Here is a 227155-nt window from a genome sequence, read left to right on the forward strand (position 1 = left end):
CCCGCGCTCGTCTCGTCTCCGCAACCCCGGCCAGCTCCGACGAGACGAGCGCTACCCCCAAACCAGCACGCTCAAAGGGGTCAAAATTGGACGCCGATCCGGGGTCAAATTTGAACGCCGATTGACACCGGAGGATTGATACGGCTGAAGATCTCTGTAGTCCCGAACAGCAAGTTCAATCTCGTGAGCCTCGCGCCTCATTGGGAAAAGAACCACCGGCGCCGGATAGTTTAGGACGGTATCCCAAACGGTCCGTTTGACCATATCAATGACGACCGTCGAGCACTCCGGATGAGCCGCAATCATGTGACGTATGGCGTCCGGCGTAGCATCGTGTTCGGCGATGGCCGCGGTCGCGAAGGGGACGCCGTTGGCAGAAGCTATGACCGGCTGGACGCCCGACATCGTGATCTGAAGGTGCAGCGGTCGTGCAAACGGCGCTCATGTCGCATTATGGACTGCAATTCATTCCGGAAGACCAAAGCAACGGGTTTGGAATCCGTTTCCCACTGGGTCATTTTTCAAACCCGCAGAATAGACGGCGCACACCGCGCAAACTGAAATCAAAAAGCGTGGCCAAAAAGCGAATAACTTAAGTCGAACAGTCGTGGAGTCTATTAGTCGGAAAAGAGGTATTGTTCCTTCGTCGCCGGGCCTTTGTTCTGGTCAGATGCGCAGCTTCATGCGACGCGAGCGTTTCGATTCAAATATTTTCACCGGTTTAAGAAAACGGTAGACGTGCGAATTCTGCGAATAACGTCTTCGCAAAATGTTCGGGTTGGTAGCCGTGATCCACCCCCTGACGGGGGCATGGAGTTCTTTCTCAGCAAGAGGCGGTCAACCGAGCGATATAGTCCGCAGCGATGAACGGCCCTGCTTGCTTGCAATGGCGGGAGCCGCTGCGCAGGGCCGTCCTCCTCAACGGAAGAGATTCTGTCGATTAATCAAACGGAAAAACCCGCCGCAGGCGGGTTTTGCTTTTTGTATCGAAGAGCGGCGGCATAACGATCAGGCAGAGGTCATCGATGTGCGGAACCGCGCCAAGGCCGCCGTTGGCATAATCAACTACACCCGGTTGTCGAACCGCACGTATCGCACTTCATGCAGGTCCCATTCCGCACCAGCGTGAAGTTCGAGCACTCGCCGCACATGTCGCCTTCATAGCCCTTGGCTTTCGCTTCGGCGCGGCGTTCGGCCTTGCTTGGCGCGGCGGCTGCGGCGCTGCCGGCTTTGCTCCAGGCTTGCGCCTCGAGCTTTTCGGTCGGCGAGAGCTGGTGCTCGGGCTCGGCGGTCTTGAGGGCCACCGCGGCATCTCCGCTGCCGTGGCGGGCGGTGGCGCCCGACGCGTTCAGCGAGGTCACGTTGCCCGAACCGCGGGCGTCGGTGTTGTCGGCCGGGGCTGGCGCGCGCATGACGACGAGATTGTCGGTGCGCGAGCGGGTCAGGCCCTTGGAGACGTATTTGTTCGCGCCATCCGGCGCCTTGCCTTCTTCCTCGCCCTTGCCCAGCGCATCGAAGCCCGCTTCGGATACGTCGACATGGCCGAGATCAAAGCGCGACATGTAGGACACCGCGAGTTCGCGGAACACATAGTCGAGGATCGAGGTCGCGAACTTGATGCTGTCATTGCCCTGCACCGGGCCCGCGGGCTCGAAGCGGGTGAAGGTGAAGGCGTCGACATACTCTTCCAGCGGCACGCCATACTGGAGACCCAGCGAGACGGCGATGGCAAAGTTGTTGATGAAGGAGCGCAGGGCCGCGCCTTCCTTGTGCATGTCGATGAAGATCTCGCCGAGCCGGCCGTCGTCATATTCGCCGGTGCGCAGATAGACCTTGTGCCCGCCAACGACCGCCTTCTGGGTGTAGCCCTTGCGGCGATCCGGCATCTTCTCGCGGTCGCGCATCACCACGATGCGCTCGACCAGACGCTCGACAACCTTTTCGGAGATCGCGGCGGTGCGGGCCGCCATCGGCTTCTCCATCAGGTTCTCCAGCGCATCCTCGTCCTCGTCCTCATCGCTGATGAGCTGCGAGTTGAGCGGCTGCGAGAGCTTGGAGCCATCGCGATACAGCGCGTTGGCCTTCAGCGCGAGCTTCCATGACAGCAGGTATGCGGACTTGCAGTCCTCCACCGTGGCGTCGTTCGGCATGTTGATGGTCTTGGAGATCGCACCCGAGATGAAGGGCTGCGACGCCGCCATCATGCGGATGTGGCTTTCCACCGAGAGATAACGCTTGCCGACCTTGCCGCAGGGATTGGCGCAATCGAACACGCTGTAGTGCTCGGCCTTCAGGTGCGGAGCACCTTCCACCGTCATCGCGCCGCAGATGTGCACGTTGGCGGCTTCGATCTCGCGCTTGGTGAAGCCGAGGGCTGCGAGCAGGTCGAAGCCCGGAGCGGCAATGGCTTCGGCCTCGATCTTGAGGGTGTCGCGCAGGAAGTCTTCACCGAAGGTCCACTTGTTGAAGGCGAACTTGATGTCGAAGGCGGTCGGCAATGCTGCCTCGACCTTCTTCAGCGCCTCGTCAGTGAAGCCCTTGGCTTTCAGGGTCGAAGCATTGATGCCCGGCGCGTTGGACAGCGAACCGTGGCCGACGGCATAGGCCTCGATCTCGGCGATCTCGCTCTCGCGATAGCCGAGCTTGCGCAGTGCTGCGGGGACGGCGCGGTTGATGATCTTCCAGTAGCCGCCGCCGGCGAGCTTCTTGAATTTCACCAGCGCGAAGTCAGGCTCGATGCCGGTGGTGTCGCAATCCATCACCAGGCCGATGGTGCCGGTCGGCGCCACGACGGTGGTCTGGGCGTTGCGATAGCCATGGAGTTCGCCGAGTTCGAGGGCGAGATCCCAGGCAATCTTGGCACGGGTGACGATGTCGGCCTGCGGGCAGGAGGCATGGTCCAGCGCCACGGGGGCGACGGCGAGGCCTTCATAGCCGCGGGTTTCGCCGTGGGCGGCACGGCGATGGTTGCGGATGACGCGCAGCATGTGGGCTGCGTTCTTCTTGTAGCCGGGGAACGGGCCAAGCTCCTTGGCCATCTCGGCCGAGGTCGCGTAGCTGACGCCGGTCATGACAGCGGTGAGGGCGCCGCACAGCGCGCGGCCTTCCTTGGAGTCGTAGGACAGACCCATGGTCATCAGCAGGCCGCCGATGTTCGCATAGCCGAGGCCCAGCGTGCGGAACTCGTAGGAGAGTTCGGCGATCGGCTTCGACGGGAACTGCGCCATCATGACAGAGATTTCGAGCACCATGGTCCACAGCCGGCAGAGATGCTCGTAGGCGTGGATGTCGAAGGTCGAGCTGGCGGTGTCATAGAAGGTCAGCAGGTTCGCCGAGGCGAGATTACATGCCGTGTCGTCCAGGAACATGTATTCCGAGCACGGATTGGACGCGCGGATATCGCCCGACGACTTGCAGGTGTGCCAGTCGTTCATGGTGGTGTTGAAGTGCAGGCCGGGATCGGCCGACGCCCAGGCGGCGTAGCCAATTTTTTCCCAGAGATCCCTGGCCTTGATGGTCTTCATGACCTTGCCGTCCTTGCGGGCGATCAGGTCCCAATTGCCGTCAGTCTCGACCGCGCGCAGGAAATCGTCCTTCAGCGAGACGGAGTTGTTGGAGTTCTGGCCGGCAACAGTGAGATAGGCCTCGGAGTCCCAGTCGGTGTCGTAGATATCGAAGGAGATATCCTTGTAGCCCTGCTTGGCGAACTGGATGACGCGCTTGATCATGTTGTCGGTGACCAGCGAGCGGCGGGCGAGCTTGATCTCGCGGCGCAGCGCCGGGTTCTTCTCGGGATCGAAGCAGTCGTCGCCCGAACCTTCGCAATTCACGCAGGCCTTCATGATGGCCTTGAGGTGCTTCTGGTTCATCTTCGACCCGGTGACGAGGGCAGCGACCTTCTGCTCTTCCTTCACCTTCCAGTCGATATAGGTCTCGATATCCGGATGGTCGGCATCGACCACCACCATCTTGGCCGCGCGACGCGTGGTGCCGCCCGACTTGATGGCGCCCGCAGCACGATCGCCGATCTTGAGGAATGACATCAGGCCCGACGAGCGTCCGCCGCCCGACAGCTTCTCGCCTTCGCCGCGCAGCTTCGAGAAGTTCGAGCCGGTGCCCGAGCCGTACTTGAACAAACGGGCTTCACGTACCCACAGGTCCATGATGCCGCCTTCATTGACCAGATCGTCCTCGACGCCCTGGATGAAGCAGGCATGCGGCTGCGGATGTTCGTAGGACGACTTCGACTTGGTCAGCTTGCCGGTCTTCCAGTCGACGTAATAGTGGCCCTGGCCGGGACCATCAACGCCGTAGGCCCAGTGAAGCCCGGTGTTGAACCACTGCGGCGAATTCGGCGCGACCATCTGCTTGGCCAACATAAAGCGCAGTTCGTCATGGAAAGCGTGTGCGTCGGCTTCCGACGTGAAGTAGCCGCCCTTCCAGCCCCAATAGGTCCAGCAGCCGGCGAGGCGATCGAACACCTGCTTGGACGAGAGCTCGGAGACGAAGCGCTCTTTCTCGGGCAAAGCGGCCAGCGCCTCGGTGTCCGGCACCGAGCGCCACAGCCATGACGGCACGGTCTCTTCCTCGACCTTCTTCAGTTTCGCGGCGACGCCGGCTTTGCGGAAATACTTCTGCGCCAGCACGTCGGAGGCGACCTGCGACCACGAGTCGGGCACTTCGACGCCTTCAAGCTTGAACACCACGGAGCCATCCGGATTCCGGATTTCGGACGTGGTCAGTCGGAAGTCGATCCCTGCGTAAGGGGACTGTCCGTCGGTGGTGTAGCGGCGTTGAATCTGCATCTCGGTCGTGCCCCGTCTTAGTCCGACACCCCATCTGGTGGCGCCGGCGATTTCAGTTTGCGGTCTCAAGTTGTCCCCAGGATTGCGCCATGGGTGCCTTAAGTTTGCCGCAGCTCGGCCGGGTGAACCCGGTCCTGTTTGTCTCTGTGGAGCATGTGCTGGCCGTCATATCGGCCACCCGGAACTGCCGGGTTCATGCTTCCCTGGATCGGGCTTCCCCGCATTTGCGGGTCGATCGATCCTAACGCCTCTACGCGTCGTTTGAGCCGGTTTCCGGCCCGTTTTTTAGTGCTCCAAACGCCGACTTTCCGGCCCGGATTCCAGGACGCAAATCCCCGATCCCGTAGCCTCGACTGGAGGACGGAGCGGTCAATCTGGAACCCGTTTGGGAGCGTCCGGCGGGACAAAAAACGACCCGCGCCGAACAGTTCGAAAACTAGGCCAAACCGAACTCGCCCGTCAAGGAGTAGTCGGGGTTCCTGAATCAAATACTAAATATGGTGGAAAGGGTGGATAACCAAGGGGACAAGCCTCACCTCGATTGGTGCCAAGTATCGGTGAGTCCTCATGGATTCGGAAGCCAAAAATATTTCTAAAACTGTCTGGAATCCGAGCTGCGCCCACTGTTCACAGCCCAACTTTATTTTGTCATCTGGGGATTGCGTTTGGCGGACTCAGGCCACGCTGATGACCGCAGGACAGGTTCCCGCCACCGGCAGTAGTCAGCCCCTTCAATTGCGCGCAGGTTTGCGCCGATTCCCCAGCCGGTTGCCGTCCATGACAATGCCAGATGCTCCCACGCCGCGTGCGCGAATCGCTCCGATCGGTCTCGCTCTGCTGGCGACCGCCTCCATCGCCTGGGGACTCAACTGGCCGGTGTCGAAAGCGCTGCTGTTGGAATGGCCACCGCTGTCGATACGGGGCGGTACCGGGATCGTCGGCGCGCTTCTCCTCGCCGGGATTGCGGTCTGGCGCGGGGAGAGCCTGCGCGTGCCACGCCATCAGTGGCTTCCGCTCTGCATCCTGGCGGCGCTGAACGTGTTCGGCTGGATGGCGTTCGTCGGCCTGTCGTTGTTGTGGCTGCCAGCCGGCGAAGCGGCGGTCGTCGCCTTCACGATGCCGGTCTGGGCTGCGGGACTGGCCTGGCTGATCCTCGGCGAGCGTCTGTCCGGCCAGCGGATCGTCGCGATGCTGATGGCCTTTGCAGGCATCGCCGCCTTGATGGGAGGCGACGGTCTCGCCGCAAGCGAAGAGAAATTGCCGGGTATTGCCCTGGCGCTGCTGGGTGGCTTCGGCTTTGCGCTCGGCGCCGTGTTGGCCAAGAAATTCGGTCTCTCGCTGCCGCTGATGACGTCGTCTGCCTGGCAGATCGGAATCGGCTGCGTGCCGGTGTTATTGCTGGGCCTGATCTTCGAAAGCCCGCATCTCTCGGCCTTGACGCCGCTGGGCCTCGGGATGATCGCCTATGTCATCCTGATTGCGCTCTGCGTGGCTTATGTCTGCTGGTTCGCGGCGCTGAAACACTTGCCGGCCTCGGTGGCGGCGATCGGTACGATGGCGGTGCCGGTGATCGGCGTCGTCAGTTCCGCGATTGCGCTGCGCGAGCCGCTGGGGATCACGCAGATCGCAGCCCTGGCGTTCACCCTCGCGGGCGTCGCGCTGGCGACAAGGGGGTAGGCGACGGATCGTCCGACGCCAATGACCGTCAGGGACTGCTCGCGGCCAGCGGCACTTTGACGGTGAAGTGCGAGCCGTGGGCGAGATCCGACTTCGCCTCGATCTCATGACCGAGTGTTTCGGCGGTGCGCCGTACGATCGACAGGCCGAGACCGAGGCCTTCGCTGGACGGGTTGATCTGGTGGAAGGCATCGAAGATCGACGTGAGTTGCTCGGTGGCGATGCCGGTGCCGGAATCCAGCACCTCGATCGTCAATGCATTGCCGTGCTTGCGGCAGCCAACCAGCACGCGGCCGTGATCAGTGTATTTGATGGCGTTGCCAACGAGATTGCCGAGGATGGCGCGGAGCATGCCGGGATCGCTGACCACATGGGCCTTGCTCGGCACCACGACCAGTTCGAGGCCCTTGGCTTCGGCGTGCAGGCTCCAATTGGCGAGGATCGACTCGAACACGTCCGAGATCGGAAAGGAGCGGAGGCTGGGCGTGCCGAAGCCTGCATCCAGCACCGATGTTTCGGCGAGGCGATCGAGTTCTTCCGCCATCCGCATGCCGGCATCGATGGCATAGCCGAGCCGCTCGCGGTCCTTTTCGTCGGTGAGCTTGCGGCGGATACGGTCGATGGCCATGATCATGACCTGTAGCGGCTGCTTGAGGTCGTGGCCGGCCACCGCCATCAGGCGGCTGATGTTGCGCTGCAGCCGATCCGACAGATGCAACGCGCGGCGGAACTCCATCTGCGACATGACCTGGCGGGCGAGGGCAGCGAGCACCTCGCGCTGCGCTGTCGATAACACGCGTGGCTTCACGTCGAGAACGCAGACGGTGCCGAGCGGCAGTCCGTCCGGTGTACGCAGCAATGCACCGGCGTAGAATCGCAGATGGGGAATGCCCGTCACCAGCGGATTGCAGTCGAATCGCGGGTCCTTGGTGGTGTCCTCGATCTCGAGAAAGTTCTGTTCAAGAATGGCGTGAGCACAGATTGAGTCTTCGAGTGGGGTTTCCCGCACGCCGAACCCGATCTCTGACTTGAACCATTGGCGCCCATCGTCGATCAGGTTAATGACCGACATCGGCGTCTGGCAGACATAGCTGGCGATCTTGGTGATGTCGTCGAATGATGGCTCGATGGCGGTATCGAGAATGCCGTATGAGCGCAGCGCTTTCAGTCGCTCGGCCTCGTTGGCGTGAAGCTTGGCGGCTCTGGGCTTGTTTGACGCGTCCACCACTGACCTGCTCACACCCGACGCTTTCGACCATCCAATCAGCCGAGAGGTCCCAGGACACTACGCCCGAGTTCCATGAATGTTTCCCGCGCGCCGCCTCCAATGTTCTTAGACCTTGAAACGCCGGGCGCAACCCTGAAACGACAAAGGACGATGCCCTAAGGCACCGTCCTGCAGAATGCTTAAACTGTCGCGTTTAGCGTTACGGGCAGGCGTGGCGCAGGCCGTCATAGCCGAGATAGGTGCCGGTGCGCACATTGTACGACTTGTAGGTGCGGATGCAGTAATCCACGTCGCCGCCGCCGGTGTCTGGAGCGACTTCGACCACATCAGGGGCGTCGTCATAATAGCTGCTACCGTAATACGGGCTACCGCCGTAATAGCCGTAGGAATTCCCGTAATAGCTGTTGGCTGCGATACCGCTGCCGATGATTGCGCCGGCGGCGAAGCCCGGACCGAAGCCACCGCCGCGCCAACCACCGCCATGGTGCCAGCCACCACCACCACCACCACCAAAGCGTGGGCCACCGCCGCCGTGCCAGCCGCCACCGCCGCCCGGGCGGGGTCCGCCACCGCCGCGGAAGGTGCCGATCGTGTGCGATTGACCGCCGGGGCCAACGCCCACGACCTTGGTATTCTGCGCAAAGCTTGGCGTTGCTGCGAAGGCGGGAATTGCGACTGCGATCGCTGCCGCGACGCTTAAAATCTTCAAATTCGTCATCGTCTGCTCCTGTATGGGATGCATTTTCAACCCCGTGAAGGGATTGCCGTTCCCTGCCGCCGCACTGTTATTGTGCAGGGTCAGAGTGTCAGTCCCGAACTGTATGCGGCATGAACGAATTACGCCGATTCCACGACAGCGGGTGCTTTCGAGGTAGGACTCGGGAGAAGCCGATACGAGGCCTGTCACGATCAGTTGCAGGCGGCGATCCGTCGCGGCGGCAACTGGACATTTGGCGGCCCGGATGGCATCAACGCCCCCGAGAAACCATCGATCGGCGCATAATATGAAACAGTTTCTGCTGAACTTCTTCACGTGGTGGAGCGGCACGACCTTCGGGACGAATCGCTGGACCCGTAAATTCGGCGAACTGGTCGGCACCGACGAGCAGGGCAACAAATATTACCGCACCAAGGGCGGCAAGATCGATCCGACCCTGGGCTTCGAGCGCCGCTGGGTGATCTATAACGGCTATGCCGAAGCCACCAAGATCCCGCCGGACTGGCATGGCTGGATCCACCACACAGTCGATGTGCCGCCGACCGAAGAGAACTATACGCCGCGCGAATGGCAGAAGCCGCATCAGCCAAACCTGACCGGCAGTCCGGCGGCCTATCGTCCGTCCGGTTCGACGCTGGCCAGCGGTCGCCGCCCGAAGGCGACGGGCGACTATCAGGCCTGGACGCCGGGCTCCTGACCACTCACCCGTTCTGCACGACCGGTTGCACGAGCCGTGCCGCGGCGCGCTGAACCGACGCTTCGCGTTGTTTCCAGCCGCCGGCTCTTGCAGTCAGACCGGCAAGCACGTCCGGTGGTGCCGTCTCTGGTGAGCCGGCATTGAAGGGCGGCGCCGGATTGTATTCGATCCCCAGTTGAATCATTTCAGCGGTTTTGCGATCCAGCATGATCGATGTCAGCGTCAGCGCGAAATCGATGCCCGCGGTGACGCCTCCGCCGGTGACGCGGTTGCGGTCGATGCAGACGCGTGAGGCGTCCGGGATCGCGCCGAAATGCGACAGGAACGGCCTGGCCGACCAGTGCGTTGCCGCGCGGTACCCCCGCAGCAGGCCGGCCGCGCCCAGCACCAGCGAGCCCGTGCAAACCGACGTCACGTAGCGCGCACGGGTCGCCTGCTTCCGCAGGAATGTCAGGGTCTCCTCATCATGGATCGCATCATCGGCGCCGGCGCCACCGGGCACGCAGATCACGTCGAGCTGCGGGCATTCGGCGAATGTGGTGGTCGGCAGAATGGCCAGCACGGTGTCGCTGGTGATCGGTTCGATCCGCTTCCAGACCAGATGCACCTGTGCGCCCGGAACGCGTGTAAGCACCTGGAGCGGCCCGGTAAAATCGAGCTGCGTGACGTTTGGAAACAGAACGAACCCGATCTGGATGGGCGTGGTCATGACAATCTCCTGACATAGCACTTGATGACTTGGCACTTGACCGGGTCAGCCTGTCATGATCGCCTCATGTCACAAATGGCATAAATCCCTCATTAAAGGACATTGAGCGCGGGTGATGGACGTGACGCGATGATCGGCATTCTGGTTTTTCCGAAATTCCAGCTTCTCGACGCCGCCGGACCGATTTCCGCATTCGAGATCGCGGGCCGCATTGCCGGCGCGCCGCCAGTGATCAAGGTGATCGCGGCCGACGCCGGTGAGATCGCGAGTTCGTCGGGTGTGGTGTTATTGGCACGAGGACTGCGCTCGGCGGCAGCGCTTCAGACCCTGATCGTTGTCGGCGGAGAGGGTGTGCGTGCAGCGGCAACATGTCCGCGCATCCTGGCCTTTGTCCGCAAGGCCGCGGGGCACGGCTGCCGCGTCGCCAGTGTGTGTTCCGGCACCTATGTTCTGGCCGAAGCGGGCATTCTCGACGGCCGTCAGGCGACGACGCATTGGCGGCATACGCGGCATTTCCTCGCGAACTATCCGCGCGTGAAGCTCGAACCCGACAGGATATTCGCACGTGACGGCAATATCTGGAGTTCGGCCGGCATCAGTGCGGGCATCGATCTGGCGCTGGCGATGATCGTTGAAGACCATGGTGACGAGGTTGCCCGGGCCACAGCACGGCAGCTCGTGCTCTATCATCGTCGCGGCGGTGGTCAGTCGCAGTTCTCGTCGCTGCTCGAATTGAAGGCGCCGACCGGCCGTTTCGCGCCGCTGTTGAGCTGGGCACGCGAGCATCTCGATCATGCGCTTACCGTTGAGCAACTGGCCGAGCAGGCCGGCATGAGCGCGCGACATTTTACGCGTGCGTTCATCGCCGAGACGGGGGCCACACCTTCGAAGGCCATCGAGCGGCTTCGCGTCGAAGTGGCCAGGCAGCGCGTACAGGATTCCAGCGAAGCCATTGAGCTGATCGCGCAGTCGGCAGGCTTTCGCGATCCGGAACGGATGCGCCGTGCCTTCATTCGCAGTTTCGGCCAGCCGCCGCAGGCGCTGCGCCGGGCGGCGCGGGCGGGTTGAGACGCTTGCGCGCTGCCTCCATAAATTGGGCAACGGCGGATACGATATAGCCGGCAACATATGCGTTCGAGGTGCTATGCTTCGAAAGGTCACGGGATGCGAGGGGGATCAGGGCGGCAGACGAGATCATCGCTTTCAAGGTGCCTGTTTACGGCGACAACTCAGGAAAATCTGACATGATCGACGATACGCGCAGCGAGCACGACCTGTTGGGCAACCGCGATATTCCAGCCGACGCTTACTACGGTGTTCATACGCTCAGGGCGGTCGAAAATTTTCCGATCACCGGGATTCCGATTTCCATCTATCCCGAACTCATCAGTGCGCTCGCCGCGATCAAGCAGGCGGCGGCACTGTCGAATATGGAGCTGGGGCTGCTCGACAAGGTACGCGGCGATGCGATCATCGCTGCTTGCGAAGAAATTCGCGCCGGTCGCCTGCATGACCAGTTCGTGGTGGACGTCATCCAGGGCGGCGCCGGGACCTCCACCAACATGAACGCAAATGAGGTGATCGCCAATCGCGCCCTCGAAATTCTCGGTCATGGCAAAGGCGACTACGGGCATCTGCACCCGAACGAACAGGTCAATATGAGCCAAAGCACCAACGACGTGTATCCCACGGCGTTGAAGATCGCGACCTATCACGGCGTGTTTCACCTGATCGACGCGATGGCCGTGTTGCGAAAGGGATTCGAGCGCAAGGCGGACGAGTTCAAGGATGTCCTGAAAATGGGCCGCACCCAGTTGCAGGATGCGGTACCCATGACGCTCGGTCAGGAGTTCAGCACGTATGGCGTCATGATCGGCGAAGACGAGGAGCGATTGCGCGAGGCGGCCTTGCTGATTTGCGAGATCAACATGGGTGCGACAGCCATCGGCACCGGGATCGCGTCCCATCCGGACTACGCGCGTCTGGTCTGCCTACATCTCGTCGCCATCACCGGCATGCCGCTGGTCACCGCCGTAAACCTGATCGAGGCCACGCAGGACTGCGGTTCGTTCGTTCAACTATCAGGCGTGCTCAAGCGGGTGGCCGTCAAGATTTCCAAGATCTGCAACGACCTCCGGCTGCTGTCGAGCGGCCCGCGCGCCGGTCTCAACGAGATCAATCTCCCGGCGGTACAGGCAGGTTCCTCGATCATGCCGGGCAAGGTGAACCCCGTTATTCCCGAAGTCGTGAACCAGGTCGCGTTCGAGGTGATCGGCAACGATCTCACGGTGACCTTTGCGGCCGAGGCTGGCCAGCTTCAGCTCAACGCGTTTGAGCCAATCATCGCGCACAGCCTGTTCAAGAGCGTCAGTCATATGCGGGAGGCTTGCCTGACGCTGGAGAAGCGTTGTGTCTCGGGTATTACTGCGAACCGCGAACGTCTCCGTGCCTATGTCGAGAATTCGATCGGTCTCGTCACTGCGCTCAATCCCTATATCGGCTACGCCAATGCGACCGCCGTCGCGGTCGAGGCCCATGCGACCGGCCGCAGCGTCTACGATCTGGTGCTCGAAAAAGGCTTGCTACCGGCAGCGACCCTTGCCGCCATTCTCCACCCCGACGTACTCACCAAGCCCCAGAGCATGTTGATCCGCGAATGAGGGCCGCATCGGTCCGGCGCGATCAGCGCGTGGGCATCTGCGCGACCGCCAGCATCGCTGCGACATAGCCGTACGGTCCGAGACCGCAGATCACAGCGGTGGCAGCCTGCGAGAGCACAGAATGGCGATGATACTTGTCGCGGGCGTGGATATTGGAGATGTGCAGCTCCACGATCGGTCCCTCGAAGGCCTTCATCGCGTCGAGCATGGCGATCGAGGTGAATGAATAGCCCGCGGGATTGATGATGATGGCGTCGGCATCCTGACGGGCCGACTGGATGAGGTCGACCAAAATGCCCTCGTGGTTCGACTGGTGGAACGCCAGCGCCAGTTTGAGTTTGACCGCCTGTTCCTCACAACTGGCCTTGATCTGGTCGAGCGTGGTGGTTCCGTAGATGTGCGGCTCCCGCACGCCGAGCAGGTTGAGGTTGGGACCGTTGAGGATCATCACGCGTTTCATTATCGAACTTCCTTCTAGCCGCCGAGCCACTTCGCCGGCACCATCACGAGCGACGGAAACAGCGTCAGCAGCGCCAGCACCACCAATTGTGCGATCATGAACGGCCAGACGCCGCGCATGATCTCGTCCATGCTCACCTTCGCCACGCCGCACACCACGTTGAGCACCACGCCGACCGGCGGCGTGATCAGTCCGATCGCGTTGTTGATGATGAACAGCACGCCAAAATAGACCGGATCGATACCGGCCTCGCGGACAATCGGCATCAACACGGGCGTCAGGATCAGTATGGTTGGTGTCATGTCGAGTGCGGTGCCGACGATGACGACAATGGTCATCAACACGATCATGAGAAGCGTCTGGTTGCCCATGAAGGGGCGGGCGAGCTCGACGATCTGGCTGGAGATTTCGGCCACCGTAATCAGCCATGACGACACCAGCGCCGCGGCGACAAGGAACATCACCACGGCGGTGATCTGGGCCGAGCTGATCAGGATCTTGACCAGTTGCGGGAAGGTCAGCTCCCGATAGACGAAGGTGGCGACGATGAAGGAATAGACCGCGACGACGACGGCCGCTTCGGTCGGCGTGAAGATGCCGAAGCGCAAGCCGAAAACGATGATCATCGGCAGCATCAAGGCCCAGAAGCCGTCGATCAGCGCGCGAAAGATCTGCGCTAGGCTCTGGCGCGGCGGACTCACCGAGTTCTCATTGCGTGCAACCCACCACCAGGCGAAGCACAGGCTGCCGCCGAGCATCAGGCCCGGCACCACGCCGGCGAGAAACAGTTTTGAGATGGAAACGCCGGCGGCAACGCCGAAGATCACGAATCCGATCGAAGGAGGGATCACCGGCGCGATGATGCCGCCGGCGGCGACGAGGCCGGCTGCGGAGGCGCGGTTATGTCCGGCCGCAACCATCATAGGGACCAACAGTGCGCCGAGCGCGGCGGCGTCGGCGACGGCCGAGCCGGATAGCGATGCCAGGATGCAGGAGGTGAGAATGGCGACATAGCCGAGCCCGCCTCGCAAATGGCCGACAATAGCGATGGCGAAATTCAGGATACGTCGGGCGAGGCCGCCGGTGTTCATGATCTCGCCGGCCAGAATGAAGAACGGCACCGCCATCAGCGGGAAGGAGTCGACGCCATTGATGACGTTCTGCGCGATGATCTGGGAGTCGAAGATATCCAGATAGGTCATCAGCGCGATGCCGCAGATGATCAAAGCGAATGCGATCGGCATGCCGATGGCCATCGCGCCGAGCAGCGAGAAAGTGAAGATGCTGAGGGTCATCGGCGGTCGTTCCCGTTGGCGTGAGACGACGTTGCCGGGACCTGTTCCTCGGACTCGCTGATGGCGATCAGGTCATCTGTCGACACCTGTCCGGTGAAAAGCCGATACAGGTCATGCAGCAGGATCGGGATCGAGGCGACGCCGAAGACGAGACCTGCGGCGTAGAACAGGCCGACGGAGAGACCGGAGGCGGGCGCTGTCGTGTCCCAGTTCAGCACCGTCTGTTTCCACGAGCCTTCGGTAAGCAATATAGAGGCGTAGAGCATCAGCGCGTGACTGAGCGCGTAGCAGATCTTGCGGCCCGTCGGCGATAGCAGCTTCACGAAACTGTCGACGCCGAGATGGGCATGTTCGCGGAGGCCGACGATGGCGCCGAGAAACACCATCCAGACGAATAGCCAGCGCGACAGCTCCTCGGAAATGGCGATGCCCGAGTTGAAGACGTAACGCAGCACGACATTGCCGAATACCAGGACCACCATGGCGGCAAGCAACACCGCCATGACGATCTTGATCGACCGGTAATAGGCTTCGACGATCCTGCTTGTCGCACTAGTTGATGAAGCGGACATGGATGCTTTCGCAGTGAGCGTGGGATCGTCGCGTAGTGACGGTTGGTGATGCGCGGCTCAGTCCTTGTGAACGCGCTCAAGTTCGCTGTTGAACAGCTTGACGATCTCCTGATCGTAGTCGGCAGAGAATTTTGCCGCGATCGGCTTGGTCTTGTCGCGCATCTTGTTCAGTTCGGCCGGCGCGATCTCGTTGACTTCCATGCCCTTGGCCTTCAGCTCGCCGACGGAAGCCGCGGCTGCATCGCGGCTGACCTTGCGCTGATAGTCGCGCGCCTCGTTGGCTGCATCCTGCAGGATCTTCTGCTCGTCCTTGGAGAGCTTGTCCCAGAACACCTTGCTGACCAGGATGATGTTGGTGGAGTAGGTGTGGTTGGTGACGCTGAGATATTTCTGCACCTCGTAGAACTTGTTCGACAGGATCACCGAGAACGGATTTTCCTGGCCGTCCACCGTGCGTGTTTCCAGCGCGGTGTAGAGCTCGGAGAAGCTCATCGGCACCGGATTGGCGTTGAACGCCTTGAAGGTCTCGAGATAGACCGGGTTCGGGATCACGCGGATCTTAATGCCGTCGAGGTCTTCGCCCTTGGTGATCGGGCGGCGGCTGTTGGTGACGTTGCGGAAGCCGAGATCCCAATAGCCGAGACCGATCAGACCCTTTTCCGGCAGCTTGGCCAGCAGGGCCGAGCCGAGCGGGCCGTCCAGCAGCGCGTCGGCCTGCTTCGGCGTCGAGACGATGAACGGGAAATCGATCAGCCCGTAATCCTTGACGATGCCGACCAGCGAGGTCGTCGCTGGCGACTGCATCTCCTGCGTGCCGGCGCGCAATGCCGACTGCTGCTGCATCTCGGAGCCAAGCTGGTTAGCGGGATATTCGCGCACCTTCATCTTGCCGCCGCTCTTGGCCGCAACGAGTTCGGTGAACTTCTGCACGCCCTTGCTGACGGGATGATCGGTGTTGTTGAGGTGACCCCAGCGGATCGTGCGCTCCTGTACCTGCGCGGATGCAGGGCCGCCGGCGATGGCGAGGGTGGCGGCGATGGCGGCAAGCCAGACGGCGGACTTCGGGTGTACGGACATGTTGAAGCTCCCTTGGATGGTATTTTTACTTCTTGGCGTCACCGTCATCTACGACAAAACAAAAATCAACCTATATTTTACATTATCTATGATGATTTGTGTCGGAGGCGCGGGGTGATGTATGGTGGCGCAACGCGACCATTCCTCGTCACCAGGACCTTTCATGCTGGATACCCCCATGGCGGATCGCGCCGGAGAGACCGTCGGCGACAGCGCCTATCGGCGTATCCGCAACGACGTGATTTTCGGCACTCTTGAGCCCGGCCAGAAGCTGAAGCTGGAGAAGATGAGCGTCGCGTATGGCACCAGCGTCTCGACGCTGCGCGAGACGCTGAACCGTTTGTGCTCGGAAGGTTTTGTTGTCGCCGAAGGCCAGCGCGGCTTCGAGGTCACGTCGATCTCGGCCACGGAATTCCAGCAGATCGCCGAATTGCGTGAACTGCTCGAGGGCCATGCCATCGAGCAATCCTTCAAGTCAGGCGATCTCGATTGGGAAGCGCTGGTTGTCTCCGCGCATCACAAACTGTCCGCCATGGAAAAGGCGATGCTGGCTGGCGACAAGTCGAAGACCGAGGCCTGGAAGCAGTGCGACTGGCAGTTTCACCGCGCGCTGATCGCAGCCTGCGGCTCGCAGGTGCTGCTCGATGCGTTGTCCGCGGCCTACGACAAATATCTGCGCTATCAGATGCTGGCGGTGGTGTTTCGCGGCGAGGTCGCCGCGGTCGAGCACCGCGAATTGATGAATGCTGCGCTGGCACGGGATTCCGCGAAGGCGCGAAAACTGCTGCACACCCACATCCATGACTGCGTGAAGCATGCGCTTGGCAATTCGGACTGGCTGAGACCGGCTCCGTCGCGGCAGCAAACCATCCAACAGCGTAAAAAACTGAAAACCTAGAACGGTTCGTCGTTTGGAGTCCGTTTCTTCTTTCTTCCCGGACGTTCCCAGACGACGCCCGGAAAGCCCTTGAGCGGAACCAGCGGTTCGCCGGTGTAGGTCCACTCCTGCAACTCCTCGATTCCGATATGATAAAGCGGCTGTCGGCCGGTGCGGCTGCCGAACAACGCGCGGGGAATGTTGACCATGTGCGGCGAGCGGGCACGTTCGTAGAATAGCGGCGTGCCGCATCGCGCGCAGAAGCTTCGCGCGGTTCCCGACGCCTTGTCTTCAAAGCGTGTGATCTCCGCTTCGCCTGCGGTGACGCGGAAACGCTTGCGCCAGCTGCCTACATAGGTGGCGTAGGCGGCGCCATGCGCCTGCCGTGTTGCGCGGGAATGATCGTGCCACGCCCAGCGCGCTGGAAAATCGATTTCGAACTGAACCGTGCCACACAGGCAACGGCACCTGATCGGACCGCCGGGTGCGATCTTCTCCGGCTTCTTCATCGCGATTGCTCCTGGGGGCGCCGCCAGCGCTAGTCCAACCCTTTCAGCCATTCCCCCATCTCATGCAGCGCCGTATTCGCCTTGGGCAGGATCTTGCCCATGGTGATGAAGCCGTGAAATTGCCCGGGATAGGTCTTGTAGGCCACGGCGACGCCGGCCTCTGACAGGCGCCGGGCATATTCATCGCCTTCGTCGCGCAGCGGATCAGCGCCGGCGGTCATGACATAGGCCGGCGGCAGGCCCGCGAGCTTGTCCATGCGGGCAGGCGAGGCGCGCCAGTTGTCGACATCGGCCGTGCCGGTGAGGTAGTGATCGGCGAACCAGCGGATGACGTTGTGCGTCAACAGGCAGCTTGTCTCCGGCTCGCTATGCGAGGGATGGCTCATGCGAAAATCTGTGGCAGGATAGATTAGCAACTGGCCGGCGAGTTTCGGGCCGCCATTGTCCCGCGCATCAATGGCAACGATGGCCGCGAGATTGCCGCCGGCGCTATCGCCGCCGACGCTGATCTGCTTTGCATCCACATTGAGCTGTACGGCGTTCTCGGAAATCCAGCGCGTCGCGGCAATGGCGTCGTCGATGGCGGCCGGAAACTTGTGCTCAGGCGCGAGGCGGTAATCGACCGAGATGACGATCATCTCGGCTTCATGGGCGAGGATGCGGCACACCACGTCATGCGAGTCGAGATCGCCGATCACCCAGCCGCCGCCGTGGAAGAACACCAGGCAGGGCGACATGCCGTCCTTTTTCCGGAGGGGCTTCGGTGTATAGAGGCGCACGGGAATGGCGCCGGCCGGGCCGGGTACCGTCATGGATGTCACCGACGCCAGTTCTGGCGGTTCGGGATTGGCGACCGGGCGCGCTTTCAAATACCACTCGCGCGCTTCCTGGGGCGAGATCGTCTCATAGGGTGGTCGGCCGGCATCGCGGAAGACGTTGAGGACGACGGCGGCATCGGGATCGAGAACAACGGGCATGTGATCTGCTCTTGGTTTTATTGGTGCTTAAGCGGAGGTGCGGCCGCCATCGACGGTGTAAGCGGAGCCGGTGACGTAGCTCGCATCGTCGGAGGCGAGGAAGGCCACGATCGGCGCGACTTCCCGGGCAAGGCCGAGCCGGCGCTGCGGTACGCGATCGACAACCTTGTCGACGGGGGCAGGCGCCCCTCGGCCGACGCGTGCGTCCACAATCGCACTCAGCATGCGGCTGTCGATCAGGCCGGGGCAAACGCAGTTCACGCGCACATTGGTGCCGGTGCATTCCTGCGCCGCGCTCTTGGTGAGGCCGATCACAGCGTGTTTGCTGGCGCTGTAGACGGCGACTTCGGCCGAGCCGATGACGCCGGCGATCGACGCCGTGTTGATGATCGACCCCTTGTTGGCCTTCAGCATCACTGGCAGCACGTGTTTCATGCCGAGAAAGACGCCGACGACATTGACGTCGAGCACTCGCCGGAAGTCAGTGAGCGACATCTTCACGATGGGCGTGATCGTGCCCTCGATGCCGGCGTTATTGTAGAAAATGTCGATGGTGCCGAAGCGCTTCACGGCGGCGGCGACATAGCCGATGACGTCTTCTTCGCTGGTGACGTCGGCTGTGAGCGCCAGTGCTTCGGCGGAGGCGGGGAGTTGTTCGACCGCGCGTTGCAACGCGCCGGCATCGCGATCCACCGCGACGATTTTGGCGCCGCGCGCCGCCAGCAATTGGATGGTCTCGGTGCCGATCACCCCGGCCGCGCCGGTAACGACGGCAATTCGGCCGTCCAGACGGATTCCGTCAGTCATCTTGAGCGTTCTCCCCATACTCCGGTTTGTTCCGGATTGATGGCCGGTCGCGTATCGCGCGCCGGCCTGATGTGGACTATTTCACGGGGAGAATGACCTGACCAGCCGGGCGGTATGGGGAGCAGGGTGCCCTTTCGCCGCCGCATTCCACGTGTTAACCGGAGGCGATTACGCGGCCATTCTCCTACAATGTCGCGAGCCTGATTCTCGATTGAGCCGCGCCGCATGTTGCGAACCCTGACCATTGCCGGATTTGCGGCCCTTCTGGCCGCCACCTCACTGTCGCCTGCACCTGTGCAGGCGCAGTTCGGTCCGCTGTTCGGTGATCCGCCGCCGCGCCCGCCGGGCGCCGTGCCGCGCGGCCAGCAACCGCCGCCGCCCATGGATGACGAGGAAGAGGTTCCGGAACTGCCGCAGGGCCGCCTGTTGCCGACGCGGCCGGGCATGGGCGCGCCGCCGCCCGGTGCCGTGCAGTCGCAACCGCTGGCACCGCCGCCCGGCAGCAATACCACCATCGTTCCGCAGAATCCGCCGGGGCAGGGACAGGCCCAGCAACCGGCCGCGCCAGGGCAGCAACAGCCCGGCGTCGCCAACGCGCCGCCTGCCGCCACTCCCGGTGGCCGTCAGCCGCCCAAGGTGGCGCCGCCGACGCCTGCGACGCTGCAGCCCGGCGATGAGGTGGTGACCGAGCCTCCGGCGCAGAAGATCGTCAACAAGAAGGCGAGCTTCTCGGGGCTCGACAAGATCACCGGCCGCATTATCAATTTCGACGCCGATATCGGCGAGACCGTGCAGTTCGGCGCGCTCCGCGTGAAGACCGATGCCTGCTACACGCGTCCGGCAACCGAGGCCGCCAATACCGATGCCTTCGTCGAGGTCGACGAAATCACGTTGCAGGGCGAAGTGAAGCGGATCTTCTCCGGCTGGATGTTTGCGGCCAGCCCGGGCCTGCACGGCGTCGAGCACCCGATCTACGATATCTGGCTGACCGACTGCAAAGGCCCGGAAGCGACGGTTGCAACCACGCAGCCCGATGCGCCGCGCCCGCCGCCGGCACAGAAGCGCGCCGCGCCGAAGCAGCAGCCGCGCGCCCAGCAGCAGCCCCTGCAGCCGCCACCGGGCTTTCCGGCGTTCCGGCAGTAACCGGCACCGCCGTCTCGCATAATATCTTTCAGGCTCTTCAAGCAGGAGAGGTGAGAGACAGCGCGTCGCCTACTTCTCTCCCAACACGTCTCCCATGAGCACCCATGACTTGCCGTCAAACCGTGCCATCTGCATCTGCCGGATCGGGGTGACGTTGCCGGGCTCGGTGTGCACGGTGATGCCGGGCAGCAGCATCGGCAAAGCCAGGTGGCTCACCGAACTGGCCTGCTTGATGATGTTATCGCGGCTGACGTCGTCCTTGCAGTTGGTCAGCACGGTCGCCATGACCTGCGCGGCGGTGTAGCCCTGCACGTTGAAGAGATCGCCTGTGGATGCGTTGGGTTGATATTTCTGCATCCAGGCGTGCCACTCCTTCATGCCGGGATCGCCGGCCCAGCGTGGATCATTGGGGTCCTTCAGGTAGAGGCCGGTAACCACGCCGATGGAGTTCTCCAGGCCGGCAGGTTCCAGCACGGCGCCGAATGAATTGGACACTGTCGGAAGGATGATCAGCGGCTTCCAGCCCATCGCTGCGGCCTTCTTGATGGCCTGGGCCGCGAATTTCGGGGTCGCTTCGGCAAAGAACACGTCGGCGCCGGAATCCTTCATCAACACCATCTGCGAGTCGATGGTCGGATCGGTAGTGAGATAAGTGGTCTGTGCGACCAGTTGTGCGACATGGTTCCCAAGCCCGTCCCTGAAGCCCTTCAGATAGTCTTTGCCGGCATCCTCATTGGGAATGATGATCGCGATCTTGGCGTCGGGTTTCGTTTTGAGAATATATTGCGCGTAGATGCGGCCTTCCTGCTCGTAGGTGGGATTGAAACCCACCGTCCAAGGAAAGTGTTCGGGATCGTTCCAGCGCGTGGCGCCCGACGAGACGAACAGCTGCGGGACTTTCTTGGTGTTGAGATATTTCTGGACTGCGATATTCGGCGCCGTGCCGACGGATGAAAACAGCGCGACCACCTCATCCTGCTCGACGAGACGACGGGTCTGTTCGACGGACTTGGCCGGCGCATAGCCGTCGTCCAATGTGAGAAAATCGATCTTGCGGCCGTTAATGCCGCCTTTGTCGTTGAGCATCTGGAAATAGGCGGCTTCGGCGCGCGCGATCGTGCCATAGGCGGAAGCGGGGCCGCTATAGGGCGCGGTGTTTCCGATCTTGATGCTGGTGTCGCTGGCGTAGGCAGATGTGAGTGATAGGGCTGCGAGCAAGGCAAGTGACGGAATCGTGCTGCGATGGCGCATGCGTGTTTCTCCCGTGAGGCGGCATTTTGCTTTTTATTAGCCGGGAGTTTGCGCGCTCATCCTGCGGAGCGACAGCACCTTGTCAGAATATCAGACCCGCGAAGGCTGCGTTGCTGCGTCGCGATTGGCGATGATGTCCAGCATCGTCGCGCCCTTCAGCGGAAAATCAGTCGGCAGCGTATCAAACTCCGCGATGCCGTCGAGCGATGCATCGAGCAACTTGCGATAGCGCGCACGCGGCACTTCCTGCGCGCCGAAGCTTAGCAGGTGATCGGTGACATATTGCGTGTCGAGCAATCTGAAACCGCCCGCGATCAGCCGTGCGACCAGATGCACCAGCGCCACCTTCGAGGCGTCCCGCGCGTAATGAAACATGCTCTCGCCAAAGAACGCGCGACCGAGCGAGACGCCATAGAGCCCGCCGACCAGCGCATCGTCTTGCCAGACCTCGACACTGTGGGCGTGGCCCATCTCATGCAATTCGCCGTAGAGATCGCGAATACGCGTGTTGATCCAGGTGTCTTCGCGGCCAGGTTTCGGCGCAGCACATTCGGCCATCACGCGCCTAAAGGCGGTGTTGACGGTGACCGTAAAGACATCGGAGCGCACGGTACGGGTAAGACGCGAGCTGACGCGGAAGCCGTCCAATGGAATGACGCCGCGCTGCTCGGGCTCGACCCAGAACAAGCCGGGATCGTCGGCGCTTTCCGACATCGGGAAGATGCCGCAGGCGTAGGCACGCAGCAGCAGTTCTGGCGTGACCTCGGAGGAGGCGGAGTCGCGTGAGCTCATGCGCGTAGCATAGCAGGCAGAGGGCGTTCGGGCGATGGCCTCGGCGCTCAACAGGTGCTGAGCGGATCGAGGTGGCATCGGAGGATCGGGACCACGAACCAAGCAATGCTTATGCCCGGCATTTGGCTTACTTATTGGATCGGTGCTGGCCGCGCGGGGCACACTGACGCCAGCGCGGGCTGATCAATCTGGAACCGCTCGATAACCGGCCTGGCGCGCCCGATTGTTGCTTGATTGTTCGGACGACCGGCATAGCTACAGGAGACAGGCAGGGAGCCTGTTCACCATGACGAATATCGTGACAATCGACGGCAAAGCATCGACCAGAACGACAACACCTCATCGCGTGGTCATTGTAGGCGCCGGCTTCGGCGGGCTGGAGGCCGTGTATCGGCTGACCGGTGCCGATGTCAGCATCACCATTGTCGATCGCCGCAATCATCATCTGTTTCAGCCGCTGCTGTATCAGGTCGCGACCGCGTCGCTGGCGACGTCGGAGATCGCCTGGCCGATCCGCTATCTGTTGCGTGGACGCAAGGATGTGACGACACTGCTCGGCACGGTCACCGGCATTGATGCAGCCAAGCGCCGAGTATTGCTCGATGACGGGCAGACACTGCCCTATGACACGCTTGTGCTCGCCACCGGCGCTGGTCATGCCTATTTCGGCCATGATGAATGGGAGCCGTTTGCGCCGGGCTTGAAGACGTTGGAGGATGCGACCACGCTGCGCCGCCGTATTCTCACGGCCTTCGAGCGCGCCGAGCGCGAGAGCGATCCGGTGAAGCGCGCGGCGCTGCTGACCTTCGTGATCATCGGCGCCGGACCCACTGGGGTCGAACTCGCGGGCACCATTGCCGAACTGGCGCGCGTAACGTTGCCGGAAGATTTTCGCAATATCGATACGCGTGAGACGCGTGTGGTTCTGATCGAGGCCGGCACGCGCGTGCTCGCCGGATTTCCGGAAGATCTGTCTGCCTATGCGCAGCGTTCGCTGGAAAAGCTCGGCGTCGAAGTTGCGCTCGGACATGCGGTGTCGGATTGCAACATCGACGGGGTGGTCTATGGCGACAAGGTGCTCGGGGCCAGGACGATCATCTGGGCCGCGGGCGTGCGCGCGTCGCCGGCTGCGGAGTGGCTGGGTGTTGCCGCCGATCGGGCGGGACGACTGCAGGTCAATCCGGATCTCACGGTGCCCGGTCATCCCGATATTTTCGCAGTCGGAGACACCGTGACCATCGCTGCGCCCGATGGAAAGCCGGTGCCCGGAATCGCGCCGGCGGCGAAGCAGGAAGGGCGCTATGTCGCGTCAGCGATCAAGCAGCGTCTGCGCGGCGAGACGCCCGTGCCGTTTCGCTACTCGCACGATGGTAGTCTCGCGCAGATCGGCAAGAAGCTTGCGGTGATCGACTTCGGTCGCGTGCGCTTACGCGGTGCGTTGGCGTGGTGGATCTGGGGCATCGCCCACATCTACTTCCTGATCGGGCTGCGCAATCGTCTTGCCGTTGCGATCAACTGGCTGTGGATCCACACGCTGGATCAGCGTGGTGCGCGGCTAATCACGCAGGGGCGCGCCGTGATCGACAGCAAATCCGTACCGTCGCATAGCGACAAGGAGAAGCGTGCCAGTTCGGTGCGTTGAAATCTCGGGACGGCTGCCAGGGCGGCTTGGCGAAAATAGACGCCATGGATGCCGCCAGGCGTGGGCGGCGGCTGATCCAGCCTGAGAGCGTCGCCTGACTGTACGCACCGGCAAGCTACGCGCACGCAATGTGCCGGAGATCGGCAGCGGCAGCTTCACTCATGACCTGTCGTCGGCTTGCTCCCTATGCGGTGAAGAAAACCATCCGATAGACGAGCATTTCCTGCCGCTCGATACTGCGTTCGGGGGGGGCCGGCGGCAACGCCGCGCGTGACCCGGCTGCATGCGAGTGCGACCTTTGTTGCGGATGCGAAGGGAGAGAGCAGCACGTTTTAATATGGTGATACATACAGCGCAGTTCGCGTGGCCGATTGCTCGCCTGGCAAAAACTGGTGTTACGTTGCAAGACGTGTGTCGCAGGCACGGCAGATCGGTTCGCGGGAGGGTAGGCTGTGTCGTTGAGCTGGAAGAAGATCGCACCTTTGGCCGTCTGGCTGGTGCTGTACGTCATCCCGATTCCGGCAGGACTTGTCGCCAATCAGTGGCATTATTTTGCCGTTTTCGCCGCGGTGATTACCGGCCTTATCCTGGAATCCATGCCTGTTGGCGCGGTCGGTCTGATCGGTCTGACCTTTGCGGGCGTGATGGGATATGTCGAACACGATCCCAACAAGTCGCTGCGCTGGATGCTGAGCGGATTCTCCGAAAGCACGGTGTGGCTGATCGTCGGCGCCTTCGTATTCTCGATCGGCTATCGCAAGAGCGGCCTCGGCAGGCGTCTCGCATTGCTGCTGGTTCGCAGCCTCGGGCGCAACACGGTGGGACTGGGTTACGCCGTTGCGCTGTCCGATCTGGTTCTCGCGCCGGCGACACCATCGAACACCGCGCGCAGCGGCGGCACGGTCTATCCGATCGTCAGCAATATCCCGAAGATCTATGGATCGGAGCCGGGTCCGACAGCCGGCAGGATCGGGACCTACGTGATGTGGACCGCTTTCGCAGCGACCGCGGTGACGAGCTCGATGTTCCTCACGGCGCTTGCGCCCAACGCGGCTGCACTGAGCATAGCCAAGAAGATCGTGAGCGTGGACGTCGGCTGGTCACAGTGGTTCATCGGATTTGCGCCGCTGGGCGTGCCGCTCATTCTGCTGGTGCCGTTGCTGAGCTATATGATTTGCCGACCGGAGGTGAAGAACAGCCCGGAGATCGTGGCGTGGAGCGCGAGCGAACTCGCGTCGATGGGGGCGTTGTCGCGCAGTGAATGGATCATGGCCGGACTGGTCCTGCTTGCGATGTTCCTGTGGATCACCGGATCCAATCCCGACATCTCGCTGCCTGGCGTCGGTTCGAACTTCATCAATGCGACCATGGTGGTGTTCGTTGTGATCTCGCTGATGCTCGTCACCGGCGTCATCACGTTCTCCGACATCATCGCCGAGAAAGCAGCGTGGGAGGTGTTTTTCTACTTCACATCGCTGCTGACCCTGTCATCCGGCCTCAACGACATCGGCTTCATCAAATGGGCAGCCGCCGGCCTGGCGGCTCCGCTCGCCACATTCAGCCCGACCATCGCGATGATCCTACTTGTCTCGATCTTCTTCTGGATCCACTACTTTTTCTCGAGCATTACGGCGCACGCGGCGGCGATGCTGCCTGTCGTGCTGGCGGTGGGGTCGAGCATTCCCGGAATCCCGATGTCGACTCTGACATTGCTCTGCATCTATTCGCTAGGCCTGATGGGCGTGATCTCGCCCTATGCCACCGGACCGGCGCCGATGTATTTTGGCAGCGGTTATATCGGCAAGGCCGACTTCTGGAAGTTCGGCCTGATCTTCGGGCTGATCTATTTCGCCGGCTTGCTGCTGGTCGTGATGCCTTGGCTGCTGACGATCAACTGAACCCTCGGTAAACGAAAGCGTCGCGTGGTGGGAGACGTCCGCGGTCGCTGCGCCCCGTTACCTGGTGCCGTAAGCGCGGTCGCCGGCATCGCCGAGACCCGGCTCGATATAGGCGTGTTCGTTGAGCCGATCATCGATCGCCGCCGTCCAGATCGGCACATCCGGATGGTAGCCGCGCAGGCGCTCGATGCCTTCCGGTGCTGCCAGCAGGCAGACGAAACGAATGTCCTTGGCGCCGCGCTCCTTGATACGGTCGATCGCGGCGACCGCGGTATTCGCCGTCGCGAGCATAGGATCGATGACGATCACCAGGCGCTCGTCGAGGTTGGTTGGTGCCTTGAAGAAATACTCTACGGCCACGAAGGTTTCGGGATCGCGATAGAGCCCGATATGCGCGATGCGCGCTGACGGGACGAGGCCGATCATGCCTTCGACGAAAGAGAGGCCGGCGCGCAGGATCGGCGCAAATACCAGTTTCTTGCCGGCGATTTCCTTGCCGGTCATTTTCATGATCGGCGTTTCGATCTCGACATCGGTGAGCGGCAGGTCGCGCGTCACCTCGTAGCACAGCAGCATGCCGATTTCGTTGAGCAGTTCGCGAAAGCCCTTGGTCGAGCGGTTCTTGTCGCGGATCAGCGTCAGCTTGTGCTGCACCAGCGGGTGATTAACGATCGTGACGCCGTCCATGAACCTCATCCGTTGCGAGAGTGTAAAATCGTCTTTGACCTAGAAAACCGTACCGTCGCTGATGACCTTCACCGGCGGCGAATGATCCTCGCGGCGCTCGCGCGCCAAAATGCGACCGGCGGCCCATGTGCCACCTTCGAGTACCTTGGCCAGCGGCAGCGACGTCGCGTCCAGCTTCAGTCTTTGTCGCAGGCCGTCGGCGACGCGGTCAAGTAGCGCTACGGTCAGTGCCCGCCATTCCACCACCAGCGGCGAGGACACGTCATGTTCGCGCGCGGCATTGACAGGATCTCGGAATTTCAGAACGCCGCCGTCGACGAAAAGGCCGCCATTGCGATATTCGGCCAATCCCGTGAGACCGTCGATGTCGGTGACGTCGATGCCTCCAATCTGCAGCGGTTCGATGAGCGAATAGGCCAGCCACTGCGACAGCTTGTGGAGGGGCACAAGGCCGCTCGTCGCATCCGAGGTCGTCATCGCCGGATGCTTCCAGCAATCGCCGAGAGCGATGCCGTCCAGCGTCAGCCGCGACGGCCAGATCGGACCAAGTTGCAGCAGTAGTTCCGAGAGGATCGCTGGCGCAGGCAGGCGGCCATTGTCAGCCTGCGACGCCAGGCGATCGAACAATCCGCCGGGCCGCGGCGTATCCTTCCTGCCGAACACGTCGGGCTTCGACGCCACGTGTTTGCCAAGCCGGCGCAGCAGATCGGCGCGGCCGTCGATGCCGACCATTGGATTGGTCTCGGAGACCTGCATGCCCCGCTTGAGATCGCTGACGTCGAGCTCTGCGAGCTTGCTGGCATCGGCGCGCAGTGGCTGCGCGGGATCGGCAGAGAACGTGCCGCCGACGAACATAGCAAGGCTCGCGAGACCGAGACCTTCGGAGCGGCCGATGGCCGCGCCGGTTTGCGGATCGGTGTAGCGCCAGGTCGGGCCGGCGCCGGCATCGAGGAACACGCTGGCGATGGCAAGATCGAATTCGGCGCGGCCGCGCGCAGCGCTATCAGACCATGCGGTGCGATCTGCGAGCTGAGCCCAGCGATTGTCGCCGGCGTTGACGAAGTGGCGCCAGCGCGAATGGAACGGCACGTCGAGCGACGGGTACGACGCCCGCGTCGTTTCCAGCACCAGATCGATCACGTCATCCATTCGCGAGAGATCGATGCGGAAGTTAGGTAGTTTATCGTCGAGGCCCAGTGCAAGCATGCGCTGCGCGCGTTCACGCACGGCGTGGGCTGACAGCAAAGAGAGCGCGGCGGAGGCTTCCGGGGTCTGCGAATTCACTTTTGATATCTCAATACTTCTCAAGCGTGCGACCGACGGAGTCGATCAGGTCCTGCGGCGTCACCGGCTCCGGCGTAAAGTAGCCGGCAGCTTTCTTGGCAGCGATTTCAACATGTGCGTCGGCCGGGATCATATCGTCGGGGATCGGCACGCGTTCCACGATTTCGACGCCTTGGCTGGTCAGCGCATCATGCTTCATGTCGCTCATGGAAATGAAGTGATCGATACGCTTGAGGCCAAGCCAGTGCACGACATCCGGCATCAGTTGCTGGAAGCGCGCATCCTGCACGCCCGCGACGCATTCGGTGCGTTCGAAATATTGCGCCGCTGCGTCGCCGCCTTCCTGGCGTTTGCGCGCATTGTAGACCAGAAATTTGGTGACCTCGCCGAGCGCGCGGCCTTCCTTGCGATTGTAGATGATGATGCCGAGACCGCCGGATTGTCCGGCGCGTGCGCATTCCTCGATGCCGTGGATGAGATAGGGACGGCAGGTGCAGATATCGGAGCCGAACACGTCGGAACCGTTGCACTCGTCATGAACACGGCAGGTGATGCTGGTCGTGTGATCCGGCAGTTTGCTGACGTCACCGAATAGATAGGCAGTGGTACCGCCGATCGGCGGCAGAAACACCTGCAGGTCCGGTCGCGTCACCAGCTCAGGAAACATGCCGGCCGTCTGCTCAAACAATTGGCGACGCAGATTGTTTTCGCTGGTATCAAAGCGCTTGGCGAGGCCGGGAAGATACCAGACCGGATCGATGGCGATCTTGACGACCGAGACGCTGCCATTGTCGTGAACGACATCGCCGTCATGCCTGAGACGGCCGGCGGCGATGGCGGCCTGCAATTCGGGCAGATCCAGTCGCGCTTTGGTGATCGCGATGCTCGGGCGGATATCGATGCCCTCTGCAATCTCGGGCGCAAAGTTCTCGGCGACGAGGTGCCCCCAGGGATCCAGCGAGACGATTTTTTCCGGATCCATCCACTGGCCGAATGGGCCGATGGTTGCTGCCGGATGAGTGTTTGTGAGATCGGGGCGCTTCAGCGGATCGAGCGCGCCGGACGACACCGCGAGCGCACGATAGACCGAGTAGGAGCCGCCATGGGTGCCGATGACGTTGCGGTCCTGTGGGCGGGAGACGGTGCCGATAATTGGCCCGCGTTCACGTGCGGAGGGTGCGCCCCACTGGATCGGGAAGTTATGCTTGGCGCCCGGCGCAGGATGCGACGTCAGGCGAATATGATCGATCCGGTTGGAACGGCTCATCGTAAAGGCCTCCTAAAATGGCAACGGCCCGCCTGAAAGGACGGGCCTTATTGCTAAGGAAGCAACTAACTATAACTATCTCTCAAACAAATGCAACAGGACGAAAGACGTGGTAGCCGGCACGGGATGTCCCAAAAGCTCCGCCGCACCCAATATGCGCCGGTTGCCGACAATTTCAGCGTGTCCGGGCCTTGTGTCACGCGATCGTCACGGCGAGCATACGCTTCGTCAACCATGTTGGAGTGCCTGATATGCGCGCCGTTCTGGATCATTGCAGCGATGGTCTGAAGCACAGCGTTGCAGCGGGCGACACGATCATCCGGGAAGGACAGACCAGCGGGCATTTGTTCGTGCTGATCGAAGGACAGCTCGATATCGTCAAGGGCGATACTGTTGTTGCGAGCCTGACCGAGCCCGGCGCCGTTATCGGCGAAATGTCAGTGCTTCTTGAACAGCCGCATACCGCGACCGTGCGCGCTGTCATGGAGACGCAAATCTATGAGTTCGAAAATGCGACGGATTTCCTGCGGGATCACCCGACCGTCGCGCTGATGATCGCGCGGCTGCTGGCGCAGCGGCTCCATGTAGCGACGAGTTATCTCGCCGATATCAAGCAGCAATATGCCGGCCACGGCACGCATCTGTCGATGGTCAGCGAACTGCTGGACAACATGGTCAACCTATCACCGACGAAGGTGTCGCCGGGCTCTGACCGACACTCGGATCGTCAAGGCGATCCAAGGATCTGAGCCATGGCGGCGCGGTCTTAATTGGTAACGCCGGACGCTGCAGCGGAGCGTTCAGGTCTATATGGTCAGCGCCTTCTGCAGATAACCAGAATGCCGTACCGTCATCGAGGTCGAGCACGATGTAAGTCGGCGGCCGGCCGAACTGGCGGCCTGCATTGAACACCCAGGTCTCACCAATCCGATCGTACCATGAGCCGTCTTTGACAAACGGAGACTCATGTACATGGCCGGAGATCACCATCGCCGGCTGATGCGTCTCGATCCATTGCACCAGTTCGACATCGCCGAAGTAGCGCTTGCCGCCCCAGCTGATCGGTGAGTTTGTCGGTGGCGCATGATGCACCCAGATCCAGCGCTTGGTGCGTTCGGTGGCGGCGGTCTGCAGTTGTTGCTCGATACGCTGGCGGACAAGTGGCCCATCCCACCACGGACATACCGTAAAGAGCGTGTCGCCAATGATCAGGCTGTCGCCGTCACAGGCGATACCGAGGGCCCGGGCATCGCCAATCCATCGCGCGATTTTCTCACCCTCGGTATTGCGCTCGTCAAGATCATGATTACCCGAACACAGGATCACTCTGGTGCGTTGGGTGAGCAAAGCGAGATACTTCTTCACCACCAGAATTTGCGCGCGGAAGTCCACGACCGAAGCTATGTCGAGCGCGTCGCCGGCGAAGATCACGAAGTCGAATTGCGGAGCAACGCTGAGCAGCCAGTCGAACTGGGGCAGCGAATAATGCAGATCGGCCACGACAAGGCAGCGCATGAAAAATCCGAAGTCGGAAAGGAAGGAAATATCAGCAGACTGAAAGGCGCAGTCTAGGCACGTGAGAACACCGCGCAAGGCAGCCAGGCGCGGCATATTTGTGCAGTCGAGGTGATCATTGTGCAGGCAGGCCTAGTCAGCAGCGCTCACAGGCGGCTTGGCCGCTGGCTTTGTCACGGCACAGAACCGCAGCACGATACGCGTCCCGGTGTGATCGGGGTCACGTTCGACGGAGGCGTCGAGTTTGTTGGCCATGGCGTTGACGATACGCTGGCCCATGCCGGTCGAGCGCGGATCGATCTTCACATTGAGACCGACGCCGTCATCGGCGATGGAGAGTTCGAGCTGATCGCCCTGCGCGGTGAGCACGACATGTATCGGGCCCGCGCCATCGGGATAGGCGTATTTGACGGCATTCATCACCAGCTCGTTGACGATGATGCCGATGGCCACGGCGCGATCCGGGTCGATCTCGACGGCTTCGGCTTTCAGCGTCAGGCGCGACATCCGGTTGCCTTCGGCGGACCTGCGAAGATCTTCCAGCAGCGCTTCGAGATACTGATTGAGCAGCACGCTGTTGAGGTCGTGTGACGTATAGAGCCGACGATGCACTTGAGCGACTGCAGCGACGCGGCCCATGGCGTTGGTAAGCGCCACTTTGACGTGATCTTCGCTGGACGAGTTGGCCTGCAGATGCAGCAGCGATGCGATGATCTGCAGCGAGTTGCCAACGCGGTGATTGACTTCGCGCAGCAGCACTTCGCGCTCGGCAGCGAGGGCCGCGTAGCGGTCGCGCGACGCGTGGACTTCGGCTTCGGCGTCGTCGCGGGCCTTTGATATCAGGGCCTGTTTGATGGCGGTCGTGCAGGCCACATGCAGCAGCGGCAGGAAGTCGCCCTGGGTATCCTTCACCAGATAGTCGGCGGCACCTGCCTTGAGGGCGGTGACGGCGATCTTGCTGTCCTGCGATGCCGTGACGAACACGACGGGCGGCGGCGAGGGCAGCTTCTGAATCTGCTCCAACGTTTCCAGCCCGTCGAGGCCCGGCATATATTGATCGAGTGCGACGACGTCGATGCCGCCCTGCTTGATCCGTTCAATGCCGGCTTCGCCGTTGTCGCAATGTTCGACGCCAAAACCCTGCCGCGTCAGGCCGCGCGACACCAGGCGCGCAAGACCTGCGTCGTCATCGATATATAGCAGCGTGGGAGTCGTGGCAGATGTCATGTGGACGCTTGCGGAACCTGAATGACGGAGAAAAACAGACCGAGTTGGCGGATCGCGTTGGCGAAGCTTTCGTAGTTTACAGGCTTGGTGATGTAGACGTTGCAGCCCAGCTCGTAGCAACGTTTGATTTCCTGCGCGTCATCGGTGGTGGTGAGGACCACGACGGGCGCGCATTTGAGAAATTCGTTCTCTTTCACCCGCTTCAGGATATCGATCCCGGTCATGTCGGGCAGGTTGAGGTCGAGCAAGATCAGCAGGGCTTCGCCCCTGTGATCGAGGCCGGTGCTATCTTTGCCGAACAGATAGTTGACGGCGTCTGTACCGTTGGTGAACGGGATGATCTCATTATTGACACCCGAGCGCCTGATATTGCGCTCGATCAGACGGGCGTGACCCTCGTCATCCTCGATCATAATGATGGTGACTGGCTTGCTCATGTTTGCTTATCCCGGTTATGCCCCGTCCATCTGGCCGGCAGCGTGACGGTGAAGTTGCTGCCATTGCCCAGTTCCGATGACACCGACATGGTGCCGCCCATCCGTCGCACCAAGGCGCGGACATGGGCCAGTCCGATGCCCTGGCCGGGCTGGTCCTGTGTACCCGCGCGGCGAAAAAGATCAAAGATGCGCTGATGATCCTTGGGATCGATGCCGCGGCCGTTGTCGATTACCTCGAAGATCACAAAACCCATTTTGCTGCGGCCCTTGACGAGAATGTCGCCGGGGACGCCGGGCTTCAGATATTTCAGCGCATTGTCGATCAGATTTCCGAAGATCTGTTCCATTGCGAGGCGATCACTCTCGATGCCTGGCAATGGTTCGATCCGGATCTGCGTTTCGCTCTCGGCGGCCTGATGGGCGACGGTGGCGGCAATGCTCTCGATCAGTTCGCGGGTTTCGATCTTCACCGGCTTGAACTCGCGCCGGCCCTCGCGGGTCAGATTGAGGATGGCACTGATCAAGCGGTCCATCTTGCCGATCGATGACTTGATGAAGTCGAGCGCCTCGGTGAAGTCGGCGGAGAGTTGCTTATCTTGTTCGGGAAGCGCCGGCTCCGGCAATTCGCCGCTGGTATCGGGCACGACGGGCTCGGCATTAGCCAGTGTCGCGATACGTTTGAAGATGTCGCCTCGCAACTCCTCGAGCTCGCTGGTGAAGCCCATGATATTGACCAGCGGCGACCGCAGGTCGTGGCTGACGATGTAGGAGAAGCGCTGCAGCTCTTCGTTGGCCTCGCGCAGGTCGGCGGTGCGCTCTTCCACGGCGGCTTCGAGGTCGATGTTGCTGTCGCGCAACCTGGCCTCGGCCTCATCGCGGGCATTTGACGATTGGCGCACGAGGAAGATGGACAGCGCCGCCAACAGTACCACCAGGCCAGAGCCGGCCACCGTGACTGACGAGGCCCATTGCTGGCTCTGGTCCGCCGTTCGGGTACGTTCGACGAACAGGCGACCTTCCTCGGCGCGCATCGCTTGGGTGATGTTAGCGATGTCCTGGACCGCCTGATTGGCATCGCCACGGCGCAGGATATCGACGCTCGACTGGACGTCGTTGTTCTTGGTGCGGTCGATACCCGTCGCGAATTCGGACAGACGCTGCGCGACGGCCACGCGCAGTTTCGCCGTGTTGATGACTTGGGCCGGGTTGTCGTTGGCGAGGACTACCAGTCTGTCGACGGCCGGCATGATCGCTCCCGACGATGCTTCGTATTCGGCCAGAAATTGGGGACTGGTGGAGAGTAGATAGGCCCGTGTGGCGCTTTCGGCGCGGCGGATTTCCAGCAGCAGGTTCGATATCTGGTTCTGGACTTCGACTGTGTGGATCACCCACTTGGAGTCGTCGCGTGCCTGGTTCACCAGGATGACGGAACCGGCGCTGATGGCCGCAAGTACGAGCAATCCGGCTAAGAGCAGCAGGATTTGCCAGAGCGCTCGCCTGCGGACGGCGTCAGCGGTCACGCATTGCTCGCATAGATTGCAGACTGAAATTCAACTCAACCCCCGCGCCACGTCGTTCCGGCAACAGGACAACGTGGCGAAGGGCGATTGGTTCCATCCGAAGCGAAAATCAGGTTTTGGCGGCCTTGCCGGCCAGATACTGCTCCAGCCAGTGAATGTGGTAATCACCCTCGATGATATCGCTTTCCCGCGCCAGCGCCCGGAATAGCGGCAAGGTGGTCTCGACACCGTCGACCACGATCTCATCCAGCGCCCGGCGCAGCCGCATCAGGCATTCCGGCCGGTTCTTGCCGTGAACGATCAGCTTGCCCACCAGCGAGTCGTAATAAGGCGGGATCCGGTAGCCCTGATAGACCGCGGAATCGATGCGGACGCCGAGGCCGCCGGGCGCGTGATATTGCGTGATCGTGCCGGGCGAAGGCCGGAAAGTCTCCGGGTTTTCAGCATTGATGCGGCACTCGATGGAGTGGCCAATGATGTTTACCTCGTCCTGGGTGCAGGGCAGATCGCCGCCAGCAGCGATGCGGATCTGTTCCAGAACCAAATCGATGTCGGTGATCATCTCGGTGACGGGATGTTCAACCTGGATACGGGTGTTCATTTCGATGAAATAGAACTCGCCGTCCTCGTACAGGAATTCGATGGTGCCGACGCCGAGATACTGCATGTCCTGCATGGCCTTGGCGCAGATGCCGCCGATCCTGGCGCGCGCTTCAGGTGACAGGATTGGCGAGGGGCCTTCTTCCCAGACCTTCTGGTGGCGGCGCTGCAGTGAGCAGTCGCGCTCGCCGAGATGCAGCGCGCCGCCACGGCCATCGCCGAGTACCTGAATTTCGATGTGGCGCGGCTTCTGAAGGTACTTTTCGAGATAGACCGATGCATCGCCGAACGCGGCCTTGGCCTCGTTCGAGGCAGTGGACAGCGCCATCAACAGATCGGCTTCGGTCTGCGCGACCTTCATGCCGCGGCCGCCGCCGCCGGCGGCTGCCTTGACGAGCACCGGGAAACCGATCTTGCGGGCGATCGCAATGGCATCATCTTCGGGGCCGACGCCGCCATCCGAGCCAGGTACCACGGGAATTCCGAGGCGCTTTGCCGTTTTCTTGGCTTCGATCTTGTCGCCCATCAGGCGGATATGCTCGGCCTTGGGGCCGATGAACTGCAGATTATGGTCGGCGAGGATTTCAGCGAAACGTGCGTTCTCCGACAGGAAGCCATACCCGGGATGCACCGCATCCGCGCCCGTGATCTCGCAGGCGGCGAGCAGCGACGGGATGTTGAGGTAGCTGTCTTTCGATGCCGGCGGGCCGATGCACACGCTCTCGTCTGCAAGGCGCACATGCATGGCGTCGGCGTCCGCGGTCGAATGCACGGCCACGGTCGCGATGCCGAGCTCCTTGCAGGCCCGCAGGATGCGCAATGCGATCTCGCCGCGGTTGGCGATCAGGATTTTCTCGAACATGGCGTTCCGGAGTCAGAGATAAGTTCTAGATTACTCGATGATGACGAGTGCTTCGCCGTATTCGACCGGCGAACCGTCTTCAACCAGGATCTGGGTCACGGTACCGGCACGCGGCGCCGGAATCTGGTTCATGGTCTTCATCGCCTCGATGATAACCAGCGTCTGGCCGGCAGCAACCTTGGTGCCTACTTCGATGAAGGCCGGCTTGCCGGGCTCTGGCGCACGATAGACGGTGCCGACCATCGGAGAGGGCACGGCGCCTGGATGCTTGGCCATATCGGCGGCCGGTGCGGCAGCAGCCGCCGCAGCAACAGGAGCGGGGCCTGCAGCGGGAGCAGGTGCATATGCGGGTACAGCGGCAGCGACGCTGATATTACGCGCGACGCGCACGCGCAGACCGGCGCGTTCGACCTCGATCTCGGTGAGGTTGGTTTCGTCCAGCAGCAGCGCCAGTTCGCGGATCATGCCGCTATCGTTGCTGGCTTTCGGCGTTGCGGTCTGTGTGTCGTCAGGCTTGCGGGCCATGGGCAATCCAATGTCTGAAGTGAAAGACGAATTCAAAGAGCGAGGCGGGCGCATCACGCGATGGCGTTGGCGCCGATTTTGGCGGCGAGGCCGCTGATGGCAAGGCGATAGCCTTCGATACCGAAACCGCACAGGCTGGCAAAGGCCGCCTTGGCAATGAAGGAATGATGGCGAAAACTCTCGCGGGTGTAGACGTTGCTGACATGCACTTCCACGGTGGGAATGCGCACGCCGACGATGGCGTCGTGCAAGGCGATCGAGGTGTGCGAGTAAGCGCCGCCATTGATCACGATGCCGGCCACGTGTTTTTCGCGGGCCTCATGGATATAGCCGATGAGCTCGCTCTCGCTATTGGACTGCCGGCAATCTGCGGTCAGACCATATTGCGCGGCGGCGGCTGCGCACAACTTCTCGACATCGGCCAGGGTTGCGTGGCCATAGGTCTCGGGCTCGCGGATTCCGAGCAGGTTCAGGTTAGGGCCGTTGAGCACGTAGATGGTGTTGGTCGTGGTGTTGGCCATCGGACATCCCGGGCGTGTCAGCAATGGGCGCGCGCGGGCGCCGTTCTGCCGGGGGTTATAGGTAACCAAACCGCTGAGGGGAAGCCTCTAGACCTCGGGTTCCCCCAGCCAAATACCTCACCCAATTCATAAAAAGCCCGGTGGAACCTATGGAAAACGCTTATTAACCAAGGTTAAAGCCGCTGGCGCCATTTCCGGCAATCTGCAGACTCAGGACGGGGGTGGAGGGTACTGGATAGCAAACGGGCGGACCCTTTCGAGCCCGCCCGGGCGTCACATCAGATGTGCGGCCTTAGGCGTCGAGCACCGCGACGATTTCGAGTGTCCGCGGGTTCACGACGATGATCTCGTTGCGAACCAGAAAGAACTCATAGCCGCGCCAATCCGGATAGACGGTGATGATCTCAGCCGGAAGCGGGTGGAAGCGGACTTCACGCGGCACGCGGGTGCCGACCGAGATCGAGAAGTTCACATTGGTCACGGGCTGGATGTTCTGCTGCTTGATCACACTCGTCACCTTGGTGCGCTGCTCGGTGGTGAGCTTGGCGCCCGCACCGGCCTGACCGGTGGTGGTGGTCGACTTGGTCTCCGTCGATGTCGACTTGGTGTCTGCACCCGACTTCGTATCGCCAGCCTTGGAATCGGCCTTCATGTCCTTGCTGGCTTTTCCGCTGTCACGGGTCGAGTCGGTTGCACGCTTGTCGTCACGCTGCATCTTGTCGTCGGACTGCGTAGACTTCACCGCCGGCTTCTGCTCGGACTTGTTGGTGGTGTCGGTCGCTTCGTCCTTGTTGACAGGTGCACTGCGTTCCATCGGCGCGGCGCGGTCGGCAGAGGCACCGCCTGCGGGCGCACTCGTTGCGCCGCTACGCGCAGCGCCGCCCGCCGGCGCCTCACGGGTCATTCCGGCACCTCCGGTGCCACCACCCGACGTTGCGGCTCCTGCGCCACCTGGATTTTGCGCGCTAGCGAAACCCGAACCTGCAATCAGTGCTGCGGCGGCGACGCTCATCAATAAACGGTTGTTCATCTTAGTTCTCCTCGCGATGCATTGCCCGCCGTACAACGGCACTAGTGGAGGGATGTTCCTGAGAAAGTGTAGTTCCATTGCTTTTGTTATAAGTGCACGTCATGCTGCGTCAGGACTTGATCTTTGTCTTGTAGACTTCAGCGCCGTTCTCATCGATGACGACGACCTTCCTCTCAGTGTCCCCTGCGATATCAACTCCAATTTGATGAGCAATATTCTTCGCCACATCCCTGGCTTGCGTGTCATCGCTACAATCCAGACCTACGGGATCCTCAAGCCGGAAACCATCGACAATCTCGAAATGATATTTTGGCATTGCTCTTTCTCCTCCTCCGTAAAAGGCAATCCACCACCGTTGGGGATGTTCCTAAGTCAGAAATGGAATGAAGAAGGTCTCAGCCGGAACCAAATCGCAGCACGTGCATTGCCTCATCGAATAAGGAAAATGCGATGTCAGCCTTTGTGGGGATGATCGTTGAGAAGATCGCGGAAGCGGCGCCGATCGAGAATTCGGTATCGGACTTTGTCGCCGGCGTGCTGGAGAATACGGCAAACAAGCTATGGCGTTTTGAACATCGCCCGGATGACGGCGAGACGACAGTCGAGGACATCGCGTAACTATTGCTGTAATATTGATCAGGTTTCAAAAAGGCCGACTGTTACGCAGTCGGCCTTTTTGCTGTGAGTTCGACATGGACAGCGCGGGTGCAACGACTACCATCAGGTCCTGTTAGTCGATAGCTGCGGAGCTGTGCTTCGATGAGGAACTGGATTGGCGGCATCCTGGCGCTCGTAGTCCTGTCGGTAGCACCTGCTCTTGGATGGGAGCATTGGGGCGCCGACCGTGGCGGCTCCCGCTTTGCGCCGCTTGAGCAGATCTCCTCCGATAATGTCGGTCGCCTGATCGAGGCCTGGCGTTTTCAGACTGACGATCTCCTGCGTCGGACACCTGCGCAGATGGCGCGCACCAAATTCGAAGCGACGCCGTTATTCGTCGACAACAGCCTGATCTTTTGCACGCCGTTCAACGAGGTGATCGCGCTCGACCCCGCCAGTGGCCAGCAGAAGTGGCGTTTCGATCCGCGCGTCGCGCCAGATGTGCGCCCCGCCAACCGCTGGGTTTGCCGCGGTGTGACCTATTGGCGTGATGATCGCGCAGCATTCGGCGCGGCCTGTCGCAGCCGCATCTTCATGGGTACCAACGATGCCCGTGTCATTGCGCTGGATGCAGCGACGGGATTGCCGTGTACCGACTTCGGCGCGCAGGGCGAAGTGAAGCTCGATCCTGGAATGCGACTCGATGGCCCCGGCGAGTTCCAGATCACGTCGCCGCCGGTGGTCGGCCGCGATGTTGTCGTTGTCGGTTCTTCATTTGCTGACAATCGGCGCGTGGCCGCACCGAAAGGCACCGTCCGTGCCTTCGATGCACGCAGCGGCGCACCGCGATGGTCGTGGGATCCGCTGATCCATGACGGCATCGAATCCGGGCACGCCAACGTCTGGGCGCCGATGTCGACAGATGATGAACGCGGATTGTTGTTCCTGCCGACGTCGTCACCCAGTCCGGATTTCTGGGGTGGCAAGCGGCTTGGCAATAATGCCCACGCCGATTCGGTCGTCGCGCTGAAGATCGAGACCGGCGAAATGGTCTGGTCGTTCCAGGCCGTGCATCACGATGTCTGGGATTATGACATGCCGGCGCAGCCGACGCTGGCCCGCATCGATCTTGCAAGCGGTCCCCGCGACGTCGTGATCCAGGCCACCAAGCAGGGGTTCCTGTTCGTGCTGGATCGCGCCACCGGAGAGCCGGTCTGGCCGGTGGAGGAGAGGGCCGTTCCGCAAGGCGGCGTCGAGGGCGAAGCGCTGTCGCCGACGCAGCCGTTTCCGACGCATCTTCCGACGTTGGTGCCGCAACGCGTAACGCCGGATGACGCGTTCGGCGTAACATTCTGGGATCGCGGCAAGTGCCGGGATGAACTTGCCAGTGGACGCAACGAAGGCCTCTATACACCGCCTGCGACAGGCGCCGGCACGCTGCTGTTTCCGATGACCGGCGGGGGCGTCAATTGGGGCGGTGTTGCCTTCGATCCCGTCAGGCAGGTGCTCTACGCCAATACGAGCCGCGCCGTGCATCGGGTTACCCTGATCCCACGCGTCGAGGCGCAGAACTACAAGCCGCCGGCCGGCACGGATTTTGGCGCGCAGCGCGGTGCGCCCTTTGCCATGACGCGGGCGCTTGTGACGTCGCCGCTTGGCATGCCCTGCAACAAGCCGCCCTGGGGCGCGATGGTCGCGGTGGATCTCAAGGCGGGCAAAGTGCTTTGGGAATCAAGTGTCGGCACGACCGAGGACATCGCGCCGCTGGGTCTCGCACTGGCCACCGGCACGCCGCTGGTCAACGGCTTGCTGGCCACGCGCGGCGGCGTGATCTTCACCGGCGCCATGGATGCCTACCTGCGTGCCTATGATGCGAAGACCGGCGCTGAACTCTGGCAGGGGCGGCTACCGGTGCCGGGCGTCGCCAATCCGATGACTTACGCCGTGGGTGGAGAGCAGTATGTGGTCATCGCCGCCGGTGGTCATTCGGAATCCGGCACGTCGATTGGCGACAGCGTTGTGGCATTTCGTCTGGCACGCAATGGTGAGTCTCCATCGCTACGCTCGCTCTACATCGATCGTCCCGGCGGCCGGCTCCGCGCCGGCGTGATTGCGCTTGGCGCGGTATTCGTCCTGTTACTCGCCGGAGCTCTTGTCTCGCGTGCCAAGCGCAAGGCGCTGAGGTGACTTACACCCAGCGCTTGTCGGCGGTGAAGTCCACCGTGAGCCAATAGCCGGGACTAAGACCACCCATGGCCAGGGCAATCTCGGCACGGATGGCATCGAGTTCGGCGAAGGTTTTGCTGATCTCGCCTGAGGGTGCGACTAGGCCGATCTCGATGAATTGCTGGCGGCCGGAGCGCATCACATGCGAGCTGAAGTCGCTGAAGCCATGCTTGTGCGCGATCGACTGCGCGAGCTCGCGAACCTCCTCATCGAGATCGCTCGGTGCGACTTGCAGGATGTCGCGGCCGGCGTTCCAGATCGTCGAGAGCGGAAACGGCAGCAGGCAGATCGCCACCACCAGCAGGATCAGCGGATCGACCAGTGGCGCATAGGTCGCGGCCGGCGTCGTCTTCAGCACAGCACCAAGCACGAAACTGATACAGACCGCGAGACTGAGTACGCCGCCCATCAGCCAAGCGCGCGCGTCGAGATCAAGGAGTTGCGAGCCATGTTCGCCAGCCGAGCGGCGGATATAGATACTCATGCCGAAGCTGATGGCGCCCGCCACTGCGGCGAAGATAGCGCCGGGGCCGAATTCGATGGCGCGCCCGCCGGTGATCAGTCCGTTAAGTCCGTCGATGAAGGCATAGGCGCAGGCGAAGCTAAGCACCGTGCCGTTGATCAGCGCGAGGATCGGTTCAAGATGCCAGTAGCCATACTGGAAGCGGTCGTCTTCGCCTCTGCTGATCAGTCGTGCGGTCAGCAATGCAACGCCGGTCATGGCTGCGTCGATCAGCGTGTAAAAGCCGTCGAAGGCGATGGCGCGCGAACTGATGGCGAGCCCGAAAGCGATGCTGGCAAATGAAATGAGAAGCGTCACGTAAATCGAAATCTTCAGGAGCCGCTGCTCCTGTTTGGTATCGGTCAACATTGGGAACTTAGGCGGGTGTCCGCTGCATCCTTTTACCGTTGGGGATTGGTTACCCTATCACAGATGGCATTCAGCCGCTTTGACCGCTACCCAAAGATAAATAAAAAACCGGCTGCAATGCAGCCGGTCTGTCATATTTCCGATATGTTCGTGTCGGCGTGGGCGACGGTATCAATCACCCTGCTGGTGTCTGTGTTTACGAACAGAGCGCCTTGCCGCAGCGCGCCTGGTTGATCTTCTCCTTCAGCGCGTCTGCGCCAACGGCACCGATGATCACCTGCTTGCCGATCACGTAGCTCGGCGTGCCGTTCATGCCCATCGACTCCGCGAGCTTGAAGTTCTCTTCGATGGTGGCGCGCACTTCCGGGCTGGTCATGTCCTTTTCCAGCTTGGCGACATCGAGACCTGCGTCCTTGGCTGCTGCCATGGCGCGGGCCTTGTCGGCCTGGCCGCGGCCGCTCAGCAGCTTCTGGTGGAAGTCGAGATACTTCTTGCCGGTCGGGTCCTGCATGCGCACGGCAACCGCCACCTGGGCGGCCTCGACCGAGCCGGGCCCGAGCACCGGGAATTCCTTCAGCACGACCTTGAGCTTCGGATCGTTCTTCATGATGCCGACCATGTCGTCCATGGCGCGCTTGCAGTAGCCGCAATTGTAATCAAAGAACTCGACGAAGGTGACGTCGCCGTCCTTGTTGCCGACGACGACTCCGCGCGGTGAGTTGAAAATGGTGTTGGCGTTCGCGGCGATCGCAGCCTGGTGCTTCTCGGCTTCAGCTTGCGCCTGACGCTTGGTCAGCTCGGCCGAGACTTCTTCGAGAATTTCCGGATGGGTGATCAGGTAGTCCTTGATGATCTTTTGGATCTCGCCGCGCTGGGCGTCATTGAATGTCTGCGCTGATACGACCGTGGGCGCGCCACACAGCGCGAGGGCCAAAGCCAGGGCCGGGCCGGCGGAGGCGAGAAAACGGAACGAAGGCATGGGCAAATTATCCTTTGGAAAAGGCCGAGTCAGAAAGCCACGTGTCATTCGGGAAGCTGCTTAGCATTTTGAGGGCAAAATACGCGTTATTTGTGAAGGTGGTCACGCGCAATTCATCATGGTGCCGCAGGTCTCAGAATCCGGAATGGTGGTGATCCGGCCCGATCATTGCGGTGAGGGCATGCGGTGCCGGCAATGGAGCGCTTCCAATCTCGTCATCGAAGATCGGTACCAGCGGCGGTGCAGGCTCATAGAGCACGACCCGGTTCTTGCCGCTGTGTTTGGCCTGATACAGGGCGTGATCGGCAGCCGCCATCAACCGTTCGGGGGAGGCGATGAGGTCGGAGGACCACTGTGCGACGCCGATGGAGGCGGATAAGGTCCCCACGGTGCGTCCGGCATTGCCAAATTGTCGCGGGCAGGCCGCCAGCACGCGCCGCGCGACCTCGCCGGCCTGCTGCAGGTTGGTGTCGGGCAGCACGATGCAGAACTCGTCGCCGCCGCATCGGGCCAGCGTATCGCCGGGGCGCAACTGATCTTGCGCCGCTTGGGCGAATTGCTTCAGGCAGTCGTCGCCGGCGCTGTGACCGAAACCATCATTGACCGCCTTGAAGCCATCGAGGTCGATCGCCAGCAGTGCGTATGGCCGTGCGGTCCGCCGAGCCATCGCACATTCCTCGTCCATCCGTTGCAACAGGCGGCGGCGATTGCCGGCGCCGGTCAGATCGTCGATCAGCGCCAGTTCGGCCGCGTCGCCGCGCAGGCGGTCGATCGCCATCATCAGCAGTCCGTAATTCCATGTCATGGCGAGGAATGCCGCTACCAGCATGAAGCCGGCCTGTACCGCATCGACCGTCACCATGGTCGTCTCGCTGCCGCCCAGATGAAGCAGTGCGGCGATCGCGCGGCAGCCAAAAGCGACAAGCAAGAGAATCGAGAGGTAGCCGGCCATTCGTGCGCCATGATTGCTGCGCCGATGATCTCGCGACAGCAGCAGCGTCAGCGTCAGCGCTACGGGAATGCCCTGACTTAGCGAATAGACGACAATGCGCATCGCATAGTCGTCGACGACCAGTCTGAAGAACAGGAAACCCGCGAGGCTCGCGGCAATGACCAGAACGGTGGCGATCCAGGATGTTGGTCTGTCGTAAAAGCGGCGGATGCCGACCGCCGAAAGGCAGTAGGCGAGAACTGTCATCTGAGCTGCGACGAGCAAGCCGATGGGATTGGGAAACAGCAGGCCAAGAGCAGGGCCGCAAGATGCGCACAGCGAGGCTGCGCTCCAGTAGCGTGCCGGAACGAAGTTCGAATAGCAGCGCGCCACATAGGCCCAGACCAGCCCCGACGACAGGAAGTTGGCGAGCGTGAACCAGAAGATAGTCGTCGTGCTCATGACCGCGAGTTCTGCATGCGCATGATGCCGCTATGTGCGGTTTCGTGATCCGAAAGCTGCATTGGTCTCCCCGCGGACGCGATGAGAGCATCCATTTTCCTTAAATGCAGCCAGTTCCGTTAACGGAACCTGACTACTGGCGGCGAGAAGCCGATAGTGGTTGCAAAATGATGAAGGTCATATCGGTGTGGACGGCAGGGCCTCCGTGAGGCCGCCGCATTGATCTGCAGGCGGGCAGCCTGGCCATGTCTAATGTCAGGTCATGATCCGGTTCGTGCCGGGCGACGATCCGTCCAGGTGAAGGGGATGGAAATGGCCCGAAGTTTAGGCTCTCATTCCGAGGCGCTTTTTTGGCACCGTCTCGAAGGATGGCCACAAGCTGCGTGCCTAGGGCTCAACGGAAGCAAACATGCGCGCTCCTCACCATAAGGGTGAGATCGCGGCTCGGCGGTCTCTGCACTCGGCCATCTTCCCATTCGAGGACGCGCGGGTGGCGTAGAGGCGTTCGGTCTGCAGTCCGCGGGCAATATTGTGAAATAAACGCGCAAACAAATGGCAAATCAGCCGTGTAAGAGTTTCCGGAGATGGAAACCCGTATGGCCAGATCTTCAAATTTCACTTTGATCGTTTCAGAGTTCGCGTGATGCCTCGCGCAACGCTTCCCATGATTTGCGCGGCGCTGCTGCTATCGGCCTGTGCGTCGCTGCCACGCGCGCCGCTGATCGCAAGCGCGCGGGCGACGATCCCGCAGATCCCGTTGGCCAGGATATCGCCAGACGATGGCTATCGCATCTTTGCGGGATCGCGGCGCGGTGCCACGCCGCTCACCATTCTTGCCCTGTCAGGCGGCGGCGCCGACGGCTCCTATGGTGCAGGATTCCTGAAAGGCTGGTCCGACTCCGGGCTGCGCCCCGAGTTCGATATCGTCACCGGCTCCAGCGTTGGCGCCCTGATTGCGCCATTCGCGTTTCTCGGCCCGGGCTATGACGGCCGTCTCGAAGCGATCTTCACCAGCGGCGCGACTGAGAATCTGATGCGCATCGCGGGGATCAATGCCGTTGTCGGATCGGGCGTCTTCAAGGCGGGGCCGATGAAAGACCTCATCTCGAAATATGCCGACGATCGGATCATCGATGCGGTCGGAGCACGATATCGCAAAGGCAAGATGCTCATCGTGGCCACCACGAACCTCGACACCCAAGGCACGACGCTCTGGAATATGGGGGAGATCGCAAGCAGCGATAGTCCAGGCCGCTATGAGCTATTCCGGAATGTTCTCGCTGCGTCAGCCGCTATCCCCGGGATTTTCCCGCCAGCTCTGATCGCTGTCGAGTCCGGCGGAAATATGTATTCCGAGATGCATGTCGATGGCGGCGTGACGTCGAATATCCTGGCTGTGCCGGAAAGCGTGTTGACGGCCCATGCGGGATTGTTGGCTACGAAGTCTCGGGTCTTCGTGATCGTCAACGGCAAGCTGTCGCCCGACGCCTCCTATACATCGGATCTGACGCTTCCGATCGTGGCGCGCTCGTTTCAGACCTCGGTGAAGGCCAATACGCGTAATGCGATGATCGCCACATACGATTTCTGCAAACGCAACAACTGGGATTTCAAAGCAACGGCCATCGACGCGGGCAAGCTCACCACGAGCGATCCAACCAATTTCGATACCGATTATATGAGGGAGCTCTACGCCTACGGCCGCGCCAAAGGTGTCTCGATGCGCGGTTTTCGGTCAAACCTCGAGGGCTTGAGGGGGCAGGGTAGTTAGATGTGTCGCATGGCCCTCACAGCAGCCTTGGAACGTTCCCGAATGAGGAGGTCCGTTCGTCGCCTCTGGTCCCGCGCCAGCGACCTCGCGTTTCTGAGCATGGAAATCGCCTATTATCCATTGCTGGTCTTCGGGATCGTGATGATCCTGTGGTCCGGCTGAGCGCGCGCGTCCGTTCAGGCTGCAGCCGACGACGCGATCGCGATGTCCATCTCGAACGTCAAAGTTTGCCTCAAGCCATGCGGCAGCCGGTTCTCGATCTCAAGCGTGCCACCCTGCCGCTCGACGATTTCCTTGGCGATGGCAAGGCCCAACCCGGCGCCGGGGATTGACTGGCGCCGTGCCGGATCGACCCGAAAGAACGGCTCGAATGCGCTGTCCAGGAATTGTTCAGGAATCCCGGGGCCGTTGTCGTCGATCAGGACGACAGCGCGACAATCTTGAACGCGCAGGCTCACTATGGCGCCGCCGCCATGGGTCGCAGCATTGATGATGAGATTGCGCAGGGCGCGCTTGAGCGCGAGTGGTGAGATCTTGACGCTGCTGTGATCGAGTTCGGCAACTGTCACCCGCATCTTGATCAGGGTGAGTTCGGCACAAACGTCCCCGACGAGTTCGTTGAGTCTGACGTGTTCGGTGCCTTTTCCGACGGTCTCTTCCCGAACGAGCTGGATTGCGCTGTCGGCAATGTGATCCATTTCATCGAGATCATGCAGCCACTCCTCACGCTCTCGTTCGTTGAGAAATTCGGCGCGCAGACGCATGCGCGTCATGGGTGTCCGCAAATCGTGCCCCGCCGCAGCCACAAGTCTAATCTTGCTGTCCATCGCTTTTTTCAGACTGGCGCCCATCATGTTCAGTGCCTGAGCGGTTGCCTTGATTTCAATAGAGCCCTCTTCTTTGAGCACGGGCAGCACGCCGTTCTTGCCAACGGACATCGCCATGCTCTGCAGCAATTTAAGCTGGTTCGTCGTCTGATGGGCGACCGTAAGAGCGACTCCGATGACGCCAACCGTGATCAGTACCATCCAGCCTGCGAGGCCCCACCATACTTCAGGAGGCGGCGCGTGCTCACGTATGGGCCAGCTCAGCCAGCCGGGGCCCATTTTGATAGACGCCCATCGTTGGCCGTCCGGCGATTGCTTGACGAAAATGTCGAAATTGGCTTGCGATTTCTGAAATGCTTCCTGCAGAACCTTCGTCGGCGCTTCCAGAAGCTTACCCTCGATGGGCGCCGGCTGAAGATGAAAGATTGCATCGTTTCCGCGAAAGGTGATGCTGTTGGAAAATGCAGCGACGCGAGACGTCAATCCGTCGCGGAAATCCTTTTCGACCAGCGCGAGAATCATCTGCGACATCACTGCGCTGGCCAGGATCACCACACAAAGGACCGAGCCTACCAGCATCAAGGAAAATCGAATGCGTATCGAGTTCATGAGTCCACGCCAATGGTTTCAACGCGTGCCGAGAAAATGTAACCGCCGTTGCGCACGGTTTTGATCAACTGGAAATCGTCATTGTCGCCAAGCTTCTTGCGTAACCGGCTCATCAACACGTCGATCGAGCGATCGAACACGTCGTCGGAGCTGCGGTTCGTCAGTTCGATCAGTTGATCACGCGAGAGCAGGCGACCCGGCCGTCTGACGAGCACGAGCAACAGCTCAAATTCAGCTGTCGTGAGATCGAACGGCTGCCCGTTTTCGTCCAGCAACTGCCGCGCGCCGGGATGGAGTTTAAATTTGCCGAAGTGATGTTCGAGCACCTGGGAGAGCTGGATATCCTGCGTCACCTTGCGGCGAAGCACCGCGCGGATGCGGGCGAGCAACTCGCGCGGATTGAATGGCTTGCCGAGATAGTCATCCGCGCCGATTTCCAGGCCGATGATCCGGTCGACATCCTCCTTTAGCGCAGTCAGCAGGATGACGGGTATCTCGGAGCCCTCCCGCCGAAGATCGCGGCAAATATCGAGCCCCGACCCATCGGGGAGCAGGACATCGAGAACGATCAGGCTGACCTGGTTGGTCTGCAGCGCTTCCTTCATCGTTCGCTGGTCGGAGGCGATGGATACGCGGTAGCCTTGTTCGGTCAGATAGCGTCCCAACAGTTTTCGTATTGCAAGATCGTCGTCGACGATGAGGATGTGAGGCGTGCTCTGCATTGGGCGGCACCTGGCTCCAGGCGATTGTTCGGTCAACTCGGCAACAGATGTCGTAGCATAGCTGTCTCGGGCGGAGGGAGGGTAATCACTGTCATGCATGTCCGGTCATTCCGTCACCGGCATCGCATCGTCGTTCCACTCGGGAGGTGCTCCCATCTTCCCGCCGATGAAGGCTGGCACGCCGGTGCGCCCGAAAGCATCGCAGGCCGCGTATTTGGGTTTTCCCCCGAAGGCTGAATTCACGCGCTGCATGCTGGGCATGGACAGCTTCTTGTCGAATGGATTTTCGCCGGTCATCAGAAGCTTGCTGAAATCCGCGCCGAACTCGCCCGCCAGATCGTAGGCGTCCCCGGACGCGGCAACGCGCGGCGTGCTGGTCAGCATGTCGGCATCGCGGGCCCAGACGAATGCCGCCTTCTGCTGGCCCTGCACGTCGCGGGCTTCCGCCTCGACCGAGAGCCCACCCATGCCGTACGGGATACGGGGCACGACAATAGGAAAGCCGGCGCTGATGAACATAGGTGCAGCGGAGGCAACCTTCGCGGCTCCAGCGACATTCGGATCGGTGACCGTCACACGCGTCACGGTGACATGCACCGTCAGGTCGGCGGGTTGCCCGGATGGGACCACATTGAAGCGGTCGCTCAGTCCGATACAGACGGAGCGGTCGACCGCATTCGCAATGACGCGACGCTGCTTGTCGGTGAGAGCGGCTCGTAATGCGGCATGAGAGAAGGAAGTCGGTATGATGCTGACGCTCCTGGCCGCCAGCACGCCGGCCTTGTCGACGCGCATCTTGGATTTGGTGGTGACGCCGTCGGCCGGCGCGAGGTCGTTATACGAGGCGAGAGACCCTGATGTCTCCAGCTGCGCCGTGGCGCATCCTGCGACAGATGCTGTCAAAGCGTGCAGGCATATCAGTTTCAACACGAGGTTGACGGCGTTCACGCGCATAGAGATGTCCCCAAATAGTCAGGGACACTGCGTACAGAGACAAATTGTCAGCACCATTTCCAAAGATTGCGGATCAGCCGCCATTTGTTGCAGAACATTGCAGCGGGGCCGCGCTAGTTCTTGCCCGGCATTTTCGCGACGATGATGTCATCGGCCTTCACCCAGCCGGGCGTGCCCACCGCAAAGCGTGCCTTGGCGCGCGACGCCAGGTCGCGGGCGGTCTTGTTGTCGCCGCGTAGAAATGCCGCTTGGGCGGAGGCGAGGTCGGCCTCGGCATAGTCGCCCTTGCGGCCATAGGCCATGGCGAGCTGCATATAGCCGACGGGCGCTTCGTTCTCGCGCGCGACTGCAGCACGCAGGATGCGGATCGCCTCGTCGGTATAGGCCTTGTTGTCGGATGCAACGAGCGCCTGGCCGAGCATCATCTCGATCAATGGCGCGTTGTTCGAGAGCTGTACCGCGCGGCGCAGCGGCGCGATCGCCTCATTGGGTTTGCCGCCTTCCAGAAGCGCCTGGCCACGCAACTCGTAGAAATATGGGTTGTTCGGTTGTGCCTTGATCAGCGCATCAATCTGCTCAACGGCCAAACGCAGATCGCCATGCCGATAGGTGGCGATGGCGCGGGCATATTGCGCGGGCAGGCTGGTGTCGGATGGCGGGTAGCGCCGCAATACCGTGTCGCGCTGCTCCATAAAGCCGGCGGTCTTGGCCCGCATCAGATCGTGGCGCAGTTGCAGCGCTGGATCATCCTTCTTGTCCCAATAGGGGCTCGACTTCGCGAGTTCTTCGAGGGCGGCAACGCGCTCCCGCGGCATCGGATGTGACATCATGTATGGGTCTGCGCCGCGCGCCGCGAATAGGCTGTCAGTGCCGAAGCGCTGGAAGGTCTCGTACATGCCCTTGGACGACTGACCGGTCTGGTTCAGGAATTTCACACCGGCGCGGTCGGCATTCTCTTCCTGCTGTCGCTGATAGGACAGCATCGTATTCATCATCATCGCTTGCGGCGCGGCGACCGCTGCCGCACCAATATTGCCGGCGGCGCCGTTGGAATTGCCGCCGCGCGCGCCGGCGGCCATGGCGCCGACGCCGAGCAGCATCGCCACGATCATCTGGGTCTGCGCCTGCGCCATGCGCTCGCGCAACTTCGACAGATGACCACCGGCGAGATGGCCGGTTTCGTGGGCGAGCACGCCGATCAGCTGGTTCGGCGTCTGTGACTGCATCAGCGCGCCGTGATTGACGAAGATGCGTCGGCCGTCGGCGACGAAGGCGTTGAAGCTGGCATTATTGATGATGACGATCTGGATGTTCTGCTTTTCTAGCCCTGCGGCGCGCAGGATCGGCCGGGTGTAATCGCGCAACAATTGTTCGATCTCGGCATCGCGCAGCAGGCGCGGAGCGTCGCCTTGCTGCGCATGGACCGCCATTGGCGTCAGCGTCAGCGCCGCCGCGGTCAGCAGCGTGGTCAGCTTCGAGAACAATCGAGATGCAGCCCTTTTTGGCTGCAGTTGCAGGTCTTTCATCATTGGCCGAGGTTCGGATTCGATATAAGCCCTAACAAGTCAAATATTGCGGCGGGAGCGCGGCGTTGCTCCCATGCCGTAACGTGCATAACGCCGCGCAGATAGCAGATTTCCATGCCAGATACGATCCTCAAAACCCGGGCACACAGCCTTCTTGCGGCGTCGGGACGCAGCGATGTTCCCGCATTCATGGTGATGGATGTGATGGCGGCCGCAGCCCGGATCGAGGCCGCTGGCGGGCACGTGATTCACATGGAAGTCGGGCAGCCGGCAGCGCCCGCGCCGAAGGTGGCCATCGAAGCTGCGCAGGCAGCACTGGCGCACGGGCGGATCGAATATACCGCCGCGCTCGGTACGCCGTCGCTGCGTGCGCGGATCTCCAGGCATTATCGCGACGTCTACGGTTGCGCGGTCGATCCGGAGCAGATCGTCGTGACCACTGGCTCCTCCGGCGCATTCATCCTGTCCTTTCTCGCCCTGTTCGAGCCCGGTGACCGCGTCGCCGTCACGGTGCCCGGCTATCCGCCCTATCGGCATATTCTCACCGCGCTCGGCTGCGAGCCGGTGCTGATCGAGACCCATGCCGACAAGCGCCATGCCCTGACTGCCGAGGACCTGCTCGCAGCGCATCGCGAAAAACCGCTGAAGGGCGTGCTGGTCGCGAGCCCGGCCAATCCCACTGGCACCATGATGTCGCGCGAAGCGCTGACCAGCCTGATCCACGCGGCCGATGACGCGGGCATCCGCTTCATCTCCGACGAGATCTATCACGGCCTTGATTATGCATTTCCCGCAGTGACTGCCGCGGAGCTGTCACCGAATGCGCTCGTCATCAATTCGTTCTCGAAATACTTCTGCATGACCGGCTGGCGCGTTGGCTGGATGGTTGTACCGAAGCCGCTGGTACGGTCGATGGAACGGCTGCAGCAGAACCTGTCGATCTCGGTGCCGACGCTGTCGCAGATCGCGGCCGAAGCTGCCTTCGACGGTCATGCGCAGATGGAAGACATCAAGCATGGCTATCAGGAGAACCGCCGCATCCTGACCGCAGGATTGCCGCAAGCCGGCCTCACGGACTTCCTGCCGGCCGACGGCGCCTTTTATCTCTATGCAGATGTGTCGAAATTCACCAATGACAGCTTCGATTTCGCTAAACAGATGCTGGAACAGGCGCATGTCGCGGCAACGCCCGGCAGCGACTTCGATCCGATCCACGGCAAGTCCTATGTTCGCTTCTCCTATGCGAGCTCGACCGAAGACATGCATGAGGCGGTCGCGCGGATCAGTAAATGGCTCGGGCAGGGCGGTCCGAAGTGAGCGAGCCGATCGTGTCGACTGCTTCATCCGTCCCGCCCCAGCGTCACGTCTCGATCGCCGACGTGTGGTGGCCGACCCGCCGCAAAGGCTTTGCCGTCGTTAGGCGCGCCGTGATGCTGGCGGCGTTTGGCGTCGCACTGTTGGCGGTCTCCGCGAAGATCAACCTGCCGCTGCCCTATGTGCCGATGACCCTGCAGACGCTGGTCGTTCTGATGATCGGCGCCGTCTATGGCTGGCGTCTCGGCACGCTGACGATCATCGCTTATCTCGCCGCCGGTGCATTGGGATTACCGGTATTCGCCGGGCCTGTTGGTGGTCTCAAGCCGCTCACAGGGGCCACGGCCGGCTTCCTGTCCGGCTTCGTCGTCGCTGCGTTCATCACGGGCTGGTTCAGCGAACGCGGATGGGATCGCTCGATGGTCCGCCTGTTCGTGGCTATGGCCATCGGCCACATCGCGATCATGGCGATGGGCTTTGCCTGGCTGGCTTACGGCATGAAGCTCGGCGCCGAGAAAGCCTGGCTGGTCGGCGTGATGCCGTTCCTGGCGGGTGCACTTGTGAAGAACGCCCTGGGCGCGATCCTTGTACCTCTCCTTCGCGGCATGGTTGATCGCCGGTATCGCTGAACGCCCGGCGCGATATTAGTTCGTTAGTCGCATAAGTAATTCCGTGTCGCGGGTTGCAAGAGGCCGCCCATGTGACTAATGACCGCGGCAGTAAAGAAGCTCAGGGAGTTGAAGCGGAATGTCTGCGGTAACGACAACGGCGGGTGCGGGAGCGGCCGCTCCGGCCAAAAAGCCCTGGTACAAGGTTCTCTATATTCAGGTGCTGATTGCCATCGTGATCGGTGTGCTGGTTGGGTGGCTGGAGCCCCAGTTCGCCACCAATGAATGGATCAAGGCGCTCGGTGACGGCTTCATCAAGCTGATCAAGATGGTGATCGCGCCGATCATCTTCTGCACCGTGGTCTCGGGCATCGCCCATATCCAGGACGCCAAGAAGGTTGGCCGTGTCGGTATCAAGGCGCTGCTCTATTTCGAGATCGTCTCGACCTTCGCGCTGATCCTCGGCCTCGTGATGGGCAACCTGTTTCAGGTCGGCCATGGTCTGGTGACCAAGACCGAGGGCAGCGCGGGCGCTGTCGCCAATTTCGTCAAGCAGGCGGAAGCGACCAAGTCGGTCGACTTCGTGCTCAACATCATTCCCGACAGTGTCGTTGGCGCCTTTGCCAAAGGTGATATCCTGCAGGTGCTGCTGTTCGCGATCCTGTTCGGTTTCGCGTTGATGGCGCTTGGCGAGCGTGGCCATAAGCTGCGCGACATCATCGATGATACCTCGCATGCGGTGTTCGGCGTGATTGCCATCGTCATGAAGGCGGCTCCAATCGGTGCATTCGGCGCAATGGCCTACACCATAGGCAAGTTCGGCCCGGCGGCGCTGACCAATCTGCTCAGCCTGATCGTGCTGTTTTATGCGACTGCGGCGCTGTTCATCGTGGTCGTGCTCGGCATCATTGCCCGCATCGTCGGCTTCAACATCTTCAAGTTCATCGCCTATATCAAGGATGAGCTTTTGATCGTGCTCGGCACTTCGTCGTCGGAAAGTGCCCTGCCGCAGTTGATGGAGAAGCTGCAGCGTCTGGGCTGTTCGAAGTCGGTGGTCGGCCTCGTGGTGCCGACCGGTTATTCGTTCAACCTCGACGGCACCAACATCTACATGACCCTGGCGACCTTGTTCATCGCTCAGGCGCTCGGAGTGGATCTGTCGTTCGGCCAGCAGATCACGATTCTGATCGTGGCGATGCTGACCTCGAAGGGCGCCTCGGGCGTCACCGGCGCCGGCTTCATCACGCTGGCAGCCACGCTGTCGGTGGTCGATCCGCGTCTGGTGCCCGGCATGGCGATTGTGTTCTCGATCGACAAATTCATGAGCGAGGTTCGCGCGCTGACCAACATCACCGGCAACGGCATCGCCGCGGTGTTCGTGTCATGGTGGGAAGGCGAGCTCGATCACGACACCATGCATGCCAATCTCAACAAGACGATCGATCCGTCGGACGTTGAAACGGCGGTCACGACGGGCTGATCGAGACAACAGACGCAAGAAGACGAAAGCCGCCTGGTTCGCCGGGCGGTTTTTTTGTCGACTACATCGTCATTCCGGGGATGCATGTAAGACGGCGAAGCCGGCTGGAATGCAGACCCGGAATCTCGAAGTGCTTTGAACATGTCGGGATTCTCCGCCATTCCAATTGGAATGGCGGAGGCTCGCCCGCAGCTGTCGCTGCATTCGTCCCGGAACGACAGCTGTAGGGCATGAAAAAAGCCGCCTGGCATCACCAGGCGGCTTTTCCGTTGTCAGTGTCTCAGCGACTAGTCGTTGCCGAGAACGCGCGACCACCAGCCGGCCTTGCGGGGCTGGGCCTCGGCTGCGGGAGCTGGTGCAGCAGGGGTCGGAGCCGGAGCGGACGTCGGTTCCGGTGCAACCGCAACGGGCGCAGCAGCAGGCTGTGGCTCCGAAGACGTCGTTCCGAAGTTGACCTTCTCGCGCACGGTCGAGCGACGGCGCGCTGCGGCCTTGTCATCGTCCTGCGGTGCCGCTTCCTGCACGGGTGCAGGTGCTGCGACGGGCGCAGGCGCTATCGGCGTCAGCTCAGGTGCTGCCGGCGCGAACATTGGCACGGCATCATGCCGGCTTTGTTCGATCTCTGGCTGCTGTGCGGCATAGGACGTCACGGTGTCCGGGGCTGCGTGCTGGTGCGGCTGCGCGTCGTGGCGCGTGTCCTGACCTTCGAGATCGGCCACGGCATCGCCGGCCTCCGGGGTCTGCGTCGGTCCGAGTTCATCGGAAATCGATCCGGCCAGACCTTCATCGTTACCACCGCGCCGGCGGCGTCCACCGCGACGACCACGACGACGCGGACGTCGCTCGCCATCGGCCGGCTGGTCGGCACGAGCTTCACGGGGCTGATCGTCGGCCTCGTCATCCTCACCTTCGCTGTCATCGCCAACGGCTTCGACGTTACCTTCGACCGCGCCTTCATCAGCGGCATTCTGGAACTCGCCGCCCTCGCGACCGGGAGCGCCGCCTTCGCGGGTTTCACCCGAGCGGCCGCGACGGCGCCGACGGCGCTTGCGCTTGCGGCCATCGCTGTCTGCATCGCCGGTGGCGCTTTCACCCGACGCCTCGTCTTCGGTGAGACCTTCGGTCTCCTCGGTCTCGATCTCGGCTTCTGTCTCGAACAGGTCTTCGTCGTCGAACGGTTCTTCTTCCAGCGGCGGCGGGAAGGCAGCGACCTGAGCCGCGAGAAGCGCCTTGGCGGCTTCCAGCGTGTGCACCTGTTCGCCGCGGTCGATCACGAAGGACTGCTGACCGCTCACATTCGGATCGGCGATGACGGCGAGGGTCACCTTAAAGCTGTTTTCGAGATCGCGCAGATGGCCGCGCTTGTGGTTAAGCACATAGAGCGCGACATCTGTGCGCGTGCGCACAATGAGGTTATGCGTGGCGCCCTTCATCAGGATTTCTTCGAGGCCGCGCAGCAACTGCAGCGCCACCGACGACACCGAACGAACGTGACCGCTGCCGCCGCAATGCGGGCAGATATCCGTCGAACTTTCGAGCACGCTGGCGCGGATACGCTGGCGCGACATTTCGAGCAGGCCGAAATGCGAGATGCGGCCGACCTGGATGCGCGCGCGATCCTGACGCAGGCAGTCGCTCATCTTGCGTTCGACAGCGCGGTTGTTGCGCTTCTCGTCCATGTCGATGAAGTCGATCACGATCAGGCCTGCGAGATCGCGCAGGCGCAGCTGCCGGGCGACTTCCTCGGCGGCTTCGAGATTGGTTTTTAGCGCGGTGTCTTCGATGTGGTGCTCGCGGGTCGAACGACCCGAGTTCACGTCGATCGAGACCAGCGCTTCGGTCTGGTTGATGACGATGTAGCCACCGGAGCGGAGCTGCACGGTCGGCGAGAACATCGCGTCCAGCTGGCTCTCGACGCCCATCCGCGAGAACAGCGGCTGGCCGTCGCGATACTGCCTCACCGCGCGCACATTGCTCGGCATCAGCATGTGCATGAAGTCGCGCGCTTCCTGATAACCGGCTTCGCCAGCGACCTGAATTTCGTCGATTTCCTTGTTGTAGAGGTCGCGCAGCGAGCGCTTGATCAGCGAGCCTTCCTCATAGACGAGGGTCGGGGCCTGCGACTTCAGCGTCATGTCGCGGACAGTTTCCCACATCCGGATCAGATATTCGAAGTCGCGCTTGATTTCCGGCTTGGTGCGTGAGGCACCTGCGGTGCGCAGGATGATCCCCATGCCTTCCGGCACGTCGAGGTCCGACACCACTTCCTTGAGACGCGAACGATCCTGCGCCGAGGTAATCTTGCGCGAGATGCCGCCGCCACGGGCGGTGTTCGGCATCAGCACGGCGTAACGGCCGGCCAGCGACAGGTAGGTGGTCAGTGCAGCGCCCTTGTTGCCGCGCTCTTCCTTGACGACCTGCACCAGCATAACCTGGCGACGCTTGATGACTTCCTGGATCTTGTACTGGCGACGCGGACGGAAGGCGCGCTCGGGCACTTCCTCGAGAACGTCGTCACCGCCAACGGATTCGACCTGATCCTCTTCGGCTTCTTCCTCGCCGTCGTCTTCGTCGTCGTCGTGTTCGTCGCTGTCAGCGGCAGCGGTGTGCTCATCCTCGGCACGCCCTTCGTGGTGAACGTCCTCGGCATGCGCCGCGTTCTCTTCGGCGTGAGCGGCCTGAATCTGTTCGTCATGCGCATGATCATCATGCGCTTCGGCAGCGATGGGCGCCTGCGTTTCCGCCACGGCTTCGACCGGAGCAGGCGGGAAGCCTGCCGAAATCGGCTGTTCGGCTACGGGCTCGGATGCAACGACCTCAGACGCGACGACCTCGGGAGCTGCGGCTTCAGCAGCGACGCTCTCGGACACGGTCGGAGCGGGGGCATGGTCGTGGTGGTCGTGATCGCCTTCGGCATGTTCGTGCGCGTGGGTGTGTTCGTGACCTTCATGGTCATGGTGATTGTGGTCATGATCCCCAGCGTGGTGCCCGTCGTCATGGGCATGGCTATGGGTTTCGAACGCCGGGTCGCGCGGCTGTTCGGCCAGCGATGGATCGATCGCGGTTGCATCGACGACATCGCTCTGCACCCGTTCGCCACGGTCGCGGCGGCGGGAGTTGCGATGACGCGAGCGCTTACGGTTGGAGCGATTGTCGGTCTCTTCTTCAGCTTCGCGATGGGCGCGTTCATCCGCCTCGATTAGCGCCTGACGATCGGCGACCGGGATCTGGTAATAGTCCGGATGGATTTCGCTGAAAGCGAGAAAGCCGTGGCGGTTGCCACCGTATTCGATGAAAGCTGCCTGCAGCGACGGTTCAACGCGCGTGACCTTGGCGAGGTAGATATTGCCGCGGAGCTGCTTGCGCTGCGCAGTCTCGAAATCAAACTCTTCGACGCGATTGCCGCGAACCACGACAACCCGGGTCTCTTCCGGGTGGGTCGCATCGATCAACATTTTGTTTGGCATTTGGGGGCTCATGGAGGCGGACGGCGCGCGTGGCGGCAAGCGCGTATCGCGCGGCCGGGTGACGCAACGGTCCACCTGATTCGGGGGTGAGGGGAAGGCCGAAACACAGCCCTGAACGCCGTGCCGGTCGCGAGGTCAGTGCGGGGCGACGCGCGAAGCTTTTGCTTCGCATCGGCATAGTTCCCACCTGGGTCTCGGTCGTCGGCATCACAGTCTGGCGCATCAAGCGTCGGCCCGTCTGAACATCTTGGCGGCAAAGGCGCCGCCTTTTGCTGACGTCCGGCGTGCCGCAGAACGCGGTCGCCGGCTGTCGCATACTCCGCCCGTAAGGCCGGAATAATCGGTCATGAAGTGTCTAAAGCCGCCCCGGGAGAGAGAAAGGACCTGGGACCGGACACCGCCTGGGCTAGGACCGCCTCTCTGGGCAACCGCGCGCTGCGCTGGTTGTAGAGGGGAGGTCGGAAAACGCTGGATCCACCGACAGGTAGCCGGGAGAACGAGCGCTGCACCGGGAGGCTGAACGCGACACAACCGGGAGTTAAACCGTCAGCTCTTCGTACATACGAGGAATGGGGGGCGCATGCAAGGGAAGCGTCACAAGGCTGCAACACTCAGGCTTATTCGATACTGCGGGCTTAAGCTCCAGTTAACCCTGCAATCCTATTGGGTTAATGAGGGGCTGCTTCGGAGGCAGTGGATTCGTTGACGAGCCGCGCAAACTACGTCGTCAGGCTGGCCACGGTACTCTTGAGTGCCGGTTTTGGGCTGTTTTGGTGCCCGAACTCCACCCAGGCCGCCGGCGAGGCGCCACGCGCGGAAGTGGAAGGCACTTTCCCTGTCGCCTCAGATGTGCGGATCGCTGGCGACGAGAAGCAAACCCGTTTTATCCTCGATCTCGACAAGAAGATCCCGCTGCGTGCTTTCGCGCTGGCCGACCCGTATCGGGTGGTCATCGACCTTCCTCAGGTCACCTTCCATCTCGATCCCGGTGCTGGAACGGTATCCCGTGGCCTAATCAAGGCGTTTCGCTACGGCCTGGTGATGCCGGGCGGTTCGCGCATGGTGTTCGATCTGACCGGACCCGCCAAAATCAAGAATTCCTATGCACTCGATCCTGCCAACGGGCAGCCGGCGCGGATGGTAATCGAACTCGAATCTGTCGATCGAACCGCTTTCGTGCAGGCGCTGGCGGTCGAGAACCGCCCGGACCTGCGACCGGCCATCGGAACAGCCGCCGCGGCATCTCCCGTGGCGACCAAGGTGGTTGCCAGTGCCGCGCCCGACGCCGCGCCGGACGCCCGTCCAGTTATCGTGATTGATCCCGGCCATGGCGGCATCGACAATGGCACCCAGGCCGGCGGCGAGAGCGAGAAGGGGATCGTGCTGGGTTTCGGTCTGGCCCTGCGTGACCGTCTGGAGAAGCTTGGCAAATACCGGATCGTGATGACCCGTGCCGACGACACGTTCATTCCCTTGGATGAACGGGTGAAGGTCGCCCGCAACCAGTCAGCCGCACTGTTCGTCTCGATTCATGCCGATGCTTTGCCGCGCGGCGAGGGTGATGCCCAGGGCGCAACCATCTATACGCTGTCAGACAAGGCCTCCGACGCTGAGGCGGAGCGGTTGGCAGACTCGGAAAACAGGGCGGATGCCATTGCCGGCGTCAACCTGACGGAAGAGCCGACCGATGTCGCCGACATCCTGATCGACTTGGCGCAGCGTGAAACCCGAACTTTTTCGAACCGCTTTGCACGGCTTGTGGTGGGCGAAATGAAGACGACGGCCCGGATGCACAAGCATCCCCTGAAGTCGGCCGGCTTCAGGGTTCTGAAAGCACCGGACGTACCGTCCGTACTGATCGAACTAGGATACGTGTCCAACAAGGACGACCTCCAGCAGCTGATGTCCGAGAACTGGCGCTCCAAGACGGTCGGCGCGGTCGCCAAGGCGATTGACGGGTTTTTCGCCAAGCGAATGGTCTCTGCCGGCCCTGGAAACTGACGACCGGAACTGAAAATGACAAATCTTTCAGTACCAAAGCCGTGGCTTTCAGTATCAAAGCCCTAGTTTGGCCACAGCCGGCGCTCTATAAAAATTTCCGTGCGGCCGTCAGAATCGGTCAAGACTGATGGCCATTTCAGGCCGTCGCCTGAGCTTGTTTTTGCTGCGCGACTTGTTGCTGACTTCGCGCCCATGGGGGCCGCCGTATGTTATATTGCGGCACAGCGATTGAAACGGATCGTCGATAATGCGTCTGCTGGTGCGGTTTATGGGGTTCTTGTTCGCCGCAGGAACCGTGGTGTTCCTGGTGGGCGTGGCAGCCGCAGCCGGGCTGATCTGGCATTATTCCAAGGACTTGCCGGACTATTCGCAGCTTCAGGATTATGAACCGCCGGTGATGACGCGCGTCCACGCGTCGGATGGTGCGTTGCTCGGCGAATACTCCAAGGAGCGCCGGCTCTATTTGCCGATCCAGGCTGTGCCGAAGCTCGTGATCAACGCGTTCCTTGCGGCCGAAGACAAGAATTTCTACGAGCACGGCGGCCTCGACTATTCGGGCATGGCGCGCGCGATGGTGCTTTACGCGCAGAATCTCGGCTCCAACCGCCGTCCGCAGGGCGCGTCCACGATCACCCAGCAGGTCGCGAAGAACTTCCTGCTGACCAACGAGGTCTCCTTCACCCGCAAGATCAAGGAAGCCTTGCTGGCGATGCGCATCGAGCGGACCTATTCGAAGGACAAGATCCTCGAACTGTATCTCAATGAAATCTATCTCGGCCTGGGTGCCTATGGCATCGCCGCCGCGTCGCTGGTCTATTTCGACAAATCGGTGAACGAACTCACCGTATCGGAAGCTGCCTATCTGGCCGCATTGCCGAAGGCGCCGTCGTCGCTGCATCCGGTCAAGAACCGCGACCGTGCCATCGAGCGTCGCAACTATGTGGTTGATCGTCTGCTGGAGAACGGCTGGATCAAGCAGGCAGATGCCGATAAGGCGCGCAAGGAAGCGTTGACTGTCACCAGCCGTGGCAATCCCGGCCATATCTATGCTGGCGAGTATTTCGCCGAGGAAGTCCGCCGCGACATCCTCGAACGTTACGGAGAGAAGAAGCTCTATGAAGGCGGCCTCTCGGTCCGCGCCACTCTCGATCCCAAGCTGCAGGTGATGGCGCGTAAGACCATGACCAACGGCCTGATCAATTTCGACGAGGTGCGTGGCTGGCGCGGAGCGACCAACAAGATCGATATTTCCGGTGACTGGGGCGTGAAGCTCGCCGAGGTCAAGGCGCTGTCCGACATCGCACCCTGGAAGCTCGCGGTCGTGCTGGACGTCAGCGATCAGTCGGCGCGGATCGGCTTCCAGCCGGGCCGTGAACTCGGCGGTGCCGTGCTGAAGGATCGCCAGACCGGCATCCTGACTCTCGATGGCGTGCGCTGGGCTAGGCCCGCCGCTGGACCGACCAAGGGCAAGACGCCGACCGCGGTGTCTCAGGTGTTGAATCCGGGCGACGTGATCTATGTCGATCCGCTGCTCAACAAGGATGGCTCTGTGGTCGAGGGACAGTTCCGGCTGCGGCAGTATCCGGAAGTGTCCGGTGCGATGGTCGCGATGGATCCTTCGACCGGACGTGTGCTCGCCATGGTCGGCGGCTTCTCGTTCGACCAGAGCCAATTCAATCGTGCCACGCAGGCGTATCGTCAGCCCGGCTCGTCCTTCAAGCCGCTGGTCTACTCGGCAGCGATGGACAATGGCTACACGCCGTCCACCGTCGTGGTCGACGCGCCGATCGAGATCGATCAGGGGCAGGGTGCCGGTGTCTGGCGTCCGGAAAACTATTCGAGCGGCAAGTATTCAGGGCCGGTAACGTTGCGCAATGCGCTGATGCGCTCGCTCAACACCGTGACCGTGCGTCTCGCGCAGGATGTCGGCATGCCGTTGATCGGCGAATATGCCAAGCGGTTTGGCGTTTATGACGAATTGCCGAACTATCTTTCCTATGCGCTCGGCGCCGGCGAAACGACGGTCATGCGCATGGTCACGGCTTACTCGATGTTCGCCAATGGCGGCCGCCGGGTGAAGTCGACTTTGATCGACCGCATCCAGGATCGTTACGGCCACACCATCTTCAAGCACGACCAGCGTGAATGCCGCGGCTGCGAGGCGCCGGAAGGCTGGAAGAACCAGGCCGAACCGCAGCTCGTCGATCGCCGCGAGCAGGTGATGGATCCGATGACGGCCTATCAGATCACCTCGATGATGGAAGGCGTCGTGCAGGGTGGTACCGCGACCATACTGCGCGAAGTCGGCAAGCCGATCGCGGGCAAGACCGGCACCACCAATGACGAGAAGGACGCCTGGTTCGTCGGCTTCTCGCCGGATGTCGTGGTCGGCATTTATGTAGGCTACGACAAGCCGCGTAACCTCGGAGCCAAGGCCACTGGTGGCGCGCTGGCTGCGCCCATCGCCAAGGACTTCATGAAGCTGGCGCTTGCCGACAAGCCTGCCGTGCCGTTCAAGGTGCCTGCTGGAATCAAGCTGATCCGCGTCGATGCCAAGTCTGGCATGCGCGCCGGACCGGGAGACGGCGGTCGCACCATCCTTGAGGCCTTCAAGCCGGGTACGGCGCCGCCGGACAACTATTCTGTGATCGGTGTTGCCGATGCGGATGGTCGTTCGCTCTCGGTATCGCCGGAAACCGACCGCAGTTTCATGCGACCGGGAACGGGCGGGCTGTATTGAGGCCTGCCTGACCCGGAGCGATCCTTGTGGATTGCGCTTTGCTGCGCACGCCGCTACATCCCGATCACCATTTGTATTGCGGCTGACGCCGCCAGATCAGAGTTTCCATGCGCGCTGAAATCGAACGCCTCGTAGAAGAGATCAAGCAGTCAGTCGGGCTGCTGAGGAGGCATCTTTGACGTCGATGCATCCACGGCACGACTCGCAGAGCTGAACGCTCTCGCCGAAGACCCCAATCTCTGGAACGATCCGCAGAAGGCCCAAAGGCTGATGCAGGAGCGGACGTCGCTTGAGGATTCGCTTCAGGGCATCGGAAAGGTCACGCGCGAACTCGATGACAATATCGAGATGATCGAACTCGGCGAGGCCGAGGGCGATCAGGGCGTCGTGACGGAAGCCGAGAATGCGCTCAAGGCGCTGAAGAAAGAAGTCGCGCGCCGGGAACTGGAAGCGCTGCTGTCCGGCGAAGCCGATCGCTTCGATACCTATCTGGAAGTCCATGCCGGTGCCGGCGGCACCGAGAGCCAGGACTGGGCATCGATGCTGCTGCGTATGTATACGCGCTGGGCGGAAAAGCACGGCTTCAAGATCGAGTATCTCGAAGAGACGCAGGGTGAAGAAGCCGGCATCAAATCGGCGACCATCCAGATCTCCGGCCACAATGCCTATGGATGGCTGAAGACCGAAGGCGGCGTGCATCGTCTGGTGCGCATCTCGCCTTACGACTCCAATGCCCGTCGTCACACCTCGTTCTCAAGCGTTGCGATCTTCCCGGTCGTGGACGACAGCATCAAGATCGACATCAACGAGTCCGACGTGCGCGTCGATACGATGCGTTCGGGCGGCGCCGGCGGTCAGCACGTCAACAAGACGGAATCGGCCGTCCGTCTCACGCATATTCCGAGCGGCGTGGCCGTGGTCTGTCAGGCCGGTCGTTCGCAGCACAAGAACAAGGCCCAGGCCTGGGACATGCTGCGCGCGCGACTCTACGAAATCGAGCTCAAGAAGCGCGAAGAGAAGGCCGCAGCCGATCAGGCAGCCAAGACCGATATCGGCTGGGGCCACCAGATCCGCTCTTACGTGCTGCAGCCCTATCAGATGGTGAAGGATTTGCGCACCGGTGTGCAGACCTCGGACACATCTGGCGTGCTCGATGGTGATCTCGATGAGTTCATGGCCGCGACATTGGCGCAACGCGCCTTCGGCACCTCGCCGGGCGCCATCGACGACGTGGATTGAGTCATGCCCCCAGTTTTGCCCCATGTTGCGTTCGTCGGCTTGGGGCGCATGGGGCGCGGCATGGCCGGCCGTTATCTCGACGCTGGCTTCACCACTGCCGTCTGGAATCGCAGCAAGGCTAAGGCAGAAGACCTGATCGCACGCGGTGCGCGCTGGGCAACCTCGCCGTCGGACGCCGCAGCTGGCGCCGACGCCATCGTTACAATGGTCGCCGACGACGAGGCTTCCCGGGATGTATGGCTTGGCCGCGATGGGGCCGGACAGACGGCGAAGCAGGGCGCATTGGCGATTGAATGTTCGACGGTGTCGCACCAGCATGCACTCGACCTTGCCAAGGCACTGCAAACGCGTGGGCTGATTTATATTGATTGCCCGGTCACCGGCCTGCCGGATGCGGCCGCGAGCGGCAAGCTCACGCTGCTGGTCGGCGCGGATGCCGCTGATCTGGAAAAGGCCCGGCCGTTCCTGGCGCCGATCGGATCGACAATCCGGCACTTCGGCCCCGTCGGATCGGGCACGGTCTACAAGCTGATTAATAACCTGATGGGCGCGATCCATATCGCCGGGCTCGCCGAAGGTCTGGCCATCGCAGAACATGCCGGGCTGGATATGAAGCTGGTTCTGGAGTCCATCGCGAGTGGCGTCGCGGCAAGCCCACAGGTCCTGCGACATGCGCCGCGCATGGTGACGCGCGATTATTCAGGTGCATCCTTCACCGCTGCGCTGCGCCATAAGGATGCGGCCTATGCGGTGAAATTGGCGGAGCAGCTTTTGCAGGCGAGGCCCCTCGTCGGCGCCGCGGCCGTTGAAGCCTATGAAAAGGCGAAGGCTTTTGCGCCCGACGATGACGAAGCCAAAATGATCGAACTCATCTCGCAACCGAGAGACGGCAGAGCAAGCTAAGCGCCTGCCAAAAGTCTGCGGCGTCTTGAAACAGTCGCGTCGCTGCGTGTCCGCTTCCGTTCTTCCTGCCACCCGATATCATCCCTAGGTCGGAACTCAGTGTCCGGCGCTGGCTTATCCCGATGCCGCATATCGCGGTGTCACGAATTCAATGGGTGTGGGGCATGAAGAAGATCATTCCAATTCTTGCTGTTGGCGTTGCATTGATGCTGGGCGGCTGCGGCCGCGATCCCGGACCGGCAGGTCCGAAGGGCGAGACCGGCGCCCAGGGGCCGGCCGGTCCGCAGGGCGCGCAAGGCGTTCAGGGCATTCCCGGCGCGCAGGGACAGGCGGGTGCACAGGGACCCCAAGGTCCGCAGGGCACGCCCGGCGCCAAGGGTGACAAGGGCGATGCGGCACCGGTCAGCTTCCGCGCGGTGCAGGCCGATGGCGCGATCAGCTGTGAGGCGACGGAGACGCTGGTGTCCGTTGTCTGCCCGAACGGCGGCGCACCGGACGGCACCAAGTGCACGACGACGCCAACCGTCGGGCTCTGTCTGAAGAAATAATCGAGCAGCCGACTCGTGTCGGCTGCTCGCAAACAGTCCCTCGCTCGCACGTGAGCGGGGGACTTCAAACGACTGGGGGCTGCTAGATCTTGCTGTCGCTGCGTCGCCCGTAACTCGGCGGAGCTGAAATCACGAGATAGTACTCGCACCGGCGCGAAGTCTTGTTCTCGAACCAGTGCTCGACATCGACCTCGAAATACAGCGAGTCTCCTTCATCCAGAACCGTCTCCGTATCCTTGGTTCTCACGGTGACGCGTCCATGCGTGGCCAACACGTGTTTGGATGTACCCTGGGGGTAGGCAGGCAGTTTGCCGGTCGATGTTTTCGGGGGCAGGTGGTGCAGAACGACTTCCACCGCCATGCCGGCCATGACCGGCGACAGCAGGAAGCGCTCGAAGCCCGTCTTTGAATCGCGAAAGATCTGGCGCTGATCCTTGCGCACAACCGCGAAAGCGCGGCGCGGCGCGTCGTCGTCGCCCATCAGTGTCGAGAACGATGTTTCCAGAGCCAGCGCGATACGCCGCGCGACCCCGATCGTCGGGCTCTTCTCGCCGCGCTCGACCTTCGACAGCATCGCCCGGCTGACACCGGACTGCTTGGAGAACTGCTCCAGGGTCAGGTTAGCCTGTTCACGCAAGATGCGAACCCGATCGCCGAATGCGCGACTGACGGGGTCTTCACGAACGACCTTCCGTGTCGCAGGCTTCGCCATATCGGGTGATGCTCCATTGCAGTTTGCGGCAATCCGCTGGTGATTCCATCTTAGGCGGGGTTGCCCGCCGTGTCACATCCTGCTGCGGCAGATGATCGCGCGTGTCTTCTAAAGAATAAACGGCCGGGATGACTATCTTGCGAAAATCTTCTATCGAAGATAAAGGTGTCTTTGGAAGACGCGGCGATCCATTCGCCGGATAAGCAGATCTATCAGGAGAAAAAATGCACCTAGTTACGTTCCTGCACGAAGGCCAGCCGACGGTCGGCATCGCAGATCAGGCGCTTTCGCAAGTCTCGCCGCTGCCGCGCGACGTCGCCCCCGATATGATCACGCTGATTGCTAACTTCGATCGCTTGAAGGGCACGCTTGCCGCTGCTGGTGGCGCGCCGCTCCCCATCGCAAGCGTAGAACTCCTTGCGCCCATTCCGCGCCCGGCGCGCAACGTGTTTTGCGTTGGCAAGAACTACCATGAGCACGCCAAGGAATTCGCGGGTAGCGGTTTCGACTCCTCTGCAAAGGAAGTCGTGCCCGAAGCGCCGGTGATTTTCACCAAGCCATCGAGCACCGTCATCGGTCCCGGCAAGTCGATTCCGAACTATCTCGATCCGACCGACAGCACCGACTACGAAGGTGAGCTGACGGTAGTCATCGGCCGCGGCGGCCGCGGGATCAAGAAGCAGGACGCGCTGGCGCATGTGTTCGGTTACACGATCATCAATGACGTGACGGCGCGCACGCTGCAGCACAAGCACCGCCAGTGGTTTATCGGCAAGGGCATCGATGGTTTTTGCCCGATGGGTCCGGCAATCCTGACTGCTGATGAAATGCCCGATCCGACGAAAATGCGGCTGACGACATCCGTTAACGGCGAACGCCGCCAGGATGCGTCCGTGACCGATCTCATCTTCGACATTCCGACGCTGATCGAGTGTATCTCGGCAGGGATTACCCTGGAGCCCGGCGATCTGATCGCGACCGGAACGCCGGCTGGCGTCGGGCTTGGCTTCACGCCGCCGCGCTTCCTCAAGAAGGGCGACGTCGTGACGATCGAGGTCAACGGCATCGGTAAGCTGGAAAACCCGGTCGGCTGATCGCTGTCGATCAGATCACAATCGAGGCGCATGGGGCTTATCTGCCCCATGCGAAAACTCTGCGAGCTTCAATAGCCCCCGCGCCTCTGGGCCGCGCTGTGTTCGTTGATGCACGCATCCGCTGCATCGCCAAATAGAATAAACGGGAGATAACCATGAAACGCCGTGATTTCCTTGCGGGCCTTGGCGGCCTGTCGACCCTCGCAGTGACTGGCCAAATTGCAAACGCGCAGGAAGCGTGGCCGAGCAAGAATATCAGCATGGTCGTGCCGTTTCCGGCAGGCGGGCAGGCGGACATCGCTGCGCGTCCGGTCGCGACTTACATGCAGAAGGTGTTGGGCAAAGCCGTGATCATCGACAACCGCAGCGGCGCCGGTGGCTCGCTGGGCAACGCGACCGTGGCACGCGCAGCGCCTGATGGACACACGCTGCTGATGACGTTGTCCTCGCTGGCGGTGCTGCCGGAGTCGGATCGCATCTATGGTCGCCCGGTCGCCTATGAAGTCGATCAACTGCAACCGGTGGCGCGCGTACTCGCAGATCCGACGCTGTTCGCCGTCCCGGCCAGCGCGCCTTGGAAAACAATTCAGGAATTCGTGGCGGATGCCAAGGCGCGTCCTGGTGCTATTTCCTACGGCTCGTCGGGCCCGTTCGGCACGCTCCATGTCTCAATGGAGATGTTTGCCCTCGCGGCGGGCATCCAGATGCTTCACGTTCCGTATCGCGGCGCGGCACCTGCGATCAGCGATCTCATCGGCGGACAGATCCAGGCGCTGGCTTCTGCGCCCGGAACGCTCAAGCAGCATGTCGACGCCGGTACGCTGCGTGTTCTTGCGAATTTTGGCGGCGAGCGTCTTGCAGCATTCCCGAACCTGCCGACGTTCAAGGAACTCGGTTATCCCGATGTCGAATTCTACATCTGGGCTGGTCTTTTCGCGCCGAAGGGCATGCCTGCGCCAGTCGTGACCAAGTTGCGCGACACCATGCGCGATGCGCTGAAAGATCCCGAAGTCACCAAGGTCTTCGAGGCTGCCGGCAACATGCCCGCTTATCAGGACTCGGAGGAGTTCGCCGCTTTCGTGGCCAAGGACAGCGAGCGTTTGGTCGCCGTGGCCAAGAAGATCGGCAAGGTTTAAGCGCGAGACCACTCGGCCAGCCATGCCGTAAACCGGCCGCTATCGCGGGTGCCGCCATGCCAGGCGGCGGTCACCTGACCGTCGCTCGCGACCATCAACACGACATCGAGACCTGCGGAGCGTTGCAACGTCTCGATGGCCTGCTGCGGCGTCTGCGCGATCGGGCCGGCGACGTTGAATGAGGTATTCACTGACAACTCGACGCCGATATGGCGACCGAGCGCCTTGAGATAGGCATGAGTGAGCGGATCGTCCTCGGCACGAACGATCTGGATACGTCCGGTGCCGTCGGCATGGATCACGGCCGGGATTTTGTCCCGTGCATGTGGCTTCGATTGCGCCGTCAGCACCATGTAATTGTAGGCATTGTAGTCCGCGTCGGACGCTCCCTCCAGCAAATCAAAATACTCACAGGCCGCCTCAAGCGTCGCCATCGGCGCCAATGGGCGGATGGCTTCGCGATATTTGACGCGCTCATTGAGGCGTTCCCGCGTGCCGGCGTCGCAGGGGTTGGCGAGGATTGAGCGATGGCCGAGCGCGCGCGGGCCAGTCTCCGCCGCGCCCTGATAGAGCGCGATGATGCCGCTCTGTGCCACCATGAAAGCCATCAGGTCGGCAATTGCACCACAGCCCTCAGGCGTCGAGATATCGCCGATCATCTGTGTCTTGATGTCTTCAGTCCGCAACGCCGCAGTAATGTCAGTCTGCGTCGGCGCATCGCCACAATAGAACGCATGCGTCATCGCCGCGCCGCGCGGCGCGCCGATGAGATGTGCAAACATCCAAGCCGCGCCGATGGTCACGCCGGGATCGCCGGGCGTCGGCGGAATCCACAGATGCAGTCGTTTTGTGCGGCCTTGTGCCTGCGCAAACCATGCCTCGTCGAAATGCTGCAGAAGCCGCATATTTCCGAGCGCGTTGAGGGCCACGCCGCCGGTAAGCACCAGCCGATGCGCGCCGGTCGTGCGCAGCAGATGATCGACCACGTGTTTCATCGCGTCTTCGAACACGAGCTGCGTCGCCGCCGCCTTGTCGAGACGGTCCTGCGTATCTGGTCGATGCTGGATGTCCTCGACGCGCAGCACCGCGTCAGGATTCCACAGCTGATCCGGCTTGAGCGGTTTACCGAGAATCTTGATCAATGCGGACTTGTAAGGCGCCTCGAACGGGTCGCAATACCAGTTGCCCATGGCGCGGTTGAGCTGGATCTCTCCGTTGGCACCAAAATGCAGCACCTCGCGCAAGCGTGCGTAGTACGGATTGCTGGCGCGATTCATGTCGCCCCAGGCGGCGGCGCCCATATAGCGGCCTTCGCTGGAGAGCCACGTCCAGCCGCCCTGGGTGGACGAAATCACGCTGTAGAAGGCGCCGAGGGAGTCGAAGACACTGTTGTTACAATATAGCTGCTGCATCTCGCCGCTCTCGGCGACATAGAGCGAGATCGAGCCCTGATCACCGGTGCCGTCGAGGACGGCGATGGCAACGGGCTCATTGCAGTCATCGAATGGCGACGCTGCAAATGAGAACCAGGCGTGGTTGTCATGATGCGGCATCATCAGCAGCGGGACACGCGCGGGCAGGCCGAATTGCTTGCGAAGCAGTTTCGGGGTCCGCGTCATCTGCTCGAGGCGCCGTGCGTCGAAGCTGACGGAGTTCTTGGTGCGGAGCAGCTTCAATCCGTCGGGAAGTTCTTCAACGATGCTTCGCGCCAACGTGCCCAGCAGATCGGGGTAATCCCAGGTCGTCAGCCATGCATCGATATCGGCGACGTCGCGTCCCATCGCACGCAGCGTGACGCGCATCGCATCGAGTGCTGCGCGCGGATATTGCGTGGTGTGCTTGTCGCCCGAGAATCGCTCTTCTTCGTTGTTGACGATGAGGCGCGGGCCATTGGCCTGCGTGACTTCGACCAGCGCCACGCCGGAATTGTGCGTGCCAGGCAATCCGAGACCGGCAAGCAAGACCGTCTCACCGCGCGCAAGCTTGGCGCGGATCTCTGCGATGCGACGGACCGTGAAATGGGAGTCGTTGGCGTGAAAACCTGCCAGCGTCATCGCCCAGGTCGCGACCCGTCGTGTGGCGCGGAAACAGAACCGACCGAGACGGGGGAAACGGGGACCGATGCGTCGGGGGGATTTCAACGGGTTGCCTCGGATTGACGAAGACCCGCTTCAATCACATCAGGGGCAGGGCAACAATGCCCTGCGTGCCGCACCTAGCCTGCATTCAAGCGCACACCGGCGCGGAGAAATTTCTGCGGATCGACAGCTTCGCCATCTATACGGGTTTCATAGTGCAGATGCGGGCCGGTGGAGCGACCGGTCGAGCCGACCAGACCGATCACCTGGCCGATTTTGATGGTGTCGCCGACCTTGACGTTGATTGCGGACATATGGCCGTAGCGGGTCGACAAGCCATTGCCATGGTCGATCTCGACCATGCGGCCGTATCCGCCCGCATAGGCCGCGGAGACGACGCGGCCGTTGGCCGTGGCGCGGATCGGGTCGCCCGTGGCGCCGCGGAAATCGAGGCCGGTATGCATCGCAGGACGACCGAGGAACGGATCGCTGCGCACGCCGAAGCCCGACGTAAATTCGACTTCGCCGACGACAGGCTTGCGATAGGGCACCAGCGCCATGGTCCGGTTCAACTTATCCATCTGTGCGCGGGTTACGTGGATGCGATAGAGCTGACGCTCGAACGGATCGGCGCTCGACGACAGTTTGACCGGCACGAACGGGCCGCCCATGGGCGCGCGTGGTGTGGCGGATTCCAGTTTCGCCATATTGAGCCCGAGGTCCGAGATCGCGCCACGCATGCGGCGAACCTTGGAGTCCATGGATTCTTCAGCCGCGGCGAGTGTCGCAATCTGGCGGCTCTCGACCTGATCGAGCGAGGCCTGCAGGCGGCCGATCACAGTGTCGACGCCGCCGAGTTTGGCGAATTGGCTCGGTTGCTGGGCGGTGAGAGCAGGGGTGCGGGATTCAAGCCGTGCTTCGCGGTCCGGCGGCGCCACAAAGGTTACCGTGTCGCTGATCGGAGACGGCTTGGGGATCGATGTCGTTGGCTCAATCGCGGCGCCACGGGCTGGCGGCTTGCTGATCGAGCCCGTAACCGACAGATCGGGCATAGCACCGAGCGCAGAGGCGCGAGACTCCAGTGTCGTCTGACGGCGCATAACCTGATCGAGCTTCTGATCGAACTGCTCCTGATCCAGCATCTGCCGGCTGGTGGTGCGGTCGATCTTCGAGCGGAGCTCGGCGATGCGATCTTCGTAGGCGTATTGCATATCGGCCTGCCGCGCGATGAGCTTGGTCAGCACGTCGTCGCGAAAGGCGAAATAGGTCGCTGTAGCTGCAGACCATGCGCCGAGAACGGTTACCGTGCCGACGACGATCCAGAATACCACAGGTCCGATGCGGACCTGCTTGCCACCGTGAGCGATCGTGTAATCGCTTTGATTGCTCTTGGAGGCTGGCGCCTTGACCGGCCCGACGCGCCGCGCCTGTGGCCGTCCATGGTCATGTGGGTGGTGCTGAGGGTACTCGGCATATTGGGTAGGACGGTTCGACATCAGCACTCCGGTGCCAGCCGGAGACTCGTCGGCTAGCTCAATGGAGGTGATTTGAGGCCTTCATGGTTAATTTTGAGCGAATGAGGTCGCTCAAATCCGACGCGCTTCTTCGAGTACCGCGTCTGCGTGTCCGTCCACTTTGACGCCGCGCCAGATCTTGGCGACGTTGCCTTTGGCATCGATTAGAACCGTCGTGCGAAGAACGCCTTCAAAGATTTTGCCGTACATCGATTTTTCGCCCCAGGCGCCATAGGATTTCAGCATTGCCTGCGTGGCGTCCGAGAGCAGCGGGACACCCAGAGCGAACTTGTCGCGGAACGACTCCTGAGCCTTTAACGGATCGGCCGAGACGCCCAGTACGGCAGTGCCGGCAGCCTGAAAGTCCGCCGACAAGCGGGTGAAGTCGATGGCTTCCTTGGTGCAGCCGGGCGTGCTGGCGCGCGGGTAGAAGAAAATCACGAGCTTCTGCCCGGCATAGTCTGACAACGAGACTTCGGTGCCGCCATCGCGCGGCAACTGGAACGCTGGCGCCTTGGCGCCCTCGGTCGCGAAGGCGGGTGAAGTCGGTGCTATTTTCTCCGGAGCCGGCTTTGGAGCTGCCGTGGGTTCGGCCGCAGGCTTCGCCGCCGCCTTGGGCAGAGTTTTTACGACAACCGTCTTGGCCGCGACGGTCTTTGCTGCCGGAGCCTTCTTGGCGGCAGCCGGTTTCGACGCTTTGGCCGAGACTTTCGCCGCTGGCTTGGCTGGCTTTGCCGCCGCGCTCTTCATCGCCACCTTGGCCGGCTTCTTCACGGCCTTTGTTGATGCGGTCTTGGAGGCCTTTTTGGCTACCTTCTTCGCTGCGGTCTTTGCGGGTTTCTGGCTGGCTTTCTTGGCCATGGATGTTCCTTTTCTTCGCGTTCAGCGGATTAATGGGGCGGTGCGGCCGGCGAGGCGCTTGGCCGCAGTTTCCGGCGTCAACCCAGCGTTCGCGCCCGATGCGTTTCCTGCCACTATACAGATGGCGTGTTTCGAGGGATTCTTGCGCGATATCGCGGACATACGCCTTCCTTTCGTCGCTTTCGGCGGCTCAGTGTGATGGCATTGCAAAGATGCACCGGCGATCGGGTGGCGGCACGTTGCGGTGCAAATACGCTGTCCTCGGAGTATGGTTACAAAGGATTCGACGCAACACACGTTCCGTGCGCCATAAGGGCGCCGCAACGACCGCACGACGAGTTATGATTTAAACCGAGGATTGGCAGCGATGCCGGCAGATGCGCTCGTCAGATGTCGATGCGCGAAGGGCCGGTGATGATCGTTCTCACACTCAGCGCCAGCACCGAGAGGCAATGGCCAGAAATAAGCCGCCACAAGCGTATCGATCGCGCGCCGATGACCAACCCTCGCAATGGGATGATGCCGATTGGGATCATGAGCATGACGAGGCCGGGCATCACCGCGCGCGTCGTTTGCTGTCAAAAAAAGAATCGGGCTGGCATCGTTTTGGCGACCGGCTCGTTGCGGTTCGCGACTGGCTGTCCGGCGGTCGATGGGTCAAGCGGATCGCGGCTGTTCTTGGCATTCTTCTGATCGTCTGTGGTGTGTGCTTCGGCGCTTTGTGGGTCCGGTTGGGCGCGGGCCCGATTAATTTCGACATGGCCACGCCGTGGCTGGTCGAGGCGATCCAGGACAACATCGGTCAGGGCAACACGGTCGAAGTCGGCGGCACCCAGATCGAACGCGCCGGACGAGTCCGGATGGCGGTTCGGATCCGCGATATCGTCGTGCGCGACCGTGATCATGCCGTGGTTGCCAGCGCCCCGAAGGCCGAAGTCCGGCTCTCCGCTGCTGCCATGATGATGGGGCGCCTGCGCGCTGAAAGCCTCAACCTCGTTGATGTCGAGCTGGCCGTGCGCATTACGCCGGATGGGCAAGTGACTGTGTCGACCGGCGACAATGCCCGCCCGATCGCGACGGGCGTCGCATCGCCACGTACGCCTGGGTCGTGGCTCGGTCCAGCAAAGCAGCCGGAACTGACCTTCCCACGGCAGCCGCAGCCGCCAGTCGTCCAGGTCCCGCAACCGCCTGCCGACAAGCGTGAGGCACCTACCGGCTTGCTCGCCGGTCTCGATTGGCTCGACAGCCTGACCCTGTCGGGCCTCGACGGGCAAAATCTCAACGAGATCGGTCTGAAAAACGGCAAGCTGGTGGTTGACGACCAACAGCGCGGCAACAAATGGGCCTTCAACAATATCAGCCTGACCTTGCGCCGACCGAGCGGCGGCGGCGTCATGATGACGGTGGGCGAAGGCGGCAAGGCGCCATGGACGCTCGGCGTCACGGTCGGCGCGCCATCCAACGGTGTTCGCGCGGTCAGCCTGCGTGCCGACAAGGTCCCGACCCGAAATATCCTGCTTACACTGCGCATGAAGGATCTCACTTACAGCGCCGACCTGCCGGTGACCGGTGAGTTGCGCGGTGAAATCGGGCGCGACGGCCTCCCGACCTATCTCCGCGGCAAGCTCACCGCCGGGGCGGGAAATATCATCGACAATGACACGCCGGACTATCCGATGCCGATTGATCAGGCAGAGGTGAGTGTCGAGTGGGACGCCGGCCGCCGCGTGTTGCTGGCGCCGTTCAAGTTCGTATCCGGCGAAAACCGCGTCACCTCGCTGGCGCATGTCGAGCCACCCAATGGCGCAACTGACTATTGGCAGGCCGGTATCAGCGGCGGCACTATCGTGCTCGGGGGCGGCCAGGGCGAAGCGCCGCTGATCTTCAACAGCATCGATATCGGTCTGCGTTTCGATTCCGACAATCGCCGGGTTTTGTTGACGCGCGCCAATATCAGCAATGGGGAGATCGGCGTCGCCGGCACCGGCAGCATCGATTATGCGAATGAGCCACGCATGACTCTCGGCTTTGCGGGAACACCGATGTCCGCCTCGGCGCTCAAGCGGATGTGGCCCATCCTCATCGTGCCGGAAGTGCGTGAATGGGTCATCGAGCGTATTGAGGGTGGGCAACTCCAGAGCATCGAGATTGGGGTCAATTCGCCCACCAAGAACCTGACACGACGCGGGCCGCCAATTCCTGATGAGGGACTTTCGGTCAAGATCCTCGCCAACGGCGTCGCGTTACGTCCGGTCGACGGCATGCCCGTGATCCGTGACGGCGATCTTCGCGCGCGCGTCACAGGGCGCACCGCTACCGTGACCATCGGTCAGGCAAACACCGAGACGGCGGGGGGGCGCAAGCTCAATCTCAGCGATATCGTGTTTGAAGTTCCGGATATGGCACCGAAGCCATCGCCGGCCCGCGTGCGCTTCAAGCTGGACGGACCGGTGGCGGCCGTGGCCGATGTCCTCAACTCCAACCGTCTGAGTGAAGTCACCGGCAACATGCTCGACCCGGCGGCCACCAAGGGCAACGTGACCGCGCAGGTCGCCATGGGCATGCCCATCCAGCACGAACTGACCAAGGCCGATACGACCTACAACATCACCGCGGATCTGACGGCATTTTCCGCCGACAAGCTGGTGATGAACCAGAAGCTCGAAGCCAACGCGCTGAAGGTCACTGCGAACAATCAGGGTTATCAGGTCAAGGGTGACGTTAAAATCGGCGGGCAGGCGGCATCGCTCGACTATCGCAAGCCAGCCGATGGCGATGCTGATGTGCGTCTCAACGCGACGCTCGACGATGCCAGCCGCGCGCGGCTCGGCATGGACCTCGGACCGGCGGTGGTTGGCAACCTCCCGATCAAGGTTGTCGGCAAGATCGGCTCCGGGGACCGTGACAGCAAGCTCGGGGTCGACGCCGATCTAACGCCATTGAAGCTCGACAACATTCTGCCGGGTTGGATGAAGCTCCCCGGCAAGAGTGCTCGCGCTGTCTTCAACGTCGTGAAGAAGGGCGACACAACCCGTCTGGAAGACATCGTCGTTGATGGCGGTGGGGCTTCGATCAAAGGCTCCGTCGAAGTCGATCAGAGCGGTGACCTCGTCGGTGTGAACTTCCCGATTTATTCGCCGTCCGAGGGCGACAAGACGTCGTTGAAGGCTGACCGTAGTCCGGATGGTGTATTGAAAGTCACGATGCGGGGCGACGTGTTCGACGGTCGCGGCTTCCTGAAATCGGCGATTTCCGGCAAGGATGGGGATCCCAAGAGCAAAACCAAATCGGTCGACTTCGATATTGATGTGAAGCTCGGCGCTGTTGCCGGTTACTACGGCGAGGCGGTTCGCAGCGTCGATGCCAAGATTTCGCGGCGCAACGGTACGATCCAGAAATTCTCCCTGAACGCAAAGCTCGGACGCGATACACCGCTGACGGGCGACATGCGCGGGCGTTCCCAGGGTGCCGGCCGTGACGTCATTTATATTGAGACCAACGATGCTGGCGCCTTCCTGCGCGCGACCGATACCTATTCCAAGATGACGGGCGGTCAGCTCGCACTGGCTATGGATCCGCCGTCGTCGGATACCCGCGCCAAGGAAGGCCTGATCAACATCCGCGACTTCAACGTCAAGGGCGAGGCGCAACTGGCCAGTGTTGCCGGAGGCGGGCAGAACGCGGCGCAGAGCAGTGTCGCGTTCTCCCGATTGCGTGCCGAGTTCACGCGACAGAACGGCCAGCTCACCATTCGGGACGGCGTCGTCAAGGGCCCGACCGTCGGCGCGACCATCGAAGGCAGTATCGACTACCCCCTCAACCAGGTTCGGATGAGCGGTACCTTTGTGCCAATGTATGGGCTGAACAACATGTTCGGCCAGATTCCGATCGTCGGACTGTTTCTCGGTGGCGGCAGCAATGAAGGCCTGATCGGCGTCACCTACGAAGTCGTGGGTACGCCCGGTGCGCCAGTGCTGCGCGTCAATCCGATCTCGGCCATGGCGCCGGGCGTTTTCCGCAAGATTTTCGAGTTCGGTACCGGCAAGCAGAATAATTCGGTCGAATTCCCGGGAACACCAAACAACAATAGCAACTAACGACGTTCTGCAGCTTGAGCGCAGTATTCACCGCGTTGCGCGGGGCTTAGCTGGACGCGAGCTCGGACGCGAAGCGCTGCATTAGATTTTGGATGATGGCCGCTGTTTCGGGACGTCGCGTCAGGCAGCGCGATGTCGGACCGGCAACCACCAAGGACAATCGGCGATGTTGCACCGGCAAGGGCACGGCGACGCCCGCGAGGTCAGCGATATATTCCGATGAACTCTGCTGATAGCCACGCTCGGCCGCCTCTCTGAGTTCGTTCTCGATTGCTTCTGCCGTTGTCGGCGTGGTGTCGGAGAAGGCTTCGAACTTGATCTTGCGATAGATCGCCTTGCGCTCCTCGGACGAATGCTGCTCGAGAATGGCGCGCCCCACCGAACTCGCATGGACCGGAACGCGGTCGCCGATCTGGGCGAAGTAGCGCACTGAATGCGCGGACTCGACGACATCCAGAAAGATCGCAAACGTTCCGGCGAGGGCGGCGATGGCCGTCGTCTCGCCGGTCTGGTCGGCAATCTCGGTGACCAGTACATGGGCCGCGTCCGGGAGCGGCTCCGCATCCGCAACAGTGCGGGCGAGGGTGAGCCAGCGAGGGCTGGGATAGTAGCCGTTGCGCGCACGGGGCTCATAGAGCCAGCCCTTTTCGGCGATGGTGCCGACGAGATTGAACGTGCTGGAGCGCGGCCAGCCGAGGTCGTCCGAAATTTCGGCCAGTGTCGCGGGGCGTTTGCGCCGGGCGAAATACTCCATCAGTTCCAGGACGTTGGCAGCTTGTCTGACCAGCATTGAAATTCTCGTTCTTCCATTAGGGCACGCCACGAATGGCGAACTGTCCGCGTTTCCGCATGGTCTGGTTGGCCTCTGTATCGCTGAAATGGCTTTGAAAGCCATCCACACCGACAGCGCAGGACTTGACTTCAAATTCACGTATAGGTCTTATGAATTCATAAACAAGAATTATTCGCGTGCGTGCTGGCGGCCTTGCCGGGGTGAATCGCGGAATTCGTCAGGGGAGGAATAGATGACCATTCGCAATACTCTTGCCGTGTCAGCCTTGGCGCTGTCGCTCGGGCTGTTGCCCGCGCCGGTGGCTTCAGCGCAGACGCCGGTGAAGCTCGGCGTTCTGGCTGATATGTCCGGCATCTTCTCCGACATTGGCGGCATGGGCTCGTTCGATGCCACCAAGATGGCTGTCGAGGACTTCAACAAGCTCCCGGGCGCGGACAAGTTCAAAGTCGAAGTGATTCAGGGCGATCCGCAGAACAAGCCGGACATCGCGCGCAACATTGCTCGCAAGTGGTACGAGACCGAAGGCGTCGATGTTCTCGTGGACATTCCGACCAGCGCCACGTCTCTGGCCGTCGCGCCGCTGACCGCCGAACTCAACAAGGTCGCGCTGTTCACGGCATCCGGCACATCGGACCTGACCGGCAAGGCTTGCACCCCGAACTCGGTGCACTGGACCTACGATACCTGGGCGCTGGCGCGCGGCACCGCCGATGCAATGACCAAGGCCGGCGGCAAGAGCTGGTTCTTCCTCACCGTCGACTTCGCGCTTGGCGCCTCGCTGGAGCGCGATGCCTCCGCCGTGATCAATGCCAATGGCGGTAAGGTGCTCGGTAGCATCAAGCATCCGACAGACTCCAACGATTTCGCGTCCTATCTGCTGCAGGCGCAGGCATCGAAGGCCGATATCATCGCGCTGGCGAATGCCGGCGGTGACACCATCAAGGCGATCAAGCAGGCGTCTGAATTCGGCATCGTGCAGGGCGGCCAGAAACTTGCCGGCATGCTGATGTTCATTTCGGACATTCACTCGCTCGGTCTCAACACAGCGCAGGGCCTGCAGCTCACTGAGGGCTTCTACTGGGATCTCAACGAGCAAACCCGCACCTTCGGCGAACGTTTTGCCAAACGTAACAACGGCCGCTATCCCAGCATGAACCAGGCCGGCGCCTATTCGGCGTCTCTCACCTATCTGAAGGCGGTCGCCAAGGTTGGCTCGCCGAAGGATGGTGCTGCGGTCGTCAAGGCTATCCGCGAGATGGGCACCTTCGACGATCCGCTGTTTGGCAAGACCACGCTGCGTGAGGACGGCCGTGTGCTGCACGACATGTATCTGCTGCAGGTCAAGAAGCCGGCTGAGTCGAAGAAGCCGTACGATTACTACAACGTGCTGGCGACGATACCGGCCGATACCGCATTCCGTCCGCTCAAAGACGGCGGCTGCCCGCTGATCAAGTAACGGCCGCAAACAACGAACGTCGGGAACGCGCAGATGTCGGTGACCCCGCGCTGCGCGTTCATCAATTCTGAACTGCAATTTCGAACCACGGGAAAACAGAATGCGTCTCGCCAACAAACTCGCTGCCGTCACCGCCGCTGCATCTGGCATGGGACGCGCCGGCGTCGAATTGTTCCTCAAGGAAGGCGCCAAGGTCGTCGCGATTGACGTCAATGCTGACGCGCTGGCGCAGCTCAAATCCGACATGAAGAAGCTGGGTTACGAGCTCACCACCATCCAGGCCGATCTGTCGAAGGCCGAACAGATGAAGAGCTCAATCAACGACGCGGCTGCCGCGCTCGGTGGCATAGATGTCCTGTGGGCCCACGCCGGAACGCCCGGTCCGGCCGGCGTCGAGAATCTCGATCTTGCGGCCTATGAATTCGCGATGTCGCTTAACATCACCTCCGCCACGCTGGCGGCGGGTGAAGTGATCAAGCATATGCGCAAGCGTGGCGGCGGCTCGGTGATCTTCACCTCGTCGGTGTCGGGCATTGTCGGCTCGATGATGAGCCCGATCTACTCGGCAGCGAAGTTCGCGGTCGTCGGCCTCACCAAGTCGCTGGCGCAGACCTTTGCGCCCGAAGGCGTCCGCGTGAACGTGATCTGCCCTGGCCTGGCCGATACGCCGATGAAGCTCGGCTTCACTGGCCGGTCGGGCGTCGCGGCAGAAGCGGCGGCCAATGAAGCCAAGCTACTGTCGGCAGTGCCGATGGGCCGTCTCTGCAAGGCGGAGGATGTGGCGCATGCCGCGTTATGGCTCGCGTCCGATGACGCGTCCTTTGTGACTGGCGTCGCGCTGCCGGTGGATGGCGGTTTTACCGCGCGCTGATCTGCGGTCACCGCTAAAATAGAGAAGGGCGCGGTTATCGCTGACCGCGCCCTTCTTGTTTGATGGGTGTCTCTTAGGCGGCGCGCACGCCGGCCAGGAAGGTCGTGACTTCGCCGGACAATTGCTCGGCCTGTCTGGACAGGCCGGAGGCAGCGTTGAGCACCATGCCCGCAGCGTCGCCGGTCTCGTGCGCGGCGGCCGTGACGCCATCGATATTGGTGGTGACGTCCTGCGTGGCCTGCGCCGTCTGGGTGACGTTGCGGGCGATTTCTGCCGTAGCCGCACCTTGCTCCTCGATGGCCGAACCAATCGTTGTCGCGATGGCACTGACCTCTTCGATGGTGGCTGTGATGCCCTGGATAGCGTCGACGGCTTCCTTGGTCGCGCTCTGGATCTGCGCGATACGGGTGCTGATTTCCTTGGTAGCGTCGGCGGTCTGACCGGCGAGGCTCTTCACTTCGGTGGCCACCACGGCAAAGCCACGGCCGGCGTCGCCGGCGCGGGCGGCTTCGATCGTGGCGTTCAGCGCCAGCAGATTGGTCTGGCCGGCAATGGTGGAGATCAGTTCGACCACGTGCTCGATCTGCTGTGCGCCATCCGCAAGGGCACGCACAATCGTGTCGGTGCGGCGGGCGCTATCGACGGCGTGGGTGGTGATCTTGGCCGACTGCGCCATCTGACGCGCGATCTCGGCGATCGACGACGACAGTTCTTCGGCGGCCGCGGCGACCGTCTGCACGCGGGTACTGGCCTGCGAGGCAGCGGTGCTGACGATGCCGGCCTGGTCGTTGGTGCGGGCGGCGGTGCCGCTCATCGACTGTGCGGTTGCTTCCAGCTCGGTCGAACCGGAGGCCATCAGGCCGACCAACTGGCCGACCGAGGAGTCGAAACGATCGGCGAGGGCGATCAGCGCGTCGCGCTTTTCGGCTTCGCTCATTTGCTTCAACTTGGCCTGCTCGGCTTCGAGGGAGCGAGCGGTCAGCGAGGTCTGACGCAACATTTCCAGCGTTTCGGCCATGCGGCCGATTTCGTCGCCGCGATCGGTCTCGCCGACATTTTGGTCGAGCGAGCCATTGGCGATCTCATGCATGCGGGCCTGCAGGCGGCGCAGCGCACCGAGAATGTCGCTGGCGATCAGCCAGGACAGCAGCGCCATGATTCCGAGCACGCCGGCGCCGAGCGAACCCAGCCGGACCAGCAAAGCGTTCACGTCGGCGTCGAGATCGTCGACATAAAGGCCGGAGCTGAGCGTGGCGTCCCACGGCGCGAAGTGGCGCGCATAGACCATTTTGGCGGTTGGCTCGGTCTGGCCCGGCCGTGGATAGAGATAATAGGTCATGCCGCCGGTCGCGCTCTGCTTGCCGGCGTCGATGATCGCCTTCGAGATCAGGATGCCATTGGAGTCTTTGGCGCCCGTATTCTTGTCTTCGAGTTTGGGATTGCCGGCATTGACGAGGATGACGCCGTCGGGGCGGTAGGCAACGAGATAACCCTGCTTATTGCCGAACGTCATGTTGCGTGCGCGCATACGAAACTGCATCTGGGCGTCGGCGAGACTGAGTTTCCCGGCCGCTACTTCCTCCTGCAGGCTTTCGGCCATGCCGAGCATCAGGTCGGTCGCCGTGTGAAGCTGTTCCATGCGGTCTTGCTGCATGCGCTTCTGGCTTAGCGAAGCGGCCACCGCGATGACGGCGCAAATGGACGCGGCGGACACCAACACCATGCTGGTGAGCTTGGTGCGGATGGTGAAACGGCTAAGCAGACTCATGGCGACCTCTGATCGGTGCAGAACTGGCAAAAAGATACCAGCGAGTCGCTTACCAATCGTGAAAGCTGACAAACTCAGATAATTTGTTCGCTATGCGAACTGTTGTGTCGAGAGGTTCGGGCGCTATTGGCGCAATGCTGGGACGACGAGAAACGGGATCATGCCGATCACAACGCTGATCAAGGCAAAGGTGAGCAGCGAGTTGTAGCTCTGGGTCCAGTCATGCAGCAGGCCGCCGCTCCAAGAGCCGAGCGCGGCGCCGAGGCCGCTACCGAAGGTGATGGCGCCATAGATCGTACCGACGCGCTTGCCGCGAAAAATCTTCATGGCGGTCGCTGATAGCAGAGGCCCGCGCGAACCGATCATGCTGCCGAAGCAGATGACGAAACCGGTGAGCAACGCGTAGTTCGGATACCACTGCAGCAGCCACAACATCACGATGCCCGCGAGCGAGAATGAGTAGCTGATCAGGATGGAGGGACGCCGACCGATAACGCCGTCGAGCCAACTGACTCCCAGCATACCGAACAGCAGCACCACGCCGCTGAAACCCCAGGCGGTCGCCGCCTGTAGTGGCGGGAAGCCGACATCGACGAGATAGGCGACGACCTGCGGCGAGATCGCAAACATGCCGATGGCGGTGAAGAAGAAAGTGCCGAACAGCGCCCAGAACGCGTGATGACGCATGGCGCTGAGCAGCGTCCAGCCCTCTTCGATGATTGTATCGTGCTTCTGCAGCTTATCGAGATGCGGTGATCCCGCGCTGATCGCGCGCCAGGGCAGGATCATGACCGGTACCAGCAAGACAAGTGCGACGATGCCGAAGGCGCGGTAAGCGCCGCGCCACGCCATATGATCAATCAGGAGCTGAGCCAGCGGCAACATGACCAGCACGCCCGCGCCGGTCGCGGAATAGAGGATCGACATCGCCGTCGGCAGTCGCTTGCCGAACCAGCGTCCCAGCAGCAGCGCATTTGGAACGTTGCCGATGCAGGCGACGGCAAAGCCGAAACAAAGGCCGAGGGCGAGCTGGAACTGCCAGAGGTGCTCGGCATAGGCGGTGGCCAGCAGTGAAAGCCCGAGGACTGTGAGGCCGACGGCGAAGACCGTGCGCGGCCCCGAACGATCAAACAGGCGGCCGATGAGAGGGGATGATAGGCCGACGCAGAGCGCCGTCAGTGCATAGATCGACACGACTTCGCTGCGGTCCCAGCCGAACGATTGCGATACCGGCAGCAGGAATACTGAAAAGCTTTCCTGCAGCCCACGGCCGAACAGGGAAAACGTGAAGCAGAGGCCGAGGACCGACAGGCCAGTGCGTTGGGACGACTTCAAATCCATCTGGCTCTTCTTCACGGCGTTTGCGACAGCTGCGCCATGGAGCGCGTTTCGGTCGCCGTGAACAAGTGCGCTGGATGAATGCGGCTATGCAGGCTTGAGCAGGATGTGGCGCTTCTTGCCGAGCGAGAGCTTGATGACACCTTCCGTCAGCAAAGCTGGCGTCAGCATCATCTTCTCGTCCGTCACCGCAACATCGTTGACGCGCAGACCGCCGCCCTTGATCTGGCGTCGTGCTTCGCCATTCGATGCGACGAAACCGGCATTGACGAAGGCCGCGAGGACGCCGACGCCCGCGTCAAGTTCGGCGCGCGGAATATTGATAGTCGGCAGGCTCTCGGCGAGCGCGCCTTCCTCGAAGGTCTTGCGCGCCGTCTCCGCAGCCGCGTTTGCTGCATCGCGGCCGTGTACGACGGCAGTGGCTTCGGTCGCGAGAATCTTCTTGGCTTCGTTGATCTCCGATCCGCCGAGCGCAGCGAGCTTGGCGATCTCGTCGAGCGGCAGGCGGGTGAAGACCTTGAGGAAGCGGCCGACATCGGCGTCTTCGGTATTGCGGAAGTACTGCCAGAAGTCATACGGGCTGAAGAGGTCGCCATTGAGCCAGACAGCCCCCGAGGCCGACTTGCCCATCTTCTCACCGGACGATTTGGTCAGCAGCGGCGTGGTCAGCGCGTAAAGCTGCGGCCCGCCCATGCGATGGCTGAGATCGACGCCATTGATGATGTTGCCCCACTGATCGGAGCCGCCCATCTGCAGCAGCGTGCCGTAGCGACGGTTGAGCTCGACGAAGTCGTAGCCCTGCATGATCATGTAGTTGAATTCGAGGAAGGACAGCGATTGGTCGCGGTCGAGGCGCAGCTTTACGCTGTCGAAGGACAGCATGCGGTTAACCGAGAAGTGGCGGCCGACATCGCGCAGGAATTCGACATAGTTCAGCTTCAGCAGCCAGTCCGCGTTATTGACCATCAGTGCGTCGGTCGGGCCGTCGCCATACGCCAGCATCTTGCCGAAGATCTTCTTGATGCCTTCGATGTTCTCCGCAATCTTCTCGACTGTCAGCAGCTGCCGCTGGTCGTCGCGGAACGACGGGTCGCCGACCATCGAGGTGCCGCCGCCCATCAGCGTGATCGGCCGATGCCCGGTCTGCTGAAACCAGTACAGCATGGTCACCGAGATCAGGTTGCCGATATGAAGGCTGGTCGCCGTCGCGTCATAGCCCACATAAGCCGTGACCGGTCCCTTGCAGCAGGCGGCGTCCAGCGCCTCGGCATCGGAGACCTGATGGATCAGGCCGCGGCTCTGCAGGACGTTGAGGAAATCGGACTTATAGGTGGTCATCGGTTTACGGCTCGGTTCGGATAATTTTACGCTGTCTCAATGGATTGGCGGCAAGGTGGAGAGCGTGCTAGCCGCCCCAAAGTGCCTGTGGCATTATAAGATTGGGCGCTTCGACACAAGTTTTGACCGGAAATGAGGGCTTTGCCGTGTGCCTGATATGCTGACCGCGATCGGACTAATGAGCGGAACCTCGCTGGACGGGGTCGATGTCGCCCTAATCGAGACCGATGGCGAACGGGTCGGGTCGTTCGGCCCGTCGGGCTACCGGGCTTATAGCGAGCCCGAGCGCGGTGTGTTGAGGCAGGCATTGACCGAAGCCGTAGGGTTGACGGGGCGCGATATCAGGCCGGGCATTCTGGCCGAGGCGGAGCATGTGGTGACATCGGCTCATGCCGAGGCCGTCGAGGCGTTTCTGGCTGATCACGGCATCGCACGGGACAGCATCGATATCGTCGGCTTTCATGGCCAGACCGTGCTGCATCGTCCGGGCGATCGGCTCACCGTGCAGATTGGCAACGGAGCAGGTCTTGCACGAATGATCAGCCTGCCGGTGATTTACGACCTCCGTGCGGCTGACGTGGCTGCCGGCGGACAGGGAGCGCCATTCGCGCCAGTCTATCACCGTGCATTGGCGCAGGGGCTGCATCGCGACGGGCCCATTGCCGTGATCAATATCGGCGGCGTGTCCAACGTCACCTACATCGACGGCGATAGTGTGCTGATCGCCTGCGACACCGGCCCGGGCAATGCGCTGCTCGACGATTTCGTGTTGCGCATGACAGGAAAGCCGTTCGATGCGGATGGCGCACTGGCGGCGCAGGGCCGTGTTGATGATGAGTGGGTCGCAAATGGGTTGCAGAATCCGTTCTTTGCGGCAGCGCCGCCGAAGTCGCTTGATCGCAATCACTTCGCTGCATTGCAACTGAGCGATACGACTCCAGCTGATGGTGCAGCGACGCTGACGGCGTTCACCGCTGCGACCATCGCCAGCATTGCGCCGCTGTTGCCGAAGCCGCCGCGCAGCTGGATCATCACCGGCGGCGGCGCACGCAATCCGACGATGCTGCGCATGCTGCGGGAGCGATTGCCGACCGCTAGCGTCGAGAGTGCGAATGATCTGGGCTGGTCGGCCGATGCGATGGAAGCGCAGGCCTTCGCGTTCCTGGCGGCGCGCTCGTTTGCGGGCTTGCCGTTGAGCTATCCGGCAACGACTGGTGTGCCGGAGCCGATGACGGGCGGTGTAAGAGCGGACTACCTCGCGAGCTAGTGCGAGGTTCGCCATAGCTACGGCGATTCGACTCACTCAACCAACGAATCGGGTTGATCGCGAACAATGGCGTCTATGCCGGTGGTAGTCGGCAAGCCGCCGCGGACACAGATGCGTGATGGCATCATTAAGTCTCGTGATAAATTCGGTACGAAAATGCCGTGGCTTGTCGATTATGTTGCCGAAAGCACACAGCCGGAAAATGATGCTGCGACAATCGACCGCGCGCATTGTTTCGCAACATGATCTTCCACAACTCTGCCTCATGAATGGCACGCCCGGGGCAATCGCGCGTGCCGATACGATCGGTACGGAGGCGACATGACCATGATGAAGCAAATGATCCTTGGCTCGGCAGCGGCGTTGCTGGCTGCGAGCACTGCCCAGGCGGCTGACCTTCCGGTGAAGGCCAAGGCTGTCGAATACGTGAAAATCTGCTCGATCTATGGTGCCGGCTTCTACTACATCCCTGGCACCGACACCTGCATCAAGATCGGCGGCGCGATCCGCCTCAACACAACCTTCAACGGCAATGCTCAGGACACGCCATACTGGCAGGGCGGCGCCGGCGGCAACAACCTCTGGACCAAGGACAACTTCCTTACCCGCGAGCGTATTACCGCCACCGTCGATACCCGTACCGGAACCGAATACGGCGTTGTTCGTACCTATTCGAGCATCCTGTTCGACTTCACGCAGAACCGTGAATCGATCGCCGGTGGCTTCACGGAAGTTGACTTCGCGTTCATCCAGTTCGCAGGCTTCACCTTCGGTAAGGCCGTGTCGAGCTTCGATCCGCAGTGGGCGCTCACCAAGCCGTGGATTTCGTCGGGCGGAATCGCCGGCTCCAACAACTCGACAGGCATTCCGCAGATCGCTTACACAGCGGAATTCGGTAACGGCGTCTCGGGCACGATTTCGCTCGAAAACGCGTCGGCCTATCGCAATGCTGGCCTCTACAATACCGCGAACTTCATCGTGGCGCCCGGTGCAGGGTCGTTCACGGGTGCCTTTTACGGCAGCAATTCGAACACATTCCTCGGCAATGCCACGGGTGGCAACCATATTCCTGATATTGTCGGCAATCTCCGGCTCGATCAGAAATGGGGCTCGCTGCACTTTGCTGCGGCGATGCATACCTCGACGCCGGGCTTCTACGGCGCCAACGAATCGACAGGCCACGCCGACGATGCCTACGGCTTCGCGGTCAGCGGCGCGGTTGAATTCAAGGACCTGCCCACCGGCTCAGGCGACAGCCTGAAGCTCGAAGCGTCCTACGGCAAGGGCGCCGCCAAGTACATTTTCACAGGCGGCACCATCGATACATCGGGCGGCGGTCGTTTTGCCAAGTTTGATGGCAATACGGTCGGTTTCGGCTATGTGCTTGACGGCGTGTTCTCTCCGGGTGGCTCGATCCAGTTGAGCGACGCCTGGGAAGTTAGCGCGTTCTACGAGCACTACTGGAACCCAGCCTGGCGCACCTCGGTGTGGGGCAACTACAGCCACATCTCTTATGGTGATGCTGGCAACGCCATGCTCGCGGCAGCGTTCAGCCCTGCGGGCGGTCGCTTGGGATCGAGCAGCGCGACATCGTCGGGTGCTACGGCCGGCAGCCTCTCGGGCACCACCAACAACTTCGACTTCGGCATCGCCCAGGTCGGTACTGTAACTTCCTGGACACCGGTCAAAAACCTGACCCTGTCGGCTGAATTCACTTACAGCCGCCTCGATCAGAGCCTCGACGGCACCTATACCGGCACCGTGTCCGGCAAGCCGGCGAACCAAGCCTATCAGATCAAGGACCAGAACATCTACAGCGGCGCGGTTCAGATCCTGCGTTCGTTCTGATCCGATCAGAACCTGCAACTTAAAAGCCCTCGGCCAGATCTGGCCGAGGGCTTTTTGTTTGGGAGATGAAGCAACCGGCGTGAGCCGATGGAGGCCCTCAGCGCACGTTGGCGAGGCGCATGTCGAGATAGCCGGTCACCGATTCCATCAGCGGTTCGAGCTTGTTGTCGAAGAAGTGGTTCGCGCCGGGAATGATGTGCTGATCGATCACGATGCCCTTCTGGGTCTTCAGCTTTTCGACCAGCGTGTTGACGTCCTTCGGCGGCACGACAGCGTCCTTCTCGCCATGCACGATCAGACCCGATGACGGGCAGGGTGCAAGGAACGAGAAGTCATAGAGATTGGCCGGCGGCGCGATCGAGATGAAGCCTTCGACCTCGGGGCGGCGCATCAGGAGCTGCATGCCGATCCAGGCGCCGAACGAGAAGCCGGCCACCCAGCAGGCGCGGGCTTCGGGATTGATGGTCTGTGCCCAGTCGAGCGCTGCCGCTGCGTCGGACAGCTCGCCGGTGCCATGATCGAACGAGCCCTGGCTGCGACCGACGCCGCGGAAATTGAAGCGCAGCACCGAGAAGCCGCGATGCACGAAGGCGTAATAGCACTGGTAGACGATCTGGTGATTCATCGTACCCGCGAATTGCGGATGCGGATGCAGCACCATGGCGATCGGCGCATTCTTCTGCTTGGCGGGGTGATAGCGGCCTTCGATACGGCCTGCGGGACCGGTGAAAATGACTTCGGGCATAGTGATCCTTAGGTCCCGTTCTTGGCGTGACAGCCGGTTTCGCGCAGAGCTCGGCGAGAATGGCTCGGAGAGGGACCCCTGCGAGAAAAGGGGCGATCGGGCATCGTCACATGAAAGCGGCCGGCGCCGGGTGAAGTTGAGGCCGCGTTCTACCATGAGCGCAGGGGCGAAAAGCAAGCATATTGAACGCTTCCGCAGCTCTGACGTACGCCGCGATGGGCGCTTTTGGCGGTCAATTGGGCTAAGAGTGACAGCGCGCAACGTCGGTTGACGTCCAATGTGGCTATCGAGGCTCCAAGCCCTTCAGGGTAAAGCGAAATTGGCTAAAGACCGGATCTATCTCGACTGGAATGCGACGACACCGCTTCGCCCCGAGGCGCGGGCGGCGATGGCGGCTGCGTGGGATCTCGTCGGCAACCCGTCGTCGGTCCACGCCGAGGGCCGTCAGGCCCGTCGTATGGTCGAGGATGCCCGTGTGGCGGTCGCAAGCGCCGTGGGCGCAGATTCGCGGAACGTGGTATTCACCTCAGGCGGAACCGAAGCCAATGTGTTGGCGCTGACGCCGGGGCTGGTGCGCAAGCCGGGCGTGCCCGTGCGGCGGCTGATCGTCTCTGCGGTGGAGCACGCCTCGGTGCTCGCGGGCGGTCGTTTCGCCACCGCAGACATTCAAGTCCTAGGCGTGGACCGTGATGGCGTCGTGAGGCCTGACGATTTGCGGACATTGTTGACCAATGGCGAGCCCGCGCTGGTTTCCGTGATGCTGGCCAATAATGAAACCGGTGCCCTTCAACCGATTCCTGAGCTTGCGGGCATTGTGCATGACGCGGGTGGCTTGCTGCATGTCGATGCGGTGCAGGCATTCGGAAAGATATCTATCGATATCAGTCAATTGCAGGTAGATCTTCTATCTATTTCTGCGCATAAGATCGGCGGCCCGAAGGGTGTTGGTGCGTTGGTCATGGCCAATGGCGTCGCGGGGCTCGACGCACTGCTCCGCGGCGGCGGGCAGGAACTGGGGCGTCGGGCGGGAACCGAGAACGTGCCAGGAATCGCCGGTTTTGGTGCCGCTGTGATGGCCGCCATGGCGTCGCTGGATGACATGAAGCGGGTCGAAAAGCTGCGTCTGCGGCTTGAGGCGGGCTTGCGGCAATCCAGCAACGGACTTGTGTTCGCCCAGGATGTGCCGCGTCTGCCCAATACGGTCCTGTTCGGTGCCCCCGGATTGCGCGCCGAGACTGCCGTGATTGGATTTGATCTCGAAGGTATCGCGGTATCGTCCGGTTCTGCCTGTTCTTCTGGTAAGGTGCAGCCGTCCCACGTGCTGGAAGCCATGGGTTTCGGGCCGGAGCTGACCCGGGGTGCCGTGCGTCTCAGTCTGGGCTGGTCGACCACCGAAGCGGATGTCGATCGGTGCCTGGAGGCTTGGCGAAAGCTCTCGGGTACACTACTTAAACATAGCGACGAAACACAGCTTGAACGGTTCTAAGAGGGGTGATTTCCCGGCGGGAACATCGTAAAGAACCCCGACAAGCTTTGAGTTTCACGTTTCTGGATTGATCCACCGCGGTCCTTGAAACCGCGAGCGGAGGATAAAATGGCTGCCGTACAAGAGACCGTCGATCGGGTTCGCCAGATCGACGTTGATCAATATCGTTATGGATTCGAGACCATCATCGAATCCGAGAAGGCCCCGAAGGGCCTCTCCGAAGACACCGTACGTTACATCTCCGCCAAGAAAAACGAGCCAGCCTGGATGCTGGAATGGCGTCTTGAGGCGTATCGCCGGTGGCTGACCATGGAAGAGCCGAAGTGGGCGCGGGTCGAGTATCCGAAGATCGACTTCCAGGATCTCTATTATTATTCCGCACCGAAGCCGAAGAAGACCATCGGCTCGATCGACGAGATCGATCCCGAAATTCTCGAAACCTACAAGAAGCTCGGCATTCCGCTCCGCGAGATCGAGGCGCTGGAAGGCGTCGTTCGTCCCGAGGGTGAGCGCAGGATCGCCGTCGACGCTGTGTTCGACTCGGTGTCGGTCGCGACCACGTTCCAGAAGGAGCTCAAGCAGGCCGGCGTCATCTTCATGCCGATCTCGGAAGCCATCCGCGAACATCCCGAACTGGTGAAGCAGTATCTCGGCACGGTCGTCCCCACCTCTGATAATTTCTATGCCACGCTGAACTCGGCCGTGTTCTCGGACGGGTCGTTCGTCTATGTGCCGCCGGGTGTTCGCTGCCCGATGGAGCTGTCGACCTATTTCCGCATCAACGAACGTAATACCGGCCAGTTCGAGCGCACGCTGATCATCGCCGACAAGGGTGCTTATGTCAGCTATCTCGAAGGCTGCACCGCGCCGCAGCGCGACGAGAACCAGCTCCATGCGGCCGTCGTCGAGCTGGTCACGCTGGACGACGCCGAGATCAAGTATTCGACGGTGCAGAACTGGTACCCCGGCAATTCCGAGGGCAAGGGCGGCATCTACAATTTCGTCACCAAGCGCGGCGACTGCCGCGGTGATAACTCCAAGATCTCCTGGACCCAGGTCGAGACCGGTTCGGCGATCACCTGGAAATATCCGAGCTGCATCCTGCGCGGCGACAATTCGCGCGGCGAGTTCTATTCGATCGCGATTTCGAACGGCTATCAGCAGGTCGATAGCGGCACCAAGATGATCCATCTCGGCAAGAACACCACGAGCCGGATCATCTCCAAGGGCATCGCTGCCGGCAAGTCGCAGAACACCTATCGTGGCCTTGTCACCGCGCATCGCAAGGCGACGAATGCCCGTAACTTCACGGCCTGTGACTCGCTCCTGATCGGCGATCAGTGCGGCGCGCATACAGTGCCGTATATCGAGGCGAAGAATGCCTCGACATTGTTCGAGCATGAAGCCACGACCTCGAAGATCTCCGAGGACGTGCTGTTCTATTGCATCCAGCGTGGCCTGAGCCAGGAAGAGGCCGTCGGTCTTGTGGTCAATGGTTTCGTGAAGGATGTGCTGCAGCAGCTGCCGATGGAATTCGCAGTGGAAGCGCAGAAGCTGATTTCGATCTCGCTTGAGGGATCGGTGGGCTAAGTCCCGCCATCGCGGATGCCCGCACGGCGGCGCTTCCGAGATGTCGGCAAAATTGAAAACCATCCTTAGAGGCTCGCCGCGAATGGCGAGCACTCTAGCCTGAATCCGATTGCGTTCAGGCGAGGGTGACGATGATGATCAAAGGATAGAGACTGATGACCGCATTGCTTGAAGTGAAGGACCTGCAGGTTCGTGTCGAGGATCGCGAGATTCTCCATGGGCTGACGATGACCGTAAACGGCGGCGAAGTGCATGCCATCATGGGACCGAACGGTTCAGGCAAGTCCACGCTCAGCCACGTCATTGCCGGCAAGCCCGGTTATGAAGTGACCGGTGGCGAAATCCTGTTCAAGGGCGAAGACCTCCTGGAGATGGAGCCCGACGAGCGCGCCGCCAAGGGCGTGTTCCTGGCGTTCCAGTATCCCGTGGAAATTCCCGGTGTGACCACGATGAACTTCCTGCGCACCGCGGTGAACGCACAGCGCAAGGCGCGCGGCGAGAGCGAATATCTGGTGCCGGATTTCCTCAGGAAGGTCCGCGAAGTCGCGGCCTCGCTGAACATCCCGATGGATATGCTGAAGCGCGGCGTCAATGTCGGCTTCTCCGGCGGCGAGAAGAAGCGCAACGAAGTGCTGCAGATGGCGCTGTTCCAGCCGAGCCTGTGCATCCTCGACGAAATGGACTCCGGTCTTGACATCGACGCGTTGCGCGTTGCTGCCGACGGCGTCAATGCGCTGCGCAGCCCGGATCGCGCCATGGTGGTGATCACCCACTACCAGCGCTTGCTGAACTACATCGTGCCAGATCATGTGCATGTGATGTCAAAGGGCCGCGTCGTGAAGAGCGGCGGCAAGGAACTGGCGCTGGAACTCGAAGAGTCCGGTTACGCGCAGTATGAAGACGCGGCGGCCTGAGTGAGACAATCATGAATGTAGCTCTCGCAAAGACGACAACGGGCGCAGTGCTGGACGGCACATTCGCCGCCGCGCGCGGCCGGTTGCCGGGCGTCGGTACAGTGGCCGAAACGCGCCAGCAGGCGTTCGACGATTTCGCGCGCACGGGTCTGCCGACCCGGCGCATCGAGGAATGGAAATACACCGACCTGCGCAACCTGCTGCGCGATGTCGCGCCGCTTGCGCCGACGCCGGATCAGGCTGCGCTGGCACAGGCTGCCAAGATGGTCGAAACGCTTGGCACAGGCGATACGCAGAAGCTCGTCATCGTGGACGGTGTCTTCGCTGCGGGCCTCTCCGATCTGACGTCGGGCGGCGGCGTGACCGTGCATGCACTCAGTGCGATGCTCGACGACGCGACCAGTGCGACGCGGGCTGATCTGCTGCGCTCGCGCGTCGCAGATCCGATGATCGCACTGAATGCCGCCTTCGCCACCGATGGCGTGCTGGTCGATATCGCCGACGATGCCGCTCCGGCCCGGCCGCTGCACATCGTACATGTCGCGACGCGCCCGAGCGTGGCGGCATTCACGCGGTCGCTGGTGCGCATCGGCAATCGTGCGCGTGTGACGCTGGTCGAGAGCTTTGTCGCGACAGAGACCGCGAAGGCCTATCAGGCCCATGACGCTGTCGTGCTCTGGATTGGCGACGATTCCGATCTGCAGCATGTGCGCGTGATGGAAGACGCCGGCGATGCCGCGAATATCGCGACGGCCATTGTTACGGTTGGTGCGCGCACCAAGTTCAACACCTTCAGCCTGACCACTGGCGGTGGTGTCAGTCGCTATCAGAGCTTCATCACGATGGCTGGCGTGGATTCGGAGCTGTCGACCAACAGCGTCCATCTGCTGCGCGACAAGCAGCATGGCGACTGTACCTTCGTGATCGAGCATGCAGCCCCGAATTGCCTCAGCCGCGAGCTATTCCGCGCTGTGCTCGACGATCGCGCGCATTCGGTGTTCCAGGGCCGCATCAACGTTCATCAGATCGCACAGAAGACTGACGGCAAGATGATGTCGCGGGCGCTGCTGCTGTCCGACGAGGCCGAGATCGACAACAAGCCAGAGCTCGAAATCTTCGCTGACGACGTGCAGTGCGGCCATGGCGCGACCATCGGCGCGCTGGATGACAGCCTGCTGTTCTATCTGCGGGCTCGCGGCCTGCCGGAGAAGGCAGCGCAGGCGTTGCTGATCCAGGCATTCGTTGGTGAAGCGATGGAGTCGATCGTGAATGACGATCTGCGCGACGTCGCGATATCGGCCGCGGAGCGCTGGCTGGAGTCGCGCGCATGACATTGCATCCCGCGGTCTCGAACGGGTCATACGACGTCGCTCGCGTCCGCGAGGATTTTCCGGCGCTCGAGATGAAAGTCTATGGCAAGCCGCTGGTCTATCTCGACAACGCGGCGTCGGCGCAGAAGCCGTATGCAGTGCTCGACCGCATGACCGAGGCCTACAAGTCCGAATATGCCAATGTGCATCGCGGACTGCATTACCTCGCCAATGCCGCGACCGAGGCCTATGAGGGCGCGCGCATCAAGGTGCAGCACTTCCTCAATGCCAAGCGCCCCGAGGAAATCATCTTCACCCGCAATGCCACCGACGCGCTCAATGCCGTCGCGGCATCGTGGGGCGGCGAGAACATCAAGCCGGGCGATGAGATCGTGCTCTCGATCATGGAGCACCATTCCAACATCGTACCGTGGCACTTCCTGCGGGAACGTCAGGGCGCCGTTATCAAATGGGCGCCTGTCGATGACGAAGGCAACTTCCTGATCGACGAGTTCGAGAAGTTGCTGACCGATCGTACCAAGATCGTCGCCATCACCCAGATGTCCAATGCGCTGGGCACGCTGGTGCCAGTCAAGGACGTGGTGCAGCTCGCGCATGCGCGCGGTATTCCCGTCGTGGTGGATGGCAGTCAGGCGGCCGTTCACATGCCGATCGACGTGCAGGACATCGACGCCGACTTCTACATCTTCACCGGCCACAAGCTGTACGGACCGACTGGCATCGGCGTGCTGTATGGCAAATATGACCGGCTGGTTGCGATGCGACCCTATGCCGGCGGCGGTGAGATGATCCGCGAAGTGGCGAAGGACTGGGTCACCTATGGCGATCCGCCGCACAAGTTCGAGGCGGGTACGCCGGCCATCGTCGAGGCCATCGGCCTCGGTGCGGCTATCGATTACGTCAATTCGATCGGCAAAGAGCGGATTGCCGCCCATGAACACGATCTCCTGACCTATGCGCAGGACCGGCTGCGCGAGATCAATTCGCTGCGCATCATCGGCACCGCCAAGGACAAGGGTCCGGTGATCTCGTTCGAACTAAAGGGCGCACACGCCCATGACGTGGCGACGGTGATCGACCGGCAGGGCGTCGCTGTCCGCGCTGGAACTCACTGCGTGATGCCGCTTCTGGAACGATTCAATGTGACGGCCACGTGCCGTGCATCGTTCGGAATGTATAATACCCGCGAGGAGGTCGACCACCTCGCACAGGCGCTGATCAAGGCACGGGAGTTATTTGCATGAGTGACATTGCAGAAGCCAAGACGCCGGACGCCAGCCCCGAGGCCGAGAAGTCCGCTCACATGCAGACCACCTCGGCGCTCGATCCTGCCGAAACCGAACGCCTGGGCACGGAGATCGTCGCCGCGCTGAAGACCGTGTTCGACCCGGAGATCCCGGCTGACATCTACGAGCTCGGCCTGATCTACAAGGTCGACATCAAGGACGATCGCTCCGTTCAGGTCGAGATGACGCTGACGACGCCAAACTGCCCGGCGGCAGAAGAATTGCCGACTATGGTGGAGAACGCCGTGGCCAGCGTGCCCGGCGTCGGTCTGGTCAAGGTCGAGATCGTCTGGGAGCCGACCTGGACGCCGGACCGGATGACCGATGAGGCACGTCTCGTCCTGAATATGTGGTGAAGGATGCCGTGCCGAAGCTGAACGGTGTTATCGAGACTGCGCTCTACGTCGATGACCTCGATCGCGGACGGGCGTTCTACCAGGGCGCGCTGGGACTAGAGCCGCTCACAAGTGATTCGCGATTTGTCGCCTACGACGTCGGCGGTCGCAATGTGTTGCTGCTGTTTGGCCGCGGCTCCACGCTGGAGACGGTTCATCTGCCGGGCGGCACCATCCCGCCGCATGACGGCAGCGGCCCGGTTCATGTGGCCTTCGCCATCGCCGCCGATGAATTACCGGCCTGGGAACAGCGGCTGGGTGCGTATGATATCGTGATCGAAGGCCGGACCGACTGGCCGGGCGGCGGGCATAGCATCTACTTCCGCGATCCCGACCAGCATCTGCTGGAGCTGGTGACGCCGGGTGTGTGGACGATCTACTGACAATCAGCGGAATTCGCGCATGAGGCCTTCTCAGCAAGGATTTCGTTGTTAATTTAGACGCATGATGGTCGCGACGCGCGGCGAGAGGTGGTGGATTGCCATGAATATCCCCGTACAGGTTGCCAAGCCGAAGCCTCGGCCTCGTCCGCAGGTCATGAAGCTGACCGATGCTGCCGCAACGCGGATCCAGCAACTGACGGAGCGTGCCGATTCCGAGATCGTCGGCCTGCGCGTCGGTATCAAAAACGGCGGCTGCGCCGGCCAGTCCTACACCGTCGAATATGCCCACGACATCAAGCCGACCGACGAAATCGTCGAGGACAAGGGCGTGAAGATCCTGGTCGATCCCAAGGCCGTGTTGTTCCTGCTCGGCACCGAGATGGACTACAAGACTGACCGCATGCAGGCGCAGTTCGTGTTCAACAACCCGAACCAGATTTCGGCCTGCGGCTGCGGCGAGTCGGTGCAACTGACGCCGGCGAAGATCGACGGCTGAATTCAGCCTCCGCATTCTCTGCATGTCGTCGCCCGGCTTGACCGGGCGATCCAGTGAACGACGGCGCTGATGTTGCGCTTCGTCGCTCTCTCTTAATCGTCGATGTCTACTGGATCACCCGCTTTCGCGGGTGATGACAATTGAGGATGGCTTTCGCTTCCCCGCAACCCATCCTACACTTCTGCCATGGACCGCCAATTTCTCTCCGAACTTTTCGCCGGCTTCGGTCCGGTGACCATCCGCCGGATGTTTTCCGGCTTTGGTATTTCCGCCGATGGCATCAACTTCGCGCTGGTGCTGCGCGGCGCGGTCTATCTGCGCGCCGATGAAAACTCGATCCCGCGTTTTGAGAGCGAAGGCTCAAAGTGTTTTCAGTATGAGATGCGCGGCAAGCTGCGGATGATTGGATCCTACTGGCAGCTGCCGGAACGGCTCTACGACGATCCCGATGAAGTCACCGAATGGGCGAGGGTCGCACATGCCGCTGCGATCCGTGCATCGCTGGCGAAGGCAAGCAAGAAGCGGACGGCGAAGAAAGCGACGACCGTGAAGGAGGCCGCGGCGAAAAAGAAGGCCGCGAAGAAAACTGCGGTCAAGAAGGTCTTCAGCAAGACAGCCAGTAAAGCCGCAAAGAAGCGCAAGTCTTCATCCTGAGGAGACGCGCAAAGACGCGCTCCTCATCATGGGGACGGAGTGTGGGGCGTCACGCGACCTGGAATTGCAGCTCCGCCGAATATTCCGGATCGACTTCGCAGATCACGCGGTTGCGGCCGTTGCGTTTCGCGGCATAGAGACAGGCATCGGCACGGCCGATGAGCGCTTCCATATCGTCGCCGATCTGCAGCATCGAGACGCCGACGGAAACCGTGACGCGCCCCAGGATCTCGCCAGTCGATTTTTTCTTCAGCTCCTTTGACATCACGGCGCGGCGGATGTGGTCGGCCACCGTGAGCGCCTGACGTAGCGGCGTACTCGGCAGCACTACCGCAAACTCCTCGCCGCCATAGCGCGCGGTGATATCCTGGCCCTTGATGGTCTGCTTCAGCGACTGGCCGACAAGACGCAATACCTGGTCGCCGGTGAGATGGCCGTAATTGTCGTTGAAGGACTTGAAGTGATCGATGTCGAGCATCAGAAGCGACAACGGTTCGCCGCGCCTTACCGCGGTATCGATCGCTGCCATCAGCGCACGGTCGAAATATTTGCGGTTGCCGAGCGCGGTGAGGGGGTCGGTCAGGCTCTCGGCGCGGATCGCCTCAAGGCTTTGTTGCAGCGTGTAGACCTCGCTCTTCGAGGATAGTAGCCGCTCTTCCAGCGCCTTGTTCGTGTCGTGCACTTCACGGGTAGATTTGACGAGCTTCTCGATCACGGCTTTCACCGCAGCGGGATCGTGCGCGCGCGACAAATCCTTGCTGGCACCATCGAGGCTGGCATTGAAGTTCGTTGTCATGCCTAGCGCATCGGTGATTAGCGCCATCACGTCGTCGATCTCGCCGATGACGCGGGCGCCGACCTGATCGATGCGATCGGTGGTGCGAATCTGCGAGAGGTAAGTGTCGTGGATCTGGTCGAGGTCCGCTTCGGTCAGGCGGCCATTGCGCGCCAGCGTCTCATTGATGACCTTGTTGAGCGCCGAATTATAGCCAGTCGCGTAGACGTACCAGATCTCATAGTTGCGCGGGATAGCCGTCTGGCGGAGCGATCGAATTTGACCCAGCGCGACTTCGGCAAATGCCAAAGTGCGTTCTTGTTCGTCCAGGATGCCGGTCACGTTCTGTGCCCCCGACGGCGGATCTACGCCGTCCTCTGAAATGCGAATTCGTTAAAAATATCGCGCTCAGATTAGGGGACGAGAGTGAACGACGAGTAAACGTTCCCGGGGCGATACTACCTATACGCGTGCTCGGACCGGCCGCAACAGAAAGGCCGGCAGGTGAGAATGATCAGCCGGTTCGTTGTCTTCGCGGCGCGGACGCGGAGCTTCGGCGCGGCCGATGGATGGCGGACGTTGCGCCTGCGGAGCTACTGCTGCAACCGGTGCTGCGAAAGCAGCTTCGGCGACCTGCGGCTGCGGGCTGCGCTCGCCGCCTTCGGAGCGACCACCTTCACGGTGCGGACCACGCTCACGGCGCGGCTTGCGATCGCGGCCACCTTCACGGGGCTGATCGTTGCGCCGACCGTCACGGCCGCCGCGCGGATGCTCGGCATTGGCCTCGCGGTTGCCGGTGCGATTGCGCGACTGGCGCGGCGCCTCAGCGGCTTCGCCTTCGACAGGCTCCGAGACGGCAACGCTGGATTCGATCTTGGGAATGGACTGGCCGATCAGCTTCTCGATCGCCAGCATCGACTTCTGGTCGGCGGGCGCTACCAGCGAGACCGCGGTGCCGAGGCGACCGGCACGGCCGGTGCGGCCGATGCGATGCACATAGTCGTCGGAGTGATGCGGGACGTCGAAATTGAAGACGTGACTGACGGCAGGAATATCGAGGCCACGGGCGGCGACGTCAGAAGCTACCAGAATCGGCAGTTCGCCCTTACGGAATTGGTCGAGCGCGGCAAGTCGGGCCGACTGTTCCATGTCGCCGTGCAGGGCGCCGACGGCGAAGCCATGCTTCTGCAGTGATTTGGCGAGCAACGCGACTTCACGTTTACGATTACAGAAGATGATTGCGTTTTTGAGATCGACGGCTTCGCGGATCAGGGAGCGGAGCACTTCGCGCTTTTCGTGCGGTTCGCGGCCGACGCTGACCTGCTGCTGGGTGATGGTGACGGCGGTCGAGGCCGGCTTGGATACTTCGATCTTCACCGGGTTGTGCAGGAAGGTATCGGTGATGCGGCGGATTTCCGGCGGCATGGTCGCCGTAAAAAAGAGGGTCTGACGGGTGAATGGCACCAGCTTGCAGATGCGTTCGATGTCGGGGATGAAGCCCATGTCCAGCATGCGGTCGGCTTCGTCGATGACCAGCAATTCGACGCCGGTGAGAAGCAGTCCGCCGCGCTCGGTATGGTCAAGCAGGCGCCCCGGCGTGGCGATCAAGACGTCAACGCCCCGGGTCAATTTGGTATCCTGGTCGCCGAACGAGACGCCGCCGATCAGCAACGCCACGTTGAGTTTCTGGCCGACGCCGTATTTGTCGAACTGCTCTTTGACCTGTGCGGCCAGTTCGCGGGTTGGTTCGAGAATGAGCGTGCGGGGCATGCGGGCGCGGGCGCGGCCCTTTTCCAGCATGGTCATCATCGGGAGAACGAAGGCAGCGGTCTTGCCGGTGCCGGTCTGGGCGATGCCGAGCACGTCTTTGCGCGCCAGCACATGAGGAATCGCCTGTTCCTGAATGGGAGTCGGGGTGGTGTAACCGGTGGCCGCAACGGCGGCGAGAACCTTGTCGGACAAGCCGAGATTGGAGAAGGACATTGAGCCTCTGTATGGGGGCATGATCTGATCCGGTATCCGGATGATCACCGTTCGGAATCACGCCTCAGGTCGAAACCGCCGCTTGGATTCTCGGGAAATACTGCAGCGCTTATCCCCGGAGCGGCACGCAAACATGCACGGAGACGCTGGGCGCTGACAGGCGGCTTACTCAAGATATCGCGTTTCGATACCGGGCCGCGTCGAGGCGGAACATAGGCCGGAATCGGCCAAAGTCAATCCGCCACACCCTGGAACACCCCAAAAAGCTTAATGTTTTAGCGGAAAAGGGCCCAAAAACCGGGATATTGGCGGGGGCTTGGCGCTCGCCGTGCGGTCGCTACCCGACGTAACGCGTGACGTCGATGCAGCGCTGACCGCTAGTCGACCGGCCTGCGTTCGCGGCCGGGTGGACCGGCAATGGCGATGAGTGCGCCGCTCAGCAATAGCGCCGTGGAGATCACCGTGAACATCGCAATAGCGCCGTGGCTACCAAGCAACGGCAGCAGCGCGATTGGTACCAGCGCAGATACAATGCGGCCCAGGCCCCAGGCGCCGGCAGTGGCCGAGGCGCGCAGATGTGTCGGCAGCAGTTCGACCGCATAGAGACTGAGTACGGCGCTGTAGACCGCGCTGGCGAGATTGAACACGATGCCCGTGATGATCAGCGGCGTCAGGACCGTACTGACTGCAAAAGTGAGTCCGGTTGCGATCATCGCCGTGGCGCACGCGATCAGCGCCTGCCGTCGCGGAATGCGATCGACAAAGGCGGACGCCGCCGCGATGCCAATCGAGGGGCCGAACATCGTCAGCCCGGCGAACAGCAGGGATTCGCTGACGTGAAATCCCTTCTGCACCATCACGGCGGCGCTGAGCAGTGGGAAACCGATCGTGGCCCATGGGCCAAGCACGTAAAGCGCGGCAAGCAGAGCCGTGCGGCGCAGGCTGGTCCGGTCGCGGGCGAGTGCCCGGAAACCGCTGGATCCCGCGGCTACGGTTTCAGGAGCGGAGGTCACAAGCGGTGATGGCTGACGCGCGGATGCCTCGAAGCGGCGGCACGCGGCATCAGCCTCGGCGTCGCGTCCGACTGATGCGAGCCAGCGCGGCGATTCCGGCACCAGGAAGAACAACAGCGCCGTCAATGCCGAGCAGGCGCTGCCAAACAATAACGACCAGCGCCAGCCTTCGATGTCCCATGGCGCGATTGGTGTCAGCCAGCGGATCATCAGGATGATCGCCGGTGCACCGAGAAAGGCGAGCGCGCCGCACAGCATCATCAAGAGGCCACGCCGTCGGGGCGGTAGTAGGTCCGACAGATAGGCCGACGTCAAAGGCGGATAGCCGCCGATGGCGAGGCCGGAGATGAAGCGGAAGGCCGTCATGGTTGCGACGTCGCGGCTGGCTGCGACAGCCAGCGAGCTCAGCGCCAGAACGGCGAGCGCGCTTTGCAGGGCAATCTGGCGGCCATAGCGATCCGCAATCCAGCCGAACACAGGCGCGCCGACAGCGCCGCCGGCAAAAACCGAGGCCAACAACAGCGAGAGTTCGCTTCGCGAGATGCTGTGGGGCGGTGCGAGGAAGGTGCCGGAAAAGGCATTGCTGAGCGCCACTTCGGCGATATCGGCAAATAATCCGAATGCACAGAGCGCGAAAATACCAAGGTGCAGCGGAGACACCGGCAGCCGGTCCAGGCGTGCAGCAATAGTCGGCACGGCTGCGCTCGCTGGCGCCCCGTGCGTCCGCACCAGGTCGTTCATCTGAAGCCCCGCATCTCACAGCGGCAACGCAATGTGCGTTATCCGCAGCCCGCGCGGACCATATGTCGATGGAACTCTATGAGTCGAGAGGGAGAATATGCGGCGAACCGCAGCCCCTCAGATCTGCGTTGGCGCCACCGCGCAGCCATACAGTACCATCTCACAGGTCTGGCGATAGCGCGCCGAGAAGTCATTCGCCGCGATCGGAGGGAGCGCCTGATTGACAGCCCGTCCACCATCGGCAAGCGCCTGCGCGATCTGCGCGGCCGTGAAACGGCCGGTCAGGACCAGCAGCTTGCTGTAATGAAAGTCGATGATCAGCTTTTCCAGCTCGAGCTGAAAGGCAATGGCAGACTCGATCATGAGGTCGCGGCAGCGTCGAAAGGCTTCCGCATTGAGTTCGACGGTATGCGGCGAGAAGGTCAGCATGCGGCGCGTTTCGCCATATCTCAGGTCGATGATCGCCGCAAAGATATCGAGTGCGCTGCCGCCGCTTTCCCGAAGCTTCTGGCCGGCCTCGAGCGCCTGCGCGATCGCCACTAGGTTGCGATGGGCGACCCCGGCACGAAATGCCTCTTCCTTGTTGCTGAAATAGTAATAGAGGGCGCGTTGCGTGAAGCCGCATTCTCTGGCGAGGCCAACCATCGACAGACCGGCATAGCCGTGATCGAGGAAAGCCTTGTTGACCCGAAGCAGCAACTCGTGCCCGGGCGTAATCATCTTCTTTGCCATTGGTCGTCAGGTATCCAGTCGTAGCAGGCTTCGGGCGGGTGATTAAAACTGCCTGAAATCTTACAGTCTAAAAAAATCCCATCCTCAAATCGCGAAGCTACGACGGAACGCAAAGCTCCTGAGACGCGCTTCCTGACATGGGTGTGCCTGAAGCAGGAGCAGCGGTTTGATCAGCTGGCTCCCCGGATTATGGTCCGACGCTTGTAAGTAATATGTCGCTTAGCATAGTTCAGGGCAAACATGTCGAGGATTTGCTCTGCATCTTTTATCCACAGGACTTCGTGAGAATGCGCCGTCACCTATCTCGTTGGTACCAGCCGACATGGTCGGCGCATTTCCGTACAAATTTACCGAACCGGGCCTATCCACTGGCGTTCTTGGACAGGATACCAGCGCTGGATCACTTGCCGTAAGTACCAAGTTGCATGCCGAGATTCTGCATGACGAAGGCGTTCATGCGCAGGTGCACCTCGTTACCGCTCTGTAGACGGGCATCGACCTCATAGGTCGCCGGGTCTACCTGGCGGATCCCGATGATCTGGGTGATATCCAGTACTTCCGGGGTTGTTTGTGCAGGCTTGACGGCGACCGGAGCGCGCTTCGGTTTGGCGGCGGCAGCCGCGGGCTTCGCCGCGGTGGCGGGGGTCGCATCCTGCGCGAGCGCCATGGTTGGAAGCAGCAGCGCGGCTGCGAGGATGAGTGATTTCACGGTGGTCTCCTGATTCTGATTTAGGCTCGGGCTAGCGGAGATTAAGGCGGAAAATGTGGCAGCGAGGCTGCGATCGGCGGGCAGATAATCTGCCCGAGCAGGCAGGACAAAGTGGGTGGTACCGACTAGCCTTCGGTTTGAACCGGCCACTGTTCTGCCTCGACCAAGGCAGACAATGGCGCGGTCGAGCCACCATGCAGATACATGCGCTGGCGGGGCGGGGATAGAACAATGCGACGGCTTTTGATCCTGCTGGCGGCGCTGGCAGCGACAGCACTTTCGGCGGCGCCAGCTTTTGCGGCAAAACGCGTGGCGCTGGTCATTGGCAACAACGATTACCGCAACGTGCCGAAGCTCCAGAAGGCTGTGAACGACGCTCGCAGCATGGGCGACGCCCTGAAGAATCTTGGCTTCAGTGTCATGGTGGCCGAGAATCAGACCCGGCAGGCCTTCAGTCAGTCGCTGCTCGCTTTCGATTCGACGATCGAAAAGGGCGACACGGCGTTCTTCTTTTTTGCAGGCCACGGCTTCGAGATCGCCGGCCAGAATTTCCTGCTTCCGACGGACGTCCCTGCGGCCACCGAGGGCCAGGAAGAACTGGTGCGCGACTCCGCGATCCTAGCCGACCGTATCGTGACGCGGTTGCAGATGCGCGGCGCGCGGACGTCGATTCTGGTGTTTGATGCTTGTCGCAACAATCCGTTCGAGCGGGCTGGTACCCGCGCGGTGGCGGGCAGCGGCGGCCTCGCACCGATGACCACGTTGCCGGAAGGTGTGTTCTCGATCTTCTCGGCGGGACCGCGGCAGACCGCGCTGGATCGTCTGTCGAATAACGATACCAATCCGAATTCGGTGTTCACACGCGCTTTCATCAAGGAGTTGCAGGAGCCGGCGCTGAACCTCGTCCAGGTCGCCCAGCGCACCCGACGTACGGTCAGCGAGATGGCGGATACCGTGAAGCACCGCCAGGTACCGGTGTATTTCGACCAGATGGTCGACGATGTTTTCCTCAACGGCCTCGCGGTCAAGCAGGCGGATGCGCGGCCGGCGGAGCCGCTGCAGCAGGTCGCAGCCCTGCCGCCCGTCAATGTACCGGCGTTGCCTCCGGCCAACGATGCAGTGAACGCCCCGATCGCCAGCTTCTCGCGCCATAATGGTGGCTGGACGGTGATGTTCTCGATTGCCGATCCGACGCTCGGCATTTCCTGGCGGATGGGCGAGGCGGGCAATTTCCGCGAGACCGGCTTTATGGATACGCTCGATCCGCGCACACGCAAGCGGATGCCGAACCCGTCAATGCAGCTCGACAGCGATGCGCCCGCCGCGACGATCTATCTGCGTTATGTCGATGCGAATGGTGAAATGCAGGGACCGTTTCCGATCCGCTTCGATCCGGAGGCAGCGCTCGTCCGCGATCAACGCAAGATCCTCGACATGACTGCGTCGAGCTGGCTGGATCTCGGCCGCAGCAATTCATCGCTGATGTATTACACGCATCTGCAGTCATATCGCTGTGCGATCCGCGAAGTCCGCATCGGTTTCGACAGCACCGTGCCGGACAAGGTGCTGAAGCTGGCGCCCTGCGATCAGCGCGATCCGATGGCGGTGCCGCATGACGCATCGACCTATATGAGGATCCCCGCGAGCACGAAGTCGGTTTCGGTCGAACTGACTTTTCGCGACGGCAGCGTGTCGGAAATCAGGAACTTCCGACGATGACTATGACTACCGATATCAATGACATCAGAGAACTTGAAGAACGTCGCCGGACGGCGATGTTGAGATCGGATGTGCCCGAACTCGAAGGCCTCTTTGCCGAACAGCTCGCCTACACGCATTCGAACGGCGAAGTCGACACGATGGCTGAATATATCGCCAAGCTCGACAATCATTACTACCGTTATCACACGCTGAGTTTTCTGGATCAGGATATCCGCATTGTTGGTCATGCAGCGCTTGTAACGGGCCGAATGACGGGTGAAGTGACGATTGACGGGCAGTTGAGAAAACTCAACAGCCGAACAACGGTCGTCTGGATCCGTCATGATGATCGCTGGCAGATGCTGACGTTCCAGAGCACGCCAATTCCGTCGTTCTAGAGACGCTGCGTTTTCGATTGGCGGAAGCCCGCAGCTTCCTTCAAGTTGCCTTTGGGGCTTGGTAGAAGCGAATGACGACAGGCGCGAACGGGATTATTCTGACCACCCGCTGCTGCATCGTCGGTGGCGGGCCTGCCGGGATGATGCTCGGATATCTTCTTGGCCGCGCCGGAATCGATACGATCGTTCTTGAGAAACACGGCGACTTCTTCCGCGATTTTCGCGGCGACACCGTGCATCCGTCGACGCTGCAGGTGATGGACGAGCTTGGCCTGATCGACGACTTCCTGAAGATCAAGCACGATCGTATCCAGAAGATGGATGGCTTTTTCGGAACGCATAAGCTGCGCATTGCGGATATCAGCCGCACCAGCGCGAAATATCCGTTTATCGCCTTCATGCCACAGTGGGATTTCCTCAATTTCCTGCGCGACAAAGCGCAGCGCTATCCGCATCTCAAGGTGATGATGAACGCGGAGGCGACCGATCTCATCTGGTCGGGCGAGCAGGTGGTCGGCGTCAAGGCCATCACGGAGCAGGGGCCGGTCGAGATCCACGCCGATCTGACCGTGGCCTGCGATGGCCGGCATTCGATCGTGCGGCCGGCGGCGAAGTTGGAGGTCGAAGACATCGGTGCTCCTATGGACATTCTGTGGTTTCGCGTTGCCAAGGGCCCAGAGACCGAAAGCGTGTTCGCGCGGCTTGAGCCCGGCAAGATGATGGTGACCATCGATCGCGGCGATTACTGGCAATGCGCTTATGTAATCGCCAAAGGGCACTATGAGGAGATCAAGGCGCGTGGCCTTGAGGCTTTCCGCGCCGAGACGTCACGGCTGGCGCCGATCCTGAGCGCGCATATTGGCGACCTGCAAGTTTGGGATGACGTCAAACTGCTGACCGTTGCGATCAATCGGTTGAAACGCTGGACCCGGCCGGGGCTGCTCTGCATCGGCGATGCCGCACACGCGATGTCACCGGTCGGCGGCGTCGGTGTGAACATCGCGGTGCAGGACGCCGTCGCGACCGCCAACCTGCTGGCGGCGAAGCTGGCGAAGGGACCGGTGACCGAGGAGGACCTCCGCGCGGTGCGTCGCCGCCGCGAATTCCCGATGCGCGTAACACAGGGCATGCAGGTCGTGATGCAGAACAACATTATCAGCCGCGCACTGGCCAAGGGCGGCGAGCCGCTGACGCCGCCGCTGATCATGCGCCTGGTCAGCGCGTTTCCGTCGCTGCAGGGACTGACCGCGCGCTTCCTGGCTATTGGTGTACGACCAGAACACGTGCAATCGCCGGAAGCATAGGAGAGGCTATCCCTGTACGGAGAAGCCGCCGTCCACGGGGATTGCCGTTCCGGTGACGAAGTCCGACGCGCGCGACGAAAGGAACACGGCAATGCCCGCAAAATCGCCCGATGCGCCCCAGCGGCCGGCGGGCGTTCGTGCCAGCACTTTATCGTGCAGACCGTCGACTTCGCGGCGCGCATTCTGTGTCAGTTCGGTATCGATCCAGCCGGGTAGAATGGCGTTGCACTGGATGTTGTGAGGCGCCCATGCGACCGCGCAGGAGCGGGTGAACTGGACGATGCCACCTTTGCTGGCGGCATAGGCCGGCGCGAAAGACGCGCCGAAGATCGACAGCATCGAGCCGATATTGATGATCTTGCCGCCGCCCGCGGCCTTCATCGCGGGATGCGCCGCTTGCGAACAGACGAAGGCGCTGGTGAGATTGGTCTTGATGACGCTGTCCCATTCATCGAGCGCGATCTCATGCGGCGGCTTTCGGATGTTGATCCCGGCATTGTTGATGAGGATGTCGATGCGGCCGAGCTCTTTCAGCACGTGCGCAATCATGCCATCGACAGCGGCCTTGTCGGTCACGTCGGCCGCAATGGCGATGGCCCTGGCGCCGCTTTCAGTTAGTTCCGCAACGGCATCCCTGGATTTGGTCTGATCGCGGCCAACCACAGCGATGGTCGCGCCTGCCTTCGCCAGCCCCCGCGCCATGCCGAGCCCGATGCCGCCATTACCACCGGTGACGATGGCCACTTTGCCGGAGAGATCGAACAGTCCTGCAGTCATGGTGTTATCCTCATTGAATCAGCCTTGAATCGAAAAGCCGCCATCGACGGTGAGGGCGGCTCCGTTCACGAAATCCGAAGCTCCGCTGGCCAGAAACACAGCCGCACCCGCAAGATCATCGGGGGTGCCCCAGCGCTGTGCCGGTACGCGCTCGATAATGCGGTCATGCAGTTCGGGCCGGATTTCCCGGGCGCGTTTGGTCAGATCGGTATCGATCCAGCCCGGCAGGATCGCGTTGGACTGGATGTTGTCCGCAGCCCATGCCGTTGCCAATGCGCGGGTGAATTGCAGGATGCCGCCTTTGCTTGATGCGTAGTTCGCCGCGCCGCCGGCGCCGAGCGTGGCCAACACTGAGGCGATATTGATAATCTTCCCGCGGCCCGCGGCTTTCATCGCCGGGTAGACAGCCTGCGCGCAGATGAAGGGCGCGGTCATGTTAACGTCGATGACCTTCTGCCAGTCGGCCAGAGCCATTTCTTCGATCGGTGCGGAAATGCTGATGCCGGCATTGTTGACGAGAATGTCGATGCGGCCAAACGCGTCTAATGTCGCGGCGACCATCTGTGCGACAGACTTGGCGTCGGTGACGTCAGCCGTCAGCGCGGGTACGGAATGTCCGGACTTATCGAGTTCGGCTTTTGCCTGAGCGGCATTATCGCTGTTGCGATCGGCGATCACGAGGGTGGCACCGGCATTCGCCAACCCGCGCGCCATGCCGAGGCCAATGCCGGTATTGCCGCCGGTGACGATAGCCACCCTGCCGGTGAGGTCGAAGAGATTGCTGGTCAAGATATCCGCCCTGCATTGCGTTATTTCCGACGCGTTCTGCGGCGCGTCTGGGGCCGATCATCGCAAGACTGGCGGGAAGATGGAAGAGGGTGTCAGCGCCGTGCGAGCGCCAGTCCTATCAGGCCGGCGCCAAGGGCGGCGAGGGCAGCGCCGTAATAGGCCCACTGTATCTGGCTGATCATGAAACTGGATTTCGGCCAGTTCACGAGCCCGGTCCCCTGGCCGATCCAGAGGCTGCCGACCAGGAATGCGAGAATGCCGAGAGTGAGGAATGGTGCGCGCATGAGATAGATACGATGAACGGAGCCAAAGGTTTCAATCGCCAGCTATGGCGGTGACGAACCAACTCGTTGGTTCATCACCGCAGTTTTATTCCGGTAGGGCGATCAGAAGCGCTCGCCAACCATTTCCTCACTCTTGGCCCATAGCGCCTTAGCGCGTTCGGCATCGAGCGCGTAAGCGCGCGCACCTTCGCTGACCGGGCTGATCAGCCCCTCGGTGATCTCCGAGACGTGGCAGTTCTCGCAATAGCGGCCGCCGATCTCGTCCGCGCTGGCGACCACGCCGGCCCACACCGAAGTCGCAGCGCCCTGCGGAATAGTCTTCCATCGAAACAGCGGTTTACCCTCGGCAGCGAGTTCGGCATTGATGCCGTCAATCATGGCATCGATCGTGGCGTCGCCCATGTGGCGGCCGAGTTCTGTCTTGATGCCGCCGGGATGCAGCGCGGTGGCGCGCACGCCACGCGCCCGATGCCGCCGGTCGAACTCGACGGCGAACAGGATGTTGGCGGTCTTCGAGCGGCCATAGCCGATGAACGGCTCGTAGGACCCCTTGGTGAAATTGGGATCCTCGAGATCGACGTCGGCAAAACGATGGCCGGACGAGGCGACGTTGACCAACCGCGCGGTAGGCGACAGCAGTGACGCGATACGGTTGACCAATACGAAGTGACCGAGATGGTTCGTGCCGAACTGAGTCTCGAAGCCGTCCACGGTGAGGCCGAATGGCGGCGCCATCACGCCGGCATTGGCGATCACCAGGTCGAACGGGCGGCCCGCCGCGACCAGCGTGTCGGCGCAAGCGCGGACACTGGCCAGCGAGCCGAGATCAAGTGCGATCAGTTCGAGTCCACCGCCGCCGGTGGCATCGGCGCGCACTTGCGCGGTCGCAGCTTCCGCCTTGGCGACATCGCGGGCGGCACCGACCACCTGCGCGCCCCGGGCGGCCAGGCTGCGCGCCGTCTCGACGCCGAGCCCAGCTGAGACGCCGGTGACCAGAATGCGCTTGCCGCGGAGATCGACGCCAGCAAGCACGTCGTCGGTGGTGGAAGTGGCATTGAAAGGTGAAGCCATAGGGAACTCCTTGTGTTGGGCGCGATGCGCCTCCGAGCCGATCGAGCCTTGTCGAACCGCGCTTTGAGAGTATAAGTGGAGGCCGTCTCCGTTTAAATACGGAGGCTTCCTCCGTTTATCAAGGGGAGACCATAAAATGGCACAGGAGGCCAAACCGAAGGCCGTTCGCGGACCCCGGATCGACGCACAGCGGAACCGTCAGCGGCTGTTGGAAACGGCAAAGGCGACGTTCGCCGAAAAGGGCGAAGCGGCCGGTCTCGAGGAAATCGCGCGGCTCGCGGGCGTCGGAATCGGGACGTTATATCGCCACTTCCCGACCCGTGACGCGCTGGTCGAGGCGGTCTACCGCAACGAGACCCAGCGACTTGCCGAAGCCGCTGCGGAACTTGCGGCCACGCACCCCCCGGTGGAGGCCTTGCGCGCCTGGATGCGAATCTTCGTCGATCACATCGCGACCAAGCAATTGATGGCGGGCGTGCTGGGCTCGATCGTCGGCGGTACGTCGGACCTCTATGCGGATGCTGGTGCGCAAATCAAAACTGCGATGGCCATGCTGGTCGACCGCGCCGTTGCCGATGGCGACATCCGTCTTGATCTCGATCCGCTCGACATGTTGCGGGCGCTGGCCGGCGTGGCCAATGTCAGTGCCGGCCCGAACTGGGAAGCCAGTGCGAAGCGGCTCGTCGATATCCTGATCGCTGGCGTGCGCACGCCGGGCCGCGAGGGACGGTGACTACGCAGGGAATAAAAGATCGCTCTCGGCACGCGCCCGATGATTTCTGAAGCGTGAGCGCGTCCGAGAAACGAGCTTTTAAACGTCCAGCAATTCCTCGTTGGCGAATTCCGCCTTGTCCGAAATGAAGGCGAAGCGGGCTTCGGCCTTGGTGCCCATCAGGCGCTCAACGGAGTCGGCGGTGCCGTCGCGGTCTTCCGGCAGCAGCTGCACGCGCAGCAAGGTGCGCCGCGCCGGGTCCATGGTGGTTTCTTTCAGCTGCGCCGGCATCATTTCGCCGAGGCCTTTGAAGCGGCCGACGTCGACCTTGGCATTGGCGTTGAATTCGCTCTTCAGCAACGCATCCTTGTGTGCGTCATCGCGCGCATAGACCGTCTTGCTGCCATGGGTGAGGCGGTAGAGCGGTGGGACTGCCAGATAGAGATGCCCTTCATCGATCATCTTTGGCATCTGCCGGTAGAAGAAGGTGATCAGCAGTGAAGCGATGTGGGCGCCGTCGACATCGGCGTCGGTCATGATGATGATGCGCGAATATCGCAGGTCTTCTTCGCGGTAATGCGCGCCGGTGCCGCAGCCGATTGCCTGCATCAGGTCGCTGATCTGCGCATTCGCTGTCAGCTTTTCCTTGGTCGCCGAGGCGACGTTGAGGATCTTGCCGCGCAGCGGCAGGATGGCCTGGGTCTTGCGATCGCGTGCCTGTTTGGCGCTGCCGCCGGCCGAGTCACCCTCGACGATGAACAGCTCGGAGCCTTCGGTTGCCGTGTTGGTGCAGTCGGCCAGTTTGCCGGGCAGGCGCAGCTTCTTCACCGCAGTCTTGCGCGAGGTTTCCTTTTCGGCGCGGCGGCGCAGACGCTCGTCGGCGCGTTCCAGCACGAATTCGAGTAGCTTGTTGGCCTGCACGGGATTGCCCGACAGCCAATGGTCGAACGGGTCCTTGATGGCTTGTTCGACGATCTTCTGGGCTTCGGCCGTTGCGAGACGATCCTTGGTCTGGCCCTGGAATTCCGGCTCACGCACGAACACCGAGAGCATCACGGCGGCGCCGACCATCACGTCTTCCGAAGTGATGGTGCCGGAGCGCTTGCCCTGGCCGACGCGTTCGGCGTGGTCCTTCAGGCCGCGCAGCATGGCGCTGCGCATGCCGGCTTCATGGGTGCCGCCGTCGGGCGTCGGCACGGTGTTAGTATAGGACGACATGAAGCCGTCGGCGTCAGCGGTCCAGGCTACAGCCCATTCGCAGGCGCCATGGGCACCGTTGCGGCCTGACTTGCCGGAGAAGATTTCCGGATGCACCAGCGTATCGGCATGGATCGCCGCAGCGAGATAGTCCTTGAGGCCGCCGGGGAAGTGAAATTCGTCCTCGGCCGGAGTGTCCTCGAGGCCCTTGAGCAGTTCCGGATCGCACTTCCAGCGGATCTTCACGCCACCGAACAGATAGGCCTTGGAGCGCGCCATCTTGAACAGGCGCTGCGGCTTGAAGGCTGCCTTGGCGCCGAAGATATCGGTATCCGGCTTGAAGCGCACGCGGGTGCCGCGTCGGTTATGAACCTTGCCGAGATCCTCAAGCTTGCCCTGCGGAATGCCGCGGGCGAACGTCATCTTGTAGAGCTGCTGGTTGCGCGCAACCTCGACCTCGAGCAGCGAGGAGAGGGCGTTGACCACGGAGACACCGACGCCGTGCAGGCCGCCGGAGGTTTCATAGACCTTGGAGTCGAATTTGCCGCCGGCATGCAGCGTGCACATGATGACTTCGAGGGCGGACTTCTTCGGATGCTTCGGATGCGGATCGACCGGGATGCCGCGGCCGTTATCGGACACCGAGAGGAAGCCGTCGGCGGTCAGTTCCACCTCGATGAAGGTCGCATGGCCAGCCAGCGCCTCGTCCATCGAGTTGTCGATCACTTCGGCGAAAAGGTGATGCAGCGCCTTTTCGTCGGTACCGCCGATATACATGCCCGGGCGACGCCGCACCGGCTCAAGGCCTTCGAGGACCTCGATATCGGCCGCCGTGTAGCCGTCCTCGGCAGTGGCGGAGCGGGTGGACGCCTTCGGTGCGGCAGCCGATTTTGGCGCGTTGGCGCCGCCGAAAAGATCAGCTTTCGCGTTTGATTTCTGTGCCTTGGCCATATGTCTTAAAGTCTTGTCTCGGGTGGCGCCGCGCATGGCGCGGCGAATCGTTGCTGTGACTATGCCACGTTCAGGTTGGCAATGTGGCTGCGACCTCGGGGCTATCAGGCGGTGCCTGAGCGCTCGGTGCGTAGCACAATCACGGCGAACAGGGCCATGGCCGCCAGCATGATCAGTGAGCCGACGATCGGAATGGCCATATAGGCATGGTTGGCGAGCAAAGTGATGCCGATGCCGACCGGGAACATGATGCCGCCGACGATGTGCAAGGAGCCCTGGATTTTGGCCAGTAGCGAGCGTCCGGCAGCGGGCATCAGGCGGTAGTACAACCCGAACAGGAACAGCAGCACGCCGCCGACGAGGTTGAGATGCGCATGCGCGGGGCTCAGCAGGAAGTCCTGGCGAATGCCCATCACGATGCCGGCAACCATGCCGATCAGCAATACCAGCACACTCACGCACATCATCGGCGATCCGATCACCTTCGATCCTTTGAGTTCTTATTTTGACAGCAGGGCGGGAAGTGAGCCGAACGGCGGTACAGAATGGCCATTGGGTAAGCCGGTCTGACCTTGGACACAGAAGCCGGGAAAAGGTACAAATTTACCGGTGGACGTCCGCACCGCGGCTATCGGCCCTCAGATGATGTTGTGACTTGATGTGATCGGTGCCGCCGGATTACCTGTCGCGGGCGTTTGAAGGTTAAAGCGGTTCACGGCCGATCAGGCCGGCGCCAGAGCCGTAAAGGAACAATCTCTATATGGAAGGCTGGATGCACGGGCTGATCGAATTCGTGCGCCAGAATCAGGTCTGGGCGGCGCCGATCGTTCTGCTGCTGGCCTTCGGTGAATCGCTCGCTTTCATCTCGTTGCTGCTGCCGGCCTGGGGCGCGCTGGTGGCCATCGGGGCCCTGGTCGGCGCAAGCGGCATCAGCTTCTGGCCTGTGCTGATCGCCGGAGCCGTGGGAGCGGCGCTCGGCGACTGGCTCTCTTACTGGTTCGGTTTCAAATACAAGGATCATGTGGCCCAGATCTGGCCACTGTCCAAATTTCCCGAGCTGCTTCCGCGCGGCGAAGCGTTCGTGAAGAAGTGGGGAGTACCCAGCATCTATATAGGCCGCTTCTTCGGTCCATTGCGGGCGTCGGTGCCGCTGGCTGCCGGCATTTTCGAAATGCCGTATTGGCGCTTTCAGGTTGCCAATTTCACCTCGGCCTTTATCTGGTCGGGCGCGCTTCTCATGTTCGGCGACGGCCTGTCGATGACCGTGGAATGGCTCTGGAAACTGAAGTAGTCCGGCGGGGGAATAACCGCCGTGTCCGGGTGTTGAACGGGCTGACATGTCGCGGCGTCCGTATGCCGCGGCAACTCGCAGAAGTCATCATAGGCTGGTAGATACGTCCGCCCGAACCTGCCCGTCTTGCGCATGCCACTAGCTTCAATCGGAGAACTGCATCATGGACCTGTCACGCCGTCACGCCCTTGCTGGAGCCGCTGCGCTTGCCGCAGCTCCATTGCTCACCACAGGCTCTGCCAAAGCCGCAGCGCCGCCGGCTGACAAGCAAGCGCCGAGCTTCTATCGCTACAAGGTTGGCGATGCGCAGGTGAATGCGATTTCCGACGGCGCCAGCACCTTTCCACTGGCTGATACTTTCGTGCTCAACGCCAAGAAGGATGAGGTCAACGCGGCGCTCGACAAGGCCTTCCTGCCGAAGGACAAGATGACCATCCACTTTGCACCGCTGGTCATCAACACGGGGGGCAAGCTGGTCGTCATCGACACCGGCAATGGTCCCGGCGCGTTCGCGGCGACGAAGGGCAATGTCGGCCAGTTCGCCAGCAACATGGCTGCTGCCGGCATCGACGCCAAGAATGTCGACATGGTGGTGATCTCGCATTTCCACGGTGACCACGTGAACGGCCTTCTCGCAGCCGACGGCTCGCCGGCGTTTCCGAATGCCGAAGTGCTCGTGCCCGCCGCTGAGTGGAAGTACTGGAACGACGATGGCGAGATGGCCAAGGCCGCCAATGACCGCATGAAGGGTCTGTTCGCCAGCAACCGCAAGCTCTTCAACGATGGGCTGAAGAAGAAGGTCACGCCCTATGAGTGGGGCAAGGACGTCGCGCCGGGCCTGCTCGCTGTGGAGTCGATTGGCCACACACCGGGTCATACCTCGTTCGTGCTCTCGTCCGGCAGCGACAAGCTGTTCATTCAGTCCGACGTCACCAACCATCCGTCGCTGTTCGTCGCCAATCCCGGCTGGCACCTGATGTTCGATCAGGATCCGGCACAGGCGGAAACAACGCGCCGCAAGGTCTATGACATGCTGGTGGCCGACAAGATGCGGGTGCAGGGCTTCCACTATCCGTTCCCGGCGAATGGTTTCGTTGAGAAGGATGGCAGTGGTTATCGGCTGGTGCCGGCGCCGTGGAGCCCCGTGATCTAAACGAAACCCTGACCATTCCCGGCCTGCGCTGCAGCGCAGGCCGGCTACTCCCGCGAAAACCCATCGCCTCCGTCATCGCGTCGTGCCAGTCTCCGTGCCGGAGTCGCGCCAACAGCGACCACATTAAGCGATGGGAGAAGACCTCATGCATCTGTCACGACGGCATGTACTGACCGGCGCCGCGGCGCTCGCAGCGACGCCACTGCTTTCTTCTGCTCCGGCAAAGGCGACAGCGCCACTGGCCGACAAGCAGGCACCGAGTTTCTATCGCTACAAGGTCGGCGACATTCAGGTGAATGCGATATCCGATGGCGCGGCGACGTTTCCGCTGGCCGACACCTATATCCCCAACGCCAAACGTGATGACATCAACGCCGCACTGGCCAAGGCATTCCTGCCGACAAACCAGATCACGAACTTCTATGCGCCGCTGGTGATCAACACCGGCGGCAAGCTTGTGGTGATCGACACCGGCAACGGTCCCGGCGCCTTTGCGGCGACGAAGGGCAATGTCGGTCAGTTCGCTACCAATATGATGGCGGCGGGGATCGATCCCAGGATGATCGACATGGTCGTGATCTCGCACTTCCACGGCGATCATGTGAATGGCCTGCTGACGGCGGACGGCGTGCTGGCATTTCCCAATGCCGAAGTGTTGGTGCCGGCAACTGAGTGGAAGTTCTGGATGGATGATGGCGAAATGAGCCGCGCCACCGGTGATCGCATGACGGGCCTGTTCAAGAACAACCGGCGGGTGTTCGAGGCCGGTTTGAAGAAGAAGGTCACGCCCTACGAGTGGGGTAAGGACGTCGCACCGGGGCTGCTGGCCATCGCCTCGATCGGACATACACCGGGCCATACGTCCTATGTGCTGTCGTCCGGATCGGACAAGCTCTTCATCCAGTCGGACGTCACCAACCATCCGGCGCTGTTCGCCACCCATCCGGACTGGCAGATCATGTTCGATCAGGACCCGGCGCAGGCCGCGGCCACCCGTCACAAGGTCTATGACATGCTGGTGGCCGACAGGATGCGGGTGCAGGGCTTTCACTATCCGTTCCCGGCCAACGGTTTCGTCGAGAAGGATGGCAACGGCTACCGCGTGGTGCCGGCGCCGTGGAGCCCGGTTCTCTGAGGTCTGTGCTCTGACGATCTTGACGGATCGCGGGCGCGGCCCTATGACCGCGCCCATGATCAACCTTGCGACCAGCATCATCGCCCGCCGCCGCCGCATTCTCGCGGCAGGTGGAGATATGCGCGCTTAAGCGTTTCGATCTCTCACTGCCGCCGGATCCGGTCCGCGGCAGTCATTCCCCCGAAGCGCGATCTGATCCGACGGCCCCTCACCAGAGCAGGAGCCCGTCATGTATACGCCGCCCAAATTCCAGCCCGATCGCACCAAAGCTTTGGCGTTCGCCGAGTCGCGTGGATTCGGCACGGTCTGTTCGTGGAACGGCCGCAAGCCGATCGCCTCGGCACTGCCGTTCTGTCTCGATTATGGCAATGACGGCACGCCGCGTGTGGCCTTTCACGTGGCGCGGCATAACCCGCTGGTCAAACTGGCTGACGGTGCGTCGCCATGGGTCATGGCCGTGAATGGCGCGGATGCCTATGTCTCGGCCGATTGGTATGCCTCGCCGGACCAGGTGCCCACCTGGCTCTATCAGGCCGTGCATCTGACGGGGACAGTGCGGCTGTTGTCCGATGGCGAACTCGGCCCCCACCTTGACGCGCTGAGCACAAGGTTCGAAAGCTGGCTCGCGCCCAAGCCGGTCTGGACGTCGGCGAAGATGACGGCCGGACGGCTGGAGGCGATGAAGAAGGCGATTGTCGGTCTGGTGATGTCGGTGGAAGAGGTTGAAGGCAGCTTCAAACTGAATCAGCACAAGTCCGACGTGGATCACGTGGCTGTCGCGAGCGCGTTGGGGCAGCAGCCCGATGCCGGCGCGCAGTTGCTGGCCACAGAAATGCAAGCACTGCGTCCGCATTTGTTCGCGGATGATGTGTCACAATTGAATGTTATGGCGAGTCTCGAAGGAACGATGTGATGAGCACTATCCAGGCAAAGGCTGGCGCGGCTGGCGGGATCTCGGCAACGCCCTCCGTATTCGTCGATGGCGCCGCAGGAACGACCGGGCTCGGCATTCGCGAGCGTCTCGCGCATCAGAGCGTCGTGGCCGTCAAACACATCGACCCCGAGAAGCGCAAGGATCCAGCCGCAAAACTGGCGCTGATGGAGGAAGTGGATCTCGTCATCCTGTGCCTGCCGGACGATGCGGCGAAGGAGACTGTCGCGCTGATCGACAGCATGGGGACCAAAGGCCCCAAGGTGCTCGATGCCTCGACGGCCTATCGGGTTGCGCCCGACTGGGCCTACGGCTTTGCCGAACTGGCGCCGGATCAGGCTGACAAGATCCGCGCTGCCCGGAAAGTCTCGAACCCGGGCTGTTATCCGACAGGTGCGATCGCGCTGCTGCGGCCGGTGATCGATGCCGGGCTGATGCCGGCGGATTATCCTGTCTCCATCAATGCGGTGAGCGGCTATTCCGGCGGCGGCAAATCGATGATCGAAAGTTTTGAGGACGGCACCGCGCCGGCCTTCGAACTCTATGGCCTCGGCTTTGAGCACAAGCACGTGCCGGAGACGCAACTCTATTCGCATCTCACGCGGCGGCCGATCTTCGTGCCGTCGGTCGGCAATTTCCGACAGGGCATGCTGGTCTCGATCCCGCTGCATCTCGATGCTCTGCCCGGCAAGCCTGATGCCGCCGACTTCCACGCCGCGTTGGTCAAATGGTACGCCGCGAGCAGCATTGTGTCTGTGGTGCCGATGGATGCCGCGGCGATCACGCGCGGACGGATTGAGCCTGAAGCGCTCAACGAGACTAACATGCTCGAACTCTATGTGTTTTCCAGCGACAGGCATCGCCAAGTGGTTCTCGTCGCCAGGCTCGATAATCTCGGCAAGGGTGCGTCCGGCGCAGCGGTGCAGAACATGCGGCTGATGCTCGGCCTGGATTGAGAGTAAGGGTGGGCGTCGACCTCGCCCCGCTTTTTGCGACGGCCCTCGAAGGAACGATGTGATGAGCACGAAGAAGAAAATCGGCATTCTCGGCGCGTCTGGTTACACCGGCGCCGAACTGGTGCGGCTGCTGCTGCGCCATCCCAAGGTCGATCTCGTGCTGCTGACGGCCGACCGGCGCGCCGGGCAGGCGATGGGCGATGTGTTCCCGCAATTCGCCCCCTACGAGCTGCCGACGCTGGTCAGCATCGACTCCGTCGATTGGACGACCATCGGCCTCGATCTGGTGTTCTGCGCGCTGCCGCATGCGACCACGCAGAAGGTGCTGCAGGATCTGCTGGCCAAGGCACCTGAGACCAAGGTGGTGGATCTGTCAGCCGACTTCCGGCTCGAGGACGCAGCCGCCTATGCGAAGTGGTACGGCCACGAGCATCACGCGCTCGAACTGCAGAAGGAAGCCGTCTACGGCCTCGTCGAGATCTATCGGCGCGATATCAAGAAGGCGCGCCTGATCGCCAATCCCGGCTGCTACACATCATGCGCGATCCTGCCGCTGGTGCCGTTGTTGAAAGCGCGCGCGATCGAAACCGATGAGATCGTGATCGATGCCAAATCGGGCATGACGGGCGCGGGGCGTTCGGCAAAGGAAGAGATGCTGTTCTCCGAAGTGTCCGAAGGCTTCAACGCCTATGGTGTCGGCCATCACCGGCACATGGCGGAGCTCGATCAGGAATTTTCAAAGGCTGCGGGCAAGGACGTAGTCGTGAGTTTCACGCCGCATCTGCTGCCGCAGAATCGCGGCATCCTCTCGACCATTTATGTGCGGGGGCGGCGGGGCAAGACGGCACAGGACATGCACGACGTACTGGTCAAGCAGTATGAGAAAGAGCCGTTCGTGTACATCCTGCCATTCGGCAAGACGCCGCATTCGCGGCATGTGCGCGGCTCCAACATGACCTTCATCGGCGTTGCTGCGGATCGTATCCCGGGCCGTGCGATCATCGTCTCGACGCTGGACAACCTGACCAAGGGCGCGTCGGGGCAGGCGGTGCAGAACATGAATCTGGTACTCGGCTTTGCCGAGACGCTGGGCATCGATCAGCCGGCGATGTTCCCGTAAAGCAAGTCTTCGTGAGGCGTGATGTCTTCAGCAAGACCGGCGTGGATGGCCGGGACATCTAGCGAAGCAGCGCTTCGCGCTTTAGCTTGGCCATGACGATAGATTACGCGGTGAGTGATCTGACTTGTTGATCTCGCTGTGGCTGAAATAGACTCAACGTGTAACTCGCATATCGCTCGCTCATGCTGGCTGCGATCACGCGTGAGTGGCATTGACCAGAAACACATCCATAGATAGATTTTTCGGATATTATACTGTCCCGGTCAAATGCGACCGGTCGTCGTTTATTTGAAAAATCATTTTGGGGGTGCGGGTATGCGTTATTCTTGGCGTTGGAACGTGTTGCTCGTGATTGTTGCTCTGTTCGGTGCGCCTGCCGAAAGCTTCGCTCAGATCGGCATCGGAGATGTCATCGGCAATCGGACATTGCGATTGAGCAGCGGCGTCGATCTCGGACTGACAAAGTTCGGCCCGGATCTTGTCACCGGTTCGGTGACGGCATTCGCGGCGGTCCGCGACATCCAGGCGGTGATGAACACCGTGCTGCCGGTGATCAACAAGCAGATTGTTTGCAAAAACCGCGATCTATTAGAGGGCGGCGGCAGGCTGCAGAGTATTTCGATCAATGGATCGACGGCGTTGCCGAACGGGCTGGTGCTCTCTACGACGGGAGACTTCGCAGATTGCCTCACCGGCTGGGTTGGCGGTCAGGCGCAGATCTCGATTCCCATCCTGATTTCGAACACGGCTCTCTCGGTGAAACTCAGCGTCGGCACCGTCATTGTCGGGGATGGTCGCAACGCGTGGCAGCGCAAAATCGCCGCTGTAATTGCGTCGAAGATCGCACCGGTGACCGCTCAGCTCAATGGCTACATCGGGATGCAACTTTCCGGGCAAGCCCTGCGGCGCCAGGCCGACGCATACAAGCTGAAGATCAATTCCGTTCAATTGGCGGCAGACACCGGAGACCTCATTCTCACAGTCAAGCTCTCAGGCCAGGCCAAGGTGCAGGAGCTGGATGCGCTATTTGTTGGGACGCCGGGGATCTGACCAACCAGTCTTGCTGTAGCCCGGCTGAAGGTATGGGTGTTAGCCAACAACAGAACGGCCCGGACTTTCATCCGGGCCGTTCATATTTCAGTGCGTCGTGCAGCTTACGCGGCGGCCGACTTGGCGGTCGCGACTTCCGAAATGGTCTTCAGGATCTGCGAAGCGATGGCGTAGGGGTCGCCCTGCGAATTCGGACGACGGTCTTCCAGATAGCCCTTGTAGTCGTTCTTGACGAAGGAGTGCGGGACGCGGATCGATGCGCCGCGGTCCGCGATGCCGTAGCTGAACTTGTTCCACGGAGCCGTTTCGTGCTTGCCGGTCAGACGCTTGTCGTTGTCCGGGCCGTAAACAGCGATGTGATCCATCAGGTTCTTGTCGAACTGGGCCATCAGGGCTTCGAAGTAGTCCTTGCCGCCGACCGTACGCATATATTCGGTCGAGAAGTTGGCGTGCATGCCCGAGCCGTTCCAGTCGGTATCGCCGAGCGGCTTGCAGTGGAATTCGATGTCGATGCCGTACTTCTCCGTCAAACGGAGCAGCAGGTAACGCGCGATCCACATTTCGTCAGCGGCCTTCTTGGAGCCCTTGCCGAAGATCTGGAATTCCCACTGGCCCTTCGCCACTTCGGCGTTGATGCCTTCGTGGTTGATGCCAGCTTCGAGGCAGAGGTCGAGATGTTCTTCGACGATCTCGCGGGCGATCGAGCCGACGTTCTTGAAACCGACGCCGGTGTAATATGGACCCTGCGGAGCCGGGTAACCGGCTTCGGGGAAGCCGAGCGGACGGCCGTTCTCGTAGAAGAAGTATTCCTGCTCGAAACCGAACCAGGCGCCGGCATCGTCGAGGACGGTCGCGCGCCGGTTGGTCGCGTGCGGGGTGACGCCATCGGGCATCATGACTTCGCACATCACCAGGGCGCCGTTCTCACGGGCCGCATCGGGATAGATCGCAACCGGCTTCAGCACGCAATCGGAGCTGTGGCCTTCAGCCTGCATGGTCGACGAACCGTCGAAGCCCCACAGCGGGAGCTGTTCGAGGGTCGGGAAATCTTCGAATTCCTTGATCTGCGTCTTGCCACGCAGGTTCGGAACCGGCGTGTAACCGTCGAGCCAAATGTACTCGAGCTTATACTTTGTCATGCGGGTCTCTCATAAGTTGGCGATGCGTAGGGCGTGAGCCCTGAGCTTGCCGGTGGGCGGATGCAGGATCCACCCCCAGCGGCACAGCTTGTAAAGCACGTAATATGCCAATTTGCCGCGGCGCAACCGTCTGCGTCGTAAAAAGGTCATCGGGCGGGGGATACCGACCTGGCATCGCGTAAATCGGGACCGTCGCCATCTCGAATCGGCGGTATTTTCGCGATTTTCAGCAGCAGAGCGAACGGCGGCTTTGAACGCTCATGCTCAATTCCGATGCACGAGATATTTTCGAGGAACTTTTCTGCCCTTCAAGCGCTCATTTGACGGTTGAGCCGCCAACCTGTCGCGGCCAAAGCATGCGCGCCAAAGGCGCATTGGCACGTCGTGCGCATAATGTCGGCATTCGCCTGCTTTTTAAGGAGCAATCGGCACAAAAGAAGTGCGCCGATGTTACAATCTAGACCTGACGTGAAAAACGCAGAGCGAGAAGCTGATCAGGAAGGAAAAGTGAGCGTTATGACGACGAATATCTCACATCAACACACTGCCAAGATCTACCGGTTTCCGGTGGGCGGACGTGCATCGGTCGGCCCGCGCCGGCTGGACATACGGCCGAGCCAGTTCCGCGTGCAACAGACCGCTCCGGCCGTTGCCGTCGACGGCTGGTATCACGAGGCCGCCATCCAGGACGCCAAGCGGACCACAGAACACTGATGGCGAGCATCAGGCAGAGGCGTCGCGCAGTGCACGGGAGATTTGAAGTGATTGAGGGTCGAAACAATGATGTTTCGGCCCTCTTGTTATGGGGCGCTGACCAGCGTTCGTAGAGACTTTTGTCAGACGCCGAAGATCGACCAGCCCAGTCGTTTCGTGAGTGCTTCGAGGGCGATGCGGCCGAGATGCGAATTCCCGTGCTGGTCAAGACCCGGCGCCCAGACCGCGATCGACGCTTTGCCGGGCGCCACTGCAATAATGCCGCCGCCGACGCCGCTTTTGCCGGGCAGGCCGACGCGATAGGCGAATTCGCCGGAACCGTCATAGTGGCCGCACATGAGCATCAGCGCATTGATACGGCGCGCGCGCTCTGAGGACACCACCGAGAGGCCGGTCGAGGGATTGCGGCCGGAATAAGCAAGATAGCGCGTCGCCATCGCGAGCTGTCGGCACGACATCGCGATCGCGCAGTGGTGGAAATAGACGCCGAGCGTGAAGTCGACGGGGTTTTCGACCACGCCAAACGACTTCATGTAATTGGCCAGCGCGGTGTTGCGAAAGCCGGTGCGTTTCTCGGACGCGGCAACCGTCTCATCGATCACGATGGAGCTGTCGCCAGACAGAAACTGCATGAAACGCAGGATTTCGCCGATGGCCTCGCGGGGCTGATGGCCGGACAGGATGACATCGGTGACGGCGATGGCGCCGGCATTGATGAAGGGGTTGCGCGGCACGCCGCGCTCCCGTTCGAGCTGGACGATGGAGTTGAATGGGTTACCCGACGGCTCCCGGCCGACATGTTTCCACAGCCGGTCGCCGACCATTCCGAGCGCCAGCGTCAGTGTGAACACTTTCGAGATGCTCTGGATCGAGAACGGCACATCGGCATCGCCGCCGGCCGCCACCTGACCATCGGCATCGATCACCACAAGACCGAACTGGTTGGGATCGATGCCGGCCAGTTCAGGAATATAGCTCGCGACCTCGCCGCGGTCGGTGCGCTGCGCCATCTCGTCAGCAATTTCCTTGACGACGAGATCGAGACTCGGGGCAGCGTGGTTCATTGCATCAATCTAGCGAGAAGGGGCGTTAGTACGGAATCCGCAGGATCGCGATGGCGAGCACGGCCTGAGCGAAGAAACCGACAAGGAAGGCCAGCGTGCGGAAGACGGGCAGACCCAGTGTGTAGACAATCAGATGCACGACGCGCGACCAGAAATAGACGGCACAGGCCAGAACAGTGGTCGGGGTCGAAACATCTGCAGCGTTCAGGATCAACACCAGCGGGGCGAAGACGATGAGGTTCTCGACCGCGTTGTCATGGGCGAACAGCAGCCGGTTGGCCCAATCGGCCAGAGGCTTGTCATTACGCGACGGATTGGCCATCGCGCCGGTAACGCCGCGGACCATGATGCGGTTCAGCACATAGGGCACCCAGAGCAGGCCGGTGAGAATCACGGTCAGCGTCAGCCAGAACAATTCGCGCGTCATCCGGGTATCCTTTCGGTCGAAATTTCCGCGGAAAACGCGGAGATGGTCCTGCAAAACACGCACGCCGCAAGTGGGATGCGACGCACGTTGGCCGAAACCATAGACGTTTGCTGTGACAACGCCAACTGAGCCCGGAGCACGCGAGCCGTTATGCCCGCACCCGCACGTAACTACCCGGCGCATCTTCCAGCGCGGGGTACGCGTCAGTGCCGACAGGGCGGGCAGGGACTTCCTCGCCATCGATGCCGGTCAGCCATTCACGCCAGTTCGGCCACCACGAGCCCGCATGTTCCTGCGCGGTCTTCATCCAGTCAGCGAGATCGGTGGCCTTGGTATTCTCGTTGGTCCAGTACTGGTACTTGCCGGAGGCGGGTGGATTGACCACGCCGGCGATGTGGCCGGAGCCGGACAGCACGTATTTCACCGGGCCGCCGAAGAATTGCGAGCCGTACAGCACCGATTGCGCCGGCGCGATGTGGTCCTCGCGGGTGGCGAGATTGTAGACGGGCACCTTGACCTTGGAGAGATCGAGCCTTGTGTTGTCGAGGATCATGTTGCCGGTCGAGAGCTTGTTCTCGAGATAGCAGTTGCGCAGATAGAACGAGTGGTTCGCCGCCGGCATCCGCGTCGCATCGGAATTCCAGTGCAGCAGATCGAAAGCCGAGGGCGGCTTGCCCTTGAGATAGTTGTTGACCACGTAGGACCAGATCAGGTCGTTGGAGCGCAGCATGTTGAAGGCCATGGCCATCCTGCTGCCTTCCAGCACACCCGCCGCCTGCATATCCTTTTCCAGCGCCGAGATCTGATCCTCGTCGACAAACACCATGAGGTCGCCGGCATGGGTGAAGTCGACCTGCGCGGCCAGGAAAGTTGCTGATGCCACGCGGACGCGGCGCTTCTCGGCCAGCCAGGCCAATGTCGAGGCGAGCAGGGTGCCGCCGACGCAATAGCCGATGGTGTGGACCGTCATTTCGCCCGTGACCTTCTCGATCACGTCCATCGCGGTCAGCGGACCTTCCTTCATGTAGTCGTCGAACGTCTTGGCACCGAGGCGCTTGTCGGGGTTGACCCAGGAGATCACGAACACCGAGACGCCCTGATCGACGGCCCACTTGATGAAGGATTTTTCCGGCTTCAGGTCGAGAATGTAGAACTTGTTGATCCAGGGCGGCACGATCAGAAGCGGCGTGCGCAGCACGTTCTCGGTTGCCGGCTGATACTGGATCAGCTGCATCACCTCGTTCTGGAAAATCACCTTGCCCGGCGTCGTCGCCATGTTGACGCCGACTTCGAGATTCTTCGGGTCGGACTGGCGGATGCGGATCGAGCCGTGGCCGGCCTCGATGTCCTCGGCAAGCATCGTCATGCCGCGCATCAGGTTACTGCCGTTCGACGCGACGGTTTCGCGCAGCACTTCCGGATTGGTCAGCACGAAGTTCGACGGCGCCATCGCATTGGTGATCTGCTGGACGTAGAACTCTGCCTTCTTGCGGGTATGCGCATCCAGACCTTCGGCATTCTTGACGAGGTCCTGGGCCCATTGCGTGGTCAAGAGATAGGCCTGCATCACGAAATCGAAAAACTGGTTCGATTTCCATTCAGGATCGCTGAAGCGCTTGTCGCGCGGCAGTGCCTCGATGGCGGGCGAGGCGGCTTCCCCGACCATCCGGCGCATCGCCGATCCCCAGAGGTCGAGATAGGCCTTGCCGAGCTTCATCTGCAATTCGGCGGCGCGCTTGTCGTCGGACAGCCAGTAATTGGCAACGACGCTGAACGTCTTGATCAGTTCCGTCAGCTCGTTCGGCGGCTTGTCGACAGTCTCGCCGGTTTGGCGCGGCTGCAGATAGGCGGCCAAAGCCTTGCCGCCATTCTCCATGGCCTTGGCCATGTTGAGCGCAAAAGCTTCGGGATTGAACGGTTTGGCGCCCTTGTCGCCCGTCTTGTCGTCAGCAGCTTTAACGTCGGCGGCAACTTCAGTCATGGCGCAACAACAGCTTCATTCCAGTCGGGCAACGGAACGTCACCACGCAAATCGATGATGGCACAGTTCGCGGATTGCCGCAGGATTCGATGTGCTGCACCGCGTCATATCTTTGGCTTTGGGTCTTGCTTCCGTCATATTGAAGATCCAAGCCTGTAGCTTGTTCTCCCGGCATTAATCCTTTGTGACCAGATTGGTTGGATGGTGCGTTGCGATAGGGACGAAATCGATTCTAATGCGATGTGGGTTGTGGCGTGACGCGTAGAGGCTCATTCAGGGCGATCGGTGGTCGCAGCGGGCGAGCGGCGACAGCTGCCGCCCTGCTGGCGCTGGCGCTTGGCTTGCCCCTTGGCGGCTGCGCCTCGACCATCGCCGACTTGCCCATGGTGGGTACGCCTGCGGGCGCTCCGGCGCGGCCAGCCGAGGTGGGGACCTATCTGCCGGTTCATGACCTGCCCACGTCCCGCGAAGGCACCGCCATGGCGCCTGCGGACCAGGCCAAGATGCAGGCGGAATTGACTGCCGCCCGCGACCGCCAGGCCGTCGTACTGCCTGCCAAACCGGCAGCCAAATAGTCAAAACTGCCCGTCGTGACTGGTGTCACCGGGCTTCCGTGATAAAAAGAAACGATTCAACCGCATGCTGAAGCGGTTCTGGAGCCCGATCCCATGGAAGAATTCTACCGCATCCGCCGATTGCCGCCCTATGTGTTCGAACAGGTCAACCGGGCCAAGGCCGCCGCGCGGAACGCTGGCGCCGATATCATCGACCTCGGCATGGGCAATCCGGATCTGGCGACCCCGCCGCATGTGATCGAGAAGCTCAAGGAAACCCTGGGCAAGCCGCGCACCGACCGCTATTCGGCCTCGAAAGGCATCACCGGACTGCGCAAGGCCCAGGCCGGCTATTATGAGCGCCGCTTTGGCGTGAAGCTCAATCCCGACACCCAGGTGGTGGCGACGCTGGGCTCCAAGGAAGGCTTCGCCAACGTCGCCCAGGCCATCACCGCGCCCGGCGACGTCGTGCTGTGCCCGAATCCGAGCTATCCCATTCACGCTTTCGGCTTCCTGATGGCCGGCGGCGTGATCCGCTCGGTGCCGTCCGAACCGACGCCGGATTTCTTCGCCGCCGTCGAGCGCGCCATCATCCATTCGATCCCGAAGCCGATCGCGCTGATCGTCTGCTATCCGTCTAATCCGACGGCGCAGGTGGCGAGCCTCGATTTCTACAAGGACCTCGTCGCCTTCGCGAAGAAGCACGAGATCTACATCCTCTCGGATCTCGCTTATGCCGAGGTCTATTTCGACGACAAGAACCCGCCGCCATCGGTGCTGCAGGTGCCGGGCGCGATCGATGTCACCGTCGAGTTCACCTCGATGTCGAAAACCTTCTCGATGGCCGGCTGGCGCATGGGCTTTGCGGTCGGCAACGAGCGCATCATTGCCGCGCTGACGCGGGTGAAATCCTATCTCGACTACGGCGCCTTCACGCCAGTTCAGGTCGCGGCCACTGCTGCATTGAACGGACCTGATGATTGCATCCGCGAGATGCGCGACACCTATCGCAAGCGTCGTGATGCGATGGTGGAGTCGTTCGGTCGCGCCGGCTGGGACATTCCGCCGCCGTCGGCATCGATGTTCGCCTGGGCGCCGCTGCCGGAGAAATTTCGCGAAGTCGGCAGCATGCAGTTTGCAACGCTCCTCGTTGAAAAATCCGGCGTGGTTGTGTCTCCCGGCGTCGCCTTCGGCGAGCATGGCGAGGGTTACGTCCGTATCGCGATGGTGGAGAACGAACAGCGCATTCGCCAGGCTGCCCGCGGCATCCGCCGCTTCCTTGAAAGCGGTCTCGAAACGTTGCACAACGTGGTTCCTATCGCCAACCGGCGATAGGCGTGATCTCCGAAAACCGGCAACCGGTTTTCGGATCGGTCATCGCTCAACAAGAATTCCGACAGGTCTGAAGCTTAATGGTCGCACCCCTCAAAGTGGGTATCGCGGGACTCGGCACCGTTGGTGCCGAAGTCGTCCGTCTCATCGAACAGCAGAACTCGATTTTGGCCGCGCGTTGTGGTCGTGGCGTCAAGGTGGTCGCTGTCACCGCGCGTTCCAAAACCAAGAAGCGCGGCGTTGATCTGCGTGGCATCGACTGGATGAAGGATCCGCTGGCAGTTGCGCGGCATCCGGACGTCGAGTGCTTCGTCGAATTGATGGGCGGTGTCGGCGATCCCGCGCTGTCGTCGATCGAGGCGGCGCTGAGTGCTGGCAAGTCGGTCGTTACCGCGAACAAGGCACTAATCGCCAAGCATGGCTTGAAGCTCGCGGCATCGGCCGAGAAGCACGGCGGCGCGCTGAATTACGAGGCTGCCGTCGCCGGCGCCATTCCGGTCATCAAGACCATCCGCGAAGGCCTCGCCGGCACCGATATCAACCGCGTTTACGGCATCCTCAACGGCACCTGCAACTACATCCTGTCACGGATGGAGCTGGAGGGTTTGTCCTTCGAGGAATGTCTCAAAGACGCGCAGCGGCTTGGCTACGCCGAGGCTGAGCCGTCCTTCGACGTCGATGGCCACGACACCGCGCAGAAGTTGGCCATTCTCGCCAGCCTCGCATTCGGGACCAAGGTTGCGCAGAGCGCTGTGTCGGTCGAAGGCATCTCGTCGATTGCCGCCGAAGATCTGCGCGCGGCGGCCGAGCTTGGCTATCGGGTGAAATTGCTGGGCGTTGCCATGCGCACCGCGACGGGCATCGAACAGCGCGTGCATCCGACCATGGTGCCGTTGTCGTCCTCGATCGCGCAGGTCATGGGCGTCACCAATGCGGTGACCATCGACGGCGCCGGCATTGCGCCGATCACGCTGGTCGGTCCGGGCGCTGGCGGCGCCGCAACGGCATCCGCCGTTCTGGCTGATATAGCCGATGTCGCACGCAATGTGCGCGCGCTGCCGTTCGGGCGGCCGGTCGACAAGCTCAAGACCACCACCAAGGCGCCGATGGAGCGCCACGAAGGTGGTTATTACATCCGCCTGATGGCGCGCGATCTCGCCGGCACGGCCGCACGCATCGCGACGCGTCTGGCGGAGCAGAAGATCTCGCTGGAGTCGATCGTGCAGCGGCATCCGAATGGCGGTATCGAGCCGGTCGGCGGTGCCAAGAAATCGTCGCCGGTGCCTGTTATCCTGATCACCTACGCCACCACCGAGGATGCGATGCGCCGTGCCTTGCAGGCCGTGCAGAGCGACAAGGTGATATCAGGCAAGCCGCAAGTTATCCGGATCGAGAAGAACTAAATCCACGCGTTGAGAGTTGTACAGGATCACCCGATCCCCAGGGATTAGTTGATCCCCAGGGATCAGCCGATCCGCCGTAGAAGGAGCCAACCGATGTCGACCCATATTACCGTCCCGCCGCAGCAACTGCTCGAGCGCATTCTGACGCTGGAGATCGTTCGCGTGACCGAGCGCGCGGCAGTGTCGGCTGCGCGGCTGCGTGGTCATGGGCAGGAAAAGGCTGCGGATCAGGCTGCCGTGGACGCGATGCGCCGCGAGCTCAACAAGATGCCGATCGACGGCACCATCGTGATCGGCGAGGGCGAGCGCGACGAAGCGCCGATGCTTTATATCGGTGAAAAGGTCGGCATCAATGCCGGCCCCAAGGTCGATATTGCCGTCGATCCGCTCGAAGGCACGACACTGTGCGCCAAGGACATGCCGGGCTCGATCGCCACCATGGCGATGGCCGACGGTGGCACGCTGCTGCACGCGCCCGACGTCTATATGGACAAGATCGCGATTGGTCCGGGCTACGCCAAGAACGTGATCGACATCGACGCATCGCCGGAAGAGAACATCAAGCGCCTCGCCAAAGCCAAGGGCGTGCCGGTGTCGGCGATCACCGCCCTCGTGCTTGAGCGGCCGCGGCACGAAGCATTGATCGCAGCGATCCGATCGACGGGGGCAGCGCTGCGTCTCATTCCGGACGGCGACGTCGCCGGCGTCATCCACACCACCGATCCCGCCAAATCTGGCATCGACATCTATCTTGGCATTGGCGGTGCACCGGAAGGCGTGCTGGCGGCTGCAGCACTGCGCTGCATTGGCGGCCAGATGCAGACCCGATTGATCCTCGATACCGACGAGAAGCGCGAGCGTGCGCTGAAGATGGGTGTCACCGATCCGAAGATGATCTATGGCATCGAGGACATGGCGAAGGGCGACTGCCTGTTTGCTGCTACCGGTGTCACCGACGGTGCATTGTTGTCGGGTGTCAAGTTCCGCGGCGACGTCATCGAGACCGAGACCATTGTGATGCGTTCGGTGACAGGCACCGTGCGCATCATCAAGGGCGAGCATCGCCAGCTCGAAAAATTCCACCTGGATTGAGTTCGGTCATATGGCGAAGGCGAATGTTGACATCCGTCCGGTCGGCCCTGACGAGCGGGCTGCCTGGGAGCCGCTATGGCAGGGCTATCTGACGTTCTACAAGGCGACACTGCAACAGGCCGCAACCGATACGGCGTGGAAGCGTTTCCATGACGCCAATGAGCAGATGTTTCTGCTCGGCGCCTATGTGGACGGCAAGCTCACCGGCATCGTCCAGTTCCTGTATCACCGCTCATCCTGGACGCCGGGCAACTACTGCTATCTGCAAGACCTGTTCGTCGACAGCAGCGCCCGCGGCCTTGGTGTCGGTCGTGCGCTGATCGAAGCCGTCTACGCAAAGGCCAAGGCTGATGGCTGCAGCCGCGTACACTGGCTGACCCAGAACGAGAATGCGCAAGCGCGCATTCTGTACGATCAGGTTGCGGACAATTCCGGATTTATGCAGTACCGGAAGATACTCTGATTGAAGACGATCCGGGCGCGCCAAGACGCACCCGGATCAATCAAACCAAAAATCAAAAACAAACGGGGATGAAACCATGAGCGAGACGCGCGATGTCAAGGCGTTGGTGTTCGACGTGTTCGGCACCGTGGTGGACTGGCGTTCCAGCCTGATTGCTGACTGTACGGCATGGGGCAAGGCGCGTGACATCACAGCTGACTGGACCGCGCTGGTCGATGCCTGGCGGCAGGCCTATATGCCATCGATGGATGTTGTGCGCCATCATCCCGAGTGCGGCTTCGTCAAGCTCGACACGCTCCATCGGCAATCTCTCGATGTGTTGGTCGCGAAGTTCGGTATCAATGGGCTGTCCGACGACGATCTGCATCACCTGACGCTAGGCTGGCACCGGCTGCATCCGTGGGCGGATTCGGTCAGTGGCCTCACCAGGCTAAAGACCAAATACGTCATCAGCCCGTTGTCGAACGGCAATGTCGCGCTGCTCACCAACATGGCGAAATTCGCTGGCTTGCCGTGGGACCTGATCATGAGCGCGGAACTGTTCGAGCACTACAAGCCCGATCCGCAGGCCTATCTCGGCGCAGCCGCGCTGCTCAATATGAAGCCTGCGGAAGTCATGATGGTCGCCGCCCATAATAGCGATCTCGACGCCGCGCATAAACTGGGCCTCAAGACCGCCTTCGTGCCGCGCGTCACCGAATATGGCCCGCACCAGAACCGCGACTTCAAGGCCGAGGGCCCGTGGGACGTGGTGGCTGACGACTTCAACGATCTGGCGAAGCGGATGGGCTGCTGACGGGCCGGGATTTGCCGAAAGCGGCTGCGCGGCCTATTGCTGATCCCATGACGCCACCGACCATCATTCCCGTCGAATCCCAGCATGCTTTCCTCGGCGTTACCGAATCCGCCACCGGGCGGATCTGGCGCGACCGGGTCGATCAGCGCGGGGCGGCGCGGGCGCTGGCCATGGTGCAGCGTTTCCAATTGCCGGAAATGCTGGCGCGGGTCATCGCCGGCCGCAATATCGAGCTCGACGCGGTCGAGGATTTTCTCGATCCCACTATCCGCAAGCTGATGCCGGATCCGTTCACCATCACGCAGATGGAAGCGGCGGCGAAGCGCATCGCGGATGCAGCGCAACGCCGGGAGAAAGTGGCGATCTTCGGCGACTATGATGTCGACGGCGCGACGTCGTCGGCCCTGCTGGCCTGGCACCTCCGCCATTGTGGGCTCGACCCGCAGATCCACATTCCCGATCGCATCTTCGAGGGCTACGGCCCCAATGTGGATGCGATCAGGATGCTGGCCGGCAAGGGCGCGACGCTGCTCGTGACTGTCGATTGCGGCACTACAAGCTTCGAGCCATTGGCCGAAGCGAAGAAGCTCGGCATGTCCGTGGTCGTCATCGATCACCATCAGACCGGCGAGGAATTGCCTGACGTCGATGCCGTGGTGAATCCGAACCGGCCCGACGATATTTCCGGTCTTGGTCATCTCGCTGCCGTGGGCCTCGTGTTGATCACGCTGGTCGCCGTCAATCGCGAATTGCGCAAGCGCGGCTTCTGGACCGCAGAGATGCCGGAGCCGGATCTCTTGGGCATGCTGCATCACGTGGCGCTGGGCACGGTTGCCGACGTCGCGCCGCTGATAGGATTGAACCGCGCCTTTGTCGCCAAGGGCCTCATCGCATTGCGCCGCCGCGATCACGTCGGGCATACCGCGCTGATGGATGTGGCGCGTTTGAACGGTCCGCCGGAAGCGTGGCATCTCGGCTTCATGCTGGGGCCGCGTATCAATGCCGGCGGCCGCATCGGGCGCGCAGATTTGGGCGTGCGGCTGTTGCTCGAAGGCGACATTTCCGAAGCTGCAAAAATCGCTGCCGAACTTGATCGGCTGAACATCGAACGCCGCGTGATCGAGCAGGCCGCGGAAGCGCAAGCCGAGGCCGAGGCTCTGGCGTCACTCGGGCTCGAAGACAAAGGCTCCGTAGTCGTGACCGCGTCTGAAGGCTGGCATCCCGGCGTCGTCGGTCTGGTCGCCTCGCGGCTTAAGGAGAAATTCGCGCGTCCGGCTTTTGCCATCGCGCTGGAGCCTGGCGGAATTGGCACGGGGTCTGGCCGCTCGATCTCCGGCGTCGATCTCGGCAAAGCCGTGCGGCAAGCTGTTGCCGACGGGCTTCTGATGAAAGGTGGCGGCCACGCGATGGCCGCGGGCATCACGCTGCGCAAGGAGCGGCTCGGAGAATTCCGCGCCTATATCGAAAGCGCGCTGGCCGCCGACGTCGGCAAGTCGCGCAACGAGAAGGAACTGTTCATCGATGGCGCCATCACGGCACGCGGCGTCACGACGGATCTCGTGAACACGCTCAATCGCGCCGGCCCGTTCGGACAGGCCAATCCCGAGCCGGTAATTGCGCTGCCGGCGCATCAGCTCGCTTATGTCGATGAAGTCGGGCAGGCGCATCTGCGGCTACGCTTCAAGGCATCGGACGGCGCCATGGTCAACGGCATCGCGTTTCGCTCGGTCGGACAGAAGCTTGGCAATGCATTGCAGGAGCTGCGCGGTCAGCCCGTCCATGTAGCGGGCTCACTGACCGTCGATCGCTGGCAGGGTGCCGAGCGCGTGCAGATGCGCGTTATCGATGTGGCGGCGCCGGATCCTGGGCCGAAGATGATCAGATGATATCAATCTCAGTCTGTCGTCACCCGGCTTGACCGGCGCACTCATCCATTTGCGTCCTGCCGGCGGAGCAGTCTGGTCGAGTATCGATACCGGTCAGCCGGATGAATGCTGAGCGAGACTTCCGCCAGCTCGCTCGACGCGAACAGATATTGTCGCCGGATCGACAGCGCATGCGCGCCAGCCGGTGCCTTCAGTGGTTCCGCCATCGTGTTCGACACGCCAACCGCAGAGATGTCCTGACGGATTTCGACGAACCGTCGTCCCGAGATTTTCTCGACGAGCGTACCGAAGATCTCGTGATGGCCGCCCATCTTCGCGCGTACTTCGTCGGCGAAGGCGCCGTCGATATACACGTCCGTCCAGCAGATCGGCGTCTGTGTGGCGTCGCCCGGGATTGTGCGCAGACTTGAGATGCACAGCCAGCGGCGGCCGGGCCGGCATCCGAGCTGGCTGGCAAGCTCGCTGTCCGCGACGATGTCGGCGACACGCTGCACGTGTCGTTCGGTCTCGGTGCCGAACTGCTGCACCGCCTCGATCGTATTGAGTGCCTGCGTAAAGCCATCACCGCCCTTGGCGGGAGAGGCCGCCTCGACACGCGTCCCGGCATTGCGCTTCCGGCTGACCAAGCCGGACGCCTGCAGCTCCTGCATCGCCGCGCGCACGGTTGATCGGCTCACGGCGAACTGGTCCGCCAGCTCAAACTCTGTCGGCAGCACAGACCCGACCGGATGCCGTCCGTCTGCGATGGCCTCGGTCAATGCTCGGGCCACGAACGCGTAACGCTTTTCCACCGTCGTCCCTCGACCCCTAAGTCCCTGATCGCAAGATGGAAGCCTGATTGGCGGCCATCTCGTCAAGGAAGGAGATTGACACACAGTTTATGTTCGTACAATTTAATATGTACGAACATAATAAGAGGAAGCGTTATGGGCAGCACGGTTTTCGATTCGGTCCTGTTTCGGGACATGTTCGGTACTGCGGAAATGCGCGCGGTTTTCGCCGATGAAGCCCTGGTCGGCCGCTACATCGAGGCCGAAGTCGCGCTGGCCCGCGCCCAGGCGCGTCTCGGCGTCGTGCCGAAGGAAGCCGCGCAGGCCATCGAGGCTGCCGCCAAATCGATCCGGATCGATTTCGACAAGCTCCGCGCTGAGACCGAAGTCGTCGGCTACCCGATCCTGCCGCTGGTCCATCAGCTATCCGAGGCCGCCGGAGAGGCGGGCCGTTACGTCCACTGGGGTGCGACCACCCAGGACATCATGGACACAGCCAATGTCCTGCAGATCCGCGCGGCGCTTGAAATCGTTGCACGCGATCTGCGCGAGGTCCGCGACATCCTCGCTGCCATGGCAAAAAAATATCGCGACACGCCGATGGCCGGGCGCACCCATCTGCAGCAGGCGCTGCCGGTGACCTTCGGCTACAAGGCCGCCGTCTGGCTCTCTTCCATCGATCGTCACATCGAACGCGTCGATCAGGCACTGCCACGCATCTTGCTCGGCGAGTTCTCCGGCGCCGCGGGGACGCTCGCGTCGGTGGGCGAGGGCGGTCTCGAGATGCAAAAGCTGTTTTGCGAGGAGCTTGGCCTGCATCAACCCTCGATCACCTGGCATGTCGCCCGCGATGGCATCGCCGAAGCGGTCACGCTGCTCGGCCTGATCACCGGCACGCTCGGCAAGATCGCCACCGACGTGATGTTGTTGTCATCGTCCGAATTCGGCGAAGTGTCTGAGCCTTTCGTACCCGGTCGCGGCGCGTCATCGACGATGCCGCAAAAGCGTAACGCGATTTCAAGCGAACTGATGCTCGCCGCTGCCAAGGCGGTGCGCCAGCACGTCGCGACCATGCTCGACGGCATGATCCATGACCTGGAACGTGCAACGGGGCCGTGGCACCTCGAATGGGTGTCGTTGCCGGAGAGCTTCCTTCTCACCGCCTCGTCGCTGGCAAATGCCAAATTCATGCTGGCCGGACTCGTGGTTCACGAGAAGCGCATGCTGGAGAATCTGGATCTGACACGCGGCCTCATCGTCGCTGAAGCGGTGATGATGGCAGCCGCGCCGAAACTCGGGCGCCAGCATGCGCATGACGTCGTCTACGACGCCTGCCGCAAGGCGATCGAAGGCGGCGGACAGCTCGCGGACATTCTCGCCGAGGTCCCGGAAATCACCGAAGCGCTTGGCGGCAAGGAGGCCATCCGTCGTCACTGCGATCCGGCCAACTATCTCGGCCTGTGCGGTCCGATGGTCGATCGCGTGCTGAGCATGAGCGGACACTGAAACAACACACATACACACAATAGGGGAGGAATTTCGATGACGAAGAACATTTTGACGACCGCATTCGTGCTCGCCGGTGCACTGCTGGCCGGCCCCAGTCTGGCGCAGGACTATCCGACCCGCACCATCACTATGAACATGCCCTATTCGGCAGGCGGTCCCGGTGACACCATCGCGCGGCTGCTGGCGCAGGGCATGAGCGGCCCGCTGAAGCAGCAGGTCATCGTCGAGAACACGACGGGCGCCGGCGGCTCCATCGGCAGCGCCAAGGTCGCGGCCTCGCCGCCGGACGGCTACAATCTGCTGCTGATCCATATCAGCCACGCGACCAACCCGGCGCTGTATCCCAAGCTGAAATACGATCCGATCAAGGACTACGAGCCGATCGGTCTCGCTGTCGATCTGCCGTCGGTGTTCGTGGCACGCAAGGATCTCCCGGCCGCCAATCTCGCCGAGCTGATCGCCTGGATGAAGACGAACAAGGAGAAAGTGAACTACGCTCATGCCGGCATCGGATCGGCCTCGCATCTGTGCGGCCTGCTGCTCAATGCAGCGACCGGTACGCAGCCGACCCAGATCGCTTATCGCGGCGCTGGTCCGGCGATGAATGACATGATGAGCGGGCAGGTCGATGTCATGTGCGACCAGATCGTCAACGTGGTCGGCAATGTCGATGGTGGCACGATCAAGGGCTATGCCGTCACCAGCACCGAGAAGGCGCCGGCGCTGCCAAAACTGCCCACGACAGCCGAAGCCGGCTTGCCGGGCTTTACCTACACCGTCTGGTATGGCCTGTTCGCGCCGAAAGGCACGCCCAAGCCGATCATCGACAAACTCGTTGCTGCACTGAACGTGGCGCTGAAGGACGAGACCGTGAAGAGCCGGCTTGCCGGCCTCGGCGTGCAGCCGGTGGCGCCGGAACGGGCGACGCCCGAGGCGCTGGCCGCGCATCTGAAATCCGAGATCGACAAGTGGACGCCGATCATCAAGGCGGCGGGCATTGTCGGTGCGCAGTGAGCGAGACTCGTGAGTGACCTTCGCACGGAACACGACTCCTTCGGCACCATCGCGGTGCCGAAGGATCGCTATTGGGGCGCGCAGACCCAACGCGCACTTGAGGTCTTCCAGGTCAGCGAGGAGCGTTTCCCGGTTGCGCTGATCCGCGCATTCGCTCTGCAGAAGATCGCGGCTGTTCGCGCCAATCTGCAACTCGGGACGATCGCGCCGGAGATCGCAGCGCCGATCGAAACAGCGGCACTCGAACTTCAGCAAGGCCGTTTCGACGATCATTTCCCGTTGCCGATCTGGCAGACCGGCTCCGGCACCCAGACCAACATGAACGCCAACGAGGTGATCGCGAACCGCGCCAATGAATTGCTGGGCCAGCCGCTCGGGACCAAATTGCCCGTTCATCCCAACGACCACGTCAATTGTTCACAGTCATCAAACGACAGCTTTCCGACCGTGATGCATGTGGCAACGGCGCTGGAGTTGCGCGGGCGCTTGCTTCCGGCCTTGCAGACGTTGCGCGATGATCTCCGCGCCAAGGCGGACGCATTCGCAGACGTCGTGAAGATCGGACGCACGCATCTGATGGATGCCGTGCCGATGACCGTGGGGCAGGCGTTCGATGCCTTCGCCCGTCAGACCGGCCATGCGATCGACCGCATCGAAGCCGTCTTCCCGCGCCTGCTGATGCTGCCGCAGGGCGGCACGGCCGTCGGCTCCGGCCTCAACGCACCCGCGGGATTCGACAGCGCCTTTTGCGAGCAGCTGAACGCGCTGACCGGCGTCGAATTCTTGCCTAACCCGAGCAAGTTCGAAGGCATGGGCGCACATGACGCGCTGGTCGAAGTGTCAGGCGCGCTCAACGGCCTGGCCGTGACGCTGCTGAAGATCGCGAACGACGTGCGCTTCCTCGGCTCGGGGCCGCGCTGTGGACTCGGTGAGTTCGTCATCCCGCATGACGGACTGACGTCGTCTATCATGCCCGGTAAGCGCAATCCCACCATCGCCGAGATGCTTGCGCAAGTGTGCTTTCAGGTGACGGGCAACAACGCCGTCGTCACTGCAGCCAGTGCGTCCGGCAATTTTGAACTGAACGTCGCCAAGCCGGTCATCATCTATAATGTCCTGCAATCCATCCGCATCCTCGCTGACGGGATCGATGTCTTTGCAAGCCGTCTAGTTCGCGATCTTGATGTCGATCGGCGACAACTCGCCATGAATGTCGCCAATGCGCCGCTGCTCGCGACAGCCCTCAATCCCGTGATCGGCTATGACAAGGTCGCGCTCATCACAGCCAAGGCTTTGGATGAAGCCATCCCACCGCGCGAAGCCGCGATCGCTCTGGGGCTGCTCTCGGGTGAAGACTATGATCGTTACGTCGATCCGCAGCGGATGGCGGGGATTTGAAGGAACGGCTCAGCCGCCTTGCCGCAATCTTGCCAGCACCTTCAGCCCGCCATAGCCGTCCGCCGGCAACAGACCCGTCTTAGCCTGATAGTCCTTCACCGCCTTCATCGTGTCATTGCCGACGCGGCCATCGGTGCCGCCGGTATCGAAGCCCGCGCGTGTGAGGCGAGTCTGTACTTCCTGCACTTCGGCGAGTGTCAGCGCGCGTTCCGAGCCGGGAAATGGTTGAATGAAAGGCGGTGCACCGAGAATGCGATCGCCAAGATGGCAGATCGCCAATGCGTAGTTCATCGACGGATTGTAGCTGCGCACCGCATAGAAACCCTGACCGAGCAGGAAGGCCGGACCGCCTTGCACTGGCACCCAGAGCTTGGCATTGGCGTTCGGCTGCGGGAACGGCTGGCCATCGGCACGGGTCACGCCGGCTGCGGACCATGCTGCAAAGCTACGATTGCTATCCGATGAGGCAACGCCATTGGTGCGGACCTCATAGCCCCAATGCTCGCCGCGCGGATATTTGCCGCGATTGACGAGGAAGCGCGCGCTGGAGCCCAGCGCATCGTCGGGTTTGCCGAATGGCGAAACCCGGCCATCCTTGTCGTAGTCGATGCCGACATTGAGCCAGACCTCGGGCATCCATTGTGTGTGGCCCATGGCACCGGCCCATGAGCCGCGCATCTCGTCCGGCGTGCCCCAGCCCTTGTCGACGATCTTCAATGCGTTGATGAGTTCGGTTTCCCAATAGGCGCGGCGGCGCGGTTCGTTCCACGCCAAGGCAGCGAGTGACGGAAATACCGGGCGCATATGGTTCTGCTGCACGATCGGATCGCCATAGGCGGACTCGACACCCCACAGCGCCAGCAACGTGCCGCGCTCGACGCCGAAGTCGCGCTCGATGCGGTCGAACACCGCGTCGTTCTTGCGCAGCGCCTCCTTGCCGGCGGCAATCCGCCAGTCCGACGCGCGGCGGTTGATGTATTGCCAGAGCTGCTCGTGGAATTCCGGCTGCTTTTGCATCTTGGTGAACACGGACATGTCCGGCTCGATGCGACCCATCACGCGCGAATAGGTGGCGTCGGAGACGCCTTTGGCAATTGCCTTTGCACGAAAGCCGTCGCGCCATGCGTCGAAGCCCGCGGGCGCCGCAAAGGCGGTCCCGGGCATGGCCAGCAGCGCGCCGGCACCCAGGCCGGAGCGGAGCAGGCGGCGTCGGTCGATCAGGGAATCGTGCGTGGTCATGCCCCATTGTAGCCGCATGACTTGCATGGCGGCAGGGGCAATGCGTCGCGGCGCTGGCGGAGCCCCCAATGTATTGAAATAGCGCACGAAAAAGACCGCCGGAGCCCTTTTTCGGGCATCCGGCGGTCTTGCGAAAAAGTAGCGGCCGACTTGCGGCAATCCTGCGGCGACAGGGAGCTTTTAGTCCTTGGCGCGCTCGATATAGGAGCCGTCTTCGATCAACACCACGATGCGGGTGCCGGTGCCGACATGCGGCGGCACGTTGGTGCGGACGCCATTCGACAGCATCGCAGGCTTGTAGGACGACGATGCGGTCTGGCCCTTGGTCACCGGCTCGGTGTCGACGACTTCGAGGGTCGCGCGCTGCGGCATCTGGATCGCCACCGGAACCAGACCATGCAGCGACAGCTTCACGGTCATGTTCTCCTGCAGATAGGGCTCGGCATCGCCGATGACGTCCTTCTGCACCTGAACCTGATCGTAATTGTCGTTGTTCATGAAGTGGAAGCCGTCAGCGTCCTTGTAGAGGTAATTGAAATTCTGGTCTTCAATCGTCGCCTTTTCCACCTGGTCAGTGGTCTTGTAGCGCTCCGAGATCTTCACACCGTCGCTGATTCGGCGCATTTCGATCTGGCTGACCGGGGTTCCCTTGCCGGGATGGATGTTCTCCGCGGACAGAACCACGTAGAGCTTGCCTTCCTGCTCGATGACGTTGCCCTTGCGAATAGAACTGGCGATGACTTTCACAGATAAATTTCCTAGATTTCAGGCCCGGGACCGATCCGGACATGTGTGTCCTGTGGCCAGCGAAGCGGTTTCGGGGGGCAACATACTGATTTCACGCGGCGATGCCAGCGTTTTGCAACCCGAAAGGGCCGTTTGCCGATGACTGGAACCGACCGTCCGTCGCCGTGGTGGAGCCCGGCGCGGCATCAGGACCGCCGGGGCTTCCTGCTGGCGCGGGGCGCGATCACCCGGGCCATTCGGGTGTGGTTCGAGGCCCAGGGATTCCTGGAGGTCGAGACCGGCGTCCTGCAGGTCTCGCCGGGCAACGAGACCCATTTGCACGCGCCGAAGACCGAACTGATCGACCGCGATGGTGAGCGGCTCCTGCGGTATCTGCGGACGTCGCCGGAATTCGCCTGCAAGAAGCTGCTGGCGGCGGGCGAGGCCAGGATCTTCGAATTCGCAAGGGTGTTTCGCGACCGTGAGCGCGGCGACAAGCACCTGCCTGAATTCACGATGCTGGAATGGTATCGTGCCGAGGAGAGCTATGAGGCTGTGATCGCCGATTGCGTGGCTATCATTGCAAGCGCGGCGCAGGCGACTGGCATCAAGCAGTTCACCTTTCGCAGTCAGGTTGCCGATCCCTTTGCCGCGCCGGAGATGCTAACCGTGGCAGCAGCGTTCATGCGCTTTGCGGAGATCGATCTGCTTGCAAGCATCGATGGTGCCGAGGGCAATCGCGTTGCGCTGGCCGCTGCTGCGGCCGGCAAGGTGCGGATCAGCGACGACGACTCATGGTCTGACATCTTCAGCAAGATTTTGGTCGAGCACGTTGAACCGAATCTCGGGCAGGGGCGGATGACCGTGCTGTTCGAATATCCGTCGCCGGAGGCTGCATTGGCGCGCACTAAAGCGGGTGATCCTGATGTCGCCGAACGCTTCGAGGTCTATGCCTGCGGCGTCGAACTCGCCAATGGCTTCGGCGAGTTGACCGACGCTGATGAGCAGCGCCGCCGCTTCACGGAAGCGATGGATGAAAAAGAGCGTCGTTATGGCGAGCGCTATCCGCTCGACGAGGAGTTTCTGGAAGCCGTTGCGGCGATGCCGCCGGCGTCCGGTGTTGCACTCGGCTTCGACCGGCTGGTGATGCTCGCGTCGGGCGCGACACGGATCGATCAGGTGGTATGGACGCCGCCGGCAGGTGTGTCATGAACCGTCACGTGAAACTTGCGACGACCCTACGGCAACCCGGCGAACTCATTGAAAACGGCCTTGTGCCGGCCTCGACACTGGCCGATCTGGAGAAGGTCGCCGCGCGCTATGCCGTCGCGGTGACGCCGGCCGTTGCCGCACTGATCGACAGCAGCGATCCCGACGATCCGATCGCGCGTCAATACATTCCAAGTGTGGATGAACTGAACGCGCGGCCCGAAGAGAACGCTGATCCGATCGGTGATCACGCCCATGCGCCAATCGACGGCATCGTGCATCGCTATCCCGACCGTGTGCTGTTGAAGCTCGTGCATGTCTGTGCGGTGTATTGCCGGTTCTGCTTCCGCCGCGAGATGGTGGGGCCCGGCAAGGAGACCGCACTTTCTCGCGAGGCCTATGCGGCGGCGCTGGGTTACATCCGCAGCCATGATGAGATCTGGGAGGTAATCCTCACTGGCGGCGATCCCCTGATGCTGTCGCCGCGGCGATTGAGCGAGATCATGGCGGACCTCGCAGCAATCCCGCATGTGAAGATCATTCGATTGCACACGCGCGTCCCCGTGGCAGATCCCGGCCGCGTGAGTGCGGAAATGGTGGATGCATTGAAGGTCACAGGCGCGAGCACATGGGTGGCCCTACATGCCAATCATCCGCGCGAGCTGACGGATACTGCACGTGCGGCGTGCGCGCTGATGGTGGATGCCGGCATTCCCATGGTCAGCCAGTCCGTGCTGCTGCGCGGCGTCAATGACGATGTCGCGACGCTAACGGCGCTGATGCGCGGCTTCGTCGAATGCCGCATCAAGCCCTATTATCTGCATCACGGCGACCTCGCGCCCGGCACCGCGCATTTGCGCACGACCATCGCCGAGGGACAGGCGTTGATGCGCGCCATTCGAGGCAATGTTTCCGGATTGTGCCAGCCGGACTATGTGCTGGACATCCCCGGCGGTTACGGCAAGGCGCCGATCGGTCCCGAATATTTGTCCGAGAATTCTTCAATCAACCGCACAGCTGACGGTGAAGCTTCTGCGGAATCGGGCTATCGTGTGGTGGACTACTGCGGCGACGTTCATATCTATCCACCGAAGCCGTAGCATTCGGCTTACACGCGCCACTTGGTGTCGGAGACAGAAAATGAAAATATTGTTCGTGATGACGGCAGGCCTGCTGGTTCTCGGCCATTCGCTAGCTCTGGCGCAGGACTCGTCCCGCAACCTGCCGCCGAGGACACTGCGCTCGCAGCCAACCACGCAGACCAACAGCGGCGGCGCTCCGCCAGAGGCTCCCGTCGGCCATCGCCAGCCGCGTCCGGGCGATCTGCCGCCGGAGACCGGTAAGAACGATCCGTCCCGCATCGACGCGCAGGATCGCGAGCTTGATCGCATGATCAAGAATATCTGCAAGGGCTGCTGAGCCCCTGCAGACCATCGGCCGGATCAGGACTTGTTGCGCGCGGCCATCGCCAGGCCGATCAGCGACGCGCCGCCGATCACGAGATTGATGCCGACCATCAGGCCGATGGCCCAGGCTGCGGTTCCTGGTAGGCCCGAGATGACGATGAAGGCGATGACGATATCCATCAGGCCGGAGAAAGCCATCCAGCTCCAGCGCTCAGACAGCTCCTTGCGATGCTGCAGCGCGTACATGATGGTCGCGACGCCCTCGGCGAGGAAATAGACGCCAACCACGAATGTCAGTGTCAGCGTGCTTTCGGCCGGGCGCGTGAGCAGAATGATGCCTGCGCCGATGCCGAGGACTGCTGAAATCAGCGACCAGATGAAGCCCGGCGTCTGGCGCGCCCAGAAGGTCATCAGCAGCGCGGCGACGCCCGAGATGAAGAACATCCAGCCCAACATCACGGTAACGGCGATGCTGGCGACCTGCGGCACGATCATCGCGGCGAAGCCGAGGATCACCAGTACGATGCCCTCGATCAGAAATGCCTTCCAATGGGCGCGCACGGCGTCGCTCATTTTTGATTGCAACTCGGCAAGGTTGGGCGGCATGGTCATAGCGGCGATGTCCTGATCTGGCCGGCAGCATGCCGGGGTGCCTCGCATTTATCCGCTCACACGCGGAAGCGTGCAAGTTTGTTGATCGGGAATAGCTCAAATGTCGCGCGGGGTCTTGAACGTTACGACTGCGCTGGCGCGGCCGTGCGCATGCGGTTGCGGCCCAGGATATACGCCGTCGTCGTCAGCACCAGCAGCACGGCGCCGATGGCGACGGATGCCAGACCGAGCGGGATCAGCACCATGGTGACGTTGCGCGCAGGGTTCGTAAACCAGTGATGAATCGAAGTCAGTAAAAAGGCCGTGCCGGCAAAGCCCGCGCCGCCGCCGGCAACCAGCAGCGCCCACATGCCGCGTAACTGGCCGAGCCGCTCGCGCGACACTTCCGTGTGCGGCGCATGATGCGCGCCGATCCGCCGGACCAGCCGCGCCGCCAGCGCAATGGTGCCGAAGCCGATCACCACGCCGGCAGCCTCCAGCACGCGGCGCATCACGCCGATGATTTCCGGATGCCGCTGCAGCGTCAGCAGAGGAAGGTCGAAACAGGCATGCAGCATCACCGGCGCCAGAACGATCAACAGGGGCGTGCGAATGAAGGCCCACCCATCGCGGCGATGGGCGCCGAGCGCACGGCCGGAGCGGGCGATGGCGATATAGGCGCCGGCGATGACGCCCAGCGCTCCGTGAAACGGTACAGTCAGCACGCTGCGCAGCACTGCCAGCGTCCGCCACATCTCTGGATATTGCAGAAGATAGACGAGATTCTCGTAGGCCGCGAAGCCAAGGCCGGCGGCGGCTCCATAAACCACCGTATCCATTGGATCGGCGGTGCGTGCGCGCTGGGTGGACACCGCGATGATGACGAAGATCTTCACAATCTCCTCGGGGGCGGCAATGCCGAACACCCCGTGCAGCACCATGGCCAGGGTCGGGTTGTCCGTAAGGCCCGGAATTGCCGCGAACAGTGCACGGGCATAGCCGAGCAGGGAGATGCTGGCGGCCCCCAACAGGAATGATGCCCAGACCAGCCCGGGCGGTCCTGGTCGTTCATCGGCAGCAATCACCAGCCACAGCACCAACAGAGCTGGTGCGACGGCGGCGATACCGATCACGGTGGGGAGCGATTCGAGCAGGTGCATGGAGCTTAATTATAGACGGGCGAGCAGGCCGGAAAGAGCGACTCTTGGGGAGCTACCTGCGACAAAAAGAGAAGATGGCATGGCTCGGGCCAGGGCCGGAACCAATCAGCGTCCGGTCGATTGGGCTGAGATAGCTCATGCCGCACGGGAAATGACCATGGCCGACGACGCAAAGACACCGCCCTATATCTACGAAGGCGTCGAGCCCGTGCCTGAGGCCAGGTCGACAATCACAGAGACGATCACGGATGTGAAAGAGGCGGTGACCGAGACCGCGCACCGCATCGGCGGTGCCATCGAGTCCGGCAAGAAGCCGGGAATGCCCTTGAGTATCCTGGCCAATGTCGCGCGCGAAGCGCCGCTGGGGTCGCTGCTCGTCGCCTTCCTGCTTGGCGTCGCGGTTGCGCGCCGGCGCTAGGCGTCAGCGAATCCGGGCCGGCACCAGATTGACCGGCTTCGAGGTGCGCAGCGATGCCGGCTGATAGGCCGGGGCCGGCGCGAACACCGACTTGCAGCCTTCGCTAAGTTGCGACTTGTTGCGGATCATGCAGGCCGTGACGCGATCGATATCCGGGATTTCCGAACTGCACAGCCGCATCGCATCGCCACTGCAGAGCTGCTCCTGCTCGGCGCTGTAAGCGTGGCAGACGCTGGTCAGCATGCCGAAGGCGAGAACGGTTGCGGCGGCGAGCTTGGTGGCGGTGAATGTCATCGTTTGTCCCTCGATCTGGTGTCCATCCGTGCGCCGATCGGCGCATCGTTGGAGTGATGAGATAAAGGGCGTTCGCTTCAGGCAGTCTGCGTCGATGGAAGGAAACGGTTTCTTCGGCCGCGGTTTTGTTTCATTGCTGGTGATGGACGAAACACAGCCTGAACGAAACACAGCGCGCTAGCCGGAATCTCTTCCCTGATGGACATCATTCAGAAGATCTCGGCGCTGATCGCGGCGCAGGCCGATTGGGCCGGGCCGCTCGGCTTCGTCATCGCCTTCTTCGGGTGTCTGGTCGGCTCCAGCTTCGTTGTGCCGGCCGCTGCCGTGGTGACTGCGACGGGCGTGCTGATTGGCGCCGGCGTGGTGTCGTGGACGTTCATCGTCTGGGCGACCTTTGGTGCAGCGCTCGGCATGAGCCTGTCCTTTGAGCTGGGCAGGCGATACGGGCCGAGGCTGCTTGAAATGCCAATGGTTCAGTCGCGCCAGCAGCTGGTTGCGCGGGTACGCGGGCTATTCGACCGCTATGGCCTCGCCGCGATCATGGTCGGCTACCATATCGGACCGCCGCGGGCGCTGGTCACGAGCATCGCGGGCATGGCCGGCATGCCCCGCCTGAAGTTCGAAACGGCCAGCATCCTGTCGGCGACGGTCTGGATCGTCGATCACGCCTTGATCGGCGCTATTCCCGGCACGTTCATCGACGCTGACAGCCCGTGGCTGCTTCCGGTGACATTGCTGGCGCCGGCGGTGACGATCGTGCTGACCGTGATGTTGCTGCGCAAGGCGTTCTAGACAGAGTACGCGCTTGGCGTCACGCTGCTTTCGAAATCTTCTTCTTGAGATGTCCGGTGTCGTGATCGCGGCGGAGCTGGCTCAGCGATGTGTCGTTCAGCTTCGGCAGTACTTCGCTGAGCGTGAGCGTATCGGGATGGCCGGCTGCGAAGAACTTGCCGTAGATCTTGCGGAGTGTTGCCAGTGTGATGCTGCCGTATTTTTCGGTCATCGCGCTGTCGTGCGCGTGAAGATGATCACCGCCGTCGTGCTTCATGTCTCGCTCCCTGCCGGGATCGCATGACCTTGCACCTTGAGCAGTGCAGATTGCGTCCGGCCAGGCAGACTAGGCGCGGTGATATCAACAGCACAAGCGCTTCGCATGTGCTCGGCAGCAATAGATCGAGCAATAAACCGGGACGGCCTAGCCGCGCGCGCCCGGGCGCTTGCGCTGCACAATGATCTTCATCTTCGTACGGCCCTTGCTGGCAGCAGCGCGGGATCGCGAGCGGCGCGGTTGCTCACGGGCGGCAGGCTTGTCGTCGGTCGCCGAGGTACTGGCAAAGGACTGGCGCAGACTGTCGAGCGTGGAGGTGAGGGCGCCGACCTGTTCGTTGAGCTTGCGCGCCTCGTTCTGCTGCGCCGTCATCAGGCGCTGCATGGTTTGCAACTGATCCTGCACCACCTGGAGCTGGTCGATCGATTGCTGCTGGGTAGCCTCGATGCCCTTGGTCTTTTCGATCAACTGTTCGGATGCCTGCGCGACACGGGCCTGTTGCAGGCGCGATGCGGTGAGGCGCTCCGGCTCCGGCGTTGCGCCGCTATAGCTGCGCCACGCAAAGATACCGCCGATGCCGATCACGACCAGAAACAGGGCTGCAGCGGCAACCATGATCGGCTGCGGGCCGATCCCCCACGTCTGGCTGCGTTCAGATGCGTAACTGTGCTGGGAAGCGCCTGGCATGATTTCGACCATGAAGCTCAAAGTCCTATGGCGTGTGATCGTTCCAATCCGCCCCAAACCATCCCAAACGAGTGGATTCGAGGAGGTTCGCGGCCAAGTTCAACGAAAATAAGGCTCACAGGGTCATGGGGCGGTCTGGCCCGGGTCGGTGAGCGAATGGCGCGCCGCTCAGAGTAAAACTGCGAACCCGTATGCATTTGAAGTTACGGTGTAATTTCAAAGGGGCGGTTGAGGGTTTGACTGGGCTGCGGCCCCTCACGCGGCTAATAGGTTGTCATCGTCCAGGTTGCCGTAGCTGTGCACCATCTAGCTAACCCTGCGCGCATTTCAACGCATACCCTGGGACGGAACCTTACCGGCATCTGGGAACATCATTCTCAGGCACGCCCCTCCCAACGGCCCTTCAACTGCCTCTGCGTGACCACCATGCAGACGCATAATTTTCTGCACGAGATCGAGACCCAGGCCCGCTCCCCGTCCACCCTGTTGAAGGCGATAGAACGGTTCAAACACCTGTTCACGCTCTTCGATCGGGATACCGCGCCCCTCATCGCAAACATCAATCCAGCCGGCACGTGCCACGCGAACCAGGATCGTGCCACGACGTCCGCCGTGATCGATGGCGTTCTGCACGAGGTTGGTCAATGCTCGTTCAAGGGAGGTTTGGTCTCCTTTCACGGTGATATTCTCATCTTCCGGTTCAAAGGACATTTCATAGCCTGCGGCGAAGGCAAGCGGCGCCAGGTCCAGGACCACACGCTGGGCAACACCTACAAGATCCACTGGACCAAACTGATCGTGCTGTTGATCCAGGCGCTGGAGATCAAGAAGCTGGCCGGTCAACACCGTCAGGCGAGTAGCATCTTCGAGCAGACGTGTTTTTTCCGGTCCAGTTGGAAGCGACGAGACCCGCGTTGTCAGGATTGCGATCGGGGTTCGAAGCTCATGGGCTGCATCGGCGAGGAAGCGCTTGTGACGCTCGTAGCCTTTGTCGAGACGGCCGAGGGCGTCGTTGACCGCCTTGACCAATGGAATGACCTCGACTGGAACATTTTCCACCGACAATTGAACGCCGCGCCGGTCGATGTCGATCCGCGCGGCTTGCGCTGCGGCTTGCCCCAACCCGGCCATGGCCCGGCGAATGACAAACGGCGTCGCGACGAGGGTCGCAAGCCCCATCAAAATGACCATGGGAAGAATAACATTGAGGAACAGGGGCGGCGCGGCCGCGATAGCCCTGCGCACCGAGATCCGGCCCTTTGTTCCCGTCAGGATCTGAACCTTCCCGGCGGCAGTATCAACCCATCTGACCAGTCCTGCTGGCGGCGAGGCTTCTCCTACATTCCACCCGAGCCGCGCATCGCTGACGTGGTCGAGGGCACTAGCTATCGGTATAAAATCCGCCGGTACAGATCCCTCGGAGAGCCGATGCCCCTGTTTGTCGCGGATGATGAACCAGAGATCAGGGATTTCCGACCGCAGGTTTACGAGCTCCGATGTCGGGCGCAGGGTCAACCCGCCTCCAGCGTCTCGTTCTACTGCCTCTCTTAGAGTATCAAGGGTGTTGCCCTCGTAATCATCGACGAGAAGGCCCGTACTCCACAATACTGCAACGATCGCCAGAAAGAGCAGTGTCAGCATTGTCGTTTGCAACACGACTAAGCGCCCGACAAGGCGCCACTTGAGAGAGCGTGGTTGCAGCACAGTCACGGCGTTTCTCGCAGAACATATCCAACCCCGCGAACGCCGTTAATCGTTACGCCGGCATCCGCATCTCCGAGCTTGCGACGCAAACGGGAGATATGCGTATCCAACGCATTGGGCTGAACTTCGTCGTCAAGGCCAAAGACTGCCTCCATGAGGGATGATCGTTGCACCATGCGTCCCATGCGACGCAGCAACGCTTCCAATACGAGTAGTTCGCGGCGCGGCATTTCCAAAATTCTTCCCTCGATACTTGCCTCGCGATGGGCAAAATCGAATGAGATACGCCCGACGCGCACTATATCGGACTGCACGTTGGCCGGTCGGCGCAAAAGAGCACGCAACCGTGCCAGCAGTTCTTCGAAGGCAAACGGCTTGGCGAGATAATCATCCGCACCTTGATCGAGACCCGCAACCCGATCTGCAAGATCACCGCGTGCGGTGAGAACGAGCACCGGTACGATGTTTCCGCTAGCGCGCAACTTCGGAATAAGGGATAGCCCATCGCCGTCCGGCAACTGACGATCAAGCACCACTGCATCGTAGTTACCCTCCGCGATGATGGCTTCTGCCTCCGACAGATTGGATGCGTGATCGACTATTATGTCGTGGCGCGTGAGGGCTGCACGCAGTGCTGCGACCATTTCCAGCTGGTCTTCTACTAACAGAACTCGCATCAACCCGTCTTCCCATCTCGTCGACACATCGGTCTCATCCACTCTAGCGACGCTTCATTGCAGCAACCTTGCATAGGATTCTCGCGGAGCTCCTGAGTTATTTTCTGCAAAGTGCAATTCCGACAGGTTCTTGCAATCTACGCGTGAGACATAGCAGGCCCATCGGCGAGGCATCGCGAGTCCGCCCTGCCACTGATCGATGCCGCTCTGTACGCTCGATATGCCTCTCTCATGCAGCAGATACAAATGCGCCACTTGAAGGAAATGCAATGGTCTTGAGATCGAATGATCACCCTGAACCCGGCATCGCACGGCCACGAATGCGGAGAGCCGGGATGCCGGTTGCCGACATCCTTTCGTTTTTTGTCTCCTGGATACGCAATCCATTGCGTGTCGCCGCCGTGGCGCCATCAGGCCCGGCCGTTGCAGCATTGATGACTCAAGAGATCACCGCCGAGACTGGTCCTGTCATCGAACTCGGTCCGGGTACAGGTCCGTTCACGTATGCGCTGTTGGGCCGTGGTGTGCGGGAGCACGATTTGACGCTGGTTGAATATGGTTCCGATTTCATTCGACTGTTGCAGGCGCGCTTTCCGCACGCTCGCGTGTTTTGGATGGATGCGGCTTGGCTCGACAAATACAAACTATTCGAAGGTGCACCGGTCGGCGCTGTCATCAGCGGACTGGGGCTTCTCACGATGTCGCCGAACAAAGTCACCGCAATTCTCAGCGGGGCGTTCGGCTATCTGCGCAGGGACGGTGCTTTCTATCAGATCACCTACGGCCCGAGCTGCCCCATCGCGGACGCCGTCCTCGATAGCCTTGGCCTCCAGGCAACCTGCATTGGCCATACGCTTCACAACCTGCCTCCGGCTTCGGTGTATCGCGTCACCCGGCGCAAGCCCACAACCAACTGAGGCACAATGGAAACGTCGAGCACGATCGTAACACTATTGAGCTTCGGCCTTGTGGGAATTGGCTGCCTGGCCGTCGTCGAGAAGTTTGTCCCCCTTTTTCCGTCTTACGTCTTGTTGATGTTTCTCGGAATGACCGTCTCAGATAGCGCCACTCTCGCCATGACGATTCTGGTGACCACCGTCGGGTCAGTCATCGGAGCCGTCGGCTGGTACGGACTTGGCAGGGCTCTTGGATCAGAGAGGATCGAGAGCCTGGTTGCTCGCTACGGGAAGTTCGTGCTTCTCCGGCCGTCGCTCTATGAACGATTGACGGGCGCTTACCGCAGTAACCATTTTTGGGTAACGCTCGTTGGTCAGACCCTCCCAACTGTACGAATCTATCTGGCTCTGCCAGCCGGCGTGCTCCGGCTTGAGCCCCGAGCGTTTCTCGCAGCGACGTCGCTCGGCACTTTGACGTGGAATATGCCATTCCTGAGCTTGGGATATGCCCTGCGAGGCAGTGATCGCGATCCGGTCAGCATCGGTTTTTGGGTCGCCATTGCCCTCATTGCAGCAGAATTCGCCATCCTCCTGGGGCTTCGTTTCTTCAATCGGTCCGTACCGAGTTCTTCCAGCATCACTGCAGACAAACACAATGGCGGCGGCTGAACATGCGCGCTTCTGAAATTTGCTGGACCCGAAATTGCCGCCCGGGTTGTTGAGCAAGAGTCACACCGTCTGGCAGCAATGAGATGTTCAATCACGCGATGCCCAATTCTGCCGAGGAGAATGTATGAGAGCTTCACTGTCCCGTTTAAAACCCAGTACCGGCGTTCTTGAACAAGCAGCCGCCATGGGCATGATCCTCGTTTCGAGCTACAAGCTTGCTCCCTTACTCGCTGACGACCAACGCCGCGGGGCTGGTTTCGCGTTCGTCCTCTTGATAGCAAGTGTCTATTGGCTACGCGCGGCCCTCAACAGGCGAGCCATCCGCAGCGCGACGAAGGCCATCATCAACTTCGCAGAATTAACCGCGATGGTGGTCCGGCATGACAAGGCCGGTGACGAACACCCCGACTGCAATGATTTCGCGAATAAGAACATCCCTTTCGATCCCGGCGAGACTCTCTCATCGGCGACAGCATCAGCCCAGTACGAAGCCGTTACTAAGATCAGGACGCTCTTTATTTCTGACGTACACCTAGGCACCAGCGGATGTCAGGCCGCCCAATTGATCAAATTCCTTAACAGCTACAATGCCGACACCGTGTTTCTCGTAGGTGACATCATCGACGGATGGCGTCTGAAATCAAACTGGTATTGGCCACATGCGCATAACAGTGTGGTGCAAAAACTGCTGTGCATGGCATGTGAGGGAACGCGCCTTGTCTACATTCCCGGCAACCACGACGAATTCTTGCGCGATCATATCGGCTCGACATTCGGAAGCATTGATGTTGTCGATCATGCGATTCACAATGGCGCAGATGGCAGGAACTATTTGGTCATCCACGGTGATCAGTTTGATCTTGTCGTCGGCCACGCCCGCTGGCTCGCCCTTTTCGGCGATTGGGCCTATCGAGTCGCACTGACTTGCAATGCAAAGCTCAATTTCGTCCGCCGACGGCTTGGTCTCACCTATTGGTCGTTCTCCGCCTGGGCGAAACTGAACGTCAAAAACGCCGTCAACTACATAGGTCGTTTCGAGGAGGTGTTATCCGCCGAAGCACAACGACACAATGTGCAGGGCGTGATTTGCGGCCATATTCACCATGCTGTCATGCACGACGACTTCGGTGTGCGCTATATCAACACGGGAGACTGGGTGGAATCCTGCTCGGCAGTGGTCGAGCATTACGATGGAAGGTTTGAGATCCTGCGATGGGTGGGGTCACCGTCACTCCCTTTGGCGATTGAAACGACGATGGTGCCGCTGACAAGGGTCGTTGCGTAATGCGGGTGTTGGTTGCGACCGATGCCTGGCGGCCACAAGTGAACGGTGTGGTTCGCTCCCTGGAAAATTTGGCGACTGAGGCGCCTTCCTTCGACGCTCACGTCAGCTTTTTGACTCCCAAAGATTTTCGAACGGTGCCGCTGCCTGGTTATAGCGAAATACGGCTTGCTTTGGCGCCGCCCGGCGCGGTCAAACGTGCCATCGCCTTGGCACGACCCGATTTCGTGCACATCGCAACTGAGGGTCCCATAGGCTGGATTGCGCGACACGTTTGCCAGAAGGAGGGATATCCCTTCACGACGAGTTATCACACCCGCTTTCCAGAATATCTTGCAGCTCGGCTGCCAGTGCCGCTGGCGTGGAGTTACTCAGCGTTGCGACGCTTTCACAACAGCGGAGCGGGCATCATGGTGGGTTCACCGACACTCAGGGAAGAGTTGGCAGCTCGAGGATTCAGCAATCTCATGCTTTGGTCGCGGGGCGTCGATGCTCAGGTCTTTCGCCCGCGCATCGAGCGTCCGCTCGCATTCCCTACGCCGGTCTTTCTGTTTGTCGGCCGGCTTTCCATTGAAAAGAATATCACAGCCTTTCTGACGCTGGATCTTCCCGGCTCGAAGGTCGTTGTCGGCGACGGGCCTTTGCGCCCGAGATTGGAAACTGAGTTTCCGGACGCGCATTTTCTCGGTACTCGTACCGGAGAGGCACTTGCAGAAGTCTATGCGTCCGCTGACGTCTTCATCTTTCCGAGTCTCACCGACACTTTCGGAATCGTACTCCTTGAGGCCTTGGCATGCGGCCTGCCGGTTGCGGCATTTCCGGTTATGGGGCCGCTCGATGTGATCGGACAATCGGAATGCGGTCGTCTCGACACGAATCTGCAGCGCGCCGCTCTGGGCGCATTAGACATCTCTCGTGAAAGATGCCGCGCCTACGCGTCAAAATTTACGTGGAGGGAAAGCGCGCGCCAGTTTATCGAGAATATCAAACGCGCGCATGACGTTTGACCCAATTGCGATCTGTTATTGATCAAATCGAAGTGGGGGAGTCATACGATTCGGATCATCGGCGATACAGCAACCCTCGAACAGGTCATCGCTGGAAAAAGCGTGCCTGTAACTGGTATTCGCAGTTTCGTATGCAAATGGCGCTCCCTAGCGGAATCGAACCGCTCTCTCCACCGTGAAAGGGTGGCGTCCTAACCGATAGACGAAGGGAGCAAAAAACCCCGGCCGATCCAGCGGCCCGAAAGAGGGCCAAGGATACCGCGGTTCTGCACGGTTATTTCTAAAATCGCCGCAACATCAAAGCTTTAGGGCTAATCTATCGCGGGTGGCACCGACCGAAAGCAAATCAGTTTGGTGCCAGCGGCCGAACGTATAGTGACGTTTGTTCGGGTCGGCAAGTGGTCGGTGAGGGATCAGGTGGATGATCCCCATGCGCAATCCGTCGGTCTTGTACACAGGACATTTCGAACTCTTCTGCCCCTCTCAACGGTTCTTAAAGCATGCGGGCTTAAGGCTCTGCCTTTGGGGGCGTGGAGCGATGCGATGGCAGTGACAAAAAAACGCGATACACGCCGATCCGTGCACCAGGCCGGATGGATCACGCTAGACGGTGGATTTGCGGCCCGGCAATGCAATGTGCTGGATCTTTCGGCCTCTGGCGCGAAAGTGGTGGTCGATGACCCCACCTCGATCCCCAACAAGATGAAGCTGGCGTTCTCGCGCGATGCGCGCACCGGACGCATTTGCGAGGTGGTCTGGCGCCGCGGCAAGACGCTGGGCGTCCGCTTCATCACCTAGGACGGGATCAGCTTGCGCCCCGATATCGTCATTCCCGTGCTGATGGGCTGCGCGCTGCTCTGGTGGATCGGCCGCGGCATGAACTGGACTACGCGCCTCCTGGTCGGCGCGATCACGCTGGTGGTGATCGTTGGCGTCCTGCTGCTCGAACGCTCAATGCAATAGAGCTCAGGAGAGCGGCGGCGCGACAAAGGTCTGAAAGCCCGGCCGTGCCGATATCGTTTCATACCAGCGCTGCAGATGCGGCAAAGCAGGGCGCATAACACCTTCCACGCCGAACCAGCGCCGCGCGTAGCAGCCGATGGCCAGATCAGCGAGGCTGAAATCGTCGCCCTCCATCCAGGTCTGATGGGAAAGCTGCCGGTCGATGATCTCCCACAGTGCGGCATTGGCGTCGGCGGCCTTCTGTAGCTCCGCCATGTTGCGGTCGGCAATGGGCGTCCGCACCAGTCCCCAGAACAACGGGCGCTCGGCCGGCTGCAGCGTTGTCAGCGTCCAGTCGAGCCAGCGCTCCATCCCTGCGCGCACCTTGTGGGCCGCTGGATAGAGCGTCGACGTAGCGCCATAGGCCAGCGCGATGTAGCGCATAATGGAATTGGATTCCCACAGCACGAAATCGCCTTGCACCAATGTAGGCACGCGGCCGTTCGGATTCATCGCCAGATAATCGGCCTCGCCATTGCGGCCGAACTGCATGCCGGCATCGATGCGATCATAGGCGACGTCGAGTTCATGGCAGCACCACAGAACTTTCTGCACATTGACCGAATTGGCACGACCCCAGATCTGCAGGGATGGAGAGGGAGTTTGTGGCACGATGGACCTCGCTGGCGGGTAAGCGCCGCAGGTTTAGCCAGCAACTCGCCGTCGTCGCAAGGCCGGTCTCGCGTCCGTCCCTCACAAAGGAGCGAGCCCGCAAGCGAAACAGGCCCCGCATGAGCGAGGCCTGTTCATTGGTTCAGCTTGGGAGGCGTCAGCGACCAAAGAAGAGCCACAGCAGAATGATCACCGGAATCGGCACACCCAGCAGCCAGAGCAAAATTCCACGTCCCATCGTCTCAGCCTCCATGAAATCAGTATCGCATCAACAACGCGACAGCACTCATGGCGTTCCACCGCTGCGACTGCAGCGATGCGCTTTTGAGTTACCAATGTCCGGTGTTGGGCATGGAAGACCACGGCTCTTGCGGCGGTAGTGCGTCGCCTTTCTGCAGGAGTTCGATCGAATGCAGATCGGGTGAACGGACAAACGCCATCTGACCGTCGCGCGGCGGACGGTTGATGGTGATTCCGAGCTTCATCAGCCGATCGCAGGTCGCATAAATATCGTCGACCTCGTAAGCGAGATGGCCGAAATAGCGATCCTCGCCGTACTTCTCTTCATCCCAGTTGTAGGTGAGCTCGATCAGCGGCGCGCCGCGCCCCTTGGTCTTGGCGAGCAGCGCCTCGTCTTCGGCAGCGCACAAGAACACCAGAGTGAATTTCGCCTTGTCGTTGTCGACCCGGCGGACTTCCTCGAGTCCCAGCGCATCGGCATAGAATTTCAGGGCCGCATCCAAGTTGCGGACGCGCAGCATGGTGTGAAGGTAGCGCATTGGGATTGTCTCCATGGGATCGACACAAGCGTGCAACCACTAGGGCAGCGGCGCTTGCCATAGCAGCTAAACAGAACAAATGGCAGATGTCGTCTTGAGAAAGAGGGAGCACCATCTGAATTGTGAAGAGCGTTGCCCTCAGGCGCTGACATCCACGATGGCGGGCGGATCGATTTCCCGCTTGTGCCAGACGGTCAAATCCTTGCGCGGCCTCTCCCACGCATATTCGTCACCGTTTATTTGCAAATGCTGAATGGCCGCCACATGGGCGTCATCGGCGCTCTTGGCCTCCACGACGATCTCCACGGATTCCTCGACGGAGCGAACGACGACGACGCTAAAAAATTTCCTGGCCATGCGGGCATAACCGACGGCGCAAGACTACGTTCCCGGGGACGATGTATTAAGCCGTGACCGCAGCAATTTATCGGCAACGCTGTCGTAAAGGGTAATCTCGAACCGTGCGGGACTAGGTCGGGACGATGCTGAAATGATGATCATCGATCTTCTCCCGCGTGATGTCGACGATGGCGCCGGGAAACCGAACCGCCTTGCCCGACGAATCGAGCGTGCACTTGCCGCGCGCATAGACCCAATGTGTGATGCCGTGAGAGACGACGCGGTATTCGCGTGAGAACACCTGACCTGTCGTCAGTGAGCGATTGATAGCGGTGGCGACGTCATCGATGTCGTCCGGATGAATGGCATCCAGCCAGTCTTGCAACGGCGTGCCCCGCGATGCCAAATCCGCATTGACGCCGAACAGGCGGGCGAATTTACTGTCTGCATAGACGCGGTCATTAGCGATGTCCCAGTCCCAGGTGCCAACCAATCGATCCTGGATGCTGGAGTCGCCCTCATCATGACGCACGCCGCTCTGGGCGGCTTCGAGTGATGCCATCCGCAGGATTTGAGCGAGGACTGTCTGATGGCTCGCCTCCGCCGAAATGGCGAGCTCCCTGCAGATCTCCGAGATGGGTCGACCGACAATCATCATCGCTCCGGGAACTTATTGGCCGACTGATCGTAATGTTACGTATATTGATAAGCATTCAATTCAGCGTACAGGGAAAAGGTTCCGAAACCTTTCTGTACAACTTGGGAGTGTTACTCGTGTGGCGGTTTGGAAGGGCTTCGGACGAGGAGGCCTTAAAAATGGTTGTGACGTACCTCACCATTAACGAGCCGGAGCGCCGTCGCGAAATATTCGAACTCGCTGAGAAGTATGCGAAGGAGACCTGTGCTCCGCCGATTTCGCAGGACAACATCGATAAGAAGTAACAGGCCGAGGAAGTAACGAACCGGCCAGGGTCGTTTCACGTTGCGGTTCTGTAGTTTAGTTTGATCGTGGGAGCGCGGGAAATTAACAGTCCCGAACGGCTTCATTAAAATCAGATCGGCCAAGTAACCTTCATCAGTTAGGTTAAAACCAGAGTCTGATTGCACGGAAATAAGAGTGAGCTATTCATTTCCCATCGAGGGAGTGACCATGTCCGCTTCGTTTCACAATGCCGACAAGCCGACGCATCGACGGGTGATGCTGGTGGGATTTTTGTTCTGCGCAGCCTTTGTCGCCGTGACCTTCTTTGCGCGACCGCAGCCCGCATCGGATCATGTCCTGCTCAAAGCCGACAAGCTCACACGCACCGCTGGTCAGCCTGTTGCTGCCAACTAACCAAGCAAAGCGTCAACGCTGGCTTGGGGTGGTGTTCGGGCTAAAGGGCATGATCACGCGTACAGGCTCTGGCAGTACGGGGCGCTTATAGGCGACATGCTGGGCGCCTTTATTAGCAACAGCTGGTCTCGGCTCGAGGAGCCACGGTACGAAGGCGATCATTCCGCAGACAAGCGCGACCGCGCAGAGCAGGAATATACTGCTATCTTCTTCTCTAGGTCCCATGCCATGGAAACACCGCACTGCGGCGTTCGTTCCAATGAGCTATACGGCTCGCGGAAGAGGGGCGGGGGGAAGGTCATGAGAATTGTCGTTGTTGGACTACTGATCGCTGTCATACCGCTGCAGGCCTTCGCTGAGGCGTCGAAGAAAACGGCGGCAACGAAGCAGAGCATGAAGCCAGCACCGCGAAAACCAGATCCGTGTAAACAATACGGCGCCGGCTTCGTGCAGGTCGAGGGCACGTCGACCTGCATCAGGGTCGGCGGGAGCGTCGGCATTGGTGGGGGCATCTCGCAATAGAACGTGGATCGCCGCGGACTGGTGGCAACCTCAGACCTTCTTGTCGAACTCGACCGGCGCCTCCGGCGGTTCGTGATGGTCGTCATAGGCCCGTTTCGCCTGCAACTGGTCCCATGCCCCCGTGCGCAACGACAGCCGCCCGTAAGGCGGCGGATTCGGCTTCAACTCGATGGGTTGAATGGTAAGGGCTCTGGATGTCATCTCCAAATAATATCCCTGACACGATTGGGTTCTCCAGGCCCTGGAAGCGCGGTTAAGACCGGGTTTTCAGAATCGGCTGCATTTGAACGATCGCTTGGCGAACCGGCTTGCGGCTCCAGGAACAAGTCGTGTTGGCGCATGTTCTGCACTCACCAAACGGTGCGTAGGACACGTTGCATGGACGAGGAATTCAATGACGCGGGCGAGCAGCTCGCCACTTACATCAACCAGCTGATTGAGGAGGCCGACGACGATGGACGACCTGAAGAACAAGGGGCAGCCGGATCGCAGCAAGATCAACATGCACGAGGCGCATGAGGTGAAGTACTGGACCCACCAGCTCGGCGTGTCCCACGAGAAGTTACAGGCGACGGTGGAGAAAGTCGGCAATGCGGCCGCGGCAGTGCGCAAGGAGCTGGCGCATTAGGAGCGGGCGCAAATTCACTCAATGAACAAGCAAAAAACAGCACCCGATCGGGTGCTGTTTCGCTGTGTCGTACTTGCAATAGCCGGGCGTTAGATGCCCATGGGAACCCCGTAGTAGTCATTTACTGCACGAGCCCGCGATGTGTCGGCCCAATTCCAGCTGTTGTCGTTGCCGTATTTCGGCGCATTCTCGAGCTGCTGTTGCGTGACGCCGGTGCGATAGCCGCCCAGCTCCGTGTCATATTTCAGCGATTGCCAGGGTAGGGGATAATGATCGTCGCCGATCCCTAGAAAACCGCCGAAAGACAGCACTGCATAGGATACACTGCCGCTCTTCTTGTCGATCATCACGCGCTCGATCGAGCCGATCTTCTGGTCGTTGGCTCCAAACACTGCGGTGCCTTCAACCTTGTCGCTGCCAATGAGGTTGCCTTGTTCACGTGCTTCGATGGACATGAGCCGTCTCCCTTCTGGTTGTGTCGCGCCAACCGGTTAAAGAGAGAAACGTTCCTGCGTCGTAGCCGCGCGGGCATTTGCACGCAATGCCGTCAGCGGCTGGCGACCAGGCGCAGGCGCGGCTTCAGCGTCTCCTGCAGCTCTTCCGCTAGTTTCAGGACCCGCGGATCGTTGGAGCGCGCCGCGCAGGTTGAGAACTGATTGACGGAACGGGCGAGGGCTTCGCGTTCTTCGAATGTATGCGTGACCTGCGGACTCGACAATCGCAACACCATCTGGCCCAAGCCGACGAGCAACTCGTCGAGTGCTTTGTCGATCTTCGCGATCTGTTCAATCATCGCCATCACTCCTCTGCTTGAACGGGTGTCTGCACGACACTGCGTTCATTCATGGGGAGGAAAGCGTCGGCTTTGCGAGCCGTTCCGATATCCGGGCGCTCATGGTCAATGAAGCGTAAAGGCGGTGCCGGGCACGTTAAGGTCTCATCCCGAGATGATCGGCGCCTTGTCGCGCGGGAGCGCAGCAAGGCGATGCGTATAGGGCGATGGTTTCAGTTTGCGGTGCGTCACGGGGATCATCTTGTCGCGCCCGTTATGCTCGTCGAAAGCGCGAAGTCGCTCCCTGATGAATTCGGGATGCGCCGCGTGAAAGGCCTGAAGCTGGCGGGCGAGCTGCGCGCGGCGATAACGGATGGGCATCATGACGCACTCCCGGTCTGGAACCTGAGCAGTGAAATCTTACAGGCCCTGAAACCAACAAAAAAGCTTGGCGTTATTTGGCCGGTGGTGAACAGAAAGGGTTTCACATGAAAAGGGCAGCATTGATCCTGGCCACTGTCGCAGCCATCGGCACGACCGTCATGACGGCGCCGGCTGAAGCGCGCGGATGGGGGAGGGGTTGGGGACCGGGTCCCGCAATCGGCTTCGGGATTGCCGCAGGTGCGTTGGCTGCGGGTGCCTATGGCGCGTATGGACCTTACGGATACGGATATGGACCACGCTATTACGGCTACGGTCCCGGCTACGGCTATTATCGACCGCGCTATTATCGGCCGGCCTACTATGGCGGGTACTATGGTCCCGGCCCCTATGCCTATGGGGGACCGCGCTACTATCGCAGCTACGGTTATTGGTAGGCGCTGAACAATATCGCGGCTCGGAGCATTGCTTCTGGCCTTTTGCGCTGCACACCCGTTGACCCGCATTCAATAAAAAGCCCGCCAGATCATGGCGGGCTTTTTATTGGTCGCTGTTACGCGAGCAGATCAGAGCTAGTGCCGCGCGCGGCGCTCATGACGTGGTGTCGCGAACTCGTTCCAGTCGGTGGCACGTACCTTTTCGATTGTGGTCTCGTAATAGTCTTCACGTTCGCGCTGAAACTTTGCCTGCTTCTCGCGAAATTCTGCCACCCGGCGTTCCATGTCGGCGCGTGCCGCTGAAATTCTTTCTTCGTTCATTCTCTTCTCTTCGTTTCGCTCCCCAAAGGAGAGCATCAATGTCGAATGCGGCATCAATCCGATGTTTGCAAGGCGATCGGTGGATAAGTCGCAGCGCGCAACGCTCACGCCAGCTGAGACTTCCTGCGGCGAATCACCGGCAAAACAAAACCTCGCATCACGCTGTGGAGCGAGTTGGATATTCCAACGCCGACGTAACACCGACGACGCCAGAAGGTTCCGTTATTCAGCACTCTCCAATGCGAGCGCCTGTTCGAAATCCTGCATCCGCGCGTTGACCCAGTCTTCGTCCTGACAACTCAACAACAGCATTTCCCGTTCTGCCTTGCGGCAGAATTCCGGATCGGGATCGATGCTCTTCCAAAGCTCGACACGTGCCTGCAAATCCATGTCAGTCTCCCTGTTTCCAGCCGCGTATGCCCCGCCAACCCGGCGATTCCCGTGACGTCTCGATAAAACATTGGCGAATGATGTTCTTGATTTGTTCTAGTCGGCGCGGGCTATTTTGTCCATCGGGATCTTGCCGCGGCAGATTGGAAGGCACGGTAATTTTGCTGGAAATGGTGCGATCCGGGGCTCTCGATTTGGATCGCGATGGAGAGTGTCATTGTCATCGGCTATAAGGCCGCTCGATCGAGGCCTTTTGCTTCGGCGTCTGTCCAGGAGAGCTCATGAGCAAGCAGGCAATGCGCGAAGAGGCCGAGCGTCTGATCCGCGAGACCATGGAGCGCAAGGCGCTGGTGGTGAAACAGGGTGACACCCGGATCATGACGACCTGCGGCAAGTGCGGTGCGCCGAACAAGGTCTCGGCGCCGAAGGGCGTTGCGCGGGTGTCCTTCACCTGCAAGGAGTGTGGTCACGAGCAGGTCACGCTCTGATCCTATACTGAAACCGGAAATCGGCGCGAAAATTGCTTTGTGTTTCGTGGTGGTCCGGGGCAATAATTGCGGTAACGGCTCCGGGAGAGCCGGCTGCAAAAATTGAAGGGCGTAAGCGACTACCCTAGGACCGGTGCGTATTTGCTGTGTTGGGGACGACCATGCTTTTTTGGGTTTTGGGGACTTTCGGAATTTCTCTGGTGGCGTTGGCCACGCCATGTGCCGCTCAGTCCATTCGGACAGCTGAACCGCTCATCCTGGCGCCTTACGAAAGCGCGCTGGTCCAGGACGGTTCATGTGCCGCCGGCAAGATCTTAAAGGTGACCGGCGCCATTCGCGGCCTGCGCCGCAAGAAGCTGTGCATTCCGCTGAATGAAATTCAGGCCTCGCTGGGGTCAGTGGTTCAGTAGCCGGTTGCGGCAAGGTTTGTTTTGGCTGGACGACTTTTCGAGACCGCATCAATCGCCTGTTAACGCTGGAGCGCGTACGCACTTGGGCTCTATGGGTGACGTGTTACCCTGCCGACATGATCAGTCTCGTCCCAGTCGCCGCCGTTCTGGCGTCCGAACGCGGCGTCCGGCCGACGCCGGTGATCGATTCCAGTGACGCCTCCCAGCGCGACTATTGGGCCTATCGGTTGAGTGTCTCGCCGACCGAACTGAACGCAGCGATCGAAAAGGTCGGCTCCTCGGTTGCCGCCGTGCGGCGACACCTCGGCAAATAACCCGGACCGACAGACCGTCTCCTCACGTTGAAGCCGCAAGGTGAAAGCCCCGCCGGGGGAGGACGGGGCTTTCTGAAAACAGAGCATCGGGGAAACTGCTCCGGCTTTACAACCGGCCGCGCCCGGAATCGTTCCGCAGCGTTGTCCGGATACGCGTCTGCATGGCTTCGTAGTAGACGTCACGCTCGTGGATCATCTGGGCCTGGCGAGCCTTGAACGACGCAACGCGCTTGAGGATCTCGGCCCGCTCAGATGGGCCCGAATAGAGTGGATCTCTCCGGGCAGGAGGAGATGGCACGTTGCTTGGAGCTGCAACAGGAGCATCCTGCGAACTGCGCTCCGAGGTTTCAATTGCCTCGTTCGCTGCATCTACAATCAAAGCAGCAGCCGCCGAATGATCGGCGTCCGTGGTGGCGTGCGAGGTGACAGTTTCTGTCGAACCGGACGCTTGCGACGGCGCGTGGCTCGGCGGTTGCCAGATGTTCAGTCGCTTGGCCGCAACCGGATGCGCGGCGGCGACTTCCTGTACGAATGCGAGCGTCTGCGCGACCAGCCGGTCACGCTCTTCTTTCCAAGATGTCATGACGCGCTTCCTCAATCCCGCAGGCATTGTCTGCGAAACGCGAGCTCGACGTCAATTGAATTACATCCATCATGATGTCTTCGGTGGATGAGCGCGCCCGTATGCTTGCGGCGCATGGACGTTGCCGCTAGTCCGAAAGGAACAGGAGAATTCCATGGCCAAGATTGATCTGGACTCACTGAGCATCGAAGAACTTGCGGCACTGCGGGATCAGGCAACCGACAAGCTCGCAGAAAAAGTTGCTGCACGTCAGGCCGAGCTCGAAGCAGAGCTCGAGAAGCTCGCGCAGTACGGCAAGTCCGTGAAGAAATCGCAGGCTACGCCGGTCGCAAAGCCGAAGAAAGACGACGTGTTGAAGAGCGAACCTGCCGCTGACGTCTCGCGGGCTGCATAAAGATTTCGCAGATCGGTATCTAGTTACTGAAGGGCGGAGCGCATTTTGGCTCGGTCCTGAGATTTCATTTTGATGCGGTGTTTTGGCACCGCGTATTTTTCATCTAAATGCCGCACGCAGGCGCGTATTTTTATCTTCGGAGCCTGTTATGCCGACCCTTGATATCAAGTCACTTTCGGTTTCCCAGCTCCTCGCATTGCGTGAGAACATCGACAAACAACTGCAAGTGCATCGCGCCGAATTGCAGGCGCAACTCGCACAGATCAGAAATGTCGACAGTAAAACCAGCCACGTCAGAGGCATCAAAGTTCCGCCGAAGTATCGCCATCCCAGGACTGGTGAAACCTGGACTGGACGTGGTGGCGTTGCGGGGTGGCTTGCCAAGGAGATCGCAGCCGGTTGCAAGCGAGAGGATTTCCTGATCGACAAACCCGTCAAAAACGGACGCGCCAAAGCGAAATAGATTCAGGAAACGTGGTGACAAAGCAAAACATGCGTTGATCCCGGCGGGATGGCACCGGATCCTGGTCTGCAGCATTGTCGTCGGATCACTTCCTCTCGGACCTGCCAATGATTGCAACTGACCTTCGCACTGGCGTCGATCGTCTTGGCGAGATGATCGCCGAGGCCAGAACCATAGTTCCGTTCACCGGTGCCGGGATTTCCACCGAAACGGGCATTCCCGACTTTCGTTCGCCTGGTGGCTTGTGGACCCGTCACCAGCCAATTCCGTTCGACGAGTTCGTCGCCAGCCAGGAAGCACGCGATGAAGCCTGGCGCCGGCGCTTTGCGATGGAAGAGACATTCTCTGCGGCCAAGCCTGGTCGCGGGCATCGCGCGCTCGCCTCACTCTATAAGGCCGGCAAGATTCCGGCTGTGATCACCCAGAACATCGACAACCTGCATCAGATGTCCGGCTTCAAAGCCGACGCTGTGATCGAGCTGCACGGCAACACGACCTACGCGCGCTGCATTGGATGTCAAAAGCGCTACGAACTCGATTGGGTGAAGAGCAGATTCGATCCCGAAGAACAGGCGCCTGACTGCGCGGCATGCGGTGAGCCCGTGAAGGCTGCGACGATATCGTTCGGGCAGGCGATGCCGGAACATGAGATGCGCCGTGCGGCAGAACTTTCACGGCAATGCGATCTGTTCATTGCGATTGGATCGTCACTGGTCGTTTGGCCCGCTGCGGGATTCCCGATGATGGCGAAACATGCCGGCGCCCGCCTTGTCATCATCAACAATGAACCGACCGAGCAGGACGATCACGCTGACCTTGTCATTCACAACGATATCGGCGAAACGCTCGGACCGTTCGTCGGAAATTGATGCGTGATTGATTCGTCAGAGCGCAAGCTGTTCATAGCTGTCACTGTGTTCGTTTTTTGTCTTTGCTGATCAGGCGACAGTGTTATCCTCGAATCGTGAGATTCGCGTCGCACCATCGTAAATTTGCACCGATGGGACATGCGAGATGGTGCTGACAGGGCTGGCAGCGCAAATGATAGTAGGATCCGGGGCCATGGGGTCGGACGCATTTGAGTCCAAGCGATTGGGGGGAATTCCCGGAGCGGGCAGTCCGCGTGCAGGGAATGAGCACTCAGGCAGCGCAAGCCGCGATGCACTCGATCCTTTCGCGGGTGTCGGTGAGGGCAACGCAGTCGATCTCGTCGAGATCAGCGGTGTTATCAAGTGGTTCGACGCTTCGAAGGGATATGGCTTCATCATTCCCGATAATGGCGCTGCCGATGTGCTCCTGCATGTGACTGTGCTTCGCCGTGACGGCTACCAAACCGCCTATGAAGGTGCGCGTGTGGTCGTGGAATGTACCCAGCGTTCCAAGGGTTATCAGGCCTTCCGCGTCGTTTCGATGGACGAATCGACCGCGATCCATCCAGCGCAGATGCTGCCGCCGCGCACCCATGTCAGTGTGACACCCACCAGTGGCCTCGAGCGGGCGCAGGTGAAGTGGTTCAACCGGCTGCGTGGCTTCGGCTTTCTCAGCTGCGGAGAAGGCACGCCGGACATCTTCGTTCACATGGAAACCCTGCGCCGCTTCGGGATGACCGAGCTGCGTCCCGGCCAGTATGTGATGGTGCGCTTCGGGCCCGGCTCCAAGGGCATGATGGCGGCAGAGATCCAGCCCGAAGGCGGAACGCCAGGTCTTTCCTCGCACTAAGCCGTCCGGCTCTCGAGATTTCTTGCTGATTTCCTGCCGGCATTGGCCTGCCGTTAGGACGCATCGCGCGATCACGTGGCTGTGCATCACGACAGTCTGGCGCTGGCCCGCGTCGTCAGGCTAGGGTCGCGCCGCCCGGCGTTCCGACCGGGCTCTTGCGTGGATTGCCCTTCATGAGTCTGTTTCGCTTCGCCGCCCGCTGCCGCCTGTCGATGCTGGCCGCGATCGCCGCTTTCGCCCTGATCGCCCCGCAGACGCCTGTCTTCGCCGCCGAGTTCCAGCCCCTCGAGATCGTCGCTAAGTCTGGGGTGCGGATGTTCTCCGTCGAAATAGCCAAGACTGACGAGGAGAGGGCGACCGGACTGATGTACCGCAAGGAGCTCGCGGACGGTCGCGGCATGCTGTTCGACTTCACCCCGGAGCAGCAGGTCTCCATGTGGATGAAGAACACCTTCGTCTCGCTCGATATGATCTTCATCACGGGTGACGGCCGAGTGCTCCGGATCGCGGAGAATACCGAGCCGCAATCGCTCAAGATCATTTCATCGGGAGGCCCGGCACGGGCGGTCCTCGAAGTGGTCGCCGGTACGGCCAAAAAATACGGAATCGCACCGGGGGACCAAGTGGTCCACCCGTTGTTCAAGAAACATTAAATCATTGAATATGCTGGGATGTGGTCGGGGCACTAGGATTCGAACCTAGGACCTGCGGTACCCAAAACCGCCGCGCTACCAGGCTGCGCTATACCCCGACGATGCGGTGTCGATACACGCTTAGGCGGGGGTCAGCAAGGCACCTGCTGGCGATTTCTCGCTTGTCCCGCATCGCGTTCGGCTATGAGCCTATTCTGCCGCTTTCGACGGCGGTGCCTGCTGTGCTGAGGCTGCTGCGGGGGTCGACTTCGGCAGCGGCTTGTCCTGTTTTTTCGACCACGAAATGTAATAGGCGACCAGCGTCATCATGCCGATGCCGGCGGCGCTGACGAAGACCTGCGCCAGGAACGAACCCGACGACATCATCAGCTGGAAGTGGCCGACGAAGGACAGGAACACGCCGACGCAGAACACTGCGAGCGATTGCTGGCCGCATTTGATCAGCGGAGCGAAGACCGGCCATTCCAGACCCTTCCATTCCTTCGGCACGAAGCGGGTGACGAAGAAGGCGATGATCACGAAATGCAGCACGCGATAGGGCGCGAGGTTCGTCTTGTCGTTAGGATTGAATGCGTCGAACAGCCATTCGGGCATGATCATGTGGCCGATGTCCGGGAAGCGGCCGGCCATGGTCATCACCAGTGAGAACAGCAGATAGGCGATGCCGAAATACAGCAGCACTTTCGATCGGATCACCGAGCGCGATTCCAGCGCGCCGCCGAGCGCGAACCAGGCACCGAACACGAAGAGCAATTGCCAGGTGAACGGGTTAAAGTACCAGACGCCATAGGGATAGGCAGGCAAGTTCCAGCCGAACTGCCGGGCCGCGAAATACAGCGCCAGCGACGCCAGCATGGTGAGATCCGGCTTGCGCAGCATCATCCAGAGCACCGGCGGGAACAGGCCCATCAGCACGATATAGAGCGGCAGCACGTCGAGATTGAGCGGCTTGAACTTGAGCAGCAGACCCTGCGTCAGGGTCTGGATCGGATTGTCGACGAGGCCTGCGACGTTGAACTCGCTGATGATGTCGGGGTTGTTATAGCGCTGCGCCACATAGCCGATGGCGGCGATATAGATCACGAACAGGATGACGTGGGCGACATAGAGCTGCCAGACCCGCTTGGTGAGGCGGGTGGCGCCGACAATAAAGCCGCGCTCCAGCATCATCTTGGCGTAGACAAAGGACGCCGTGTAGCCGGAGATGAAGACGAATAGATCGGCGGCGTCGGAGAAGCCGTAGTTTCGCGTGGTGACCCAGTTCACCACATTGTCGGGGATATGATCGAGGTAGATCGCCCAATTGGCGATGCCACGAAACAGGTCCAGCCGCAGGTCGCGGCCTTTGGGGGGAAGAATGGCGTGAATGTCCATGGGTGCCGCTTTGGGAGCCGTTCTTGATGACGAATTGCGAGATCAGATAGACCGCTTCGTGCCCCGATTGTCACGACGCCGCGGAACGAATATACACAATAACGAAGCCGCCAAACGACGGAATCACGGATCAAATTCGTGACAATTGGATATACCAAACCCGCCGTTTTCACCAATTTGTCGCAGTGTCGCGGCTGACCAAGGCCGATCCCGCGACGAAGGCCCATCCTCAGAAGGCTATCGCATTCCATGACCGCACGTATCTTCAAAGCTCCCAAAAACGCCATGCAGGCGGGCCTCGCCAAGACCAAGGATTGGCAGCTCGATTACGAGCCGGAGCAGGCGCGGGTGATCGAGCCCCTGATGGGCTGGACCTCGTCGGGCGACATGAAGCAGCAGCTGTCCATCCATTTCGACAGCAAGGAAGAGGCCGTGGCCTATTGCGAGCGCGAAAGAGTTGCCTATCAGGTGATCGAGCCCAAGGTGCGCGCTCCCCGGACCATCGCCTATGCCGACAATTTTGCGTTCCGCCGCTCGGAGCCTTGGTCCCACTAACCAGCCCCGACCAAGACCCGGTCGCACTAGCAACCGATTTGCGGGGGATGCGCCCCGGCCACTCTTTAAATTCTCGCCCTGACAGCACCGAAAGTTAGGGTTGCGCCTCGCCACGACGGGGTGACACCATCGTGGCAGGCCCTTGCCGGGCCGCCGTGCAAACAAGAAACCGCCCTGCAGGAAACGGAAGCCGATGTCGCTTCGCTCCACGATCGATCCCACCTCGGCCGAGTTCAAGCGCAATGTCGATGTGATGAAGGCGCAGGTCGCTGAGCTCAAGGAAAAGCTCGGCGCCGTTGCCGGCGGCGGCGGAGAGGCCTCTCGCGCCAAGCACACCGCACGCGGCAAGATGCTGGCCCGCGAGCGCGTCGATCTCCTGATCGATCCCGGCACGGCCTTCCTCGAGCTCTCGCCGCTTGCCGCCAACGGCCTCTATGGCGGCGACGTCCATTCCGCCAGCGTCATCACTGGTGTTGGCCGGGTGTCGGGCAGGGAGTGCATGATCGTTGCCAATGACGCGACCATCAAGGGTGGCACCTACTATCCGATGACGGTGAAGAAGCATCTGCGCGCGCAGGACATCGCGCGGCAGAACAATCTGCCCTGCATCTATATGGTGGATTCCGGCGGCGCCTTCCTGCCGCAGCAGGACGATATCTTCCCGGATGAGCGCCACTTCGGACGCATCTTCTACAACCAGGCGCAGATGTCGGCGCAGGGCATTCCACAAATCGCTGTGGTGATGGGCTCCTGCACCGCCGGCGGCGCCTATATGCCGGCGATGTCCGACGAGAGCATCATCGTGCGCAATCAAGGCACGATCTTCCTCGGCGGTCCGCCACTGGTGAAGGCCGCAACCGGTGAGGTGGTCACCGCCGAAGAACTCGGCGGCGCCGACGTGCATTCGCGGCAATCCGGCGTCACCGACCACTACGCACAGAACGACGGCCACGCCATCGGCATCGCGCGCAAGATCGTCGCGACGCTGAAACCACCACAGCGGGCCATACTGAACATGCAGCCGCCCAGCGATCCGATGTATGCGGCGGAAGAACTCTACGGCGTCATCCCCGCTGATGCGCGCAAGCCGTTCGACATGCACGACATCATCGCGCGCATTGTCGATGGTTCGAAGTTCGACGAATTCAAGAAGCTCTATGGCACCACGTTGATTTGCGGCTTTGCGCATATCTGGGGCTTTCCCGTTGGCATCATCGCCAATAACGGCATCCTGTTCAGCGAGAGCTCGCTGAAGGGCGCGCATTTCATCGAGCTGTGCTGTCAGCGCAATATTCCGCTGGTTTTCCTTCAAAACATCACCGGCTTCATGGTCGGTAAGAAATACGAGGCCGGCGGCATCGCACGCGACGGCGCCAAGCTGGTGACGGCTGTGGCCACGGCGAATGTGCCGAAATTCACCGTGGTGGTCGGCGGCTCCTACGGTGCCGGCAATTACGGCATGTGCGGCCGCGCCTATAGCCCCCGTTTTCTGTGGATGTGGCCGAATGCGCGCATCTCGGTGATGGGCGGGGAACAGGCGGCCATGGTGCTGAGCCAGCTCCGCCGCGATAATATCGAAGCCAAGGGCGGCACCTGGTCGGCGGAGGAAGAGGAAGCCTTTCGCAAGCCGACGCGCGACCAGTTCGAGACCCAGGGCAGCCCGTATTACGCCACGGCGCGTCTGTGGGATGACGGCGTGATCGATCCCGCAGATACGCGCCTCGTCCTCGGACTTGGATTGTCGGCCTCGGCCAACGCGCCGATCGAGCCGACGCGCTTCGGCCTGTTCAGGATGTGATGATGGCACACGCCGAAATTCCAAAAGCTTTGTATCGTCGCTTTCGCACGCTCCTGATAGCCAATCGCGGCGAGATCGCTTGCCGCGTCATTCGCACCGCGCGGGCCATGGGGCTGCGTACCGTTGCGGTCTATTCCGAGGCAGATGCCAATGCGCTGCATGTCACGGAAGCCGACGAGGCCGTGCTGATCGGCCCGGCGCGTGCGCGCGACAGCTATCTCAGTATCGAGCGCATCCTCGAGGCTGCCAGGAAGACTGGCGCGGAGGCGATCCATCCGGGTTATGGCTTTCTCTCCGAGAGCGCGGAATTCGCGCAAGCCTGCGCCGATGCCGGTCTGATCTTCGTCGGACCCACTGCGGACATGATCACCGCCATGGGCTCGAAATCGGGCTCCAAGGCGTTGATGGAAAAAGCTGGCGTACCGCTGGTGCCGGGCTATCACGGCGAGGCGCAGGATGATGACATTCTCGCCAAGGCGGCCGACAAGATCGGTTTCCCGCTTCTGGTGAAAGCCTCCGCCGGCGGCGGCGGCCGCGGCATGCGCGTGGTGCGCTCGGCGGCGGAGCTGGCGCCTGCTATCGTCAGCGCCAAGCGCGAAGCCAAAGCGGCATTCGGCGACGACCGCATGCTGATCGAAAAATATGTCGACAATCCCCGCCACATCGAAGTGCAGATCGTCGGCGACAGCCACGGCAATCTGGTCTCGCTGTTCGAGCGTGAATGCACGTTGCAGCGACGGCATCAGAAGGTGATCGAAGAGGCGCCGTCGCCCACGTTGAACGACGCGCAGCGTGAGGCGGTATGCGCGGCGGCCCGCAAGGCTGCAGGCGCGGTGAACTATGTCGGCGCCGGCACCATCGAATTCGTCTCCGATGGCAAGGAGGTGTTCTTCATCGAGATGAATACGCGCCTGCAGGTCGAGCATCCCGTCACCGAACTGATCACTGGTGTCGATCTCGTCGAATGGCAGTTGCGCGTCGCGTTCGGCGAAAAGCTTCCGCTGGCGCAGGATCAGATCAGGCTCAACGGCCATGCCATCGAGGCGCGGGTTTACGCCGAGAATCCGCACAAGAATTTCATGCCGTCGGTCGGCAGGATCCGGACGTGGCGCACACCCGCGGAAACCAACGGCTTACGCATCGACGCGGGCTACCGCGAGGGCGATGCGGTCTCACCGAATTACGATGCGATGCTCGCCAAGGTGATTGCCTGGGCACCGACGCGCGATGCAGCGATCAACCGGCTCAATCGGGGGCTGGAAGAAACCGATATTCGCGGCATCGTCACCAACACGCCGTTCCTGTCGGCGCTTGTGACGCATCCGGATGTGCGTGCCAACACCATCGACACCGGCTTTATCGAGCGTGAATTGAAAGCGTTGACGCCGGGCTCGGCGACGCCCGGCGATCTGGAACTATGCGCGGCAGTGGCTGCCATCGTCGCAAGCGAAAAGCAGGTAGCTCGAGCGGCCCAGACCTCGCCTTGGCAAACCGCAGGCTGGATGCCGGTCGGGCGTCGCCAGCGTGTGTTCAGGTTCAAGCACGGTGCGGACGAGCAGCGAGCGACGCTGAATTACGGCAGCGGTCCTGCGACAATTTCGATCGGTGATCGCGAAGTTGGTTTTGAAGCGTCTGCGGCCGACGGCGTGTATTTCGACCTGACGCTGGATGGATCGCGCTCGCGCAATGTCTCGGTGATCGAAGGCCACGAACTCTATCTGCGTACGCGTAACGGCCGTTTTGACATCCATTGGGTCGATCCGTTCGGCGGCGACGATGAAGAGCAGGTCGGCGAAGACAAGATCGTTGCGCCGTTGCCCGGCACAGTGGTGGCGCTACTGGCCGAGGAGGGCGCGACCTTGGAGAAGGGCGCGGCTATCCTGACGCTGGAAGTCATGAAGATGGAGCAGACCCTGCGAGCGCCGTTCGCAGGCGTGTTGAAAAACATCAAGTGCAAGGTCGGCGACATCGTGCAGGAAGGTGTCGAACTCGCCGAAGTCGAGCCTTTGGCAGAATAAGCCCAGCGCCGCGTGAGATTGAAATAGGCATGAGTGATCAGGTTCGTATTGTCGAAGTCGGCCCGCGCGACGGTCTGCAGAATGAGAAGACGCCGGTGTCGGTCGAAGACCGCATCGCCTTTGTGAAGGCGCTGGTCGGGGCTGGTTTGCATACGGTCGAGGTCGGCTCGTTCGTGTCGCCCAAGGCGATTCCGAAGATGATGGGCTCGGATCAGGTCTTTCTCGGCGTGCGCGATTTGCCAGGCGAGTTCCATGTGCTGGTGCCCAACGAGAAGGGCTATGAGGGCGCGAAGGCCGTTGGCGCGAAAGTCATCGCGGTGTTCGCCTCGGCGTCCGAGGGGTTCTCGCGCGCCAACATCAATTGCTCGGTCGCGGAATCCATCGAACGCTTCAAGCCGGTGATCGAACGCGCCAAGGCTGACGGCATACGCGTGCGCGGTTACGTCTCCTGCGTGCTCGGCTGCCCCTACGATGGCGAAGTTGCGCCGCAGGCGGTCGTAGAGGTCTCAAAGGCGCTGTACGATCTCGGCTGCTACGAAGTCTCGCTCGGCGACACCATCGGCGTTGGCACGCCGTCAAAAGCCCGACAGATGCTGCGCGCCGTCGCGGGCTCGGTCCCCATGCCGAATCTGGCGATGCACTTCCACGACACTTACGGTCAGGCGCTTGCCAATCTCTATGCCGGCATGGAAGAGGGCTGCCACGTCATCGATACGGCCGCCGGCGGCCTTGGCGGATGTCCCTACGCGCCTGGTGCGACTGGCAATGTCGGCACCGAAGACGTGGTCTTCATGCTGGAAGGCATGGGAATTGCCACAGGCGTCGATATGAGCAAGCTGCTCGTTGCGACCAACACCATCAGCGCTCTGATCGGCCGTCCGCCGGTCAGTCGTGTCGCCTCTGCGCTCAACGCGAAAACGCGCTGAGACTACCAGACGGAGGACGACGGGATACGTCAGGCCGGGACGTCCATTGCGAGCTTGAGGAGGTTCGCGGTCAATGGCGTCTTGGCGACATAGTCCTTCCACGCCGTATCGCGCGCGATATCGCGCCACTTGCCGACGATCGCAGCGTCGAGCGCGCTGACCTTGGCGCCAGCCTTCTCATAGACCCTGGACACTTCGACATCATCCTGCTGCGCACCGGCCTTGCCGAATGCTTCCATTTCCGCGCCGACCGACGCCAAAATATCCTGGTGCGCTTTAGGCAACTTGTCGAACACCGTTTTGGACATCATCAACGGCTCCAGCATGAACCAGTAGGACGCGCCCGCGCCGGAGGTCAGATGCTTGGCGACTTCGCTCAGCTTGAATGAGATCAGGCTGGTTGATGAAGTAAGACCGGCATCACAGGCGCCACTCTTCATCGCCGCGTAAATTTCGTTGGACGGCATTGAGAGAACATTTGCGCCCGCGGTCTGCAGCATCATGTTCATCTCGCGCGAACCGCCGCGCACCGTGAGGCCCTTGGCGTCCTCCGGGGCGACCAGCGGGCGCACGCGACTGGCTACTCCGCCGGCCTGCCAGACCCAGGTGAGCAGGACGATGCCGTTGTCGGCAAGAATGTCGCTTAGTGCCTTGCCGATCGGCAGGCCCTTCCAGCGGAGGCCCTGATCGTAGGTCGTGACCAGACCGGGCATCAGGCCAATATTCGCCTCCGGCAATTCGTTGCCGGCATAGGGCAAGGGATAGAGGCTCAAATCGAGAGTCCCTTTGCGCATGGCCGAAAATTGCGCATCCGCCTTGATCAGCGACGAATCCGGATAAACCTCGGCAACAAGGTCGCCGCCACTCTGCCTGGCAATGGCGGATGCGAAGGTGCGGACCAGACGGTCGCGGAAGTCGCCCTTGTCGATGCTGCCACCGGGAAACTGGTGCGAGATCTTCAGCGTGGTCGCTGCATGTGCCGTACCGATACCACAACGGAGGATCGCGGGCGCGGCGAGGGCCGATCCAAGGACGTGGCGGCGAGTCAACATGCGTAACTCCTGAAAGTGTTCGTCTGGTGCCCGGCGGGACAAAATACGCCCGCGTCCTGTTGCTCCGTCACCGCGCGCCCACCGTTTATACAATCCGAACGGGCGGGCAAGTGATGTTGCGTCGCACGCGGCGACTATTGAATGCGTCATCAAGACTTTTTTCGATGCGACGTAACAAACCGCGATCTCCGTACGTCTGGTTCATAGCGACAGACGTCGCGCTTCAAAAATGGATCAGAGGAAGACCATCATGACCATCTCCACCAAATTTGCGCTCGGCGTGTCCGCCGCTGTCGTCTCGCTCAGCCTCGCGCTGGCACCCGCCGCTTTCGCTCAGGACAAGATGAGCAAGGATGACGGCATGAAGAAGGACACCATGTCGAAGGGTGACGGCATGAAGAAAGATGCCATGTCCCACGACGGTATGAAGAAGGACGATGGCATGAAGAAAGACGGCATGATGAAGAAGGAAGACGGAATGATGAAGAAGTAACGTCTTCATCGTCGTCGCTGTGACGGGCCCGTCATTGCGGCGGGCTCGTCATGCTGCGTTGCTCGTTGCCGGAACTGAAAACCAGGCATAGCCTCCGCGCATAAGAAAATGCCTGGGGAGGCCATGATGAAGAAAGAACGACGCGTTGTCGTTGCGGCGGCTTGTATGCTTGCGGCAACGCTGTTTCCGAGCGTAACGACATGGAGCGCCACCGACGAGATGGGCTTCGTGCGTATCAATCAAGGCGAGGAGGTCTGGAAGAATCCGTTTGGTGTCGGCGTTGAAGTCGCGACGCTTTACGGCGATCCCTCAAAGCAGGGCATCTATGTGCTGCGGATCAAATGGCCGCCGGGCATCATGAGCAAGCCGCACAGGCATCCGGAAGATCGCCACGTCGTGGTGCTGTCGGGTACCTGGTACACCGGCACGGGCGAGGCCTTCGTGCCCGAGAAGGCGATCCCGATGAAGACCGGCGGCTACATGGTGCATCCCGCCGGTGCGGTGCATTGGGACGGAACGCGGGAAGAGGGCGCGGTGATCCAGATCACCGGCTACGGCCCGAGCGGCAATAATTTCGTCAAACCCGACGAGCCGCAATTCGGCAAAACGAACTGACCTCGGACAATCAATTCATGCAGCGTGCCATCGGATGATGGCACGCTGATCTCGTGCTTATTTACGCTTCTTGCGGGCGGCGTAGCGGGCGTCGCGGGCAGCCTTCTGCTGGGCTTCCAGCGCGGCCTGGGCAAGCACGGCTTCTTCCTTCTCGCGCGCAGCCTGGGCTACAGCGGCGGCGGCTTCCTCGGCTTCACGAGCCTTCTGGACAGCCTTCTCGGCGTCGCGGGCGGCCTTGGCTTCCGCGCGTGCGGCGGCGGCGGCTTCGCGCTCGGCGGCGCGCGCCTTCACGGCAGGATCATCGGGGCCCGGTGCTGCCTTGAATTTGTTCAGAATGTTCTTCTTGGCTTCGATCGCAGCCTTCTGGCGATCCGCGAAGCTGGGTTCCTTAAATGACATGAACGAGGCCTTGTCGCTTTCTTTGGTTTGGGGTGGGTCATTGTCGGGTGCGGCAGCCGGGCAAACACCCAGGCAATGGCCGAAACTCTGCTGCGGTTTACAGCCGACAGCGCGGCAACGCATCAACTATCTGCGATTTACGGCGATCTTACGCATGATTTGCCGGAAATGAAGCCTGTGCGAGGCTGACGCGGGATCCGCGCTGGGGTGATCTGCGTATATCCGCAAATTCCGGGAATCAGGCATGTTTTGGTCATCCGCCGATTTGGAGCGCGCGGAGCAGGCCGCCTGTACGGCGCGAGGACTGACATGGATGCCCTGAAGACAGCCGTCGACGCGGTGGTCGTTCTGACCGGTTGTGATCGCGACATGGTGACCCGTTTCATTCGCGGGCAATATCTGTCGGGCGTCCGGGATCCCAAGCGGCTGACCTTCAAGGGGCTGCAATTCGCTGCAGAAGCAAGCGGTTAGCAACATTTGTGGCCGAACGACCTTGTTGCGGCTTTGCTGCGGCCGTGTTGTGGCCTTGAACCTGCGGTGCCCTCCGGCTGACTGATCAGGAACTTTCCGCAGAAAGCGGAGTTCCTGTCGCCATCGGGAGTTCTCCATGCAAGCAGCCATCGATCGCGTCATCCGTTCTTTCACCTTCAGGCACTCGGTCTCGCTTTCAGAGCCGATGTCCGAGGGGCCGTCGGTCCAGACCAGCGACGAGGCGACCGAGTTCGCGACCCGGTTGCTCGAGAACTACAAGGGGCAGCTGGCCCGGCGCAGCCTGAAGCCTGACTGAGACCGGATGAGCGATTCCTCTTGCCGTTTTCCTGCGATGTCGGCTCCGGGATTGCCGGGACTTGCGTTGCGATGCGATCACGGGGCATGACTGCGCCGCTCGCAGACCCAACCATCCAGGAGACAAGATGCGAAACTCCCAGCGTGCCGTCAGAGCTACGGCTGTCGCGCTCAGTGCGGCCATGATCGTGGCCGTGTCCGACGTCTCCCTTTCTTCCGCCATGGCGCAAGCGCCGCAGAAAATGGCGCCAGCCGCAGGAAAAACCATGACCACAGCTTCAGGCCTCAAGATCGAAGACACGACAGTTGGCACCGGCGCGACGCCGGCCAAGGGACAGACTTGCGTGATGCACTACACCGGCTGGCTCTATGAGAACGGCGTCAAGGGCAAGAAATTCGACAGTTCGGTCGACCGCAACGAGCCGTTCGAATTCCCGATCGGCATGTCACGTGTCATCAAGGGCTGGGACGAAGGCGTTGCCACCATGAAGGTCGGCGGCAAGCGCACGCTGATCATTCCACCGGAACTCGGCTATGGCGCGCGTGGTGCTGGCGGCGTGATCCCGCCAAATGCAACGCTGATTTTCGACGTCGAACTGCTCGGCGTCAAATAAGCTTATGCCTGCGCGATCCTGCGCAGCAGGGTCCGTGACGCTTCCTCGCCGGCATAGATGTCGGCGAGGGGCGCTGCCTTTGCGATGAATGGGCCCTTGTCCGGCTTGACGAATGTCACGCCCATCGCTTCGACCTGCAGGCGCGTTTGCGCCTCGAATGCCGTCCACAGCTTGTTCATGTGATGATAGGAGAGGGCCGCGGCTTCGCGGATGATCTCCCGCTGCTTCTGAGCCATGTTATTGAGCCGGCCGGCACCGACCAGCAGCACATCCGGAATCATGGTGTGTTCGTCGAACGAGTAGTGCGTCGCGACCTCGGCGTGCTTGCCGACGATCAGCGCAGCCACGCTGTTCTCCGCACCGTCGACCAGTCCCGACTTCAGCGCGACATAGACGTTGCTCCATGACAGTTCGATGCCTTCGGCGCCGAACAGCTGCATGAGCTTGACCATCGTCTCGGACGGCTGGATGCGGATCTTCATGCCCTTGAGATCGTCGGGATGCAGGATCGGCTTTCGGCCATAGAAGCTGCGCGCGCCGGCATCGTAGAAGGTCAGGCCGGTGAGGCCCTTCGATGTGGTAGAGCCCAGAACGTCGCTGCCGATCTCGTTGCTCGTCACCTTCAGCCAATGCGCGCGATCGCGGAACGTGAAGGGCAGGTTGAGAACCTTGTAAGCCGGATGAAGGCGTTCGAGTACGCTGGCGCTGACTTTCAGGAAATCCAGTTTGCCGGCCTGTACCTGCGACAGCAGGTCGACTTCCTGACCGAGCTGCCCGTCTGCAAATAGCATGATGTCGAGTTCGCCCTGCGAACGTTCGCGCGCCAGGTCGGCAAAGTGCTGCATGGCCGGGTGGACGGGATGGGTGGTCGGCAGGCTATGGGCGAGGCGCATCTTCAGCGGTTCGGCGCGCAGCACTGCAGGGCAGGCGATCGCCAGTCCTGCAGTCAGCAAAAGGCGGCGCCGTGAAAGCATGGTCTGCCTCGTGTCCTGGCTGGAAAGATGATGCAAGCGACGGCGCGTCCCCTGCGCCGGACATCATGTTACGTCGGAACCGGAGAAGTTTAAAGTCTGCCGCCAGCTACTTTGGGGCGATTGGCCTGGAGCAGGGCGACATAGCGGTTCTTGGCATCCGGCGCGACGGCACCGCGGCTGGCGAGATGATGCACACAATTAAGCGCCAGATCGAACGAACCGTAGCAATGATGCGCGATCAGCGCGAGGTGCTTGAGCTGCTCGCTGTCCATCGCCTCGGCCTGAATGAAATTCCGGACGTAAACGACGTCCGCCTCGACGAGTTGATTGATGGCGGCAGCAGGATTCGGCCCCATCATGGGCGCGATCATCTTCTTGTTGATGGCCGTGAACATGTGCGGAATGAAGCCAAGGCTGCGCAGTTCGAGATCGATGTCGCCGAACACCGGCTGCTTCTCATAAAGCGGCACGAAGGAAACTTCAGTCTGAATGGCGACAGCCTTTGCCAGTTTGCTGCGACCGTTCCTGAACACCGACAGTTCGCCGCCCTGAATGTCGATTTTCAGGAGATCGATGCGCTCGATCTCGGTGATATCGTCGAGCCGCCGTGTATCGAGCGGGAGTCTGTCGACGACACGTCCGAGCTCTGTGAAGTTCGGAAAGTGCGTGAGTGTTTTCGATTCAGGTTGTAGTAGGCTGGCGAAGCCGATGCCGCGGCAGATGTTCAGCGTATGGCGGCTACCATCGCCGACGGCATAGGGCAGATAGGTTTCCAGCGCGCTCTTGCGCTGCTGCAACTTCAGTAGCGCCTGCGGATGCGGATCGAAGCCGGTGACGCGGCAGAGCCCGCGTTGCAGCATCGGCTTGTAGGGCGGATCGCCATCGATGGGATTGGCGCCAATATCGACGACATCGGTCAGTCGCGCGGGCAGCAGCAGCGCGGACAAGCCATCATCATCGCGTCCAATCTCACCCTTCCGCATGCGTACCTTTCCCGTGAATGGTGCGACAATGCGTGCTTTGCTGGGTGCGATCTGTGTGTCAGAACGTCGCGCGACAATTCGGACGGTCAGGGCGCTTGCGCCGGAAGTAGGGGACGGAATGAAGCACGAACAGAGAGACGACGCAGTGCGCAACCGGCCCATCCATCATTCGCCGCTGTTCTGGATTGGCGTGGTTCTGTGTCTGGCCGCGATCGTCGTCTATGTGATGTCTTACGACCTATCGTGGCCCGTCGCGAAATAGCGGTGCTCACGCATTACTTTGGCTTCTTCTTGGCTGATACGTTCAGCGCCACAGCAGCTCGGACAAGTGCTTTCAGCGCCTTCTCATCCACCTTGTCACCCTCGTGAATATCGATGGCACGTCGGGTGTTGCCGTCGAGGCTGGAATTGAAAAGGCCTGACGGGTCATCGAGCGAGGCGCCCTTCGCAAAGGTCATCTTCACGACCGCCTTGTAGGTTTCGCCGGTGCAGATGATCCCTGTGTGTTCCCAGACCGGAACGCCGCGCCACTTCCATTCCTCGACCACGTCGGGGACAGCCTGCCTGATGATGTTTCGGACGCGAGCGAGCATCTCGCCGCGCCAGCCACCCAGCTCCTTGATCTTCGAGTCGATGAGCCGAGAGGGAGAGCCTGTCTCGTCGATCTTGATCGATGCGATGGACGTCTTTTTTGCCATGCGCTCCCTCTCCGACGCCCGAAGCCATGCAGCCGTGTTGGTGGTGCTTAACTACGCGTCGTGAAAATAACCCCACCCGTTTGGAGCGTCCAGCCTTCCGCCACAGGCGAACGAAAAATCCCTGCGCACTGCGTATTCCGGATATCGAACCAATTCCTGTGTCACGAAATTACGTGTAGCTTCGAACCATCAGCGCATTGCGTGATTCGTAGCGTTTTTCTTATCCAGATCAGTTGCATTCGAGAGCATTCCGCCCATCACGGCGTGTTTGTTTTCATCAACTATGTCGCGACCATTTCTGCTGAATGGAAAGGCAGATTTTTAAGAAGTGCTGCGTTAGTCGTGACAGGAGCATTCGCCAACATGACTCGGGGGAGTCCGGATATGACGTATCGCCACGCTGTCACTCTTGCAGCTGCCCTGTTGGGGGGCATCGGCGCCGCCCATGCCCAGACGCTGCCATCCTACATGGCGCCGATTTCCGGGCTGACCGCGACAACGCCTGCCGAAACCGCCACCAAGGACATGCTTGCGCTCAACACTGGCATGTTCGAGCTCTACGGCGACGCAGCGCAGGTATTTCGCGCCAATATCCTTGCCAAGCATCCCGTGATCCTCGGCCTGTTCTCCGGCGCGGGCGGCAAGTTCACGCTGTACCAACCCGGCAAACCGCCGCTCGACGCGCCCTCGGTGCCGATGGTCTATCAACTGCTGAAGTCGGTCGGCCACAGTACCATGGCACTGGCCGAGGTGGTCGGCCCCTATGTGAACAATCCCGACAACAAATCCTGGCTCGGCTCGATGAAGGCCTATCGCAGCCGCATGCAGTCGGCGCTGGATGGCCTCGATCTCACGCCGATGCAGGCTGACTGGCGCGACAACAATCGCACCATCCTGCAGAACAACCTGGCTTTCATGGACGCGTGCATCGCCAAGGGCGTCATTCCCTTCGATACGCTGGAGACATTTGGCAAGAAGCAGGCGCCGTTCCTTGCGAAGAACGTGACTTGGGCCGCGCAGACCCAGGTCAATCACTGGATGACCGTGCTGGGCGACTGGAAGAAGATGCTGGGTCCCGATTGGGACAAGGCCTATGCCGCCAGCAATACGATCTATGTGGCACGGCAGAACAACGTGCTGTTCAGCGTGCTTGCCCAGTTCTTCCCGCCGGAGGCCATTAACGATCGCCTGCTTCTCATAGAGACCGTGTCGTTCACGACTACGCAGGCAGACATGCTGGAGTCGTTGACGCGCATTATCGCGGATCGCTCCGTCGGGTCGCTGTTCTTCGGCAATTATCATTTGATGGACTACGAATTGATGGGGGGCGACGCGCGCGCTGCCATCATCGCCGAGAGCGCCAAGCGCGGCATGACGCCGTTCCTGCCGCCAGTGGTGCCGTTCGGCTCCAACCAGTGGCCGACACTGATCACGACTGGACCGGGGCCGGCCACCATCGCCGACCTCAAATAAACTTCGCCGAACGGCAAGCAACGGTCGATCATGGGTGAAGGCATGGGAACCTCGCGGCGCGAGTTCATGAAGTGGGTGTCGGCGGGCGGTATCACGCTCAGCCTGTCGCGTCTGGCTGCGGCCGAGCAGGTGGCATTCCCCGTACGCGAGACATTGCCGGGGCGGGGCAAGTTGAATCCCGCGATCGGCGGCGCCGGTCGTGTCGACGGTGTCGCCAAGGTCACCGGCTCGAAACTGTATGCGTCGGATTTTCGCGCGAATGACCTGCCGGGCTGGCCCGAGAAAACCTCGCATGCGATTCTGGTGCGCGCGCCGGATGCCACCCACGTCTATCTCGGCATGGATCTCGCGCGGCTGAGCGGGGCGCTGAAGCCCACGGTGATTGTCACCGCCGCAGATCTCGCCAGGATCAATACCCGCGTGCCCGCCTACTATGAGGGCGATCTGTTCTGTCCCATCGGCAAGACGCCGCTCTATATGGGCCAACCCGTTGCGCTTCTGATCTTCGAGACGTTCGACGTCTATGACCGTGCCCGGATTGCCTTGCGCGACGGGACCTTCGTGCAGTTTGGCGAAGAGACCGGCCCAATCGTAATGCCGAATTATGCGGCGTATCGTTTCACCCGTGTTGCCGGCGCCACGCCCGATGCGCCCGATGTCTACTCGCCGGTCCTTGCCGGCTGGGTCACGCCCGGCCGTACCCAGGCGTCCGCGCTGCCGGTATGGTCATCGACCGCGCACAAGAACGAGGCCGGTTACGAGAAGGCTGCGGTCTATGGCGACCAGATCCGTGCCGAGATCGCCGCCAGCGAGTCTTCGGCTCTGGTACTGGACCGCACCTTCGATACGCAGTCTGTCGATCCGATGTTTATGGAGCCGGAATGCGGGCTGGGTTGGTACAGCGCAAAAGACAAGGCGCTCGAACTGGTGCTGGGCGTGCAGTCGCCCTATGAAGCGGCGGAATCAATCGCGTTTCTGCTTGGCGAAACCAAGGCGTCGTTCAAGCCGAGTGCGATCAACGCGCAATTCGCCTATGTGGGCGGCGGTTTCGGCGGCCGCGACCATACGCCATTCATTTTCTATGTGACGCTGGCGGCGATATTCTTCCCGGATCGTCCGGTGCGGCTGGCGCACGATCGGTATCAGCAGTTTCAGGCTGGCATCAAACGCCACGCCATCAAGATGCGCTCGCGCATGTCTGTCGATCGCGCCTCTGGCAAGATCACGGCCTTCGCCGCCGATCACGTGCTCGATGGCGGTGGTCTCGCCAATTTCTCGGCCAATGTCGCCACCTGTGCCGCGACGGCCGCGATTGGTATCTATGACGTGCCGAAGGTCGATGTGACGACTGTGGCAGAGCATACCCGCGGCGTAACCGCGGGCTCGATGCGCGGCTACGGCTCGCTGCAGACCATGACCGCGCTGGAAGTTCTGATCGACGAGGCGGCGCTTGCGCTCAAGCTTGATCCCATCGACTTCCGGCGGCGCAATGCCCTGAAGCAGGATGGCCGCACCATGACCGGCAATCCCTACATCGTCTCGGTGCGGAGCCTGGAGGTTCTCGACAAGCTGGAGCAGCACCCGATCTGGCAACGACGTGCGGCGGAGAAGGCGCGTGCCGCGAGCGGCGTGCTGGTTGGCACGGGGGTGGCCTGCGTGACCAAGGATTATGGCACCGGGGGTGATAGTTCGAACGGTCGCGTTGAACTTGGCCCCGACGGCAGGATCGCGATCTTCTGCGACCACGTGGAGATGGGCAATGGCATCGGCACGGCATTGGCCAGTCGCGTGGCATTGCATCTCGGCGGCATCGCCGATGAGGTGGCGGTGTCGCAGGTCGGTGTGTTCGATGCACTGGAGCTGGTGACCTCCGGCGATTGCTACACTATGGATCAGAAGACCCAGGACAAGGCCGAAAAGGATCCGCGCTGGGTGCCGTCGATCAGTTCGGCGACCTCGGCCTCGATCGGCGCCCATGTTGGAACGCATGCAGCAGCAGAAGCCGCGCGGGTGATCTTCCGCTTCGGTCTGTGGCCGGCAGCGCTGGCGCTCTGGAATATCGGCCCGCGCGATCCGCGCGCCAAGGATTTTGCCAAGGTACAGTGGAAGGACGGTCAGTTGACCATGGCGGGACTGCCGTCGCTGCCGCTGGCGAAACTCGCCGCGACCGCCCATGCGCGCAATCTTGTCACCGGCGCCGTGGCGCACGGGTTTTCGCGCTGGGCGTGGGCACGCGCACGTTTCCCCATTAATGGCGAGCAGTATCGCGCCGAGATCGACGGGCTCGCGCTGCGTCGCGGCGCCGGCAAGTTCACGCGCATCAACCGCAGCAGCGTGCTGTTCCCGCCGACCGACAACAACCGGATGGGTACGGCCTATACAGCGGCATGCGGTGCAACAGTCCGGGTCGAGATCGAGAAAGCGACCGGCGCGCTGCGCATCGCCAAAGCCTATACCGCATTCGAATGCGGGCAGGCGCTGGTGCCGGAGGTCGTGATTGGCCAGGCACAAGGCGGCTTCGCCATGGGCGTCGGCTACGCACTTTTGGAAACGCTGCCGCCGTTTGAGGGCGGACCTGGCAACGGGCAATGGAATCTCGGTCAATACCTGGTGGCGCGCGGATCGGATCTGTCGCTGCGCGATGTGGAGATCGAGCTGATGCCGCCGCTGACACCGGACGAATTGCCGAAAGGCATGGCCGAGGTGGTGATGATCCCCATCGTGCCGGCATTGCTCAACGCCATTCATGACGCCATCGGACACCGCTTCGCGGCGTTGCCGGTGACACCGGCCATGCTCAAGGGAGCGCTCGCGTGACGACACTGGGCATCACCATCAACGGACAGGTCCATGCGCCCACCGAGGTGCGCGACGATCTCTCCATGAACGACTTCCTGCGCGAATATCTGGGCATGACCGGCACCAAGTTCGGCTGCGGCGCCGCGCAGTGCCTGAGCTGTGTCGTGATCGTCGACGAGCCCGACGGCACCTGCCACACCAATCCAACCTGCGTGACCTCGGCGGCAAGCTTCCATGGCAAAACCATTCGCACGGTCGAGGGTCATGCGAAGAACGGCGAGCTGTCGCCGCTGCAGAAGGCCTTCATCAGGCATTTCGCATTCCAGTGCGGCTACTGTACCGCCGGCTTCCTCAATGAAGGGCAGGTGCTGCTCGAACAGCTGGCCAGGACGCCTGTGCCGCGCGCGGGCCTTGAGGAGCGCATCGCCGAGGCGCTTGACGGGCATCTGTGTCGCTGCACCGGCTACTTCAAATATCATGAGGCTGTGCTCGACGTGATCCTCAGCGACGCGAAGCGCTATCTCATTCAGGAGCCGCGCGGATGAGAGCCGAAACGCGCGTCAAAACGCTGGTTGTCGTCGCGACGCTCGGCATGAGCATGTTCACGGCCTATGCCGCCGGGCAGGGCGCGTCGAAGGGGTTGGCCAGCCCGGAGAGTTTCAATGGCATCGCCGATACCAATGCACGCTCGGCGGCGATCTTCACTGAACTCGGCAAGGTGCTGACCCATCCGCGTTGCGTGAACTGCCATCCGGCCGGCGACGTGCCGCGGCAGGGCGATGCGCGCCGCCTGCATCAGCCGCCGGTGACGCGTGGGCCCGATGGCCACGGCACCGCGGCCATGCGCTGCAACTCCTGTCACAAGGATGCCAATTTCGAACCCGGCCGCATCCCCGGTCATCACGAATGGCACCTCGCGCCGGGCGAGATGGCATGGGAGGGCAAAACCGTCGCCGAGATCTGCGCACAGATCAAAGACCCCGCGCGTAACGGCGGCCGCAAGGTCGAGGATCTCATCGACCATATCGGCAAAGATACGCTGGTTGGCTGGGCCTGGGCGCCGGGTTACGGACGTGCGCCTGCGCCGGGCACACAGGCCGAGGCGGGCGCTCTCGTGGAGGCCTGGGCGAGGACCGGCGCAGCCTGTCCGGGCTGATGCCACGACGCTGTTTCATTGCAAATGATGGGATCCCAGCAGGATTCGAGCGCAATGCCCGCCGGTTCACGCCGGCGGGTCTTTTTTTGCTCCATGCTGAAACCAACCCGATCTACGAATGTTGCGGATTTGCTGGGTGGCCATCCATAGGAGCGCATCCATGTGTGATTATAGCCTGCACGCGGTCGCTACCCGTCCCGCAGAGGTGGCGGATATGTTAGTGTCGACCAAATTTTCTTCGACGATAACTCGCGGCTTCGCAAGTGTGGACGATCCTCACGTCGCAGTGTGTCTTCGTCCGGGTACCGAAATCGCCTTTGAGGACGACGTCCGAGTCCATGGGAGGATTTTTAGCCGGAACGTGCGCGATCGACTCGCCCGGTTCCGCCAAATAGACGTGGGCCAATCTCATCATCACCACGATGCGCTCGAATTCTCGAACGGCCAGATCGTTCTCGTCACAGATCTCAAGCCTGGGCAAAGGGCGATCGTGTTGCAACTACCTGTGAGCACGGTAGTCGAAAAGACTCGAACCCGGGAGCCTGCCGCGCCGCTCGCCGGGATCATCCCCTGACGCGCGATATGGCAAAGCCCGCCGGTTCACGCCGGGGCCTGGCGTAGGCGCTGGCAAGTTCGGGTTGCCGGTCTTGCTTAGAAGCTAGCTTCTCCGTCTGTTTGGGCGTCGGCATGCGCCAGCTTGCGGGTAGGTCACTCACGCTCTCGATAAGAGCATAAGAAGAACAAGAATCGAGTCCGTTGAGGTTGAATTTTGCCGGCCCACCGTGTCCGGGTGACGGCGAGTGGTCTCGTCATCCGGCCAACTGCTTATTCTACGTTCCAGCTGACGCGGCCGCGACTACTACCTACGGGGGCGGTCTCGCCAGCTTGCAAGACAACGCGACACCTGCTGCTTTCGCAAGCGAACTCGTCGGACCAGGTCACTACGACCCGGCGACCGCAGTTGTTTGTGAAGCGGCCCGGATTACGCGAAAAATCGACGCAATTTGCGGCGGCGGGTTCGCTCGGCAATATGGTGAAGGCCGCAGCAGTTCCCATCGTGAGGATGCTGAGACATACAACGCGTTTCATCATCGGTTTCATTCCCTAGTGTACTTCAGAATCGCCGCCACGCGACGACAGCTGACACTCAAGGAATCTCGGCGTGAGGCCATCCCCCAAACGGGTGATTCAGCAGATCACGTTTATCCTTGCCATGACGAGGGCGGATCAGAGCAAGGCTGGCTTCTTTGCTGCGAAGAAATAGATCAGACCATAGACCGGAATGAAGATTGAGAGCAGCGCGTGAAGTATGGAGCCATTTGATACGCCACGAACAACGCCCAGGATGGGGCTGGCGAGCATTATGATCGCCACAACCCAGTGCCATACGGATAATGAACCCACCAGCTGCTCCTTACTTTTATGGATGCCGCAGCAGGCCGACATGCTGCGATCGCGCATATCCTCCGCATCAATCCATTGATGATGCCCAGGACGAGCAAAACTCGCCGTCCGCCCGGCAGATTCGGCGATCGCCTGTAATTCTTATTTGCAGCCGAAACTATTGCAGCCCGGGCGGCCCGCATGCGTGCGCACGAATCCGCTCGTGCTCGGAGCATAGATCGCGCGAGCTGGCCGGCTGTGGGTCTGATAGAAATTGGCGCGGGGTGTGTGGACATAATTCGAGTTGCTGCTGGTCGTTGACCGGCGGGTGGCCGCAGCAGCATCCTCAAATGTCGCGACGCATATCAATCCAAGCCCTATGATCGCCAGCGACAATTTCATCATAATATCGTTCCTTAAATGCGGTTGGGGAGAGATCGCAAGGAGGGCGGAAGATTGCTGGCGGGTTCAATTTTCAGGTGTTAGTTCCGCTCATAAAGAACATGAAACGCTAGAGCCTTTGCGGGCGGGCATCATCCCCCAAACAGGTGATGCGCAAATCAGAATCGTCCAGAGGGTGGCGCTTAATACGAACGCGCTATTGGTGCGCATCAAAGGGAAGATCGACCGACGGCAGTGTTAGTTGCGGCCCGTTCCGACTACGCGTACGCTGCCAGCAACGAGTGATCGACGCGCTAATTAAGTTAGCGCCAGCAACGAATGCGGAGGGTTAGTAGTGGAACGTCTTTATCCGACGCTAGCAGCAATAAATCGCGCGGTTGATCACATCATCGTTCAGAACTATTTCGTGTCATTCTATATGTTCATGCTGGTGTTGGCAGTTGGTGGCGTGTTTGCTCTTCTTCATGGCATTCAGCGGCAGGGCGCAGCATCCCTTACGGACACCAAAGATTGGGCCAGCCTCCATGGGATGAAATTCACCATTCATCCGAACGGAAAGGTAGAGGTCGTATCATCTGATGGGCTCAATATGTTGAGATCAACCAAGTCTTTGAAGTTGGCGTTGGTAAAACGGCTCAAGACCCTAGGACTGCAAATCGATCATTCTGACCTTGATGCGATCATCGAAAGGGAAGCAAGCAGGATAAAAGATCCGAAGCTCGGGACTCAGACAACGATTTAATCTTAGATGTCCCTACTTGATCCGGTCGTGGAGCGTCATTTTGAAATGCGCGCAGATGCGACGGCCTTCTTGAAGAGTGCAGTAACGTTGGCTACGCCACACCGGGGAAGGGGTTCACGAGAGTGATCAATTGAACAGCAAGCTACACGCCCGCCGGCACGGTCGGTCCACTAGGCAGCGGTGCGACCTTCTCAAACGTGCCGCCGACGGCAATCGCCGAATGCGTCATGGCCGTGTCGCCCCTGTCACCCGGGCAATGCATATAAAGCTTCTCAAAAGAGCCTCCGGGGAAACTCGTAGCAACTTTCCCGTCCAGAGAGGAGAACTGCAAGAAGATCGGGCCACAAGCGACAAACAGGGCCAAGAGGAAGAGTGAGAGCTGTTTCGTCAACATTTACTTCCCCTTACGTTTCGGATTATTTCGAGCGCGGATAGGTGCGCACCTAAAGCGAGTGCGCAAGAAATGATGCCATCGCCGTGGCCCTATTGTGGAACCTTGGCAGGGACGTCGGAAGCACAGGTCGCCGCGACGGCCGCCATGTTTCCATTGACCCATTTGGTGCAGGACGGGTCCATACGTGTTGCATCGCCTATTGCAACGACGGCGAGTTCAGCGCCTGGAGTCAGGCTAACGGTTGGCGGCAACAGTGCATTCTGAACCCGTTGGATTTCTCCAGAAGGGTGAAGCTGAGCAAAGCTCACGACATAGTTAGTGTGCCAGTTGTAGTTTGAATTTATGGACACCGTCCGGCCGAACAGGCTCTTCGCCGACCCTTTTTCGATGAATGAACTCATTTCGTCCTGATATCGAGATATCTCAGATAAAGGTGTGAAAGCTCGTCCAACGTAAACGGAGGCGAGCACGATTAGAGCCAACGAAGGACCCGCCAAAGAGCCGACGAACGGGACAACAGGTCTATACGTTAGCGCGTGTGCCAAACGCTTAAATGGGGCTAACTCCATTGTGAGAACCGCGACAACGACCAAGCCGAGCGTCCCGGTGAGGAAGCCAGCCTTCTTCACGGCGTAGGGCGATCCAAGACCAAAGAAGTAAAGCAGCGCAAACTGGAGAATGGGCGGGACAACGACTCCAATAATAATTGCAATTAAAGCGACAGGATCCACGAGATTCGATCTGGGAGACACGATGATAAGCAGCGGCACAGCAAGGAGGATGAGAAAAAGAACGCTTATAGCCATAGTTCCGTTTGAAATTGAAATACCGCCATCATTTGCGGCAATGGCCTTCATGTCGGTCATGGCCGGGTGGAAAAACGCAATCGCTGACAGCACCGCCGCAGTTAAAGTGAATTCGAGAAGCCGTATAGTTATGCCCTCAAGACGTAGGGACGGACGAAGCCGTAGAACCGCTGCGGCCACGGCGAGGTGTACCGCACTCAACGGAAAGAACCATCCGACCACAAAGGTGAAGCCTGAAGAGACTGTCAGCCAAAGGGGGAACTGCCATCTGGCCTTCGCCAAGATAACAAAGCAGGTCAAAAGCGCTGCCGTCCCAGCGAACTGGCCATAGAAGAAGTTTGCGACGATCTCGTTACCAACAACGAAACGATGCTTTCGAAGCGTGGCGCACAAGATCGCGAGCACAATGAGGGATGCCACTGTTTCGGCGGGGGATGTTCGGCGCAGGAGATATGACAGCGCCAGACACGAAGCGATTAGCGCGACGGCATTTACGACCAACATTCCGCCGAACGTCGATCCAATCGTGAGACCGACCGCAGCGCCGACGGCATGTGCAGCAGGCGGGTAATAGGACATACTCGCTAGGAAAGACGACGACGGAAGGGGCCACTGACGCTGCTCGATCAACTGCGTAGCAAATGCGTGATGTATCCCCGCATCAACACCGACGCTGAAATCCTTCATTCCAACAAATGCAAACACGATGATCGAAACGGCTGCGATTGAGAAAATCTGAACCGCGCGAGGGTTGATTGACGGAGCTGGCATGACTCTCCCTAAAGGTTGCCAATCTACATACGCGCGCCATTCGCGATCAACTAGAGATCGCTTCATCGACCAGAATCATCAGGAGATGCGCGTATGCAAAGCCATCTCTAGGACGTGCCAAGCGATATAGAGGCCGCCGCCGGCAACAAGTATCTTGAACTGTAGACCCTGCCAGCGTCCGGACTTCTCCTATCGCTCGCGGAGATCCTTTGAGATGAAGGCAAGGACGTCTGGATGGTCTGGAAAAACCTGATCTTGGCCGCTCTGCGTGACCAAGTAGCGGTAGTTCGACGCTATGCCGCCCACCAACCACTTAACGTTTCTACTCACTGACGGACGCGGGGCCTTCGTGTCCGCGGCGAGCTTTGGCAACTGGTTCAGGAACGCGGGCCGAGCCGCTAACATGCCGGCTCGCTGCACACCGCACGGTCTGCGCGTGGCCGCCGCCACCTACTTTGCAGAGAAGGGCGCCATCGATCACTAGCTGATGGCGTGGTTCGGCTGGACCTCGATTTCGCAAGCGCAAGTCTACACAAAAGCGGCCAGCCGCAAACTCACGGCGCGGGAGGCCGGCAAGCTCATTACGGGAACAGGAGTTGGCTCACCGGCTGATCCAGTAGCCATAATGCACCACAAGTTACTGAAAATATTGGAGTTTGGAAATGACATGGCGATCCCAGCAGGATTCGAACCTGCAACCCACGGAGTAGAAATCCGTTACTCTATCCAGTTGAGCTATGGGACCGGCTGGGCCGTCATATCATCGTCGGTATGGCTTGGACAGACCGGGTGAATTGGCCGGATTCGGACCCGGGTTTCAAGCGTTAGGGCGGTTGGTGAGCTGGCCTTTGTCTTGCTGATTGAGCGGTGAAACCGCGATTTTAGCCAGAAAGTGTGCCGACGTGATCCGCTTTTCGTCCCAAAACCGAACGCCCGTCTGTACCTTTGACGCCGCTTCAGTTCCTGTCCCGTTCGGGGATCGTCTCGCGGATTCGACGTTGGCAGGCTGGCGGGTCCTAAAGCTCCGACGACGGGGGCCGAGATGGTGGCTTGCCGTCCTTGCCATTGTCATCGGAGATGCCGCGCTGGCGGGGATCGCCTGGCTCGCCGTCGACCTCGTCCTCAAATAGCTGCTCCGGGAAGCCGTATTGCCGGGTTACGAAACGGCCGGCAATATAAGAGATCTGGCACGCGATCAGACATCCCGTCGTGACCGCCACACCGCTCAGCGCCGAAAATCCCTGGCTCCATGTCATGACGGCGGACAGGACGGCGACCAGCACGGTCGTCACGATAATGACCCACAGGGGGCCAACGAGTCCGACGGCGAGGCCCGCCAGTGAACTTGTCGCCAAAAGAAGTTCGATCATGATGCGATGCGCCCATAGGGACCAGGTGGTCGGGCGATCGCCGTGATCGTCCGGTGCCACAAGGCACACCCATCTGACCGCAGCTGGAAGAATTGAGTACCGGTTATGTCCGGCCATCCCCAGCGGGCTGTTTTTAGTCTTAACGTGTCGCGTTTGATTAAAACGCGCGGGGGGACAACCGGCCGGGCCGGTCGTTCATGCCCGGATGACGCATCGTAAAACCGTCACCAAAATCGACCGGGTGTGCTCGAACCGTTTCCCACACAGGGACGACCAATCGGCGGTGATGTGGCTTTGCTTTCGGCAAGGCGCGCCGCCATGATGCGCCGCGACTTACGGCTGGCGTTGCGATTTGAGTTATCCAGGTTTGTCACATGATGTTGCCGGCGATCACCGTGTCTCGCGTTGCGCTGGTCGAGAGACTCGCGAACAAGCTGGCCATGAGTCCGTCACCGTTTTTACGCACATTTGAATCCACGCGGCATTCGTCCGCGCAGGGGAGTTGTCCATGATTGGTCTGGTTCGCGCCGTCAGTCTCTGCGCCACGCTGGCGTTCGGCCTCGTTTCGGCTCAGGCGGCCGACAAGGCGTTCCGACGGGACGAACTGGCGGATTCCGCGATCAAGCTCGAAGCGCAGATCAAGAGCGAGGCGGGGCCGATTGCCAAGAGTGCGGCGACCTTGCGCACGGACGCCGACGCGGCCTTCAAACGCTCGGATTTCCGCGCCGGGCTGCAGACGCTGGGCCAGATCGTGGCGATTGCGCCGGATGACAGCGCCAACTGGCTGCGGCTGGCCAAGACCATCTTCCAGATCCGCCCGGCAACCTCCTCGGAAACGACCTTCCTGCGCGAGCGCGCCGCTACCGCCGCCTATATCGCCTATCAGCGCGCTGGCAATGCCGGCGAGGAGGCCGAGGCGCTGGCCGTGCTCGGCCGGGCCATGGAAGAACGCAAGCTGTGGCGCCCGGCGCTGGACGCATTGCGCCAGTCGCTCGAGATGCGCGAAGTCGCCGACGTCCGCGGTCAATACGAGAAGCTGCGCGATGATCACGGTTTCCGTCTGCTCGATTACACCGTGGACTCGGATTCCGCCTCGCCGCGGGCCTGTTTCCAGTTCTCGGAAGAACTCGCCAAGCGGGTCGATTTCGCGCCGTTCCTTGCGCTTGCAGGCAGTGACAAGCCGGCACTGACTTCCGAGGAGAAGCAGCTCTGCGTCGAAGGCCTCAAGCATGGCGAGCGCTACAATATCAACCTGCGTGCCAGTCTGCCGTCGACGGTGAAGGAGAGTCTGCCGAAATCGGCCGAGTTCAACATCTATGTGCGCGACCGCAAGCCGTTCGTGCGCTTCACCGGCCGCGCTTATGTGCTGCCGCGTACCGGCCAGCAAGGGATCCCGGTTGTCTCGGTCAATACCCAGGCGGTCACGGTCAATGTGTTCCGGATCGGCGACCGCAATCTGATCAACACCGTGATCGGCAGTGACTTCCAGACGGCGCTGAGCAAGTACCAGCTCGACAGCCTCGGCGACGAGCGCGGCGTGAAGGTCTGGGCCGGTGAGTTGGCCACGGCCTCAACGCTCAATGCCGATGTCACCACGGCATTCCCCGTCGATCAGGCGGTCGGTGAGTTGCAACCCGGCGTTTATGTGATGACGGCGGCGGCCAAGGGCCCCGGCTCCGGCAGCAGCGATGACGACGGTTCGCTGGCGACCCAGTGGTTCATCGTCTCGGACCTTGGCCTCACAGCTTTCTCTGGCAATGACGGCATCCACGTCTTCGTCAATTCGCTGGCCTCCACCGACCCGATGGCGAAGGCAGACGTACGCCTCGTGGCGCGCAACAACGAGATCCTCGCGACCAGGAAGACCGACGACTCCGGCCACGTGCTGTTCGAAGCGGGTCTCGCCAAAGGCGAGGGCGGCTTGTCGCCGGCGATGCTGACGGTGACATCAGACAAGAACGACTATGCATTCCTCAGTCTGAAATCGAATGCCTTCGACCTCTCGGATCGCGGCGTCTCCGGCCGCGCCGTTCCCGCTGGCGCCGATGCCTTCGTCTATGCCGAGCGCGGCGTCTATCGCTCCGGTGAGACGGTCTATCTCACCGCGCTGTTGCGCGACGGACAGGGCAACGCCGTGACTTCCGGTCCGATGACCCTCGTGGTCGAACGGCCGGATGGCGTCGAGTTCCGCCGCGCTGTCCTGCAGGATCAGGGCGCAGGCGGTCGCAGCCTGACGCTGCCATTGAACTCCGCGGTCCCGACCGGCACCTGGCGTGTCCGTGCCTTCACCGATCCGAAGGCGCCATCGGTCGGCGAGACCACTTTCATGGTCGAGGATTACGTCCCGGATCGGATTGAATTCGACATATCTTCCAAGGACAAGCTGATCAAAGCTGATGCTCCTGTAGAACTTAAGGTCGATGGTCGCTTCCTCTATGGCGCGCCAGCCTCGGGCCTGCAACTCGAAGGCGATCTGCTTGTCAGCCCTGCCGCGAATCGCCCAGGATTCGCCGGCTACCAGTTCGGCGTTGCCGACGAGGAAAGCGGCAGCAACGAACGCACGCCGATCGAGAATCTGCCCGAAGCTGACGCTAATGGCGTCGCCACGTTCCCGGTCAGCCTCGCCAAGCCGCCGTCTTCGACCCGGCCGCAAGAAGCGCAGATCTTCATCCGCATGACTGAAGCCGGCGGCCGCGCTGTCGAGCGCAAGTTCGTGCTGCCGGTTGCGCCCACCGCGCCGATGATCGGCGTGAAGCCGCTGTTCAAGGACAAGAATGTTGCCGAGGGGGACAATGCTGCCTTCGACGTGGTGGTCGTGTCGCCGGAAGGAATGTCGCTGGCGCGCAGCGGGCTTCGTTACGAATTGCTCAAGATGGAATCCCGCTACCAGTGGTACCGGCAGAATTCGTCATGGGATTACGAACCGGTCAAGTCCACCAAGCGCGTGGCCGATGGTGACCTCACCGTCGCCGCCAATGCCCCGGCCCGTATCGCGCTGCAGCCGCAGCCCGGCCGTTATCGGCTCGACGTGAAATCCAATGAAGCCGACGGCCCGATCACTTCGGTGCAGTTCGATGTCGGCTGGTATTCCGACGGCAGCGCCGACACGCCGGACTTGCTGGAGACCTCCATCGACAAGCCGGAATATCTGTCGGGCGACACCATGACCGTGTCGGTCAATGCCCGCACCGCCGGCCTTCTGACAATCAACGTGCTCGGTGACCGCCTGCTGACCACCCAAAGCGTCGCGGTCAAGGAAGGCCAATCCCAGATCAAGATCCCGGTCGGCAAGGACTGGGGCACGGGTGCCTATGTGGTGGCGACGCTGCGCCGGCCGATGGACTCTGCCGCCAAGCGGATGCCCGGCCGGGCCATCGGACTTAAGTGGTTCGGTATCGACAAGAAGGCGCGCACGATCGACGTGGCACTGTCGCCGCCAGCACTGATCCGGCCGAGCACGACCTTGAAGCTGCCGGTGAAACTCGGCGGGCTCAATCCCGGCGAGGACGCCAAGATCGTGGTGGCTGCGGTCGATGTCGGCATTCTTAACCTGACCAATTACAAGCCGCCGGCGCCGGATGACTATTATCTCGGCCAGCGCCGCATGACGTCGGAAATTCGCGACATCTATGGGCAGCTGATCGACGGGATGCAGGGCACACGCGGCCAGTTGCGCACTGGTGGTGACTCGGCTGGCGCCCAGATCGAAGGCTCACCGCCCACGCAGAAGCCGATGGCGCTGTATTCGGGCATCGTCACTGTGGCGGCCGATGGCACCGCGCAGATCGAATTCGAAATTCCCGAATTCGCCGGCACTGCCCGCGTGATGGCCGTGGCCTGGACCGCGACCAAGCTCGGCCGCGCCACTGTCGACGTGACGGTGCGCGATCCCGTGGTGCTAACGGCAACGCTGCCGCGGTTCCTGCTGTCCGGTGACAAGGGCACCATGAGCTTCGATCTCGACAATGTCGAAGGCGCGGCCGGCGACTACACCATCGCGGTGAAGACCTCTGGCCCCGTAAAGCTCACGGGCAATCCGGCCACGACAGTGAAGCTCGCCGCCAAGCAGCGGACCTCGATGGCGCTGGCCATCGATGCTTCCGGTGCCGGCACAGCGCAGTTCGATGTCGATATCAAGGGACCGAACGGGCTGACACTGGCACGGCATTATGTGCTGGACGTCAAGGCGGCTACGCAGGTGCTGGCGCGCCGCTCGATCCGCACGCTGGCGAAGGGCGAGAGTCTAACGCTGACATCGGACATGTTCTCCGATCTCGTATCCGGCACCGGCGGCGTCTCCCTGTCGGTCAGCCTGTCGACGGCGCTGGATGCCGCGACCATCCTGAAGGCGCTGGACCGCTATCCGTATGGCTGTTCCGAGCAGATCACCAGCCGTGCAATGCCGTTGCTCTATGTCAACGACCTCGCGGCTGGCGCGCATCTGGCAATGGACACCGGGGTCGATCAGCGCATTAAGGACTCGATTGATCGGCTGCTGGCACGCCAGGGCTCTAATGGCTCGTTCGGCCTGTGGTCGGCGGGCGGCGACGACGCCTGGCTGGACGCCTACGTCACGGACTTCCTGACCCGCGCCCGCGAGAAGGGGTTTGTGGTGCCGGATGTGCTGTTCCGTGCTGCGCTCGACCGCGTACGCAATTCGGTCGTCAATGCTGACGAGCCGGAGAAGGATGGCGGCCGCGATCTCGCTTACGGCCTCTATGTGCTGGCCAAGAACGGTACCGCGCCGATCGGCGACCTGCGCTATCTCGCCGATACCAAGCTGAAAAACCTGGCGACGCCGATTGCCAAGTCGCAGCTGGCGGCGGCACTGGCGTTGGTCGGTGACCGGGCCCGTGCAGAACGCGTCTATGCGGCGGCCGTCGAAAGCCTCGCGCCGAAGCCGATTATCGAATTCGGCCGCGTCGATTATGGTTCGGCGCTGCGCGATGCCGCGGCATTGGTATCACTTGCCAGCGAAGGCAATGCGCCGCGCGCAACGCTCACGCAGGCCGTCCAGCGCGTCGAAGCCGCTCGCGGACTGACGCCCTTCACCTCGACGCAGGAAAATGCGTGGCTGGTGCTGGCGTCGCGCGCGCTGGCCAAGGAAGCCAACACACTGGCGCTCGACGTCAACGGCTCACCGGTAAAGACCGCGCTCTATCGCAGCTACAAGGCCTCGGAGATGGCGGGGCAGCCGATCAAGATCACCAACACCGGCGACACACCGGTGCAGGCGGTCGTCTCGGTCTCCGGCTCGCCGATCACGCCGGAGCCGGCCGCATCCAACGGCTTCAAGATCGAGCGCAATTACTTCACGCTCGACGGCAAGCCAGCCGATGTCACCAAGGCTAAGCAGAACGACCGTTTCGCCGTCGTTCTGAAGGTCACGGAAGCCAAGCCGGAATATGGACACATCATGGTGGCCGACTATCTGCCGGCCGGTTTCGAGATCGACAATCCGCATCTGGTGTCATCGGGTGACACCGGCACGCTGGACTGGATCGAGGATGGCGAGGAGCCGGAGAACACCGAGTTCCGCGACGACCGCTTCACGGCGGCGATCGACCGGAAGAGCGACGACAAGGCGGTGTTCACGGTCGCCTATGTCGTGCGTGCGGTTTCGTCCGGCAAATACGTGCTGCCGCAGGCCTATGTGGAGGACATGTACAATCCGTCGCGTTACGGGAGGACGGGCACGGGCACGATCGAGGTAGCCAAGGCGAAATGAGCGAGGGCACGTCCACGTCACAGCCACTAACGCCACATGCGGTGTCATCCCCGGGCTTCGCCGAGGGATCCACCTTGCCGACCGGTGACTGCGAGAAGATCGATGGGCGGGTCGAGCCCGGCAATGACGTGGGGAGGGGTTGGCGTTTCATCCGACGGCGATCGGTCAGGGGAGTATTTGTCACTGTGTCCGCGTTTGTGGTCCTGAGTGGTGCAGCCCTCGCCGCATGGGTGGCCTCCCTTGGTCCGCTTCCGCTCGACCAGGCCCGCAAAATCTCGACCACCGTCATCGACCGCAACGGCAAACTCCTGCGCGCCTATGCCATGATCGACGGACGCTGGCGGTTGCCGGTCGACGCGAAGACATCCGTCGACCCGGGCTATCTCAACATACTGCTGGGCTATGAAGACAAGCGCTTCTATAGCCATCACGGCGTTGACCCTCTGGCGCTCGGCCGCGCCGCGCTGCAGCTCGTCACCCGCGGCGAGATCGTATCAGGCGGTTCGACCATCACGATGCAACTCGCGCGGTTGATCGAACCACGGCAGCAACGCTCGATATCGGCTAAATTCAGACAGGCCGTCCGTGCGCTGCAGATCGAGTGGCAGATGAGCAAGGATCAGATCCTCGATCTCTATTTGGCGCTGGCGCCGTTCGGCGGCAATCTCGAAGGCATTCGCGCTGCGTCCATCGCCTATTTCGGCAAGGAGCCGAAGCGGCTGTCGCTCGCCGAGAGCGCGCTCCTCGTAGCTCTACCGCAATCGCCCGAGAATCGCCGGCTCGATCGTCACCCCGGCAATGCCCGCGTTGCGCGTGACCGCGTGCTGGAACGCATGGTGAGCGAGGGCAGGGTAGCCTCAGCCGATGCCATGCAGGCCAAGGCCATTAGTGTGCCTAAGCTGCGCAAGCCGATGCCGATCCTGGCGCCGCATTTGGCGGATCAGGCGACGTCGCTGCACAGGGATCGTCCCATCATCAAGCTGACACTCGATGCCGGTATTCAGCGCGCGCTGGAAGGCCTCGCGCGCGATCGCGCGACAGCACTGGGCAACAACATCTCCATCGGCCTCATTGCCGTCGATAATGAGAGCGGCGACGTGCTCGCCCATATCGGCTCGCCGGATTATTTCGATGATCGCCGCGCCGGACAGGTCGATATGACCCGTGCCGTGCGCTCGCCCGGCTCGACGCTAAAGCCGTTTATCTACGGCCTCGCTTTCGAGGACGGCTTCGTGCATCCGGAAAGCCTGATCGAGGATCGCCCTGTTCGCTTCGGCAGTTACGCGCCGGAGAATTTCGACATGAGCTTTCAGGGCACTGTGCCGGTGCGTAAGGCGCTGCAGCTCTCATTGAACGTGCCGGCGATCGCGCTGCTCGATCGTGTCGGCGCATCACGTCTGTCATCAAGGCTGAAACAGGCCGGTGGCAATCTGGTGCTGCCACCGGGCGAGGCACCCGGTCTGGCCATGGGCCTCGGCGGCGTCGGCATCACGCTGCAAGACCTCGTCCAGCTTTATGCGGGTGTGGCGCGGCTCGGCAGCTCCAAACCACTGCGCGAGATCATGCAGGCCAATGGCGGCGACGATCGCGAGCCTTTGCGATTGATGGATTCGGTCGCTGCCTGGCAGGTCGGCAATGTGCTGATCGGCACGCCGCCGCCAGAGAACGCCGCGCATAACCGGATCGCCTTCAAGACCGGCACCAGCTACGGCTACCGCGACGCTTGGTCGGTCGGTTTCGATGGCCGCATGACCATCGGCGTCTGGGTCGGCCGTCCGGATGGCGCGCCCGTGCCCGGACTGGTTGGCCGCACGGCCGCAGCCCCGATCCTGTTCGATGCCTTTGCCCGCATCGGCAAGCTGCCGGCTCCGTTGCCCAAGGCGCCCAAGGGCGTGCTGATGGCCAGTAATGCAAAATTGCCGCTGCCGCTGCGTCGGTTCCGCCCGGTTGGCGAGTTGATCCGGACCGGCAGCGATCAGGCCTTGCACATCCAGTTCCCGCTGAACGGTTCCCGGATTGATGCCGGTGGCGGCGAGGGGCAGCTTTCGGCAGTGCCGGTCAAGGTGGCCGGCGGGGTGCTGCCCATGACCGTTCTGGTCAACGGCATGGCCGCCGGGGAACTCGACAGCCGGCGCCAGCGGCTGGTCGATCCGCCCGGTCCGGGCTTCGTCCGGTTGACGGTCATGGACGCCATGGGCGCGGCAGACACAGTTGTGGTCAGAATTCAATAAGAGTGGGCTAACTGGTTGTCCGATCGGTGGTTTCAGCGTATGCGACAGGCATGGCCGAGACCTATCCAAGACCCCGATTTGGCGCCCCGCGCGAGCCGAAAACCCGTGTCGATCCGGGCAGCAGACTGGTGCGCGTGCTGGACTTTGTGAGCTTAGGTCACGCTCGCGCGGTCGCGTTCCTGGCCATTGTCGGGTTCCTGTTCTTCCTGCCGGGCTTCTTCACGATCCCGCCGATCGACCGCGACGAAGCCCGCTTTGCGCAGGCGACCAAGCAGATGGTCGAGACCGGCGACTTCGTCGACATCCGGTTCCAGGACGAGGTCCGCTATAAGAAACCGGTCGGCATCTACTGGATGCAGGGGGCCGTGGTGGAGGCAGCCGATGCGTTGGGCCTTCAGAACGCGGAAGTCCGCATTTGGCTCTATCGCGTGCCATCCCTGATCGGCGCCATTGGTGCAGTACTGCTGACCTACTGGACCGCACTGGCTTTCGTGACGCGGCGCGGTGCGGTGCTGGCCGGGCTGATCATGTGCAGCTCGGTCTTGCTCAACGTCGAGGCGCGTCTCGCCAAGACGGATGCGATGCTGCTGCTGACGGTCATCGCCGTGATGGGCGCGATGGCCCGAATTTACCTGGCATGGCAGCGCGGCGAGGAGGCCGACAAGGCCCGCTGGCAGGAGCCGGCGGTGTTCTGGACGGCGATGGCGATCAGCATTCTCGTCAAGGGACCGCTGATCCTGATGTTCGTGGCGCTGACGGTCATCGCGCTGGCGATCATGGACCGCTCGGTCGCATGGCTGTGGCGTTTGAGGCCATTGATCGGCGTCGTCTGGATGCTGCTTCTGGTACTGCCCTGGTTTGTCGCTATCTTCCTGAAGTCAGGGCAAGCGTTCTTCTCAAATTCGCTGGGCGGCGACATGCTAAGCAAGCTGGCCGCGCAGGAATCCCACGGCGCGCCTCCTGGCACGTATTTCCTGCTGTTCTGGATCACCTTCTGGCCCGGCGCTCCGCTGGCCGGTATGGCCACGCCTGCCATTTGGCGCGCGCGGCGCGAGCCCGGCGCACAATATCTGCTGGCGTGGCTGATACCGTCCTGGATCGTGTTCGAAGTCGTGATGACCAAGCTGCCGCATTATGTGCTGCCGCTCTATCCGGCGATCGCCATCCTCGTCATCGGAGCGCTTGAGCGCCAGGTGCTGGCGCGCAATTGGCTGGCGCGCGGCGCGGCCTGGTGGTTCGCGATCCCGGCGCTGACTGCTGTGATCGCCGAGATCGGCGCCGTCGCGATCGTCCGCCATCCGGTGTTTCTGGCCTGGCCCTTTGCCGCCGCAGCGCTGGTTTTCGGCCTGTTTGCCTGGTGGCTGTATGACAACGCGCGCGCAGAACGCTCGTTGCTGAATGCGGTCGTGGCCTCACTGTTCATGAGCGCCGCCTTTTATGGTGTGCTCCTACCATCGCTCCGGCCATTGTTTCCGAGCGTACAGATCGCACGCGCCCTGCGTAACGTCGTCTGCGTCGGCCCCAAGGCTGCTGCGGCGGGATATCACGAGCCGAGCCTGGTGTTCATGACCGGCACATCCACACAACTCACTGATGGCGCCGGCGCGGCGGATTTCCTCGGGCAGGGCAGCTGTCGCTTCGCGCTTGTCGAACTGCGTTCAGAGCGCCAGTTCGCAATGCGCGCCGAGGCTATCGGCCTGCGCTACAACATGGCAACCCGCATCGACGGCTATAACTTCTCGCAGGGCAAAGCGATTTCGGTGGCCATCTATCGCTCCGAAGGGACCGAGTAATGGCCGCCCCGGACAAATCGCAGCCACAGACCTATCTGTCGCAACTTGTTGCGATGGTCTGGCAGTCGTTCGCACAGCTTGTTCGCGCGCCGTCGCATTCGCGGCGTGAAGCAGCTGCGCGTTACTGGGCGCGCCGCTCGCTGATGCTTGGCGCCGTGACTGCCCTGATCATCATCGCGTTGATGTTCATCGTCGATGCTACCGAGATCGGACTGATGCCAGCGCGCGGCACGGCTGGTCTCTGGCCGCTGCGCATCTTCACCGACTTGGGTAAGGACGAGTATGTTCTGCTGGCGTTGTGTACGGTCATGATCATCCTGGCGCTGTTGACGCCGCTTCGACGTGGTACCTCTCGGGCCGTGCTGGTCAGTTTCGGAACGCGGATCCAGTATGTTTTCCTGTCGGTCGCGCTCTCGGTCTTCGCGGCTGAAATCATAAAGGGCGTGCTCGGCCGCGGCCGGCCTTTCGTCAGCGGCGTGGCTGACCCTTTTCACTTCTCACATTTCGCATGGACGCCGGCCTATGCCAGTTTCCCGTCGGGCCATGCGACCACGAGTTTCGCATTGGCTTTCGCGGTCGCTGCGCTCTGGCCACGGCTGCGCACGGTGATGATCGTCTATGCGGTCGCGATCAGCGCCAGCCGGCTCGTTCTGCTGGCGCATCATGCCAGCGACGTGGTCGCTGGCGGACTGGTCGGCTGGATCGGCGCCATGACGGCACGATACTGGTTCGCCGCCCGGCATCTTGCCTTTACCATCCATCAGGATGGCACGATCGATCCGTTGCCAGGACCGTCCGCCAGCCACCTCAAAAGGGTTGCCCGCGGGGCCGTGGCCCCATAAGAAGCGATCTTCGCTGGGCTGGCTGCGACAAGTTCCGGCATGACCGCCTCCCAACCATGAGCTCCGATTTGTCCGCTCCCGAAGTTGCCCCCGTCGACGTTTCCATTGTCGTGCCCGTGCGCAACGAGCAGGACAACGTCGCGCCTCTGATCGCCGAGATCACCGCGGCGCTCGACGGCCGCTGGCTGTATGAAATCATCTACGTCAATGATGGCTCGACCGACGCCACGCCTGCGCGACTGGCGGAACTGATGCTGGCGCGCAGCAACCTGCGCCGCATTGATCACGCTGTATCATCCGGCCAGTCGGCTGCCGTGCGCACTGGGGTGCGCAACGCCCACGGCGCCATAGTGGCGACGCTGGACGGCGACGGGCAGAACAATCCGGCGTTCCTACCTAATCTGATTTCCGCGATCCAGGAGGGTGACGGCCGCGTCGGTCTTGCCGCCGGGCAACGGGTCGGCCGCAAGGATACCGGTTTCAAGAAAGCGCAATCAAAGATCGCCAATGCCGTGCGCAACGCGATCCTGAAGGACGGGACACGCGATACCGGCTGTGGCCTGAAGGCATTCCGCCGCGATGTGTTCTTGTCGATGCCTTATTTCGATGGTTTGCATCGCTTCCTTCCGGCGCTGGTGCGCCGTGAGGGCTTCGACATCGCCTATGTCGATGTCACCGATCGGCCGCGCCATTCCGGCGTCTCCAATTACGGATTTTTCGATCGCCTCTGGATCGGCATCATGGATCTCGCCGGCGTCTGGTGGTTGATCCGCCGCAAGCGTACGACGCCGGTCGCAACCGAGTTCAAGTAAATGCTGATTCAATATGGCCAGGCGCTCGGCGACTATATCTACGACGTATTCGTCGCGAAGTTCGATTTCTGGCTCGCCTTCGGCCTGATCGCGCAACTGCTGTTCACCGCACGGTTTCTCGTGCAGTGGATCTCCAGCGAACGTGCCGGACAGAGCGTCGTGCCGATGGCGTTCTGGTTCTTCTCGATGGCGGGCGGTTTCATGACGTTGATCTATGGCATCGCCAAGCGCGAGCCGGTGATCATCATGGGGCAAGCCTTTGCCACGGTGATCTATGTCCGCAATATCATGTTGATCATCAAGAATCGCGGCAGCGGATCGAAGACGCTATCGAACTGAGAGTCCCACAACGCCGTCCGTCATCCGGCCACAGTCATCCACCACTGCTGGACCACTTCGGGGCTGGTGAGCTGGATGGTCGCCGAGGCGTCGAGCTGTGATTTTCGATAGGCGCTTGCGGTGACGCCAAATCGCGTGCGGAAACTTCTGCTGAAATGGGCCTCGCTGCTGAACCCAAGATCCGACGCGAGGCGCGATAGCCGACGGGTTTCGAGCGGATCGCTGAGCGCAGCCTGAACGGCGAGCAGCCGGCGTTCCTGAACATGGCGCATGACGCCGCCGCGGCTCACGAAGATGCGGTAGAGCGACGCCCTCGAAATATCGAGCTTCAGCGCCAGCCAGTCGGGCGATAGCTCTGACAATCCAAGATTATCCCGGATCGCGGCCTCGGCAAGCGCCAGGACGTTTTCGTCGGCGTCTTTCCGTTGCGTGAAGGGATCGTCCGGTGACGGAGCGAGAATCCTCTTCAGGAACTCGACTGTTTCGGCCACGGTGCTTTCGACATCGGCTTCGATCAGCTGAGCGGAGCGTTCCTGCAACGACAGTATGTGTGCAGCAAGTAGATCGTTCCGGAACTTGTCGAGCCGCGGTGTCAGCGTGTCCAGCGGTACGTCGGCGAGCAGTTTGCGCGGAACGATGAGCGATACCGTGTTGGATGCGAAGGCGCGCGTATCGATCGTGTAGGCGAGATCGATCAAGGCAACCTTTCCGGGCCCGATCATGGTCTGCTGCCGCGTAACGGAGCCGTTGAAGCCGCCGCTGACATAGAGATGTAACAGCAAGTGGTCCGGCGTCGCGGCGATGCGCTGCTCGTCTCTGACGAAGTTCTGCGCGTTGAAGGCGACCTTGGCGATGATCATATCGCCAATGATGATGCCCGATGCGGAACCGGTCGGCGTCTTCTTGGTGGGACCACAAGGGCGGGGCGCGAATAGCGGTGCGATCACCGCACTCCAGGTCGCGAAAGCATTGGGCTCGTCCAGTCCGGTGGTGACGTAATAGAGGCGAGGAAGCGCTGACATGCGGGTGTTTGCTGAGCTGATACTTAAAAAATGTCTATTCTCAGGTGGATATCGAAATCGAAACTCACGCCTCCCGACGTCTGGCAAATCACCAGGTTCCTGTTCCGAAATGCCGTCAGTGTCGTCTTACCGCTGAAGCAATCACGTAGCAGCAACGCCAACTTGAGACGCAGGATCAATGGAAAACGCTTCGCCGGCTGTAGCTGCGCCGAATAGCGATGTCCAAACATTTCTGAACTGCCCTAAAAGGGCGTTAGCGCTGCGCAGGCATTGGATGGGGAATCCGGCCTAGTCGTGCGTAGCGTTCCATGGCGATGCAACGGCGCTGCGGCGAGCCTGTCACGTCGCCGGCACCGCCGCAGCACACGTCGAAACATCGCGCAGCGAAATAAGGAGGGGCGGGCTAAAGTCCCCTTGTTAAGCGGTCGCCGCCGCGTTGAACGCCGCAAAGCCGCGCTCGAGATCGGCCTTCAGATCATCGACGCTTTCCAGGCCGATATGAAACCGCAGCGCCGGACCGCCGGGTGCCCAAGTCGTCGCGCTCCGATAGTCCGAGCAGTCGAACGGGATGACGAGACTCTCGAAGCCGCCCCAGGAATAACCCATGCCGAACAGCTTGACGGTGTCGAGCAGGGCATCGACGGCCTTTTGCGGCGATGGCTTCAGGATGATGCTGAACAGACCGGATGCGCCGGTGAAGTCGCGCTTCCAGATCGAGTGGCCGGGATGGTCCGGCAAAGCGGGATGCAACACCTTCAGCACCTCGGGGCGGGTCTGAAGCCATTGCGCCATCTCCAGCGCCGAGCGCTGATGATGCGCGAGCCGCACCGACATGGTGCGCAGACCGCGTAGCGCGAGAAAAACGTCGTCCGGCCCGGCACATGTGCCGAGCAGCTTGATGCCCTCCTGGATCAGCGGCCAGGCCGCGTCATTGGCCGAGATGGTGCCGAACATGATGTCGGAGTGACCGCCGATATATTTGGTTGCTGCCTGGATGCTGATATCGACGCCCTGTTCGAGCGAACGATGATACAGCGGTGTGGCCCAGGTATTGTCGTCGAGCACCAGCACGCCGCGCGCACGGGCAATACCGGCGATGACGGGCACGTCCGGCATTTCGAAAGATTGCGACCCCGGTGCTTCGACCATGATGGCACGGGTATTCGGCCTGAACAGCGCTTCGATGCCAGCGCCGATCAGCGGATCGAAATAGGTGGTCTCGATGCCATAGCGTGCCAGCATGCCGTTGCAGAAATTGCGCGTCGGCCGGTAAGCGCTATCGCTCACGAGGAGATGATCGCCTGCCTTTAGCACCGATAGCAGCGCAGTCGATATCGCGGCGAGGCCCGATGGCACGAGTCCAACGCCGGCGCATTTGGGGCCTTCCAGCGCCATCAGCGCTTCCTGCAACGCCTTGGTGGTCGGCGTGCCATGGCGGCCATATTGAAACTCGCCGCGATGCGCATGGAGGTCGTCGGCGGTCGGATACAACACCGTAGAGCCGCGCACGACCGGCGGATTGACGAAGCCCCGCTGCGATTTGGTGTCGCGGCCAGCGGTGACGATCACGGTGTCCGTGTCGAGCGAGGTGGTGCCGTGATTGTCGTTAGAAGCTGTCATAATGGGAGCCGCCGGTCTGCAGGTTTGTACGGCCATCGGCGCCTCGGCTGCCGAACGGCTTGTTCCTCCACTAAGCGGGTGGGTAAGATGGTCGTCAACCCCTTGACCCGGCTAGCTGATCGTTCTCTGTTGCGTGAATCGTCGATCTCTTGCGGCACGTTGATGGGCCTGCCGCGAATCCGGTGATTTCCTGCTGATTCGTGCTGCCGTTTTAGACTGCCTCTGCCGTCGCCAGACTTTCCGGTCGGGGAATTCACGGCTATGGAACTGATCCGTTGGTCCGTCATTCAATTCTTTGCGTCGACCGAGTGTCCTGACGTTCCCAAAGAGGCTTCCATGAAACGCGTGACCTTGATGTTCTCTCTCATTCTTGCCGCCGGATTGACCGCGCAGGGCGCGTTGGCGCAGACGCTCAAGACCGTAAAGGATCGCGGCATGTTGTCCTGCGGCGTCACCCAGGGCCTGCCGGGTTTCTCGGCGCCGGATGACAAAGGCAACTGGGTTGGCTTCGACGTCGACCTGTGTCGCGGCATCGCCGCCGCGATCTTCAACGATGCGACCAAGGTGAAATATGTGCCGCTCTCGGCGAAGGATCGCTTTACTGCCTTGCAGTCCGGCGAGATCGACGTGCTGTCGCGCAACACCACCTGGACGCTGTCGCGCGATACGTCGCTTGGCGTGAACTTCGCCGGCATCAATTACTATGACGGCCAAGGCTTTCTGGTCCGCAAGGCGCTCAAGGTCAACTCGGCGCTTGAGCTCAACAGCGCTTCAATCTGCCTGCAGACCGGCACGACTAACGAACAGAACGTTGCCGACTATTTCAAGGGCAACAACATGAAGTATGAAGTCATCGCGTTCTCGACCGCCGACGAAACCGTCAAGGCTTATGAGTCCGGTCGCTGCGACGTGTTCACCGCCGATATCTCGCAACTTTATGCGGAGCGTTTGAAGCTCACCGTACCAGCCGATCACGCGGTGTTGCCTGAGGTGATTTCCAAGGAGCCGCTTGGCCCGCTGGTGCGCCATGGCGACGATCAGTGGCTGGATGTGGTACGCTGGACGCTGTTCGCGATGATCAATGCGGAGGAGCTCGGCATCACGCAGAAGAACGTCGATGACCAGGCCAAATCCGACAAGCCGGAGCTGAAGCGTATCTTCGGCACCGACGGCAACCTCGGCGAGACGCTGGGCCTCACCAAAGACTGGTTCGCGCGCATCATCAAGGCAACCGGCAATTACGGTGAGGTCTTCGACCGAAATGTCGGCGCCGGCTCCAAGCTTGGCATTTCCCGCGGGTTGAACCAGCTCTGGAACAGGGGCGGCATCCAGTACGCGCCGCCGATCCGCTGAGCGCATCAGCGCCCGTGGCGACATCGAACGAAGCCAGAAAACCGCCGCTGCAACTTGCGGCAAGACTGCGACGCGTGCTGGGCGGGCAGGCGGGCTGGAGCGGCTTCGTGCTTCAGGTCGTGTTCGTCGCGGTCCTGATTTGGATCGGCTATGAGATCGTCGAAAACGCGCGCAGCAATCTGGCCGCGCAGAAGATCGCATCGGGTTTCGGATTCCTGTCAAATACCGCGGGCTTTGCGGTCAGTCAGGCGCTGATTCCGTATTCTGAATCGGACACCTATCTGCAAGTGTTCTTTGTCGGCCTCGTGAACACGCTGGTCGTATCGCTCATCGGCATCTTCTTTGCGACGATCATCGGCTTCATCGTCGGGCTCGGCCGGATGTCGCCGAACTGGCTGCTGGCGCGTATTGCCGGCGGCTACGTCGAACTGATCCGTAACTTGCCGCTGCTGTTCCAGATCCTGTTCTGGTACCTGGCCGTACTCGCGACGCTGCCGCAACCGCGGCAGAGCATCTCGCTACTGGACAGCTTCTTTCTCAGCAATCGTGGTTTTGGTTTGCCGAAGCCGATCGGAACGGATGCGTTCATGCCGTTCGCGATCGCCATCGTTGTCGGGCTCGTCGCGTCATTGCTATTGCACGTCCATGCACGCCGGCAGCTGTTTGCTAAAGGTCGGGTAATGACGATCTGGCCGATGAACTTGGGCTTGCTGGTCGGCTTGCCACTTCTGACAGCGCTCGTACTGGGCAAGCCCGTGACATTCGAGTATCCGGTGCTGAGAGGTTTTAATTTTTCAGGCGGCCTGCGTGTGCTGCCGGAATTCGTCGCGCTGACGCTGGCGCTCTCGACCTATACCGCTGCCTTCATCGCCGAAATCGTGCGCGCGGGAGTCCAGTCGGTACACAAGGGACAGAGCGAAGCCGGCGCATCGCTCGGACTCAGCCGGGGGACAACACTGCGACTGATCGTCGTGCCGCAGGCTATGCGCGTGATTCTGCCGCCGCTGACCAACCAGTATCTCAACCTCACGAAGAATTCGTCGCTGGCTGTTGCCATCGGCTATCCAGATCTCGTTTCGGTATTTGCCGGCACCACGATGAGCCAGACCGGGCAGGCCATCGAGATCATCGCCATCACCATGGCGGTCTATCTCGTGATCTCGCTGATCACGAGCGCTCTCATGAGCGTCTATGGCTGGCGGATATCGCGGAGCATGGGCGCATGAGCGATACCAGCTTCGTTGCAAAAGAACTGATTGCAGAGCGCGCTGCGCCGGTGCGAAGCACGGGTTTCATCGGCTTTGTGCAGACACGGCTGCTGAATTCATCGACCAATATTCTGCTGACTGTCGTCAGCCTGTTGCTGCTGTGGCTCACCATCGTCCCCACGATCAAATTTCTGCTGATCGATGCCGTCTGGCAAGGGCAAGATCGGACGGCCTGCCTGCCGGAAAATGCTGGTCACATCGTTGGTGCTTGTTGGCCGTTCGTACAGGCCAAGTTCACGCAGTTCATCTACGGCTTTTATCCCGAGCCGGAACGCTGGCGCGTTAACCTGACATTCCTGCTTGGTGCATTGTTGCTGCTGCCGCTGCTGATCCCGCGTCTGCCGGCGAAGAGCGTGAATGCCGGACTATTCTTCCTTGCCTTCCCCGTTGTGGCGTTCTTCCTGCTGTATGGCGGTGGCATCAATGGCTTCGGGATCAGTTGGGCGGCGGATTGTCTGTCGAGCGTCGCGGTCCACATCACGGGTGTCGGCCGCTGGCTCAGGGGCGAAGGCATTCTGTCCGATGTTGCCGTCATCGGCTATCCACTTGCGTTGATAGGCAGCGGCATCGCGGCCTTCGGCGACGGCCTGCAACTCGTCGCGCTACCGTTTGAATGGCTGCGCAATGAGGGGGGCAATCACGGCCAGCCTGTTTGGTTCGAACTGACGGCAACCGCCGTCATTGTCTCGCTGTTCATCTTCCTGTTGAACGGCCATTTGCGTAGTGGCTGGCGTGCGCTGGCCAGCAGTATCTCCATCTTCGCTGGTATCGCCGCCGTCATCGCATTGCTGCGGCTCGATCGAGGCGGATTGCCGGTCGTCGATACGCGGCTCTGGGGCGGCTTGCTGGTGACGCTGGTGGTGTCGATCACCGGGATCGTCACTTCGATGCCAGTTGGTATCGCGCTGGCACTCGGCCGCCGCTCCACGATTCCGCTAATACGGCTGTTCTCCATCGCGTTTATCGAGTTCTGGCGTGGCGTGCCGTTGATCACGGTGTTGTTTTTCGCGACCTATATGCTGCCGCTGTTCCTGCCCGGCAATTTCACTGTCGATGGTCTGGTGCGCGCGCTGATCGGCATCGCGCTGTTCGCCGGCGCCTACAATGCCGAAGTGATCCGCGGCGGGTTGCAGGCAATCCCGCGCGGGCAGGCGGAGGCGGCGAGTGCGTTGGGCTTGTCCTACTGGAAGACCACGCGGCTGGTGGTGATGCCGCAGGCGCTGCACCATGTCATTCCCGGCCTCGTCAACAGCTTCATCGCGCTGCTGAAGGACACATCGCTGGTATCGATCGTGGCGTTGTTCGATTTGCTTGGCCAGTTGCGCGCATCCTTTGCCGATCCGAACTGGTCGACGCCGACGACCCTGTTCACCGGTTTTGCCTTCACCGGCATCATGTACTTCGTGATGTGCTTCGGCATCTCGCGCTATTCGCTATTCGTCGAGCGTCGGCTCAATGCGCATCGGCGGAGTTGAGGTGATATGTCTGTATCCGTGAATCCCATCGTCTCGATCGCCGGCCTCAATAAATGGTTCGGCGATTTTCACGTGCTTCGCGACATCGAGCTAGCGGTCGGCCGCGGCGAGCGCATCGTGATTTGCGGCCCGTCGGGCTCGGGCAAATCAACGCTGATCCGCTGCATCAATGCGCTGGAAGAGTTTCAGGAAGGCCGGATCACCATCGACGACATCGAACTCGGCCCGAACCTGCGTCGCGTCGACGATATCAGGCGCGATGTCGGGATGGTGTTTCAGAGCTTCAACCTGTTTCCGCACCTGACCGTGCTGGAGAACTGCACTTTGGCGCCGATCTGGGTACGGCATATGCCGAAGAAGGACGCGGATGCTGCGGCGATGAAGTATCTGGAGCGGGTGCGCATTCCGGACAAGGCCCAAGCCTATCCCGGTCAGCTCTCTGGCGGTCAGCAGCAGCGTGTGGCGATCGCGCGGGCGCTGACGATGACACCTAAGGTGATGCTGTTCGACGAGCCGACATCGGCGCTGGACCCGGAAATGGTCAAGGAAGTGCTGGATACGATGGTCGATCTTGCAGGCGAGGGCATGACCATGCTGGTGGTCACCCACGAGATGGGCTTTGCCAGGGAAGTCGCCAGCCGGGTGGTGTTCATGGATGCCGGACAGATCATCGAGGCGAATACACCGGACAAGTTCTTCGCCAATCCGCAGCATGCGCGGACGAAGCTGTTCCTGAGCCAGATTCTCCGCTGAGTTCTGCGCCTCACACCTTCTCGAACGGCACCGAGATATCGCTCTTCTTCTCCAGCCATTCCGGGACAGGCAGTTTTTTGCTGCGCATGAAATCGGGATTGAACAGCTTCGACTGATAGCGGCCGCCGGAGTCGCAGAGGATGGTCACGATGGTATGGCCGGGGCCAAGCTCCTTCGCCAGACGGATCGCGCCGGCGACGTTGATGCCAGTCGAGCCGCCGAGGCACAGGCCTTCGTGCTGCAGGAGGTCATAGATCACGGCGACGGCTTCCTCGTCAGGGATCAGGAAGGCAGTATCGACCTTCGCGGTCTCGATGACCGGCGTCACGCGGCCGATCCCGATGCCTTCCGTGATGGAATCGCCGGGCGTGGACTTGGCTTCGCCATGCTTGAACCAGTTATACATCGCAAAGCCATTTGGATCGGCGCAGGCCGTCACGATGTTGTTGTTCTTCTCCTTCAGGTAGCGGGTTGTGCCGGCTAGCGTGCCACCGGTGCCGACTGCTGAGATGAAGCCATCCACCTTGCCGCTAGTCTGCCCCCAGATCTCGGGACCCGTCGATTCGTAATGGGCTTTGGCGTTGTCGAGATTGTTCCACTGGTCGGCAAACAGCACGCCGCTTGGCGCGGTCTTGCGCAGCTGGTCCGCGAGCCGTCGTCCGACATGCTGATAGTTGTTCGGATTGGCAAACGGCAGTGCCGGTACTTCGATCAGTTCGGCGCCGTTGAGCCGCAGCATATCTTTCTTTTCCTGGCTCTGCGTCTCCGGGATCACGATCAGCGTGCGATAGCCGCGCGCGCTCGCCACCACAGCGAGACCGATACCAGTATTGCCCGCAGTCGCTTCGACAATGAGGCCGCCTGGCTTCAGATCACCGCGCTTCTCGGCTTCAAGGATCATCCATTTGCCGGCGCGATCCTTCACCGACTGGCCTGGATTCATGAATTCGGCCTTGCCCAAGATCGTGCAGCCGGTCAGTTCGGATGCGCGCTTCAGCTTGATCAGAGGCGTATTGCCGATCGCCTCGACGACGTTTTTGTTGAAGGTCATGGTGCTGAAATTCTTCGCTCGGGTTATCGATCTCGCGGCGACCCTAGTAGAGGCCGCAGGGCCAGACAAGGGAAGGGTCCGGCCTCTAGATCTGGTGCCGCAGTGCGGAAAGTCCAGAGCGCGGACTATGGGGCTTTTGCGAATACGACCTGGCGAACGTCGATATTCCCCGACAGGAAACCAGCCTCGCAATAGGCCAGGTAGTATTCCCACAGCCGCCGGAACCGGTCGTCGAAACCGAGCGGCGTCAGGCTCGGCCAGGCCGCACGGAAACTATCTCTCCAGGTGGCCAGTGTTTTGGCATAATCCAGTCCGAAAATGCGCTCCTTGATGATGGGAACACCGTATTTGTCGCCGAGAGATTTCAGGATTTCCGGCGTCGGCAGCATGCCGCCGGGGAAAACGTAGCGCTGAATGAAATCGACCTCGCGCCGATAAGCTTGGAAGAACTTGTCCTGGATCGTGATGGCCTGAATACCTACGAGCCCGCCCGGCAGCAGACGGTCGCGCAATTGTGAGAAATACTGCGGCCAGAACTGCTCGCCGACGGCCTCGATCATCTCGATGGAAGCGATGCGGTCATATTGGCCGCGTTCGTCGCGATAGTCCTGAAACTTGATCTCGACCCTGTCGCCAAGGCCCGCGTCCTGCATCCGCCTGCGTGCGAAATCGCGCTGCTCGGTCGAGATGGTGAGTCCGGTGACATGCGCGCCGTAATGCTTCGCGGCGTATTCGGCAAAGCCACCCCAGCCGCAGCCGATCTCCAATACCCTCTGGCCGGGCTCGAGATCAATCGCTTCTGCAAGCCGGCGATATTTGTTGTTCTGTGCGGCGGTGAGATCCTGCACGCCCTCCTCAAAAATCGCCGACGAATAGGTCATGCTGGAATCGAGCCACGCCGAATAGAACGCGTTGCCGATGTCGTAATGCGCGTAGATGTTTTTGCGTGCCTGCCGCTTGGTATTGCGGTTGAACCAGTGGCGAACGATCTGCACGAAGCGCATCAGCGGATTGTTGCCGAGCATCGCCTGAATCAGATCGTGATTGACGCAAAACAGATACAGGAATTGCGTGAGATCCGGCGTGTCCCATTCGCCATGCAGATAGGCCTCCGCGATACCGATATCGCCGCCATTCACGAGACGCGACGCGAAAGCGTAACTGGTGATCGTCATCTCCGCGGCGGGACCGGGTTCTATGCCGCCGAGGCGGAAACGCCGGCCATCGGGGAGTGTCACGTCGAGCGTGCCGCGACGCAGACGCGAGCCGAAGCCCAATGCCAGCCGGACGATGCGCGGCAGATCGGGCAGCGCGTTGTCGACATTTTCCGGAGTAAGAACGATCAGATCAGACATGTGCAGATCCAGGGGAGTTCGTGGTTCTGTGCCCGAATTCAAGTCGCATGGAAGGACGTGGTCGCCGCTCTTTTGTCGAACAGGATCGCCTTTGTGCGCTGCGAAGTCCGGTCAACGCGCAGCCGATTTTGCAGGAGTATAGACGCGGCTTCGTTTACTCGCCAAGCCGCTAATTTTTAGCATGGCGCGCTTCACGCGGCACGTTTGGCGCTTAACAGCGGTGATGTCCTGTCCGCATCGTCAAGCTGATCGAGATCGATCAACGGGCTCATCGCGCCGTAGCTGAAGCGATTGGACTCATGGGCTTGAGCCGCGCATACGTCACGTTCCGGCGGGGTTCAGAAATGCCGGAATGGCACGGGGGAACGCAGTCCGGGCGTCAGCAATAAATGAACACATGAAATCTTCGTAAGTCCGACTTGCCGGGCGATTCTGTAACGGTCCCAAAATACGGTAATGCCTGGGGAATCTGTGTAAATCCGGTTATTTGCGAGCATCTGACTTTGATGCCACTTGCGCGTTCCGACACGTAAGAACACTGTCCGCAGCACGACGGAGCGGTTAGAATACCGGCTCGTTACATTGACCATGCATCACCCGGTGAACGTGTCTCAGGCTACAACATCCAACGCCCGAAATGTCGGCGCAACGCGCCTGCGGCGGAGCTTTGTCTGGGTGTCCCAGCGGTGAGCCACTTGTTCGCAAGGCTGATCGGACGTTCGGTCCTCGCTTTCGCGGTCATCGCGAGTTCGGCCGGCTGCATCCTGACCAAGGATCTGCCTGATCCAGCCCTCGATATTCCCGAGGGCTATAAAGCGGCACGGCTGGCCAATCCCAACGGCGCCACGCCGACGCTGGACTGGTGGCGCGGCTTTCGTTCCAAGGAACTGACGCAGCTGATGGAAGAGGCCCAGACGGTCAACCTCGATATCGCTGCGGCAACATCGCGAATCATGCAGGCGGACGCGCAGGCCCGAATCACCGGCGCCGCGCTGCTGCCGAGCGTGAGCAGCGGCGGGCAGGAGACCTATTCGCGGACCTCGGGCTCAAGCTCCAGCGGGTTGACCAACGGCGGCCGCGAGGTGGTGACCTATTCGGCCTCGCTCTCGGCCAGTTACGAGATCGATTTCTGGGGCAAGAATCGCGACGCGGCGCTGGCTGCGGAGGAAACCTCGACGGCCAATCGCTTCGACCGCGACGTGGTGGCGCTGACCACTATGGCGGCCGTCGCCAATGCCTATTTCCAGGTGCTGACCTCGCAGGACCGCATTCGCACGGCGGAGCGTAACATCGCCAGCGCGCAACGCATCCTCGATGCGATCAAACAACGCTTTAGTGCCGGTACCGGCACCGATCTCGATGTCGCGCAGCAGGAAAGCGTGCTGGCCAATCAGCGCGCTGCGGTGCCGCCGCTGCGGACCACGCTGGCGCAGAACGTCAATGCGCTCGCGACACTGGTGTCCCGGCCCCCTGAAAGCGTGCGCGTAGCCGGCGGCTCGCTGAACAATATCGCAGCCCCGCGTGTCACGCCCGGTCTGCCATCAGAGCTGTTGACCCAGCGGCCGGATATCCGCCGGCAGGAGGCGCAATTGGCCTCAGCCACGGCTAACGTCGGCAGCGCCAGGGCGCAGTTCTTCCCTTCGATCCAGCTCACCGGCTCGGGAGGTTATCAGAGCGCCGCGCTGGCCTCGCTGTTTCAGCCCAATGCCGCCTTCTTCAGCCTCGTGGGTGGCTTGACCCAGCCGATCTTCGACGGCGGGCGCATCCAGGGCAATTTCGAGCTGACCCAGGCGCGGCAGGACGAATTGCTGCAGACCTACCGCAAGACGGTCGTGCAATCCTTCGCCGACGTGGACAACGCGCTGGTCGCGATTCGCCAGACCACCGAGCGGCTGCGGCTGCAGCGCGAGGTGGTTCGAGCGTCCCGGCGGGCCTTCGAGCTATCCGAGCAGCAATTGCGCGCCGGAACCGCTGACATCGTAACTGTGCTAAACACCCAGCTGACACTGTTCCAGGCGGAAGATGTCCTGTCGCAGGCGCAACTGGCGCGGCTGCAGGCGATCGTCAGCCTCTATCAGGCGCTGGGGGGCGGCTGGGAGCCGAAAATGGAAAGACCGGTCAATGCTCTTTAAGCCGGAGTTGAAAGAGGCCGCGAAAGCGACGGACGACGGTGTCGCCAAGGTCGCCGGCAAGGCGCGCCGCCGTACTGTGTCGATCGCTGTGACGCTGCTGATCCTCGGCGGGCTCGGCTATATCGGTTGGAACGCTTTTCAGCAGCGTCAGACCGCCAGCCGCGGCGGCTTCCGTCCGGACATGATGACCGTGCCGGTGCTGGCAGCGACGCCGAAGATCCAGGACGTGCCGGTCTATCTCGATGGCGTCGGCTCGGTGAAGGCCTTGAACAACGTCACCGTGCGCGCACAGGTCGACGGCAAGCTGATCAAGGTCAATTTCAAGGAAGGCCAGGACGTCAAGGCCGGCGATGTGCTCGGCGAGATTGACCCGGTCCTCTACAAGGCGCTGTACGATCAGGCTGTTGCCAAGAAGGCGCAGGACGAGGCGACGCTGGCCAATGCGCGGCTCGACCTGATCCGCTACCAGCAGCTCGCAACGTCAAACGCCGGTTCCAAGCAGCAGGCCGACACCCAGAAGTCGCTCGTCGCCCAGCAGGAGGCGCTGGTGAATGCCGATCAGGCCGCGATCGACAATGCCGCCGCAACGCTGAGCTACACCAAGATCATCGCGCCGCTCTCCGGCCGCGCCGGCCTGCGTCAGGTCGATCAGGGCAACATCATCCACGCCTCCGATACCACGGGACTCGTGGTGATTACGCAGCTGCAGCCTATCGCAGTACTGTTCAGTCTGCCGCAGCAGCAGATCGTTCGCGCCAATGCCGCTGCTGCCAAGGGCACGCTGATGGTCGATGTATTCGGCAATGACGGCGTGACCGTCATCGATACCGGTACGCTCACCGGCATCGACAATCAGGTCGATACAACCACCGGCACGGTGAAGCTGAAGGCCGAATTCCCGAACCCGAATTATCAGCTCTGGCCTGGCCAGTTCGTCAATGTGCGGCTGAAGGTCGAGACGCTGAAGGATGCGATGGTGGTGCCGACCTCGGCCGTGCAACGCGGTCCCGCTGGCACGTTCAGTTACGTGATCGAGGAGGGCGACATCGTCAAGGCGGTGCCGGTCACCGTTACGCAGCAGAACGAGACCACGGCCGTCATCGCCAAGGGCCTGTCGCCGACCCAGCGTGTTGTCACAACGGGCTTTGCCAATCTCGCGGAGGGATCGAAAGTGTCAGTCGGCACCAACGATCAGGAGCCGACCGCTGATCTCGCGCCACGCAAGCGGGGAGGTAGCAAGGGCAACGATGCTGGCGAGCGTCGGGGCAAGCGCGGTCAGAATTCAGGCGGCGCGGGCGGTCAAGGCAATCCGCAGGCGCCGATCGGTCAGACACCGCCCGCAGAAGGTCCGGCGGCCACGCCTTCGGGAGCGAAGCAGCCATGACGCCTGAACGATCGATCGCCTGAGTTGATGAATTCGATACCAAAGAGCGCACAGTCATGAGCGTCTCGGAACCCTTTATCCGCCGGCCTATCGCGACGTCGCTGCTCGGCATCGCGCTGCTGATCGGTGGTGCGCTCGGCTATTTCGCACTGCCAGTATCGGCTCTGCCGCAGGTCGATTTCCCGACGGTGCAGGTCTCGACGCAATTGCCGGGCGCCAGCCCCGAAGTCACCGCGTCACTGATCACCGCGCCGCTAGAGCGGCAGCTCGGACAGATACCGTCGTTGTCGTCGATGACGTCGACCAGTTCGTTTGGCGTCAGCCAAATCTCGCTGCAATTTGATCTCAACCGCGACATCGATGGCGCCACCCAGGACGTGCAGGCGGCTATCAATGCCGCCGCCGGCGTGCTGCCGAAGAACCTGCCGTATCCGCCGGTTTACGCGAAGGTCAATCCGGCAGACGCGCCCGTGATGACGCTGGCGCTGACCTCGGACACCATCTCGTTGCGCTCCATGAGCGATCTGTCCGATACGCTGCTGGCGCAACGTCTCAGCCAGATTACCGGGGTCGGCAAGGTTGCCGTGCTCGGCGGCTTGAAGCCGGCCGTGCGCGTGCAGGCCGATCTGGCGCGACTCGCGGCCTATGGCATCGCGATGGAAGATCTGCGCACGGCGATTGCGGGCGCCAATGTGTCGGGGCCCAAAGGTTCGCTCGATGGTGCGCAGCAGGCCTACACGATCGCGGCCAACGACCAGATTGCCGCGGCGGACCAGTATCGCCCGATTATCATCGCCTACCGCAACGGGGCGCCGGTCACCATCGGCGATATCGCGCAGATCGTCGACGGTCTGGAAAACGACCGCACCGGCGGCTGGTATCAAGGCACGCCGGCGGTCATTATCGAAATCCAGCGTCAGCCCGGTGCTAATGTCATCGAGGTCGTCCGCCAGATCCGGGAAGAAATTCCGAAGGTGCAGCGGTCGATGCCGGCCGGCGTCAAGCTCACCATCGTTAGCGACCGTACGGTGACGATTCGTGCTTCCGTACATGACGTACAATTCACGCTGGTACTATCGGTCATCCTCGTGACTTTGGTGGTGCTGCTGTTCCTTCGGTCGTTGCGTGCAACGCTGATTGCCGGCGTGGCGCTACCGCTGTCTCTGATCACGTCCTTCGGCGTGATGTATTTTGCCGGCTTCAGCCTCGACAATCTCTCGCTGATGGCGCTGACCATCGGCACAGGCTTCGTCGTCGACGACGCCATCGTGATGATCGAGAACATCGTCCGTCACATGGAAGAGGGCGAGAGCCCGATGGAAGCGGCGCTAGCGGGCGCGAAGGAAATTGGTTTCACGGTGATCTCGCTGACGGTGTCGCTGATCGCGGTGTTTATCCCGCTGTTATTCATGTCGGGTCTTGTGGGCCGCATGTTCCGTGAATTCGCGATGACGCTGACCATCGCCGTGGTGATGTCCGCCGTGGTGTCGCTGACGCTGACACCGATGATGTGCTCGCGGCTGCTGAAACACACCAAGGACGAATGGCAGGTGCCGGGTCTGGGAGCTGTTAGCCGCTTCATCGACCGAATGGTGGCCTTCTATCATCGCACGCTGTTGTGGGTGTTGCAGCATCAGCCAGCGACGCTGGTGGTCACGTTCCTGACCATCGTTGCAACGCTGGGCCTCTATGTTATCGCCCCCAAGGGCTTCCTGCCGCTGCAGGACACCGCCTCTATCACAGCAGTGACCGAGGCCGGTGCCGACGTGTCTTTCACTGAGATGCAGAGCCGGCAGAACGCGGCGGCGGCAGTAATCCAGGCCGATCCGGATGTGACCGGAATCATCTCGGTGATCGGCGGCGGCTCGGTCAATCCCACCACCAATGTCGGTCGGCTGGTGATGTCCCTGAAGCCGCGCGGCGAGCGCAAGGATGACATGAATGCCGTGATCGCGCGGCTCAAGGATCGCGTCGCGGCGATCCCGGGCATGACCGTGTATTTCCAGCCCGTGCAGGATATCCAGATCAGCACGCAAGCGAGCCGTTCGCAGTATCAATATACGCTGACAGGGACCGACGCGGCCCAGGTGACCGAATGGTCGCAGAAGCTGGTCGCCGAATTGCGCCGCGATCCGATGTTCCGCGATGTGTCCTCGGAAGCGCAAATCGGCGGATTGCGGGCATCGCTCGATATCAATCGGCAGCGCGCCGGCCAACTTGGTGTCAACCTGCAGGGCGTCACCGACACTCTGAATGATGCCTTCGCGCAGCGCCAGATTTCGACGATCTACGGTCAGGCCAATCAATACCGCGTCGTGCTGGAAGCATTGCCGTCGCAGCAGCGCGATCCCGATGTACTGTCAAAATTGTATCTGCCCGGCGTGGCCGGCGCGCAGGTGCCGCTGTCTGCCGTAGCTACGTTGACGCGGACTACGGCGCCACTGGCGATCTCGCATCAGGCGCAATTTCCCGCGATCTCGCTCAGCTTCAATCTCGCACCGAACGAGGCGCTTGGTGACGCGGTTGAGGAAGTCAAAAAGATCGAAACCCGGATCGGCATGCCGACCAGCATTGTCGGGATGTTCTCTGGCGATGCCGCGGAATTCTCCAAATCGCTGTCCGGGCAGCCATGGCTGATCCTCGCTGCACTGGTGACGATCTATATCGTGCTCGGCGTGCTCTATGAAAGCTACATCCACCCGATCACCATTCTCTCGACGCTGCCATCGGCTGGCGTCGGTGCTATCCTCGCGCTGATGCTGACCGGACAGGACCTGTCCGTCATTGGCTTGATAGGCATCATCCTCCTGATGGGCATCGTCAAGAAGAACGCGATCATGATGATCGATTTTGCGCTGGATGCCGAACGCAATCGCGGCATGGCACCGGAAGCGGCGATCGTCGAAGCCTGTCTGCTGCGGTTCCGGCCCATCATGATGACGACGTTGGCAGCATTGTTTGGTGCGTTGCCGCTGGCGATCGAAAGCGGCACCGGCGCAGAGCTGCGTTTCCCGCTCGGTGTGTCGATCATCGGCGGTCTGCTGCTCAGCCAGATCCTGACGCTCTACACCACGCCGGTAATCTATCTGGCGCTGGATCGCATCAATCGCCGGTTCGAGAAGAGTGCACCGCCCGTCGCGGGTGCAGCCGGAGCGGCGGGAGCAGGGGGGCCGCCCTAGTGGCCTCTATCTCCATCTCAGCGCCATTCATCATGCGGCCGGTCGGTACCACGTTGCTGGCGATCGGACTGTTTCTTCTCGGTGTCGTCGCCTATCACTTCCTGCCCGTCGCTGCGACGCCCAACGTCGATTTCCCGATGATCCGCGTGCAGGCGTCGCGGCCAGGCGCTGATCCGTCGATCATGGCGGCAACCGTTGCTGCGCCGCTGGAACGACGACTGGGCATCATTGCCGGTCTGGATCAGATCACCTCGACAAGCTCCTTGGGCTCGACGAGCATTCAGCTGCAATTCGCGATCGGCCGCGACGTTGATCGCGCCGCGCGTGACGTCCAGGCTGCCATCAATGCGTCGATGGCCGATCTGCCGACCGATCTTCCGACACTGCCGACGTTCCGCAAGGCTAACCCGTCCGCCGCGCCTGTCTTCATTCTCGCTTTGACGTCGCCAACGATGTCTGCGTCCGCGATCTACGACGTCGCCGACACCGTGATCGTACAGCGGCTGTCGCAGGTGCCGGGGGTCGGCGAAGTCACGGCCAGCGGCGCTGACCAGCCCGCGGTGCGCATCCAGCTCAATCCGGTCGCGTTGTCGAATGCCGGGATTGCCACCGACGACGTGCGCACCGCGATCGTCAATGCCAATCCGCTTGGTCCTGTCGGCATCTTCCAGGGATCGCGGCAGAGCGAGACGATCTCGATGAATCCGCAGATGCGCACGGCGGAAGAGTTTCGCGAGATCATCGTCAAGAGTTCGAACGGCAACTATCTGCGGCTGTCTGATGTCGCCGATGTTCAGGATGCGACGCGCAACAGCCGCTCGGTTGCCTGGTTCAACAAGCAACCGGCGGTGCTGATCCAGATCACCAAACAGGGCGACGCCAACGTCATCGAAACGGTCGATCGCGTGAAAGCGCTGATCCCCGATCTGAAACAATGGATTCCTGCCGGGATCGAGATTTCTGTTCTGACCGATCGTACTGGCACCATTCGCGCTTCGGTCGAAGACATGGAGTGGACGCTGTTCGCCACAGCCGTGTTGGTGATGGCCGTGGTGTTCCTGTTCCTGCGTCGCGGCACCCCAACCATCGCGGCCGGCGTTTCGGTGCCGCTGGCGCTGGCGGGCACCTGCGTTGGCATGTGGCTGGCCGGCTTCTCGATCAACAATCTGTCGCTGATGGCGCTGGCGATCTCTGTCGGCTTTGTGGTCGATGACGCCATCGTCATGATCGAGAACATGTACCGCAATCTCGAAGAGGGCATGGCGCCGATGCAGGCGGCGCTCGCTGGCGCCAGGCAGATCGGCTTCACGGTGCTGTCAATCAGCCTGTCGCTGGTCGCGGCCTTCATCCCGCTGATCTTCATGGACGGTCTGGTCGGCCGATTGCTGCGCGAATTCTCGTTGACGCTGACATTCTCGATTATCGTCTCGACGCTGGTGTCACTGACGGTGACACCGATGATTTGCGCACAGTATATCAAGAGCGGTCTGTCGAGCACCGAAACCCGTTTCGACCGCATTGTCGAAGGCACACTGTCACGCATCGTGGCGTTCTATGAACGCACCCTGCATGTGGTGCTGGGTTTTCCATTCCTGACGCTGGTGGTATTCTTCGCCACCATCGCGCTGACGGTCACACTCTACATCAAGACGCCGAAAGGTTTTTTCCCGAACGACGACAGCGGCTTCGTCATCGGTGCGACGCGCGCATCGGCTGATGTTTCGTTTCAGGCGATGCTCGGACTGCAACAGCATCTGGCTGATCTCGTGCTGGCCGATCCGGGTGTGGCCAGTATTGGGTCGTCGCTTGGCGGCACGGGCGGGCCGGGCGGCGGCGGTGCCAATCGGGGCACCATGTTTATCGCCTTGAAACCGCCGGAAGAGCGTAACGGAGCTTCGACCGAAGACGTCATTAACCGGCTGCGTCCGAAACTCAGCGCGGTCCCCGGTATCCGACTGTTCATGTTCGCCGCACAGGATCTGCGCGCGGGTGGACGCCAGAGCGACTCCAACTACCAATACACCCTGACCTCGACCAATCTCGATCTCCTGCAGAAATGGGCGCCGCTGGTCGGCAAACGGCTGGAGAGCGTCGAGGGGATCACTGACGTGTCGAGTGATCGCGATCCCGGCGGATTGCAGCTCACGCTGAATATCGACCGCAAGATGGCGTCGAGCCTCGGCGTCGATGTTCAGGACATTGACAACGCGCTCAACAATGCGTTTTCGCAGCGGCAGATATCGACGATCTACACCCAACGCAACCAGTACAAGGTGGTGCTGGAAATCGATCAGAAATTCCAGAACGATCCATCCGACCTCGATCGCATCTATGTTGCCGGCGCCAATGGTGCGCAGGTCCCGCTGTCGGCGGTGGTGCGGATGTCGCGCACGTTGTCGGCGCTGGCGGTGTTCCACTCGCAGGGTTTCCCGTCGACGACGGTGTCGTTCAACACGCTGCCCGGCGTGCAGCTCGATGCCGTGACCGGCAACATCCAGCGCGCGGTCGACGAGCTGCATATGCCGGAAGGCATTCGCGGCGGCTTCGATGGCAATGCCGGTGACTTCAGCAAGACGACGGGGCGGCAGCCACTACTGATCCTCGGCGCGCTGATCGCGATGTATATCGTGCTGGGCGTGCTCTATGAGAGCCTGGTGCATCCTCTGACCATCATCTCGACGCTGCCCTCGGCGGGACTCGGCGCGCTGCTGGCGTTGCAGATCACCAACACGCCGCTGACCGTGATCGCCTTCGTCGGCATCATTCTCCTCATCGGCATCGTCAAGAAGAACGGAATCATGATGGTCGATTTCGCCATCGAGGCGGAGCGGCATCGCGGCCTGTCGCCGGCCGAAGCCATCTTCGAGGCCTGCACCGTGCGTTTCCGCCCGATCCTGATGACCTCGTTGGCGGCGGTATTCGCGGCCATCCCGTTGGTGATCGCTACCGGGCCGGGCACCGAGCTGCGGCGGCCGCTGGGCATCACCATCATTGGCGGGCTGTTCGTCTCGCAGGTACTGACGCTCTACACGACGCCAGTGATCTACCTCCTGATCGACCGGTTGCGTAACCGCTTCCGCCCGGCACCGCTGCCAGCCCCGGCCGAATAGCCATATTCCGGGCGTCACGGCGGTTGAAGCCTCTGGCCGCGCAGCGTATAGCGGGCAATGTCCAAGAAATCAGATATGCAAGCCACCGAGGCCGTCGAGGCGATTCCGGAATGTCCGCATTGCCATAAGCCGATGCCGCTATGCATCTGCGACAGCATCACGCCCATCGACAACAAGATCGAGCTCCTGATCCTGCAGCATCCGCAGGAGCAGGATGCGGCGCTCGCGACGGCCCGCGTCGCCGCCCAGCATTTCAAGAAGGCGACGGTGAAGATCGGCCTGTCATGGCCAAGCCTCGCCAAGGCACTGGGCAAGCCGGTTGCCGATCCCCAGCGTTGGGCGATCTTGTATCTCGGCTCCGCCAAGGTCTCGGACTTCGAGACCGATCGGGATATTCTGGCCATCGACCGCAAGGGGCAGGCCGAGGAAAACCAGCGCGCACTGCTCAAGGACATCCAGGGCATCGTACTGCTTGACGGCACCTGGAGCCAGGCCAAGGCGCTGTGGTGGCGCAATGCCTGGATGCTGAAATGCCAGCGCGTGATCCTCGGACCGGCCAAACCGTCGCTTTACGGCAAGCTGCGCCGCGAACCGCGCAAGGACGGCCTGTCGACCATCGAAGCCGCGGGGATGCTGCTGGCCAGCCTCGAACGGAAGCCGGAGATCGAGACCACGCTGAACGAGGCTTTCGAGCGGATGCTGGCGAAATATCGGGAAACCCAGACCGTCATGCCGGAACTGGCGCCAAAGCCCAAACCCAAGCGCGACTGGCGGCGTAAGAAGCACGCCTGATCGCGTTCGGCTTTGATTGATCCCGGCCTATCGGCTGCTGGGCGGCGGACCGACGCCGGCTTCACGCTCGTCACTCGATGATGACGGTCTCACGAGCGACGGAAACGGATTGCGGAACAGTCCGCCGCGAGCTTCTTCCACGACGGGTGCGGGAGGCGGTGCCGGGGCTGCGGCCTGCGGCGGCATCACCGGAACCGGCAGCTTCTCGCACTTCATGGAATAAACCAGCTGGCCGTCGGCGGTCCGGCCGATCGGCGCGCAAGGATCAGTGCGGACCGGAACGGATGGTTTGGTCTGGGCCCAGCTCGGTGAGATCAGCAGCAACGTGGCGATCAAGATCTGGATGTTCATCATGCCCCCTGGGGTTGGCAGGATGCTACGATCAATACTCCAATCCTGCCAAGCGAAGTATTGCAGCGCACCACTCAAAGCAGTCGCGCCCAGATCACGGGTCTGGCAGGCTAAGTTATTGATTGGATTGATGGAGGCCACGTCGGGAATCGAACCCGAATAAACGGTTTTGCAGACCGGCGCGTAACCATTCCGCCACATGGCCCCATAGTGGGTTAGTTACAGAGCGTTCGCCGTTTAGGCAATGCCCGGCTGAAATCTTTCATGGGTTCCGACATACTGACACAACGATCAGCAGGAGGCCTGCCAGCCATCCGGAAACGGAATCAGTGGCCAAGGGCCGTCATTGTCGTTCGCAGCGGTCGGAATCGGGGCGAAGAACATTTCCTGGCTGCGCAGATCGTCCCGCACATCGGCCTCGATTTCGGCCCGGACCGTCTCCAGCAGATAGTCAAATTCGGCTTCGCTCATCTTTTAGCTCCCTGTCTTGGGAGCAATCTGACGCAAAGCCTTTGTTGGGCTGTTGAATGGATCGTTCAAATTGTACCGATCCACACGTCAGACCCGTCATGGTTACCGGGACGTTTACCTCATTGAATCAAGTACGGGGGGTCCATGCACCAATCCGATGGTTCACGGTAACATCAAACTGTTTGCTCCGTGACGGGTGTGTCTGTCTCCAGCAGCGTATCCAGCATCTTGCGGCCCCTGGTGCTGGCCTGCATCAGAGGATCCGCCTTGAAGGTCGACTTCAGGAAACTCGATACCGCGCGGATGCGCGGCACGAATTGCAGGTCGTTGTGGACGTTGATCCAGAGTTCGCGCGTGGTCGACAGTTTGTCGTGCAGCACCGGGATCAAGTCAGGACGGCGCGACGTCGCAAAACTCGGTAGCAGCACAAGCCCGATGCCGCCGGCCGCAGCGTTCATCTGCGCGCACATGCTGTTGGAATGGAATGAGACCGGCGGGCTCTTGATGATGTCATCGAGCCAGCGCACCGAGTCGAGCTGGATCTGGTCGTCGATATAGGTGACGAAGCTGTGCTGCGTGAGCTCGGAGGCGCTCTTCGGCATGCCGCGTGCGTCGAGGTAACTCTGCGATGCATAGAGCCCGAGCTGAAAGCAACCGATACGCTCGGATACCATACCTTGACCGGTCGGGCGGAAGAAACTCAGAAATAGATCAGCCTCGCGCCGGTTGACCGAGACGCTCTGCGGTGAGGTCAGCAGTTCGACGGTCAGGTCCGGATGCTGTTTCCGCAATTCGACGAAACGGTAGGCGAGGTAGAGCGAGGCGATGCCTTCCATCGTGGCAAGGCGGACCCGGCCAGCCATGCGGCTGCCGCCGCATTGCACATCTTCCCGCATCGCAATCACGGCGCTCTCGATGCGCTCGGCGTGGCAAAGCAGGCGGTCGCCGGTCTCGTTGACCTTCAATCCGGACGGCAGTCGCTCGAACAGCGCCACGCCCAGCGTGCTCTCCAGATGCGCGATCCGGCGGCTGATAGTAGATTGATCGACCCGAAGGCGTTTGGCCGCATTGCCCAGGCTGCCGCCGCGGGCCGCGTGAATGAAGACCTTGAGGTCATCCCAATCGAGAGCTTTGAAATTTTCCATCCAAGACAATCAGCAAGAGCTGTGCCAGCAAACCATACCCGGGACGCCATGTCGCGGTGGAAAAGCCAGTCTGCAAGGCCCTTTGCAGGATTGTCTATACCCCGCGCGATCCGAAGCAACCTAGCCTGAGGGGAACCAAGAACGATCCGTTCTCTCTCGCTTCGCGGACGCAGCGCTGCCGGTATTCCGGTTTCAGCGAGTGACCATGAATGAGGCTCCTGCGATGATCTCGCAGGCACCACGAGAGTTGCGACGGCATCCCGTTTCAGGAACTCAACTTCGCCGGGGCCGGTCCCCATCGCAGCTCACCGGCCAATGGTGGCGGTGATCGAACCAGAAGGGTGTGTCATGCAGTTTGACCGTCGACAGCTTTTGCTCGGAGGTGTCGGCACTGCCGCCGGCCTCATGCTTCCAGGCAGCGCGTTTGCGCAGTCGCCGGCCACCATCGGCACGTTTCCGGAAGGCGTCACCGCGGATTCGGTGTTCGTCGGTCTGACCATCCCGCTCACCGGCGTGTTTTCGGGTGACGGCGGCGACCTCAAGCTCGGCTACGAACTGGCGATCGCACAGATCAATGCCGGCGGCGACATCGCGCAGAAGTGGGGTCTCAAGGGCAAGGGCGTGCTCGGCCGCCAGATCAAGTACAAGGTCTCCGACACCGAAGGCAAACCCAACCTCGACGTGCAGAGTGCCACGCAGTTCATCCAGCGCGACAAGGCGATCATGGTGTCGGGTTCGGTGTCATCAGCCAGCGCCATTGCGCTCGAAGAGCTCGGCTCGCGCGAGAAGGTGCTCTACATGGTCGGCATCGCCGGCTCCAACGACATCACTGGAAAGAACTGCCAGCGCTACGGCTTCCGCTCGCAGCAGAACGCTTACATGGCCGCGAAGGCGATGGCGCCGGTCGTCGCCAAGGCGCTCGGCAAGAACGTGAAGTCGGCCTTCCTGGTGCCGGACTACACCTATGGCCACACGGTCTATGACAGCTTCGCCAAGTTCTCGGCGGAGCAGGGTTGGAAGCAGGTTGCCAAGGAAGTCGTGCCACTCGGCACCACCGACTATTCGTCGGCGCTCCTGAACATCGCCAACAGCGGTGCGGATGTGTTCGTAAACATTGCCTTCGGCGGCGACGCGGTTGCGTCGACCAAGCAGGCCGAACAGTTCGGCGTGCTGAAGCGCATGAAGCTCGTGGTGCCGAACCTGTCCTCGTTCCAGGACAAGGAGCTCGGTGCCGAGCTGATGCAGGGCGTCTATGGCAGCTGCGACTTCTGGTGGGGCCTGCAGGACACCTATCCGCTCGCCAGGGCCTTCGTCGAAACCTTCCTGGCGCAGAACAAGTACTATCCGCGATGGGGCGCCCATATCGGCTACATGCAGACCTATCTGTGGGCGATGTCGGTCGAACGCGCCGGTACGTTCAATCCGGTCGATGTGATCAAGGCGATGGAGAACTCCAAGGCACAACCTTACGAGACCACCATCGGCAAGGTCTATTTCCGTGCCGAAGATCATCAGATGGTGCGGCCAATCCCGATCCTGCGCGGCAAGAAGCCGTCCGAGATGAAGAACAAGGAAGACTTCTACGAGATTGTCGATATTGCGGACGGCGAAAGCGTGATGAATGCTCCCGACTTCTTCGGCTGCAAGCTCGGCCCCTACACTTAAGGATCACCATGCTAAGCTGGCCCGTCCTCATCTCGCAGGCCTTCAATGGTCTGGCCCTCGGCACGCTGCTGGCGCTCGTCAGCAGCGGTCTGACGATCATCCTGGGCACGCTTGGCGTCCTCAACTTCGCTCACGGCGCGCTGTTCGCCGTGGGCGCCTATGCCGCTTTCGTCCTGCTGCAATATACCTCGTCTTTCGTGCTCGCGATCATCGTCGGCTGCGGCTTCATGCTGGCGCTCGGTTTCCTGCTCGAACGCATCATCATCCGTTATTTCTACGATCGCCCGCATGAGGACCAGATCCTCGTCACTTACGGTGTCGGCATCGTGCTCGTCGAATGCGTGCGCGCAGCCTTCGGCGGCAATGCGCAGCGCGTGCCGGTGCCGTCCTGGGGGCAGGGTGCGACCCAGATGGGCTTCCTGATCTATCCGACCTATCGCCTGCAGCTCATCGCCATCATCGCCGGCCTGCTGCTCAGCCTCTATCTCGTGCTCTATCGCACCTCGATGGGCCTCGTGGTTCGCGCCGGTATCGAGAATCCCGGCATGGTCGGCATCCTCGGCATCAATGTACGCCGCGCCTTCCTGCTGGTCTTCGCCATCGGCGTCGTCGCGGTCGGCCTGGCCGGCATGCTCTATGCGCCGGTCGTCGCGGTGACGCCGGATATGGGCGCCAACTTCATGGCGCAGTCCTTCGTGGTCATCGTGCTCGGCGGCCTCGGCTCGTTCCCCGGCGCCGTCGTCGGCGGCCTTATCGCCGGCGAGATCATCAGCCTGACCAGTGCTTTCAATTCGTCCTATTCGGAAGTGATGCTCTACGCGCTGATGGCAGTGCTGCTGATCATGCGTCCACAGGGCCTGTTCGGTTCGGAAGGCCGCGCATGATGCGTGCTCGTTCCGGCGGCTTGCGGGGCTGGCTTCCCGAACTCGCGGTGCTGTGCACGCTGATCGTGGCGCCCATCGTGTTCCCGCATCTCGGCTTCTCGACCGATCTGCTGACGCGCGTGCTGAACTGGGGCCTGATTGGCCTTGGCTTCGACATCCTGTTTGGCCTGACGGGCCTGCTGTCGTTCGGGCAGGCCGCGTTTTTCGGTGTCGGCGGTTTTGTCAGCGCCTATCTGCTGGTGTCCCACACGATCGACAGCGTCTGGCTGGCACTGGCGATCGGTACGGTCGCCGCCGGTCTGTTCGGCCTCCTGGTCGGCTGGTTCGCCGTGCGCAGGATCGGCATCTACTTCACGATGATCACGCTGGCCTTCGGCCAGATGGCCTATTTCATCGAGAACTCGCCGCTGTCGGACTACACCGGCGGCGAAAACGGCATCCCCGGCGTTCCAGTGCCTGTGCTTGGCTTTGGCGCCCATGCGATTCGCATCAGCGCGGGCATGCCGATGTATGTCCTGTTCGCCCTGATCTTCTTTCTCGGTTACGTGCTGGCGCGCCGCATCGTCGGCTCGCCGGTCGGTGTGATCCTGCTGGCGATCAAGGAGAACACCGGCCGTGTCGCGATGCTCGGCCACAACGTGCCGGCCTACAAGCTGACGGCCTTCGTCATCGCCGCGCTCTATGCCGGATTGGCCGGCGGTTTGCTCGGCTCGTTCCAGAGCTACATGCCGCCGGATGCCTTCTCGCTCGAAACGTCCGGTCAGTTGGTCGTGCAGACCATCGTCGGTGGCGCCGGCACGCTGATCGGTCCGCTGGTCGGCGCGGCCGTCTGGCTGTGGCTGCGTGACAATCTGCAGCTCATCCCGGGCTTTGCGATCCTGTGGAAGCTGGTGCTTGGCATTGCCTTCATTATTCTGGTTATCGGGCTGCGCCGCGGCATCTGTGGCGAGATCGCCCATTGGTGGAACGAGCGTCGCAACCTGGCTGCAGCAAAGGCGGCTGAGGCAAAGACCGAGGCGATTGAGGCCCACAATATCGATGCCGCGACCAAGCCTGTCGCACCGCCCAAGGACGTTAGGCTGACCCTTGCCGAGCCCATGACAGGTGACAGCGACATTGCACTCGAAGCCAAATCTTTGGCGCGGCACTATGGTGGCCTCAAAGCCGTCGACGGCGTTTCGTTCAAGGTTCGCCGCGGCTCGATCCATGCGGTGATCGGCCCGAACGGAGCCGGCAAGAGCACGTTGTTCAAGATGCTGCTCGACGAAGTCAGCCCGTCCTCCGGCGAAGTGCTGCTGTTCGGCGAGAAAGTCACGGGCGTTGGCGTCAGCCGCGCGGCGCAGCTCGGCATCGCCAAGAGCAACCAGCTCAACCAGTTGTTTCCCAATCTGACGGTGCGCAAGAATTTGCGGATCGCGGCACTGGCCCGCAGTCGCGGACCGATGCGGTTCGATCTGTTGCGTGATGCCGCAAGCATTCCCGAAGTCGAGGAACAGATCGCCTCGATCCTCAGCCTGCTCAATCTCGTTGAGCGGGCCGACACGCCGGCACATATCCTGGCCTACGGCGAGAAGCGCCGACTTGAGATCGGCATGGCGTTGGCGACCAGCCCGAATGTGTTGCTGCTGGATGAGCCATTGGCAGGCATGAGTCCGGCGGAACGTGTTGCGACCTGCGCCTTCATTCGCGACATCGGTCGCTCGCGCACTGTCGTGATCGTCGAACACGATCTCGACGCGATTTTCGAACTCGCCGAGCGCATCACCGTGCTCTATGAGGGCCGGCTGCTGGCAGATGACACCGCCGACGAAATCCGGCGTAATCCGGCCGTGCAGGACGCCTATCTGGGAGGGCTGCACGCGCATGAGCCTGCTTGAAGTCGACAAGATCAATACGCTGTATGGCGATTCCCACGTGCTGTTCGACCTGTCGATCCGGGTCGAGCAGGGCGAGGTTGTCGCACTGCTCGGCCGCAACGGCGCCGGCAAGACCACGACGCTCCGCTCGATCATGGGCGTCCTGTCGCCGCGCAGCGGAAATATTCGGCTCGACGGCAAGTCCATCGAGGGCCTGCCGCCATCGGCGATTGCCGGCATGGGCGTGCAACTCGTGCCGGAAGAGCGCGCGATCTTCGGTGGCCTGACGGTCGAGGAAAACCTGCGCATTGCGGCGCTGACGGCACCGAATGCCTGGTCCTATGATCGCATTTATGAAGTGTTTCCGCGCCTTAGGGAGCGCCGCAAATCGGCCGGACGTACACTGTCGGGCGGCGAGCAGCAAATGCTGGCCATCGCCCGCGCGCTGATCCGCGATGCGCGCATCATCCTGCTGGACGAGCCGTTCGAAGGTCTTGCGCCGCTGATCGTGCGCGATCTTGTCGAGGTCTCGCGCAATCTGGCTGCTGAAGGCCGCACCATGATCGTGGTCGAACAGAACGTCGCAGCGGCATTGAG

General features: G+C 61.3%; 213 protein-coding genes, 4 tRNA genes and 2 pseudogenes (1 of these 219 cut by a window edge). 120 read left to right on the plus strand and 99 right to left on the minus strand.

All coding sequences use genetic code 11. The annotated features are described in order from the left end of the window. Positions 1-125: pseudogene (locus CIW50_RS29825) on the plus strand (IS21-like element helper ATPase IstB); the annotation flags it as partial. A gap of 936 nt (positions 126-1061) precedes the next feature. On the opposite strand, the gene CIW50_RS20865 reads toward CIW50_RS29825, so the two are convergent. Next, a complete protein-coding gene (locus CIW50_RS20865; RefSeq protein ID WP_149533115.1) occupies positions 1062-4805 on the minus strand; it encodes a vitamin B12-dependent ribonucleotide reductase in 3744 nt (1247 codons plus the stop codon). A 777-nt stretch (positions 4806-5582) separates the two neighbouring features. On the opposite strand from CIW50_RS20865, the gene CIW50_RS20870 reads away from it, so the two are divergent. Continuing rightward, positions 5583-6482 (plus strand): DMT family transporter, encoded by a 900-nt coding sequence (locus CIW50_RS20870; protein ID WP_246664383.1) that lies wholly within the window; start codon positions 5583-5585, stop codon positions 6480-6482. A gap of 28 nt (positions 6483-6510) precedes the next feature. On the opposite strand, the gene CIW50_RS20875 is transcribed toward CIW50_RS20870, so the two are convergent. Continuing rightward, a complete protein-coding gene (locus CIW50_RS20875; protein ID WP_197738386.1) occupies positions 6511-7707 on the minus strand; it encodes a GAF domain-containing sensor histidine kinase in 1197 nt (398 codons plus the stop codon). A 202-nt stretch (positions 7708-7909) separates the two neighbouring features. Continuing rightward, positions 7910-8428 carry a BA14K family protein gene (locus CIW50_RS20880; RefSeq protein WP_149533117.1) on the minus strand — a complete coding sequence of 173 codons (519 nt, stop codon included), beginning with the start codon at positions 8426-8428 and terminating at the stop codon, positions 7910-7912. Positions 8429-8714: 286 nt separating this feature from the next. Between CIW50_RS20880 and CIW50_RS20885 the strand changes: the two genes are divergently transcribed. Continuing rightward, on the plus strand, positions 8715-9125 hold the full coding sequence (locus CIW50_RS20885) for an NADH:ubiquinone oxidoreductase subunit NDUFA12 (RefSeq protein ID WP_149533118.1): 411 nt from the start codon (positions 8715-8717) through the stop codon (positions 9123-9125). A 4-nt stretch (positions 9126-9129) separates the two neighbouring features. Here CIW50_RS20885 and CIW50_RS20890 read toward each other — a convergent pair whose 3' ends face one another. Continuing rightward, positions 9130-9834 (minus strand): DJ-1/PfpI family protein, encoded by a 705-nt coding sequence (locus tag CIW50_RS20890; protein WP_149533119.1) that lies wholly within the window; start codon positions 9832-9834, stop codon positions 9130-9132. Positions 9835-9963: 129 nt separating this feature from the next. Between CIW50_RS20890 and CIW50_RS20895 the strand changes: the two genes are divergently transcribed. Continuing rightward, positions 9964-10902 carry a GlxA family transcriptional regulator gene (locus CIW50_RS20895; RefSeq protein WP_149533120.1) on the plus strand — a complete coding sequence of 313 codons (939 nt, stop codon included), beginning with the start codon at positions 9964-9966 and terminating at the stop codon, positions 10900-10902. Between the two features lie 176 nt (positions 10903-11078). Further along, positions 11079-12494: an aspartate ammonia-lyase gene (gene aspA, locus CIW50_RS20900; protein WP_149533121.1), complete on the plus strand. Its 1416-nt coding sequence runs from the start codon at positions 11079-11081 to the stop codon at positions 12492-12494. Between the two features lie 22 nt (positions 12495-12516). Here aspA and aroQ (CIW50_RS20905) read toward each other — a convergent pair whose 3' ends face one another. From aroQ (CIW50_RS20905) to CIW50_RS20920, 4 genes are read right to left on the minus strand one after another with little or no spacing between them, the layout of a single operon-like run. Further along, positions 12517-12954: a type II 3-dehydroquinate dehydratase gene (gene aroQ / locus CIW50_RS20905; RefSeq protein ID WP_149533122.1), complete on the minus strand. Its 438-nt coding sequence runs from the start codon at positions 12952-12954 to the stop codon at positions 12517-12519. Between the two features lie 14 nt (positions 12955-12968). Continuing rightward, the gene (locus CIW50_RS20910) at positions 12969-14249 is read right to left on the minus strand and encodes a TRAP transporter large permease subunit (RefSeq protein ID WP_149533123.1); all 1281 of its coding nucleotides are present in this window, start codon (positions 14247-14249) and stop codon (positions 12969-12971) included. Continuing rightward, on the minus strand, positions 14246-14821 hold the full coding sequence (locus tag CIW50_RS20915) for a TRAP transporter small permease (protein WP_149533124.1): 576 nt from the start codon (positions 14819-14821) through the stop codon (positions 14246-14248). Before CIW50_RS20915 ends, CIW50_RS20910 begins: the two co-directional genes overlap by 4 nt. A 57-nt stretch (positions 14822-14878) precedes the next feature. Further along, positions 14879-15898 carry a TRAP transporter substrate-binding protein gene (locus CIW50_RS20920; protein WP_149533125.1) on the minus strand — a complete coding sequence of 340 codons (1020 nt, stop codon included), beginning with the start codon at positions 15896-15898 and terminating at the stop codon, positions 14879-14881. 163 nt (positions 15899-16061) lie between these two features. Between CIW50_RS20920 and CIW50_RS20925 the strand changes: the two genes are divergently transcribed. Next, entirely contained in the window at positions 16062-16796 is a 735-nt protein-coding gene (locus CIW50_RS20925) for a GntR family transcriptional regulator (RefSeq protein ID WP_246664384.1), read from the plus strand. On the opposite strand, the gene CIW50_RS20930 is transcribed toward CIW50_RS20925, so the two are convergent. The 3 genes from CIW50_RS20930 to CIW50_RS20940 are packed head-to-tail and all read right to left on the minus strand — an operon-like array spanning position 16793 to position 19068. Further along, positions 16793-17284, minus strand: a complete 492-nt coding sequence (locus tag CIW50_RS20930; protein ID WP_149533316.1) for a GFA family protein — start codon at positions 17282-17284, stop codon at positions 16793-16795. The two genes, CIW50_RS20925 and CIW50_RS20930, sit on opposite strands and share 4 nt — an antisense overlap. Before the next feature lie 29 nt (positions 17285-17313). Then, a complete protein-coding gene (gene lipP1, locus CIW50_RS20935; RefSeq protein ID WP_149533126.1) occupies positions 17314-18261 on the minus strand; it encodes a LipP1 family hormone-sensitive lipase in 948 nt (315 codons plus the stop codon). A 27-nt stretch (positions 18262-18288) separates the two neighbouring features. After that, positions 18289-19068: an SDR family NAD(P)-dependent oxidoreductase gene (locus tag CIW50_RS20940; RefSeq protein ID WP_149533127.1), complete on the minus strand. Its 780-nt coding sequence runs from the start codon at positions 19066-19068 to the stop codon at positions 18289-18291. Between the two features lie 225 nt (positions 19069-19293). On the opposite strand from CIW50_RS20940, the gene CIW50_RS20945 reads away from it, so the two are divergent. Beyond that, positions 19294-20211, plus strand: a complete 918-nt coding sequence (locus CIW50_RS20945) for a DUF2155 domain-containing protein (protein ID WP_149533128.1) — start codon at positions 19294-19296, stop codon at positions 20209-20211. Positions 20212-20280: 69 nt separating this feature from the next. On the opposite strand, the gene CIW50_RS20950 is transcribed toward CIW50_RS20945, so the two are convergent. Continuing rightward, positions 20281-21462 (minus strand): ABC transporter substrate-binding protein, encoded by a 1182-nt coding sequence (locus tag CIW50_RS20950; RefSeq protein WP_149533129.1) that lies wholly within the window; start codon positions 21460-21462, stop codon positions 20281-20283. A gap of 90 nt (positions 21463-21552) precedes the next feature. Next, positions 21553-22254, minus strand: a complete 702-nt coding sequence (aat, locus tag CIW50_RS20955; RefSeq protein ID WP_149533130.1) for a leucyl/phenylalanyl-tRNA--protein transferase — start codon at positions 22252-22254, stop codon at positions 21553-21555. 286 nt (positions 22255-22540) lie between these two features. Here aat and CIW50_RS20960 point away from each other — a divergent pair, with 286 nt between their 5' ends. Further along, positions 22541-23896 (plus strand): NAD(P)/FAD-dependent oxidoreductase, encoded by a 1356-nt coding sequence (locus CIW50_RS20960; RefSeq protein WP_149533131.1) that lies wholly within the window; start codon positions 22541-22543, stop codon positions 23894-23896. A 452-nt stretch (positions 23897-24348) separates the two neighbouring features. After that, positions 24349-25794, plus strand: a complete 1446-nt coding sequence (locus CIW50_RS20965; protein ID WP_149533132.1) for a DASS family sodium-coupled anion symporter — start codon at positions 24349-24351, stop codon at positions 25792-25794. 57 nt (positions 25795-25851) lie between these two features. Here CIW50_RS20965 and upp read toward each other — a convergent pair whose 3' ends face one another. The 3 genes from upp to CIW50_RS20980 are packed head-to-tail and all read right to left on the minus strand — an operon-like array spanning position 25852 to position 29032. Beyond that, positions 25852-26481: a uracil phosphoribosyltransferase gene (gene upp / locus CIW50_RS20970; RefSeq protein WP_089264099.1), complete on the minus strand. Its 630-nt coding sequence runs from the start codon at positions 26479-26481 to the stop codon at positions 25852-25854. A gap of 39 nt (positions 26482-26520) precedes the next feature. Then, the gene (locus tag CIW50_RS20975) at positions 26521-27765 is read right to left on the minus strand and encodes a URC4/urg3 family protein (protein ID WP_283808854.1); all 1245 of its coding nucleotides are present in this window, start codon (positions 27763-27765) and stop codon (positions 26521-26523) included. A gap of 10 nt (positions 27766-27775) precedes the next feature. After that, entirely contained in the window at positions 27776-29032 is a 1257-nt protein-coding gene (locus CIW50_RS20980; protein ID WP_149533133.1) for a GTP cyclohydrolase II, read from the minus strand. Between the two features lie 251 nt (positions 29033-29283). On the opposite strand from CIW50_RS20980, the gene CIW50_RS20985 reads away from it, so the two are divergent. Continuing rightward, positions 29284-29781 (plus strand): Crp/Fnr family transcriptional regulator, encoded by a 498-nt coding sequence (locus CIW50_RS20985; protein WP_149533134.1) that lies wholly within the window; start codon positions 29284-29286, stop codon positions 29779-29781. On the opposite strand, the gene CIW50_RS20990 is transcribed toward CIW50_RS20985, so the two are convergent. The 9 genes from CIW50_RS20990 to CIW50_RS21030 all read right to left on the minus strand — a co-directional run bounded on the left by CIW50_RS20990 (position 29708) and on the right by CIW50_RS21030 (position 37585). Further along, entirely contained in the window at positions 29708-30547 is an 840-nt protein-coding gene (locus CIW50_RS20990; RefSeq protein WP_149533318.1) for a metallophosphoesterase family protein, read from the minus strand. The two genes, CIW50_RS20985 and CIW50_RS20990, sit on opposite strands and share 74 nt — an antisense overlap. Before the next feature lie 132 nt (positions 30548-30679). Further along, positions 30680-31774 carry a response regulator gene (locus tag CIW50_RS20995; RefSeq protein WP_149533135.1) on the minus strand — a complete coding sequence of 365 codons (1095 nt, stop codon included), beginning with the start codon at positions 31772-31774 and terminating at the stop codon, positions 30680-30682. Next, positions 31771-32211, minus strand: coding sequence for a response regulator (locus tag CIW50_RS21000; protein ID WP_149533136.1), 441 nt, complete (start codon positions 32209-32211; stop codon positions 31771-31773). The genes CIW50_RS20995 and CIW50_RS21000 overlap by 4 nt, the downstream gene beginning before the upstream one ends. Then, complete coding sequence (locus tag CIW50_RS21005; RefSeq protein ID WP_149533137.1) at positions 32208-33731, minus strand: sensor histidine kinase; 1524 nt, start codon at positions 33729-33731, stop codon at positions 32208-32210. Before CIW50_RS21005 ends, CIW50_RS21000 begins: the two co-directional genes overlap by 4 nt. A 109-nt stretch (positions 33732-33840) precedes the next feature. Further along, positions 33841-35193 (minus strand): acetyl-CoA carboxylase biotin carboxylase subunit, encoded by a 1353-nt coding sequence (accC, locus tag CIW50_RS21010; RefSeq protein WP_149533138.1) that lies wholly within the window; start codon positions 35191-35193, stop codon positions 33841-33843. A 30-nt stretch (positions 35194-35223) separates the two neighbouring features. Next, complete coding sequence (accB, locus tag CIW50_RS21015; RefSeq protein WP_149533139.1) at positions 35224-35718, minus strand: acetyl-CoA carboxylase biotin carboxyl carrier protein; 495 nt, start codon at positions 35716-35718, stop codon at positions 35224-35226. A gap of 53 nt (positions 35719-35771) precedes the next feature. Further along, entirely contained in the window at positions 35772-36239 is a 468-nt protein-coding gene (gene aroQ, locus CIW50_RS21020; protein ID WP_149533140.1) for a type II 3-dehydroquinate dehydratase, read from the minus strand. Positions 36240-36531: 292 nt separating this feature from the next. Then, positions 36532-37269, minus strand: a complete 738-nt coding sequence (locus CIW50_RS21025; protein ID WP_149533141.1) for a DUF1236 domain-containing protein — start codon at positions 37267-37269, stop codon at positions 36532-36534. A 109-nt stretch (positions 37270-37378) separates the two neighbouring features. Next, on the minus strand, positions 37379-37585 hold the full coding sequence (locus CIW50_RS21030; protein WP_149533142.1) for a DUF6894 family protein: 207 nt from the start codon (positions 37583-37585) through the stop codon (positions 37379-37381). Positions 37586-37719: 134 nt separating this feature from the next. On the opposite strand from CIW50_RS21030, the gene CIW50_RS29140 reads away from it, so the two are divergent. Both CIW50_RS29140 and CIW50_RS21035 read left to right on the plus strand, forming a co-directional pair. Continuing rightward, entirely contained in the window at positions 37720-37887 is a 168-nt protein-coding gene (locus CIW50_RS29140; RefSeq protein ID WP_172980408.1) for a hypothetical protein, read from the plus strand. Between the two features lie 141 nt (positions 37888-38028). Further along, positions 38029-40053: a pyrroloquinoline quinone-dependent dehydrogenase gene (locus CIW50_RS21035; protein ID WP_149533143.1), complete on the plus strand. Its 2025-nt coding sequence runs from the start codon at positions 38029-38031 to the stop codon at positions 40051-40053. Position 40054: 1 nt separating this feature from the next. On the opposite strand, the gene CIW50_RS21040 is transcribed toward CIW50_RS21035, so the two are convergent. The 3 genes from CIW50_RS21040 to CIW50_RS21050 form a co-directional block, all read right to left on the minus strand. After that, positions 40055-40963: a cation diffusion facilitator family transporter gene (locus tag CIW50_RS21040; RefSeq protein WP_149533144.1), complete on the minus strand. Its 909-nt coding sequence runs from the start codon at positions 40961-40963 to the stop codon at positions 40055-40057. A 196-nt stretch (positions 40964-41159) separates the two neighbouring features. Next, a complete protein-coding gene (locus CIW50_RS21045; protein WP_149533145.1) occupies positions 41160-41942 on the minus strand; it encodes a DsbA family protein in 783 nt (260 codons plus the stop codon). Between the two features lie 133 nt (positions 41943-42075). Beyond that, positions 42076-43335 (minus strand): GGDEF domain-containing protein, encoded by a 1260-nt coding sequence (locus CIW50_RS21050; RefSeq protein WP_149533146.1) that lies wholly within the window; start codon positions 43333-43335, stop codon positions 42076-42078. Positions 43336-43978: 643 nt separating this feature from the next. Between CIW50_RS21050 and CIW50_RS21055 the strand changes: the two genes are divergently transcribed. Continuing rightward, positions 43979-45106 (plus strand): patatin-like phospholipase family protein, encoded by a 1128-nt coding sequence (locus CIW50_RS21055; protein WP_149533147.1) that lies wholly within the window; start codon positions 43979-43981, stop codon positions 45104-45106. A gap of 176 nt (positions 45107-45282) precedes the next feature. On the opposite strand, the gene CIW50_RS21060 is transcribed toward CIW50_RS21055, so the two are convergent. The 4 genes from CIW50_RS21060 to CIW50_RS21075 form a co-directional block, all read right to left on the minus strand. Continuing rightward, positions 45283-46455: an ATP-binding protein gene (locus CIW50_RS21060; RefSeq protein WP_172980409.1), complete on the minus strand. Its 1173-nt coding sequence runs from the start codon at positions 46453-46455 to the stop codon at positions 45283-45285. A gap of 83 nt (positions 46456-46538) precedes the next feature. Next, positions 46539-47264, minus strand: a complete 726-nt coding sequence (locus tag CIW50_RS21065; protein WP_149533319.1) for a response regulator — start codon at positions 47262-47264, stop codon at positions 46539-46541. Between the two features lie 105 nt (positions 47265-47369). Continuing rightward, a complete protein-coding gene (locus tag CIW50_RS21070) occupies positions 47370-48218 on the minus strand; it encodes a DUF3313 family protein (protein WP_149533149.1) in 849 nt (282 codons plus the stop codon). Between the two features lie 113 nt (positions 48219-48331). Continuing rightward, positions 48332-49744, minus strand: coding sequence for a M48 family metalloprotease (locus CIW50_RS21075; protein ID WP_502707523.1), 1413 nt, complete (start codon positions 49742-49744; stop codon positions 48332-48334). Between the two features lie 114 nt (positions 49745-49858). On the opposite strand from CIW50_RS21075, the gene CIW50_RS21080 reads away from it, so the two are divergent. The 3 genes from CIW50_RS21080 to CIW50_RS21090 all read left to right on the plus strand — a co-directional run bounded on the left by CIW50_RS21080 (position 49859) and on the right by CIW50_RS21090 (position 53146). Continuing rightward, positions 49859-51061 carry a pyridoxal phosphate-dependent aminotransferase gene (locus tag CIW50_RS21080; protein ID WP_149533151.1) on the plus strand — a complete coding sequence of 401 codons (1203 nt, stop codon included), beginning with the start codon at positions 49859-49861 and terminating at the stop codon, positions 51059-51061. A 113-nt stretch (positions 51062-51174) separates the two neighbouring features. After that, positions 51175-51687 (plus strand): biotin transporter BioY, encoded by a 513-nt coding sequence (locus CIW50_RS21085; protein ID WP_246664394.1) that lies wholly within the window; start codon positions 51175-51177, stop codon positions 51685-51687. A gap of 118 nt (positions 51688-51805) precedes the next feature. After that, positions 51806-53146 (plus strand): dicarboxylate/amino acid:cation symporter, encoded by a 1341-nt coding sequence (locus tag CIW50_RS21090; protein ID WP_149533153.1) that lies wholly within the window; start codon positions 51806-51808, stop codon positions 53144-53146. A 287-nt stretch (positions 53147-53433) separates the two neighbouring features. Here the strand turns inward: CIW50_RS21090 and CIW50_RS21095 are convergent, their stop codons facing one another. Further along, positions 53434-56613 carry an Rne/Rng family ribonuclease gene (locus tag CIW50_RS21095; RefSeq protein WP_149533154.1) on the minus strand — a complete coding sequence of 1060 codons (3180 nt, stop codon included), beginning with the start codon at positions 56611-56613 and terminating at the stop codon, positions 53434-53436. 702 nt (positions 56614-57315) lie between these two features. On the opposite strand from CIW50_RS21095, the gene CIW50_RS21100 reads away from it, so the two are divergent. From CIW50_RS21100 to CIW50_RS29765, 5 genes are all read left to right on the plus strand, one after another. Continuing rightward, positions 57316-58614 carry an N-acetylmuramoyl-L-alanine amidase gene (locus CIW50_RS21100; protein WP_149533155.1) on the plus strand — a complete coding sequence of 433 codons (1299 nt, stop codon included), beginning with the start codon at positions 57316-57318 and terminating at the stop codon, positions 58612-58614. Between the two features lie 247 nt (positions 58615-58861). Next, positions 58862-61354, plus strand: coding sequence for a penicillin-binding protein 1A (locus tag CIW50_RS21105; RefSeq protein ID WP_149533156.1), 2493 nt, complete (start codon positions 58862-58864; stop codon positions 61352-61354). A gap of 107 nt (positions 61355-61461) precedes the next feature. After that, positions 61462-62593 (plus strand): peptide chain release factor 2 gene (gene prfB, locus CIW50_RS21110; RefSeq protein ID WP_139069924.1). Its coding sequence is split into 2 segments (ribosomal slippage): positions 61462-61530 and positions 61532-62593, totalling 1131 coding nucleotides; the frame shifts between segments, so codons are not numbered across the junction. Between the two features lie 15 nt (positions 62594-62608). Beyond that, positions 62609-63496, plus strand: coding sequence for an NAD(P)-dependent oxidoreductase (locus CIW50_RS21115; RefSeq protein ID WP_149533320.1), 888 nt, complete (start codon positions 62609-62611; stop codon positions 63494-63496). Between the two features lie 164 nt (positions 63497-63660). After that, positions 63661-64044: a hypothetical protein gene (locus tag CIW50_RS29765; RefSeq protein ID WP_149533157.1), complete on the plus strand. Its 384-nt coding sequence runs from the start codon at positions 63661-63663 to the stop codon at positions 64042-64044. Between the two features lie 82 nt (positions 64045-64126). On the opposite strand, the gene CIW50_RS21125 is transcribed toward CIW50_RS29765, so the two are convergent. Beyond that, entirely contained in the window at positions 64127-64756 is a 630-nt protein-coding gene (locus CIW50_RS21125; protein WP_149533158.1) for a helix-turn-helix domain-containing protein, read from the minus strand. Positions 64757-64980: 224 nt separating this feature from the next. Between CIW50_RS21125 and CIW50_RS21130 the strand changes: the two genes are divergently transcribed. After that, complete coding sequence (locus CIW50_RS21130; protein WP_149533159.1) at positions 64981-65850, plus strand: fumarylacetoacetate hydrolase family protein; 870 nt, start codon at positions 64981-64983, stop codon at positions 65848-65850. A gap of 155 nt (positions 65851-66005) precedes the next feature. After that, complete coding sequence (locus CIW50_RS21135) at positions 66006-66986, plus strand: Bug family tripartite tricarboxylate transporter substrate binding protein (protein WP_149533160.1); 981 nt, start codon at positions 66006-66008, stop codon at positions 66984-66986. On the opposite strand, the gene CIW50_RS21140 is transcribed toward CIW50_RS21135, so the two are convergent. The 3 genes from CIW50_RS21140 to CIW50_RS21150 form a co-directional block, all read right to left on the minus strand. Next, on the minus strand, positions 66983-69040 hold the full coding sequence (locus CIW50_RS21140; RefSeq protein WP_149533161.1) for a carbamoyltransferase C-terminal domain-containing protein: 2058 nt from the start codon (positions 69038-69040) through the stop codon (positions 66983-66985). The genes CIW50_RS21135 and CIW50_RS21140 overlap by 4 nt on opposite strands. A 161-nt stretch (positions 69041-69201) precedes the next feature. Next, a complete protein-coding gene (locus tag CIW50_RS21145) occupies positions 69202-70560 on the minus strand; it encodes a M23 family metallopeptidase (protein WP_149533162.1) in 1359 nt (452 codons plus the stop codon). A gap of 90 nt (positions 70561-70650) precedes the next feature. After that, positions 70651-71439 carry a peroxiredoxin gene (locus CIW50_RS21150; RefSeq protein WP_149533163.1) on the minus strand — a complete coding sequence of 263 codons (789 nt, stop codon included), beginning with the start codon at positions 71437-71439 and terminating at the stop codon, positions 70651-70653. Positions 71440-71816: 377 nt separating this feature from the next. On the opposite strand from CIW50_RS21150, the gene CIW50_RS21155 reads away from it, so the two are divergent. Continuing rightward, positions 71817-75536, plus strand: coding sequence for a YhdP family protein (locus CIW50_RS21155; protein ID WP_149533164.1), 3720 nt, complete (start codon positions 71817-71819; stop codon positions 75534-75536). 46 nt (positions 75537-75582) lie between these two features. On the opposite strand, the gene CIW50_RS21160 is transcribed toward CIW50_RS21155, so the two are convergent. Beyond that, the gene (locus CIW50_RS21160) at positions 75583-76326 is read right to left on the minus strand and encodes an IclR family transcriptional regulator (protein WP_149533165.1); all 744 of its coding nucleotides are present in this window, start codon (positions 76324-76326) and stop codon (positions 75583-75585) included. A 235-nt stretch (positions 76327-76561) separates the two neighbouring features. On the opposite strand from CIW50_RS21160, the gene CIW50_RS21165 reads away from it, so the two are divergent. Both CIW50_RS21165 and CIW50_RS21170 read left to right on the plus strand, forming a co-directional pair. After that, positions 76562-77785, plus strand: coding sequence for an ABC transporter substrate-binding protein (locus tag CIW50_RS21165; RefSeq protein ID WP_149533166.1), 1224 nt, complete (start codon positions 76562-76564; stop codon positions 77783-77785). A gap of 100 nt (positions 77786-77885) precedes the next feature. Next, positions 77886-78656 carry an SDR family NAD(P)-dependent oxidoreductase gene (locus CIW50_RS21170; protein ID WP_149533167.1) on the plus strand — a complete coding sequence of 257 codons (771 nt, stop codon included), beginning with the start codon at positions 77886-77888 and terminating at the stop codon, positions 78654-78656. A 73-nt stretch (positions 78657-78729) separates the two neighbouring features. On the opposite strand, the gene CIW50_RS21175 is transcribed toward CIW50_RS21170, so the two are convergent. The 3 genes from CIW50_RS21175 to tyrS all read right to left on the minus strand — a co-directional run bounded on the left by CIW50_RS21175 (position 78730) and on the right by tyrS (position 83100). Next, positions 78730-80424, minus strand: coding sequence for a methyl-accepting chemotaxis protein (locus CIW50_RS21175; RefSeq protein ID WP_149533168.1), 1695 nt, complete (start codon positions 80422-80424; stop codon positions 78730-78732). A 123-nt stretch (positions 80425-80547) separates the two neighbouring features. Next, positions 80548-81765 (minus strand): MFS transporter, encoded by a 1218-nt coding sequence (locus tag CIW50_RS21180; RefSeq protein ID WP_149533169.1) that lies wholly within the window; start codon positions 81763-81765, stop codon positions 80548-80550. Between the two features lie 84 nt (positions 81766-81849). Further along, complete coding sequence (gene tyrS, locus CIW50_RS21185; RefSeq protein ID WP_149533170.1) at positions 81850-83100, minus strand: tyrosine--tRNA ligase; 1251 nt, start codon at positions 83098-83100, stop codon at positions 81850-81852. A gap of 157 nt (positions 83101-83257) precedes the next feature. Here tyrS and CIW50_RS21190 point away from each other — a divergent pair, with 157 nt between their 5' ends. From CIW50_RS21190 to CIW50_RS21195, 3 genes are all read left to right on the plus strand, one after another. After that, the gene (locus CIW50_RS21190; protein ID WP_149533171.1) at positions 83258-84367 is read left to right on the plus strand and encodes an anhydro-N-acetylmuramic acid kinase; all 1110 of its coding nucleotides are present in this window, start codon (positions 83258-83260) and stop codon (positions 84365-84367) included. A 111-nt stretch (positions 84368-84478) separates the two neighbouring features. Next, positions 84479-84613, plus strand: coding sequence for a hypothetical protein (locus CIW50_RS29770; RefSeq protein ID WP_283808855.1), 135 nt, complete (start codon positions 84479-84481; stop codon positions 84611-84613). 75 nt (positions 84614-84688) lie between these two features. After that, positions 84689-86215 (plus strand): porin, encoded by a 1527-nt coding sequence (locus CIW50_RS21195; protein ID WP_149533172.1) that lies wholly within the window; start codon positions 84689-84691, stop codon positions 86213-86215. A gap of 97 nt (positions 86216-86312) precedes the next feature. On the opposite strand, the gene CIW50_RS21200 is transcribed toward CIW50_RS21195, so the two are convergent. Beyond that, positions 86313-86960, minus strand: a complete 648-nt coding sequence (locus CIW50_RS21200; RefSeq protein ID WP_068736626.1) for an alpha/beta hydrolase — start codon at positions 86958-86960, stop codon at positions 86313-86315. A gap of 277 nt (positions 86961-87237) precedes the next feature. Here CIW50_RS21200 and CIW50_RS21205 point away from each other — a divergent pair, with 277 nt between their 5' ends. The 9 genes from CIW50_RS21205 to CIW50_RS21245 all read left to right on the plus strand — a co-directional run bounded on the left by CIW50_RS21205 (position 87238) and on the right by CIW50_RS21245 (position 95495). Further along, positions 87238-88446 (plus strand): cysteine desulfurase family protein, encoded by a 1209-nt coding sequence (locus CIW50_RS21205; protein ID WP_149533173.1) that lies wholly within the window; start codon positions 87238-87240, stop codon positions 88444-88446. 108 nt (positions 88447-88554) lie between these two features. Continuing rightward, positions 88555-90036 (plus strand): Fe-S cluster assembly protein SufB, encoded by a 1482-nt coding sequence (gene sufB / locus CIW50_RS21210; RefSeq protein ID WP_149533174.1) that lies wholly within the window; start codon positions 88555-88557, stop codon positions 90034-90036. Positions 90037-90191: 155 nt separating this feature from the next. Then, positions 90192-90950 (plus strand): Fe-S cluster assembly ATPase SufC, encoded by a 759-nt coding sequence (gene sufC / locus CIW50_RS21215; protein WP_089264143.1) that lies wholly within the window; start codon positions 90192-90194, stop codon positions 90948-90950. A gap of 11 nt (positions 90951-90961) precedes the next feature. Beyond that, positions 90962-92281: a Fe-S cluster assembly protein SufD gene (sufD, locus tag CIW50_RS21220; RefSeq protein ID WP_149533175.1), complete on the plus strand. Its 1320-nt coding sequence runs from the start codon at positions 90962-90964 to the stop codon at positions 92279-92281. Then, entirely contained in the window at positions 92278-93525 is a 1248-nt protein-coding gene (locus CIW50_RS21225; RefSeq protein ID WP_149533176.1) for a cysteine desulfurase, read from the plus strand. Before sufD ends, CIW50_RS21225 begins: the two co-directional genes overlap by 4 nt. Then, positions 93522-93923, plus strand: coding sequence for an SUF system Fe-S cluster assembly protein (locus tag CIW50_RS21230; protein ID WP_149533177.1), 402 nt, complete (start codon positions 93522-93524; stop codon positions 93921-93923). The genes CIW50_RS21225 and CIW50_RS21230 overlap by 4 nt, the downstream gene beginning before the upstream one ends. Beyond that, on the plus strand, positions 93917-94345 hold the full coding sequence (locus tag CIW50_RS21235; protein WP_246664386.1) for a VOC family protein: 429 nt from the start codon (positions 93917-93919) through the stop codon (positions 94343-94345). The genes CIW50_RS21230 and CIW50_RS21235 overlap by 7 nt, the downstream gene beginning before the upstream one ends. Positions 94346-94445: 100 nt before the next feature. Further along, positions 94446-94841 (plus strand): HesB/IscA family protein, encoded by a 396-nt coding sequence (locus tag CIW50_RS21240; RefSeq protein ID WP_149533178.1) that lies wholly within the window; start codon positions 94446-94448, stop codon positions 94839-94841. A gap of 186 nt (positions 94842-95027) precedes the next feature. Continuing rightward, positions 95028-95495: a TfoX/Sxy family protein gene (locus CIW50_RS21245; protein WP_149533179.1), complete on the plus strand. Its 468-nt coding sequence runs from the start codon at positions 95028-95030 to the stop codon at positions 95493-95495. A gap of 49 nt (positions 95496-95544) precedes the next feature. On the opposite strand, the gene CIW50_RS21250 is transcribed toward CIW50_RS21245, so the two are convergent. The 5 genes from CIW50_RS21250 to CIW50_RS21270 all read right to left on the minus strand — a co-directional run bounded on the left by CIW50_RS21250 (position 95545) and on the right by CIW50_RS21270 (position 101448). Continuing rightward, a complete protein-coding gene (locus CIW50_RS21250; RefSeq protein ID WP_149533180.1) occupies positions 95545-96612 on the minus strand; it encodes a GGDEF domain-containing protein in 1068 nt (355 codons plus the stop codon). Between the two features lie 120 nt (positions 96613-96732). Beyond that, positions 96733-98253, minus strand: a complete 1521-nt coding sequence (locus CIW50_RS21255) for a DEAD/DEAH box helicase (protein WP_149533322.1) — start codon at positions 98251-98253, stop codon at positions 96733-96735. A 377-nt stretch (positions 98254-98630) separates the two neighbouring features. After that, a complete protein-coding gene (locus CIW50_RS21260; RefSeq protein WP_172980411.1) occupies positions 98631-99962 on the minus strand; it encodes an MFS transporter in 1332 nt (443 codons plus the stop codon). A gap of 162 nt (positions 99963-100124) precedes the next feature. Next, positions 100125-100739, minus strand: coding sequence for a TetR/AcrR family transcriptional regulator (locus CIW50_RS21265; RefSeq protein WP_149533182.1), 615 nt, complete (start codon positions 100737-100739; stop codon positions 100125-100127). 400 nt (positions 100740-101139) lie between these two features. Continuing rightward, on the minus strand, positions 101140-101448 hold the full coding sequence (locus CIW50_RS21270; protein ID WP_149533183.1) for a hypothetical protein: 309 nt from the start codon (positions 101446-101448) through the stop codon (positions 101140-101142). Between the two features lie 231 nt (positions 101449-101679). Here CIW50_RS21270 and CIW50_RS21275 point away from each other — a divergent pair, with 231 nt between their 5' ends. From CIW50_RS21275 to CIW50_RS21285, 3 genes are all read left to right on the plus strand, one after another. Continuing rightward, positions 101680-103167: a caspase family protein gene (locus CIW50_RS21275; protein WP_149533184.1), complete on the plus strand. Its 1488-nt coding sequence runs from the start codon at positions 101680-101682 to the stop codon at positions 103165-103167. Then, positions 103164-103547 (plus strand): nuclear transport factor 2 family protein, encoded by a 384-nt coding sequence (locus tag CIW50_RS21280; RefSeq protein WP_149533185.1) that lies wholly within the window; start codon positions 103164-103166, stop codon positions 103545-103547. The genes CIW50_RS21275 and CIW50_RS21280 overlap by 4 nt, the downstream gene beginning before the upstream one ends. 71 nt (positions 103548-103618) lie before the next feature. Beyond that, positions 103619-104851 (plus strand): FAD-dependent oxidoreductase, encoded by a 1233-nt coding sequence (locus tag CIW50_RS21285; RefSeq protein WP_149533186.1) that lies wholly within the window; start codon positions 103619-103621, stop codon positions 104849-104851. Positions 104852-104857: 6 nt separating this feature from the next. On the opposite strand, the gene CIW50_RS21290 is transcribed toward CIW50_RS21285, so the two are convergent. From CIW50_RS21290 to CIW50_RS21305, 4 genes are all read right to left on the minus strand, one after another. Then, positions 104858-105628 (minus strand): SDR family NAD(P)-dependent oxidoreductase, encoded by a 771-nt coding sequence (locus tag CIW50_RS21290; RefSeq protein ID WP_149533187.1) that lies wholly within the window; start codon positions 105626-105628, stop codon positions 104858-104860. An 18-nt stretch (positions 105629-105646) separates the two neighbouring features. Beyond that, the gene (locus CIW50_RS21295; protein ID WP_149533188.1) at positions 105647-106417 is read right to left on the minus strand and encodes an SDR family NAD(P)-dependent oxidoreductase; all 771 of its coding nucleotides are present in this window, start codon (positions 106415-106417) and stop codon (positions 105647-105649) included. 92 nt (positions 106418-106509) lie between these two features. Next, positions 106510-106701, minus strand: coding sequence for a hypothetical protein (locus CIW50_RS21300; RefSeq protein WP_149533189.1), 192 nt, complete (start codon positions 106699-106701; stop codon positions 106510-106512). A 102-nt stretch (positions 106702-106803) separates the two neighbouring features. After that, complete coding sequence (locus tag CIW50_RS21305; RefSeq protein ID WP_149533190.1) at positions 106804-107772, minus strand: SDR family NAD(P)-dependent oxidoreductase; 969 nt, start codon at positions 107770-107772, stop codon at positions 106804-106806. A 136-nt stretch (positions 107773-107908) separates the two neighbouring features. On the opposite strand from CIW50_RS21305, the gene CIW50_RS21310 reads away from it, so the two are divergent. Next, complete coding sequence (locus CIW50_RS21310) at positions 107909-108505, plus strand: TetR/AcrR family transcriptional regulator (RefSeq protein WP_149533191.1); 597 nt, start codon at positions 107909-107911, stop codon at positions 108503-108505. Between the two features lie 78 nt (positions 108506-108583). Here the strand turns inward: CIW50_RS21310 and parE are convergent, their stop codons facing one another. Beyond that, positions 108584-110632: a DNA topoisomerase IV subunit B gene (parE, locus tag CIW50_RS21315; protein ID WP_149533192.1), complete on the minus strand. Its 2049-nt coding sequence runs from the start codon at positions 110630-110632 to the stop codon at positions 108584-108586. A gap of 104 nt (positions 110633-110736) precedes the next feature. Further along, positions 110737-111099, minus strand: coding sequence for a hypothetical protein (locus CIW50_RS21320; protein ID WP_246664387.1), 363 nt, complete (start codon positions 111097-111099; stop codon positions 110737-110739). Positions 111100-111392: 293 nt separating this feature from the next. Between CIW50_RS21320 and CIW50_RS21325 the strand changes: the two genes are divergently transcribed. From CIW50_RS21325 to CIW50_RS21355, 7 genes are all read left to right on the plus strand, one after another. Then, the gene (locus CIW50_RS21325; RefSeq protein ID WP_149533194.1) at positions 111393-111923 is read left to right on the plus strand and encodes a DedA family protein; all 531 of its coding nucleotides are present in this window, start codon (positions 111393-111395) and stop codon (positions 111921-111923) included. A gap of 163 nt (positions 111924-112086) precedes the next feature. Next, positions 112087-113076 (plus strand): MBL fold metallo-hydrolase, encoded by a 990-nt coding sequence (locus CIW50_RS21330; RefSeq protein WP_149533195.1) that lies wholly within the window; start codon positions 112087-112089, stop codon positions 113074-113076. 145 nt (positions 113077-113221) lie between these two features. Further along, positions 113222-114211 carry an MBL fold metallo-hydrolase gene (locus CIW50_RS21335; RefSeq protein WP_149533196.1) on the plus strand — a complete coding sequence of 330 codons (990 nt, stop codon included), beginning with the start codon at positions 113222-113224 and terminating at the stop codon, positions 114209-114211. A 229-nt stretch (positions 114212-114440) separates the two neighbouring features. After that, complete coding sequence (locus CIW50_RS21340; RefSeq protein ID WP_149533197.1) at positions 114441-115124, plus strand: FMN-binding negative transcriptional regulator; 684 nt, start codon at positions 114441-114443, stop codon at positions 115122-115124. Beyond that, positions 115124-116098, plus strand: coding sequence for an N-acetyl-gamma-glutamyl-phosphate reductase (gene argC, locus CIW50_RS21345; RefSeq protein WP_149533198.1), 975 nt, complete (start codon positions 115124-115126; stop codon positions 116096-116098). The genes CIW50_RS21340 and argC (CIW50_RS21345) overlap by 1 nt, the downstream gene beginning before the upstream one ends. Positions 116099-116159: 61 nt before the next feature. After that, entirely contained in the window at positions 116160-117218 is a 1059-nt protein-coding gene (gene argC / locus CIW50_RS21350; RefSeq protein WP_149533199.1) for an N-acetyl-gamma-glutamyl-phosphate reductase, read from the plus strand. Positions 117219-117485: 267 nt separating this feature from the next. After that, a complete protein-coding gene (locus CIW50_RS21355; protein ID WP_149533200.1) occupies positions 117486-118268 on the plus strand; it encodes a hypothetical protein in 783 nt (260 codons plus the stop codon). Positions 118269-118372: 104 nt separating this feature from the next. On the opposite strand, the gene CIW50_RS21360 is transcribed toward CIW50_RS21355, so the two are convergent. Beyond that, positions 118373-119407, minus strand: a complete 1035-nt coding sequence (locus tag CIW50_RS21360; RefSeq protein ID WP_149533201.1) for a glutamine synthetase beta-grasp domain-containing protein — start codon at positions 119405-119407, stop codon at positions 118373-118375. Positions 119408-119667: 260 nt separating this feature from the next. Between CIW50_RS21360 and CIW50_RS21365 the strand changes: the two genes are divergently transcribed. Continuing rightward, positions 119668-119868: a hypothetical protein gene (locus CIW50_RS21365; RefSeq protein WP_149533202.1), complete on the plus strand. Its 201-nt coding sequence runs from the start codon at positions 119668-119670 to the stop codon at positions 119866-119868. Between the two features lie 55 nt (positions 119869-119923). Next, complete coding sequence (locus CIW50_RS21370) at positions 119924-120121, plus strand: DUF2735 domain-containing protein (RefSeq protein WP_149533323.1); 198 nt, start codon at positions 119924-119926, stop codon at positions 120119-120121. Positions 120122-120243: 122 nt separating this feature from the next. On the opposite strand, the gene CIW50_RS21375 is transcribed toward CIW50_RS21370, so the two are convergent. The 3 genes from CIW50_RS21375 to CIW50_RS21385 form a co-directional block, all read right to left on the minus strand. Beyond that, a complete protein-coding gene (locus CIW50_RS21375) occupies positions 120244-121185 on the minus strand; it encodes a glutaminase (protein ID WP_149533203.1) in 942 nt (313 codons plus the stop codon). Between the two features lie 25 nt (positions 121186-121210). Further along, on the minus strand, positions 121211-121612 hold the full coding sequence (locus CIW50_RS21380; RefSeq protein WP_149533204.1) for an MAPEG family protein: 402 nt from the start codon (positions 121610-121612) through the stop codon (positions 121211-121213). A gap of 148 nt (positions 121613-121760) precedes the next feature. Then, positions 121761-123500 carry a PHA/PHB synthase family protein gene (locus tag CIW50_RS21385; RefSeq protein ID WP_283808859.1) on the minus strand — a complete coding sequence of 580 codons (1740 nt, stop codon included), beginning with the start codon at positions 123498-123500 and terminating at the stop codon, positions 121761-121763. A gap of 347 nt (positions 123501-123847) precedes the next feature. On the opposite strand from CIW50_RS21385, the gene CIW50_RS21390 reads away from it, so the two are divergent. From CIW50_RS21390 to recJ, 7 genes are all read left to right on the plus strand, one after another. After that, positions 123848-124168 (plus strand): hypothetical protein, encoded by a 321-nt coding sequence (locus CIW50_RS21390; protein WP_502707520.1) that lies wholly within the window; start codon positions 123848-123850, stop codon positions 124166-124168. Between the two features lie 93 nt (positions 124169-124261). Then, positions 124262-125482 (plus strand): LL-diaminopimelate aminotransferase, encoded by a 1221-nt coding sequence (locus tag CIW50_RS21395; RefSeq protein WP_149533206.1) that lies wholly within the window; start codon positions 124262-124264, stop codon positions 125480-125482. 77 nt (positions 125483-125559) lie between these two features. Next, positions 125560-126882, plus strand: coding sequence for a homoserine dehydrogenase (locus CIW50_RS21400; RefSeq protein ID WP_149533207.1), 1323 nt, complete (start codon positions 125560-125562; stop codon positions 126880-126882). 93 nt (positions 126883-126975) lie between these two features. Beyond that, positions 126976-127974, plus strand: a complete 999-nt coding sequence (gene glpX / locus CIW50_RS21405; RefSeq protein WP_068736567.1) for a class II fructose-bisphosphatase — start codon at positions 126976-126978, stop codon at positions 127972-127974. 10 nt (positions 127975-127984) lie between these two features. Continuing rightward, positions 127985-128437 carry a GNAT family N-acetyltransferase gene (locus tag CIW50_RS21410; protein ID WP_149533208.1) on the plus strand — a complete coding sequence of 151 codons (453 nt, stop codon included), beginning with the start codon at positions 127985-127987 and terminating at the stop codon, positions 128435-128437. Positions 128438-128513: 76 nt separating this feature from the next. After that, the gene (locus CIW50_RS21415; RefSeq protein ID WP_149533209.1) at positions 128514-129233 is read left to right on the plus strand and encodes a haloacid dehalogenase type II; all 720 of its coding nucleotides are present in this window, start codon (positions 128514-128516) and stop codon (positions 129231-129233) included. Between the two features lie 47 nt (positions 129234-129280). After that, entirely contained in the window at positions 129281-131119 is a 1839-nt protein-coding gene (recJ, locus tag CIW50_RS21420) for a single-stranded-DNA-specific exonuclease RecJ (protein ID WP_149533210.1), read from the plus strand. 41 nt (positions 131120-131160) lie between these two features. Here the strand turns inward: recJ and CIW50_RS21425 are convergent, their stop codons facing one another. Beyond that, entirely contained in the window at positions 131161-131910 is a 750-nt protein-coding gene (locus CIW50_RS21425) for a GntR family transcriptional regulator (protein WP_149533211.1), read from the minus strand. A gap of 135 nt (positions 131911-132045) precedes the next feature. On the opposite strand from CIW50_RS21425, the gene CIW50_RS21430 reads away from it, so the two are divergent. The 3 genes from CIW50_RS21430 to CIW50_RS21440 are packed head-to-tail and all read left to right on the plus strand — an operon-like array spanning position 132046 to position 135810. Continuing rightward, the gene (locus CIW50_RS21430; protein ID WP_149533212.1) at positions 132046-133395 is read left to right on the plus strand and encodes a class-II fumarase/aspartase family protein; all 1350 of its coding nucleotides are present in this window, start codon (positions 132046-132048) and stop codon (positions 133393-133395) included. A gap of 30 nt (positions 133396-133425) precedes the next feature. Beyond that, positions 133426-134412, plus strand: coding sequence for a tripartite tricarboxylate transporter substrate-binding protein (locus CIW50_RS21435; RefSeq protein ID WP_502707524.1), 987 nt, complete (start codon positions 133426-133428; stop codon positions 134410-134412). A gap of 9 nt (positions 134413-134421) precedes the next feature. Then, on the plus strand, positions 134422-135810 hold the full coding sequence (locus tag CIW50_RS21440; protein ID WP_149533214.1) for a class II fumarate hydratase: 1389 nt from the start codon (positions 134422-134424) through the stop codon (positions 135808-135810). 9 nt (positions 135811-135819) lie between these two features. Here CIW50_RS21440 and CIW50_RS21445 read toward each other — a convergent pair whose 3' ends face one another. After that, positions 135820-137049, minus strand: a complete 1230-nt coding sequence (locus tag CIW50_RS21445) for a lytic murein transglycosylase (protein WP_149533215.1) — start codon at positions 137047-137049, stop codon at positions 135820-135822. Between the two features lie 180 nt (positions 137050-137229). Next, positions 137230-137796 carry an elongation factor P gene (gene efp, locus CIW50_RS21450; protein WP_068736546.1) on the minus strand — a complete coding sequence of 189 codons (567 nt, stop codon included), beginning with the start codon at positions 137794-137796 and terminating at the stop codon, positions 137230-137232. Positions 137797-137934: 138 nt separating this feature from the next. On the opposite strand from efp, the gene epmA reads away from it, so the two are divergent. Genes epmA through CIW50_RS21465 form a run of 3 tightly spaced genes read left to right on the plus strand, consistent with a single transcriptional unit; the run spans position 137935 to position 140403 of the window. Beyond that, positions 137935-138987: an EF-P lysine aminoacylase EpmA gene (gene epmA, locus CIW50_RS21455; protein WP_149533216.1), complete on the plus strand. Its 1053-nt coding sequence runs from the start codon at positions 137935-137937 to the stop codon at positions 138985-138987. Then, complete coding sequence (locus CIW50_RS21460; RefSeq protein ID WP_149533217.1) at positions 138984-140084, plus strand: lysine-2,3-aminomutase-like protein; 1101 nt, start codon at positions 138984-138986, stop codon at positions 140082-140084. Before epmA ends, CIW50_RS21460 begins: the two co-directional genes overlap by 4 nt. A gap of 40 nt (positions 140085-140124) precedes the next feature. After that, a complete protein-coding gene (locus CIW50_RS21465; RefSeq protein WP_149533218.1) occupies positions 140125-140403 on the plus strand; it encodes a hypothetical protein in 279 nt (92 codons plus the stop codon). A 23-nt stretch (positions 140404-140426) separates the two neighbouring features. On the opposite strand, the gene CIW50_RS21470 is transcribed toward CIW50_RS21465, so the two are convergent. Then, the gene (locus CIW50_RS21470) at positions 140427-141002 is read right to left on the minus strand and encodes an HdeD family acid-resistance protein (RefSeq protein WP_149533219.1); all 576 of its coding nucleotides are present in this window, start codon (positions 141000-141002) and stop codon (positions 140427-140429) included. Positions 141003-141124: 122 nt separating this feature from the next. After that, on the minus strand, positions 141125-142141 hold the full coding sequence (locus tag CIW50_RS21475; RefSeq protein ID WP_149533220.1) for a PrsW family glutamic-type intramembrane protease: 1017 nt from the start codon (positions 142139-142141) through the stop codon (positions 141125-141127). A gap of 157 nt (positions 142142-142298) precedes the next feature. On the opposite strand from CIW50_RS21475, the gene CIW50_RS21480 reads away from it, so the two are divergent. Beyond that, a complete protein-coding gene (locus CIW50_RS21480; RefSeq protein ID WP_068736902.1) occupies positions 142299-142559 on the plus strand; it encodes a hypothetical protein in 261 nt (86 codons plus the stop codon). Between the two features lie 3 nt (positions 142560-142562). Here the strand turns inward: CIW50_RS21480 and CIW50_RS21485 are convergent, their stop codons facing one another. Further along, positions 142563-142853 carry a hypothetical protein gene (locus CIW50_RS21485; protein WP_197738388.1) on the minus strand — a complete coding sequence of 97 codons (291 nt, stop codon included), beginning with the start codon at positions 142851-142853 and terminating at the stop codon, positions 142563-142565. 198 nt (positions 142854-143051) lie between these two features. On the opposite strand from CIW50_RS21485, the gene CIW50_RS21490 reads away from it, so the two are divergent. Then, positions 143052-143645: a DedA family protein gene (locus CIW50_RS21490; protein WP_149533221.1), complete on the plus strand. Its 594-nt coding sequence runs from the start codon at positions 143052-143054 to the stop codon at positions 143643-143645. Between the two features lie 19 nt (positions 143646-143664). Here CIW50_RS21490 and CIW50_RS21495 read toward each other — a convergent pair whose 3' ends face one another. From CIW50_RS21495 to CIW50_RS21510, 4 genes are all read right to left on the minus strand, one after another. Then, the gene (locus CIW50_RS21495) at positions 143665-143901 is read right to left on the minus strand and encodes a hypothetical protein (protein WP_116662224.1); all 237 of its coding nucleotides are present in this window, start codon (positions 143899-143901) and stop codon (positions 143665-143667) included. A 147-nt stretch (positions 143902-144048) separates the two neighbouring features. Beyond that, positions 144049-144588, minus strand: a complete 540-nt coding sequence (locus CIW50_RS21500; protein ID WP_149533325.1) for a hypothetical protein — start codon at positions 144586-144588, stop codon at positions 144049-144051. Positions 144589-144915: 327 nt separating this feature from the next. Then, positions 144916-146229 (minus strand): sensor histidine kinase, encoded by a 1314-nt coding sequence (locus CIW50_RS21505; RefSeq protein ID WP_172980412.1) that lies wholly within the window; start codon positions 146227-146229, stop codon positions 144916-144918. Between the two features lie 65 nt (positions 146230-146294). Continuing rightward, positions 146295-146969: a response regulator transcription factor gene (locus CIW50_RS21510; RefSeq protein WP_149533327.1), complete on the minus strand. Its 675-nt coding sequence runs from the start codon at positions 146967-146969 to the stop codon at positions 146295-146297. A gap of 335 nt (positions 146970-147304) precedes the next feature. On the opposite strand from CIW50_RS21510, the gene CIW50_RS21515 reads away from it, so the two are divergent. The 4 genes from CIW50_RS21515 to CIW50_RS21530 all read left to right on the plus strand — a co-directional run bounded on the left by CIW50_RS21515 (position 147305) and on the right by CIW50_RS21530 (position 150823). Beyond that, on the plus strand, positions 147305-147886 hold the full coding sequence (locus CIW50_RS21515; RefSeq protein WP_149533222.1) for a class I SAM-dependent methyltransferase: 582 nt from the start codon (positions 147305-147307) through the stop codon (positions 147884-147886). Between the two features lie 6 nt (positions 147887-147892). Beyond that, positions 147893-148534, plus strand: coding sequence for a DedA family protein (locus tag CIW50_RS21520; RefSeq protein ID WP_149533223.1), 642 nt, complete (start codon positions 147893-147895; stop codon positions 148532-148534). Between the two features lie 124 nt (positions 148535-148658). Next, positions 148659-149819: a UDP-2,3-diacylglucosamine diphosphatase gene (locus tag CIW50_RS21525; RefSeq protein ID WP_149533224.1), complete on the plus strand. Its 1161-nt coding sequence runs from the start codon at positions 148659-148661 to the stop codon at positions 149817-149819. Further along, positions 149819-150823, plus strand: coding sequence for a glycosyltransferase family 4 protein (locus CIW50_RS21530; RefSeq protein ID WP_149533225.1), 1005 nt, complete (start codon positions 149819-149821; stop codon positions 150821-150823). Before CIW50_RS21525 ends, CIW50_RS21530 begins: the two co-directional genes overlap by 1 nt. Positions 150824-150961: 138 nt before the next feature. Here the strand turns inward: CIW50_RS21530 and CIW50_RS21535 are convergent. Then, positions 150962-151036: transfer RNA gene (locus CIW50_RS21535), tRNA-Glu, on the minus strand. 330 nt (positions 151037-151366) lie between these two features. On the opposite strand from CIW50_RS21535, the gene CIW50_RS21540 reads away from it, so the two are divergent. Both CIW50_RS21540 and CIW50_RS29145 read left to right on the plus strand, forming a co-directional pair. Continuing rightward, complete coding sequence (locus CIW50_RS21540) at positions 151367-151621, plus strand: PilZ domain-containing protein (RefSeq protein ID WP_149533226.1); 255 nt, start codon at positions 151367-151369, stop codon at positions 151619-151621. A gap of 12 nt (positions 151622-151633) precedes the next feature. After that, the gene (locus tag CIW50_RS29145) at positions 151634-151786 is read left to right on the plus strand and encodes a hypothetical protein (protein ID WP_172980407.1); all 153 of its coding nucleotides are present in this window, start codon (positions 151634-151636) and stop codon (positions 151784-151786) included. 3 nt (positions 151787-151789) lie between these two features. Here CIW50_RS29145 and CIW50_RS21545 read toward each other — a convergent pair whose 3' ends face one another. From CIW50_RS21545 to CIW50_RS21560, 4 genes are all read right to left on the minus strand, one after another. Next, complete coding sequence (locus tag CIW50_RS21545; RefSeq protein WP_149533227.1) at positions 151790-152437, minus strand: glutathione S-transferase family protein; 648 nt, start codon at positions 152435-152437, stop codon at positions 151790-151792. A gap of 329 nt (positions 152438-152766) precedes the next feature. Next, positions 152767-153216, minus strand: a complete 450-nt coding sequence (locus tag CIW50_RS21550) for a VOC family protein (RefSeq protein WP_149533228.1) — start codon at positions 153214-153216, stop codon at positions 152767-152769. 138 nt (positions 153217-153354) lie between these two features. Further along, positions 153355-153573 carry a hypothetical protein gene (locus CIW50_RS21555; protein WP_149533229.1) on the minus strand — a complete coding sequence of 73 codons (219 nt, stop codon included), beginning with the start codon at positions 153571-153573 and terminating at the stop codon, positions 153355-153357. 112 nt (positions 153574-153685) lie between these two features. Next, on the minus strand, positions 153686-154117 hold the full coding sequence (locus CIW50_RS21560; RefSeq protein ID WP_172980413.1) for a PAS domain-containing protein: 432 nt from the start codon (positions 154115-154117) through the stop codon (positions 153686-153688). 254 nt (positions 154118-154371) lie between these two features. Here CIW50_RS21560 and CIW50_RS29775 point away from each other — a divergent pair, with 254 nt between their 5' ends. From CIW50_RS29775 to CIW50_RS21570, 3 genes are all read left to right on the plus strand, one after another. After that, positions 154372-154497, plus strand: coding sequence for a hypothetical protein (locus CIW50_RS29775; RefSeq protein WP_283808856.1), 126 nt, complete (start codon positions 154372-154374; stop codon positions 154495-154497). Between the two features lie 208 nt (positions 154498-154705). Continuing rightward, positions 154706-154891 carry a hypothetical protein gene (locus CIW50_RS21565; protein ID WP_149533231.1) on the plus strand — a complete coding sequence of 62 codons (186 nt, stop codon included), beginning with the start codon at positions 154706-154708 and terminating at the stop codon, positions 154889-154891. Positions 154892-155191: 300 nt separating this feature from the next. Further along, complete coding sequence (locus CIW50_RS21570; RefSeq protein WP_149533232.1) at positions 155192-155413, plus strand: hypothetical protein; 222 nt, start codon at positions 155192-155194, stop codon at positions 155411-155413. 30 nt (positions 155414-155443) lie between these two features. Here the strand turns inward: CIW50_RS21570 and CIW50_RS29150 are convergent, their stop codons facing one another. Next, the gene (locus tag CIW50_RS29150; RefSeq protein WP_172980414.1) at positions 155444-155614 is read right to left on the minus strand and encodes a hypothetical protein; all 171 of its coding nucleotides are present in this window, start codon (positions 155612-155614) and stop codon (positions 155444-155446) included. Between the two features lie 253 nt (positions 155615-155867). Here CIW50_RS29150 and CIW50_RS21575 point away from each other — a divergent pair, with 253 nt between their 5' ends. Then, positions 155868-156041: a DUF3606 domain-containing protein gene (locus tag CIW50_RS21575; protein ID WP_149533233.1), complete on the plus strand. Its 174-nt coding sequence runs from the start codon at positions 155868-155870 to the stop codon at positions 156039-156041. 89 nt (positions 156042-156130) lie between these two features. On the opposite strand, the gene CIW50_RS21580 is transcribed toward CIW50_RS21575, so the two are convergent. From CIW50_RS21580 to CIW50_RS21590, 3 genes are all read right to left on the minus strand, one after another. Beyond that, entirely contained in the window at positions 156131-156496 is a 366-nt protein-coding gene (locus CIW50_RS21580; RefSeq protein WP_149533234.1) for a PRC-barrel domain-containing protein, read from the minus strand. 92 nt (positions 156497-156588) lie between these two features. Next, positions 156589-156834 (minus strand): hypothetical protein, encoded by a 246-nt coding sequence (locus tag CIW50_RS21585; RefSeq protein WP_149533235.1) that lies wholly within the window; start codon positions 156832-156834, stop codon positions 156589-156591. A 144-nt stretch (positions 156835-156978) separates the two neighbouring features. Beyond that, the gene (locus CIW50_RS21590) at positions 156979-157197 is read right to left on the minus strand and encodes a hypothetical protein (RefSeq protein ID WP_149533236.1); all 219 of its coding nucleotides are present in this window, start codon (positions 157195-157197) and stop codon (positions 156979-156981) included. 104 nt (positions 157198-157301) lie between these two features. On the opposite strand from CIW50_RS21590, the gene CIW50_RS21595 reads away from it, so the two are divergent. Continuing rightward, positions 157302-157631 (plus strand): hypothetical protein, encoded by a 330-nt coding sequence (locus CIW50_RS21595; protein WP_149533237.1) that lies wholly within the window; start codon positions 157302-157304, stop codon positions 157629-157631. 135 nt (positions 157632-157766) lie between these two features. Here CIW50_RS21595 and CIW50_RS21600 read toward each other — a convergent pair whose 3' ends face one another. After that, on the minus strand, positions 157767-158060 hold the full coding sequence (locus CIW50_RS21600; protein WP_149533238.1) for a hypothetical protein: 294 nt from the start codon (positions 158058-158060) through the stop codon (positions 157767-157769). Positions 158061-158174: 114 nt separating this feature from the next. Further along, complete coding sequence (locus CIW50_RS29155) at positions 158175-158342, minus strand: hypothetical protein (RefSeq protein WP_172980415.1); 168 nt, start codon at positions 158340-158342, stop codon at positions 158175-158177. A 281-nt stretch (positions 158343-158623) separates the two neighbouring features. Between CIW50_RS29155 and CIW50_RS21605 the strand changes: the two genes are divergently transcribed. From CIW50_RS21605 to CIW50_RS21615, 3 genes are all read left to right on the plus strand, one after another. Beyond that, positions 158624-158830: a hypothetical protein gene (locus CIW50_RS21605; RefSeq protein ID WP_116662210.1), complete on the plus strand. Its 207-nt coding sequence runs from the start codon at positions 158624-158626 to the stop codon at positions 158828-158830. Between the two features lie 161 nt (positions 158831-158991). Continuing rightward, positions 158992-159240, plus strand: coding sequence for a DUF6719 family protein (locus CIW50_RS21610; RefSeq protein ID WP_349636753.1), 249 nt, complete (start codon positions 158992-158994; stop codon positions 159238-159240). 116 nt (positions 159241-159356) lie between these two features. Further along, complete coding sequence (locus CIW50_RS21615) at positions 159357-159554, plus strand: DUF3606 domain-containing protein (protein WP_149533240.1); 198 nt, start codon at positions 159357-159359, stop codon at positions 159552-159554. A gap of 106 nt (positions 159555-159660) precedes the next feature. Here the strand turns inward: CIW50_RS21615 and CIW50_RS21620 are convergent, their stop codons facing one another. Further along, positions 159661-160164, minus strand: coding sequence for a hypothetical protein (locus CIW50_RS21620; RefSeq protein WP_172980416.1), 504 nt, complete (start codon positions 160162-160164; stop codon positions 159661-159663). 127 nt (positions 160165-160291) lie between these two features. Here CIW50_RS21620 and CIW50_RS21625 point away from each other — a divergent pair, with 127 nt between their 5' ends. The 5 genes from CIW50_RS21625 (at position 160292) to CIW50_RS21645 (ending at position 163366) form a co-directional block, all read left to right on the plus strand. Further along, entirely contained in the window at positions 160292-160531 is a 240-nt protein-coding gene (locus CIW50_RS21625; RefSeq protein ID WP_149533242.1) for a hypothetical protein, read from the plus strand. Positions 160532-160679: 148 nt separating this feature from the next. Beyond that, positions 160680-160994 (plus strand): H-NS histone family protein, encoded by a 315-nt coding sequence (locus CIW50_RS21630; protein ID WP_149533243.1) that lies wholly within the window; start codon positions 160680-160682, stop codon positions 160992-160994. Between the two features lie 107 nt (positions 160995-161101). Next, positions 161102-161863: an SIR2 family NAD-dependent protein deacylase gene (locus CIW50_RS21635; RefSeq protein WP_172980417.1), complete on the plus strand. Its 762-nt coding sequence runs from the start codon at positions 161102-161104 to the stop codon at positions 161861-161863. Positions 161864-162056: 193 nt separating this feature from the next. Next, a complete protein-coding gene (locus CIW50_RS21640) occupies positions 162057-162713 on the plus strand; it encodes a cold-shock protein (protein ID WP_149533329.1) in 657 nt (218 codons plus the stop codon). 212 nt (positions 162714-162925) lie between these two features. Further along, positions 162926-163366: a DUF192 domain-containing protein gene (locus tag CIW50_RS21645; RefSeq protein WP_246664397.1), complete on the plus strand. Its 441-nt coding sequence runs from the start codon at positions 162926-162928 to the stop codon at positions 163364-163366. A 21-nt stretch (positions 163367-163387) separates the two neighbouring features. Here CIW50_RS21645 and CIW50_RS21650 read toward each other — a convergent pair. Further along, positions 163388-163464, minus strand: a tRNA-Pro gene (locus CIW50_RS21650). A gap of 91 nt (positions 163465-163555) precedes the next feature. After that, complete coding sequence (locus tag CIW50_RS21655) at positions 163556-164740, minus strand: OpgC domain-containing protein (RefSeq protein ID WP_149533245.1); 1185 nt, start codon at positions 164738-164740, stop codon at positions 163556-163558. Positions 164741-164989: 249 nt separating this feature from the next. Between CIW50_RS21655 and CIW50_RS21660 the strand changes: the two genes are divergently transcribed. The 4 genes from CIW50_RS21660 (at position 164990) to CIW50_RS21675 (ending at position 170037) form a co-directional block, all read left to right on the plus strand. Beyond that, positions 164990-165295, plus strand: coding sequence for an ETC complex I subunit (locus CIW50_RS21660; protein ID WP_149533246.1), 306 nt, complete (start codon positions 164990-164992; stop codon positions 165293-165295). 193 nt (positions 165296-165488) lie between these two features. After that, complete coding sequence (locus CIW50_RS21665) at positions 165489-167093, plus strand: carboxyl transferase domain-containing protein (RefSeq protein ID WP_149533247.1); 1605 nt, start codon at positions 165489-165491, stop codon at positions 167091-167093. 2 nt (positions 167094-167095) lie between these two features. Next, complete coding sequence (locus tag CIW50_RS21670) at positions 167096-169111, plus strand: acetyl/propionyl/methylcrotonyl-CoA carboxylase subunit alpha (protein ID WP_149533248.1); 2016 nt, start codon at positions 167096-167098, stop codon at positions 169109-169111. 29 nt (positions 169112-169140) lie between these two features. Then, entirely contained in the window at positions 169141-170037 is an 897-nt protein-coding gene (locus CIW50_RS21675) for a hydroxymethylglutaryl-CoA lyase (RefSeq protein ID WP_149533249.1), read from the plus strand. 29 nt (positions 170038-170066) lie between these two features. Here CIW50_RS21675 and dctP read toward each other — a convergent pair whose 3' ends face one another. Continuing rightward, complete coding sequence (gene dctP, locus CIW50_RS21680) at positions 170067-171089, minus strand: TRAP transporter substrate-binding protein DctP (protein WP_149533250.1); 1023 nt, start codon at positions 171087-171089, stop codon at positions 170067-170069. 250 nt (positions 171090-171339) lie between these two features. Between dctP and CIW50_RS21685 the strand changes: the two genes are divergently transcribed. Next, positions 171340-171582: a pentapeptide MXKDX repeat protein gene (locus tag CIW50_RS21685; RefSeq protein ID WP_149533251.1), complete on the plus strand. Its 243-nt coding sequence runs from the start codon at positions 171340-171342 to the stop codon at positions 171580-171582. Between the two features lie 126 nt (positions 171583-171708). Further along, on the plus strand, positions 171709-172197 hold the full coding sequence (locus CIW50_RS21690; protein ID WP_149533252.1) for a cupin domain-containing protein: 489 nt from the start codon (positions 171709-171711) through the stop codon (positions 172195-172197). A gap of 57 nt (positions 172198-172254) precedes the next feature. Here CIW50_RS21690 and CIW50_RS21695 read toward each other — a convergent pair whose 3' ends face one another. Further along, positions 172255-172596, minus strand: a complete 342-nt coding sequence (locus tag CIW50_RS21695) for a DUF6481 family protein (RefSeq protein WP_149533253.1) — start codon at positions 172594-172596, stop codon at positions 172255-172257. A 309-nt stretch (positions 172597-172905) separates the two neighbouring features. Between CIW50_RS21695 and CIW50_RS29160 the strand changes: the two genes are divergently transcribed. The 3 genes from CIW50_RS29160 (at position 172906) to CIW50_RS21705 (ending at position 173996) form a co-directional block, all read left to right on the plus strand. Continuing rightward, positions 172906-173067: a hypothetical protein gene (locus CIW50_RS29160; RefSeq protein ID WP_172980418.1), complete on the plus strand. Its 162-nt coding sequence runs from the start codon at positions 172906-172908 to the stop codon at positions 173065-173067. A gap of 136 nt (positions 173068-173203) precedes the next feature. Next, the gene (locus tag CIW50_RS21700) at positions 173204-173383 is read left to right on the plus strand and encodes a hypothetical protein (RefSeq protein WP_149533254.1); all 180 of its coding nucleotides are present in this window, start codon (positions 173204-173206) and stop codon (positions 173381-173383) included. Positions 173384-173510: 127 nt separating this feature from the next. Further along, on the plus strand, positions 173511-173996 hold the full coding sequence (locus tag CIW50_RS21705) for an FKBP-type peptidyl-prolyl cis-trans isomerase (RefSeq protein ID WP_246664388.1): 486 nt from the start codon (positions 173511-173513) through the stop codon (positions 173994-173996). Positions 173997-173998: 2 nt separating this feature from the next. Here the strand turns inward: CIW50_RS21705 and CIW50_RS21710 are convergent, their stop codons facing one another. Both CIW50_RS21710 and CIW50_RS21715 read right to left on the minus strand, forming a co-directional pair. Further along, positions 173999-174970 carry a TRAP transporter substrate-binding protein gene (locus CIW50_RS21710; protein WP_149533255.1) on the minus strand — a complete coding sequence of 324 codons (972 nt, stop codon included), beginning with the start codon at positions 174968-174970 and terminating at the stop codon, positions 173999-174001. Positions 174971-175059: 89 nt separating this feature from the next. Next, on the minus strand, positions 175060-175953 hold the full coding sequence (locus CIW50_RS21715; protein ID WP_149533256.1) for an FkbM family methyltransferase: 894 nt from the start codon (positions 175951-175953) through the stop codon (positions 175060-175062). A 118-nt stretch (positions 175954-176071) separates the two neighbouring features. Between CIW50_RS21715 and CIW50_RS29165 the strand changes: the two genes are divergently transcribed. Then, positions 176072-176215 carry a hypothetical protein gene (locus CIW50_RS29165; protein ID WP_172980419.1) on the plus strand — a complete coding sequence of 48 codons (144 nt, stop codon included), beginning with the start codon at positions 176072-176074 and terminating at the stop codon, positions 176213-176215. A 13-nt stretch (positions 176216-176228) separates the two neighbouring features. Here CIW50_RS29165 and CIW50_RS21720 read toward each other — a convergent pair whose 3' ends face one another. Continuing rightward, positions 176229-176651 (minus strand): DUF1801 domain-containing protein, encoded by a 423-nt coding sequence (locus CIW50_RS21720; RefSeq protein ID WP_149533257.1) that lies wholly within the window; start codon positions 176649-176651, stop codon positions 176229-176231. 384 nt (positions 176652-177035) lie between these two features. Here CIW50_RS21720 and CIW50_RS21725 point away from each other — a divergent pair, with 384 nt between their 5' ends. From CIW50_RS21725 to CIW50_RS21740, 4 genes are read left to right on the plus strand one after another with little or no spacing between them, the layout of a single operon-like run. Further along, complete coding sequence (locus CIW50_RS21725) at positions 177036-178124, plus strand: hypothetical protein (RefSeq protein WP_149533258.1); 1089 nt, start codon at positions 177036-177038, stop codon at positions 178122-178124. Positions 178125-178166: 42 nt separating this feature from the next. Continuing rightward, positions 178167-180941: a xanthine dehydrogenase family protein molybdopterin-binding subunit gene (locus tag CIW50_RS21730; RefSeq protein WP_149533259.1), complete on the plus strand. Its 2775-nt coding sequence runs from the start codon at positions 178167-178169 to the stop codon at positions 180939-180941. Continuing rightward, entirely contained in the window at positions 180938-181468 is a 531-nt protein-coding gene (locus CIW50_RS21735) for a (2Fe-2S)-binding protein (RefSeq protein WP_089264269.1), read from the plus strand. Before CIW50_RS21730 ends, CIW50_RS21735 begins: the two co-directional genes overlap by 4 nt. A 47-nt stretch (positions 181469-181515) precedes the next feature. Beyond that, positions 181516-182079, plus strand: a complete 564-nt coding sequence (locus CIW50_RS21740; protein ID WP_502707525.1) for an Isoquinoline 1-oxidoreductase subunit — start codon at positions 181516-181518, stop codon at positions 182077-182079. A gap of 1227 nt (positions 182080-183306) precedes the next feature. Here the strand turns inward: CIW50_RS21740 and CIW50_RS21745 are convergent. Next, entirely contained in the window at positions 183307-183540 is a 234-nt protein-coding gene (locus CIW50_RS21745; protein WP_149533261.1) for a hypothetical protein, read from the minus strand. Positions 183541-183766: 226 nt separating this feature from the next. On the opposite strand from CIW50_RS21745, the gene CIW50_RS21750 reads away from it, so the two are divergent. Together CIW50_RS21750 and CIW50_RS21755 are read left to right on the plus strand one after the other, a co-directional pair. Further along, positions 183767-184105, plus strand: a complete 339-nt coding sequence (locus CIW50_RS21750; RefSeq protein ID WP_149533262.1) for a hypothetical protein — start codon at positions 183767-183769, stop codon at positions 184103-184105. 93 nt (positions 184106-184198) lie between these two features. Continuing rightward, on the plus strand, positions 184199-184606 hold the full coding sequence (locus CIW50_RS21755; protein ID WP_149533263.1) for a hypothetical protein: 408 nt from the start codon (positions 184199-184201) through the stop codon (positions 184604-184606). Positions 184607-184748: 142 nt separating this feature from the next. Here CIW50_RS21755 and CIW50_RS21760 read toward each other — a convergent pair whose 3' ends face one another. From CIW50_RS21760 to CIW50_RS21775, 4 genes are all read right to left on the minus strand, one after another. Continuing rightward, entirely contained in the window at positions 184749-185000 is a 252-nt protein-coding gene (locus CIW50_RS21760; protein ID WP_149533264.1) for a dihydrofolate reductase family protein, read from the minus strand. A gap of 89 nt (positions 185001-185089) precedes the next feature. After that, positions 185090-186577 carry a hypothetical protein gene (locus tag CIW50_RS21765; RefSeq protein ID WP_149533265.1) on the minus strand — a complete coding sequence of 496 codons (1488 nt, stop codon included), beginning with the start codon at positions 186575-186577 and terminating at the stop codon, positions 185090-185092. A 668-nt stretch (positions 186578-187245) separates the two neighbouring features. Further along, positions 187246-187322, minus strand: a tRNA-Arg gene (locus CIW50_RS21770). A 271-nt stretch (positions 187323-187593) separates the two neighbouring features. Then, on the minus strand, positions 187594-188007 hold the full coding sequence (locus CIW50_RS21775; RefSeq protein WP_172980420.1) for a hypothetical protein: 414 nt from the start codon (positions 188005-188007) through the stop codon (positions 187594-187596). A 448-nt stretch (positions 188008-188455) separates the two neighbouring features. On the opposite strand from CIW50_RS21775, the gene CIW50_RS21780 reads away from it, so the two are divergent. From CIW50_RS21780 to CIW50_RS21805, 6 genes and pseudogenes are all read left to right on the plus strand, one after another. Beyond that, positions 188456-193675 carry an alpha-2-macroglobulin gene (locus tag CIW50_RS21780; RefSeq protein ID WP_149533267.1) on the plus strand — a complete coding sequence of 1740 codons (5220 nt, stop codon included), beginning with the start codon at positions 188456-188458 and terminating at the stop codon, positions 193673-193675. Between the two features lie 221 nt (positions 193676-193896). After that, a pseudogene (pbpC, locus tag CIW50_RS21785) lies at positions 193897-195906 on the plus strand (penicillin-binding protein 1C); the annotation flags it as partial. Positions 195907-195956: 50 nt separating this feature from the next. Next, positions 195957-197699, plus strand: a complete 1743-nt coding sequence (locus CIW50_RS21790) for an ArnT family glycosyltransferase (protein WP_149533268.1) — start codon at positions 195957-195959, stop codon at positions 197697-197699. Beyond that, positions 197699-198541 (plus strand): phosphatase PAP2 family protein, encoded by an 843-nt coding sequence (locus CIW50_RS21795; protein WP_149533269.1) that lies wholly within the window; start codon positions 197699-197701, stop codon positions 198539-198541. The genes CIW50_RS21790 and CIW50_RS21795 overlap by 1 nt, the downstream gene beginning before the upstream one ends. Positions 198542-198597: 56 nt before the next feature. Then, entirely contained in the window at positions 198598-199353 is a 756-nt protein-coding gene (locus CIW50_RS21800; RefSeq protein WP_149533270.1) for a glycosyltransferase family 2 protein, read from the plus strand. Further along, positions 199354-199692, plus strand: coding sequence for a lipid-A-disaccharide synthase N-terminal domain-containing protein (locus CIW50_RS21805; protein WP_149533271.1), 339 nt, complete (start codon positions 199354-199356; stop codon positions 199690-199692). It begins immediately after the preceding gene. Positions 199693-199712: 20 nt separating this feature from the next. Here CIW50_RS21805 and CIW50_RS21810 read toward each other — a convergent pair whose 3' ends face one another. Both CIW50_RS21810 and metC read right to left on the minus strand, forming a co-directional pair. After that, the gene (locus CIW50_RS21810) at positions 199713-200714 is read right to left on the minus strand and encodes a helix-turn-helix domain-containing protein (RefSeq protein ID WP_149533272.1); all 1002 of its coding nucleotides are present in this window, start codon (positions 200712-200714) and stop codon (positions 199713-199715) included. 417 nt (positions 200715-201131) lie between these two features. Beyond that, on the minus strand, positions 201132-202334 hold the full coding sequence (gene metC, locus CIW50_RS21815; protein ID WP_149533273.1) for a cystathionine beta-lyase: 1203 nt from the start codon (positions 202332-202334) through the stop codon (positions 201132-201134). Positions 202335-202670: 336 nt separating this feature from the next. Here metC and CIW50_RS21820 point away from each other — a divergent pair, with 336 nt between their 5' ends. Genes CIW50_RS21820 through CIW50_RS21835 form a run of 4 tightly spaced genes read left to right on the plus strand, consistent with a single transcriptional unit; the run spans position 202671 to position 207183 of the window. After that, the gene (locus CIW50_RS21820; protein WP_149533274.1) at positions 202671-203687 is read left to right on the plus strand and encodes an amino acid ABC transporter substrate-binding protein; all 1017 of its coding nucleotides are present in this window, start codon (positions 202671-202673) and stop codon (positions 203685-203687) included. Positions 203688-203701: 14 nt separating this feature from the next. After that, positions 203702-204913, plus strand: coding sequence for an amino acid ABC transporter permease (locus CIW50_RS21825; protein ID WP_149533275.1), 1212 nt, complete (start codon positions 203702-203704; stop codon positions 204911-204913). Next, positions 204910-206430, plus strand: coding sequence for an amino acid ABC transporter permease (locus tag CIW50_RS21830; RefSeq protein WP_149533276.1), 1521 nt, complete (start codon positions 204910-204912; stop codon positions 206428-206430). The genes CIW50_RS21825 and CIW50_RS21830 overlap by 4 nt, the downstream gene beginning before the upstream one ends. Before the next feature lie 6 nt (positions 206431-206436). Next, positions 206437-207183: an amino acid ABC transporter ATP-binding protein gene (locus CIW50_RS21835; protein WP_149533277.1), complete on the plus strand. Its 747-nt coding sequence runs from the start codon at positions 206437-206439 to the stop codon at positions 207181-207183. Between the two features lie 10 nt (positions 207184-207193). On the opposite strand, the gene CIW50_RS21840 is transcribed toward CIW50_RS21835, so the two are convergent. Then, positions 207194-208234, minus strand: coding sequence for a cysteine synthase A (locus tag CIW50_RS21840; RefSeq protein ID WP_149533278.1), 1041 nt, complete (start codon positions 208232-208234; stop codon positions 207194-207196). Between the two features lie 125 nt (positions 208235-208359). Then, positions 208360-209589, minus strand: a complete 1230-nt coding sequence (locus CIW50_RS21845) for an SAM-dependent methyltransferase (RefSeq protein ID WP_149533279.1) — start codon at positions 209587-209589, stop codon at positions 208360-208362. A 695-nt stretch (positions 209590-210284) separates the two neighbouring features. Here CIW50_RS21845 and CIW50_RS21850 point away from each other — a divergent pair. From CIW50_RS21850 to CIW50_RS21870, 5 genes are read left to right on the plus strand one after another with little or no spacing between them, the layout of a single operon-like run. After that, positions 210285-211721 carry an efflux transporter outer membrane subunit gene (locus CIW50_RS21850; protein WP_502707526.1) on the plus strand — a complete coding sequence of 479 codons (1437 nt, stop codon included), beginning with the start codon at positions 210285-210287 and terminating at the stop codon, positions 211719-211721. Further along, positions 211711-213105: an efflux RND transporter periplasmic adaptor subunit gene (locus CIW50_RS21855; protein ID WP_149533281.1), complete on the plus strand. Its 1395-nt coding sequence runs from the start codon at positions 211711-211713 to the stop codon at positions 213103-213105. Before CIW50_RS21850 ends, CIW50_RS21855 begins: the two co-directional genes overlap by 11 nt. Before the next feature lie 56 nt (positions 213106-213161). After that, a complete protein-coding gene (locus CIW50_RS21860; RefSeq protein ID WP_149533282.1) occupies positions 213162-216284 on the plus strand; it encodes an efflux RND transporter permease subunit in 3123 nt (1040 codons plus the stop codon). 32 nt (positions 216285-216316) lie between these two features. Next, complete coding sequence (locus CIW50_RS21865; protein ID WP_149533332.1) at positions 216317-219394, plus strand: efflux RND transporter permease subunit; 3078 nt, start codon at positions 216317-216319, stop codon at positions 219392-219394. Positions 219395-219451: 57 nt separating this feature from the next. Beyond that, the gene (locus tag CIW50_RS21870) at positions 219452-220186 is read left to right on the plus strand and encodes a tRNA-uridine aminocarboxypropyltransferase (RefSeq protein ID WP_149533283.1); all 735 of its coding nucleotides are present in this window, start codon (positions 219452-219454) and stop codon (positions 220184-220186) included. 27 nt (positions 220187-220213) lie between these two features. On the opposite strand, the gene CIW50_RS29580 is transcribed toward CIW50_RS21870, so the two are convergent. The 4 genes from CIW50_RS29580 to CIW50_RS21890 all read right to left on the minus strand — a co-directional run bounded on the left by CIW50_RS29580 (position 220214) and on the right by CIW50_RS21890 (position 222153). Beyond that, positions 220214-220678: a hypothetical protein gene (locus tag CIW50_RS29580; protein WP_349636754.1), complete on the minus strand. Its 465-nt coding sequence runs from the start codon at positions 220676-220678 to the stop codon at positions 220214-220216. Beyond that, positions 220669-220742 (minus strand) — tRNA-Cys (locus CIW50_RS21880). The genes CIW50_RS29580 and CIW50_RS21880 overlap by 10 nt, the downstream gene beginning before the upstream one ends. Before the next feature lie 86 nt (positions 220743-220828). Beyond that, the gene (locus CIW50_RS21885) at positions 220829-221008 is read right to left on the minus strand and encodes a hypothetical protein (protein WP_068736432.1); all 180 of its coding nucleotides are present in this window, start codon (positions 221006-221008) and stop codon (positions 220829-220831) included. 173 nt (positions 221009-221181) lie between these two features. Continuing rightward, positions 221182-222153 carry a LysR family transcriptional regulator gene (locus tag CIW50_RS21890; protein WP_149533284.1) on the minus strand — a complete coding sequence of 324 codons (972 nt, stop codon included), beginning with the start codon at positions 222151-222153 and terminating at the stop codon, positions 221182-221184. Between the two features lie 348 nt (positions 222154-222501). Between CIW50_RS21890 and CIW50_RS21895 the strand changes: the two genes are divergently transcribed. The 4 genes in view from CIW50_RS21895 to CIW50_RS21910 are tightly spaced (at most 8 nt apart) and all read left to right on the plus strand, a layout consistent with a single transcriptional unit that may run on beyond the window. After that, a complete protein-coding gene (locus tag CIW50_RS21895; RefSeq protein ID WP_149533285.1) occupies positions 222502-223818 on the plus strand; it encodes an ABC transporter substrate-binding protein in 1317 nt (438 codons plus the stop codon). Between the two features lie 8 nt (positions 223819-223826). Then, a complete protein-coding gene (locus tag CIW50_RS21900; protein ID WP_149533286.1) occupies positions 223827-224702 on the plus strand; it encodes a branched-chain amino acid ABC transporter permease in 876 nt (291 codons plus the stop codon). Continuing rightward, a complete protein-coding gene (locus tag CIW50_RS21905) occupies positions 224699-226579 on the plus strand; it encodes a branched-chain amino acid ABC transporter ATP-binding protein/permease (protein WP_149533287.1) in 1881 nt (626 codons plus the stop codon). The genes CIW50_RS21900 and CIW50_RS21905 overlap by 4 nt, the downstream gene beginning before the upstream one ends. After that, positions 226566-227155, plus strand: the 5' portion of a protein-coding gene (locus CIW50_RS21910; protein WP_149533288.1) for an ABC transporter ATP-binding protein. 115 nt of this gene lie beyond the right edge of the window; only the first 590 of its 705 coding nucleotides appear in the window; the start codon lies at positions 226566-226568; its stop codon lies off the right edge, out of view. The genes CIW50_RS21905 and CIW50_RS21910 overlap by 14 nt, the downstream gene beginning before the upstream one ends.

The sequence above is a fragment of the Tardiphaga sp. P9-11 genome (assembly GCF_008329525.1).
GTDB lineage: Bacteria > Pseudomonadota > Alphaproteobacteria > Rhizobiales > Xanthobacteraceae > Tardiphaga.

Bases quoted from the DNA above. Each gene is read 5' to 3' on its own strand.
- CIW50_RS20865 (WP_149533115.1), bottom strand. From the start codon at position 4,805: ATGCAGATTCAACGCCGCTACACCACCGACGGACAGTCCCCTTACGCA.
- CIW50_RS20870 (WP_246664383.1), top strand. From the start codon at position 5,583: ATGACAATGCCAGATGCTCCCACGCCGCGTGCGCGAATCGCTCCGATC.
- CIW50_RS20880 (WP_149533117.1), bottom strand. From the start codon at position 8,428: ATGACGAATTTGAAGATTTTAAGCGTCGCGGCAGCGATCGCAGTCGCA.
- CIW50_RS20885 (WP_149533118.1), top strand. From the start codon at position 8,715: ATGAAACAGTTTCTGCTGAACTTCTTCACGTGGTGGAGCGGCACGACC.
- CIW50_RS20890 (WP_149533119.1), bottom strand. From the start codon at position 9,834: ATGACCACGCCCATCCAGATCGGGTTCGTTCTGTTTCCAAACGTCACG.
- CIW50_RS20895 (WP_149533120.1), top strand. From the start codon at position 9,964: ATGATCGGCATTCTGGTTTTTCCGAAATTCCAGCTTCTCGACGCCGCC.
- aspA (WP_149533121.1), top strand. From the start codon at position 11,079: ATGATCGACGATACGCGCAGCGAGCACGACCTGTTGGGCAACCGCGAT.
- aroQ (WP_149533122.1), bottom strand. From the start codon at position 12,954: ATGAAACGCGTGATGATCCTCAACGGTCCCAACCTCAACCTGCTCGGC.
- CIW50_RS20910 (WP_149533123.1), bottom strand. From the start codon at position 14,249: ATGACCCTCAGCATCTTCACTTTCTCGCTGCTCGGCGCGATGGCCATC.
- CIW50_RS20915 (WP_149533124.1), bottom strand. From the start codon at position 14,821: ATGTCCGCTTCATCAACTAGTGCGACAAGCAGGATCGTCGAAGCCTAT.
- CIW50_RS20920 (WP_149533125.1), bottom strand. From the start codon at position 15,898: ATGTCCGTACACCCGAAGTCCGCCGTCTGGCTTGCCGCCATCGCCGCC.
- CIW50_RS20925 (WP_246664384.1), top strand. From the start codon at position 16,062: ATGCTGGATACCCCCATGGCGGATCGCGCCGGAGAGACCGTCGGCGAC.
- CIW50_RS20930 (WP_149533316.1), bottom strand. From the start codon at position 17,284: ATGAAGAAGCCGGAGAAGATCGCACCCGGCGGTCCGATCAGGTGCCGT.
- lipP1 (WP_149533126.1), bottom strand. From the start codon at position 18,261: ATGCCCGTTGTTCTCGATCCCGATGCCGCCGTCGTCCTCAACGTCTTC.
- CIW50_RS20940 (WP_149533127.1), bottom strand. From the start codon at position 19,068: ATGACTGACGGAATCCGTCTGGACGGCCGAATTGCCGTCGTTACCGGC.
- CIW50_RS20945 (WP_149533128.1), top strand. From the start codon at position 19,294: ATGTTGCGAACCCTGACCATTGCCGGATTTGCGGCCCTTCTGGCCGCC.
- CIW50_RS20950 (WP_149533129.1), bottom strand. From the start codon at position 21,462: ATGCGCCATCGCAGCACGATTCCGTCACTTGCCTTGCTCGCAGCCCTA.
- aat (WP_149533130.1), bottom strand. From the start codon at position 22,254: ATGAGCTCACGCGACTCCGCCTCCTCCGAGGTCACGCCAGAACTGCTG.
- CIW50_RS20960 (WP_149533131.1), top strand. From the start codon at position 22,541: ATGACGAATATCGTGACAATCGACGGCAAAGCATCGACCAGAACGACA.
- upp (WP_089264099.1), bottom strand. From the start codon at position 26,481: ATGGACGGCGTCACGATCGTTAATCACCCGCTGGTGCAGCACAAGCTG.
- CIW50_RS20980 (WP_149533133.1), bottom strand. From the start codon at position 29,032: ATGAGCCGTTCCAACCGGATCGATCATATTCGCCTGACGTCGCATCCT.
- CIW50_RS20985 (WP_149533134.1), top strand. From the start codon at position 29,284: ATGCGCGCCGTTCTGGATCATTGCAGCGATGGTCTGAAGCACAGCGTT.
- CIW50_RS20990 (WP_149533318.1), bottom strand. From the start codon at position 30,547: ATGCGCTGCCTTGTCGTGGCCGATCTGCATTATTCGCTGCCCCAGTTC.
- CIW50_RS20995 (WP_149533135.1), bottom strand. From the start codon at position 31,774: ATGACATCTGCCACGACTCCCACGCTGCTATATATCGATGACGACGCA.
- CIW50_RS21000 (WP_149533136.1), bottom strand. From the start codon at position 32,211: ATGAGCAAGCCAGTCACCATCATTATGATCGAGGATGACGAGGGTCAC.
- accC (WP_149533138.1), bottom strand. From the start codon at position 35,193: ATGTTCGAGAAAATCCTGATCGCCAACCGCGGCGAGATCGCATTGCGC.
- accB (WP_149533139.1), bottom strand. From the start codon at position 35,718: ATGGCCCGCAAGCCTGACGACACACAGACCGCAACGCCGAAAGCCAGC.
- aroQ (WP_149533140.1), bottom strand. From the start codon at position 36,239: ATGGCCAACACCACGACCAACACCATCTACGTGCTCAACGGCCCTAAC.
- CIW50_RS21025 (WP_149533141.1), bottom strand. From the start codon at position 37,269: ATGAACAACCGTTTATTGATGAGCGTCGCCGCCGCAGCACTGATTGCA.
- CIW50_RS21030 (WP_149533142.1), bottom strand. From the start codon at position 37,585: ATGCCAAAATATCATTTCGAGATTGTCGATGGTTTCCGGCTTGAGGAT.
- CIW50_RS29140 (WP_172980408.1), top strand. From the start codon at position 37,720: ATGTCAGCCTTTGTGGGGATGATCGTTGAGAAGATCGCGGAAGCGGCG.
- CIW50_RS21035 (WP_149533143.1), top strand. From the start codon at position 38,029: ATGAGGAACTGGATTGGCGGCATCCTGGCGCTCGTAGTCCTGTCGGTA.
- CIW50_RS21040 (WP_149533144.1), bottom strand. From the start codon at position 40,963: ATGTTGACCGATACCAAACAGGAGCAGCGGCTCCTGAAGATTTCGATT.
- CIW50_RS21045 (WP_149533145.1), bottom strand. From the start codon at position 41,942: ATGCCTTCGTTCCGTTTTCTCGCCTCCGCCGGCCCGGCCCTGGCTTTG.
- CIW50_RS21050 (WP_149533146.1), bottom strand. From the start codon at position 43,335: ATGAGCACGACGACTATCTTCTGGTTCACGCTCGCCAACTTCCTGTCG.
- CIW50_RS21055 (WP_149533147.1), top strand. From the start codon at position 43,979: ATGCCTCGCGCAACGCTTCCCATGATTTGCGCGGCGCTGCTGCTATCG.
- CIW50_RS21060 (WP_172980409.1), bottom strand. From the start codon at position 46,455: ATGATTCTCGCGCTGGTCGAAAAGGATTTCCGCGACGGATTGACGTCT.
- CIW50_RS21065 (WP_149533319.1), bottom strand. From the start codon at position 47,264: ATGCAGAGCACGCCTCACATCCTCATCGTCGACGACGATCTTGCAATA.
- CIW50_RS21070 (WP_149533149.1), bottom strand. From the start codon at position 48,218: ATGCGCGTGAACGCCGTCAACCTCGTGTTGAAACTGATATGCCTGCAC.
- CIW50_RS21075 (WP_502707523.1), bottom strand. From the start codon at position 49,744: ATGAAAGACCTGCAACTGCAGCCAAAAAGGGCTGCATCTCGATTGTTC.
- CIW50_RS21080 (WP_149533151.1), top strand. From the start codon at position 49,859: ATGCCAGATACGATCCTCAAAACCCGGGCACACAGCCTTCTTGCGGCG.
- CIW50_RS21085 (WP_246664394.1), top strand. From the start codon at position 51,175: ATGCTGGCGGCGTTTGGCGTCGCACTGTTGGCGGTCTCCGCGAAGATC.
- CIW50_RS21090 (WP_149533153.1), top strand. From the start codon at position 51,806: ATGTCTGCGGTAACGACAACGGCGGGTGCGGGAGCGGCCGCTCCGGCC.
- CIW50_RS21095 (WP_149533154.1), bottom strand. From the start codon at position 56,613: ATGCCAAACAAAATGTTGATCGATGCGACCCACCCGGAAGAGACCCGG.
- CIW50_RS21105 (WP_149533156.1), top strand. From the start codon at position 58,862: ATGCGTCTGCTGGTGCGGTTTATGGGGTTCTTGTTCGCCGCAGGAACC.
- CIW50_RS29765 (WP_149533157.1), top strand. From the start codon at position 63,661: ATGAAGAAGATCATTCCAATTCTTGCTGTTGGCGTTGCATTGATGCTG.
- CIW50_RS21125 (WP_149533158.1), bottom strand. From the start codon at position 64,756: ATGGCGAAGCCTGCGACACGGAAGGTCGTTCGTGAAGACCCCGTCAGT.
- CIW50_RS21130 (WP_149533159.1), top strand. From the start codon at position 64,981: ATGCACCTAGTTACGTTCCTGCACGAAGGCCAGCCGACGGTCGGCATC.
- CIW50_RS21135 (WP_149533160.1), top strand. From the start codon at position 66,006: ATGAAACGCCGTGATTTCCTTGCGGGCCTTGGCGGCCTGTCGACCCTC.
- CIW50_RS21140 (WP_149533161.1), bottom strand. From the start codon at position 69,040: ATGACGCTGGCAGGTTTTCACGCCAACGACTCCCATTTCACGGTCCGT.
- CIW50_RS21145 (WP_149533162.1), bottom strand. From the start codon at position 70,560: ATGTCGAACCGTCCTACCCAATATGCCGAGTACCCTCAGCACCACCCA.
- CIW50_RS21150 (WP_149533163.1), bottom strand. From the start codon at position 71,439: ATGGCCAAGAAAGCCAGCCAGAAACCCGCAAAGACCGCAGCGAAGAAG.
- CIW50_RS21155 (WP_149533164.1), top strand. From the start codon at position 71,817: ATGCGCTCGTCAGATGTCGATGCGCGAAGGGCCGGTGATGATCGTTCT.
- CIW50_RS21160 (WP_149533165.1), bottom strand. From the start codon at position 76,326: ATGCTGGTCAGACAAGCTGCCAACGTCCTGGAACTGATGGAGTATTTC.
- CIW50_RS21165 (WP_149533166.1), top strand. From the start codon at position 76,562: ATGACCATTCGCAATACTCTTGCCGTGTCAGCCTTGGCGCTGTCGCTC.
- CIW50_RS21170 (WP_149533167.1), top strand. From the start codon at position 77,886: ATGCGTCTCGCCAACAAACTCGCTGCCGTCACCGCCGCTGCATCTGGC.
- CIW50_RS21175 (WP_149533168.1), bottom strand. From the start codon at position 80,424: ATGAGTCTGCTTAGCCGTTTCACCATCCGCACCAAGCTCACCAGCATG.
- CIW50_RS21180 (WP_149533169.1), bottom strand. From the start codon at position 81,765: ATGGATTTGAAGTCGTCCCAACGCACTGGCCTGTCGGTCCTCGGCCTC.
- tyrS (WP_149533170.1), bottom strand. From the start codon at position 83,100: ATGACCACCTATAAGTCCGATTTCCTCAACGTCCTGCAGAGCCGCGGC.
- CIW50_RS21190 (WP_149533171.1), top strand. From the start codon at position 83,258: ATGCTGACCGCGATCGGACTAATGAGCGGAACCTCGCTGGACGGGGTC.
- CIW50_RS29770 (WP_283808855.1), top strand. From the start codon at position 84,479: ATGCGTGATGGCATCATTAAGTCTCGTGATAAATTCGGTACGAAAATG.
- CIW50_RS21195 (WP_149533172.1), top strand. From the start codon at position 84,689: ATGACCATGATGAAGCAAATGATCCTTGGCTCGGCAGCGGCGTTGCTG.
- CIW50_RS21200 (WP_068736626.1), bottom strand. From the start codon at position 86,960: ATGCCCGAAGTCATTTTCACCGGTCCCGCAGGCCGTATCGAAGGCCGC.
- CIW50_RS21205 (WP_149533173.1), top strand. From the start codon at position 87,238: ATGTGGCTATCGAGGCTCCAAGCCCTTCAGGGTAAAGCGAAATTGGCT.
- sufB (WP_149533174.1), top strand. From the start codon at position 88,555: ATGGCTGCCGTACAAGAGACCGTCGATCGGGTTCGCCAGATCGACGTT.
- sufC (WP_089264143.1), top strand. From the start codon at position 90,192: ATGACCGCATTGCTTGAAGTGAAGGACCTGCAGGTTCGTGTCGAGGAT.
- sufD (WP_149533175.1), top strand. From the start codon at position 90,962: ATGAATGTAGCTCTCGCAAAGACGACAACGGGCGCAGTGCTGGACGGC.
- CIW50_RS21225 (WP_149533176.1), top strand. From the start codon at position 92,278: ATGACATTGCATCCCGCGGTCTCGAACGGGTCATACGACGTCGCTCGC.
- CIW50_RS21230 (WP_149533177.1), top strand. From the start codon at position 93,522: ATGAGTGACATTGCAGAAGCCAAGACGCCGGACGCCAGCCCCGAGGCC.
- CIW50_RS21240 (WP_149533178.1), top strand. From the start codon at position 94,446: ATGAATATCCCCGTACAGGTTGCCAAGCCGAAGCCTCGGCCTCGTCCG.
- CIW50_RS21245 (WP_149533179.1), top strand. From the start codon at position 95,028: ATGGACCGCCAATTTCTCTCCGAACTTTTCGCCGGCTTCGGTCCGGTG.
- CIW50_RS21255 (WP_149533322.1), bottom strand. From the start codon at position 98,253: ATGTCCTTCTCCAATCTCGGCTTGTCCGACAAGGTTCTCGCCGCCGTT.
- CIW50_RS21265 (WP_149533182.1), bottom strand. From the start codon at position 100,739: ATGGCAAAGAAGATGATTACGCCCGGGCACGAGTTGCTGCTTCGGGTC.
- CIW50_RS21275 (WP_149533184.1), top strand. From the start codon at position 101,680: ATGCGACGGCTTTTGATCCTGCTGGCGGCGCTGGCAGCGACAGCACTT.
- CIW50_RS21280 (WP_149533185.1), top strand. From the start codon at position 103,164: ATGACTATGACTACCGATATCAATGACATCAGAGAACTTGAAGAACGT.
- CIW50_RS21285 (WP_149533186.1), top strand. From the start codon at position 103,619: ATGACGACAGGCGCGAACGGGATTATTCTGACCACCCGCTGCTGCATC.
- CIW50_RS21290 (WP_149533187.1), bottom strand. From the start codon at position 105,628: ATGACTGCAGGACTGTTCGATCTCTCCGGCAAAGTGGCCATCGTCACC.
- CIW50_RS21300 (WP_149533189.1), bottom strand. From the start codon at position 106,701: ATGCGCGCACCATTCCTCACTCTCGGCATTCTCGCATTCCTGGTCGGC.
- CIW50_RS21305 (WP_149533190.1), bottom strand. From the start codon at position 107,772: ATGGCTTCACCTTTCAATGCCACTTCCACCACCGACGACGTGCTTGCT.
- CIW50_RS21310 (WP_149533191.1), top strand. From the start codon at position 107,909: ATGGCACAGGAGGCCAAACCGAAGGCCGTTCGCGGACCCCGGATCGAC.
- parE (WP_149533192.1), bottom strand. From the start codon at position 110,632: ATGGCCAAGGCACAGAAATCAAACGCGAAAGCTGATCTTTTCGGCGGC.
- CIW50_RS21320 (WP_246664387.1), bottom strand. From the start codon at position 111,099: ATGATGTGCGTGAGTGTGCTGGTATTGCTGATCGGCATGGTTGCCGGC.
- CIW50_RS21325 (WP_149533194.1), top strand. From the start codon at position 111,393: ATGGAAGGCTGGATGCACGGGCTGATCGAATTCGTGCGCCAGAATCAG.
- CIW50_RS21330 (WP_149533195.1), top strand. From the start codon at position 112,087: ATGGACCTGTCACGCCGTCACGCCCTTGCTGGAGCCGCTGCGCTTGCC.
- CIW50_RS21335 (WP_149533196.1), top strand. From the start codon at position 113,222: ATGCATCTGTCACGACGGCATGTACTGACCGGCGCCGCGGCGCTCGCA.
- CIW50_RS21340 (WP_149533197.1), top strand. From the start codon at position 114,441: ATGTATACGCCGCCCAAATTCCAGCCCGATCGCACCAAAGCTTTGGCG.
- argC (WP_149533198.1), top strand. From the start codon at position 115,124: ATGAGCACTATCCAGGCAAAGGCTGGCGCGGCTGGCGGGATCTCGGCA.
- argC (WP_149533199.1), top strand. From the start codon at position 116,160: ATGAGCACGAAGAAGAAAATCGGCATTCTCGGCGCGTCTGGTTACACC.
- CIW50_RS21355 (WP_149533200.1), top strand. From the start codon at position 117,486: ATGCGACCGGTCGTCGTTTATTTGAAAAATCATTTTGGGGGTGCGGGT.
- CIW50_RS21360 (WP_149533201.1), bottom strand. From the start codon at position 119,407: ATGACAAAGTATAAGCTCGAGTACATTTGGCTCGACGGTTACACGCCG.
- CIW50_RS21365 (WP_149533202.1), top strand. From the start codon at position 119,668: ATGCTCAATTCCGATGCACGAGATATTTTCGAGGAACTTTTCTGCCCT.
- CIW50_RS21370 (WP_149533323.1), top strand. From the start codon at position 119,924: ATGACGACGAATATCTCACATCAACACACTGCCAAGATCTACCGGTTT.
- CIW50_RS21375 (WP_149533203.1), bottom strand. From the start codon at position 121,185: ATGAACCACGCTGCCCCGAGTCTCGATCTCGTCGTCAAGGAAATTGCT.
- CIW50_RS21380 (WP_149533204.1), bottom strand. From the start codon at position 121,612: ATGACGCGCGAATTGTTCTGGCTGACGCTGACCGTGATTCTCACCGGC.
- CIW50_RS21385 (WP_283808859.1), bottom strand. From the start codon at position 123,500: ATGGCCAAGGCCATGGAGAATGGCGGCAAGGCTTTGGCCGCCTATCTG.
- CIW50_RS21395 (WP_149533206.1), top strand. From the start codon at position 124,262: ATGGAAGAATTCTACCGCATCCGCCGATTGCCGCCCTATGTGTTCGAA.
- CIW50_RS21400 (WP_149533207.1), top strand. From the start codon at position 125,560: ATGGTCGCACCCCTCAAAGTGGGTATCGCGGGACTCGGCACCGTTGGT.
- glpX (WP_068736567.1), top strand. From the start codon at position 126,976: ATGTCGACCCATATTACCGTCCCGCCGCAGCAACTGCTCGAGCGCATT.
- CIW50_RS21410 (WP_149533208.1), top strand. From the start codon at position 127,985: ATGGCGAAGGCGAATGTTGACATCCGTCCGGTCGGCCCTGACGAGCGG.
- CIW50_RS21415 (WP_149533209.1), top strand. From the start codon at position 128,514: ATGAGCGAGACGCGCGATGTCAAGGCGTTGGTGTTCGACGTGTTCGGC.
- recJ (WP_149533210.1), top strand. From the start codon at position 129,281: ATGACGCCACCGACCATCATTCCCGTCGAATCCCAGCATGCTTTCCTC.
- CIW50_RS21430 (WP_149533212.1), top strand. From the start codon at position 132,046: ATGGGCAGCACGGTTTTCGATTCGGTCCTGTTTCGGGACATGTTCGGT.
- CIW50_RS21445 (WP_149533215.1), bottom strand. From the start codon at position 137,049: ATGACCACGCACGATTCCCTGATCGACCGACGCCGCCTGCTCCGCTCC.
- epmA (WP_149533216.1), top strand. From the start codon at position 137,935: ATGACTGGAACCGACCGTCCGTCGCCGTGGTGGAGCCCGGCGCGGCAT.
- CIW50_RS21460 (WP_149533217.1), top strand. From the start codon at position 138,984: ATGAACCGTCACGTGAAACTTGCGACGACCCTACGGCAACCCGGCGAA.
- CIW50_RS21465 (WP_149533218.1), top strand. From the start codon at position 140,125: ATGAAAATATTGTTCGTGATGACGGCAGGCCTGCTGGTTCTCGGCCAT.
- CIW50_RS21470 (WP_149533219.1), bottom strand. From the start codon at position 141,002: ATGACCATGCCGCCCAACCTTGCCGAGTTGCAATCAAAAATGAGCGAC.
- CIW50_RS21475 (WP_149533220.1), bottom strand. From the start codon at position 142,141: ATGCACCTGCTCGAATCGCTCCCCACCGTGATCGGTATCGCCGCCGTC.
- CIW50_RS21480 (WP_068736902.1), top strand. From the start codon at position 142,299: ATGGCCGACGACGCAAAGACACCGCCCTATATCTACGAAGGCGTCGAG.
- CIW50_RS21485 (WP_197738388.1), bottom strand. From the start codon at position 142,853: ATGACATTCACCGCCACCAAGCTCGCCGCCGCAACCGTTCTCGCCTTC.
- CIW50_RS21490 (WP_149533221.1), top strand. From the start codon at position 143,052: ATGGACATCATTCAGAAGATCTCGGCGCTGATCGCGGCGCAGGCCGAT.
- CIW50_RS21495 (WP_116662224.1), bottom strand. From the start codon at position 143,901: ATGAAGCACGACGGCGGTGATCATCTTCACGCGCACGACAGCGCGATG.
- CIW50_RS21500 (WP_149533325.1), bottom strand. From the start codon at position 144,588: ATGCCAGGCGCTTCCCAGCACAGTTACGCATCTGAACGCAGCCAGACG.
- CIW50_RS21505 (WP_172980412.1), bottom strand. From the start codon at position 146,229: ATGCTGACACTGCTCTTTCTGGCGATCGTTGCAGTATTGTGGAGTACG.
- CIW50_RS21510 (WP_149533327.1), bottom strand. From the start codon at position 146,969: ATGCGAGTTCTGTTAGTAGAAGACCAGCTGGAAATGGTCGCAGCACTG.
- CIW50_RS21515 (WP_149533222.1), top strand. From the start codon at position 147,305: ATGCCGGTTGCCGACATCCTTTCGTTTTTTGTCTCCTGGATACGCAAT.
- CIW50_RS21520 (WP_149533223.1), top strand. From the start codon at position 147,893: ATGGAAACGTCGAGCACGATCGTAACACTATTGAGCTTCGGCCTTGTG.
- CIW50_RS21525 (WP_149533224.1), top strand. From the start codon at position 148,659: ATGAGAGCTTCACTGTCCCGTTTAAAACCCAGTACCGGCGTTCTTGAA.
- CIW50_RS21530 (WP_149533225.1), top strand. From the start codon at position 149,819: ATGCGGGTGTTGGTTGCGACCGATGCCTGGCGGCCACAAGTGAACGGT.
- CIW50_RS21540 (WP_149533226.1), top strand. From the start codon at position 151,367: ATGGCAGTGACAAAAAAACGCGATACACGCCGATCCGTGCACCAGGCC.
- CIW50_RS21550 (WP_149533228.1), bottom strand. From the start codon at position 153,216: ATGCGCTACCTTCACACCATGCTGCGCGTCCGCAACTTGGATGCGGCC.
- CIW50_RS21555 (WP_149533229.1), bottom strand. From the start codon at position 153,573: ATGGCCAGGAAATTTTTTAGCGTCGTCGTCGTTCGCTCCGTCGAGGAA.
- CIW50_RS21560 (WP_172980413.1), bottom strand. From the start codon at position 154,117: ATGGCATCACTCGAAGCCGCCCAGAGCGGCGTGCGTCATGATGAGGGC.
- CIW50_RS29775 (WP_283808856.1), top strand. From the start codon at position 154,372: ATGGTTGTGACGTACCTCACCATTAACGAGCCGGAGCGCCGTCGCGAA.
- CIW50_RS21565 (WP_149533231.1), top strand. From the start codon at position 154,706: ATGTCCGCTTCGTTTCACAATGCCGACAAGCCGACGCATCGACGGGTG.
- CIW50_RS21570 (WP_149533232.1), top strand. From the start codon at position 155,192: ATGAGAATTGTCGTTGTTGGACTACTGATCGCTGTCATACCGCTGCAG.
- CIW50_RS29150 (WP_172980414.1), bottom strand. From the start codon at position 155,614: ATGACATCCAGAGCCCTTACCATTCAACCCATCGAGTTGAAGCCGAAT.
- CIW50_RS21575 (WP_149533233.1), top strand. From the start codon at position 155,868: ATGGACGACCTGAAGAACAAGGGGCAGCCGGATCGCAGCAAGATCAAC.
- CIW50_RS21580 (WP_149533234.1), bottom strand. From the start codon at position 156,496: ATGTCCATCGAAGCACGTGAACAAGGCAACCTCATTGGCAGCGACAAG.
- CIW50_RS21585 (WP_149533235.1), bottom strand. From the start codon at position 156,834: ATGATTGAACAGATCGCGAAGATCGACAAAGCACTCGACGAGTTGCTC.
- CIW50_RS21590 (WP_149533236.1), bottom strand. From the start codon at position 157,197: ATGATGCCCATCCGTTATCGCCGCGCGCAGCTCGCCCGCCAGCTTCAG.
- CIW50_RS21595 (WP_149533237.1), top strand. From the start codon at position 157,302: ATGAAAAGGGCAGCATTGATCCTGGCCACTGTCGCAGCCATCGGCACG.
- CIW50_RS29155 (WP_172980415.1), bottom strand. From the start codon at position 158,342: ATGGATTTGCAGGCACGTGTCGAGCTTTGGAAGAGCATCGATCCCGAT.
- CIW50_RS21605 (WP_116662210.1), top strand. From the start codon at position 158,624: ATGAGCAAGCAGGCAATGCGCGAAGAGGCCGAGCGTCTGATCCGCGAG.
- CIW50_RS21610 (WP_349636753.1), top strand. From the start codon at position 158,992: ATGCTTTTTTGGGTTTTGGGGACTTTCGGAATTTCTCTGGTGGCGTTG.
- CIW50_RS21615 (WP_149533240.1), top strand. From the start codon at position 159,357: ATGATCAGTCTCGTCCCAGTCGCCGCCGTTCTGGCGTCCGAACGCGGC.
- CIW50_RS21620 (WP_172980416.1), bottom strand. From the start codon at position 160,164: ATGCCTGCGGGATTGAGGAAGCGCGTCATGACATCTTGGAAAGAAGAG.
- CIW50_RS21625 (WP_149533242.1), top strand. From the start codon at position 160,292: ATGGCCAAGATTGATCTGGACTCACTGAGCATCGAAGAACTTGCGGCA.
- CIW50_RS21630 (WP_149533243.1), top strand. From the start codon at position 160,680: ATGCCGACCCTTGATATCAAGTCACTTTCGGTTTCCCAGCTCCTCGCA.
- CIW50_RS21635 (WP_172980417.1), top strand. From the start codon at position 161,102: ATGATTGCAACTGACCTTCGCACTGGCGTCGATCGTCTTGGCGAGATG.
- CIW50_RS21640 (WP_149533329.1), top strand. From the start codon at position 162,057: ATGGGGTCGGACGCATTTGAGTCCAAGCGATTGGGGGGAATTCCCGGA.
- CIW50_RS21645 (WP_246664397.1), top strand. From the start codon at position 162,926: ATGCTGGCCGCGATCGCCGCTTTCGCCCTGATCGCCCCGCAGACGCCT.
- CIW50_RS21655 (WP_149533245.1), bottom strand. From the start codon at position 164,740: ATGGACATTCACGCCATTCTTCCCCCCAAAGGCCGCGACCTGCGGCTG.
- CIW50_RS21660 (WP_149533246.1), top strand. From the start codon at position 164,990: ATGACCGCACGTATCTTCAAAGCTCCCAAAAACGCCATGCAGGCGGGC.
- CIW50_RS21665 (WP_149533247.1), top strand. From the start codon at position 165,489: ATGTCGCTTCGCTCCACGATCGATCCCACCTCGGCCGAGTTCAAGCGC.
- CIW50_RS21670 (WP_149533248.1), top strand. From the start codon at position 167,096: ATGGCACACGCCGAAATTCCAAAAGCTTTGTATCGTCGCTTTCGCACG.
- CIW50_RS21675 (WP_149533249.1), top strand. From the start codon at position 169,141: ATGAGTGATCAGGTTCGTATTGTCGAAGTCGGCCCGCGCGACGGTCTG.
- dctP (WP_149533250.1), bottom strand. From the start codon at position 171,089: ATGTTGACTCGCCGCCACGTCCTTGGATCGGCCCTCGCCGCGCCCGCG.
- CIW50_RS21685 (WP_149533251.1), top strand. From the start codon at position 171,340: ATGACCATCTCCACCAAATTTGCGCTCGGCGTGTCCGCCGCTGTCGTC.
- CIW50_RS21690 (WP_149533252.1), top strand. From the start codon at position 171,709: ATGAAGAAAGAACGACGCGTTGTCGTTGCGGCGGCTTGTATGCTTGCG.
- CIW50_RS21695 (WP_149533253.1), bottom strand. From the start codon at position 172,596: ATGTCATTTAAGGAACCCAGCTTCGCGGATCGCCAGAAGGCTGCGATC.
- CIW50_RS29160 (WP_172980418.1), top strand. From the start codon at position 172,906: ATGGATGCCCTGAAGACAGCCGTCGACGCGGTGGTCGTTCTGACCGGT.
- CIW50_RS21700 (WP_149533254.1), top strand. From the start codon at position 173,204: ATGCAAGCAGCCATCGATCGCGTCATCCGTTCTTTCACCTTCAGGCAC.
- CIW50_RS21705 (WP_246664388.1), top strand. From the start codon at position 173,511: ATGCGAAACTCCCAGCGTGCCGTCAGAGCTACGGCTGTCGCGCTCAGT.
- CIW50_RS21710 (WP_149533255.1), bottom strand. From the start codon at position 174,970: ATGCTTTCACGGCGCCGCCTTTTGCTGACTGCAGGACTGGCGATCGCC.
- CIW50_RS21715 (WP_149533256.1), bottom strand. From the start codon at position 175,953: ATGCGGAAGGGTGAGATTGGACGCGATGATGATGGCTTGTCCGCGCTG.
- CIW50_RS29165 (WP_172980419.1), top strand. From the start codon at position 176,072: ATGAAGCACGAACAGAGAGACGACGCAGTGCGCAACCGGCCCATCCAT.
- CIW50_RS21720 (WP_149533257.1), bottom strand. From the start codon at position 176,651: ATGGCAAAAAAGACGTCCATCGCATCGATCAAGATCGACGAGACAGGC.
- CIW50_RS21725 (WP_149533258.1), top strand. From the start codon at position 177,036: ATGACGTATCGCCACGCTGTCACTCTTGCAGCTGCCCTGTTGGGGGGC.
- CIW50_RS21730 (WP_149533259.1), top strand. From the start codon at position 178,167: ATGGGAACCTCGCGGCGCGAGTTCATGAAGTGGGTGTCGGCGGGCGGT.
- CIW50_RS21740 (WP_502707525.1), top strand. From the start codon at position 181,516: ATGAGCATGTTCACGGCCTATGCCGCCGGGCAGGGCGCGTCGAAGGGG.
- CIW50_RS21745 (WP_149533261.1), bottom strand. From the start codon at position 183,540: ATGCGCGATCGCAGCATGTCGGCCTGCTGCGGCATCCATAAAAGTAAG.
- CIW50_RS21760 (WP_149533264.1), bottom strand. From the start codon at position 185,000: ATGTTGACGAAACAGCTCTCACTCTTCCTCTTGGCCCTGTTTGTCGCT.
- CIW50_RS21765 (WP_149533265.1), bottom strand. From the start codon at position 186,577: ATGCCAGCTCCGTCAATCAACCCTCGCGCGGTTCAGATTTTCTCAATC.
- CIW50_RS21780 (WP_149533267.1), top strand. From the start codon at position 188,456: ATGATTGGTCTGGTTCGCGCCGTCAGTCTCTGCGCCACGCTGGCGTTC.
- CIW50_RS21790 (WP_149533268.1), top strand. From the start codon at position 195,957: ATGGCCGAGACCTATCCAAGACCCCGATTTGGCGCCCCGCGCGAGCCG.
- CIW50_RS21795 (WP_149533269.1), top strand. From the start codon at position 197,699: ATGGCCGCCCCGGACAAATCGCAGCCACAGACCTATCTGTCGCAACTT.
- CIW50_RS21800 (WP_149533270.1), top strand. From the start codon at position 198,598: ATGAGCTCCGATTTGTCCGCTCCCGAAGTTGCCCCCGTCGACGTTTCC.
- CIW50_RS21805 (WP_149533271.1), top strand. From the start codon at position 199,354: ATGCTGATTCAATATGGCCAGGCGCTCGGCGACTATATCTACGACGTA.
- CIW50_RS21810 (WP_149533272.1), bottom strand. From the start codon at position 200,714: ATGTCAGCGCTTCCTCGCCTCTATTACGTCACCACCGGACTGGACGAG.
- metC (WP_149533273.1), bottom strand. From the start codon at position 202,334: ATGACAGCTTCTAACGACAATCACGGCACCACCTCGCTCGACACGGAC.
- CIW50_RS21820 (WP_149533274.1), top strand. From the start codon at position 202,671: ATGAAACGCGTGACCTTGATGTTCTCTCTCATTCTTGCCGCCGGATTG.
- CIW50_RS21830 (WP_149533276.1), top strand. From the start codon at position 204,910: ATGAGCGATACCAGCTTCGTTGCAAAAGAACTGATTGCAGAGCGCGCT.
- CIW50_RS21835 (WP_149533277.1), top strand. From the start codon at position 206,437: ATGTCTGTATCCGTGAATCCCATCGTCTCGATCGCCGGCCTCAATAAA.
- CIW50_RS21840 (WP_149533278.1), bottom strand. From the start codon at position 208,234: ATGACCTTCAACAAAAACGTCGTCGAGGCGATCGGCAATACGCCTCTG.
- CIW50_RS21845 (WP_149533279.1), bottom strand. From the start codon at position 209,589: ATGTCTGATCTGATCGTTCTTACTCCGGAAAATGTCGACAACGCGCTG.
- CIW50_RS21855 (WP_149533281.1), top strand. From the start codon at position 211,711: ATGCTCTTTAAGCCGGAGTTGAAAGAGGCCGCGAAAGCGACGGACGAC.
- CIW50_RS21860 (WP_149533282.1), top strand. From the start codon at position 213,162: ATGAGCGTCTCGGAACCCTTTATCCGCCGGCCTATCGCGACGTCGCTG.
- CIW50_RS21865 (WP_149533332.1), top strand. From the start codon at position 216,317: ATGCGGCCGGTCGGTACCACGTTGCTGGCGATCGGACTGTTTCTTCTC.
- CIW50_RS21870 (WP_149533283.1), top strand. From the start codon at position 219,452: ATGTCCAAGAAATCAGATATGCAAGCCACCGAGGCCGTCGAGGCGATT.
- CIW50_RS21885 (WP_068736432.1), bottom strand. From the start codon at position 221,008: ATGAGCGAAGCCGAATTTGACTATCTGCTGGAGACGGTCCGGGCCGAA.
- CIW50_RS21890 (WP_149533284.1), bottom strand. From the start codon at position 222,153: ATGGAAAATTTCAAAGCTCTCGATTGGGATGACCTCAAGGTCTTCATT.
- CIW50_RS21895 (WP_149533285.1), top strand. From the start codon at position 222,502: ATGCAGTTTGACCGTCGACAGCTTTTGCTCGGAGGTGTCGGCACTGCC.
- CIW50_RS21900 (WP_149533286.1), top strand. From the start codon at position 223,827: ATGCTAAGCTGGCCCGTCCTCATCTCGCAGGCCTTCAATGGTCTGGCC.
- CIW50_RS21905 (WP_149533287.1), top strand. From the start codon at position 224,699: ATGATGCGTGCTCGTTCCGGCGGCTTGCGGGGCTGGCTTCCCGAACTC.